Genomic DNA, 223956 nt, shown 5'->3' on the forward strand with positions numbered 1-223956 from the left:
GCCTGCGGTGCAGCCACGGGTCCAGCGCGGCGAGCAGCGCCAGGAAGCCGAGGGCGAGCCCGGTCAGCCACAGGTGGGGGTCGATGCCGTGGTCGGTGGCGAACAGGCCGGCCGCGGCGAGCAGTGCGGCCAGCACGCACCCGGTGAGCACGGCACGCTGGCGGAATCTGGACACCACCGCATCATGACGGACCGGTCACCGCTCGTGGTGACGCGGTGACCCCTGTGTCGTGCGTACCCTCGATCGCGTGATCTGTCCGAAGTGCCAGGACCTCATGCGGACCATCAGCCGTGGTTCCGTGCACATCGACCAGTGCGAGAACTGCCACGGCGTCTTCCTGGACGGGGGCGAGCTGGAGCAGATCATCGCCGCCGAGCGGGCGCACTACGCGCAGCCCTACCGGCCGGAGGGCGTGCCCGCGCCGGTCGGCGTCCCGGTGCCCGCCCCGGTCCCGGCCCCCGCGGTGACCACCGAGCCCGCGGTCGCGCCGGTTGACGGGGCGCCGCCGGTGGACGGGTCGCCTGCCGGGCCGCCGCCTCCCTACCAGCCGCCGCCGTACCAGCCGCCGCCCGGCACGCACCCCGCCGGTTCGCCGCCCCCGTACCAGCCGCCGCCCGGTTCCGCCGCGCCGGTGCAGCACGTCGCCTACCACGACCCGCACCACTACCCGCCGCGCCGGCGCAGCTTCCTGGAGGAGCTGCTCGACTGACCCGCCCGCTCAGGGCAGCGGCCACGTCAGCGCCGTGCCGTCGAGGGCGAAGTGCTGCCCGGACGGGGTCGCGGTGAAGCCGAACCGGTCGCGGCGCGGCCGGCCCAGCGCGCGCCACTGCCGGTGGGCGGCTTCGGCGACGTCCCACAGCGCGCGGGGACCGCCCTGGTCGACGACCGCGCCGCGGTGCCGCACCCACGAGCCGTCCGCGTGCGCGAGCCGCACCGGGTCCCCCGCGACCGCCACGTCGCCGAGCGCCAGGCCCGCGAAGAACTCGAACCCGGCGGCCGGGTCGAGCACGTCGCGCGCGGACAGCAGGGTCGTGCGCGAGGTCGTGGGCGTCGCGGTCAGGGCGCGGTGCAGCGCCTCGTCCGCCCACGCCTGCCGGTGCGCGCGCAGCGGCATGAACCGCCCGTCCTCCGGCAGCACGCGCCCGTGCGCCCGCCCGTCCCGCACGGTCAGCCGCACCAGGCCCGCCCCGACGGCCCGGTTCAGCGTCGTCACGATCAACCCGCCCGGCGCGGTCTGCTCCAGCCACGCCCCGGGGATCCGCGACACGGCGCACGTGCCCAGGACGCGGTCGTAGGGAGCGCCCGGCGCGTGCCCCCGCTCGCCGTCGCCGGCGACGCACGTCGGGTGGTGGCCGGCCGACGCCAGCGCGGCCCGTGCCCGCGCCAGCACGCCCGGGTCGACGTCGATCGAGGTCACCGAGCCCTCGCCGAGCACGTGGCAGAGCAGGGCGGCGTTGTACCCGGTGCCCGTGCCGACCTCCAGCACCCGGTCGCCCGGCCGGGCGGCCAGGGCCTCCAGCATGATCGCCATGATCGTCGGCATGCTCGACGAGCTGGTGGGTACCCCGGTCACGGCGCCGGTCGCGAGTGCTTGCTCCCACGCGCGGTCGTCGTTGTCGAGCTGCGTCACGCAGACGTCGTCGGCGTAGGCCAGCGCGAGGTGGTCGGGGTGGTCCGACGTCACCGGCTCCCACGCGCCGTCGGGGCGCCGGACGAGGAAGCCCGGGAGGAAGACGTGCCTGGGCACCTGCCGAAACGCGTCGACCCAGCGGGGGTCGCGCAGCACGCCGGCGGCCACGAGCGAGTCGACCAGCCGGGCCCGCAGGTGCGCCGCGACGTCCACGCGCTCCACGGTAGCGCTGTGGGCGAGGACACGTCCGACTTGCTAGCAGAGCGCTTGCAGTTGCTAGCACCTCCGCGTACCGTGGAATACGGATCGAGGAGGTGCCGCAAAGTTGGACAAGTCCATCGACGAGGCGGTGACCGACCTCGGCCGCGACATCGGCGAGTACATCCGCCGGCAGCGCAACACGGCGAAGATCTCGCTGCGGCAGCTGGCCAAGCTCGCCGGGGTCTCCAACCCGTACCTGAGCCAGATCGAACGCGGGCTGCGCAAGCCGAGCGCGGAGATCCTGCAGCAGATCGCCAAGGGGCTGCGGATCTCGGCCGAGGCGCTGTACGTCGAGGCCGGGATCCTGGAGCAGCGCGAGGGCGGCGCCCTCGCCGACGCCATCGTCACCGCTCCCGACCTGACCGAGCGGCAGAAGCAGGTGCTGCTCGACGTCTACGAGTCGTTCCGGCGGGAGAACGCCGGCAGTCCGACGACCGCCACCCAGACCGAGCCGGAGGAGTGATCCCCATGCCGAACCTGCCCACCACCGAGGAACTGCGCAAGGCGGGCGAGCAGGCCGTCGCCGCCGCCCGCACGCCGCTGCTGGCCGCCCTGGGCGCCGGTGACCTGGCCGCCAAGGCCGTGGTCGAGGCGCTGACCAAGGCCCGCGAGCGGGCCGAGGCCGCCAAGGCCGCCGCCGAGTCCAACGACCTGCGCAAGGACCTGCGCGACCGGCTCGACCCGGCCGAGCTGCGCAAGGTCGTGGACGCCTACACGCAGTCCGCGCTGAACCTCTACCAGTTCCTCGCCCAGCACGGCGAGGAGGCGCTGGAGAAGCTGAAGACCCAGCCGGGCCTGCAGAAGGCCCTGCACCAGGTCGAAGAGGCCGTCGAGACCGCGCAGAAGCGCACCGGGGCCGCGGCCGCCGACGCCCGCGTGCTGGCCGACGACGTGCTCGGCAAGGTGTCCCGCCGCACCCGTTCGGTCGGCGAGAAGGTGGCCGACGACCTGGACGACGCCGCCGAGCGGCTGGCCGAGACCGTGGTCGAGGTCGGCGGTGACGTCGCCGCCGAGGTGCGCGAGACCAGCCGCAAGGCCGCGCCGCGCAAGCCCGCCACCACCAAGCCGGTCACCGGGCCGGTCACCGAGACCAAGCCGGTGACCAAGCCGGTGAGCAAGCTCGAGACCAAGCCGGCGGCCGCGACCAAGCCCGCCGGTACCAAGCCCGCGGGCACCAAGCCCGCCGCCAAGAAGCCCACCGACAGCGCGCAGTGATCCGCCCGTGACGGGGCGTCCCACCAGGGGCGCCCCGTTTCGGCTGTACCACGACCGCGCCCCGCACGTACGCTGGAGACGTGTTGCCACCCTTCCCGGCCTTCAGTCCCCTCTACCTGGACGCCTGGGTCATGTTCGCGGTGTACTACGCCGCGCTGGTCATGGGCGTGTTCGCCTTCGCGCACGCGCTGTCGCAGCGGGCCGACGCCTACACGGCGGCCGAGCGCATGACCAAGCCCGCGTGGCTCGGCATCACCGGCGGCGGCGCGTTCGCGCTGCTGCTGTTCCACCCGTTCTCCGCCGGCGGCATGTTCTGGCTCGCCGGGCTGGTCGCGGTCACCGTGTACGTGGTCGACGTCCGGCCCCGGCTGATCGAGGTCCAGCGCGGCCCGCGGTGGTGACGCACCGGGGCTTCGGCTCCGGCGCGCCCGTCACGCTCGTCGGCCACGGCCTGGGCGCGACACCCGGTGAGGCGCGCCTGCCCGCGTCCGGCGTGCCCGGCACCAGGGTCGTGGTCACCCTCCCGTCGCACGGCGACGAGCCGGACGCGCCCGAGGGCTACTGGACCTACCGGCGCATCGCCGCCGACCTGCGCGCCGTCGCCCGGGAGACCGGCGCGACCAGGGCCGTCGGCGTGTCGCTGACGGCCGGCGCGCTGCTCGCCCTGCTGGCCGACGAACCCGACGCGTTCGACCGGGTCGCCCTGCTGCTGCCCGCCGTGCTGGACGAGCCGCGCCGCCTGCTCGGCCGCGAGGAGGCGATCACCGCCGTCGGCGGGCCGCCCGGCTACCAGGCCGAACGGCGGCGCGCGTTCGACCGGCTCGACGGCGCGCTCGCCGAGCTGCCCGGCCAGGTCGCCGTCGCCGACCGGGCGGTGCTGGCCCGGGTCACGGCGCCCGTGCTGGTGATCGGCGCGACGGACGACCCGCTGCACCCCGAGGACGTGGCCAAGCAGGTCGCGGCCGCGTTCCCGGACGCCAGGCTGGAGCTCGTGCCGTCGTGGACGACGCACCGGGCCGAGGTCCGCGGGTGGTTGGGCGACTTCCTGGCCGGGTAGCCGAAGGGCATGGCCGAACAGAAGAGGATCGCATTCCTGGTCGACACGGAGGGCATCGAGCAGGTCGAGCTGACCGAGCCCTGGCAGCACGTGGAGAAGGCCGGTGCCGTGCCGAGGCTGCTCGCGCCCAAGCTGGGGCAGGTGCAGGCGTTCGACCACCTGACGCCGGCCGACACGTTCGACGTGGACGTGCCGTTCGCGCACGCCGACCCGATGGACTACGACGGTGTGGTGATCCCCGGCGGGGTCGCCAACGCCGACTTCCTCAGGATGGACCGCGACGCGGTGCGGTTCGTCCAGCAGCACGTGGCGGCGGGCAAGCCGGTCGCGTCGATCTGCCACGGGCCGTGGCTGCTGGTCGAGGCGGACGTGCTGCGGGGCAAGAGGCTCACCTCGTTCCCGAGCCTGGCCACCGACATCCGCAACGCGGGCGGTGACTGGGCCGACGAGGAGGTCCGGGTCTGCACCGAGGGCGGGTGGACCCTGGTCACCAGCCGCAACCCCGACGACCTGCCCGCGTTCAACCGCGAGGCGCTCAAGGCGTTCGGGCTCCAGGACATCTGACCCGAGCCGACGGTACCCACTTCGACCGGGGTCCACGGGGATGTGCACCTCCCCGTGGACCCGCTACAGCCTGGCCGCCGCGTACGCCGCGATGGCGTCGCGCACGTACTCGGCGAACCCCTCGGCGTGCGCGTCGAACCGCGCCTTGAACTCCGGCGAGTCCACGTAGAGCGCGCCGAGCCCCGGGTAGGACTCGCGGTCGGGCGTCCAGCTCCGGCAGACCCACCGGTAGTGCCGGTCGGTCACGTCCAGCGCCCGCGGCGCGTCGGCCGCGACACCGGCGTCGAACAGCTCCGCGTAGGCCCGGTACACGGCCTGCCACTCGGCCGTGAACCCCTCGGCGTCGGACTTCGACCAGCCCGCCATGCGCCGCTTGCTCGCGTCGACGTGCTCGCGCACGCCCTCGCCGTGGCGCTCCACCAGCTCCGCCTCGTAGCGGGCCTGGCGGTCGGCGTCGAAGCCGTCGAACAGCTCCTCCAGCTTCACCTCGTCACCTCCTTCCAGCTCCTCGATCGTGCGGGACACGGTCCGGGCGAGCCTGGCCAGCCGCTCCTGCTCGGCCGCCAGCCACCGCGCGTGGTTGCGCAGCACGTCGACCTCCCGGTGCCGCCCGTCCAGCACCTCGGCCACGGTGTCGAGGCCGAGGCCCAGGTCGCGCAGCAGCAGGATGCGCTGGAGCCGGTGCAGCTGCTCCCGCTCGTAGTAGCGGTAGCCGTTGTCGCCGACCCACGCCGGTTCGAGCAGGCCGATCGCGTCGTAGTGCCGCAGCGTCCGCGAGGTCACCTTCGACATCCGCGCGACCTGCGCGATCGACCACGCCATGACCGTGCTCCCTCCCTGTGCCGACCACGGTAGGGGTTGACGCTGCGTCAACGTCAAGCGCGGCCGGCAGGATGGTCGGCGTGTGGACCATCGCAGGAACCCTGAGCCCCCTGCCGGCACCGGCCCGGCTGGACCTGGTCGCGGCCCCCGTCGCCGCGGCGCTGCGGTCGCTGCCCGACGCGGCGCGGCTCGCGGTCGCGGAGATCGACCCCGCGTTGGCGGACACGGCCGAGTTCTGCGCGCACTACGGCTCGCCGCTGGAGGCGTCGGCGAACTGCGTCGTCGTCGCGGGCAAGCGCGGGGAGACCGTCCGCTACGCCGCGTGCGTCGTGCTGGCGACCACGCGCGCCGACGTCAACGGCGTCGTGCGGCGGCGGTTGGACGCGCGCAAGGCGTCGTTCGCGCCGATGGACGACGCGGTGTCGCTCAGCGGCATGGAGTACGGCGGCATCACGCCGATCGGCCTGCCGGGCGACTGGCCGGTGCTGCTGTCACCCGAGGTCGCCGCCGCGCCGGAGCTGGTGATCGGCAGCGGCATCCGGGGCAGCAAGCTGCTCGTGCCGGGTGAGGTGCTGGCGAAGCTGCCCGGCGCCGAGGTGGTCGAGGGCCTGGCCCGCTAGGCGGCGTAGCCGCGCAGGAAGGCGACCGCCTCGTCCGTGTCGTCGGTGACCAGGATCCAGCGCTCCGCCTCGCGCCCGGCGGCCAGGCGCCGCACCAGCGGCGCGGCCGGGACCTCGTCCACCCAGAAGTCCCGGCCCAGGAACACCATCGGCGCGGCCGGGCCGACCGAGCCGTAGTGGTTCTGGCAGTAGTCCTGGAAGACCTCCTGCACGGTGCCCGCGCTGCCCGGCGTGTAGATGATGCCGCCGGTGGCGACGGTCAGCAGGCCCTCCTCGCGCACGGAGTTGGCGAAGTACTTGGCGTGCAGCTCGCACGCCGGGTTGGGCGGCTCGTGGCCGTAGAACCAGGTCGGGATGCCGATCGTGCGCGGTCGGTCGCCGGTCGGCAGGTCGGTGGGGCACGCGGCGATCCAGCGGCCGATCGACTCGGCGTCGCCGCCGAACCTCGGCGCGGTCGCCAGCTCCTTCAACGTCGGCTCGTCCACGCCGATCCGCACGCCCAGCGGCACGGCCTCCATCACGCCCGGCCCGCCGCCGGTCAGCACGGTGAACCCGGCGTCGCCGAGCGCCGCGCCCAGCCGCACGGCCCGCCGGTAGCCGTCCGTGTCGCGGGCCAGCGCGTGCCCGCCCATCACGGCGACCGGCCGTTCGGGCAGGGCGTCGGCCAGCGCCTCGGTGATGGCGTGGTCGTGCAGGCGTTCGGCGATCGCGTGCAGGGGGTCCGGGTTGTGGCCCTGGGCGCGGCTGTGGCGGTAGATCGCGGCGTCGGGGGTGTCGGCGTAGGAGGCCGGGCGCCCCAGGTCGAACCCGGCGAACAGCTCCGCGGGCGTGTAGAGCCGCGACCGGTACACGTCGTAGGGCACGTCCGGGATGGTCGGGAACACCAGCGCCCCGGCCGCCGCCGCGCGCCGCTGGACCTGCGGCGAGAGCGTGCAGCCGAGGAACAGCGCGCCGTCCATCGGCACGCGCAGGTCGACCTCGCCCAGGTCGAGGCCGACGAGGACGGCGTGCCGCAGGTCGACGGCCGCGCGGACCCGGTCGGGCTCGGTGTACTCGGTGCGCACCGGCGCAGCCTACGGGCCCGCCACGCCCACGAACGTGGAAATCGGGGGACGCGGGCGTTCGACACGACGGACGCGGGCGTTCGACACACGCGGCCTGGGCGTTCGACACACGCGGGGTTCGGAAGACGGGGTCAGAAGATGACGGTCTGGTTGCCGTGCACCAGGACGCGGTCCTCCAGGTGCCAGCGCAGGCCGCGGGCCAGCACGACCTTCTCGATGTCACGGCCCTTGCGCACCATGTCGCTCACCGAGTCCGTGTGGTCGACCCGGATCACGTCCTGCTCCACGATCGGCCCCTGGTCGAGGTCCGCCGTCACGTAGTGGCACGTCGCGCCCACCAGCTTCACGCCCCGGCCGCGCGCCTGGTGGTACGGCCGCGCGCCGACGAACGACGGCAGGAAGCTGTGGTGGATGTTCAGCGCCCGCCCGGCCCAGGCCGCGCACAGCTCCGCGGGCAGGATCTGCATGAACCGCGCCAGCACCACCGCGTGCGGCTCGTGCGCGTCCACCAGCTGCCGCAGCTGCGCGAACGCCGCCTCCTTGCCCTCCGGGTCGTTCGCCGGGAACGGCAGGTGGTGGAACGGGATGCCGTGCGCCCGGGTGATCCCGGCCAGGTCGGCGTGGTTGCCGATCACCGCGGCCACGTCGACGTCCAGCTCGTGCGACGCCACCCGGCCCAGCAGGTCGTACAGGCAGTGCCCCTCCTTGGACACCAGGATCACCACCCGCCTGCGCTCGCCGGTGTCGGTGACCCGCCACGAGCCGGGGTGCGCGCCGAGGTCGCGGGCGACCTCGGCGAACCTGGCCCGCAGCTCCTCCACGTCGAACGGCAGCGAGTCCGCCCGCACCTCCTGGCGCGTGAAGAACCAGTTGGTCGTCGTGTCGGTGTGGTAGGCCGCCTCGACGATCCAGCCACCGTGCTCGGCCAGGAACGAGGAGATCCGCGCCACGATGCCGGTGCGGTCGGGGCAGCCGAAGGTGATCACGTAGCGTCGCTCAGGCAGGGGCACGACGGGAAGTATCTACGGTCGCGGCAGCCCGTCCAGCAGTGACCTGTCACCCGATGTGATGGCACCGGTCGGCCTGCCCCACACCGCCCGGTACAGCGCGTCGGCGGTGCCCGCCACGGTGGCGTCCTCGTCGGTCGCCGAGTCGGTGATCGGCCCGACCACCGGCGGCTCGCCCGGCGTCAGCCGCAGCTCCCAGGCCCGGCCCGCGTCGGCGGCGTGGAACAGCACCCGCCCCGCCCGCTCGACCGGCCTGCGCCGCGTGACGTGCGTCAGCATCCAGGTCAGGTACTCGTCCACGCCGTCGGCCGCGAACCCGGCGTCGAACAGCAGCGACGGCACCTCGGTGCCGTGCCGGGCGTGCTCGGCGTCCAGCCGGTGGACCGCCGTCTCGTGCGCCTGCCGGCGGGACCAGAACCCGAAGGTCCTCGGCCCGACGAACGACCAGGCGGGCGTGTCGGACGTGCCGCCGGCCAGCGTGTCGGCGAGTTCCGCGAGCTTCTCCTGCCCCCAGGCCAGCAGCTCGTCCCAGTCGGCGGGGCGGTCCTCGGGCCGGGGCCGCTCGCCGTCCGCCGGCGTGCGCAGTGCCCGCAGCGCCCAGGAGTGGGTGCGCGCCTGGTGGTCGACGAGGTCCCGGATCGTCCAACCGGGACAGGTGGGCACGGGCGCGTCCGGCCCGACGGCGAGCGCGGCGGCGCGCAGCGCGGCGTACTCGGTCCTCAGGTGCGGCACGAAGTCGAGGTGGTCCACCCGCGACAGCCTAGGGACGGACGACCTCCCAGGGGAGGGTGAGCTCGCCGAGCCGCCACCTCCTGCGGTCGTCCAGCACCGGCCAGCCGCGCCCGGCCAGCAGCCGCACGGACTCCACCCACCGGGCGCGCGGCCCGTAGGGCGCGAACGGCGCGGCCGTCGCCCAGCACGCGTCCAGCTCGGCCAGCAGGGCGTGCACCCGCTCACCGGGCACGTTGTGGTGGATCAGCGCCTTCGGCAGCCGCTCGGCCAGGTCGCCCGGGGTGTCCAGGTCCGCCGGCAGGCAGGACAGCGTGAACGTGCGCGGGCCCTCGGCGGTCAGCGCGACCCAGCAGCAGCGGCGGCCGATCTCGTCGCACGTGCCCTCGACCAGCACGCCGCCGGGCGCGAGCCGGGCGACCATCGTGCCCCACGCCTCGGCCGCCTGCTCCTCGGTGTACTGGCGCAGCACGTTGAACGCCCGCAGCAGCACCGGGCGCGCGCCGGCCAGCTCGAACCCGCCGCGCCGGAAGTCCAGCCGGGGCGGGTCGGCGACCTCCCGGCCCGCGGCGACGCGCTCGGCGTCCAGCTCCAGGCCGAGCACGCGGACGTCCGGGTTGACCGCGCGCAGCCGGGCCGCCAGCTCGACGGTGGTGACGGGGGAGGAGCCGTAGCCGAGGTCCACCACCAGCGGTTCCGGGCCGGACAGCAGGTCGCGGTGGTGGTGCGCGACCCACCGGTCCACCCGGCGCAGGCGGTTCGGGTTGGTGGTGCCCCTCGTGGGCAGGCCGAGCGCGCGCGCCCGGCCCGCGGCTAGGCGCGGCGTGCGAGCCATTCGGCGGTGAACTCGGATTCCTTGTCGAGCAGCAGGGCGACCTGTTCGGCGATCAACGCCTCCAGCTTGCCGCCCATGAGCGGGATGCCGACCTTGACCTGGCCGATGAGGGTGAGTTCGCTCCCACCCGGGGCGTCGGCGAGCGTGATCGTGCCGTCCAGCCGGCCCGGCACGCCGTTCAGCGTCACCTCGACCGTGCCGGTGCGGCCGGCCTCGGTCCAGGACTCGGCGCGGTCGATGACGAGGTCGCCGCCGAGCAGGCCGCGCGCCACCGACGGCAGCCGGTCCGCGGGCACGCCCTGCCTGAGCTGGTAGGACGTGCTCTGGTCGGTGGCGGTGAAGGCGACCAGCTCCGGGTTCGTGCCGCCCAGCTCGGCGAGCCGGTCGCGCAGGTACGTCTCGTCCACCAGCGCTGCGTACACGTCCCGCGCGGGCCAGCGGGACGTGGTTCGGTGCTCGATGCGGCGTGCCATGTCGCGGAGGCTACCGTTCTCGCTCGTGACCACCCCGCCCTCCAGTGCCCGTGTGCCGCTGGCCGAGTGCACCACGCTGCGGCTCGGTGGCCCCGCTACGAGGTTCACGCGCGCCACCACAGCCGCCGAGCTGGTCGACGCCGTGCGCTCGCTCGACGCCGACGGCGAGCCGTTGCTGCTGCTCGGCGGCGGTTCGAACCTGGTCGTGTCGGACGCCGGGTTCCCCGGCACGGTGGTGGCCGTCGGCACGTCCGGCCGCCGGCTCGACCCGTTGGGCGACGGCCTCGTGCAGCTCACCGTGGAGGCGGGCGAGGACTGGGACTCGGTCGTCGCCGAGGCCGTGGCGCAGGGGTTGGGCGGGCTGGAGTGCCTGTCCGGCATCCCGGGCCTGGTCGGCGCGACGCCGGTGCAGAACGTCGGCGCGTACGGCGTCGAGGTCGCGCAGGTGCTGACGTCGGTCGACCTGCTCGACCGGCGCACGGGCCGGGTGCACCAGGTGCCGGCGGACGCGCTGGGCCTGGCCTACCGGACCAGCGTGCTGAAGGGCACCGACCACGCGGTCGTGCTGCGGGCGCGGTTCGCGCTGACCGCGGGCGGCCAGTCCGCGCCCATCCGGTACGCCGAGCTGGCCAGGGTGCTCGGCGTCGCGCCCGGCGACCGGGTGCCGGCCGACGCGGCCCGCAAGGCCGTGCTGGAGCTGCGGCGCGGCAAGGGGATGGTGCTCGACGCGGCCGACCACGACACGTGGAGCGCGGGCTCGTTCTTCACCAACCCGATGCTGGACGACTCGACGCTGGCGGGGGTGCTGATCCGCATCGCGGAGCGGCTGGGACCGCACGTGGAGGTGCCGACGTACCCGGCCGGTCCGGGGTTCTCGAAGCTGTCGGCGGCGTGGCTGATCGAGCGGGCCGGCTTCGGGCGCGGGCACCGCGGGCCCGGCGGGCGGGTGGCGTTGTCGGGCAAGCACACGCTGGCGCTGACCAACCGCGGCGGCGCGTCCACGGAGGACCTGCTGGAGCTGGCGCGCGAGGTGCGCGACGGGGTCCGGGCGGCGTTCGGGGTGGAGCTGCGCCCGGAGCCGGTGCTGGTCGGGTGCGAGCTGGGGTGACCCCCGGCGCGGTGGTCCCGGGGTGGCCGCCGCGTGGTCAAGGCCGAACGGGTGACGCGGTGTGACGAATCCTCACGCGGCGCGTTTCATGGTGGTAGAAGCACCCGTTGGAGGTCGTCATGGCCTGTCCCGACGACGATCGCGCGGCCGTCAGGCCGATCAAGAAGCTGGTTGAGGACGACTTCCTGAGCCGGCCCGGCGTGGTGGGTGTCGACCTCGGCGAGAAGACCGTCGGCGGCCGGGTGACCGGTGAGCTGGCCATCGTCGTGTTCGTCCGCCGCAAGGGCCCGGCCGCCCAGTTCGCCATCCCGCCCGACGTGCTGGGCGTGCCCACCGACGTGGTCGAGGACACGTTCTGGCCGCACCACACCATCGCGTCGCCGGAGGGCGTGAGCGGCGCGGAGCGGCACGAGTCGCTGGCCGGCGGCATCGGGATCGGGCCCTGCCGGGCGATCCGGCTCGTGCCGCCCGACGTCGCCGAAGTGGACGACTACGTCGTGGCCGGGACGCTCGGCGCGCTGGTCACGCCCCGCCGCAGGCACGCGGTGATGGCGCTGACGTCGTTCCACGTGGCCTGCGTGGACGACGCGTGGGCCGTCGGCGACCCGATGGCGCACCCGTCCCGCGTCGACGGCGGCCACCCCGTGCGCGACCGGGTCGGCGCGCTCGCGCGGGCGGCGCTGTCCCGGCAGGTCGACGCGGCCGCGATCGCGCTCACGACACCGCGGACCCGGCCCGAGGTGGTGGGGCTCGGGCCGGTCACGGGGTGGGCACCGGCGCGCGTCGGCGACCGGGTGCGCAAGCGCGGCCGGACGACGGCGGTCACCGAGGGCGTGGTGGCCTCCACCGACGCCGCCATCACGCTCGACTTCGGCGTCGGGCTGGGCGTGCGGACGCTGCACGACCAGATCCGGATCGAGACGCGCGGGTTCGCCGACCACGGCGACTCGGGCGCGGTGCTGCTGGACGACGCGAACCGCGTGGTCGGGCTCTACTGCGGCGGCAGCCCGGACCGGGGGTTCGCCAACCCCATCGGCCCGGTGCTCGACCAGCTCGACGTGGACCTCATCACGTCCGGTGCACCCGCGACGCCGACGCCTGCGCGCGGGGCTTGAGCACGATCTGGTCGAGGTTGACGTGCGGCGGCCTGGTCACCGCGAACGCGATCACGTCCGCCACGTCGTCGGCCGTCAGCGGCGTGACGCCCTGGTAGACGGCCGCGGCGCGGTCGGCGTCGCCCTCGAACCGGTTGACCGAGAAGTCGGTCTCCACCATGCCGGGCAGGACCTCGGTGACCCGGACCGGTTGGCCCAGCAGCTCGCCGCGCAGCGTGCGGTGCAGGGCGGACTGGGCGTGCTTGGCCGAGGTGTAGCCGGAGCCGTTGTCGTAGGCCTCGAAGGCCGCGATCGAGGTGACGGTGACCACGTGCCCGTCACCGGAGGCGATCAGCTTCGGCAGCAGGCCCTTGGTGACGCGCAACGTGCCCAGCACGTTCGTCTCCCACATCCAGCGCCAGTGCTCCTCGTCCGCCTCGGCCACCGTGGCCAGGCCGCGCGCGCCGCCGGCGTTGTTGACCAGCACGTTCGCGGCCGGCACGGCGTCCAGGAAGGACCGGACCGAGTCGGCGGAGGTGACGTCCAGGGCAACGGCGTCGCCCCCGATCTCATCCGCGATAACCTGGAGGCGGTCGACCCGCCTGGCTCCGAGCACGACGTGGAAGCCCTCGGTGGCGAGCCTGCGGGCGGTGGCTTCGCCGATGCCGGCGCTGGCCCCGGTCACGACTGCGATAGGACGGTTCACACCGCGATCCTAGGTGTGGGACACGGCTGTGATACGGATCACTCGCACCAGGGGTCGGGTGGGACGTCCTTCGATCGGGAGGTCGTAACGTGCGTCGAAACGTGCACAGAACAGTGGCGGCACTGCTGCTGGGCGTGGCCCTCGTGGCCGGTTGCTCGGCGAAGGTGGAGCAGGGCTCGGCGAAGCCGGTCGGCGGCGACACACCGCCCGTGGCCAAGTTCACCACCACGCCGGCCGACGGCGCGACCGACGCCCCGGTCAACGCGCCGGTCCAGGTCGCCGTCGCCGAAGGCGCCATCGACCAGGTCGCGGTGACCAACCCCGAGGGCAAGGCCGTCGCCGGCAAGCTCGCCGACGACAAGAAGACGTGGACCAGCACCGAGCCGCTCGGCTACGGCAAGGCGTACGCGTACGCGGGCCGGGCGACCGGCACCGACGGTCGGCCGGTCGAGCTGAAGGGCGGCTTCACCACGGTCAACCCGGCGTCGCAGGTGCGCGCCACGCTGTTCCCCGGCGACAACCAGACCGTGGGCGTGGCCGTGCCGATCAAGGTCGAGTTCGAGGTCGACGTCGCCGACCGGGCGAGCGTGCAGAAGGCGCTGACCGTCACCAACTCCGCCGGCGTGCAGGGCACCTGGGCGTGGCTGAACGCCCGCGAGGTCCACTACCGGCCGGAGGGGTACTGGCCCGCGAACACGCAGATCCACGTCGAGGCGAAGCTGTACGGGGTGCCCTACGGCGGCGGCGCGTACGGGCGCGCGGACGTGACCAGCGACTTCACCATCGGCCGCAACCAGGTCGTGAAGATCGACACGCCGTCGCACCAGCTGGTCGTGCAGCGCGACGGGCAGACCGTGGCGACCTACCCGGCGTCGTTCGGCCGGGACGACGACCCGGAGCTGACCACGCCGAACGGCACGTTCGTCGTCATGCAGAAGGACCCGCAGTTCAGCTTCGACAACCCGCGGTACGGGTACACCAACGTGCTCAAGAAGTGGGCCGTGCGGTTCTCCAACCACGGCGAGTTCATCCACGAGAACAACGACAACGCCGGGAACATCGGGAAGGTCAACTCCTCGCACGGGTGCGCGAACCTGCTGGAGGCCGACGCGAAGGCGTACTACGACAGCGCGCTGGTGGGCGACCCGGTGGAGGTGACCGGGTCGATCACGACGTTGCCGCCGCAGTACGACTGGTACGACTGGCAGATCCCGTGGGCGCAGTGGCAGACGATGTCGGCGGTGTGACGGGTTCCCCGGCGGCTCGGCGGTCGGCCTCGCGCGGCGGTCGCGGGTCTGACGTGGGCGGTTCCGGGTACCGGCCCGGGTGTGGTCGAGGGCGCAAAATCACTTGCCGGGGAAGGCGCGGGATGAGCTGGGCGTTGTCCTAGGTCGTGCAGAACACTCTCCTCGACGCCGCGGGTGTCCGGTTGTCGGTTCGCGAGTCGGGGCCCGTCGACGCTCCGGCGGTCGTGCTGGTGCACGGGTGGGCGCAGTCCGGGGAGGTCTGGCCCGTCGTGCCGTCCCTGCGGTGGTGCGCGGTGGACCTGCGCGGTCACGGGTCGTCCGAGGTGGTCGAGGACGGGTATCGGGACTCGGCGTGCTGGGCCGCCGACCTGAAGGCGGTGCTCGATCACGTCGGACGGCCCGCCGTCGTGGTGGGGTGGTCCTACGGCGGGTTGGTGATCGCCGACTACCTGCGCTTCCACGGGACGGCTTCGATCAGCGGCCTGGTGTTCGTCGGCGCCATCACGGAGGTCGGGCGGGACCGGGCCGGCGGGGCCACCGGGGCGGTGATGCGGGCGGCGTTGCCGGGTGCGTTGTCGGACGACCCGGAGGTGGCCGTGCCGGCGCTGGCCCGGTTCTGCCGCGACCAGGCACCCGGGTTGCCCGGCGAGGTGGTGCAGCGGTTGTTGGGCACGGCGCTGCGGGTGCCCCCGCGGGTCCGCCGGGAGATGTTCCGGCGTGACGTGGGCAGCGCCGCCGTGCTGAAGGCGGTCGACAAGCCGACACTGGTGGTGCACGGGACTGCCGACTCGGTGGTCGACCCGGCCGCCGGGGAGTACGCGGCGGCCCTGATCCCCGGAGCCGACTTGCGCCCCTACGACGGAATCGGGCACGCGCCGTTCCTGGAAGCGCCCGAGCGCTTCGCCGCCGACCTCGGCCGGTTCGCCGCGGAGGTCTCCCGGTGAAGCGGGTCGCGGTGCTGTCCGTGCACACCTCGCCGCTGGAGCAGCCCGGCACGGGCGACGCGGGCGGCATGAACGTCTACATCGAGCAGACCGCCAGGCGCATGGCGCGGCGGGGCATCGCGGTGGAGATCTTCACCAGGGCGACGTCCTCGGAGCTGCCGCCGGTCGCGGAGCTGGTGCCCGGCGTGACGGTGCGGCACGTGGTGGCGGGCCCGTTCGAGGGGCTCGGCAAGGAGGAACTGCCCGGTCAGCTGTGCGCGTTCACGGCGGGCGTGCTGCGGGCCGAGGCGCGGCACGAGCCCGGCTACTACGACGTCGTGCACTCGCACTACTGGCTGTCCGGGCAGGTCGGGTGGCTGGCGCGGGAGCGGTGGGCGGTGCCGCTGGTGCACACGGCGCACACGTTGGCCAAGGTGAAGAACCTGGCCCTGGCCGCGGACGACACGCCGGAGCCGCGGATGCGGGTGATCGGTGAGGAGCAGGTCGTCGCCGAGGCGGACCGGCTGGTCGCCAACACCGACGTCGAGGCGTCCGAGCTGGTCGAGCTGTACCGGGCGGACCCGGCGAAGGTGATGGTCGTGCCGCCGGGGGTCGACCTGGAGCGGTTCACGCCGGGCGACCGCGACGGCGCGCGGGCGGCGCTGGGGTTGCGGCCCGACTCGGTGGTGCTGGCGTTCGTCGGGCGCATCCAGCCGTTGAAGGCCCCCGACGTGCTGGTGCGGGCGGCGGCGGAGATGGTGGCGCGCGATCCGGGGCTGCGGTCGCGGCTGGTCGTGCTCGTGGTGGGCGGGCCGTCGGGGTCGGGGATGAAGACGCCCGAGGAGCTGGTGCGGCTGGCGGCCGAGCTGCGCGTGTCCGACGTGGTCCGGTTCCTGCCGCCGCAGGGCGGCGAGGCGTTGGCGCGGGTCTACCGGGCGGCCGACCTGGTGGCCGTGCCCAGCCACAACGAGTCGTTCGGGCTGGTGGCGCTGGAGGCGCAGGCGTGCGGCACGCCGGTGGTCGCGGCGGCGGTCGGCGGTCTGCCGGTGGCGGTGCGCGACGGCGTGTCCGGCGCGCTGGTGGACGGGCACGACCCCGGCGAGTGGGCGCGGGTGCTGTCGTCCATCGCGCTGCGCCCCGCGTGCCGGGAGGAGCTGGCCGCCAACGCCGTCGGGCACGCCCGCCGGTTCTCCTGGGACCGGACGACTGATTCACTGCTCGCCGGGTACGCCGAGGCGCGTGACGTGTTCCGCGAGGAGGTCTTCGCTTGAGCCTGGACGACGTGATCCGGTCCACCCTGGACGACCGCGAGCTGCGCTACGAGAACAAGGAGCCCGGCCGGTTCTTCGTGACCCTGCCCGGCACGAAGAAGCTCCAGACGAACTGCTGGCTGGTCGTCGGCAGGCACGCCTTGGTGGTGGAGGCGTTCGTGTGCCGCAGGCCGGACGAGGCGCACGAGGACGTCTACCGGTTCCTGTTGCGGCGCAACGCGAAGCTGTACGGCGTGCACTACACGATCGACACGACCGGTGACATCTACCTGGTCGGCCGGATCGCGCCGCACGCCGTGACGCCCGACGAGCTGGACCGGGTGCTCGGGCAGGTGGTGGAGGCCGCGGACGGCGACTTCAACACGCTGCTGGAGATCGGGTTCGCGGGCGCGATCCAGCGGGAGTGGGACTGGCGGGTCTCGCGCGGGGAGTCGCTGGCCAACCTCCAGGCGTTCCGGCACCTGGTGTCCGAATCGTGATCACGCCCGGGCAACGCGGCCGAGCGCGTGGCCCGTCCCACCCCTGACCGGGGACCAGGGAGGGTCGCGTGGGCAGACGGGTGGGGTTGGTGGTCGCCGCGTTCGCGGTGGTGGCGTTGGCGGGCTGCGGGTCGGGGACGTCCGGGTCGTCGGCCGGGGAGCCGGCCGCCGCGCCGGCGCGGGACGAGGCGCAGGTCGCGCGGCCCGAGTCGGGCGAGGCGCGGCAGGAGGGCGTGGTGGCGGCGCAGGACCGGCAGCTCGTGCGCACGGCGACGGTCGAGCTGCGGGCGGCGGACCCCTTCGCCGCGTTGACGCGGGTCGAGGACTTGGCCATCGCGCAGGGCGGGTACCCGGCGCAGGAGAGGTCGCAGCCCGACCGGGCCTCGGTGACCCTGAGGTGCCCGGTGACCGGCTCGACCAGGTGCTGGGGTCCGTGACCGGGCTCGACGGGGTCGAGGTGACCCGCCGCGAGCTGCAGACCGAGGACGTGACGGAGCAGGTCGTCGACGTCGAGGCGCGGCTGTCGAACCAGCGGGCCAGCGTGGAGCGGGTGCGCGGCCTGCTGGAGCGCGCCACGACCACGGCGGAGATCACCGGCATCGAGGCCGAGCTGACCGGGCGGCAGTCCGAGCTGGAGTCGTTGCAGCGCCGGCACGAGGCGCTGAAGGGGCAGGTCGCGATGTCGACGTTGAGCGTCGTCATCTCGACGGCCGGCCCACCGGTGGTGGCGGAGGACGACGGCTTCCTCGACGCCTTCGCCGGTGGCTGGAGGGCGCTGGTGAACGCGTTCGGCGTGGTGCTGGTGGTGCTCGGCGGCGTGCTGCCGTTCGCGGTGGTGCTGGGGCTCCCGGCGGTCGGCTGCCTCTGGTGGCGGCGGCGTCGGAGGACCGCCCCGGTGGCGTCCTCGTCCACGCCGTAAGCCCCGTTCGGGCACAGTTTCCTGACGAGAACTCTACTCAGAGCAACACGGCCCGGGAGCGCGGGGCGGCTTGGGAGAGAGGGGGAGTCGCGAGTTCAAGCCGCCCCGCGTCGGTTCCCCGCGGCAAGGGGATCCGGGCGGGGGAGCCCGGGTTTCCCAGCGGGTCGCGGTTCGACGGGGGGATTGCGAACCGCGGTGCGCCCGTGCGGGTCGAGCGGAGTGCGTGGGGGCCGACCCGCGAGGCCCTGCCAACTTGGCAGATGGCCGGTGATCCCCACAAGGGCCGACACTAGTCCATTCGGGTGTTATCGACCGGGTGGTGTAACGGAGCGGTCACCGGGCGGTTGCCTTGACCGGGGGTGTGGCTTGACTCACGATGGCGTGATCCCGGCCCCCTGGATGAATGAGGCAGCCGCATGGTCTTCCGCAGTCCGTTCCCCGATGTCGCGGTCCCGGACGTCACGCTGCACGAGTTGCTGCTCGCCGACCTCGGTGAGCGGGCCGACCGGGTGGCCCTGGTCGACGGCTCCTCGGGCGCGTCGCTGACGTACCGCCAACTGGCCGGGGCGGTCGACCGCCTGGCCGCCGCGCTGGCCGCCAGGGGGATCGGCAAGGGCGACGTCGTCGGCATCCTCAGCCCGAACACGCCGTACTACGCGGTCGTGTTCCACGGGGTCCTGCGCGCGGGGGCGACCGCGACCACCATCAACGCCCTCTACACCGCCGACGAGGTGGCCCACCAGTTGGCCGACGCGGGCGCGAAGATGCTGTTCACGGTGTCCGCGCTGCTGCCGAACGCCGCACCGGGCGCGGAGAGGGCCGGCGTCACCGACGTGGTCGTGCTCGACCGGGCCGAGGGCTACCCCGACCTGTCGTCGCTGCTGGCGAACTCCGAGCCGGTGCCCGAGGTGTCGATCGACCCGGCCGAGGACGTCGCCGTGCTGCCGTACTCGTCGGGGACGACGGGGCGGGCCAAGGGCGTGATGCTGACGCACCGCAACCTGGTGGCGAACATCGTCCAGTGCGGACCCCTGCTGAAGATCGGCGACCGCACGAAGATCCTCGCCGTGCTGCCGTTCTTCCACATCTACGGCATGCAGGTGCTGATGAACAACGGCCTGCACGTCGGCGCGACCGTCGTGACGCTGCCGAAGTTCGACCTGCCCGAGTTCCTGCGGGTGATCCAGGACCACCGCACCGACCGCGTCTACATCGCGCCGCCGGTCGCCGTGGCGCTGGCCAAGCACCCGCTGGTCGACCAGTACGACCTGTCCGGCATCGACACGATCTTCTCCGGCGCCGCGCCGCTGGACGTCGACCTCGCCGCGGCCGTCGCCAAGCGCCTGGGTTGCCGCGTCTCGCAGGGCTACGGGATGACCGAGATGAGCCCGGTCAGCCACGCCATCCCGGACGGCCGCGACGACATCTCCGTGGGCACGGTGGGCGTCATCGCGCCGAACATGGAGTGCCGCTTCGTCGACCCGGCCACCGGCGAGGACGTGGGCGTGGGCGAGCGCGGCGAGCTGTGGTGCCGCGGCCCGAACGTCATGAAGGGCTACCTGAACAACCCCGAGGCCACCGCCGCCACCCTCGACGGCGAGGGCTGGCTGCACACCGGCGACGTCGCCGTGATCGACGAGGACGGCCTGGTCAGCATCGTGGACCGGGTCAAGGAGCTGATCAAGTACAAGGGCTACCAGGTGCCGCCCGCCGAGCTGGAGGCCCTGCTGCTGACCCACCCGGCGATCGCGGACGCGGCCGTGGTGGGGGTGCGCGACGCGGAGGGCGAGGAGGTGCCGAAGGCGTTCGTCGTCCGGCAGCCGGGCGCGGAGCTGGACGAGCCGGGCGTGATGGAGTTCGTGGCGTCCCAGGTCGCCCCGCACAAGAAGGTGAGGGTCGTGGAGTTCATCGAGGCGATCCCCAAGTCGGCGTCGGGCAAGATCCTGCGCAAGGACCTGCGGGCGCGGGAGGTCGGCTGATCGCGTCCTCCGCGGACCGAGTACCACTCGATGGTGTTGATCCCGGCTGCTCGGCGGGCCGGGGTGGTCACGCTCCACAACCATGTCGGGTGCGAATCGGAACCACACATCGGAGAACACGCGCATGCGCATCCTCGGAAGGCTGGCCGCCGCGGCCGGCGTCACGGCCGTCATCCTGCTCGCCTCGCCCGTCGCCAACGCGTCGGCGATGGACAGCGTTCCCCGCACCAGCCCGCTGGCGGCCGTGCAGTACGCGCTGAGCGCGGTGCTGGGCCAGGCCACGAGCGGCCTCGGCGGCGGTCTGGGCGGTGGCCTCGGCGGCGGGCTCCCCGGCCTCGGCGGCTGATCCGGCCCCGGGTCGGGCCCCGCGCGAGGCCCGACCCGGCCCGGTCGCTGCACCGATCAAGATCACACCCTCCGCCGGCGTGAGCCGGACCGTCCCATCTGGCAGGCTGACGCCCATGGCTGTCGGAACGCTGGTGCTGCTCCGCCACGGCGAGAGCGTCTGGAACGCGGAGAACCTGTTCACCGGTTGGGTGGACGTCCCCCTCTCGGAGAAGGGGGTGAACGAGGCGAAGCGCGGCGGCGTGCTGCTGCGCGAAGCCGGCGTGCTGCCCGAGGTGGTGCACACGTCGTTGCTGCGGCGGGCCATCGGCACTGCCAACCTCGCGCTCGACGCGGCCGACCGGCACTGGATCCCGGTCCGCCGGGACTGGCGGCTCAACGAGCGCCACTACGGCGCGTTGCAGGGCAAGAACAAGAAGCAGACCCTGGAGCAGTTCGGCGAGGAGCAGTTCATGCTCTGGCGCCGCTCCTACGACACCCCGCCGCCGCCGATCGAGCCCGGCACCGAGTTCAGCCAGGACAGCGACCCGCGCTACGCCGACCTCGGCGCGGACCTGCCGCTGACCGAGTGCCTGCTGGACGTGGTCAAGCGGATGATCCCCTACTGGGAGTCCTCGATCGTGCCGGACCTGCGCGCCGGCCGCACGGTCCTCGTCGCCGCGCACGGCAACTCGCTGCGCGCCCTGGTCAAGCACCTCGACGGCATCTCCGACGAGGACATCGCGGGCCTGAACATCCCCACCGGCATCCCGCTGCGCTACGACCTCGACGACGAGCTGAAGCCGCTCAAGCGCGGCGGCGAGTACCTCGACCCGGACGCGGCGGCCGACGCGATCAAGGCCGTGGCCAACCAGGGCCGCTAGACCAGGCCCAGCTCACGGGCCCGCGCCCCGGCCTGGAACCGGGACGACGCCCCGAGCGCGGCCATCAGCTCCGCCACGCGACGGCGGTACGTGCGCAGGGACACGCCCAGCGCGCGTGCCGCCGCCTCGTCCGTCCACCCCCGGTTCAACGAGTCCAGCACGCCGGGCGCGAACGCCCGCAGCTCCGCCATCCGCGCCTCGTGCACGGCCAGCTCGGTGCCCGCCCGCCACGCGGCCTCGAACAGCGACGCGATGCCGTGCACCACCTCGGGCTGCGTGATCACGCTGTAGCTGCGCGCGCCGCGCGACTCGTCGCCCGCCAGGATCGCCACCCGGCCGTCCAGCAGGATCGTCTCGTTCACGTCGTGCGCGCTGATCCGCACGTCGGCACCGCGGTCGGCCATGGTCCGCGCGTGGTGCCCCCACCGCTGGTCGAGCAGGGTGCTCAGGCGGAACAGCTTGCGCACGCGCAGCCCCGGCGGCTGCGGCGCGACCTCGGCGTGCGGGTGGGCGCTCATCCACGTGCGCAGCGCGTTGGCCGCGCACGCCACCTCCGTCGTGGTCCCCGAGAACAGGTGCGCCGTCCGCTCGAACAGCTCCGCCTCGCCGTGCACCACGGTCACCGTCGCCATGCCCACGAGCATGGCAGCTAGCTGCCAAACCCGGCGCGCGTGATCGCGCAGGGCGATCGTGGACACCATGCTGAACCTCAACCGCGTCGGTTACGGCGCCATGCAGCTCGCCGGCCCGAACGCCTTCGGCCCGCCCGCCGACCCGGAGAACGCCAAGGCCGTGCTGCGCCGCGCCGTCGAGCTGGGCGTCGACCACCTCGACACCAGCGACTACTACGGCCCGCACGTGGTCAACGAGCTGATCAGGGCCGCGCTGCACCCGTACCCGGAGGGCCTCACGATCGTCACGAAGGTCGGTTACGAGCGCACCCCCGACGGCGACTGGGTCCCCGCCCGCGAGCCGCGGCAGTTGCGCGACGCCGTGCACGACAACCTGCGCCGGCTGGGCCTGGAGCGGCTGGACGTGGTCAACTTCCGCGTCACCGGACCCGACGACCCCGAGTCGGTCGAGGAGCCGTTCACGGCGCTGGCCGAGCTGCGCGAGCAGGGCCTGATCCGCGACCTCGGCCTGAGCAACGCAGGCGTGGGGCAGCTCGACCAGGCGCGGTCGATCGCGCCGGTGGTCTGCGTCCAGAACCTCTACAACGTCGCCGACCGCCGGGACGACGAGCTGCTCGACCGCACCACCGCCGAGGGCATCGCCTACGTGCCGTTCTTCCCGCTCGGCGGGTTCACGCCCGTGCAGCACGACGCCCTGGAGGAGGTCGCCGGCCGGCACGGCGCCACCGGCCGCCAGGTGGCCCTGGCGTGGCTGCTGCACCGCGCGCCGAACGTGCTCCTGATCCCCGGCACGTCCTCCGCTCGTCACCTGGAGGAGAACCTGGCGTCCGCCGATCTGCACCTGTCCGAACACGACCTGGCTCAATTGGACACGATTGGGTGAACGGAGGTCGTCTCAGGGGAAAACATCCCGCCCGGTCGGTGTCGTAGGAGTCACGAAGCACGCCTGAGCTCTAGGCCGCGCCCCGCCTGACCTGCTTACGATGCCTCTGTGACCGCAACGGGTTACCTCGTCCTGTCGATCGGCGCTCTGCTGATCGGCGGCGCGGCGTTCCTCGCCGGACGGGCCACCGGCCGGGCGCACGACGCCCGCCCGAAGGGGCTCACCGTCGCCGACCTGATGGCACGAGTCGTCCACTCCTCACCCGATGGCATCGCCGTGCTCAACGGCTTCGGCGACGTCGTGCTGCACAACGCCCGGGCCGAGGAGCTCGGCGTGGTGCGCAACAACCGGGTGGACGACCGGGCCAGGCGGGCCGCCGAGATGGCCCGCCGCAACGGCGGGGTGGTCGCGGTCGACCTGTCGTCGCTGGAGGTCATCAAGGGCCGCCAGCCGCAGGCCGTGCACGCCACCGTGAAGGTGCTCACCGAGGGGTTCGTCGTGGTCGACGCCTCCGACGAGTCCGAGTCGGTGCGGCTGGAGGCGACCAGGCGCGACTTCGTCGCCAACGTCAGCCACGAGCTGAAGACCCCGGTCGGCGCGCTCGCGCTGCTGGCCGAGGCGGTGCTGGACGCGGCGGACGACCAGGAGGAGGTCCGCCGGTTCAGCGCCAAGATCATGCAGGAGGCCACCCGGCTGGGCACGCTGGTCACCGAGCTGATCGCGCTGTCGCGGTTGCAGGGCGCGGAGAAGCTGCCGGAGCTCAGCCGGGTCGAGGTCGACGTGGTCATCGACGAGGCGATGAGCCGGTCCCGGCTGGCCGCCGAGGCCGCGGGCATCGAGATCGCCACCGACGAGCCGAGCGGCCTCGACGTCGAGGGCGACCGGACGTTGCTGGTCACGGCGCTGAGCAACCTGCTGGACAACGCGGTCGCGTACTCGCCGCCCGGCAGCCCCGTGTCGGTCAGCCGCAGGCTCGTGGACGGGTTCGTGGAGATCGCCGTCACCGACCGCGGCATCGGCATCGCCGAGGACCAGCAGATCCGCGTGTTCGAGCGCTTCTACCGGGTCGACAAGGCCCGCTCCCGCGCCACCGGCGGCACGGGCCTCGGCCTCGCCATCGTCAAGCACGTCGCCAACAACCACGGCGGCGAGGTGAAGCTGTGGAGCCTGCCCGGCACCGGCTCCACGTTCACCCTGCGCATCCCGGCTCATCCCGACCAGGAGGAGCCCACCCGGGACCTGCCGGCGCCCCAGCCGGCGAGCCCCGTGCCGAGCGGCGCGGGCGGCAACAACGGAGGAGAGCTGTGACCAGGGTGCTCATCGTGGAGGACGAGGAGTCCTTCGCCGATCCGCTCGCCTTCCTGCTGCGCAAGGAGGGCTTCACCGCGGCGCTCGCGGCCACCGGCCAGGAGGCGTTGGAGGAGTTCGACCGCAACGGCGCCGACATCGTCCTGCTCGACCTCATGCTGCCCGGGATGAGCGGCACGGACGTGTGCAAGCAGCTGCGCGCCCGCTCGGCCGTGCCGGTGATCATGGTCACGGCCCGGGACAGCGAGATCGACAAGGTCGTCGGCCTGGAGCTGGGCGCGGACGACTACGTCACCAAGCCCTACTCGGCCCGCGAGCTGATCGCCCGCATCCGCGCCGTGCTGCGCCGCGGCGGCGAGTCCGAGGAGCTGCTGCCGCAGGTCCTGGAGGCGGGGCCGGTGCGGATGGACGTCGAGCGGCACGTGGTCACCGTCGACGGCGCGGAGGTGAGCCTGCCGCTGAAGGAGTTCGACCTCCTCGAGTACCTGCTGCGCAACGTCGGTCGGGTGCTGACCCGCGGCCAGCTCATCGACCGGGTGTGGGGCGCGGACTACGTCGGCGACACCAAAACCCTGGACGTGCACGTCAAGCGCCTGCGGTCCAAGATCGAACCCGACCCGGCGGCACCCCGGCACCTGGTCACGGTGCGGGGACTGGGATACAAGTTCGAATCCTGACCACCCCGACCGGGTACGGTGCACCGCGTGCGCCTCGGGGTGCTTGATGTCGGGTCCAACACCGTCCACCTCTTGGTGGTGGACGCTCATCGGGGTGCCCACCCGACGCCGATGAGCTCGGAGAAGTCCGTGCTGCGCCTCGCGGAGCAGCTGGACGGCTCCGGGCTGCTCGGCCGCGGGGGCGCCGACCGGCTGGTGCGCGCGGTCGCCGCGGCCAAGGCGGCGGCGGAGCGGCTGGGCTGCGAGGACCTGATGGCGTTCGCCACGTCGGCGGTGCGCGAGGCGGGCAACTCGGCCGAGGTGCTCGACCGGGTGCGCGCCGAGACCGGCGTCGACCTGCGGGTGCTGACCGGCGAGGACGAGGCGCGGTTGACGTTCCTCGCGGTGCGCCGCTGGTACGGGTGGTCGGCGGGCAGGTTGCTCAGCCTGGACATCGGCGGCGGGTCGCTGGAGCTGGCGGTCGGCGTGGACGAGGAGCCCGAGGCGGCGTTCTCCGTGCCGCTGGGCGCGGGCCGGCTGACCCGGACCCGGTTCCGCCACGACCCGCCGACGCGGTCCGAGGTGCGCGAGACCACCGAGTGGCTGGCCGACCAGCTGGCGCCGGTGGCGAAGAAGATCCGCCGAGTGGGTACGCCCGATCGAGTGGTCGCGACGTCGAAGACGTTCCGCACGCTGGCCCGGCTGACCGGCGCCGCGCCGTCCGCGGCCGGTCCGCGGGCCCGGCGCGTGCTCACCGACTCGGGCCTGCGGCAGCTCATCGCGTTCATCTCCCGGATGTCCGCGGCCGACCTGGCCGAGCTCGAAGGGGTGAGCGCCGGCCGCGCCCACCAGCTGGTGGCGGGCGCGCTGGTGGCCGAGGCCACCATGCGAGCCCTGTCACTGGACGAGCTGGAGATTTGCCCGTGGGCCCTGCGGGAAGGTGTCATCCTGCGTCGCCTGGACCACACTGGTGGTTCGGAACCGGACACCCCGCCGGACCGCACCCGCCGGACGGGTGACACTGGACGGACTGGCCGCCACGGGGCACGGTGGAGTTGATGAGTCGAGAGAGCGAGTCGGAGCAGACCCAGCGCACCGTCGCGGAGTTGCTCGCCCAGTACGGCGCGGGCTCCGGCGAGGTGACGCCGCGTCGGCGACGGCGCCGGGCCGAGGAGACCACGGACACCGCTCCGCAGGCCATCATCGACCGGGTCAACTCCGACAGCGGCCGGTTGCGGGCCGTGCGGGACGAGCCGGAGCCGCCCGTCGCGCCGGCGTTGCCGCAGCGGTCGAGGTCGGTCGAGGCCGAGCGCACGGCCTACCAGCCGCCTCCCCCGCCGCCGCCCGCGCGGCCGGAGCCGCCGGTCGCCCGGGTCGAGCCGCCCGCGTCCCGACTGGACCCGCCGGCCCCGCGGCTCGAACCGCCCAAGAAGGCCGAGCCGGGCCGCAGGCGCGCGCCCGAGGTCGACCCGGCCGAGCAGACCAGGGTCGTGCCGCCGATCGTGCCGGACTACCAGGGCGAACCGTCCCGGTCCGCGCCGCCGAAGCCGCCGCCCCCGCCCGAGCCGCCGCGCGCCGCCCCGGTGCGCCCCGCGCCGCCCGTGGTGAAGCCGCCGGTCCGCGAGCCGGCGACCGAGGTGATGCCGCGCATCACTGACAAGCTGACGCCGAACGTGCCGCTGGAGTCGCTGCCGACCGAGTCGGTGCTGATCGTGCCCCCCGCGCCGCCCCGGCTGCCCGAACCGCTGCCCGACCAGACCGCCGAGGACTGGTTCGGCGACGACGAGCCCGAGGAGGTCGTCGAGCAGGAGAGCACCGCGTTCCACCCGTACGTCGACCTGGACGAGGACGACGAGGACGACTACCCGCGCCGCGAGTTCCAGCGCCGCGACCCGGACGACGACGAGCCGGCCGGGTTGACCGACCTGGACGACCTGGACGAGGCCGACGACGAGCCGCCCGCCGACCGCTCGGCCGGCAAGGAGTGGCTGCTCATGATCGGCCAGCTCGCGGCCGGCGTGGTCGGTGGCGCGGCGCTGTGGCTCGGCTTCAACTTCCTGTGGCGCACGGCCGCACCCGCGGCGCTGGTCGTGGCCCTGGCGGTGACCGTCGGCCTGGTCATGATGGTCCGCAAGATCCGCCGTGCGGACGACCTCCAGACGACCGTCCTGGCCGTGCTGGTCGGGCTGATCGTGACGGTGTCGCCGGCGGCGATGCTGCTGGTGAACAATTGATCCCGGTCGGCCTGTCCACCGCGGCCGTGTGGCCGCAGCCGGCGGGCGCGGCGTTCGAGGCCGCGGCCGAGCTGGGGTACGACGGCGTCGAGCTGATGGTGTGGGCCGACCCGGTGAGCCAGGACGTGGCCGCGGTCCAACGGCTGTCGAAGCGGTACGGGGTGCCGGTGCTGGCCGTGCACGCGCCGTGCCTGCTCATCAGCCAGCGGGTGTGGTCGCCGGACCCGGTCGAGCGGCTGCGGCGCAGCGTGCGCGCGGCGGGCGACCTGGGCGCGCGCACCGTCGTGCTGCACCCGCCGTTCGTGTGGCAGCGCCGGTACGCGGAGGGGTTCGCCGACCTCGTGGCGTCGCTGGAGGAGTCGAGCGGCGTGGCCATCGCGGTGGAGAACATGTTCCCGGTGCGGCGCGCGCTCGGGCGGTCGCGAACGGTGCAGGTCACGGCGTTCCGGCCGTCGATCGACCCGACGGACGTGGGCCACCGCAACTACACGCTGGACCTGTCGCACGCGTCGGCCGCGCACGTGGACGCGATGGAGCTGGCCAAGCGCATGGGCGAGGGGCTGACCCACGTGCACCTGGCCGACGGCTCGGGCCTGCCCAAGGACGAGCACCTCGTGCCCGGCCGGGGCACGCAGCCGTGCGGCGAGCTGCTGGCCCACCTGACCGGCACGGGCTTCACCGGCCAGGTCGTGCTGGAGGTCAACACCCGCCGCGCCCGCACCGCCGCCGAGCGCGCCGACCTGCTGACCGAGTCCCTCCTCTTCGCCCGCCTGCACCTCTGACCCCCGCGTGAGTCGTACGCTCAAGTCCCGTGAGTCGTACGCCCAGGACCCGAGAGTCCTACGTCCAGGTCCCGAGAGTCCTACGCCCAGGACCCGTGAATTCAACGCTCAGGTCACGTCGGCAGGGGATTCCCGCCCGTCAGCGACTAGGGTCTTGATCGTGAACCCGTTGCGCACGCTGATCCTCGCGGCCGCGGGCAACGACGCGGTGCGCCGGGTCGTCGCGACCGCCCCCGTCAGCCGCGACGTGGTGCGCCGGTTCGTCGCCGGCGAGACCACCGCCGACGCGGTCGACGCCGCCGGTGCGCTGATCGGCGACGGCCTGCGCGTCACCCTCGACCACCTCGGCGAGGACACCACCGACCGACCCACCGCCGAACGCACCGTGCGCGCCTACCTGGAGCTGCTCGACCAGCTGCACGACGTGGGCCTCGCCGCGGACGCCGAGGTGAGCGTGAAGCTGTCCGCCGTCGGCCTTGGCCTGGGCGAGACGCTCGCCCTCGACAACGCCTCCCGCGTCTGCGCCGCCGCCGAGCAGGCGGGCACCACCGTCACGCTCGACATGGAGGACCACACCACCACCGACGCCACCCTCCGCGTGCTCGCCGAGCTGCGCCGGCACTGGCCGTGGGTGGGCGCGGTGCTCCAGGCGTACCTCCGCCGCACCCTGGACGACGTGCGGGAACTCGCCGACACGCGGGTCCGGCTGTGCAAGGGCGCGTACGCCGAACCGCCGTCGGTGGCGCACGTCGACCCGCACGAGGTCGACCTGAACTACGTGCGCTGCGCCAACGTGCTGCTGGCCGGCTCCGGCTACCCCATGTTCGCCACGCACGACCCGCGCCTGATCGAGATCATCGGCGAACGCGCCCGCTGGTACGGCAAGTCGGTCGAGGACTTCGAGTTCCAGATGCTCTACGGCGTGCGGCCCGGCGCGCAGCGCCACCTCGCCGCCGAGGGGCACGTCGTGCGCGTCTACGTGCCGTACGGCGGTCAGTGGTACGGGTACCTGATGCGCCGGCTCGCCGAACGACCGGCCAACGTCGCGTTCTTCCTGCGTTCGCTGGTCAGCCGCTCGTGAGGAGCCCCGTGTCGTTCTCGGTAGCCAGTGCGGTCCGCTCCCTCGGCGACGGCACGTACACCGCGTCCCTGCCCGCCGAGTGGACGATCGGCCCGAAGCCGCACGGCGGGTTCCTGCTGGCCGTGGTCGCGCGGGCGGCGGTGGAGAGCGCGCGGGCGGCCGTGCCGGGGGCGGACGACCTGGCGCCGCTGGCCGTGAGCGCGCAGTTCCTGCGTGCGCCGGAGGTGGGGCCGGTGCTGGTGCGGACGCAGGTGCGCAAGGCCGGTCGGACGGCGACCGTGGTGACGTCGACGTTGGAGCAGCGGGGGCGGGTGTGCGTCGAGGCGGCGGTGACGGTCGGGCGGATGCCGACGGCCGCGCCGGACTACGCCGACCTGCCGGACATGCCCGCCGCGCCGCCGCCGGACGCGATCGACCTGGCGTCCATGGGGTCCGGCGGGGTGTACAAGCTGGGCGCGGTGTGCGACGTGCGGCTGGACCAGGCGGGGGCGGGGTTCCTGACCGGTCGGGTGGGCGACCCGCTCGTGCTGCGGCTGTGGGCGCGCCCGCTGGGCGAGCGCCCGGACCCGTACTTCGCGCTCGTGGTGGGTGACATCTCGATGCCGGTGACGTTCAACCTGGGGCGGTTCGGGTGGTCGCCGACCGTGCAGCTGACGGCGTTGCAGCGGGCGGACCCCGCGCCGGGGTGGTTGCGCGTGCGGGTGTCGTGCAGCGCGGTGCACGGGCAGTGGTTCGACGAGGACGCCGTGGTGATCGACTCGGCGGGCCGGCTGGTGTGCCAGGCGCGGCAGCTGGCGTTGACGCCGGCGACCTGAGCGTTGAACTCGGGGGTCCCGGACGTAGGACTCACGGGTCCCGAACGTAGGACTCTCGAGGTCTGAGCGTACGACTCACGAGGTCTGAGCGTGGGACTCACGGGGTGGGAGCGCGGGACCTCGGGGAACGCGGTTGTGGGGGCGTGGCACGCTTGGCGCATGACGACGATCGCCGTGTTGGGTGCGGGCAAGATCGGTGAGGCGCTGCTGTCGGGGCTGCTCCAGGGCGGGCGCGGTGCCGACGAGCTGCTGTTCACCGAGAAGCACCCGGAACGGGCCGCCGCGCTGACCGAGCGGTACGGCGTGGAGGGCCTGGACGTGCCCGGCGCCGCCCAGCGGGCCGACGTGCTCGTGGTCGCGGTCAAGCCCCAGGACATCGACCCGCTGCTCGACGAGCTGGCGCCCGTGCTCAAGCCGGGCACGCTCGTGGTGTCGCTGTGCGCGGGCCTGCCGACGGCCCTGTTCGAGCGCAGGCTGCCCGACCACACGCCGGTCGTCCGGGTCATGCCCAACACGCCGATGGTCGTCGGCGCGGCGATGAGCGCCATCTCGGCGGGCCGCTACGCCTCCGACGAGCACCTGGACCTGGTCGAGGAGCTGCTGGCCACGGTCGGCAAGGTGGCCCGCGTCCCGGAGAACCAGCAGGACGCCGTCACGGCGTTGTCCGGCTCCGGCCCGGCCTACTTCTTCTACCTGGTCGAGGCCATGATCGACGCGGGCATCCTGCTGGGCATCCCGCGCGACCTCGCGGGCAGCCTGATCATCCAGTCGGCCGTCGGCGCCGCCGCCATGCTCAGCGAGGGCGGGCAGCACCCGACGATCCTGCGCGAGGCCGTCACGTCGCCCGCGGGCACCACGATCATGGCCATCCGGGAGCTGGAGCGGCACGGCGTGCGCGCGGCGATGCTCGCCGCGCTGGAAGCCGCACGCGACCGTTCGGTGGAACTGGGACGCGCCCACGAGGTGGACTGATACCGCCATTGGCCGTCGCACCAGTCCCACCCGTCCCGTTACCCTCAGAGCAGCACGTGCGTGTCGAACCGTCGGTGGGGAAGCCGACGGCACGACGCGTGTCGAAGGACGCGGTGATCCATGCCTGCGGAGGAGAAGTCACTCGGTCAAGTCAGATTCATGACGGTCGCCGAGGTCGCGCTGATGATGCGCGTGTCGAAGATGACGGTGTACCGCCTGGTCCACTCCGGTGAGCTGACGGCGGTGCGCGTGGGCAAGTCGTTCAGAGTCCCGGAGAAGGCGGTCCACGAGTACCTGCGCAACGCCTACTTCGACGCCGGGTGAGGGCGGCTCCGGGCCGCCGGGTAAACTCATAGGCCGTTCGTGCCTGGTGTCGGCGCGCCCACTCGACGGGTGTCTCCACCGGCGCGTGGAGACCCCGACGTCTAGTAGTGAAGGAACCCGCATGGGCTCGGTCATCAAGAAGCGCCGCAAGCGCATGTCGAAGAAGAAGCACCGCAAGCTGCTGCGCAAGACTCGCGTGCAGCGTCGCAAGCGCGGCAAGTAGGCCCCTGCGGGTTCTCGGCACCGCCGACCACCGGTCACCCCGGGGGTCGGCGGTGCCTTCGCATCACGGCGGGCGCGGGTCGCCCCGCCATCCGGGTGATTCACCGGTCGAGCCCGGTGGCCTGCGTCGTGACGGCCGCTCCGCGCCCGATGGCGTCGGCCGATCGCGGTTAGCATCGTCGGGTCGAACCACCCGCACAGGGAGTCGCATGGCGCCCAAGGTCGTCCTCGTCACCGGTTGCAGCCGCTACCTCGGCGGTCACCTCGCCGCGCGCTTCGCGGCGAACCCCGACGTCGAGCGCGTGCTCGGCGTGGACACCGAACCGCCGTCGCACGACCTGCGGCGCCGGATGGGCCGCGCCGAGTTCGTGCGCGCCGACATCCGCAACCCCCTCATCGCGAAGGTCATCGCCACCGCGCACGTCGACACGGTCGTGCACGCGTCGGTGACGGCGAACCCGGCCGGTCCGGCCGGGCGGACCGCGATGAAGGAGATGAACGTCATCGGCACGATGCAGCTGCTGGCCGCGTGCCAGAAGTCGCCGCACGTGCGCAAGCTGGTGGTCAAGTCCACCAGCGCCGTCTACGGGTCCAGCTCGCGCGACCCGGCGGTGTTCACCGAGGACATGGGCCCGAAGGACCTGCCCTCCAGCGGGTACGCCAAGGACGCGGTCGAGGTCGAGGGGTACGTGCGCGGGTTCGCCCGCCGCCGGCCGGACGTCGCCGTGACCGCGCTGAGGTTCACCAACTTCATCGGGCCGCGCATCGACACGGTCCTGACCAGGTACTTCGCCCTGCCGGTCGTGCCGACGGTGATGGGGTACGACGCCAGGGTGCAGCTGCTGCACTCCGAGGACGCGCTGGCGGTGCTCGAACGGGCGACGCTGCACGACCTGCCCGGCGTCTACAACGTGGGCGGTGACGGCGTGCTGATGCTGTCGCAGGCCATCCGCCGCGCGGGCCGGGTCAACCTGCCCGTGCCGAGCCCGGCCGTGCCGGCGATGGGCCGGTTCTTCCGCGGCGCGCGGCTGGTGGACTTCTCCCCGGACCAGATGAGGTTCCTGAACTGGGGCCGGGTGGTGGACACGACGCTGCTCAAGCGCGAGTTCGGGTTCACGCCGAGGTGGACCACGCAGCAGGCGTTCGACGACTACGTGAGCGGGCGCGCGCTGCGCCCGCTCGTGGACCCGGACCTGGCGGCGTCGGTCGAGCGGGGCCTGCTCGACCTGGCCGCCCGGTTCCGCTCCAGGGGCGAGGAGGTGGGCACGTGGCGGAGGCGCGGGTGATCCCGCTGCACGGCGCGGACCGGGAGCCGCTCGGGCGACGGCGCGGTGCCGGGGGCGCGGCGCGGCCAGGTCCCGTCCCGGTGCCCGAACCGGCGGACCCCGACCCCGAGCCGCCGGCGGGTTGGGAGGAGCGGCTGGCCGACCTGCTGGCGTTCGCCCGCAGGCGCCTCCAGGGCGACTACGAGGTCGACGAGTTCGGCTTCGACCCCGACCTGACCGACCACGTGCTGATGCCGTCGCTGCGGCCGCTGTACGAGAAGTGGTTCCGGGTGGAGACGATCGGCCTGCACAACGTGCCGGGCGAGGGCGGCGCGCTGATCGTCGCCAACCACTCGGGCACGCTGCCGCTGGACGCGACGATGACCGCGTACGCCATGCGCGCGGACCACCCCAGGCGCCGCCACCTGCGGATGCTGGGCGCCGACCTGGTGTTCAAGACGCCGGTGCTCGGCGCGCTGGCCCGCAAGTCGGGGCAGACGCTGGCGTGCAACCCGGACGCGGAGCGGCTGCTGCGCTCCGGCGAGCTGGTCGGCGTGTGGCCGGAGGGCTTCAAGGGCATCGGCAAGCCGTTCAAGGACCGCTACAAGCTCCAGCGGTTCGGGCGCGGCGGGTTCGTGTCGGCGGCGCTGAACACCGGCGTGCCGATCATCCCGTGCTCGATCGTGGGCGCCGAGGAGATCTACCCGAAGATCGGCGACATCAAGGCGCTGGCCAGGCTGTTCGGCTTCCCCTACTTCCCGGTGACGCCGTTCTTCCCGCTGCTGGGGCCGCTCGGGGCGATCCCGCTGCCGTCGAAGTGGTACATCGAGTTCGGCGAGCCGATCGCCACCGACGGCTACGGCCCGCACGCGGCGGACGACCCGATGCTCGTGTTCAACCTGACCGACCAGGTGCGCGAGACGATCCAGCAGACCCTGTACCGGCTGCTCACCCAGCGGCGGAACGTCTTCCTGGGCTGACGCCCGGTGGGCCGACGCGCCGCGGGGTGCGCGCCGTCGGGGTGCGCGCTATTGGGGTGCGCCGTCAGCGGGTGCGGCGGCGGTAGGCCAGGGTGGCGGCCACGACGCCGGCCAGCGCGCCCGCGCCGAGCACGGAGGGGACGCCGATCCTGGCGGCCTTGCGGCCGGTGCGGAAGTCGCGGATCTCCCAGCCGCGCTTGCGGGCCGTCTCGCGCAGGCCCGAGTCGGGGTTCACGGCGACCGCCGTGCCCACCACGGACAGCATCGGCACGTCGTTCACCGAGTCGGAGTACGCCGTGCAGCGCCGCAGGTCCAGGCCCTCCTTGGCGGCCAACGCGCGGACCGCGTGCGCCTTGGCCCGGCCGTGCAGCAGGTCGCCGACCAGCCGGCCGGTGTAGATCCCGTCGGAGTTCTCCGACACCGTACCCAGCGCGCCGGTCAGGCCCAGCCGCCGGGCGATGATCTGCGCCAGCTCCACCGGCGTCGCGGTCACCAGCCACACCCGCTGGCCCGCGTCCAGGTGCATCTGCGCCAACGCCTGCGTGCCCGCCCAGATCCGGTCGGCCATCAGCTCGTCGTAGATCTCCTCGCCGAGCGAGACCAGCTCCGCCACCGACCGGCCGGCGACGAACGACAGCGCCTGCTCGCGCGAGGCGGCCACGCTCTGCGGGTCCTCCCGGCCGCCGACCCGGAACTTGAGCTGCTGCCAGGCGAAACCGGCCAGGTCGGAGTTCTTGAAGTACTTGCGCGCGGCCAGCCCGCGGGCGAAGTGGAAGATCGACGCGCCCATCATCATGGTGTTGTCGACGTCGAAGAAGGCGGCGGCGGTCAGGTCGGTGGGCGCGCTCCCGGAGTGGCCGATCGTGAGCGCGGCCTCGGCCGACGCCTCGCCGGCCAGGGCGGCGCGCCGCTCCCGTTCCGCCGAGCCCTCCACCACACGCCTTTTCACCACGTCAGCGCCTCCCGCGGTCCGATGGGGACAGGGTAGCGATCAGCCGCCGAGGCCGGGCAGCGGCAGCGACGGCAGGGTCAGCGTGGGCAGCGGCAGCAGCGGGCCGGTGGGCGTCGTGGTCGTCGGCGGGGCCGGGTTCGTGGGCGCCGGCGTGCCGGGCGGGGGCGTCGCGGTGGTCGTCGCGCCGGGCGTGTCGCGGGGCGTGGTGGGCACGGCGGCGGTCGTCGGCGCGGGCGGCGGCGAGGTGGCGTCGGTCGTCGTGCCGGTCGCGGCGGGCGGCGCGGCGCACTCGTCCCGCGCGGGCACCGGGCCGACCTGGTCGACCTCCCCCGTCGTCGCGGAGGCGCAGTCCGCCCTGGCGCGCAGCGCCGCCGCGCGCTCGGCGATCCGGGTCAGCAGGTCCAGCGACGTGGCGACCCGGTCGGTGGCGCCGGCGGGCAGCGACGGGCGCAGCCCGGCGAGCCGGTCGGCCTGCGAGTCCGCCCAGCCGCCCAGGTCGTCCAGGGCGCGCCGGTCGGCGTTCGAGCCGAGCGCGGCCAGCACGCGGGAACCGGCCGCGGCGTCGGCGTCGAAGTCGGTCAGCGCGGTCAGGTAGCCGCCCAGCGGCCCGCCGCCGGACTCGCGGTAGCGGTCGACCAGCGTCTCCAGCTCGTTCACGCGCGCGGCGGCGAACTCCAGGCGCTTGTAGCCCTTCGACCCCTCGTCGAAGGTGAGGCCGAGCGAGGCGGACTCGGCGGTGCGCTTGACGCCGTACAGCGCGTCGCCCGGCAGCGCGTCCCGGCTGAGCAGGAGGCTCATCCCGGCCAGCGAGAACACCAGGCACAGCGCCGCGGCGAGGGCGACCGCTAATCGGCCGCGCGCACCGGTGCGCCGGGGCCTCGGGAGCCGGACCGGCTTGGCCGGCGGGCGTTCGGCCGCGCCGAGGACCCTGGCCCGCATCCGCGCCCGGGCGGCCTCGTCGGGGCCCGACGTGACTGCGGCTTCCCGCAGCAGGGCCACCACGGCCAGCTCGGCGGCGAACTCGTCGCCCGCGCCCGCCTCGGACCCGGGATGCGCGTCGACGGCGCGAGCGAACCGCTCGCGCTGCCTGTGACGCCCTAGCGGCGTGATCCCTCTGCCCACCATCCCACTCGGCCAACCGTCCCGCTCGGCCGACCGCCGATCGGCCGACCATCCAGCACCGCGTGGAGCGATCCTGCCCCGAACAACGAACCGGGTGGTCCCGGGGTTACGCGGGTGGCGGTCGGTGCGACGGCGGTCTCACCGCAACCAGCTGGGCAGCAGTTGGGCCAACCGGCGCACCGCCCGGTGCTGCAGGGCCTTGATCGCGCCCTCGTTGCGGCCCATCCTGGCCGCCGTCTCGGCCACGGACAAGCCCTGGATGAAGCGCAGGGTGATGCATTCGCGCTGGTCGTCACCCAGTTGAGCGACGCAGCGGAGCAGTTCGGCGTTGGTCGCGCCGGTCAGCACCTCCTGCTCGGGACCGTCCGTGACCTCGCGGTTGTCGGCCAGCTCGGCGGTCGTGACCTCCAGCCGGTAGCGGCTGGACTTCACGTGGTCGAAGACGATGTTCCGCGCGATCGTGACGAACCACGCGCCCACGTCGCGGCCCTGGTAGCTGATCGACCCGATGCTGCGCAGCGCGCGGAGGAACGTCTCGCTGGTCACGTCCTCGGCCAGGGTGCGGTCGCCGACCCGGAAGAGCACGTAGCGGTAGACCACGTCGACGTACCGGTCGTACAGCGCGCCGAACGCGTCCGCGTCGCCGCCCTGAGCGGCGCGGACCAGGTTCCACGGCTCCTCGGCCGCGTTGCTCTCCACGCTGTCGATCGTGCTGGACTGCCCTCCCGCGCTCCACCTCGCCCGGAGCGTCCGGATGGTTCGGACGGAGTTCTCGCGTGCCCGTGCGGTCATCGGCTCGCGGCACCTCCACAGGGTCGCCGTGCCGGCAGCATACGTGTTGTTACTCCGTAGTAGGTAGCGGCTGGTGGACTCGGATCTGCGACGCGGGTGGAGCACTGCGTGACGCCGCCCGCGCGTGACAGACTGCGCTGAGGTCCGCTGTGGTTCACCAGGAGGTCACGTTGACCGCACCCGCAAGCAACATCGCCGACCTGGTTCGCGCCTCCGCGCACCGTGGACCCAAGCACGTGGCCCTGGTGGATGTCACGACTGCGAACAGCCTCACCTGGAGCGAGTTCGACGCCGCGGTGGACGGCGAGGCGCACCGGCTCGTCCGGGCGGGCGTGCGGCCCGGCGACCGGGTGGTCGTGCGGCTGCCCACCGGCCTGCCGTTCTGCGTGGCGGTGTTCGGCGTGCTGCGGGCGGGCGGCGTGCTGGTGCCCGCCGGGCCGGGCCAGCCCGCGCGCGAGCTGCACCGCCTGGTCTCCGACAGCGGCGCGGAGCTCCTCGTCGGCGACGGCGAGGGCGTGGACGTCGAGGTGCTGCCCCCGCCGACGGCGGAGCCGGGCGAGGAGTTCACCGCCGTCGGCTCCGGCGAGGACCTGGCCGTGCTCGGCTACACCTCCGGCACCTCCGGCTCGCCCCGCGGCGCGATGCTGTCGCACCGGGCGCTGCTGGCCAACGTCGCGCAGTGCGCCTCCCTGCGGCCCGCGCCGGTGACGGCGGGCGACCGGGTGCTGCTCGCGCTGCCCCTGTTCCACGTCTACGGCCTGGGCCCCGGCCTGCTGCAGGTGGCGGGCGCGGGCGCCACGGGCGTGCTGCTGGAGCGGTTCGACGCGGACCAGGCGCTGACGGCGGTGCGCGAGCACCGGGTGAGCACCGTGGTGGGCGTGCCGCCGATGTACGCGGCGATCCTGCGCCAACCCGTCGAGCGGCTGCGCGAGGACCTGGCCACCGTCCGCCTGTTCACCTCCGGTGCCGCGCCCCTGGCGCCCGGCCTGCTCGCCGCGATGCGCGACGCGGTGGGCCTGCCCGTCTACGAGGGCTACGGCCTGACCGAGACCGGCCCGGTGCTGACCACGACCCTGGCGGGCGGCGCGCCCAAGCCGGGCTCGGTCGGCCGGGCACTGCCGGGCGTGGACATCCGGCTGGTCGACACCGACGGCCGCCCGCTGGACCAGGAGGAGGACGAGCCGGGCACCGGCCTGGTCTCGGCCAGGGGCGACAACCTGTTCAGCGGCTACTGGCCCGACGGCGCGCACGGCCCGGACGCCGGGGGCTGGTTCCGCACCGGCGACGTCGGCTACCTCGACGCCGAGGGCGACCTGCACCTGGTGGACCGCGCCGGCGACCTGATCATCGTCAACGGCTTCAACGTCTACCCGCACGAGGTCGAGCAGGTGCTGGCCGAGCTGGCCGGCGTGGCCGAGGCCGCGGCGGTCGGCGTGCCCGACGAGCGGACCGGCGAGTCGGTGAAGGTCGTCGTGGTGCCCGCCGAGGGCGCCGAGCTGACCGAGGACGCGGTGAAGGACCACTGCGCCGGGCGCCTGGCGAAGTTCAAGGTGCCGACCGTGGTCGAGTTCGCCACCGCGCTGCCGCACTCGCCGACCGGGAAGCTGGCGCGTGCCCGGCTGCGCCTGCCCCTAGCCTGAACGCCGTGAGCCACCACGTCACTCTGATGAGCCGGGTCGACTGCCACGCCTGCGAGCGGGCGAAGGCCGACCTGGAGCGGATCTGCGGCGAGCTGGGCGTGCCGTGGGACGTCCGGGACGTCGACGCCGACCGCGAGCTGCGCGCCGAGTACGGCGACCGGGTGCCGGTGATCCTGGTCGACGGCGAGGAGCACGGGTACTGGTCGGTCGAGGAGGACCGCCTCCGCGCCGCCCTGCGCTGAGGATTCCTGCGCTGAGGATCCCTGCGCTGAGGATTACCGGACGCTTACGGTTCGCGCGCCCGGGGCCGCCGGGGGTGTGCAATCGGGTGGTGAACCGCGCGACCGCCGCCCTCGTCGGAGTCCTCGGCGTGGCCGCCGCCCTCGCCGCCGGCCACCTCGTGGCCGGGCTGGTCGGGCCGTCGGCCTCGCCGTTCCTCGCGGTGGGCAACACCGCGATCGACCTCGCGCCGAGCGGGCTGAAGGACTTCGCGGTCCGCGCGTTCGGCACGCACGACAAGCTCGTGCTGCTGCTCGGCATGGCCGTGGTCCTGCTCGGCGCGGCCGTCGGCGCGGGCCTGCTGTCGCGCCGCTCGCCGCTGCCCGGCACGGTCCTGGCCGTCGTCCTCGGCCTCCTGGGCGTCGCCGCCGTGCTGTACCGGCCCGACCTGGGCCAACTCGGCGTGCTCGCGCCGGCCACCGCCCTGGCCGTCGGCGTCGCCGCCTTCCGCCTCCTGCACGCCAGGGCCGAGCACCCCGCCGAGCACCCCGCCGGCCGGCGCGCGTTCCTCGTCGCCGCGGGCGCGACCGCCGCGGGCGCGGGGGTGGCCGCCCTGGTGGGCCAGGCCGCGGGCGGCCGGGTGGACGTCGAGGCGTCCCGCCGGGCGGTGGGCCCGCCGACCCCCGCCTCGCCCGCGCCGCCCGTCCCGCCCGGCGCGGACTTCGCCGCCGAGGGCACGCCGACGTTCCTCACGCCCAACGCCGACTTCTACCGGATCGACACCGCGCTGACCGTGCCGCGCCTGCGCGCCGAGGACTGGTCGCTGCGGGTGCACGGCCTGGTCGACCGGGAGCTGACCCTGGGCTACGCCGACCTGCGCGGCCGTGACCTGGTGGAACGGACCGTCACGATGGTGTGCGTGTCCAACGAGGTCGGCGGGCCCTACATCTCCACGGCGAACTTCGTGGGCGTGCCGCTGCGCGACGTGCTGCTGGAGGCGGGTGTCCGCGCGGGGGCCGACCAGCTGTTCTCCACCAGCTCCGACGGGTGGACGGCCGGCTGCCCGGTCGACGTGGTGCTGGAGCCGGACCGGGGCGCGCTCATCGCGCTCGGCATGAACGGCGAGCCGCTGCCGCCCGAGCACGGCTTCCCGGCGCGCCTGGTCGTCCCGGGGCTCTACGGGTACGTCTCGGCCACCAAGTGGGTGGTCGACCTGGAGCTGACCACGTTCGACGCGAGGCGCGGGTACTGGCTCGACCGGGGCTGGGCGCGGCGGGCGCCGGTCAAGGTGATGTCCCGGGTCGACCGGCCGGAGCGCGGGTCGACGGTGACCGGCCGCGTCGTGGCGGCCGGCGTGGCGTGGGCACCGCCGACCGGCGTGGAGCGGGTGGAGGTCCGGGTCGACGGCGGGCCGTGGCGCACGGCCGCGCTCGCCGACGAGGTGAGCGGCGCGACGTGGCGGATGTGGCGCGTCGAGCTGACCGGCCTGGCGCCCGGCGGTCACACGATCGAGGCACGCGCGACCGACCGCTCGGGGTTCACCCAACCGCAGGCCCGGGTGGCGCCCGTGCCGGACGGCGCGACCGGCTGGCACAGCGTCTTCTTCACCGTCGCGTAGATCACCCGAACGGGCGTAGACCGGAATTCACCCCACCGGTCCGGCCTCCGGTCGCCAACTTTGTGCAAGCGTTCACAAGCGGTACGGTGGGTCCATCACTCCGCTGGTGGCGGTACCCGGCGGGTCAGTGCGACGGATGTCGAGGAGTTCCAGCGTGGCGGCTCAGCGGGGCGAGGGTGACGGTGTCGTGACCCGCCCACAGGGGACCACCCCGACAGGGACCAACGCAGCGGGGACCAACGCAGCGGGGACCGGCGCCGCGAGGGGCACCGCCGCGGGGACCGCCCCGCAGGGCTCCGCCGACGCGCCCGCCGACGTCCGCGAGCGGGCCCGCGCGATCCCCGAGGCGGCGGTCGCGCGCCTGGCGGTCTACCTCCGCGTCCTGTCCGGCATGGTCGAGCAGGGCGTGACGACCATCTCCAGCGAGGAGCTGGCGGGCGCGGCCGGGGTCAACTCGGCCAAGCTCCGCAAGGACCTGTCCTACATCGGCTCGTACGGCACCCGCGGCGTCGGCTACGACGTCGAGGTGCTCGTGAGCCACATCGAGCGCATCCTCGGCCTCACCCGCAAGCACTCCGTGGCGGTCGTCGGGATCGGTAATCTTGGTCACGCGCTGGCCAACTACGGCGGCTTCCCCAGCCGCGGCTTCCCGGTCGCCGCGCTGTTCGACATCGACCCGGACCTGACGGGAGTGCCGGTAGGCGGCATACCCGTCAACCACATCGACGACATCACGTCCGTCTGCGCCGAGCGCGAGGTCTCGATCGGGGTCATCGCGACGCCGCCGCAGGCAGCTCAGGCCGTCTGCGACCGTTTGGTATCCGCCGGAGTCCAGTGCATCCTGAACTTCGCACCCGTCGTGCTCCAAGTGCCGGACTACGTCGAAGTGCGCAAGGTCGACCTGGCGGTCGAGATGCAGATCCTGTCGTTCCACGTCGCGCGGCGGGCTGACGAGGCCGCCGGTGACGTGGTCAACGGCATCGGTGTGGACGGGGTGGTGATTCGCCCGTGATCGTGCGGGTAGTGAGCCGGTCGGTGGTGACGGCAGCGTGAGCGTCCTCGTCGTCGGTCTGTCCCACCGGACCACCCCGGTCCCCGTGCTCGAGCGCGTCGCGGTCGCCGACGCCGACCGCGGCAAGGTCCTCGACCAGCTGCTCCGGGCGCCGAGCGTGTCCGAGGCCGTGCTGCTGTCGACCTGCAACCGGGTCGAGGTGTACGCGGTCGTCGAGACGTTCCACGGCGGCCTGAACGAGGTCGTCGAGGTGCTCGCCCACCAGTCGGGCGCCGAGCCCGCCGACCTGTTCGAGCACCTCTACGTGCACTACTCCGCCGCGGCCGTCGAGCACCTGTTCTCGGTGGCGGGCGGCCTCGACTCGATGGTGGTCGGCGAGGCCCAGATCCTCGGCCAGCTCCGCACCGCCTACACCGCCGCCGACGAGCGGGGCGTGGTCGGCCGCACGCTGCACGAGCTGGTCCAGCACGCCCTGCGGGTCGGCAAGCGCGTGCACAGCGAGACCGACATCGACCACGCCGGCGCGTCCGTCGTCTCCGAGGCCCTCTCCGACGCCGCCGCGGCGCTCGGCGGGCTCGGCGGCCGCAGGGCGCTCATCGTCGGCGCGGGCTCCATGGGCGGCCTGGCCGCCGCCCACCTGCGCCGCGCGGGCATCGGCGAGGTCGTCATCGCCAACCGCACGGCCGCCAACGGCGAGCGCCTGGCCGCGGCCCTGCGCGCGGACGGCGTGCCCGCCCGCTCCACCGGCCTGGGCGACCTGACCGGCGAGGTCGCCGAGGCCGACGTGCTGTTCGCGTGCACCGGCTCGGTCGGCACCGTCGTCGGCGCCGAGCACATCGGCGACCGCGCCCCGGACCGGCCGCTGGTCGTCTGCGACCTCGGCCTGCCCAAGGACGTCGACCCGGCCGCGGCGCTGCTCGACGGCGTCCGCGTGGTCGACCTGGAGACCCTCCAGCGCAGGCTGTCCGACGCCCCGACGGGGCAGGGCACGCTGCGCGCGGCGGAGATCGTGGCCGAGGAGGTCCGCGGCTACCTGGCCGGGCAGCGCTCGGCCGGGGTCACGCCCACCGTGACGGCGCTGCGCAAGCGCGCCGCCGAGGTCGTGGACGCCGAACTGCTGCGCCTGGACTCGCGGCTGCCCGAGCTGCCCGGTCCGGTGCGCGACGAGCTGGCCAAGACCGTGCGCCGGGTGGTGGACAAGCTCCTGCACACCCCCACCGTGCGGGTGAAGGAGCTGGCCGCCGCGCCCGGTGGCGCCGGTTACGCCGAGGCGCTGCGCGAGCTGTTCGGGCTCGACCCGCAGGCGCCGACCGCCGTCAGCTCCCCCCATTCGACGCAACCCAAAGGTGAGAAGCGGTGAACCGCACCCTGAGGATCGGCACCCGCGGCAGCGCCCTCGCGCTCGCGCAGACCGGCCACGTGGCCGACGCGCTGCGCGAGGCGGGCGCGACCGTGGAGATCGTCACGATCTCCACGCCCGGTGACCGCTCGTCCGCACCCATCGCCGAGATCGGCATCGGGGTGTTCACCTCGGCGCTGCGCGACGCGCTCGCCCACGGCGAGATCGACGTCGCCGTGCACTCCTACAAGGACCTGCCCACGGCGCGCGACCCGCGCCTGTCCCTGGCGGCCGTGCCGCCCCGCGAGGACCCGCGCGACGCGCTGGTCGCCCGTGACGGCCTGACCCTGGGCGAGCTGCCCGCGGGCGCGAAGGTGGGCACCGGCTCGCCGCGCCGCGCGGCGCAGCTGGAGGCGCTCGGCCTCGGCCTGGACGTGCGGCCCCTGCGGGGCAACGTCGACACCCGCCTCCGGAAGGTGCGCGACGGCGAGCTGGACGCCGTCGTCCTCGCCCGCGCCGGCCTCGCCCGCCTCGGCCGCGCCGCCGAGATCACCGAGACCCTGGAGCCCATCCAGATGCTCCCCGCGCCCGCGCAGGGCGCCCTCGCAGTGGAGTGCCGGGTCGACGACGTCGACACCGAACACCTCCTCCAGTCCACTCTGGACGACTCGGCCAGCAGGGCCGCTGTCGCCTCCGAGCGCGCCCTGTTGGCCGCGCTGGAGGCGGGTTGCAGCGCGCCGGTCGGCGCACTGGCCGATGTGGTGGAAGACCTCGCCGAAGACGGGACCGTGGTTCTCCGCCTGTCCCTGCGCGGGGTCATGGCGACGGAGGACGGCGACCTCCTCCGTGCGTCCGCCACCGGTGACTTGACCGCAGCAGAGGAACTCGGCCGCGCGCTGGCCGCCGAGTTGCTCGACCTCTCCGGCCACGCCACCGCGTCGCCGGCGAGGCGTAGTTGATGGGGAGTGCCCTGATGACCCGCGCACGCAAGACCCCCGGCCGAGTCGCGTTCGTCGGCTCGGGCCCGGGCGACACCGGGCTGCTCACGGTCCGGGCCCGCGACCTGCTCCACAAGGCGGAGCTGGTGGTCACGGACCCGGACGTCCCGGCCGAGGTGGTGGCGCTGGTACCCGACGGCGTCGAGGTGCGACCCGCCGTGGGCGATCCCGCCGACGTCGCGAAGGACCTGGTCGCCGAGGCGAAGAACGGCAACGCCGTGGTCCGCCTGGTGGCGGGCGACCCGCTGACCCTGGACTCGGTGGTGAAGGAGGCGCAGGCCGTCTCCAAGACCACCATCGCCTTCGACGTGGTGCCCGGCGTCCCCGCCGGCACCGCCGTGCCCGCCTACGCGGGCGTCGCCCTGGGAGCCGTGCACACCGAGGCCGACGTCCGCGGCGTGACCGACTGGGCGGGCCTGGCCGCCGCCCCCGGCACGCTCGTCCTGCACGCCACCGGCGGCCACCTGGCCGAGGCCGCCTCCTCCCTGGTGGAGCACGGCGTGGCGCCGCAGACCCCGGTCGCGGTGACGTGCGACGGCACCGGCTTCGGCCAGCGCACCGTCGACACCACCCTGGCCTCCCTGGCCGCCGACGCGGGCGACCTGGGCGGGCCCCTGGTCGTCACCGTCGGCCAGGCGGTCGCCGGGCGCGCCAAGCTCTCCTGGTGGGAGTCGCGGGCGCTGTACGGCTGGCGGGTCCTCGTCCCGCGCACCAAGGAGCAGGCCGGCGCGATGAGCGACCGGCTGCACTCCCACGGCGCGATCCCGGTCGAGGTCCCGACCATCTCCGTGGAGCCGCCGCGCAGCCCCGCCCAGATGGAGCGCTCGGTCAAGGGCCTGGTCGACGGCCGCTACCAGTGGGTGGTGTTCACCTCGACCAACGCCGTCCGCGCGGTCTGGGAGAAGTTCCGCGAGTTCGGCCTGGACGCCCGCGCGTTCTCCGGCGTGAAGATCGCCTGCGTCGGCGAGTCGACCGCCGCGAAGGTCCGCAGCTTCGGCATCATCCCGGAGCTGGTGCCGTCGGGCGAGCAGTCCTCCGAGGGCCTGCTGGCGGACTTCCCGCCGTACGACGACATCCTCGACCCGGTGGACCGCGTCCTGCTCCCGCGGGCCGACATCGCCACCGAGACCCTGGCCGCCGGCCTGCGGGAGCGGGGCTGGGAGATCGACGACGTCACGGCCTACCGCACGGTCCGCGCCGCCCCGCCGCCCGCGGACACCCGCGAGATGATCAAGTCGGGCGGCTTCGACGCGGTCTGCTTCACCTCGTCCTCGACGGTCCGCAACCTGGTGGGCATCGCGGGCAAGCCGCACGCCCGCACCCTGGTCGCGTGCATCGGCCCGCAGACGGCGGAAACGGCCCGCGAGTTCGGCCTGAGGGTGGACGTCCAGCCGGAGGACGCCAACGTCCCGGCCCTGGTCGACGCCCTGGCCCAGCACGCGGCCCGCCTGCGCGCGGAGGGGGCCCTGCCCCCGCCGCGCAAGACCAAGCGCCTCCGCAGGTCCTGACCCGCGGGGACAACCGGCTCCACCGCGGCCCGGCGCGACACGGGTTCGAGTGCCGCGGCCGGTCGGAGCCGGCAGGCTTGGCGGGACGCCGCTCCCCGCCGGGCCTGCCGGCTCCGGCCTGCCCGGGGTGCTCGCGAGGGTCCCAGGTCACACCGAGCCGAACCGGCACCACCGCAACAGGGGAGTACCACCGTGTTCCCAGCCCACCGCCCCCGCCGCCTGCGCACCACGCCCGCCCTGCGCCGCCTGGTCGGCGAGACCACCGTCCGCCCGCGCCAGCTCGTCCTGCCCATGTTCGTCAAGGAGGGCGCGGACGCGCCCACCGAGATCCGCAGCATGCCGGGCGTCCTGCAGCACACCCGCGAATCGCTGCGCAAGGCGGCCGTCGAGGCGGTCCAGGCGGGCGTCGGCGGGATCATGCTGTTCGGCGTCCCCGCCGAGCGCGACGCGGTGGGCTCCGGCGCGACCGACCCCGACGGCATCCTCAACGCCGCCCTGCGCGACCTGCGCCACGAGCTCGGCGACTCGACCGTGCTGATGTCCGACTGCTGCCTGGACGAGTTCACCGACCACGGCCACTGCGGCGTCCTCACCCCGGACGGCGTCGTGGACAACGACGCCACCCTGGAGGTCTACGGGCGGATGGCCGTCGCCCAGGCCGAGGCGGGCGCGCACGTCGTCGGGCCCAGCGGCATGATGGACGGACAGGTCGGGTTCATCCGCGCCGCCCTGGACGCGGCCGGCCGCACCGACACCGGCATCCTCGCCTACAGCGCCAAGTACGCCTCCGCCCTCTACGGCCCGTTCCGGGACGCGGTCGAGTCGCAGCTGCGGGGCGACCGCAAGACCTACCAGCAGGACCCGGCCAACGCCCGGGAAGCGCTCCGCGAGGTCGCGCTCGACCTCGCCGAGGGCGCGGACATGGTGATGGTCAAGCCCGCCCTGCCCTACCTCGACATCGTCAAGGCCGTCGCCGAGGTCGCCGACGTCCCGGTCGCCGCCTACCAGATCTCCGGCGAGTACGCGATGGTCGAGGCCGCCGCCCGCAACGGCTGGATCGAGCGCGAGCGGACCGTGCTGGAGACGCTCACCTCGATCCGCCGGGCCGGCGCGGACGTCGTGCTCACCTATTGGGCGGTCGAGGCCGCCGGCTGGCTGGACCGGGAGTGACGGGCATGGCCGGACCTCCCGCCGCCACCGCGCCGAACCCGCCGCCCCGGCCGGTCGACCTGGCCCGGTGGCTGTTCATCCTCAGCGCGGTGATCGGCCTGGCCCGGTTCGTGGTGCAGCTGGCCGACCGGGGGATGCTGATCCGCGAGCTCCGCGACCGGCAGCCGACCCTCAGCCAGGACGAGCTGGACGCCGCCGCGACCGGCGGGATCGTGTTCGGCCTGCTCGTCGGGGCCGGCCTGGTGCTGGTCTACGTGGTGCTGGCCAACCGGATGGCGGCCGGCCGCAACTGGGCCCGGGTCGTGCTCACGGTGCTGGCCTGCGGCGGGATCTTCCTCGGCGTCGTCCGGCTCGTCGCCGCGGTGTCCGGCTTCGCGGCCGCGTTCGGGCTGGTCGTCAGCGGTGTCGACCTGGCGTTCGGGGTGGTCACCATGGTGGTCGACGCGACCGCCGTGGTGCTGATGTACCAGGCATCAGTTTCCGGGTACTTCAGATCAGTGCGCACGGTCAGTGCGAAACCACCACAGGTAGCTAACGGGTTGTGAATTCCGGTCGACTGCGTGCCGCGTCACTCCTACGGTCCTCCGCATGACCACTCCGAACGACCCTTACAACCAGCAGCCCGGGTACCCGCCGCAGGCCCCGCCGCTGAGCGAGAGCGAGCTGCGCCGGCCCGCGCGCCCGAAGTCCGTCGACACCGCGTACCTGCTGTGGCTGATCGCGGCGGGCCTCGGCATCCTCGGCAACCTCATCGGTTTCGCGACCGCGGAGGCCGTGGCGCGGCAGACGCTCGAGGCGATGAACGTCGACACGTCGGCGGTGGGCGCGATCCAGCCGAGCTACGGCTCGCTGATCTTCAGCCTCGTCGTGTCCGTGCTGTGGATCCTCGTCGTGATGCAGATGCGCAAGGGCGCCAACTGGGCCCGCATCGTGCTGACCGTGCTGGGTGTGCTCGCGATCATCGGCGGCCTGTTCGGCCTGGTCGCCATCGGCATCCTGTTCTCCGTCGGCTTCCTGGGCGTGATCCAGGCGCTGCTGAGCCTGGCGCAGCTCGTGCTCACCATCGCCGCGATCGTGTTCATGTTCAAGGCCGACTCGAACCAGTACTTCAAGGCCAGCTGACCGCCGAGGTCACGGATGTGCTGTCCGCCGCCTGTCGCGGTGGACAGCACACCGAGGGCGGCCCTAGCGTTCCGGAACGTGACAACCCCACAGGATCCGGACAACCAGCCGCCGCAGCAGCCCTACGCGCCGCCGCCGCAGCAGCAGCCCTACCCGCAGCAGCAGCCCTTCGCCGCCCCGCCGCCGCTCAGCGAGTCGGAGCTGGCCGGGTCCGGCGGCACGGGCCGGCCCGCCGTGGCGGAGCCCAGGGAAGTCCGCCTGTCGTTCTTCCTGTGGCTGGCCGGCGCGCTCCTGCTCGTCGTGTCGTCCGTGCTGGTGCTGACCCAGCGCGAGACCGCACTCGAAGAGGCGCGCAAGGCCCCGCCCACCCCGGGCGTCACGACGGAGCAGCTGGAGTCGGCCGTGACCGCCGTCCTGGTGTTCCTCGTGATCCTCGGCATCGTGCTGGCCGCCCTCATGGCGTTCTTCGCCGTCAAGGCCCGCGCGGGCCGCAACTGGGCGCGCATCGCCCTCACCGTGCTCGGCGTGGTGGTGCTCCTGTACCACCTGTTCGGGTTCTCTCTGGTCGGGTTGATCATCGTGCTGGTCGTGGCCGCCGCCGTGGTGACGCTGTACCTGCCCGCCTCCAAGGCGTACTTCGACTCGGCCAAGCGAGTCGGATGACCGGGCAGCCGCCACCCGTGGTGCGCGGCGCGGTCGCGGTGTGGTTCGCGCTCGCCGCCTTCCTCCTGCTGGAGAACGTCGTGCTGTGGCTGCGCCGCGAGGAGCTGGAGCGGGCCGCCGCCCGCGCCGGCGACGACCCGGCCGTCATCCCGGGCCTGCTGGGGCAGCTCACCGCCGTCGCGGTGGGCTTCGGGATCGGCTACGGCCTGTTCGGGTGGCTGCTGCGGCGGGGCAGGCGGTGGGCGCGCGGCGTGCTCACCGCGGTGGCCGTGCTGCACGTGCTGTGGATCGTGCTGCCGGGCGCGGGCGCGGTGAACCTGGTGACGCTGCTGCTGATCTGCCTCGGACTGGCCCTCACCTGGCTGCCCGGTACGGCACAGTGGGTCAAGCAGCACTGACCCCGCGGAGAACCCATGCCCGAGCCCGATCCGTTCGCCTCGCCCTTCCACCACGTGGACCTGCCGGGACAGGAGCGACCGGACACGCCGCTGCCGCCCGGCTACCGGCTGCCCGCGCCCATGCCCCCGGTCGACGCGGCCGACCTCGCGCCGCGCCGCCCGGTCACCACGACCGTCGCGTCGTGGTGCTGGCTCGCCGGGGCCGCGCTGGTGGTGCTCGCGCTCCCCGCCCTGTTCTACACCGGGGTCGACGTGCTGGCCGACGACCTGGTGCGCGACTCCGCGACCGACGACAGCCCGATGACCCGGGGTGAGGCGGAACTGGCCGCGCGGCTCACCCCGGTCCTGTTCGGACTCGCGCTCGCGGTGCTGTCCACGCCGTTCGTGCTCGCCGCCGCGAAGCTGCGCTCGGGCCGGACCTGGGCGCGCGTCGCGCTCACCGCGCTCGCCCCGCCCGCCGCGGCGTTCGGGCTCGTCGCGATGCTGGTGTTCGCCTCCGGGGAGCTGCCGTACGTGCACTGGGCGGTGGGCGTGGCGTGGTCGTGGGTGTTCCTCGGGGCGTGCGCGCTCGGGTTCGTGGCCATGTACCTGCCCGCGTCCAACGCCTACGCGAGAGCGGTGACGAGGTGACGCAGCCGCCGTTCGACCCGTACGGGCAGCCCCTGCGCCGCGTCGACCACCCGCCGGCGACCGGACCGCACCCGCACCAGCCCCCGTTCCCCGGGCCGTTCCCGGGCCCGATGCGCGACGTCGACCAGCGCACCACCGCGGTCGTGCGCCCCAGCGCCGTCACCGCCTCCTTCGTCCTGTGGGTCCTGGTGGCCCTGTCGTGGCCGGTGGGCTCGGTCGTGCGCACGCTCGCCGAGGACGGCGCGCTCGTCGGGTTCGGCCCGATCATGTCCCTGTTCACCGCCACCTGCCTGGCCGTCGGCGGTGTGTGGGGCGCGGTCCTGCTGCTCGGCGGCAGCTACCACGCGCGGCTCGCGCTGTGCGGTGGCGCGCTGGTCGTCGGCGTGCTCGCCCTCGCGGCGGCGGTCGTGGCGTCCCGCGACGGCGGGACGGAGCCGGTCTCCTGGGTGGTGATCGCGCTCCGGCTGGCGCTGCCCGCCGCCGCCTCGGTGTCGGCCTTCCTGCCCGGCACGCGCTGGTACTTCGCCGGGAACGCGGGTTAGCGCCGCCGTGGACCAGCCGACCCTCTACTCCGAACCCGGCGCGTCCTGGTGGCCGCTGCTGTGGGGCCCGGTGTTCGCCGCGCTCGGGTTCGCCGTCGAAGCGCTGACCGGCTCGGCCGCCCCGGCGCGGTGGCTGTTCGTCGCGCTGCTGCTCGTGCTGCCGACGGCGCTGTGGGTGCAGGCGCGCCGCCGCCTCCACGCCGTGCGCCTGACCCCCGTGGCCCTGCACCAGGGGCGGGAGGAGCTGCCGATCAGCGACGTCGAGTCGGTCGACGGCCTGGAGCCCCGCTCCGGCGCGAAGGTGCTCGGCGGTGGCTGGACCGCGCCCCGCGGCACGGAGCCGGTGCCGATCCGGCTCACCGACGGCACGGTCGTCACGGGGTGGGCCCGCGACGCGGAGGCGCTGCGCGCCGCCATGGGGGAGCTGCTGACCACCCGCGACGGAGGTGACCGCCGTGCCGACCCGCGATGACCCCGGCGCCGACCGGCCGGACAGCCACGGCACGGCCGGCGACCAGCGCGGACGTGAGAAGCTGGACGGCGTGACCGCGGCCACCGCCGAGACCGAGACCGTCCCCGAGCCCGAACCCCGCCCGGACGCGCCGGCGCTGCACCAGCCGAAACGCGCCTTCGTCGCGATCGGCGAGGTGGTGCTCATCGCGCTGCTCGTGCCGGCGGCCGTGTGGTGCTGGAACCGGGGTGTCGTGCACTACAGCTTCCCCGTGCCCGACCACGCCCCGCTCGAGTCGACCCGCTTCAAGGGCAACTGGATCGGCGCGTCGGTGGGCCTGGTCACCCTCGCGGGCGTGCTGCTGCTCGACGCGCTGCGGCAGACCGCGCTCGCCGTGCGCACCCGTGGTCGGGAGCAGGGCGGGGAACCGGACGTGTGAGACTGGGGGGCGTGACAGCGACGCGATCCCAGGCACTGTTCGAGCGCGCGGCGGAGGTGATCCCCGGTGGCGTGAACTCCCCGGTCAGGGCTTTCCACTCGGTCGGCGGCACGCCGAGGTTCATGGTGCGCGGCGAGGGGCCGCACCTGTGGGACGCCGACGGCAACCGGTACGTCGACCTGGTGGCGTCCTGGGGCCCGATGATCCTCGGGCACGCCCACCCGGACGTGGTGCGCGCGGTCCGCGACGCGGCCGTCCACGGCCTGTCGTTCGGCACGCCCACCGAGGGCGAGGTCGAGCTGGCCGAGGAGATCATCGACCGGGTCGCCCCGGTGCACCGGGTCCGCCTGGTCAACTCCGGCACCGAGGCCACCATGAGCGCGATCCGGCTGGCCCGCGGCTTCACCGGCCGGCGCAAGGTCGTCAAGTTCGCGGGCTGCTACCACGGCCACGTCGACGCGCTGCTCGCCCAGGCTGGCTCCGGCGTCGCCACGCTCGGCCTGCCCACCTCGCCCGGCGTCACGGGCGCCCAGGCCGCCGACACGCTGGTGCTGCCCTACAACGACGTCGAAGCCGTGCGCCGGGCGTTCGCCGAGAACCCCGACGAGATCGCCTGCGTGATCACCGAGGCGGCGGCGGGCAACATGGGCGCGGTCGCGCCGAAGCACAACGCCGAGCTGAAGCGGCTGTGCGAGGAGAACGGCGCGCTGCTGGTCATGGACGAGGTGATGACCGGCTTCCGCGTGTCCCGGGCCGGCTGGTACGGCCTGGAGAACGTCGAGGGCGACCTCTACACGTTCGGCAAGGTCATGTCCGGCGGGCTGCCCGCGGCGGCGTTCGGCGGCCGGGCGGACGTGATGTCGAAGCTCGCCCCGGCGGGCCCCGTCTACCAGGCGGGCACGCTGTCGGGGAACCCGGTCGCGGTGGCGGCGGGCCTGGCCACGCTGCGCGCGGCGACCGACGACGTCTACCGCACGCTGGACGCCAACGCCACGCGCCTGGGCGCGCTGTTCACCGCCGCGCTGACCGAGGCGGGCGTGGCGCACCGGGTGCAGTTCGCCGGCAACCTGGTCAGCGTGTTCTTCACCGACACCGAGGTCACCGACTACGCCGGCGCGCAGCGGGCCGAGACGTGGCGCTTCCCGCCGTTCTTCCACGCCCTGCTCGACCGGGGCGTGTACCCGCCGCCGAGCGCGTTCGAGGCGTGGTTCGTCAACGCCGCCATGACCGACGACGACTTCCAGGTCATCGCCGACGCGCTGCCGCACGCCGCGCGCGCCGCCGCGGGGGCGAGCCGGTGAGCCGCACCGTGGTCCACCTGCTCCGGCACGGCGAGGTGCACAACCCGACCGGCATCCTCTACGGCCGCCTGCCGGGCTTCAAGCTGTCCGAACGCGGCCAGCGGCAGGCCATCACCGTGGCCGAGCACCTGGCCGACCACGACATCGCGCACGTCGTGGCGTCGCCGCTGGACCGGGCGCAGCAGACGGCCGCCCCGATCGCCGACTCGCACCGGCTCGACCTGGCCACCGACGAGCGCCTGATCGAGGCGGACAACCGGTTCGAGGGCATGAAGGTGTCCGTCGGCGACGGCGCGCTGCGCTCGCCCAGGCACTGGCCGAAGCTCGTCAACCCGATCCGCCCGTCGTGGGGCGAGCCGTACCTGCAGATCGCGCACCGGATGCTCGGCGCGGTGCAGCGGGCCCGGTCCGTCGCCGAGGGCCACGAGGCCGTGTGCGTGTCCCACCAGCTCCCGATCTGGACGCTGCGGCGCTTCCTGGAGGGCAGGCGGATGTGGCACGACCCGCGCCGCCGCGAGTGCTCGCTGGCGTCGTTGACCAGCCTGGTGTTCGAGGGCGAGCAGCTCGTGCGGGTCGTCTACACCGAACCGGCCGGCGCGACCAACCCGAGGGTGACCGGGGCATGAGGCGGACGGGCGCGCGACGGGCGCTGGCCGGCCTCACCGCCGCCGTGCTGCTGCTCACCGGGTGCACCACCGGCGACGACGCCGTGGTGGCCGGCTCGGAGTTCCAGCTCGTCGCGCCCAACGGCGAGACGAGGCTGCGCTACGAGGCCGCCGACCGCAAGACCGTCACGGGGCTGACCGGGCCGAGCCTGATGGAGGACGGGAAGACGATCTCGCTGGACGACTTCGCGGGCAAGGTCGTCGTGGTCAACATCTGGGGCGCGTGGTGCCCGCCGTGCCGGACGGAGGCCCCCGAGCTGCAGAAGGTGCAGGACGAGACCGGGCCGCTGGGCGTGCAGGTGCTGGGCGTGGACGTCAAGGAGAACTCCACCGAGTCGCCGCGCGACTTCATCACCAACCGGAAGCTGACCTACCCGTCGATCTACGACGAGTCGGGTCGCGCGATGCTGGCGTTCCGCGGGCTGCCGCCCAACACGGTGCCGTCCACGTTCGTGCTCGACAAGCAGCACCGGGTGGCGGCGGCGTTCCTCGGCGCGGTGATCGCGTCCGACCTGGTGCCGCTGGTCAAGGAGCTGGCGGCGGAGTAGCGGCCGGCCCCGGGACCGCGGCGCGGACCGCGGCGACCACCGCGTCCCGGCCGACGGGGACTACTCGCGGCCGGGGTGCGCGGGATCGGGTTCCCGGCCGGCGCGGTGGTACCGGGCGCCCTCGAACGCGCCGACCACACCGCCGTCCGGGAAGAACACCCCGACCCGTTCGACGCCGGGTCGGTGGCCCCGCAGCGTCGCCGGGCAGGGGAGCGGCGACGACCGCGAGGACCACCGCCGGCGCGGGCGGGGCGAGCCGGTGAGCGTTCGTATAGTCACGCTATGGAGTTGGGCGCTAACCCACAAGGGTTGATCGTCGGGTTTGGACAGTCCCCGAACCGGGTAACAGGCAGCGTCAGGGCCCTCTCGACCACCGTTCGGCGAGCAGGAACAACCCGACACTGTGACGTGGGTCGCCCATAAGGGATGCCGGTGCACGGCGTCAAGTGGGTGATACCTACCCTGAACCCGTGAACCCGACCGATCTGGCCACCTCCGGCCCGATCCTGCTCGCGACCGGGGTGGCGGTGCTGGCCGGGGCGATCTCCTTCGCCTCGCCGTGCGTGGTGCCGCTGGTGCCCGGCTACCTCGCCTACCTCGCGGGCCTGGTGGGCGCGGAGGCGCCCGCGGTCGACGACGGCGAGGCGGTGAAGACCGGTCGCTGGCGGGTCGCCGGCGCGGCGCTGCTCTTCGTCCTCGGCTTCACGGTCGTGTTCGCCCTGACCTCGTTCGTGGTGCTCGGCCTGACCGACCTGTTCTGGTTCCGGGGCGACCTGCTCCAGCGCGTCGGCGGCGTCATCACGATCGCCATGGGCCTGGTGTTCATCGGGCTGGTCCCCGCCCTCCAGCGCGACGTGCGCGTGCACCGCACCCCGCGCGCCGGCCTGCTCGGCGCGCCCCTGCTCGGCGGGGTGTTCGCGCTGGGCTGGACCCCGTGCCTGGGCCCGACGCTGATGGGCGTGATGGCGCTGGCCCGCAGCACCGAGATCGGCTCGGTCACCGCCCGGGGCGCGGTCCTCGTCCTGGCCTACTGCCTCGGGCTCGGCCTGCCGTTCATCCTCATCGCGCTCGGCGCGCGCTGGGCGGTCCGGACGACCGGCTGGCTGCGCTCGCACGTCCGCCAGGTGCAGGTCTTCGGCGGCGTGCTGCTCATGGCCGTCGGCGTCGCCCTGGTCACCGGCCTGTGGGGCGAGTTCGTCGGCTGGCTGCGCGACGCCGTCGTCAACGACCTGAAACTGCCGTTGTAGTGCGCGCCGCCCTCGCCTTCCTGCGCAACACGTGGCGCGGCCTCACGGCCATGCGCACCGCGCTGACCCTGCTGTTCCTGCTGGCCCTCGGCGCGATGCCGGGCGCGCTGCTGCCCCAGCGCTCGCTGAACGCGGCGAAGGTCGACGAGTACATCGCCGACAACGGCTGGTGGGGCCGGTTCCTGGACCGGCTGCAGTTCTTCGACGTCTACGCCAGCGCCTGGTTCTCCGCGATCTACGTGCTGCTGTTCGTGTCCCTGGTGGGCTGCCTGCTCCCGCGCACCTGGGAGTACTTCAAGCAGATGCGCGCCAAGCCGGTGCTCACCCCGCGCAACCTGGCCCGGATGCCGCACCACGCGGCGAGCGAGACCACCGCGACCCCCGAGGCGGTGGTCGAGCGGGCGCGACAGCGGCTCAAGGGCTGGCGCGCGGTCACCCGGGACGAGCCGGGCGGCGCGCGCACGATCAGCGCCGAGCGCGGGTTCCTGCGCGAGACCGGCAACCTCGTCTTCCACTTCTCCCTGCTCGGCCTGCTGGTCGCCTTCGCCCTGGGCAAGATGTTCGGCTACGAGGGCCAGGTCATCGTGCAGGCCGACGGCGGCCAGTTCTGCAACTCCGGCGTCTACAACTACGACAGCTTCCGGCCCGGCCTGCGCGTCGACGGCACGGACCTCAGCCCGTTCTGCGTGCAGGTCGACGGCTTCGACGCCACCTACCTGCACAACGGCCAGGCCGAGAGCTTCGACGCGGCCATCCGGTACCAGTCCGGCGCGGACCTGGAGACCGGGTCCTGGCGGCCCTACCCGCTGCGGGTCAACAGCCCGCTGCGCACCGCAGGCGACCGCGTCTACCTCCTCGGCCACGGCTACACGCCGCTGTTCACCGTCACCTTCCCCAACGGCGAGACGCGCACCGGCGCGACCCAGTGGCGGCCGGTCAACCAGGTCACGCTGGCCTCCGAGGGCGCGACCAAGTTCGACCCGCCGAACGTGCCGGACGCCGAGCAGCGCCGCAAGGGCCAGCTCGCGATCACCGGCCTGCTCGCGCCCACCGCCGTCTTCCGGGGCGAGCTGCTCGACTCGGCGTTCCCCGCCGCGAACGACCCGGCCGTGGCGGTCGACGTCTACCGCGGCGACCTGGGCAACGACTCCGGCCGCGGCCAGTCCATCTTCTCCATCGACCAGAAGATGGTGCAGGACGGCAAGCTGCTCAAGGTCGCCCGGCAGAACCTGCGGCAGGGCGAGCGGCTGACCCTGGACGACGGCACCACCATCCGCTTCGACGGCGTCCGCGACTGGGTCTCGCTCCAGATCTCGCACGACCCCACGCAGGTGTGGGTGCTGGTGTTCTCGGTGCTGGTCATCCTGGGCCTGGGCGTCTCGCTGAGCATCAAGCGCCGCCGCGTGTGGGTGCGGGCGACGCCGGGGGACGACGGGCGTACGGTGGTCGAGGTCGGCGGCCTCGCCCGCACCGATCAGGCGGGGTACGGCGAGGAGTTCACGGCGCTGGCCCGTGACCTGCTCCCCTCCCGCGACCCGCTCGCAGAGAAGGAGGAGGTCTGATGCCGGTCAACACGGCCTTGGCGACCTACAGCGACTGGACCTACGGCGCGGCCGTGGCGGTCTACTTCCTCGCCGCCGTGCTGTACCTGTGCGAGGCCGCGTTCGCCCGGCCCGCGAAGGCGCGGGAACTGGCGGGCGCCGTCGCGGCCGGCGGCACCCGGGCCGACGGCACGTGGACGCCCGGCCGCGTCGACAAGCCCGAGCGCTCGCGCGCCGAGCGCCTCGGCCGCATGGGCGCCGCGCTCGCCGTCCTCGGCGTGCTGCTGCACGCCGCCTCCCTGGTGCTGCGCGGGTTGGCGACCGAGCGCGCGCCGTGGGGCAACATGTACGAGTACGGCTCGCTGCTCACGTTCGCCGCGGTCGTGACGTGGCTCGTGCTGTCGCGCGCGTTCGACGTGCGCAGGCTCGGCGGCTTCGTGCTCGTGCCGGTCGTCATCCTGATGTTCCTCGGCGGCACGGTCCTCTACGCCGACGCCGCGCCGGTGCAGCCCGCGCTGCAGTCGTACTGGCTCGTGGTGCACGTCTCGGTGATCTCGGTGTCCAGCGGCGTGCTGCTGGTGCCCGGCGTGGCCAGCGTGCTGTACCTGCTGAAGACCTCGGGTCGCGCGCGGTTCGCCAAGCTGCCCGACGCCGACCTGCTCGACCGGCTCGCCTACCGCAGCACGGTGTTCGCGTTCCCGCTGTTCACCGTCGGCATCATCTGCGGCGCGATCTGGGCCGAGGCCGCGTGGGGCCGGTTCTGGGGCTGGGACCCCAAGGAGACGGTGGCGTTCGTGTCGTGGGTCGTCTTCGCGGCCTACCTGCATGCGCGGGCGACGGCCGGGTGGCGCGGCAGGCCCGCCGCGTGGATCAACACGCTCGGCTTCGCGCTGACCGTGTTCAACCTGTTCTTCATCAACCTCGTCAAGAGCGGGTTGCACTCCTACGCCGGCGTCGGGTGATCGGCGCGGACCGGTGCCGCGCGGGCGCGCGGCCCGTTCCGGCACGGCCGGGTGAGCGCGCACCCAGTGTCGTGGAACCACTGATCGCCGACTACCGTCGGACGGGTGGGGTCGGGGAGGTCTCGATCCGCTTCGCTCAGGGAGGACCCCAGCGGTGACCGGTCGCTACGAGAATCCCGAGCCGTCGTGGCAGCAGCCGACCGGCGCGGACGGGCAGCACCCCAACCCGAACCAGTCGGGCGGCCACCAGGTCGAGCCGGGATCGGGAGCCCACTACGTCGAGCCGCAGACCGTGTACCTGGACCCGGCGGCGTCCGGTCCGGTGACGGGCCCGCCGTCGGGCGGGTTCCCGGCGCAGTCCGGGCCGTACCCGGTGCCGGGCCAGCAGTCGGGTCCGCACCCCGTGCCCGGTCAGTCGGGCGCGTACCAGGTCCCCGGTGGTCAGTCGGGCGCGTACCCGGTGCCGGGTGGTCAGTCCGGTGCCTACCAGGTGCCGGGTGGTCAGTCGGGTGCCTACCAGGTCTCGGGTGGTCAGTCGGGCGCGTATCAGGTGCCGGGCGGTCAGTCGGGCGCGTATCAGGTGCCGAGCGGTCAGTCGGGTCCGTACCAGGTCCCGGGCGGCCAGTCGGGCCCGTACCAGGTGCCGGGCGGCCAGTCCGGCCCGTACCCCGGCCCCGGCCAGTCGGGACCCCACCAGTACCAGGGCGGTTTCCCCAACAACTTCCCGCAGAGCATCCAGCCCCAGCCGGCGCAGCAGGCCCAGCGCGCCACCGCGGGCGACGTCACCTCGCAGCAGCTCATCAAGCGGGCCAAGCGCCCGCCGCAGTCGGGCTGGCGCAAGACCCTGCACACGGTCACCGGCGGCCTGGTCAACCTCGGCGAGAGCCCCGCGGACCTCCGCAGGCGCGAGCTGATCGCCCGCATCAACCAGCCGCTGCGCGGCTGCTACAAGATCGCGATGCTGAGCCTCAAGGGCGGCGTCGGCAAGACCACGACGACCACCACGCTCGGCTCGACGTTCTCCTCGCTGCGCGGCGACCGGGTCATCGCGGTGGACGCCAACCCCGACCGCGGCACGCTCGCGCTGAAGGTCCCGCGGGAGACCACGGCGACCGTCCGGCACCTGCTGCGGGACGCCTCCAAGATCACGCGGTACAGCGACGTGCGCGCGTACACCTCGCAGTCGCCCAGCCGGCTGGAGGTGCTCGCGTCCGAGCAGGACCCGGCGGTGTCGGAGGCGTTCAGCGACCAGGACTACCTGCGCACGGTCTCGCTGCTGGAGCTGTTCTACAACATCGTGCTGACCGACTGCGGCACCGGCCTGATGCACTCGGCCATGAAGGGCGTGCTCGACCAGGCGGACTCGCTGGTGCTCGTCTCGTCCGGCTCGGTGGACGGCGCGCAGACCTCGGCGGCGACGCTGGACTGGCTCGACGCCCACGGCTACCGCGACCTGGTGGCCAAGTCCGTCGCGGTGATCAACTCGGTGCGGCCGGGCTCGGGCAAGGTCGACCTGGACAAGCTGGCCGCGCACTTCGCCCAGCGCTGCCGCGCCGTCGTGCGCATCCCGTTCGACAGCCACCTGGAGGAGGGCGCGGAGATCGAGCTGGACAAGCTCGCCCCGGACACCCGCCTCGCACTGCTGGAGCTGGCCGCGACCGTGGCCGACGACTTCCCGAACAACTGACCCGGACCACCGGTCACGGCGAGGGGGCCTCCACCCGAGGTCCCCTCGTCGTCACTCGTCGTCGTCCGGCTTCTTCCGGCGCTGCTCGCCGAGCTTGCGCAGGAAGTCGGGGTCGTCGTCCGGCGCCACGAAACGACGACTGGGGGCGGTATCGACCCGGTCCGGTCCGAACGCACGCCACAGCAGCACGGCGATGGTGAGCGCACCGATCACCGCGAGCAGGTAGAGCATGGTCGCCACCTCCTTTGCCACGAGATTACCCGTGTCCCGGAGGTGCGCGTCATCAGTGCCGGACGGGCTCCGTGGCCTCCGTGGTCAGCTGGGAGAGCAGCTGCTGGACCTCGGACTCGCGGAACCGGCGGTGGCCGCCGGGCGTGCGGATCGAGCCGATGCGGCCCGCCGTGGCCCAACGGGTGACGGTCTTCGGGTCGACCCGGAACAGGTTCGCGACCTCGCCCGGTGTGAGCAGGCGCTCCCCCTGGTGTCCCTGCGTCATCACGGTCACGGCATCCTCCCCGCTGGCGAACAGACGTACCGGACGCATCGTGGCACCACACCCATCGGGTACTCGAACGCTTGGGTGATGGTAAAGAGGTAGTAAGGGACGAAGCGCGCGGTTCGGACATCCGTGAGGTTCGGCCGTCCGGGGCCGTGGGCCTACGCTGTGCCCGGTGGACGCTCTTGATCGCCAGATCATCGCCGCCCTGCGCGAGAACGGCCGGGCCACCTACGCCGACCTGGGTCGCAAGGTCGGCCTCTCCGCCTCCGCCGTGCACGAGCGGGTCGGCAAGCTCGAAGCCACGGGCGTGATCGTCGGCTACCACGCGGTCGTGGACCCGAGCGCCGTCGGCCTCGGCGTGACCGCGCTGGTCAGCATCCACCCCACCGACACCGCGGACGACGACGAGCTGGCCGTGGCGCTGGCCGGGCTGGTCGAGGTCGAGTCGTGCTACCGGGTGGCGGGCGACGAGTCGTTCATCGTGAAGGTGCGGGTCGCCACGGTGGACGACCTGGAGCGCTCGCTGGGCAGGCTGCGGCGCATCCAGGGCGTCGCGCGCACGCGCACCACGGTCGTGCTGTCCACCCGGTTCGAGGGCCGCCCGAACACCGCGGCGGCCGGCCCCGCCGACGACGCGTAACCTGGTTGACCGTGCACCTCGGTCGTGATGTGACGCTCTACATCGGCGCTCGCCTGGGCATGGTCGCCGCGGTCACCGCGCTGCTCGTGCTGCTGAACGTGCCGCTGCTGGTCGCCCTCGCCGTGGGCGTGGTGGTGGCGCTGCCGCTGTCGCTGTTCGTGTTCGGCGGGCTGCGCAAGCGGGTGGCGCAGGGCCTGGAGGAGAAGCAGGCCGCGCGCCGGGCCGAGCGCGAGAAGCTGCGCGCCCAGCTGCGCGGCGACGCCGCCTAGCGGCCCGGTCGGCGCGCGAAGACCGCCTCCGCGTCGTCGACCAGGCGATCGACCACGTCCCGCAGCTCCAACGACGCCAGCCAGTGCTCCGGGATCGCCCCGACCCCGTCCCGCGCGCCGAGCAGGTTCCCGCACAGCGCGCCGGTCGAGTCGCTGTCCCCGGAGTGGTTGACCGCGAGCAGCAGCCCGTCGGCCAGGTCGCGCGCGGCCAGCGCGGTCAGCACCGCGATCGCCAGCGCCTCCTCGCCGACCCAGCCGCCGCCCAGCGCCGTCTCGATCACCTCGGGCGTCGGCCGCACCCCGCCCGCGCCCAGCTCCACGGCGAGGTCGAGCAGGGCCACCTGCTCCTCGTGGCCCGCCCACCGGACCAGCTCGGCGCGGGCCACCTCGATCGCGGACCGCAGCGGCGCGCCCGCCAGCACCTGCTGCACCAGCACGGCCAGCACGCCCGCCGACAGGTAGCCGCTGGGGTGCCCGTGGGTCAGCGCCCCGGTCGCGACGGCCAGCTCGAACACCTCCCGCACGTCGTCGGACCACAACGCCACCGGGGCGGCCCGCATCACCGCGCCGCAGCCCTTGGAGTCGTTGATCGGGGAGTCGACGGTGCCGAGCACGCCCGAGCGCAGCGCGGTCAGGCACGTGGTGCCGGGCGCGCGCCGGTCGTGCAGCTCGGGCACGTCCAACAGCCACCCGTCGTGCCTGACCTCCGGACCGCCCTGCGTGCGCAGCCACCGCCCGTAGGCCACGCGCACCTCGTGCACCGGGTCGCTGCCGCGGCGGCGGGCCAGCAGCAGGCCCTCCAGCGTGAACAGGGTCATCTGGGTGTCGTCGGTGATCGCGCCGAGCCTGCCGTAGGCGGGCGCGTAGTCGGTCAGGCCCGAGGGCCCGAACCGGCCCCGGATGCGGTCGATCCGGTCGAACTCGATCGAACCGCCGAGCGCGTCGCCGACCGCGCCGGCCAGGAGGCAGCCGCGGGCGGAACCGGTCGGAAGTGAGTTCACGTCGCAGAAGTTATCGTGCCGCCGTGACCTCTTCGGTAGACCGTTGCAGCTCCCGGACCAGGGAGTGGGTGTGCGAGGCCGTCCGCATCATCGAGGCGGACGCCAACCGCAGCGCCGACACGCACCTGCTGCACTTCCCCCTCCCACCGGAGTGGGGCATCGACCTGTACCTCAAGGACGAGTCGACCCACCCCACCGGCTCGCTCAAGCACCGGCTCGCGCGCTCGCTGTTCCTGTACGCGATCTGCAACGGCTGGGTCGTCGGCGGCACGCCCGTGATCGAGGCGTCGTCCGGCTCGACGGCCGTCTCCGAGGCGTACTTCGCCCGGCTGCTCGGGCTGCCGTTCATCGCCGTGATGCCCCGGTCGACCAGCCGGGAGAAGGTCGCGCTGATCGAGCGGCAGGGCGGGCAGTGCCACTTCGTGGACGAGCCGGCCGCGATCTACGACGAGTCGCGGCGGCTCGCGGCCGAGCTGGACGGGCACTTCATGGACCAGTTCACCCACGCCGAGCGCGCGACCGACTGGCGCGGCAACAACAACATCGCCGAGTCGGTGTTCCAGCAGATGGCGCTGGAGTCCGCGCCGGAGCCGGAGTGGGTCGTGGTGGGCGCGGGCACGGGCGGCACGAGCGCCACCATCGGCCGCTACATCCACTACCGCAGGCTGCGCACCCGGCTGGCCGTGGTGGACCCCGAGCACTCGGTGTTCTTCGACGCCTGGCGCGAGCGGGACGGGTCGCTGACCGGGACGCGCGGCTCGCTCATCGAGGGCATCGGCAGGCCGCGGGTCGAGCCGTCGTTCATCGGCGACGTGATCGACCGGATGGTCAAGGTGCCGGACGCGGCGTCGATCGCGACGATCCGGCACGTCGAGGAGGTGCTCGGGCGGCGGGTCGGCGGGTCGACCGGCACGAACCTGTGGGGCGCGTTCCAGCTGATCGCGGAGATGCGGGCGTCGCGGCTGCGCGGCAGCGTCGTGACGCTGCTGTGCGACGGCGGCGAGCGGTACGCCAACACCTACTACGACGACGAGTGGGTGACCGGGCAGGGCTTGGACCTGGAGCCGCACCTGGCGACGCTGGCGAAGTTCCGCTCGACCGGCGTGTGGGGTCGGTGACCGGCTCCTCGCGGTTCGCCCCTCTTCGGTGGAACGGGTCGCGGGTCCGGTGCGTCCCAGCGTGGATCGGCGCGTGGGAAGGGGTGTGCGGTGACCGCGTGGCGGACGGCTGAGGTGCTCACGGCGGAGGACGTGCTGGCCAGGTCCGTCGCCGATGCCGACAAGGCGATGCGCGAGGCGGCGAAGCTGCGGTACCCGGCGCGGGAGCCGTCGGCCGACGACGTGCGGCGGGTGATGCGGTACGCCAAGTCGAACGAGGCGTCGCCGGAGCTGCGGGCGTTGCAGCGGCGGATCGCCGGGGGGTACCTGAGCTGGCGGCAGGTGCTGATGGGCGAGGCCGCCGACGACCGGGGCGTGAGGGCGGCGCTGGAGGCGGACCGGGAGGCGCTGGCGGCCCTGTGCCGGGGCGAGGAGCCCCGCGCGGAGCCACCGAAGCCGACGCCGCGCGACGAGGACGAACCGATCACCTTCACCGAAGACGCCTGGTGACCCGTGTGTCGAACGCCCAGGACCCGAGAGTCCTACGTTCAGGCCGCGAGAGTCCTACGTTCAGAGCGCGAGAGTCCTACGTTCGGGCCGTGAGAGTCCTACGTCCGGCAGTGGTGGGTTCGACGTTCGGGCGTGGGGTTCGGGTCAGGCGAGGACGAGGGCGAGGGGGGTGGTGATCCCCCAGACCAGCATGGCCAGGCCCGTGTCGCGCAGGACGGGGATCAGGTCGCGGCCCTTGCTGCCCCTCAGGACGCGGCGCGCGCCGAGGACGGCCAGGGGCAGGGCCAGGAACGCGAGCAGGGCCGGCGGGACGCGCAGGCCGATCGCGAGGGTGATCACGAACGGGATGGTCACCAGGGCCAGGTAGAGGCGGCGGGAGTCGCGGTCGCCCAGGGTGGAGGCCAGGGTCCGCTTGCCCGCCCGCAGGTCGGTGGGGATGTCGCGCAGGCTGTTCGCGATCATCACGCCCGTGGAGAACGCCCCCATGGCCACCGCGCCGCCGATGCCGATGCCCGTCACCTCACCCGTCAGCACGTAGAGCGTGCCCAGCACGGCGGCGGGGCCGAAGAACACGAAGACGGCCAGTTCGCCCAGGCCCGCGTAGCCGTACGGCTTGCGACCGCCGGTGTAGAACCACGCGGCGGCGATGCAGACCGCCCCGAACGCCACCATCCAGTACCGGCCCGACAGCACGACCAGCGCCAGGCCCGCCACCGCGGCCACGCCCAGCGCCGCGAACGCCGCCGCGCGCACCGCCTTCGGGTTCGCCGCACCCGAGCCGACCAGCCGGAACGGCCCCACGCGGTCGGCGTCGGTCCCCCGGATGCCGTCGGAGTAGTCGTTGGCGTAGTTCACGCCGACCTGCAACGCCACCGAGACCACGAGGGCCAGGGCCGCCCACAGCGCGGAGAAGCCGTCGATGTGGTGCGCGGCTCCCGCGCCGACCAGCACCGGCGCGATCGAGTTCGGCAGCGTGCGGGGGCGGGTCCCCGATACCCACTGGGCGACTGTGGCCATGCCGGACATCCTCCGACATGGTGAACGGGGACCCGCTCCCGGGTGGCAGCCCGATCAGCAGGCGGTCGCGCCCGAGACGCCCGACACGTAGGCCTTCGCGACGAACTTGCCCGACGCGATCCGGTACCAGATGCTCGACGTGCCCTGGGTGCCCGTCACCGACTGGCCGGTGACCTGGCACTCGACCCGCACCTGCGCGTAGTTGGCGGCCAGGCCGACCTGCGAGGCGGTCGAGGAGGCGGAGCTGCGCACGTTCAGCGGGTCGCTGGAGGTGCGGATGAAGCCGGCCGGGCCGGAGCCCGTCCACTGGTAGGTGACGGTGACCCACGAGTTGTCGGTCAGCTTGAGGCCGTCCCAGAACGTGCCGTCGGCCAGGTCGATGCCCGCGGGGTTGGCCACGGCACGGCCGAACTGGTCCTTGCCGCCGTTGTAGCCGTTCTCGTAGGCGGCCTGCGCCTCGGGCTTGCCCTGCGGCAGGTCCTTCCACATCTCCCGGGTCGACGACGGGTTCCAGTAGTCGTCCTTGGTGTTCCACGGGCCGACATCCCACACCGGGGCCCACTCGCAGCGGCCGTTGGACGCGCACACCCGCACGCTGTAGGTGCCGGTGCCCTTGTCGGACAGGCCGCGCCGCGACGGCAGGGCCACGAAGTGGTCCCGGCTGACGATCACGTGGCCGTTCGCGGTCGTGCCGCCGACCAGGCCCTCCCGGGTGGCGTAGACCCGGTAGGACAGGCCCGCGGCCTGCGCGACGACACCGGACGCGGTCGTCGTGGTGAACGCGCGCAGGTCGAGCCGGCTCACCTCGGGCGACGCCTTCTCGGCCGTCAGCGCGAGCCGCACCTGCACGGTCGTCACCGCGGTCGGCAGCACGGCGGGCGCGTCGGGCCGGGCCTCGACCCACTCGGTCCACTGCTCGTCGCCGACCGCGCCGCGCACGTCGACGGCGACCTCCGCGCCGGCGGGCACGCTGCTCCGCACGGTGGCGGCGACGGCGTTCACCGGCGCGTCGAGCCTGCGCGGTGCCAGCTGCAGGAAGCCGGTGCGCAGGGCCGCCCGCGCGCTGGCGGGCGTGGGCGCGGCGCGGTCGAGCCGCACCGCGCCGCCCTGGGTGGTCACGCCGTTGTCATCGGCGTCCACGGTGGACAGGTCGGCTCGCCACCCGACGTCGCCGGCGGCCGCGGCGGGGGCGGCCAGGCCGGCGGTCAGGACGGTGGCGACGGCGAGCGGTATCAGGTAGCGCCTGGTCATCGCAGCACTCCTCGTCCGGACGCGCGGTGCGGAGGTGACCGCAGGCAGGGTCGCGCGTCTCGGCGGTGCCGAGCCAATCGCCTGGTGTGGTTATCTGTCAACCAACAACATCGCTAACACGACAGAAACTCACCCAAACGAGCCAACGACCGCCTTCCGATCCACCTTGCCCGGTCCGCGCAGCGGCAGTTCCGTCACGAAAGCGACCCGCTTCGGCATGGCGAACCGCCCCACCGCCTCGCCGACCGCCGCGCACAACCGCTCCGCGTCGGGCGGGTCACCGGGATCTTCCGGCACCACGGCCGCCGCCACCACTTGACCCCACTCGGGGTCGGCCAGCCCCACGACGCACGCCTCCCGCACGCCCGGCTGGGCCGCCAGCACCCGCTCGACCCGGCTCGGCGCGATGTTCTCGCCACCGCTGATGATCACGTCGTCGGCCCGGCCGAGCACGTCCAGCGTGCCGTCGGGCCGGACGCGCCCGAGGTCGTCGGTGCGGAACCAGTCGCCGAACGGCTCGCCTCCCCGGTAGCCCAGCGCCAGCACCGGCCCGCCCAGCTCGATCCGCCCCCCGGTCAGCCGCACCCGCACGCCGTCGAGCGGCAGGCCGTCGTAGACGCAGCCACCGGACGTCTCGCTCATGCCGTAGGTGGTCACCACCCGCACCCCGAGGTCGCGCGAGCGCTCCAGCAGGGACGGCGGGGTGGCCGCACCACCGATCAGCACGCCGTCGAACTGCCGCACCGCCGCCAGCCCGGGGCCCTCGGTGGCCACCAGGCGGGCCAGCTGCGTGGGGACGAGCGCGGTGTAGTGCCGGCCCGGCGTGGCCAGCACGGGACGGGCCGCGACGGCGAAGTCGGCGGCCCGGAACCCCGGCGCGAGGTCCATCGCGCCCGGCCGCGTGCCCGCCACGACGGACCGCACCAGCACCTGGATGCCGGCGATGTGCGTGGTCGGCAGGGCGAGCAGCCACGTGCCGGGGCCGCCGAGGCGGTCGTGGGTCAGCTCGGCCGACGCGGTGAGCGCGTCCGCGCCGAGCAGCACCTCCTTCGGCTCGCCCGTGGAGCCCGACGTCGTGACCGCGAGCACGGCCCGGGTCTCCCAGCCCCGCAGGGGCGGCACGTCGCCGGACCCGGCCACCACCAACCCGCCCCGGCCGGCCAGGGCGTCGCGCAGCGCGTCGAAGGTGACCATCAGTAGTGGTAGGGGTAGTCGGACCAGTCCGGCGCGCGCTTCTCCAGGAAGGCGTCCCGGCCCTCCACCGCCTCGTCGGTCATGTACGCCAGCCGCGTGGTCTCGCCCGCGAAGAGCTGCTGGCCGACCAGGCCGTCGTCGATCAGGTTGAACGCGTACTTCAGCATCCGCTGGGCGGTCGGCGACTTGCCGTTGATCTCCCGGGCCCACTCCAGCGCCGTCGACTCCAGCTCGGCGTGCGGCACGACCGCGTTCACCGCGCCCATCCGGTGCATGTCCTCGGCGCTGTAGGCGCGGCCCAGGAAGAAGATCTCGCGGGCGAACTTCTGGCCGACCTGCCGGGCCAGGTACGCCGAGCCGTAGCCGCCGTCGAAGCTGCCGACGTCGGCGTCGGTCTGCTTGAACCGCGCGTGCTCGGCGCTGGCCAGCGTGAGGTCGCACACGACGTGCAGGCTGTGGCCGCCGCCCGCCGCCCAGCCCGGCACCACCGCGATGACGACCTTCGGCATGAACCGGATCAGGCGCTGGCACTCCAGGATGTGCAGCCGGCCCGCGCGCGCCGGGTCGATGGTCTCCGCCGTCTCACCCGACGCGTACTGGTAGCCGCTGCGGCCGCGGATGCGCTGGTCGCCGCCGGAGCAGAACGCCCAGCCGCCGTCGCGCGGCGACGGGCCGTTGCCGGTGAGCAGGACGCAGCCGACGTCCGAGCTCATCCGGGCGTGGTCCAGCGCCCGGTACAGCTCGTCCACGGTGTGCGGGCGGAACGCGTTGCGCACCTCGGGCCGGTGGAACGCGATGCGCACCGTGCCCTGGTCGACCGCGCGGTGGTAGGTGATGTCGGTGAAGTCGAACCCCTCGACCCGCTTCCAGCGGGTGGGGTCGAACAGCTCGGAAACGTCCTCGTCTGCCACGGCAGGGACAATAGGCCCGCGCACCGGCCCGGTCCGGCCCGGCGTCGGGAATCACCTGGTCGCGGCCTGAGCGACAATGGCGGGGTGAACCCGTCCACCGCGCAGGCCAGGGTGCTCGTCGACGAGCTGATCCGCAACGACGTCCGGCACGTCGTGCTCAGCCCGGGGTCGCGCAACGCCCCGCTGTCGTTCGCCCTGCACGAGGCCGCCGCGGCCGGACGCCTCACCCTGCACGTCCGCGTGGACGAGCGCTCGGCGGGCTTCCTGGCCCTCGGCCTGGCCCGGGGCGGCGGTGGGGTCACCGCCGTCACCTGCACGTCCGGCACGGCCGTGGCGAACCTGCACCCGGCCGTGCTGGAGGCCCGGCACGCGGGCGTCGGGCTCGTCGCGCTCACCGCCGACCGCCCGGTCGAGCTGTACCGCACGGGCGCCAGCCAGACCGTGGACCAGCAGCGGATCTTCGGCATCGACACCCTCCAGTTCCCCGTCGCCGAACGCCGTGCCGACCAGAACGGCCTGTGGCGCTCCCTGGTGTGCCGGGCCGTGGCCGCGGCCCGCGAGCAGGGCCCGGTGCACGTGAACGTCCCGTTCCGCGAGCCGCTCGTGCCCGATGCCGACGACGACTGGCCGGAGAGCCTGGAGGGCCGCCCGTTCGACGTGCCGTGGACGCGCGCGGCCCGCCGCACCACCACCTCGACGCACGTCGCCGACCACCTGGGCCCGCGCACGCTCGTGATCGTCGGCGACACCGACCGCGACGTGTCCGACCTGGCCGAACGCGCCGGGTGGCCGGTGATCGCCGAACCGACCGGGTACGGCCTGCGGCACGGCGCGCTGCTGCTCAACGCGGGCGGGCTGCCCGAGCACCTGGTGCCCCGGGCCGTGGTGGTGGTCGGCCGCGCCACGCTCTCGCGCGGGGTGCTGGGGCTCATCGCCCGGACCCCGGTGGTGCACGTGCTGTCCGACGAACCGGACTGGCCGGACCCGCGGTTCACCGCCACGCACGCGTCCACCGACCTGGTGCTCGGCGAGCACGACGTGGACGACGACTGGCTCACCGCCTGGCAGCACGCGGACAAGGCGGTCGCCGACGTGGTGGACGACCTGCTGGCCCGGCAGCCCTGGCCGACCGGCCTGCACGTGGCCCGCGACCTGGTGGCCGCGCTGCCGCCGGGCGCGAACCTGTTCCTGGGCTCGTCCAACCCGGTCCGCGACGTCGACCTGGTGGCCGCGCCGCGCCACGACGTCCGCACCTTCGCCAACCGGGGCGTGGCGGGCATCGACGGCAGCGTCTCCACCGCCGCGGGCATCGCGCTCACCCGGGGCCCGACCTACGCGCTGATCGGCGACCTGACGTTCCTGCACGACTCCAACGGCCTGCTGATCGGTCCGGGCGAGCCGCGGCCGGACCTGACCGTGGTCGTGCTGAACGACGACGGCGGCGGCATCTTCGCGCTGCTGGAGCAGGGCGCGAAGGAGCACGAGCGGACCTTCGAGCGCGTGTTCGGCACCCCGCACGGGGTCGACCTGGGCGCGCTGTGCGCCGCGCACCACGTGCCGCACACCGAGGTGAGGACCCCGGAGGAGTTCCGCCGGGCGCTGGGCAGGCCGAGCGGAATGCGGGTGGTGGAAATCCGGGCGGAACGCCACGAATTGCGCGACCTGCACGCCCGGATGAAGGCCGCCGTGTCAACCGCATTCCAATAGTCGAAATCCTACCGACGGGGGTACAGCCCACCCCGGGCCGCGACTAGCTTCGCCGCATGTCCCTGAGAGCGAAACTGACCCTCGGCACCGCCACCGCGGCGTCCCTGCTGCTCCTGGCCGGCACGGCGGCGGCGGCCCAGCCGGGAGCGCCGGGCATCGGCGACCCCTACTACCCGAATGCGGGCAACGGCGGGTACGACGTTTCCCACTACGACATCAGGCTCAACTACCAGCCGGCCACCGACACGCTTTCCGGCACCACGACGATCCTGGCCCGCACCACCCAGGATTTGAGCCGGTTCAACCTCGACTTCCTGCTGAAGGTCAGTTCGATCCGGGTCGACAACAAGGTCGCCGCGTTCTCGCAGAACGGCGGCGAGCTCGTGGTCGACCCGCGCGGCACGCTGCGCAAGGGCTCGCAGGTGACCGTCGTCGTCACCTACTCCGACGTGCCGTCGACCCACGCCGTGGACGGCTACACGTCGTGGAAGCGCACCCCGGACGGCGCGCTGGCGATCGACGAGCCCGACATCGCGCCGTGGTGGTTCCCGAGCAACAACCACCCGACCGACAAGGCGACGTTCGACGTGTCGGTGGCGGTGCCCAGCGGCACCGAGGTGATCTCCAACGGCACGTTCGGCGGCACGACCCAGCAGATCAACGGCTGGACCCGGTGGCGCTACCGCAGCCTGAGCCCGCAGGCGACGTACCTGGCGTTCATCGCGATCGGCCAGTTCGAGATCCGCCAGTCGACCGAGCCGAACGGCCGACCGGTGCTCAACGCCTACTCGGAGCGGCTCGGCGCGGACTACGGCGCGGCCGTGTCCAGCATCGAGCGCACGCCCGAGGTGGTGGAGTTCCTGGAGGAGAACTTCGGGCCGTACCCGTTCGAGGCGCAGGGCGGCGTGGTGGCGCCCGGCATCGGCTTCGCGCTGGAGAACCAGACCCGCTCCACCTACGACCCCGGCTTCTTCCGCCGCGGCTCGAACACCTACGTGGTGGCGCACGAGAACGCCCACCAGTGGTTCGGCGACTCCGTGTCGGTGCGGGGCTGGAAGGACATCTGGCTGAACGAGGGCTTCGCCAGCTACGCGGAGTGGCTGTGGTCGGAGCATGTCGGCGAGGGCACGGTCCAGGAGAACTCGGACTACGTCTACTCGCTCTACCCGGCCGACGACCCGTTCTGGCAGGTCCTGCCCGGTGACCCGGGCGTGGCCAACCAGTTCGACGGCGCCGTGTACGACCGGGGCGCGCTGACCCTGCAGGCGCTGCGGGCGGAGATCGGCGACGAGGCGTTCTTCCGGCTGCTGCGCGAGTGGCCCACCGCCAAGCGCTACGGCAACGCGACGACGGAGGAGTTCATCGCGTTCGCCGAGCGGGTCTCGGGCAAGCAGCTCGACGACCTGTTCCGGACGTGGCTGTTCACGCCGGCCAAGCCGGCCGCCGCGCCGGGTTCGGCCGGGTTCGCGGCGCGGTCCGCGGTGACCGAGCCGACGTCGTTCAAGAAGATCCGGGAGACCCACGAGCTGCTCGCGGCCCACGGGCACTGAGGTCACGGGCACTGACGCGACGGGCCGCTCCCGGTGAGCCGGGGGCGGCCCGCCACCCGTCACATGCCTTCGAGGGCTTCCCGCAGGGGCAGCATCTTGGCGTGGGCCTCGCGGACCTCGGAGTCGGGGTCGGACTCGGCGACCAGGCCGCAGCCCGCGAACAGCCGCGCTGTGCGGCCGTCGAGCCGGGCGCAGCGCAGCGCGATGCCCAGCTCGCCGTCGCCGTTGCCGTCGATCCAGCCGACCGGTCCGGCGTAGCGGCCCCGGTCCATGCCCTCCAGCTCGCCGATCATCGCGATGGCGTCCGCGCGGGGCGTGCCGCCGACGGCCGCGGTGGGGTGCAGCGCCTCGCCCAGCGCGAGCAGCGACGGCGTGCCGCCGAGGGCGCCGCCGAGGGTGCCGCTGAGAGTGCCGACGACGTCGCTGGACAGGTGCGAGACGTTCGGCAGCCGCAGCACCGACGGCCCGTCCACGGACATCGTGTCGCAGAACGGCCGCAGCGTCTGCACCAGCGACGCCACCGCGTACTCGTGCTCGTCGCGGTTCTTGCCCGACTTGAGCAGCGCGGCGGCCAGCTCGTCGTCGGACATCCCGTCGTGCGGCCACGTCGTGCCGGCGAGCACGCGCGAGTCGACGACGGAACCGCTGCGGCGCAGCAGGAGTTCCGGTGTCGCGCCGATGAGCCCGTCCACCGCGTACACCCAGCACTCGGGGTAGCGGCGGGCCAGCCCCTCCAGCACGAAGCGGTGGTCGAGGTCGACGTCGGCGACCGCCAGCAGGTCGTGCGCCAGCACCACCTTGTCCAGCTCGCCCGCGCGCATCCGCTCGACCGCCGTGCGCACGGCCTCCCGGTAGCCGGTGACGGACACCTGGCCGTCGCTGTAGCGCACCTCGGTCGGCTTGCGCACGGGCTCGACCCGCCGCTTGCCGCTGTCGCCGATGGTGGTCAGCCAGCCGTGCCCGTCGCGGCGGCCCATCACGACCTCCGGCACCACGAGCACCGAGTGGCCGGGTCGGTCGGCGAAGGCCATGCTGACGAACGCGACCGGTCCCGTGCCGGGCACGCCCAGCTCGTCGTCCACGTCGAGGTCCTCGGTGAACTCGCGCCACCAGCGGTCGGCGGCGGCGAACCGGTCCGGGCCCGACACCTCGAACCTGGCCGCCTCGCCCCAGCCGACCAGGCCCGTTCCACCCCGCACCCAACTCAGCGCACCGGTGGGCGCGGGCAGCCTGGACAGCAGGTTGTCGCCCGCGACGCGCCTGGTGTGCACGCGCAGCCGTTGTCGGGTCCGCGGGGCAGGAGCTGAGGTCACGGCGTCGAGGGTATGGACTCATCGCTGAGATCCGGCGCGGAGGCCGCCCTAGACTCCTCAGTTGTGGTGGACGACGCAGTGCGGACAGGCGTCCGCCGGAAGGTCCGACTGCTGGTCAGCCGGTCGTTGGTGGTGATCGGCGCGGTGGTGACGCTGATCGGCGTGATCCTGCTCGCGGCGTGCTTCCGCGACGACTCGATGATCGAGGGCCGCCTGGGCAAGGCGACCGCCGAGGTGGTGTCGGTCTCCTTCCAGCGCACCGTCGTGCGCTTCGCCACCCCCGACGGCGCGGTGCACAGCCCGTCGCAGGGCCTGCTCTACCCGGAGGGGCTGGAGCCGGGCCAGCTGGTGCGCGTCGAGTACGACACGGCCGATCCCGAGGTGGCCCGGGTCGCCGGGCGCACGGCCGTGCTCGCGCTGCTGCCGATCGGGACGTTCCTGCTCGCGGTGTGGGCGGTGCTCGCGCCGGCGGCCTGGTGGCTCGCCCGGAAGGGCCGCCGCCGACCGGTGTGACAGTTCTCCTCAAAAACGGTCTCCAGGTGTAACATCGGCGGCATGGACCTGGAGGACCGGTTCGAGCGCACCGTCGCGGCCGAGCAGCGCGTCGAGCCGCGTGACTGGATGCCCGACGGCTACCGCAAGACGCTGATCCGGCAGATCGCGCAGCACGCCCACTCCGAGATCATCGGCATGCAGCCCGAGGGCAACTGGATCAGCCGCGCGCCGTCGCTGCGCCGCAAGGCGATCCTGCTGGCCAAGGTCCAGGACGAGGCCGGCCACGGCCTGTACCTGTACGCCGCGACCGAGACGCTGGGCGCGGACCGGGGCGAGCTGACCGAGAACCTCATCTCCGGCAGGCAGAAGTACTCCTCGATCTTCAACTACCCGACGCTGTCCTACGCCGACGTCGGCGTCATCGGCTGGCTCGTGGACGGCGCGGCGATCTGCAACCAGGTGCCGCTGTGCCGCACGTCCTACGGGCCGTACGCGCGGGCCATGATCCGCATCTGCAAGGAGGAGTCCTTCCACCAGCGGCAGGGCTACGAGCTGCTGCTGACGATGATGTCCGGCACCGACGCCCAGCGCGCGATGGTGCAGGAGTCGGTGGACCGCTGGTGGTGGCCGTCGCTGATGATGTTCGGCCCGCCGGACGCGGAGTCGGCCAACACCGAGCAGTCCATGAAGTGGCGCATCAAGCGCAACACCAACGACGAGCTGCGGCAGAAGTTCGTCGACATGACCGTGCCGCAGGCGCGCAAGCTCGGCGTGACGCTGCCCGACCCGGAGCTGCGGTGGAACGCCGAGCGCGGGCACCACGACTTCGGCCAACCGGACTGGGACGAGTTCTGGCAGGTCGTCGGCGGCAACGGGCCGGCGAACGCGCAGCGCGTCGCGCACCGGCGCAAGGCGCACGAGGACGGCGAGTGGGTGCGCGCCGCCGCCGCGGCCCACGCCGCCAAGCACGCGGCACGGGAAGGTGTGGCATGAGTTCGTCCTGGCCGCTGTGGGAAGTGTTCGTGCGCGGCAAGCGCGGGTTGAACCACGTGCACGTCGGCTCGCTGCACGCGCCGGACGCCGAGATGGCCGTCCGCAACGCGCGCGACGTCTACACCCGGCGCAACGAGGGCGTCTCGATCTGGGTGGTGCCCGCCGCGGCGATCACCGCGTCCTCGCCCGACGAGAAGGACCCGTTCTTCGAGCCCAGCGGCGACAAGGTCTACCGGCACCCGACGTTCTACGAGATCCCCGAGGACGTGCCGCACCTATGAGCTTCGACAACGCCTACGAGTCGCTGGTCGACGGCCACGAGGACGCCCACTGGGCGTTCGGCACGGGCTTCGCCGAGCCGCTGGCCGGGGTCGACCGCGAGGTGCCCGACGTGGACCGCGCCGACCTGACCGCGTACTGCCTGATGCTGGGCGACGACGCGCTGGTCCTGTCGCAGCGGCTGGCCGAGTGGTGCTCGCGCGCGCCGGAGCTGGAGGAGGACGTCGCGCTGGCCAACATCGCGCTCGACCTGCTCGGCCAGGCGCGGATGCTGCTCACCCGCGCCGGCGAGGTCGAGGGCGCGGGCCGGGACGAGGACGCGCTGGCGTACCTGCGCGACGAGCGCGACTTCCGCAACGTGCACCTGGCCGAGGTCGAGTGCGGCCCGTTCGCGGGCGGCGACTTCGCCACCACGATGGCCCGGCTGCTGCTGTTCTCCTCGTGGAAGCTCGCCCAGTACTCGCGGCTGCGCGGCAGCGCCGACCCGGTGCTCGCGGCGGTGGCGGCCAAGGGCCTCAAGGAGCTGGCCTACCACCGCGACCACGCGGCCCGGTGGGTCGTGCGGCTCGGCGACGGCACCGAGGAGTCCCACCGGCGGATGCGGGCCGGGCTGGAGCGGGTGTGGCCGTTGCGGGCCGAGCTGTTCACCCCGCACGCCGTCGAGCTGCGGCTCGCGGGCGTCGCCGTCGACCCGGCGGAGCTGGCGCCCGAGGTGGACGAAGTGCTGGACGCCGTGCTGGCGGCGGCGGGCCTGCCGCGGCCGGCCGACGTGCCCGCGGCGCGCGTCAACGGCCGGGCCGGGCGCGACGGCGTGCACACCGAGGCGTTCGGCTACCTGCTGGCCGAGATGCAGCACCTGCACCGCTCGCTGCCCGGGGCGACGTGGTGACCGCCGCGCTGGACGTCGCCGCCCGGGTCCGCGACCCGGAGCTGCCCGTGCTGACGCTGGCCGACCTCGGCGTGCTGCGCGAGGTGACCGAGGAGGGCGGGCGGGTGTCGGTGACGATCACGCCCACCTACTCGGGGTGCCCCGCGCTGGACGAGATGGCGGCCGACCTGCGGCGGGAGCTGCTGGCGGCCGGGTACTCGGCGGTGGACGTGCGGCTGTCGCTGTCCCCCGCGTGGACCACGGACTGGATCAGCGAGGACGGCCTGCGCAAGCTGCGGGAGGCGGGCATCGCGCCGCCGTCGCGGGTCGGGCCGCGGGCGGTCGGCCCGGTGCCGCTGAACCTCGCGCCGCCGTCGCGGCGGGTGCCGTGCCCGCGGTGCGGGTCGCCGCGCACCTCGGAGGTGTCGCGGTTCGGGTCGACGGCGTGCAAGGCGTTGTGGCGGTGCGCCGACTGCGCCGAGCCGTTCGAGCACGTGAAGGAGATCTGATGGCGCGGCCGGTGTTCCACAAGCTGACCGTCGCGTCGGTCGAGCGGCTGTGCTCGGACGCGGTCGCGGTGACGTTCGAGGTGCCGCCCGCGCTGGCCGCCGAGTTCGCGTTCGCGCCGGGGCAGCACCTGACCCTGCGCAACGGCGACGAGCGGCGGTCGTACTCGATCTGCGCGCCCGCCGGCGGTCCGCTGCGGATCGGGGTGCGGCGGGTGGACGGCGGGCTGTTCTCCACGCTGCTGGTCGACCGGCTCCAGCGCGGCGACGTGCTGGAGGTGCTGCCGCCGCAGGGGGGCTTCACCCCGTCCGGCGGGTCGCACCACGGGCTGGTGGTCGCCGGGTCGGGCATCACGCCCGCGTTGTCGATCGCCGCGTCCGCGCTGGCCGACGGGGCGCGGGTGACGCTGCTGTACGGCAACCGCCGTGCCGACACGGTGATGTTCGCCGACGAGCTGGCGGACCTGAAGGACCGGTACCCGGCCCGGTTCCAGCTGGTGCACGTGCTGTCGCGGGAGCCGCGCGACGTCGAGCTGTTCACCGGGCGGCTGGACGCGGCCAAGCTGCGGGCGCTGTTCTCCTCCGTCGTGCCGTGGGCGGACGTGGACCAGTGGTGGCTGTGCGGGCCGTACGGGATGGTCCGCGACGCGCAGGACGTGCTGGCGTCCCTGGGCGTTCCGGCGTCGTCCGTGCACCACGAGCTGTTCTACGTGGACGAACCGCCGCCCCCGCCGCGCCGCGCCGAGGACGTCGCGGTGGCGTCCGCCGTGGCGACCGTGGTCCTGGACGGCCGCAGCACGGAGGTGCCGCTGCCGGCGGGCGTGCCGATCCTCGACGCGGCCCAGCGGGTGCGCGCCGACCTGCCGTTCGCGTGCAAGGGCGGGGTGTGCGGGACGTGCCGGGCGCTGGTCGTGTCCGGCGAGGTCGAGATGCGCCGCAACTACGCGCTGGAGCCGCGCGAGGTCGAGGCGGGGTTCGTGCTGACGTGCCAGTCCGTGGCCGTCACCCCGGCCGTCACCGTGGATTACGACGCCTGATCTGGCAGATTGGGCCGCATGGCACGCGCAGCGCTGTGGGGGCTGCTCATCGGCACGGCGCTGATGACGGCACTGATCATGGTCGGCATCGCCCTGCCCGCCTCGCCGGACAAGCCGGAGGCGTCGGTCGTGGTGAGCCTGATGGCGTCCGGCGTGGTCGGCGTGGTCCTGGGAGGCGTGCCGGGGACGTTCGTCGGCCTGGTGGTCGGGGCCGTCCGCCGCCGTCGCCCGGCACTCCCGCCGCCCCCGCCGCCGTTGCCGCCGCCACCGCCGAACGACCGCTGGACCGCGATGGTGGGCCGGTGCGAGCTGGCCGTGCACCGGGTGTCCGCCGCCGTCGCCACCGTGCCCGCCTCCCCGGCCCGCGAGTGGCTGGAGCGCATCGCCGCCCAGTTCGCCGCGGAACTGCCGGACGTGCGCCGGATGGCCGACCTGGGCCGCGCCCTGGGCGCCGAGCAGCACCACCCGGTGACCGCCCGCCTGAGCGCGGCGGTCCGCGACTTCACCTCGTTCGAGGACGAGGTGGGCCGCGTGGCCCTCCGCCTGCTGGACCCGACCTCCCTCGACGGCGTCCGCACGCACTTGGAGGTCCTGGAACAACAACTGCCCCACCTGCGGGAGGGCTAGGCCGAAAGGAGCAGTCGGATGCCCCTTTGGGATCATCCGACCATGTGGCACGCCTTCCTCGACGAATCCCGCCGCGGCCCGACCTACCTGGTCGCCGTGGTGATCGCCCGACCCCGTGATCTCGACCCCGTCCGATCCGCTCTGCGCGCCAAGGTGAAGCCCGGTCAGCGACGGCTGCACTTCAAGAAGGAGGGCGACTCCCGGCGCGGTGAGATCGTCACCCTGCTCCATGGGCTCCGCCTCCGGGCGCGCGTCTTCCTCCACGAGCACTCGAACGATCGCATCGCCCGACAGGCGTGCCTCACCGCCGCCGGCCGACACCTGATCGACATCGGTGCCGTGCGGCTGGTCCTGGAGAGCTGCGCGCACCAGGACGCCGAGGACCGGCACACGTTGGCCTCGGTGACGCGGAAGGTCTTCGCGCTCGACTACGAGCACTTCCGCCCCCACGAGGACCCGATGCTGTGGGCCAGCGACGCGATCGCCTGGTGCTACGGCGCAGGTGGTGAGTGGCGGCGTCGCGTGGCGGGGTTGGTCGAGGACGTGCAGCGCGCTCCGAGGCCCTGAACAGCGCGAAACCCGGCAACCGACCGTCCGGACGGTGAACCGGGTTCACTTCCAGGCCCTACTGGGTCTGGCGCGTTCCAAAGTACTACAGCCCGTCCAGTGCGGCAAACGGCCTAGCGGGACGTCGAGGACTGCCACCAGGACAGGACCTCCTCCGCCACCTCCGGCACGGCGACGAGCAGGCCGTCCACCGGCAGCGGCGCGTCCTCGCCCCGCCGGTCCAGCACGGCGGCGCCCGATTCGACCGCCAGGGCGACCGCGCCGGCCACGTCCCACTCGTGGTAGCTGTCCAGGACCGCCGCGGCGGCGTGGCCCAGCGCCACCTGCGCCACGGCCAGCGCCTTCGAACCCAGCACCCGCACCCCCGTGCCCGCCACCGCCGCCCGCGAGATGAACTCGCCCATGCCCGGCCACGGCCCGGTCCGCGTCATCTCCGTGCACACGATCGAGCTGACCGCCTGGTCACCCAGCCGCACGGGCGTCCCGTTCGCCCTCATGCCCCGCCCCCGCGCCGCCGCGTAGATCTGCGCCCGGTACGGGTCCGCGACCACGCCCACGACCGGCCCCCACCGGTCGACCAGCGCCAGGCTGTACGCGCACCACGGCACGCCCGCCACGTAGTTCGCCGTCCCGTCGACCGGGTCCACGACCCAGCGGAACTCCGCGTCGCCCGCCACGTCGACGTCGGTGTCCTCGCAGAACACCGGGATGGTCGGGAACTCGGCCGTCAGCACGCGCCGCGTGTGCCGCTCCAACGTCCGGTCGGTGTCGGTCACCCAGTCGAACGGCGACGTCTCCTCGTCCGGGCGCGCACCGCGGCCGGCGGTCGCCATGATCACGTCGGACGCGTCGTTGGCGAGGCGGCCCGCTATCTCCAGCGCGATCGACACCAGGCCGGGATCGACGGGCTGCGCGGGTCGGGACGACAAGACGGTCATGCCGACCTAGTCTCACCGCACGGGGTGACCGCGCCGCGTACTCCAGGTGAACCCGCGGCCAACGTCAACCGCGACGCGAGGAGTTCGGCGGGCGTTCGCCGAGGTGTCACGCCGCCGTGTCCTTGGCCCCGCATGGTGATCGGCGTGCGCGTAGCGATCGTTACCGAGAGCTTCCTGCCCCAGGTCAACGGGGTCACCAACTCCGTGCTGCGGGTCCTGGACCACCTGCGGGCGAACGGTCACCGGGCGCTGGTCGTGGCTCCCGGCGCGGGTGCGGACGAGCACCTCGGCACGCCGGTCGTGCGGGTGCCCGCGGTGGACCTGCCGAGGTTCAGCTCGCTGCCCGTCGGCGTGCCCACGCGCCGGGTGCTGACCGCGCTGGCCGACTTCCGGCCGGACGTCGTGCACCTGGCGAGCCCGTTCGTGATGGGCGCGCGCGGCCTGTCCGCCGCGCGCCGGCTGGGCGTGCCGACGGTCGCGGTGTACCAGACCGACGTCGCCGGGTTCGCCGGTCACTACGGCCTGGGCCTGACCGCCCGTGCCGCGTGGCGGTGGACGCGCCGGCTGCACGCCCAGGCCGACCGCACGCTCGCGCCGTCGACGTGGGCCGTCGAGGCGCTCCGCGAGCACGGCGTGCCGCGCGTGCACCGGTGGGGGCGGGGCGTGGACGTGGAGCTGTTCCACCCGGGACGGCGCGACGACGCGTTGCGCGCCTCCCTCGCGCCCGACGGCGAGCTGCTGGTCGGGTACGTCGGCCGGCTGTCGCCGGAGAAGCGGGTGGACCGGCTCGCGGTGCTCGCGGACGTGCCCGGCGTGCGGCTGGTCGTGGTGGGGGAGGGGCCCGAGGAGGCGCGGTTGCGGCGGGACCTGCCCGGTGCGGCGTTCCTCGGGTTCCGGAGCGGCACGGACCTGGCGGCGGCGTACGCGAGCCTGGACGTGTTCGTGCACACGGGCCCGCACGAGACGTTCTGCCAGGCGGTGCAGGAGGCGTTGGCCAGCGGGGTGCCGGTGGTCGCGCCGGACGTGGGCGGGCCGCGCGACCTGGTGCGGCCGGACACGGGGTACCTGTTCGCCGACGACGCCGGCCTGCGGAGGGCCGTGCTGGAGCTGGGCGACGAGCTGCGCCGCCGCCGCTACGGGCAGGCGGCGCGACGCTGGGTGCGCGGGCGGACGTGGTCGGCCGTGTGCGACGAGCTGCTGGGCCACTACGCGGCCGTGCTGGGATTGCCGGAGCGCCGCGCGGCATGAGGATCGTGCAGCTGGCCAACTTCTACGGCCCGCGTTCCGGTGGCCTGCGCACGGCGTTGCACCACCTCGGCGGCGGTTACGCGGCGAACGGCCACCGGGTGGTGCTCGTCGTCCCGGGTCCGGCGCACGCGGACGAGGAGGTGGCGCCGGGCGTGCGGCGGATCACGCTGCCCGCGCCGCGCATCCCCGGCACCGGCGGCTACCGGGCCGTGGACCCGTGGCGGGTGCGGTCGCTGCTGGACCGCCTCGGGCCCGACCGGCTGGAGGTGTCCGACCGGCTCACGTTGCGCGGGATGGGCCGGTGGGCGGCGGAGCGGGGCGTGCCGAGCGTGGTGATCTCGCACGAGCGGCTGGACCGGCTGCTGGAGCAGTTCCTGCTGCCCGCGCCGGTGGCCAGGCGGGGTGCGGACCGGGCGAACGCGCGGATGGCCGCGTCCTACGACACGGTGGTGTGCACGACGGAGTTCGCGCGCGAGGAGTTCGACCGGATCGGCGCGCGCAACGTCGCCCGCGTGCCGCTGGGGGTGGACCTGCGCACGTTCACCCCGACCCGGCACGACCGGTCGTTGCGGGCGGAGCTGGCGCGGGGCGCCGACGCGCTGCTCGTGCACTGCGGGCGGCTGTCGCCGGAGAAGCACGTGGAGCGGAGCGTGGACACGGCGGCCGAGCTGCGCGCGGCGGGGTGCAACGTGCGGCTGGTGATCGCCGGTGACGGTCCGCGCCGGGAGGCGTTGGAGCGCCGTGCGGCCGGGCTGCCGGTCACGTTCCTCGGGTTCGTGCGGCAGCGCTCCGACGTGGCGGACCTGCTGGCGACCGCGGACGTGTCGCTCGCCCCGGGCCCGCACGAGACATTCGGCCTGGCGGCCCTGGAGGCGCTGGCCTCCGGCACGCCCGTGGTGGTGTCGGCGTCGTCGGCGCTGCGGGAGATCGTGCGGCCGGACTGCGGCGCCGCGGTGCCGGACCACGCCCCGGCGTTCGCGGGCGCCGTGACCGCGCTGCTGGACCACCCGGAGCCGACCCGCCGCTCGGCGGCCCGCGCCCGCGCCGAGCAGTACCCCTGGCACACCGCCGTCACCGGCATGCTGACCGCCCTCCGCGCCACCTGACCCGCGAGTCCTACCTCCAACCCGCGTGAGTCGTCCCTTCGCGCCGCGAGAGTCCTACGTTCACGTCGTGAGAGTCCTACGTCCAGGCACCCCGAGTTCAACGCTCAGCACAGGCGGCGGTGTGCTGAGCGTTGAACTCGGGTGTCCCGAACGTAGGACTCTCGCGCTCCGAACGTAGGACTCACGCGAGCTGGAGGGACGACTCACGCGGGCTGGAGGTAGGACTCTCGGGGCGGGGGGTGGAGGGGTCGCTTAGGCTTCCGGCATGGCGCGTGCAGGTCTGGACAAGAACCCCCGCGAGGTCGCCGAGATGTTCGACGGCGTGGCCAAGGGCTACGACCGGACGAACTCCGTCATGACGCTCGGGTTCGACCGGCGCTGGCGGGAGTGGAGCAGGCGGGTGCTGGACGCCAAGCCCGGCGAGAAGGTGCTCGACCTCGCCGCCGGCACGGCGGTGTCCACGGTGGAGTACGCGGCCTCCGGCGCGTGGTGCGTGGCCGCCGACTTCTCCCTCGGCATGCTGCTCGGCGGCGCGCACCGGCCCGTGCCCAAGGTCGCCGCCGACGCCCTGCGCCTGCCCTTCGCCGACAACGCCTTCGACGCCGTCACCGTCTCCTTCGGCCTGCGCAACTTCAACGACACGGAGGGCGCGCTGCGCGAGATGGCCCGCGTGGTCAAGCCCGGCGGGCGGCTCGTGGTGTGCGAGGTCTCCACGCCGACCTTCCGCCCGTTCCGCTTCGTCTACCTGCGCTACCTGCTGCGCATCCTGCCGTTCATCGCCCGGTTCGTGTCCTCGAACCCGGAGGCCTACCAGTACCTGGCCGAGTCGATGCGCACGTGGCCCGACCAGCGCGCGCTCGGCGAGGTCGTGGCCCGCGCCGGCTGGGAGGACGTCGCCTGGATGAACCTCACCGGCGGCGTGGTCGCGCTGCACCGCGGCACCAAGCCGGCGAGGCCCTCGGCATCCCGCAAGTAGACTCGCCCTGGACTTTGTGAACACGGGCACAAGGAGCGGGGATGACGACTCCCAGCCGCCGCAAGGCAGGCGAGGACGCCGAGGTGATCGTGGTCGGCGCGGGGCCCGCGGGCTCCACCGCGGCCACCTACCTGGCACGCGCGGGCCTGGACGTGGTGCTGCTGGAGAAGAGCACCTTCCCCCGCGAGAAGGTGTGCGGTGACGGCCTGACCCCGCGCGGGGTCAAGCAGCTGATCGACCTGGGCATCGACACCCGCGAGGAAGCCGGCTGGCTGCACAACCGCGGCCTGCGCGTGGTCGGCGGCGGCGTCACGCTGGAGCTGGACTGGCCCGAGCTGGCCACGTTCCCGCCCTACGGCGTGGTCCGCCCCCGCCAGGACTTCGACGAGATGCTCGCCAGGACGGCCGTCGCGGCGGGCGCCCGGCTGCACGAGCAGACCACCGTCACGGGCGCGGTCGTGGAGAAGGGCCGGGTCGTCGGCGTCACGGCCAAGCAGGGCCCGGACAAGACCCCGGTCACCTACCGCGCGCCCCTGGTGCTGGCCTGCGACGGCGTGAGCGCCCGGCTGGCCCTCAGCGTCGGCATCCAGAAGGACGACGCCAAGCCGATGGGCGTCGCGGTCCGCCGCTACTACGCCAGCCCCCGCACCAAGGACGACTACCTGGAGTCGCACCTGGAGCTGTGGGACCGCGCCAACGACGTGCTGCTGCCCGGCTACGGCTGGATCTTCGGCATGGGCGACGGCACCGTGAACGTCGGCCTGGGCATCCTGAGCACCTCCAAGGCCTACGGCACCACGGACTACCGCGCGCTGCTCAAGAGCTGGCTCGACGGCACCCCGGAGGAGTGGGGCTTCCGCGAGGAGAACGCCACCGGCAAGATCGGCGGCGCGGCCCTGCCGATGGGCCTGAACCGCAAGCCCCACTACCGCGACGGCCTGCTGCTCGTCGGCGACGCGGGCGGCATGGTGAACCCGTTCAACGGCGAGGGCATCGGTTACGCCATGGAGTCGGCCCGGATCGCGGCCGAGACGGTCGTGCAGGCGCTGGCCCGCGAGGGCGCGAGCCGGGAGCGGGCGCTGCACGGCTACCCGGTCCGCATCGAGCAGGCCCTGGGCAGCTACTACCGGCTCGGCAACGTCTTCAGCAAGCTGATCGGCAACCCCACCGTCATGCGCATCGCGACCAAGTACGGGCTGCCGCGCAAGACGCTGATGAAGCTGGTGCTCAAGCTGCTGGCGGGCCTTTACGACCCGAAGGACGGCGACTCGTTCGACCGCATCATCACCGCCGCCACGAAACTCGCCCCAACGGCCTAACGGGCCTCCACCGACCGACGCAGCACCGACCTACGGGCCGGTGCTGTTTCGTTTTCGGTGTGTCCCCGTTCACGGATGGCTTCCCCAACTGTTGATCTGCACCGTAAAAGTCCAGCTCAGGAGCTATGCCGGGGGTGCTCGCCACGCCGCTGTGTGACGTTCTACACTGACCCGTAGGTCTTGTGAATCAGTTCACAACCGGCTGAGATGCCTTGTGAAGTGTTTCACAAGCGACCTGCGGATTGTTAGGCGCGCCTAACCTCCGGAGGCCGCAAGAACACCCTTTAGGGTGCGCAACGGTCAGCGGTGCACCACCACCGCGACAGCGAGGAAAGGACGACGGAGAGTGCTTGACCCTTACCTCCCCCTCGTATTGATGTTCGTCCTCGCCGGGGCCTTCGCGCTGTTCTCGGTGACGGCCGCGCCGTACATCGGTCCCCGTCGCTACAACCGCGCGAAGCTCGACGCCTACGAGTGCGGCATCGAGCCGTCGCCGCAGCCCGTGGTCGGCGGTGGCCGCATGCCGGTCGCCTACTACCTCACGGCGATGCTGTTCATCCTGTTCGACATCGAAATGGTGTTCCTCTACCCGTTCGCGGTCTCGGCGGACCGCCTGGGCCTGTTCGGCCTGGTGGAGATCGCACTATTCGTCGCGACGGTCGGCTTCGCGTACGCCTACGTGTGGCGTCGCGGCGGCCTCGACTGGAACTGAGGGGGAAGGTCGAAGTGGGTCTCGAAGAGAAGCTCCCGAACGGCATCCTGCTGGCCAGCGTCGAGAAGCTGGTCAACTGGACCCGCAAGTCCTCGCTCTGGCCCGCCACCTTCGGCCTGGCCTGCTGCGCGATCGAGATGATGACCACCGGCGGCCCGCGCTACGACCTCGCGCGGTTCGGCATGGAGGTCTTCCGCGCCTCGCCGCGCCAGGCCGACCTGATGATCGTCGCCGGCCGGGTGACCAACAAGATGGCGCCGGTGCTGCGGCAGATCTACGACCAGATGCCCGAGCCGCGGTGGGTCCTGGCCATGGGCGTGTGCGCCTCCAGCGGCGGCATGTTCAACAACTACGCGGTCGTGCAGGGCGTGGACCACGTCGTGCCGGTCGACATGTACCTGCCGGGCTGCCCGCCGCGGCCGGAGATGCTGATCGACGCGATCCTCAAGATCCACGCGAAGATCATGGACGAACCGCTCGGGTCGACCCGGGCCGCGCTGCTGGCCGAGTCCGGCCGCACCACGGACCTGATCCCGTCCTCCCAGCGCTTTGCGAAGAAGTGAGCGGCATGGCGAATGACACCGGTGCCGGCGACAACAACGCCAAGGGCGAGGTCGCCAAGACCCCCGGCGCGGGCACCCCGGGCAACGACGAGGCGCTCAGCTCCTCGAGCATGAGCGAGGCCGAGCACGAGGAGCACCTCGAGCGCGGCGGCGTGGTCGCGGGCCGCGCCCGCAGGGGCATGTTCGGCATCTCCGGCAGCGGCGACACCTCCGGCTTCGGCGGCCTGCGGCTGCCCGCCCACGTCGCCGCGCCGTCCGAGCGGCCCTACGGCGGCTGGTTCGACGAGGTCGCCGACGAGCTGCTGGCCGCGATCCGGGAGCGGGGCCTGCCCGCCGACGCGGTCCAGCAGATCACCGTCGACCGCGGCGAGATCACGTTCTACCTGCGCCGCGAGCACCTGGTCGACGTGGCCCGCATCCTGCGCGACGACCCGGCGCTGCGCTTCGAGCTGTGCAGCTCGGTGTCCGGCGTGGACTACGGCGTGGACGCGCCGCAGCGCCTGCACTCGGTCTACCACCTGACGTCGATGACCTACCGCCGGCGCATCCGGCTGGAGGTCGCGGTCGACGTGGACGACGCGCGCATCCCCAGCGTGGTCGGGGTCTACCCGACCGCGGACTGGCAGGAGCGCGAGGCCTGGGACATGTTCGGCATCGTCTACGAAGGCCACCCGGGGCTCACCCGGATCCTCATGCCGGACGACTGGGACGGCCACCCGCAGCGCAAGGACTACCCGCTCGGCGGCATCCCGGTGGAGTACAAGGGCGCGGAGATCCCCCCGCCAGACCAGAGGCGGTCCTACTCATGACCGAGCGCATTTCCGACGTGACCACGGGCACCGACACCAGCGACCCGGGCCGCGACAGCGACTCCTACGACGCCAACCGCACCACGTCGAACCCCGACGCGTACGCGGGCTCCCGCGAGACGACCGAGGGCACCGTCTACACGGTGACCGGCGGCGACTGGGACGAGGTCCTGGCCGAGGCCGCGGGCGACGAGCGGATCGTCATGAACCTCGGCCCGCAGCACCCGTCGACGCACGGCGTGCTGCGCCTGGTGCTGGAGCTGGAGGGCGAGACGGTCACCCAGGCCCGCAGCGTCATCGGCTACCTGCACACCGGCATCGAGAAGAACGTCGAGTACCGCAACTGGACCCAGGGCGTCACGTTCGTGACGCGCATGGACTACCTGGCCCCGCTGCACAACGAGGCCGCGTACTGCATGGCGGTCGAGAAGCTGCTCGGCGTCACCGTGCCGCAGCGGGCGCAGACGATCCGCGTGCTGCTGATGGAGCTGAACCGGATCAGCTCGCACCTGGTGGCGCTGGCCACCGGCGGCATGGAGCTGGGCGCGCTGACCGGCATGACCGCGGGCTTCCGCGAGCGCGAAGAGGTCCTGCACCTGCTGGAGTTCCTGACCGGCCTGCGGATGAACCACGCGTTCATCCGCCCCGGCGGCCTGGCGCAGGACCTGCCCGAGGGCGCGGAGCAGCGGATCAGGGACTTCATCAAGGTGATGGACTCCCGGCTGCCCGACTACGACAAGCTGCTGACCGGCCAGCCGATCTGGCGCAACCGCCTCGCGGGCATCGGCTACCTGCCGGTGGACGCGTGCCTCGCGCTGGGCGTCACCGGCCCGATCCTGCGCTCCGCCGGCCTGCCGTGGGACCTGCGCAAGGTCGAGCCCTACAGCGGCTACGAGAACTACGAGTTCGACGTGCCCACGTCGAACGAGGCGGACTCCTTCGCCCGCTACCGCCTGCGGGTCGAGGAGATCCACCAGTCGCTGCGGATCGTGCGCCAGGCCGTGGACAACCTCACGCCCGGCCCGGTCATGGTGGAGGACGCCAAGATCGCGTGGCCCGCGCAGCTCACCATCGGCGCGGACGGCATGGGCAACTCCCTGGAGCACGTCCGCAAGATCATGGGCCAGTCCATGGAGTCCCTGATCCACCACTTCAAGCTGGTGACCGAGGGCTTCGCCGTGCCGCCGGGCCAGGTGTACGTGCCGATCGAGTCGCCGCGCGGCGAGCTGGGCTACCACATCGTCTCCGACGGCGGGACCCGGCCGATGCGCGTGCACGTGCGCGAACCCAGCTTCGTGAACCTCCAGTCGATGCCCGCGATGTGCGAGGGCGGCATGGTCGCCGACGTCATCGCGTCGGTGGCCTCTATCGACCCGGTGATGGGTGGTTGTGACCGATGAGCACTTCCGAAGAGGTCTACGCGGCCTCCCCGCTGGACCCCGTCGAGACGCAGCGGCTGGTGACGGAGGACGTCATCGACACCGGCGTGTTCGACCAGGAGACCGTGGACCGGGCGCGGGCGATCATCGCGCGCTACCCGGTGGCCCGGTCGGCGCTGCTGCCGATGCTGCACCTCGTGCAGTCGGTCGAGGGCTACGTCAGCCAGGCGGGCATCACGTTCTGCGCCGACCAGCTCGACCTCACCAACGCCGAGGTCAGCGCGGTCGCGACGTTCTACACCATGTACAAGCGCCGCCCGTGCGGCGAGCACCTGGTGAGCGTCTGCACGAACACGCTGTGCGCCGCGCTGGGCGGTGACGCGATCTACGCCCGGCTCAAGGAGCACCTGGGCGTCGGCCACGAGGGCACCGCGGGCGAGCCGAACGCGCCGGGCTCGATCACGCTGGAGCACGCCGAGTGCCTGGCGGCCTGCGACCTCGGCCCGGTGCTGCAGGTGAACTACGAGTACTTCGACAACCAGACGCCCGACGGCGCGCTGGAGCTGGTGAAGTCGCTCCAGGCGGGGGAGAAGCCCCACCCGACCCGGGGCGCGCCGCTGACCGACTTCCGCCAGGCCGAGCTGCAGCTGGCCGGGTTCTTCGAGGGTCGGGAAGCGGACCTGGAGGGCCCGTCGGCCGCGCCGGAGACGGTGCGCGGGGCCAGGATCGCCGCGGAACGCGGGTGGACCGCGCCGGCCATGCCGGACGACGCGGAGTTCCCGCCGCTGCCGGAGAAGAAGTAGGTAGGGGGAGCTGACGTGGTCGACAACCTGACTCCCGTCCTGACGAAGCGCTGGCTGTCGCCGCGCTCGTGGACGCTGAAGACCTACGAGCAGTTGGAGGGGTACACGGCGCTGCGCAAGGCGCTCACCGCCCACCCGGACCAGCTGATCCAGCAGTGCAAGGACTCCGGGCTGCGAGGCCGCGGCGGCGCGGGCTTCCCCACCGGCATGAAGTGGGGCTTCATCCCGCAGAACGACGGCAAGCCGCACTACCTCGTCATCAACGCCGACGAGGGCGAGCCGGGCACCTGCAAGGACATCCCGCTGATGATGGCGGACCCGCACTCGCTGATCGAGGGCATCATCATCACCTCGTACGCGATCCGGGCGAACTTCGCCGCGATCTACGTGCGCGGCGAGGTGCTGCACGTGATCCGCCGGCTGCACGCGGCCGTGCGCGAGGCGTACGAGGCGGGCTACCTGGGCAAGGACATCCTCGGCTCGGGCTTCGACCTCGACCTGGTCGTGCACGCGGGCGCGGGCGCGTACATCTGCGGCGAGGAGACGGCGCTGCTGGACTCGCTGGAGGGCCGGCGCGGCCAGCCGCGGCTCAAGCCCCCGTTCCCGGCGACCGCGGGCCTGTACGCCTCGCCGACCGTGGTCAACAACGTCGAGACGATCGCCAGCGTGCCCTACATCGTCAACGGCGGCGCGGACTGGTTCCGGACCATGGGCCGCGAGCGGTCACCCGGCCCGAAGATCTACTCGCTGTCCGGCCACGTCGAGCGCCCCGGCCAGTACGAGGCGCCGATGGGCACCACGCTGCGCGAGCTGCTGGAGCTGGCGGGCGGCATGAAGGACGGCATCCCGCTGAAGTTCTGGACGCCGGGCGGCTCGTCCACCCCGCTGTTCACCGCCGAGCACCTCGACGTGCCGCTGGACTTCGAGGGCGCGGCCGAGGCGGGCTCGATGCTGGGCACCACCGCGCTGCAGATCTTCAACGAGACGGTGTCCGTGCCGTGGGCGGTCATGAAGTGGACCGAGTTCTACAAGCACGAGTCGTGCGGCAAGTGCACGCCGTGCCGCGAGGGCACCTACTGGCTCGTGCAGATCCTGCAGCGGATGGTGGCGGGCAACGGCACGGCGAGCGACATCGACACGCTGCTGGACGTCTGCGACAACATCCTGGGCCGCTCGTTCTGCGCCCTCGGTGACGGCGCGGTCAGCCCGATCACCAGCGGCATCAAGTACTTCAAGCACGAGTTCCTGGCTCTGTGCGACCAGAACTCCCAGGTGTTGGCGGGAGCAAGCGCATGACGATCGCCCCTGAACAGAAGGCCGAGCTGGTGGTGCCCGAGGGGCACGTCAAGCTCGTCATCGACGGCGTGGAGGTCGTCGCGCCCAAGGGCGAGCTGCTGATCCGCACCGCGGAGCGGCTCGGCACCGTCATCCCGCGGTTCTGCGACCACCCGCTGCTGGAGCCCGCGGGCGCCTGCCGGCAGTGCCTCGTCGAGGTCGAGATGGGCGGCCGGCCGATGCCGAAGCCGCAGGCGTCCTGCACCATGACCGTCGCCGACGGCATGGTGGTCAAGACGCAGCTCAGCTCGCCGGTGGCGGACAAGGCGCAGCAGGGCGTGATGGAGCTGCTGCTCATCAACCACCCGCTGGACTGCCCGATCTGCGACAAGGGCGGCGAGTGCCCGCTGCAGAACCAGGCGCTGGCGCACGGCCGCGCGGACTCGCGGTTCCACGAGCACAAGCGGACGTTCCCGAAGCCGATCCCGATCTCGACGCAGGTCCTGCTGGACCGCGAGCGGTGCGTGCTGTGCCAGCGCTGCACGCGGTTCTCGGCGCAGATCGCCGGCGACCCGTTCATCGAGCTGCTGGAGCGCGGCGCGCAGCAGCAGATCGGCGTGGCGCAGGAGAAGCCGTTCCAGTCCTACTTCTCCGGCAACACCATCCAGATCTGCCCGGTCGGCGCGCTGACCAGCGCCGCCTACCGGTTCCGCGCCCGGCCGTTCGACCTGGTGTCCACGCCCGGCGTGTGCGAGCACTGCGCGTCGGGCTGCGCGACGCGCACCGACTGGCGGCGCGGCAAGGTGCAGCGCCGGCTGGCGGCCGACGACGCGCAGGTCAACGAGGAGTGGACCTGCGACAAGGGCCGCTTCGCGTTCACCTACGCCACCGCCGCGGACCGCATCCGCCGCCCGCTGGTGCGCGACCGGGCCACCGGCGAGCTGCGCGAGTCGTCGTGGACCGAGGCGCTGCAGCACGCGGCCGAGGGCCTGGCGAAGGCGCGGGACGGCAAGGGCGTCGGCGTGCTGGCCGGCGGTCGCCTCACCGTCGAGGACGCCTACGCGTACTCGAAGTTCGCCCGGATCGCGCTGCGGACCAACGACGTCGACTTCCGCGCCCGCGCCCACTCGGCCGAGGAGGCGGAGTTCCTCACCGCCGCGGTCCTCGGCAGGAACCCGGACAACGGCGGCGTGACCTACGCGGGCATCGAGTCCGCGCCGGCCGCGCTGCTGGTGGCGTTCGAGCCGGAGGAGGAGTCGCCGATCGTGTTCCTGCGGCTGCGCAAGGCGGCCCGCAAGAACCGGACGAAGGTCTACCACCTGGGCCAGTACACGACGCCCGCGGTCGAGAAGACGAACGGCGTGCTGCTGGCGTGCGTGCCCGGCCAGGAGCCGTCGGCGGTCAACGCGCTGCCCGAGCACGCGGCGGACGTCGTGGAGGAGCTGGCGAAGCCGGGTTCGGTCATCCTGGTCGGCGAACGCGCCGCCGAGGTGCCGGGACTCTTCTCCGCGGTCGCCGCGCTGGCCGAGCGGACCGGCGCGAGGGTCGCCTGGGTCCCGCGCCGCGCCGGTGAGCGGGGCGCGCTGGAGGCGGGCCTGCTGCCGAACCTGCTGCCGGGCGGTCGCCTGGTCGGCGACGAGGCGGCCCGGGCCGAGGTGGAGCGGGCGTGGGGCCTGGAGGCGGGCGCGCTGCCCGCGCGGGCCGGCCGCGACACCGCGGGCATCCTGACGGCCGCCGCGAGCGGTGGGCTGGACGCCCTGGTGGTCGGCGGGGTCGACCCGTTCGACCTGCCGGACCCGGCGCTGGCCGAACGCGCGCTGGAGGCGGCGGGCTTCGTGGTGAGCCTGGAGCTGCGGCACAGCGCGGTCACCGCGCACGCCGACGTGGTGCTCCCGGTCGCGCCCGCGGTCGAGAAGTCGGGCAGCTACCTCAACTGGGAGGGCCGCCCGCGCCCGTTCGCCACCACGCTGGAGGGCACCGGCGCGCTGTCGGACGGCCGGGTGCTCGACACGCTGGCCGTGGAGATGGACGCGGACCTGTTCACCCAGACCCCGGCCGCCGCGGCGGCGGACCTGGCGCGGCTGGGCCCGGTGGCGGTGACGGCATCCGCGCCCACCGTCGGCGCGCCCCTGCTGACGCAGCCGAAGGCGGGCCAGGCGGTGCTCGCGACCTGGCGCCGGCTGCTGGACAACGGCTCGTTGCAGGACGACGAGCCGAACCTGGCGGGCACCGCGCGCCCGGTGGTGGCGAAGCTGTCGGTCGCCACGGCCGCGCACCTGGGTGTCGAACTCGGTGGCGAGATCACCGTCTCCACCGATCGGGGCGAGGTGGTGCTGCCGGTCGAGGCGGCCGACCTGCCCGACGGCGTCGTGTGGCTGCCCGGCAACTCGGGCGCGGTCACGGTGCGGCGCAACCTCGTCGCCGGCCACGGCTCAGTGGTGGCCGTCTCTAGCGGAGGCACGGAATGAGCACCGCAGAACTCCTGGCCGACGATCCGCTCTGGCTGATCATCGTCAAGGTCATCGCCATCTTCGCGTTCCTCGTGGTCATGACCCTGTTCATGATCAACTGGGAGCGCAAGGTCGTGGCGCGCATGCAGCAGCGCCCCGGCCCGAACCGGGTGGGCCCCGGCGGGTGGCTCCAGTCCCTCGCCGACGGCCTCAAGCTCGCGTTCAAGGAGGACATCCGCCCGGTCCTGGCCGACAAGTGGGTGTTCTTCATCGCGCCGGTGATCTCCACGATCCCCGCGTTCGTGGCCTTCTCGGTGATCCCCATCGGCGGCGAGGTCTCGATCTTCGGCGAGCGCACCGCGCTCCAGCTGGTGGACCTGCCCGTCGGCGTGCTGGTCGTGCTCGCCTGCTCCTCGCTCGGCGTGTACGGCATCGTGCTGTCGGGCTGGGCGTCCGGCTCGCCGTACCCGCTGCTGGGCGCGCTGCGGTCGGCCGCGCAGGTGATCTCCTACGAGATCGCGATGGGCCTGTCGATCATCGCGGTCGTCATGCACTCGCACTCGCTGTCCACCGCCGACATCGTCGACGCGCAGAGCGGCGGCTGGTACTTCTACCTGCTGCCGGTCAGCTTCCTGATCTACGTCTGCTCCATGGTCGGCGAGACCAACCGGGCGCCGTTCGACCTCCCCGAGGCCGAGTCGGAGCTGGTCGGCGGGTTCCACACCGAGTACAGCTCGCTGAAGTTCGCGCTGTTCTTCCTCGCCGAGTACGTCAACATGGTGACCGTCTCGGCGCTGGCCACGACCCTGTTCCTGGGCGGCTGGCGGTTCCCGTTCGTCGGTGACGACCACGTGCTCAACAGCGGCTGGTTCGGCCTGCTCTGGTTCGTGCTCAAGACGCTCGGCTTCCTGTTCCTGTTCATCTGGCTGCGGGGCACGCTGCCCCGCCTGCGCTACGACCAGTTCATGCGGCTGGGCTGGAAGTTCCTGGTCCCGATCGCGCTGGTCTGGTTCGTCGCGGTGGCGTTCGCCCGCTACCTGCGCCAGGAGTGGGAGTCGGGCACCGGCCTGGACACCAGCACGGCGCTGATCGTCATCGGCGCGTTCCTCGCGGTGGTGCTGCTGATCGCGTTCCTGCTGCCGGACAAGCGGGAGCCGCACGACCCGGACGCCGTGCCGGTCACCGGCGGCGGCTTCCCCGTGCCGCCGCTGGACCTGAAGGTGCCCAAGGCCCCGCCGCGCCGCCAGGTGCGGGTGGCGGAGCTGCCGGGCGCGCAGAACCACCCGGAGAACCAGGCGCAGGAACCGGCAGCGGTGCCCGCAGCTTCACACAAGGAGGCCAGCGATGGGCGTGTTTGATCCCGTCAAGGGCTTCGGCGTCACCTTCGGCACGATGTTCAAGAAGGTCGTCACCGAGGAGTACCCCGAGGTCAAGAAGGTCACCGCGCCGCGGTTCCACGGCCGCCACCAGCTCAACCGGCACCCGGACGGGCTGGAGAAGTGCGTGGGCTGCGAGCTGTGCGCGTGGGCCTGCCCCGCCGACGCGATCTTCGTCGAGGGCGGCGACAACACCGAGGAGGAGCGCTACTCCCCGGGTGAGCGCTACGGCAAGGACTACCAGATCAACTACCTGCGGTGCATCGGCTGCGGCCTGTGCATCGAGGCGTGCCCGACCCGCTCGCTCACCATGACCAACGAGTACGAGCTGGCCGACGACAACCGCCAGAAGCTGATCTTCACGAAGGAGGACCTGCTCGCGCCCCTGCTCTCCGGCATGGAGCAGCCGCCGCACCCCATGCGGCTCGGGGACAACGAGCAGGACTACTACGTCAACGGCCCGACGCTGGCCCGCAAGGCCGGCGTGCCGGAGGGTGCGACGGTGGAGACCGGGCCAGAGGAGGCACGCCGGTGAGCGCCTCGCTCCTGCTGCTCCAGCAGCCCGACGAGGTCCAGCGCGTGGTCGACACCGTCACCACCGGCGAGGCCGTCGCGTTCTGGATCCTCGGCCCGCTCGCCCTGGCCGGCGCGCTGGGCATGCTGTTCGCGCGCAACGCCGTGCACTCCGCGCTGTGGCTGGTGCTCACCATGCTCAGCCTCGGCGTGCTCTACATGGTCCAGCAGGCGCCGTTCCTCGGCTTCGTGCAGATCATCGTCTACACCGGCGCGATCATGATGCTGTTCCTGTTCGTGCTCATGCTGGTGGGCCGGGACAGCTCGGACTCGGTGGTCGAGGTGCTGCGCGGCCAGCGGCTCGCCGCGGCGGTCATCGGCGTCGGCTTCGCCGGCCTCGTGGTCGCCTCGGTCGCCCGCGCGCTGACCGACGTGCAGCCGGTCGGCCTGGCCGAGCAGAACACGCGCAACGGCGGCAACGTCGCCAACATCGGCGAGGCGCTGTTCACCGACTACCTGTTCCCGTTCGAGCTGACGTCGGCGCTGCTGATCACGGCGGCGGTCGGCGCCATGGTGCTCGCGTTCACCTCGCGCACCGGCAAGGACGCGAAGAAGACCCAGCGCCAGCTGGTCGAGGAGCGCTTCCGCGGCAACCGCCCCGGTTCGCTGCCCGGCCCGGGCGTGTTCGCCACCGCCAACTCGGTGGCCACGCCCGCCCTGCTGCCGGACGGCTCGGTCGCGCCGGAGTCGCTGTCCGAGCTGATCGAGACGACCGCCAAGGAAACGCTCGACGACGACGTCGCGGAGGTGTCCGGCACCGGGCACCAGCCCGAGGCGCGCGCGCTCAAGGGAGAGTCGTCGTGACCCCTACGTACTACCTGCTGCTGTCCGCGCTGCTGTTCAGCCTCGGCGCGGTGGGCGTTCTGGTGCGGCGCAACGCCATCGTGGTGTTCATGTGCGTGGAGCTGATGCTCAACGCGGTGAACCTCAGCCTGGTCACGTTCGCCCGCATCAACGGGCAGCTCGACGGCCAGGTGATGGCGTTCTTCGTGATGGTCGTCGCCGCGGCCGAGGTCGTGGTCGGGCTGACGATCATCATGGCGATCTTCAAGACGCGTCGCTCGGCCTCGGTCGACGATTCCAACCTGCTGAAGTACTGAGAGGTCGACGGTGACGGAACCTGTAGCCGCCGGCGGGATCGGCAGTCTCGCCTGGTTGTTGCTAGCCCTGCCGGCCTTCGGCGCCCTCGTGCTGCTCGTGGGCGGCAAGCGCACCGACAAGTGGGGTCACCTGCTGGGCTGCGCCACCGTGATCGCCGCGTTCGCGTACGGCGTCGCGCTGTTCTTCGACACGGTCGCGCTGGCGCCGGAGGCGCGCACCACCGAGCTGCACCTGTTCGACTGGATCCCGGTGAACGCGCTGGACGTGGAGTTCGGGCTGCGCCTGGACCCGCTGTCGCTGACGTTCGTGCTGCTGATCACCGGTGTCGGGTCGCTGATCCACATCTACTCGATCGGCTACATGGCGCACGAGGCCGGGCGGCGGAAGTTCTTCGCCTACCTAAACCTCTTCGTCGCCGCGATGCTGCTGCTGGTGCTGGGCAACGGCTTCGTGACGCTGTACTTCGGCTGGGAGGGCGTGGGCCTCGCGTCCTACCTGCTCATCGGCTGGTACCAGTACAAGCCGGAAGCGGCGTCGGCCGCGAAGAAGGCGTTCCTGATGAACCGGGTCGGCGACCTGGGCCTCGCGATCGCCATCTTCATCATGTTCAAGGAGCTGGGCACCACCCAGTACACCGAGGTGTTCTCCCGCGTGGGCGAGCTGTCCTCGGCCGAGGTGCTGGCCATCACGTTGCTGCTGCTGCTCGGCGCGTGCGGCAAGTCGGGCCAGTTCCCGCTCCAGGCGTGGTTGCCCGACGCGATGGCGGGCCCCACCCCGGTCTCCGCCCTGATCCACGCGGCCACCATGGTGACCGCGGGCGTGTACCTGATCGCCCGCTCCAACCCGATCTACAACCTCAGCGCCGACGGCCGGCTGGTCGTGATGATCATCGGCGGGTTCACGCTGCTGATCGGGTGCGTCATCGGCTGCGCCTACGACGACTTCAAGAAGGTGCTGGCCTACTCCACGGTCAGCCAGATCGGCTACATGATCCTGGCGGTCGGCCTCGGACCGGTCGGCTACGCGCTGGGCATCATGCACCTGCTCACGCACGGCTTCTTCAAGGCGGGCCTGTTCCTCGGCGCCGGTTCGGTCATGCACGGCATGAACGACGAGGGCGACATCCGGCGGATGGGCGGCCTGGCCAAGAAGATGCCGATCACCTTCGTCACGTGGACGCTGGGCTACCTGGCGCTGATCGGCTTCCCGTTCCTGTCCGGCTACTTCTCCAAGGACGCCATCATCGCGGCGGCGTTCAGCGAGCCGGGCTGGCGCGGCTGGGTGTTCGGCGGCGTGGCGGCGCTGGGCGCGGGCATCACCGCGTTCTACATGACCCGCCTGCTGTGCCTGGTGTTCCTGGGCAAGCCGCGCTGGACGGACCTGAGGTCCGCCGACGGCCGCGAGTACCACCCGCACGAGTCCGGCCTGTCGATGACGGTGCCGATGATCGTGCTGGCGGTCGGCTCGGTCGGCGCCGGCTGGTTCTTCGAGTCCGGCCACAACCTGTCCGGCTGGCTCGAACCCTCCCTGGGCGAGCTGCGGGAGCAGCACGGCGTGCTCGACCACGGCGTGGTCAACATCCTGGTGCTCGCCCTGTCGGCGCTCGGCGTGCTGATCGCCTACCTGCTGTTCGGCCGCAGGCCGCAGCCGGTGGAGCGGCCGGCGCGGGTGTCGTTCCCGGTCCGCGCCGCGCGCGCCGACCTGTACGGCAACGCGCTCAACGAGGCGCTGTTCGCGCGGCCGGGCACCTGGCTCACCCGCGCGCTGGTGTTCGTGGACAACAAGGGCGTCGACGGCCTGGTCAACGGGTCGGCGGCGCTGCTGGGCGGTAGCTCGGGCAGGCTGCGCAGGTTGCAGACCGGCTTCGTGCGCTCGTACGCGCTCTCCATGCTCCTGGGTGCGGTCTTCGTCCTGGGCGCGCTGCTGATGGTGAGGTTCTCGTGAGCTGGACGCTGATCGCGCTGCTCCTGCTGCCGCTCGTCGGCAGCCTGGTGGTGGCGTTCCTGCGGGGCAACGACCGGTTGGCCAAGACGGTCGCGCTGGCGTTCTCGCTGGCGGAGCTGGTGTTGGCGGTGCTGGCGTGGACGGCGTTCGAGCCGGGCGGCGAGCGGTTGCAGCTGACCAGCTCGGCCGAGTGGATCCCCGCCTTCGGCGTGCACCTGTCGCTCGGCGTGGACGGCATCGCGCTGGTGATGATCGCGCTGATCGCGTTCCTGGTGCCGGTGGTCATCGGCGGCTCGTGGGCGGACAAGCTGCCCGAGGGCCGCAGCGCCGGCGGGTTCTTCGCGCTGCTGCTGGCCATGCAGACCGGCATGGTCGGCGTCTTCGCCGCCACCGACGTGTTCCTGTTCTACGTGTTCTTCGAGGCCGTGCTCGTCCCGATGTACTTCCTCATCGGCCGCTTCGGCGGGCCGAACCGGCAGTACGCGGCGATGAAGTTCTTCCTGTACTCGCTGCTCGGCGGCCTGATCATGCTGGCCTCCGTGATCGGCCTGTACGTCGTCAGCGCCGACGAGCTGGGGCAGGGCACGTTCGACTGGGCGACGCTGGTCGCGGTGACCCGCGACCTGCCGCTGTCCACCCAGATCTGGTTGTTCCTGGGCTTCTTCGCGGCGTTCGCCATCAAGGCGCCGCTCGTGCCGCTGCACACGTGGCTGCCCGACGCCGGTGCCGAGGCACCGGTGGGCGCCGGCGTGCTGCTGGTCGGCGTGCTCGACAAGATCGGCACGTTCGGGTTCCTGCGCTACTGCCTGCCGCTGTTCCCGGCGGCCAGCAGGGAGCTCGCCCCGCTGGTGCTGATCCTCGCCGTCGTCGGCATCCTGTACGGCTCGCTGCTCGCCGTCGGCCAGTCCGACATGAAGCGGTTCGTGGCCTACACCTCGATCGCCCACTTCGGCTTCATCGCGCTGGGCATCTTCGCGTTCAGCTCGCAGGCAGGCGCGGGCGCGGTGCTGTACATGGTCAACCACGGCATCTCCACCGGCATGCTGTTCCTGGTCGTCGGCATGGTGATGGCCCGCGGCGGGTCGCGCCTGATCGAGGACTACGGCGGCATGGCCAAGCTGACCCCGGTGCTGGGCGGGCTGTTCTTCGTGGCCGGCCTCTCGTCGCTGGCGCTGCCGGGCACCAACTCGTTCGTGAGCGAGTTCCTGGTGCTCATCGGTTCCTACCCGAACGAGCCGGTCTACACGGTCCTGGCCGCGGTCGGCATGGTCCTCGCCGCGCTGTACGTCCTGTGGCTGTACCAGCGCGTGTTCCAGGGCCCGGTGCGCGGCACGGCGCTGGTCGGCGCGGTCGGCGGGCCCGGCGCGGCGGTCGACCCCGAGCGCGCCGCGGTGCCGGACCTGAACAAGCGCGAACTGGCCGTGCTCGCGCCGCTGGTGGCACTGATCCTGGTGCTCGGCTTCTACCCGAAGCCGGTGTTGGACGTGATCACCCCGTCCGTCGGGGCGACGCTCAGCGAGGTCGGGGTGGCCGACCCGGTCGCGCAGGAAGGCAAGTGACGTGACGACGTTCCTCTCGCAGAACGTGGAACGGCTGCAAGCCCCGGAGATCGACTACGGGGCCGTCGCACCGTTGCTGATCGTGCTCGGCGCGGCGTGCCTCAGCGTGCTCCTCGAGGCGTTCCTGCCCAAGGGGCAGCGGTGGGCCGCGCAGGTCGTGCTGACCCTGCTCACCCTCGCCGCCGCCGGTGCCGGGCTGGTGCTGCACGCGTCCGCGGGCAGCACCCTCGACCAGGGCAAGCTGACCCTGGCGGGCGCGCTCGCCGTCGACCGGCCGGTCGTCTTCCTGTGGGGCACGCTGCTGCTGCTCGGCCTGGGCGCGGTGCTGCTCATCGCGGACCGGTCGGTGGAGCCGGGCGGCGCGTTCGTCGCGGACGCCTCGATCCTGCCCGGCGGGTCCGTCGGCGTGCGCGAGAAGCTGCGCCGCCAGGAGATGCAGACCGAGGTGTTCCCGCTGACGCTGTTCGCGCTCGGCGGGATGATGACCTTCGTCGCGGCGAACGACCTGCTCACCATGTTCATCGCGCTGGAAGTGCTGTCGCTGCCGCTGTACCTGATGTGCGGCCTGGCCCGCCGGCGCCGCCTGCTGTCGCAGGAGGCCGCGGTCAAGTACTTCCTGCTCGGCGCGTTCGCGTCGGCGTTCTTCCTGTACGGCGTGGCCCTGCTCTACGGCTACGCGGGCTCGGTGAAGCTCGCCGACATCGCCAACGCCACCACCGCCACCGACCGGTCCGACACGCTGCTGTACGCGGGCTTCGGCCTGCTGGTGGTCGGCCTGCTGTTCAAGGCGTCGGTCGGCCCGTTCCACGCCTGGACCCCGGACGTGTACCAGGGCTCGCCGACCCCGGTGACGGCGTTCATGGCGGCGTGCACGAAGGTCGCCGCGTTCGGCGGCATCCTGCGCGTGCTTTACGGCGCGTTCGAGCGGTCGAGCTGGGAGTGGAACGGCGTGCTGTGGGCCGTGGCCATCGTGTCCATGGTGATCGGCGCGGTGCTCGGCCTCACCCAGACCGACGTGAAGCGGATGATCGCCTACTCGTCGGTCGCGCACGCGGGCTTCCTGCTGATCGGCGCGATCTCGCTGAACGACCAGGGCCTGTCCGGCACGATGTTCTACCTGATGGCGTACGGCTTCACGACGATCGCCGCGTTCGGCATCGTCAGCCTCGTGCGCAACGGCGACGGCGAGGCCACCCACCTGTCCCAGTGGGCGGGGCTGGCCAAGCGGTCGCCGGTCGTGGCCGGCGTGTTCACGTTCCTGCTGCTCGCGCTGGCCGGCCTGCCGCTGACCAGCGGTTTCGTCGGCAAGTTCGTGGTGTTCGCCGCGGCCGTGGAGGCGGACATGGTGCCGCTGGTGGTGGTCGCCCTGGTGGCCAGCGCGGTGGCGGCGTTCTTCTACCTGCGGGTCATCGTGCTGATGTACTTCAGCGAGCCCGCGGCGGACGGCCCGACGGTCAGCGTGCCCGGCGCGTTCACCACGGTGGCCATCACGCTCGGTGCGGCCATCACGCTCGTGCTCGGCGTGTTCCCGTCGTTCGCCCTCGATTGGGCGGGTGCCGGATCGTTCATCTTCTAGTGGTACGTAGGCTCTGTAGCCGTGACCAGTAGCGAGCGGGCGGGGACGGGGTTCCGGTTTGAGGACCCCGTGCTCGCGGAGGTGGTTCAGGACGGGCTGGCCGAGGTGGAGGAGCTGCTGCACAAGGTCGTGCAGAGCGAGTTCCACCCGGTCATGGAGACGTCCCTGCACCTGGTGAGCGCGGGCGGCAAGCGCATCCGTCCGCTGTTCACCATCCTGTCCGCGCAGTTCGGCGGCACGTGGGACCGGGAGAGCGTGATCAAGGCGGCGGCGGTGGTCGAGCTGACCCACCTCGCGACGCTCTACCACGACGACGTGATGGACGAGGCCACCATGCGGCGGGGCGCGGAGTCGGCCAACGCCAAGTGGGACAACTCCATCGCGATCCTGACCGGCGACTACCTGTTCGCGCACGCGTCGGCGCTGGTCGCGGACCTGGGCACGGGTGCGGCGCGGATCATCGCGGAGACGTTCTCCGAGCTGGTGACCGGCCAGATGCGCGAGACGATGGGCCCGCGCGCGGGCGAGGACCCGGTGTCGCACTACCTGACCACGATCGCCGAGAAGACCGGGTCGCTGATCGCCACCGCCGCCCGGTTCGGCGCGATGTTCTCCGACGTGTCGGCGGCGCAGGTCGAGGCGCTGCGGGCGTACGGGGAGATCATCGGCGCGGCGTTCCAGATCTCCGACGACGTCATCGACATCGCCTCGCCGTCGGAGGAGTCCGGCAAGACCCCGGGCACGGACCTGCGCGAGGGCGTGAAGACGCTGCCCATGCTGTACGCGCTGCAGGACGAGCCGGAGTCGCGGCTGGCGAAGCTGCTGGCCGGCCCGATCACCGACGACGCCGAGGTGGACGAGGCCCTGGCCCTGCTGCGCGCCTCCTCCGGCCTGCGCCGCGCCCGCGAGACCCTGGACGACTACGCCGCCCGCGCCCGCGCCACCCTCGACGTCCTCCCCGCGGGCACCGCCCGCGACGCCCTCTCCTCCGTGAGCGACTACGTCGTCACCCGCTCCCACTGACGCGAGAGTCCTACGTTCGAGGCGCGAGAGTCCTACGTCCAGCGACCCCGAGTTCAACGCTCAGGCAGGTCGGCGGGTGCGCTGAGCGTTGAATTCGGGTGCTCCGAACGTAGGACTCTCGACGCTTGGGCGTTGGACTCTCGCGGGCGGCGGCGGAGGCGGATGGTGTCGGCGGTGAAGACGGCCAGGGCCAGCCAGACCAGGGCGAAGCCGAACCAGCGGGACGCGGGCATCGGCTCGTGCACCACGAACACGCCCCACGCGAACTGCAGCACGGGGGCCAGGTACTGGAGCATCCCCATCGTCACCAGCGGCACGAGGCGGGCGCCCGCGCCGAACAGGAGCAGCGGCACCGCCGTCACCAGCCCCGCCGAGGCCAGCCACACCGCGTGACCCCACCCGTGCGACAGGAACGTCCCGGTCGGCCCCAGCCACACCAGGTACCCGACCGCGATCGGCGCGAGCACCAGGCTCTCCGCGGTCAGGCTGGCCGTCGCGTCCAGCGGCACGGTCTTCTTCAGCAGCCCGTACACGCCGAACGAGCACGCCAGCACCAACGAGATCCACGGCAACCGCCCGTAGTCGATCGCCAGCACGACCACCGCCGGCACCGCGATGCCCAACGCCGCGTACTGCGGCACGCGCAAGCGCTCGCGCAGCACGACCACGCCCAGCAGCACGCTCACCAGGGGGTTGATGAAGTACCCGAGCGCGGCCTCGACGACGTGCGCCGTGTTGACCGCGTGGATGTAGACGCCCCAGTTCACCGCGATGAGCACGGACGCCATCGCCACCATCGCCCACCCGCGCGCCGACAGCCCGCGGATGCCCGCCCAACGCCCCAGCGCCGCCGTGATGACCGCCATCACGACCAGCGACCACGCGATCCGGTGCGCCAGGATCTCCACCGACCCCGCCGGCTGGAGCAGCGGCCAGTAGGCGGGCACGATGCCCCAGAGGAAGTACGCCCCGACGCCGAACGCCATCCCGCGGCCCGTGCGGTCGACCTGTGTCGCAGCGGCGGAGGAGTTCGTCAACGGCGGCACGCGGGCCACTGTACGCCTGCCGTTTTGGCTGGTCAGTTGCTCCGAGTGGCCTACCATCGAATCCTGGTCACAGGTCCGGCCGGCCCCACGCGCCGGACCGGGAGGTCAGGGTAGGTTTTGCACGCTTCCCCTACCGGGTGAAGGCCTGGAAGCGGAGCGTGTCGGGGTGTGACGTAGCAGCAGTGGAGGGTCTCCCGTGGGTTCGCTCTTCGGGCAGGTGTGGCTGTGGAGCCTGCTGTCCTTCGTGGCAGGCGTCGCGCTCACCTGGTTGGTCCTGGTGCGTCCGGCCAAGAAAGAGCTGGAAGACCTGGAGGAACGCCTCCTGACGTCGCCGCGCCCGACCGCGAGCGCCCCCGTCGCCCCGAAGGCGGACGACAACTGGCACGTCGAGGCGTCCCGCTCGCTGGCCGACGACGTGCTCGCGCCCGAGCCCTCCCGGCACGAGGTCGTCGCCGAACGCCCGAGGTTCGACGCGGCACCCGAACCGGCCCGCTACGACGTGTCCACGATGAAGCTCGACCAGCGCGACCCGCTGCTGGAGGAGCTGGACGACGAGCACCGGCCGCTGTCGGACTTCGAGGAGCAGCACGACTTCCCCGAGCACGACGTCGACCCGCCGCGCAGCCTGTTCGAGCGGCCCGGCGCGGGCGGGGACACCCGGGCGGCGCCGGAGCCCCGCCCCCGCCAGTACCGGCCCGACGACGAGCCGGAGCTGCCCGCCGAGGCGACCACGCACCTGATGCCCGCCGTGCCGGCCGAGCCGGTCGCGGAGGTCGCGCCCCGGCAGGAGGAGCCGACCGCGCCGCCGGAGGTCGAGGTCTTCCAGCCGCGCGAGGTGTGGCGCGAGGAGCCCGTCAAGGAGGTCTACGACGAGGACGTGGACACCGCGGGCCACGAGGAGGAGGACGAGCCGGAACCGAGGCCCGCCGCCTCCGAGCAGACGACGCTCATCCCGGCCACCGCGCTGGCGGAGGCCATCGCCGAGGTGGACCGCGAGCAGCGGCGCGACGACGACCCCGAGCTCCGGGCGTGGCCCGAGCACGACCTGACCGGCCACTTCGCGCCGGTGGACGTCGAGCAGGTCGACTCCGGGGCCGCGACCGGCCTGACGGCGGGCGACGAGGCGTTCTTCGACGACCTGAGGAGGCAGCGGCAGGACCGCGCCCCCCGGGAGGACCCCGAACCGGACCACGCCGAGCCGGAGCACCCCGAACCGGACCACGCCGAGCCGGCGTACATCGGCGACCACCGGTCGCAGGAGGTCGAGGAAGGTCCGCGGACCGAGGTCATCCGCGCCGTGGTCGACACCCGGCCGGTGGACGCGGAGCCCGAGGTCGCCGAGCGGGAGCCCGCGCCCGACCCCGCGCCCGCGCCCGTCGACAGCTCGACCGAGCCCGGTGCCGGCCGAACCTCCCCGAGCCGGCACTCCGCCGAGCCCGACCCCGACCCCGAGCCCGAAGCCGAGACCGGGGTCGGGGGCGACGCCGAAGCCCGCACCGAGGCCCCCGAGCCGGTGACCCCCGAACACCCGGAGCCCGAGGTCGGGGAACCGCCGGCCTTCGAGCCCACCTTCGTCCCGCACGCGGCCGACCAGGCGCTCCCGTCCCGGCCCACCGAGCCCAAGCCGGAGCGCCGGAAGGACGAGACCGCCAAGCCGCGCAGCCTGTTCGAGCCGCTGGAGGACCACGACGAGCAGCTCGAGCCCGAGCAGGCGCGCCCGGCCCCGCCCCCGTCCTCCGGCAACGACCAGCCGTTCGTGCCCACGCTGGCCCCCGAGCTGCTGGCCGGCAACCCGGTCCCGATGACCCCGACCGGCCTGCCCCAGCGCCCCACCCGGCCCTCCGGCGCGCAGCGCACGCCGCCGCCCCCGCCGGCCACGCCGGCCACGCCGGCCACGCCGAAGCCGATCTCGCCGCCGCCCCCGCGCCCGGTCCGCCCGCGCCCGGTCGGGTTCAGCCCGAGCACCGGCGGCAGGCCCGCGCCGGGCAGCACCCGCTTCCAGGGCCAGCAGGAGGGCTTCAACCCGCGCTCGCCGTTCGGCCCGGGGTCGGTGCTGCCGAAGTCCGACGGCCTCGCGCCCGCGCCGGAGTTCCAGGTCAAGGCGACGCTGACCGGCCGCCGCTACTTCACCAACGAGTCGGCGAACTTCCGCGAGACCCGCGCGGACGTCTGGTTCCGCACCACCGCCGACGCGGAGAAGGCGGGCTTCCGCGAAGCGCCGTAGGAGGACTCCCCCGGGAGGGGAAGCGGAAGACCCCCTGTTCCGGGAGGCGGAACAGGGGGTCTTCTCGTTGGTCCGGGTACCGCCTAGCCGACCACGGTCCAGGTGTCCTTGCCGTGCAGCAGCGCGCGCAGGTCCGCGGGCTTCGCGGCCTTGGCCTGCTCGACCTGCGCCCGCGCCGCGTCGTCGTACGTCGTGCGGGCGACGTTGCGGAACACGCCGGTGACGGTGTGCCGCAGGTCCTGCGTCGACAGCCGCGACAGGGCGAACGCCAGGTTCAGGTCCGCCGCGTCGTGCACCACGACGTCGGAGGCGGGGACGTCCGCGGTCCTGGCCACGGCCAGGCCGAAGCCGTCCCGCACCACGGCGTACTCGCCGTTGCCGAACGTGATGGGCTGCCCGTCGACCACGTTGATGATGCGGCGGGCGGCCTCGTCGGCGTCCTTGAGCACGTCGAACGCGCCGTCGTTGAAGATCGGGCAGTTCTGGTAGATCTCCACCAGCGCCGAACCGCGGTGCTCGGCGGCCTGCCGCAGCACCTCGGTCAGCCCGGCCCGGTCGGAGTCGACCGCGCGGCCGACGAACGTGGCCTCCGCGCCCAGCGCCAGCGACACCGGGTTGAACGGGTGGTCCAGCGAGCCCAGCGGGGTGGACTTGGTGACCTTGCCCTCTTCGGACGTCGGCGAGTACTGGCCCTTGGTCAGGCCGTAGATCCGGTTGTTGAACAGCAGGATCTTCAGGTTGACGTTGCGGCGCAGCGTGTGGATGAGGTGGTTGCCGCCGATGGACAGCGCGTCGCCGTCACCGGTGACGACCCACACCGACAGGTCCGGCCGCGCCACGGCCAGGCCGGTGGCGATGGCCGGCGCACGCCCGTGGATGGAGTGCATGCCGTAGGTGTTCATGTAGTACGGGAACCGCGACGAGCAGCCGATCCCCGAGACGAACACGATGTTCTCGCGCTTGAGGCCCAGCGTGGGCAGGAACGACTGCACGGCGTTGAGCACCACGTAGTCGCCGCAGCCGGGGCACCAGCGGACCTCCTGGTCGGACTTGTAGTCCTTGGCCTTCTGCGGCTCGTCCGCCGTGGGCACGCCGACCAGACCCCCCACGGTCGGCAGGCCCAGTTCCGTCGTCATTCGGACACTCCCTTGATCACGTCGGCGAGCACGTCCTGGAGCTCTTCGGCCTTGAACGGCAGGCCCTGCACCTTCGTGTAGCTGATGGCGTCGACCAGGTACTTGGCGCGCAGCAGCAGCGCGAGCTGGCCGAGGTTCATCTCCGGCACGACGACCCGGTCGTACCGCGCGAGCACGTCGCCCAGGTTCGCGGGGAACGGGTTGAGGTGCCGCAGGTGGGCGTGGGCGACCGGCATGCCGAGCTTGCGCACCCGCCGCGCCGCCGCGCCGATCGGGCCGTAGGACGAGCCCCAGCCCACGACGAGCACGCGCGCCTCGCCGGACGGGTCGTCCACCACGACGTCGGGCACCCGGATGCCGTCGATCTTGCGCTGCCGCAGCCGCACCATGTGGTCGTGGTTGGCCGGGTCGTAGGAGATGTTGCCGCTGCCGTCGGCCTTCTCCAGGCCGCCGATGCGGTGCTGGAGGCCGGCCGTGCCGGGCACCGCCCACGGCCGGGCCAGCGTCTCCGGGTCGCGCAGGTACGGCCAGAACGCGCCGTCGGGGCCGTTGGGTTCGGTGGCGAACTCGACGGTCAGGTCGGGCAGCTCGGAGAGGTCCGGGATGAGCCACGGCTCGGAGCCGTTGGCGATCGCGCCGTCGGACAGCAGCAGCACCGGCGTGCGGTAGACCAGCGCGATCCGGGCGGCCTCCAGCGCGGCGTCGAAGCAGTCGGCGGGCGACTGCGGTGCGACGATGGCGACCGGCGACTCGCCGTTGCGGCCGAACATCGCCTGCAGCAGGTCGGCCTGCTCGGTCTTGGTGGGCAGGCCGGTGGACGGGCCGCCGCGCTGCACGTCGACCACGACCAGCGGCAGCTCGGTCATCACGGCCAGGCCGATGGTCTCGGACTTCAGCGCCACGCCCGGGCCGGACGTCGACGTCACGCCCAGCGCGCCGCCGTAGGACGCGCCCAGCGCCGCGCCGATGCCCGCGATCTCGTCCTCGGCCTGCAGCGTCGTGACGCCGAAGTTCTTGTGCTTGGACAGCTCGTGCAGCACGTCGGAGGCCGGGGTGATCGGGTACGTGCCGAGCACCACGGGCAGCCCGGACTGCTGCCCGGCGGCGATGATGCCGTAGGCGAGGGCGGTGTTGCCGGTGATCTGGCGGTAGGTGCCCCGGTTCAGCTTGGCGGGCGCGACCTCGTAGGTCACCGCGAAGGACTCGGTGGTCTCGCCGTAGTTCCAGCCCGCCCGGAACGCCAGCACGTTGGCCTCGGCGATCTCGGGCTTGCGGGCGAACTTCTCGCGCAGGAACCGCTCGGTGCCCTCGGTGGGCCGGTGGTACATCCAGGACAGCAGGCCCAGGGCGAACATGTTCTTCGCCCGCTCCGCGTCCTTCTTGCCCAGGCCGGTCTGCTCCAGCGCGCCGATGGTCAGCGTGGCCATCGCGACCTTGTGCACCTGGTAGGCCTCGGTGAGGGAGTTGTCCTCCAGCGGGTCGCTCGCGTAGCCGACCTTGACGAGGTTGCGCTTGGTGAACTCGTCGGTGTTGACGATCAGGATCCCGCCCCGGGGCAGGTCGTCGATGTTGGCCTTGAGCGCCGCCGGGTTCATCGCGACCAGCACGTCGGGGCGGTCGCCGGGGGTGAGGATGTCGTAGTCGGCGAAGTGCAGCTGGAAGCTGGAGACGCCCGGCAGCGTGCCCTGTGGCGCCCGGATCTCGGCCGGGAAGTTCGGCTGGGTGGCGAGGTCGTTGCCGAACGCGGCGGCCTCCGAGGTGAACCGGTCGCCGGTGAGCTGCATGCCGTCACCGGAGTCGCCGGCGAAGCGGATCACCACGCGGTCGAGCTTGCGGACGGTCCCGTTCGACCCCGGCCCGTCCCCCCCGGGCTCGCCCCGCCCGGACGAGCCGGCTGGCGCGGCGCCGTTACCAACGTCGGTAGTCATGTCCTACGCCGATCCCTTTCCTCACAACCGCCAAGGGGCTGATGCCCCCGTGCCCCTCCGCGAGGGTAGTCGTGCCCGCTGCGGAGCCGGTGCCTCCCGTACCACTGTGCGGGACGCTTCGTCCCACCTGGTGCGCGGGGGTGCAACTGGGCAGCAATCGAGTAATACCGACAAGTAACTGTTACTCAAAGTTACAGGTAGTCGGGTCGCCTGTCCAGGTCAGCCGCGGCTGCTGATCCGGGCCTTCATCGCGGCCAGCCTGGCCTGGAACTCCGGCGTCCCGATCGAGGCGACCTGGGGCGTCAGCTCGGTGTCCACGGCGTCGGCGTGGTCGGCGAGCTTCGCCGTCGCGCGCAGGGACGCCTTGATCGTGCGGACCAGGTCGCGCGAGGCTTCGGCCGAGGGGCGGGCGAACTCGACCGCGGCGGCGACCAGCTCGTCGTGCCCACCGTCGACCCGGGACCAGGCCAGCCCGTGCGCGACCGCCGCGTCCGCGCCCAGGACCTGCCCGAACAGCGTCATCGCGGTGGTCACCTGCGGTCCGGCGAGCCGGTGCAGCATCCACGTCATCCCGCCGCCGGGGTGGATGCCGAGCTGGAGGAACCGGGCGTCGAACCTGGCGTCGTCGTTGACCAGGCGCACGTCGCAGGCGAGGGCCAGGTTGAGCCCCGCGCCGACGGCCGCTCCGCCGACGGCCGCGATCGTGGGCAGCGCGCAGTCGGCCACCGCCAGGAAGCCCGCGTAGATGCGCCGCAGGCCCTCCTCCCGGGCCTCGCCCAGCGCGGTGAGGTCCGCGCCCGCGCAGAACGCCGGCGGCGCGCCCGTGACGACGACGGCGTGGACCTCCGGGTCGTCCTCGCACGCCCGCACGGCGGCCACGAGCCGGTCGGACAGGTCGAGGGTGAGCGCGTTGCGGCGCCCCGGGTCGTGCACGGTGATGACCGCCACGCGGTCGGAGCGGTCCAGGAGCACTTCGGCCATGCGGGCGACTCTAGGGTGCCGGTGGTCGGTCCAGGAGCCGGGACAGCACCACGGTCGAGACCGTGCGGTCGATGATCTCCACGGCGCGCAGCCGCTCCAGCGCGGTCTCCAGGTGGTGGATGTCGGCCGCGCGCAGGTGCACGATCGCGTCCGCCGCGCCGGAAACCGTGTAGGCCGCCCTGACCTCGGGCATCGTCTCCAGCCGCTGCTGGATGTCGTGCGGTGCGACGTTGCCGCGGCAGTGCACCTCGACGAACGCCTCCGTGCCCCAGCCGAGCTGCTCCGGGTCCACGACGGCCGTGAAGCCGCGCAGCACGCCCGTGTCCAGCAGCTTGTCGACCCGCCGCTTCACCGCGGGCGCGGACAGGCCCACCTCCTTGCCGATGTCGGCGTAGCTGGAGCGGGCGTTGGCCATCAGCCGTGAAATGATTCGCTGGTCGATCGTGTCCACACGCAACATTCTGCACCAGAAGACGCAATATCACGGCGTTGTTCGATGGTCTGACCGCAATCTACATTTCGATCCATGACCTCGGTTTCCTTCGCGGGCCCCGGTGACGAGCCGATCGTGCTCGACGTCGCCACCCCCGCCGCGCAGGTGCGCGTGCCGACCACCCGTCGGTACCTGATGTGCCCGCCCGCGTACTTCACGGTGGAGTACGCGATCAACCCGTGGATGGACCCCACGAAGCCGACCAGCACGTCGCTGGCGATGGAGCAGTGGACGGCCCTCAAGGAGACCTACGAGCGGCTCGGGCACCAGGTCGAGACCATCGACCCCGAGCCGGGCCTGCCGGACATGGTGTTCTCGGCCAACTCCGGCACGGTCGTCGACGGCCAGGTCCTCGGCTCCCGCTTCCGGGCGCCGCAGCGCGCCGCCGAGGCCGACCACTTCCGCCGCTGGTTCCTGGCCAACGGCTACCGCGACGTCGTCATGCCGGAGCGCACGAACGAGGCGGAGGGCGACTTCGCCTGGACCGGCAGCTACCTGCTCGCCGGCACGGGCTTCCGCACCGACCCCCTGGCCCACTCCGAGGCGCAGGAGGTGCTCGGCGTCCCGGTCGTCTCGCTGCAGCTGACCGACCCGCGCTACTACCACCTGGACACGGCGCTGTTCGTGCTGTCGGACGACCTGATCGCCTACTACCCGGAGGCGTTCTCGCCGGGGAGCCGGCGCGTCCTGCGCCGCCTGTTCCCGGACGCCGTCATCGGCACCGCCGAGGACGCCGCCTGCCTGGGCCTGAACGCGGTCTCCGACGGCCGCCACGTCGTCCTGCCGGTGGAGGCGACGGCGCTGGCGGACCAGCTGGTGACCCGCGGCTTCGAGCCCGTCCTCGTGGACATCTCGGAACTGCGCAAGTCCGGCGGCGGCCCGAAGTGCTGCACGATGGAACTGCGGGGCTGAACCCCCGACCGGGCGGACGGGGTGCGGTCGGCCGGGTGATGACCCGGTGACCGCGCCCCCGCCCGCGGTGGGTCAGTCCACCCGGCCCACGGCCGCGTAGCCGAGGTGGTGGGCGGGGCTGCCCGTGGGGATCTCGGCGTCCTCCCGGGGGCGCCACTCGGGCATCAGCGCCACCCCCGGCTCGACCAGGGTCAGCCCCTCGAACAGCGCCTCGACGCCCGCCCGGTCGCGCACGTACAGCTGCTCGATCACGCCCTTGTACGCCTCGACCATGGCGTGGACCTGCGCCTTGGTCGCCGCGTCCGCCTGCTCGTCCGACAGCTGCGACAGCGCGATGAGGCTGCCCGGCGCGCACGCGTCCCGGTACGCCTTCATCAGGCCCACGGGGTCCTCGTGGTCGCCCACGAACACCATCACGCCGGTCATCAGGACGCCCAGCGGCCGGTCCAGGTCCAGCACCTCGCGGACCTCGGGGTGGGCGAACAGGTCGTCCGGGCGGCGGGCGTCGGCCTCGACCATCACCGCGCGCGGGTTGTCGCGCAGGATCCGCCGGCCGAGCGCGACGGCGACCGGCTCGTAGTCGACGTAGACGACCTTCGCCCGCGGGTCGCGGGCCTGCGCGACCTCGTGGGTGTTGCCGGCGGTGGGCAGGCCGGAGCCCAGGTCCAGGAACTGGGTGATGCCCTCGTCGACCATGAACGCCACGGCGCGGCGCAGGAAGCCGCGGTTGAGCCGGGCGAGCATCTCCATCCCCGGCAGCACCGACCCGATGCGGGCCGCGCGCTCCCGGTCGGCGGGCAGGTTGAACGCGCCGCCGAGGTAGTAGTCGTAGATGCGGGCGATGTTCGGTGTTTGGGGGTCCAACTCGGTAGCGAACACGCGTGCCGTCCTCAAGGTGCTGTGCCGACGCTGACGCCTCCCCGACGAAGAGCACATGCTCCCGCACGTCACGGCGAAGGCAAACGGCGTGGCGCGGCCCGCCATCGGCAATCCCGATGGCGGGACACCGGAAGGGGCGCTACGGCTCGCGGCCGGTCAGGCCGACGATCCGGTCGATCAGCGGCGCGTCGGCGGGCACCGGCACCTCGGGACCGTAGACGCCCAGGTCACGGCCCATCTGCGCGCTCCGGACGAGGTCGGCGTGCAGGAACTCCAGCACCCCGTCGTCCCACGACACGACCTGCCCGGTCGCCTTGGCCAGGTCCCACGTGTGCACGACGGTCTCGCCCAGCACCATCGCGCCGACCACCTCGGCGGGCATCTCGTGCGGGCCGCCCAGCGTCGTCGTGCCCTCCCACGCCGACGGCTCCCGCCACGCCTCGGCGCGGTCGCGCAGCAGGGCGTCCAGCTCGGCCGCCCAGTTGCCGGCGGTGAGGTCGACGTCGGACTCGGCGGCCGCGGGCGGCGGCACGGTGCGCTTGCGCCCGGCGGCGCTCAGCGACGGTGCCCAGAACAGCAGGTGGTTCACCAACCGGCGCACGTCGTACTCGGTGCACGGCGTCGGCGCGCCCAACTGGTCCGGCTTCACGTCGGCGACGACCTCCGCCGCGGTCGCCACGGCTTTGTCGATCAACTGCTCACGGGACATGCCGCCACCGTAGGAACCGGCCGCGCCGGGTGTCTTGAACAAAGGCGACATACGCTCACTCGTGTGACGAGGGACGACCGGGAGCTGTCGTGGCGGCGGCACCAGCGCCACGCGTTCCACCGGCCCTCGCCCGACCTGGCGCCGCACGTGGCGCGGTACTGGGAGGTGAGCTGGCACTACGACCGGCCGTACCGCCAGCTCGTGGTGCCCTACCCGAACGTCCACCTGACGTTCCACGACGGGGTCGCCCGGCTGACCGGCGTGTCCAGCGGGCACGCGGTCAAGGAGCTGGCCGGCGTCGGCCGGGTCTTCGGCGTCGCCTTCCGCCCCGGCGCCTTCCGGCCGTTCCTGGGCGCGCCGGTCCAGTCGCTCACCGACCGGACCGTCCCGGCCACGACCGTCTTCGACCACCTGCCGGCCCGCGCGGACCGGGCCTCGGTGGAGGACGCGCTGCGCCGCAACCTCCCCGAACCGGACCCGCGGGCGCGCCTGGCCGTCGAACTGGTCGACCGGATCGCCGACGACCCCGCGATGACCAGGGTCGACGCGCTGGCCCGCGAGGTCGGCCTCGGCGTCCGGCAGCTCCAGCGCCTGTTCGCCGAGCACGTCGGCGTCGGCCCGAAGTGGGTGATCCGCCGCTACCGCCTGCGCGAGGTGACCGAGCGCATGGCGGCGGGCGGCCGGATCGACTGGGCGGCCCTCGCGGCCGACCTCGGGTACGCCGACCAGCCGCACTTCGTCCGCGACTTCACCGCCATGGTCGGCGAGCCGCCCACCCGGTACGCCGAGCGCTACTCGGTGCCCGCGGCCACCTGACGCGCGTCGACCGCCGAGTCCCGCGACGTCGCCGGATGGGGCACCCCGACGTCGGAAGCGGCCACGCGGGCCGGCGTGCCCGCCCGTCGCTCGCACCTCGTCCCGGGCCGGGTGCGCAGCGCTTCGAAGGCGCCCTCCGTCAGCGGCGTCCCGCCCCCCGACCGCCGTGTCCTCGCCGAGCTTCGGGGCGAGGTTCCTCCCGTTGCCCATGGCCGCGTTCGGACCGATGGCGAACACCTCGCCCCAGCCGATGCCCACGCAGCACGCCGGCCGCCACTCGCCGGTGCGCCTCGAACGCGGCGGCCGGCGCGGGCCCCGGCAGGTCGAACAGCGCGACCAGGTCGTCGGCGAAGGCCCGCACGAGCGTGGCGCCGTGGGCGCGCGGGACCGGCGCCACGACCCGCTGGACCGCCATGATCCGCACGAAGGCGGCGACCTCGCCGAGGGTCGGCGCGGTCGCGGTGAAGCCCGCGATGTCGAGCACGAGCACGGCCCGCCGGCGCAGGCGCCCCGCCCCGAACGCCGCCGGGTCGAGCCCGCCCACCCGCCCGGCAGGGCCGGTTCGGCTGCCGGGTCCTGCGGCGTCGCGCCGGTCACGAGGGCCTCCCGCGGCGGTCCGGGAGGGCCACACGGTGCGGACCGCCGGCCCCGCGCGGTCCGCACGGAGCGGGGATTCCCGAGGCGTCACCCGTACGGCTGAGCGCCCTAGCGGACGGGCCCCGGTCGGTGCTCCGATCGACGGCACTCGCTGTCGACCAAGGTAGGGGAGAGCGCCATGAACGACCTCGACGCCCAGCGTCCGTCGCCCCAACCGCAACACGAGCGGGAGGAGCACGTGGAACGGCAGAAGACCGAGGTCCGGAAGCCCCTCACCGGGTTGGAGTGGCTGGTGCGCCAGGCGCAGCGGCGACGCGGGGAACGCCCGGCGGACCCGGCGCGGTAGGCCGCTAGTCCGCCACCTCGCGCTGGAACGCCGCCCACAGCAGGTTCAACGGGTGGTCGGCCGGGAACTTCGCCCGCTCCTCCTTGCGGGCGAAGACCCCGACCAGGCGCTCCAGCTGCGGCTTGCGGTCGTTGGTCAGCTCCACCACCCGCAGGCCCGACCCCTCGCGCAGCTCGTTGTTCGCGGCGACCACGCCCAGCCCGGACGTGACGATCATGCAGCCCTCGACCAGCCCGGACCGCAGCAGCGACATGCCGTACTGGATCTCGTCGATCTCGGCCGCGATGTCCAGCTCGTTGCGGTAGTCCGGGCCGAACCAGCCGCGCAGGAACTCCGCGATCAACCCGTCACCGGGCACGACCAGCGGCAGGTTCGGCAGCGCGCCGGTGCCGACGCTGCCGGCCAGCCTGCTCTCCGGTAGGTTGGTGAGCAGCGCCAGCCCGCCGCGCCGCCACTCGATCACGTCGAAGTCCTCGAACCCGCTGGTGCCGCCCGCGTGCGTCACCACGCTGCCGCAGACGATGTCGACCTCCTTGGACTCCAGGCTCGTCCGGATGTCCTTCGTGCGGATGTGCACGACCTTCAGCTCCACGTCCCGCCTGCGGAAGTCGTCCGCCACGTGGTGCCACGCCTTGGCCAGCGCGTCCAGCATGAACCGGGTCGTGCCGACGGTGAGCGTGGTGCCGAGCTTGCGCCGGCACTCGTGAATCGAATCGAGCCACTCGGTCAACGTGGTGCGCGCCAATTCCACCAACGTCTCGCCCGTCGGTGTGATCAGCACGTCTTTTCCGCGGCCCTGCTTGACGACCAGCGGCTCGCCGCACAGCGACTTGAAGTTGCGGTTCAGCGTGTCGATCTGCTTCTGCACGCTGGACTGCTCCCTCCCCAGCACCCGCGCCGCGCGCAGGGCCGATCGCGTCTCGTAGACCGCGATGAGGGTCCTGAGCTGGTCCAACGTGGTGTCCATCAGCAGGGGCGAGGTGTGCAGGAGCCTGCTGAGGTGGTTGCCGGCGGGCAGGAGCAGTCGGGCCGAGGTCGACATGCAGGGCCTCTCGGGTCGCGGCGTGATGTTCTACCGATTAGTTGTACTGAACTTGACCACAGTTCGTGGTGAAATTATCCGAAGATCTTGCCCGATTTCCCTGGACAGGTATGCGCGATCCGTAAGAGACTTCTTCCGCAACCAGGTGCTTGTTCACGTGGGAGCAATCAGGGGGGTATTGGGGGGTTGGGGGCCCGCCGGGCAGGAGCCCGGCGGGCCCCCACGTATTAACCTCACCCGCGTGACGGTTTCCACCTTGGACTGGGGCACGACGTACCGGGTCACCGTGCTCGACCTCGGCCTGGCCTGCTGCGGAGTGGAGGTCATGGCCGCCCTGGAGGGCCACCGGCCCGAGCAGCTCGCCGCCCTGGGCGTCGACCCGGTGCACGCGGCGGGCGAGGCCCACGTGCTCGTCGTCTCCGGCACGGTCACCGACGCGATGCTGCCCGCGGTGCTCGCGACCTACCGGGAGATGCCGGAACCGCGTTACGTCGTCTCGGTCGGCGCGTGCAGCAACACCGGCGGCCCGTACTGGGACTCCTACAGCGTCACCAAGGGCATCGACCAGGTGCTCCCGGTGCACGTCGCCGTGCCCGGCTGCCCGCCCCGCCCGGAGGCCCTGCTCGACGGCCTGGCCGCGCTGCACCGGATGGTGTCGTGAGCGCCGCCTCCGAGGCGCTGGCCTCGCGCATCCCCGACGCCCGGGTCAAGACAGCCTTCGGCCAGTCCGCGGCGCACGTGCCGCTGCACGGGTGGCTGCCGGCCGCCCGCCACGCCCGCGAGGAGCTGGGCTGCGCGCAGTTCGACTGGCTCGGCGTCGAGGACGCGGGCCGGCCCGGCGCGGCGGGGCAGCGGCACGCCGTGCTGCTGCACGTGCTCGACCCGGTCACCAAGGACGGCGTCCTGCTGCGCACCGAGCTCGGGCCCGACGACGCGCTGCCCAGCGTGGCCGGGCTGTGGGCCGGCGCGGCCTGGCACGAGCGCGAGGCCGCGGAGATGTTCGGCATCGCGCTCGCCGGCGGCGAACCGGCCCACCTGCTGCTCCCGGACGGCTTCAGCGGCCACCCGCTGCGCAAGGACTTCGTGCTGGCCTCGCGCGTCGTGCGCCCGTGGCCGGGCCGGCTCGAACCGGGCGAGGACGGCACGTCCGCGCCCAGCCGCAGGCGGACCGCCCCGCCCGGCGTACCCGACCCGTCGTGGGGACCGCGCTACGAGCGCCCCGAGGAGGACCACCGTGGCTGACCTGCCCCCGCGCACCCGCGGCGTCATCGCGCTGCTGGAGGCCAACTGCACGGTGTGCATGATCTGCGCCCGCGAGTGCCCCGACTGGTGCATCCACATCGACTCGCACACCGAGGTGGAGGAGCAGCCGGGCTCGGCCCGCCCGCGGGCGCGCAACGTGCTCGACCGGTTCGCCATCGACTACGGGCAGTGCCTGTACTGCGGCATCTGCGTCGAGGCGTGCCCGTTCGACGCCCTGCACTGGGCGCCCGACTTCTCCTACCCCGGCACGGGCGGCCCGGACGGGGACGGCGCGGTCGCCGAACTCGTCCAGGAGCGCGACGTGCTGGCCACGTGGGTGGCGCACGTGCCGCCGCCCCCGCCGCTGGACCCGGGCGCCGAACCGGCCCCGGAGACCGCCGCCACACGCCCGGGACGCCCCGGTACCGGAACCACCCGCCGACCGGGCGCGTTGAGGGGGAGGACGTAAGCGACCCGGAGGCGAAGCGTGCACCAGCACTTCAACGCGTTGAAGACCGCGTTGCTGCTCGCCGTCATGAGCGGCCTGATCGTGGCGATCAGCTCGCTGTTCGGGCGCACCGCCCTGCTGGTCGGCCTGCTGCTCGCGCTCGCCGTCAACGCCTACGCCTACGTCAACTCCGACAAGCTCGCGCTGCGCGCCATGCGCGCCCGACCGGTGTCCGAGGTGGAGCAGCCCGCGCTGTACCGGATCGTGCGCGAGCTGGCCCGGACCGCGCGCCGGCCCATGCCGCGCCTCTACCTCAGCCCGACCATCGCGCCGAACGCCTTCGCCACCGGCCGCAACCCCCGCAACGCCGCCGTCTGCTGCACGACCGGCATCCTCGACCTGCTCGACGAGCGCGAGCTGCGCGCCGTGCTCGGCCACGAGCTGTCGCACGTCTACAACCGCGACATCCTGATCTCGTGCGTGGCGGGCGCGCTGGCCGGTGCCGTCAGCACGCTGGCGAACCTGGCCGTCTTCGCGGGCGTGTTCGGCGACGACGGCGAGGACCGGCCCAACCCGTTCGCCATCCTGCTCATCGCCGTGCTCGGCCCCATCGCCGCGGCCATCGTGCGGCTGGCCGTCAGCCGGTCCCGCGAGTACCAGGCCGACGAGTCCGGCGCGGAGCTGACCGGCGACCCCCTGGCGCTGGCCTCGGCCCTGCGCAAGATCGACGCGGGCACGCGCGCCGCGCCGCTGGCACCCGAACCGGCCGTGGTCACCCAGTCGCACCTGATGATCGCGAGCCCGTTCCGGGCGGGGGAGAGCCTGGCCAGGCTGTTCTCCACCCACCCGCCGATCGCGGACCGGGTGCGCCGGCTCGAGGAGCTGGCCCGCCGGTCCTAGCTAGCGGACTTCCCGTGCGACGTTCATCACGTACTGGCCGTACCCGGACTTCGCCAGCTTCTCGCCCAGGGCGTAGCACTGCTCGGCGGAGATGAAGCCCATCCGCAGCGCGATCTCCTCCAGGCACGCGATGCGCACGCCCTGCCGGTGCTCCAGCACCTGCACGAACTGGCCCGCCTCCAGCATCGAGTCGTGCGTGCCGGTGTCCAGCCACGCGAAGCCCCGGCCGAGGTCGACCAGCTGGGCCCGGCCCTGCCGCAGGTAGGTGAGGTTGACGTCGGTGATCTCCAGCTCGCCGCGCGGCGACGGCTTGAGCGACTTCGAGATCGACACCACGTCGTTGTCGTAGAAGTACAGGCCGGTGATGGCCTTGTTCGACCGCGGCTGCGCGGGCTTCTCCTCGATGGAGACCAACCTGCCGCCCGCGTCGACCTCGCCCACCCCGTACCGCTCCGGGTCCTTCACCGGGTAGCCGAACAGCACGCAGCCGTCCAGCGCGGTGGCGTGGTGCTGCAGGAGCCGCGAGAAGCCCTGGCCGTAGAAGATGTTGTCGCCCAGGACCAGCGACACGTCGTCGTCGCCGATGAAGTCCGCGCCGATGACGAACGCCTCGGCCAGCCCGTTCGGCTGGGGCTGCTCGGCGTAGGAGATGTCCAGGCCGAACTGCGAGCCGTCGCCGAGCAGCCGCCGGAACAGCGGCAGGTCGACCGGCGTCGAGATCAGCAGGATCTCCCGCACGCCCGCCAGCATCAGCACCGACAGCGGGTAGTACACCATCGGCTTGTCGTAGACGGGCAGCAGCTGCTTGGACACCGCCTGCGTGATGGGGTGCAGGCGGGTGCCGCTGCCACCCGCGAGGACGATGCCCTTCACCGGTAGTTGGTGAACTGGAGGGCGATGCCGAAGTCGGAGCTCTTCAGCAGGGCGATCACGTCCTGCAGGTGGTCCTTCTTCTTGCCGGAGATGCGCAACTGGTCGCCCTGGATCTGCGCCTGCACGCCCTTCGGGCCCTCGTCGCGGACCTTCTTCGCGATCTCCTTGGCCTTCTCGCTCGAGATGCCCTGGACCACGGTGCCGGTCACCTTGAAGACCTTGCCCGACAGGACCGGGTCGCCGACCTCGAACGCCTTCATCGAGATCCCGCGCTTGACCAGCTTCTCCTGGAAGACGTCGATCGCGGCGCGGCAGCGCTCCTCGGTCTCGGACTGGAAGGTGATCGCCTCCTCGCCCGCCCAGGAGACCTGGGTGCCCGTGCCGCGGAAGTCGAACCGGGTGCTCAGCTCCTTGGCGGCCTGGTTGAGCGCGTTGTCGACCTCCTGGCGGTCGACCTTGCTCACCACGTCGAACGACGGGTCTGCCACGTGCTCGGTACCTCCGCGTAGGTGGGTCTGGAACCGCCCGGAAGCCTACCGGGCAACCCGGTTGCGCACGCCCCCACGGGCTTATGTATTGTCTGCACCGCACCCGGCACCACCGGGGGCGGGGCGGGTTGCCCGAGCGGCCAATGGGAGCGGACTGTAAATCCGTCGCGAAAGCTACAGAGGTTCGAATCCTCTACCCGCCACACGAAACGGAACCCCTGCTCGCGGAATGCGCGAGCAGGGGTTTCTCGTTGTTCCCCCGATGTGGCCCTGACGTGACCTCGCACCCCGTGCCCCGGCCGACGGCCCCTTCGCGGTGCGAACGGCCCGTGGTCGAAGCAGGTCGGTCCGACCCCTCACGCGGGTGAGGCCGACGCGCAAGCGCTTCCTCTCGCTTGCGTGCCGGCCTCGTGTGCAGCATAACTCATATCGAACGCTTGTTCGAGGGTTAAGCGATCGCGGCCCTGCCCTCGTCCGTCAGCTCCGCGTCCGCGCGCTCGTCCAGCCCCACCGCCCGACGCGCGCGCAGCAGGCCGGCGCGCACGAGGTCGTGAGTGACCATCTGGTCGCAGCACGGCAGCCCGTCCACGTACAGGTCCGGCTCACGCCCCCCGGTGAGCTGAGCCCGCCCCGCGGCCACCGCGCGGAGCATGGCCTTCGCCCTCCCCGACAGCTCCTTCGCAACGATCATGGCGACCCCCTCGCCCGTCCTTCTCATGCCTGCTGCCCTCACTTCGTAGGAGGTCTGGACCTGTGATCCGAGTACCCCTCGCCTGAAGGTTCACTCGGGTGGCCCAGGGCTTCACCCCTCCGCGCGAGCGCCGTTCGGGTGATCCCCGCGCGCCGGCCGGTTGCCCTGTTCGGCCCAACCGAACTGCTCGCGACCGGTCGGCGCACTGATCGACCCGTTGCCGCCCGGTGCGCCGGGACGACCCGCCCGCGTGCCGAGACTGGAACACATGAGCGAAATCCTCATCGCCCTCGCCGCGCTCGCGGCCGGTGTCGGGCTCGGCCTGGCCGTGCGGTCCCCGGGCCGGCGCACCGCGCCCCCGCCGGCCGCCGACGCGCGCGAGCTGCTCCACGCCGCCGACGACCTGGAGTACGGCCTGAACACGGTGCTCGACTTCGGACCCCTCTCGCTGTCGGAGCCGGCCTCGGTCGACCTGCCCGCGAAGCTCGACCGCGTGGCCTCGACCGGCGGGGTGCCGCGGGCGACGCTGGCCACGCTGAGGGCGCACACCGAGCGGATCGCCCTGCACCCCTACCCCGAGCAGCGCGACCTGCTCACCGCGGTCCGCGAGGACGAGGCCGCGGTCTGGCTGGCGCTGCGCGACGCGGTCGGCAGCGGCGCGGCGCAGCACGTCGCCGCCACCCGGGCCCGCGCGCTGCTGGACGAGATCCGCGCCGGCCTGCGGCCCGGGCGGCGGGTGCCGGTGGAGGTCTAGCGGGCGGGGCGGCGCTGCCAGGTCGTCCACAGAGGTCGGTAGCCGTGGGAGTACCAGAACGGCGTGGACAGCGGGTTGGGCAGGGCGTGGTGCAGCAGCGTCACGCCGACCCCGGCCGCGTCCAGCAACCCGTGCGCGTGGTCGACCAGCGCCGCACCGACGCCACGACCGCGCGTGTCCTCCCGCACGCCGAGCTGCCCGAGGTACGCCACCGGCCGCACGGACGTCCGCCCCGCGATCCAGTCGGAGTGCCCCGGCGGGTCGTAGGCGAGGAACCCGACCGGCTCGCCCCCCTGCTCCGCCAACCACCCGCACGGCTCCGGGCGCTCCAGCAGCGACTCGACGTGCTCGCGCAGCCGGGCCGCGCTCGACGGCCGCGCGGTGACCATCCCGAACCGGGCGTCGAACCGCACGGTCTCCAGGTTCAGCTCCACCGCGACGTCCACGTGCTCCGGCGCGAGCGGCACGACGCGGACCCCCGTCCGACGGGCGGACCCGCGACCGGGCAGCCGGGCCGCGGTCACCAGCAGCGGCGCGAAGCCGTGCCGCGCCAGGACGGCCGCGACGGCCGCGGCCCGGCTCGGCACGGTCACCACCGCGGCCGTGTCGTGGTCGCCCCCGCCGGTCAGCGGCCACCGGCGCAGCAGGTCTTCCAGGTCCGCCCCGGGGTGCCAGCGCAGCGAGTGGGTGCGCAGCGCGCCCCAGGTGGCGCTCAGCGAGTCCTCCGGGACCTCGCCGAACGAGTACGGGTCGTCGACGGGGGCGATCTCCGGCAGCAGCGGGTCCACCCCGCCAGTCAACCGGATCGCGACGCACTCGGATCGCGACGTACATTGCGGCCGTGGAGCTGTACGTGGTCGACGCGTTCACCGACCGCGCGTTCTCGGGCAACCCGGCGGGCGTGGTGCTGCTGGACGGGCCGGCGGACGAGCGGTGGATGCAGGCCGTCGCGGCCGAGATGAAGCACGCCGAGACGGCGTTCGTGCGCGTCGACCGGCCCGACCCGATGCCGCTGCGCTGGTTCACGCCCGTCACCGAGGTCGACCTGTGCGGCCACGCGACGCTGGCGACCGCGCACGTGCTGGGCGGCGACCGCCGCTTCGACACCCGCAGCGGCGTGCTCACCTGCACGGCCGAGGACGGCTGGGTGGAGATGGACTTCCCGGCCGACCCGGCGGAGCCGATCGAGGTGACCACCCCGCTGCGCGCCGGGCTGCCGGGCGTCACGGTGCGGGCCGTCGCGCAGGCCGTGTCCGACGTCCTGGTGGAGGCCGCCTCCGCGGCGGAGGTCCGCGAGCTGCGCCCGGACTTCGCCGCCATCGCCGAGGTGCCCGGCCGCGGTGTGATCGTCACCGCACCCGGCGACCGGCCGGGCCTGGACGTGGTGAGCCGGTGCTTCTACCCGTCCTACGGAGTCCCGGAGGATCCCGTAACCGGTTCCGCCCACTGCACGCTCGCCTCCTGGTGGGCGCCCCGGCTGGGCCGCTCGAACCTGCTGGCCGAGCAGGCGTCGGCCCGCGGAGGGCTGGTCCGGACCAGTCTCGAGCAAGATCGGGTACGGCTCGCCGGGCAGGCCGTGACGGTGATTCGGGGCCGACTGATCGTGTGAACCGATCCGTCACTTCCGGTGGCTTTCCGCTACACGACCTGCCATTTCGTCCCCCGACCGGGGTACATTGGCAGCCTTGGAGGGGTCCTGGTCGGTCTTCGGGACCCCTCAGTCACGCCCGGAGCCCGCAGGCCGCGACCCGGCCTGCCGCGACGACGGCCGACGAGGAGGCTGGATGTCCGACCACGCGTCGGCCACGGCGCCCAGCGCGCCGACCCGGTCCACGAACCGCGCGTTCAGCGCGTTCGCGGTCCTGCTCCTCGTCGCGGGGGCGCTGTCGGCGTTCCTCGTGGGCTCCTGGCTGCCCGACACCCAACCCGACGTCGACCTGTGGTGGACCGGCCCGCTGCTGGTGATCGGCTTCCTGCTGGCCGAGCAGCTCGCCATCAATGTCGACGTGCGCAGCGGCGTGGCGTGGACCATCTCGTTCACCGAGATCCCGCTCGTGCTCGGCCTGCTGGTCGCCCCGTTCGAGATCGTGCTCGCCGCGCACGTGGTCGCGGGCGTCGGCACGCTGCTCGGCCGCCGGGTGCTCGACCGCGCCGTCTACAACGCGGGCCTGATGTTCATGGAGATCTCGGTGGCCTTCGCGGTCGCCGAGGTGGTCAAGCGGTTCCTCGGCGCGGACGGCCCGTTCTGGGCGGGCGCGTTCGTCGGCACGATCGCGGTGCCCCTGCTGGCCAGCGTGCTCGGCCTGACCGCGCTGCGGGTGATGGGCAAGGGCATGCGGGTCGAGCCGAGCCTGCGCCTGGTGCTCCAGACCCTCGTGGTGGCGCTGCTCAACACCTCCGCGGGCCTGGCCGGCTACGAGATCGCCGACAAGGCCCCGTGGGGCGGCCTGCTGATCGGCCTGGTGTTCCTCGGCATCACCGCGATCTACCTCGCCTACTCGGGCCTGCTGCGCGACCAGCGGGACCTGGAGGCGCTCAGCGAGGTCTCGCTGCGGGTGGCCCGCTCCGGCCGCCACGCCACCGGGCCGCACGGCGCCGTGCCGGAGGAGGACGACGGCGCCGGCGAGGACGACGACTGGCAGCTCATCGCCGAGCGCATCCGCGAGCAGCTCAACGCCAACCGGGTCGTGCTGCGGCTGCGCACCGACCCGCAGGCGCCGATGCGCACCCTGGTCGCCGGCGAGCCGCTGCCGCCCGGCATGCGCCGCGACGACCCGCGCGTGCTGCGCGAGGACGCCATGCTCCAGCTGCCCGGCGCCCAGGTCCGGTACTTCCGCATGGCCGAGGCCGGCGAGGAGGCCGCCGAGGCCCTGGCCCGCCGGGACGCGCAGGAGGCGCTGGTCGTGCCGCTGCGCGGGGCCACCCAGCTGCTCGGCGCGGTGGAGGTGCACGACCGGCTCAGCCGGTGGCGCGGCTTCGGCAAGGCCGACATCCAGCTCCTGCGCACCCTGGCGAGCCACCTGTCCACCGCCGTGGACAACCGGCGGCTGCTGGCCCGGCTGCGCCACGACGCCTACCACGACCCGCTGACCGGCCTGCTCAACCGGCCCGGCTTCCGCGAGGCCGCCGGCGAGCCGATGCGCGAGGCGGACACGGCCGTGGTGGTCCGCATCGACCTCGACGTGCTGTCCACCGTCTCCGACGCGCTCGGCCAGGCGTGGGGCAACCGGATGGTCGTCGCGGCGGGCCGCCGGCTGCGCGACGAGCTGGGCCCCGAGGTGCCACTGGCCAGGCTGGAGGGCGGCGCGTTCGCCGCGCTGCTGCTGGACCGGCAGGCCGAGCGGATCCAGGAGATCGCCGAGCGCCTGCGCGCCTCGCTGTCGGTGCCCTACCCGGTCGACCGGCTCACCGTCGAGGCGGGCGCGGTCGTCGGCTGGGCCACCACCGCCGACGCCGAGCTGGAGGAGTACGACCCGGACGCGCTGCTCCAGCGCGCCGACGTGGCGGTCCGCGCGACCAGCGACAACGAGCCGCTGCGCCAGTACGCGCCGAGCATGGGCCAGATCTTCCTGCGCCGGTTCCAGCTGGTCACGCAGTTCCGGTCGGCGGTGGAGAACGGCCAGATCTCCGTGCACTACCAGCCCAAGGTCGCCCTGCCCAGCCGTCAGGTCGTCGGCGCGGAGGCCCTGGTGCGCTGGAAGCACCCCGAGTTCGGCCGCGTCGACCCGGACGAGTTCGTGCCCGCCGTCGAGGCCACCGGCCTGGTGGACGTGCTGACCGACTTCGTCATGGACACGGCGCTGGCGCGGGTGCGGATGTGGATCGACCGCGGCCTGCGGATGTCCATCGCGGTGAACCTGTCCGTGCGGACGCTGGCCGACGAGGAGTTCCCGGACCGCGTCGCGGCCGCGCTGAAGCGCCACGAGGTGCCGCCGGAGCTGCTGACGTTCGAGCTGACCGAGTCGGGTGTGATGGCGGACCCGGAGCGGGCCCTGCCGGTGCTGCGCCGGCTGCACCAGATGGGCGTGGTGCTCGCCGTGGACGACTTCGGCACCGGCTACTCGTCCCTGGCGTACCTGCGGCAGCTCCCGGTGGACGAGGTGAAGATCGACAAGAGCTTCGTCCTGGGCATGGGCACCGACCTCGGCGACATGGCGGTGGTCCGCTCCATCGTGGAGCTGGGCCACTCCCTGGGCCTCACGGTGGTCGCCGAGGGCGTCGAGGACGACGCGGCGCGCGACCAGCTCGTCGGCATGGGCTGCGACGTGGCGCAGGGCTACCTGATCTCCCGGCCGCTGTCGGAGGACCGCTTCGAGGCGTGGCTGCGGGCGCGGACCGTGCAGGTCAGGGGCGCCCGCGATGAGACGGTGCTCACCTTGGTGCACTGAGGGGGCACCCCGATTTCCTTTCCGGGCCGCGCCTGTTGTAGAGTTCTCCTGGCTCCGCAAGAGCAAGCCCCTTTAGCTCAGTCGGCAGAGCGTCTCCATGGTAAGGAGAAGGTCTACGGTTCGATTCCGTAAAGGGGCTCAACAACTGGCCGCGGTGCACGAGCATCGCGGCCGTGTTGTGTAAAGCGGTGTAGCTCAGTTGGTAGAGCAAGCGGCTCATAATCGCTGTGTCGCCGGTTCAAGTCCGGCCACCGCTACTCAGCAGGATCCCCGCCAGGCGGTAAGCCCGCACTGGTCGCCCGGTCGGGCCGGGGCACACGAGCTCTAGGAAGGCAAGGACCGTGGCTGCAACCGACGTACGCCCCAAGATCACCCTCGCGTGCGAGGAGTGCAAGCACCGGAACTACATCACCAGGAAGAACCGGCGCAACGACCCGGACCGCCTGGAGATCAAGAAGTTCTGCCCGAACTGCAAGACCCACCGCGCTCACAAGGAAACGCGCTGAGCCGGTAGCCAGACCGCACGACGAGGCCCGTCCCGGGATCCGGGGCGGGCCTCGTCGCGTATAACCTCCTCGGGTGCCTCTCGACCAGTCGTTCGTCGGACGTTCCTACCCGCCCTCGCCGCCCTACGAGGTGGGCCGCGAGAAGATCCGCGAGTTCGCCGAGGCCGTCGGGGAGACGAGCCCGCTGCACCGCGACCCCGAGGCGGCCCGCGCGGCCGGGTACCGCGACGTCATCGCGCCGCCCACGTTCGCGATCATCATCTCGCTGAAGGCGAACGACGTCCTGGTCGAGGACCCCGAGCTGGGCCTGGACTACACCCGGGTGGTGCACGGCGAGCAGACGTTCGTCCACCACCGCCCGATCGTCGCCGGCGACCGGCTGACCGCCGTGCTGCACGTCGACGGCATCACCGCCCGCATGGGCAACGACATGCTGTCGATCCGGGCCGAGCTGAGCACCGAGGACGGCGAGCCGGTCACGACCGGCCGCTGCACGCTCGTGGTGCGGGGGGAGGACGCGTGATCCGCCTCTCGGAGATCTCCGTCGGCGACGAGCTGCCGCCGTTGACGCTGCGCATCACCCGCGCCGACCTGGTCCGCTACGCGGGCGCCTCCGGCGACTTCAACCCGATCCACTGGAACGAGCGCTTCGCCCGCGAGGTCGGCCTGCCCGGCGTCATCGCGCACGGCATGCTCACCATGGGCCTGGCCGCCCGCATCGTCACCGAGTGGGCGGGCGACCCCGGCGCGGTCGTCCAGTACGGCGTCCGGTTCGGCCGGCCCGTCCCCGTGCCCGACGACGACAAGGGCGCGCTCGTGGAGGTCACCGCGAAGGTCACCAAGGTCCTGGACGACGGCACGGTGAAGGTCAACGTGACGGCCGCGGTCGAGGGCAAGTCGGTCCTCGGCGGCGCGTCCGCCCTCGTCCGGCCGCGCCCCTAGGGAAGACCCCGCCGAGCGCGTCAGAAGCCGCACAGCGCGCTCGTGCGGGCTCCGTTGGCCGTCGCCGAGCGCCGCTCGACGCCGGCCACCAGCACCTCGCACGCCACGTCGCCGCCGTCGGGCCCGATCGTGACGGTCAGCACGCCGTGATCGGGCTCGCCGGTGGCGAGCACCTCCACCCGCCAGGGCAGCGCCCGCAGCTCCTCCCGCCGCGTCTGCGCGCCCTGGAAGGTCGAGTAGGTGACGGTCACCCGGTTCGCCGTGCCGCTGACGTGGTAGACGACCCGGACCGGGGGTTGCGGGGCCGTGGTCCACAGGACCAGCGCGAGCGCGCCGACCACGAGCACCGCGGAGCCCGCGATCACGAGCCACGTGCGTGCCGGTCGCCCCGGCGGGTCCGCCTCCGTCATGCGCTGCTCTCCCCGGCTCAAGATCGGCTGGACTGAATAGACCATCGGGGTGGTTCCGGCGACGGTTACACAGATCACCCGAAGGAGTTACTCAAGGTCAACCGGAGCAGCTCGCGACCGCGTTCGGACCGGAGGCGGTGGCGGTCCCGCGCTCCGCGCCGTCCACGGTCAGCCGGCACGTCACCGTGCCGCCACCCGGGCCGGTCCGCACGTCGAGCGTGCCGCCGTCGAACCCGCCCTTGACGGTGAACTCCCTGGTCCAGGGCAGCGCGACGACCTCGTCCACGACGCCGGCGTAGCTGACCGCCGCCGTTGGCACGTCGCCGGTGACCTCGTAGCGCAGGACCGACGCCCGGCCGCCCTGCACGCGCAGGTCGTCGAGGGCGTTCTCGGCGTCGGAGGAGGCCCGGCCGAACAGCACCGCCCACGCCGCCGCTGCACCCAGCCCCACCGCGGACAGCACGACACCGGCCACCGCGAGGCCCCGGCCGCGCGCCGGACCCCGGGTCGCCCGGACCAGGCCCAGCAGCGACAGGCCGAGGCCGACGGCCACCAGCGGCCACGCGACCACCCCGAGGACCGGGACGAAGCCGAGCGCGAGCCCCAGGAGCCCCAGCGCGAAACCGACCGTGCCGGGCACGTTCCGCCGCGGGTCCGGCATGACTCCTCCACTCCGTCGGGTGGCACACATCACAGCTACACCGTGTGACGTGAATGAGTCTCCAGACGACGAAAGGCACCCCATCAGGGGTGCCTCCCGCAGCGAAGCGTCGAATCTGTGTGCTACTTGACCTCGGCCAACAGCTCGGCCATGCGCGTCACGCCGGTCTTCAGGTCGTCGTCACCCAGCGCGTACGACAGGCGCAGGTACCCGGGCGTGCCGAACGCCTCACCGGGCACCACGGCCACCTCGGCGTGCTCCAGGATCAGCGCCGCCAGCTGCACCGTGTCGGTGATCGTCGTGCCGCGCAGCTCCTTGCCGATCAGCGCCTTCACCGACGGGTACACGTAGAACGCGCCCTTCGGCGTCGGGCACTCCACACCGGGGATCGCGGACAGCAGGTCGACGATCGCGCGCCGCCGGCGGTCGAACGCCTCGCGCATCTCGTGCGCCGCGTCCAGCGGCCCGGACACGGCCTCCAGCGCGGCCCGCTGCGACACGTTCGCCACGTTCGAGGTCAGGTGCGACTGGAGGTTCGCGGCGGCCTTCACCACGTCGGTGGGCCCGATCAGCCAGCCGACCCGCCAGCCCGTCATCGCGTAGGTCTTCGCCACGCCGTTGAGCACGATCGTGCGGTCCGCCATCGCGGGCACGGCCACCGGCAGCGACACCGACTCGGCTCCGTCGTAGACCAGGTGCTCGTAGATCTCGTCCGTGATGACCCAGAGGCCGTGCTCCAACGCCCACTCGCCGATCGCGATGATCTGCTCGCGGCTGTAGACCGAGCCGGTCGGGTTGGACGGCGAGCACAGCAGCAGCACCTTGGTCCTGGGCGTGCGCGCCGCCTCCAGCTGCTCCACCGTCACCAGGTAGTCGGTCGACTCGTCGGCCGTGACCTGCACCGGGACGCCGCCCGCGAGGGTGATCGCCTCGGGGTAGGTGGTCCAGTACGGCGCGGGCAGCAGCACCTCGTCGCCCGGGTCCAGGACGGTCGCGAACGCCTGGTAGACGGCCTGCTTGCCGCCGTTGGTGATCAGCACCTGCGCCGCGGTGACCTCGTAGCCCGAGTCGCGCCTCGTCTTCGCGGCTACGGCTTCCCGCAGCTCGGGCAGGCCGGCGGCGGGGGTGTAGCGGTGGTTCTTCGGGTCCGCGCAGGCGGCCTGGGCAGCGGCGACGATGGCTTCCGGGGTCGGGAAGTCGGGCTCGCCCGCACCGAAGCCGATCACCGGTCGACCCGCGGCCTTGAGCGCCTTCGCCTTCGCGTCCACCGCGAGGGTGGCGGACTCGGCGATGCCGCCGATCCGCTGGGAGATCCGCGGGTGCTCGGAGGTACTGGTCCCGGTGGTCGTCTCAGGCGTGCCCATGCCGCCAATCGTGGCAGACCGCACAACCGGGATCGCCGCCGGCACCCCCTCTGACCGGGCCAGTTGGAAGGAGGGGCACCTGGTGCCGTATGCTTCCGGTCTTGGAACGTCCAGTCGCTGCCTCACGGGCCACGTGAGGAGGGTGCGGGACGCCTCCAGCCAGGGGATCGGCGGTGCCCGGTCCCAAAGGGGTGTAGCTCAACTGGCAGAGCAGCGGTCTCCAAAACCGCAGGTTGCAGGTTCAAGTCCTGTCGCCCCTGCGTCGAAGCGCGATGGTGAGCGGAGGACGGCATGAGCGAGGGCCGCGAGCAGGACCAGCCGGAAGAGCGCGAGGGCGCGTCCCGGCCGGTTACCGCCGCAGCGCGGCGCGAGCGCCGTGGTTCCGTGCGTCCGGCGGGCCGCAAGGACTCCGTTGAGGCGGCGAAGCCGGCCGAGGCCGACTCCGACGCCCAGGAGGGCAGGAAGGGCCGCCCCACGCGTTCGCGGGCCGATTCGGAGAAGCGGGTCGGTTTCTTCGCCCGGATCGTCCGGTACATCCGCGAGGTGGTCAGCGAGCTGCGGAAGGTCATCTGGCCGACCCGCAAGCAGATGATCACCTACACCGGAGTCGTGTTGGTCTTCGTGGCCTTCATGGTGGCGTTGGTGTTCGGCCTGGACTCGGCCTTCGCCTGGGGCATGTTCCGGGTGTTCGGCTGAGCCGAGCGCCTGCCGCCCCCCGGTGGCGGCGGACATGTGATGCATGAGAGGAAGCGAGACCCACAGTGACCTCCGAGAACGGCGGCGTTGACGCCCGGGAGCTGAACGACCTGACCGACGAGCGGGACTTCGACGGTGGTGTCGAGGACGTCGAGCAGGCGGAGGCGTCGGAGGACACCCCGGAGTCCGCGAACACCGAGTCCGACGCCGACGTCGAGTCGGGCGGTGACGTCGAGTCCGAAACCGGTGTCGAGTCCGGCGGTGACGTCGAATCCGGCGGTGACGTCGAGGCCGCCGCGCTCCCGGACATCGACGCGGAGCCCGCCGACCCGGCCGAGGAGATGCGCGAGGCGCTGCGGCGCGCACCCGGCGACTGGTACGTCGTGCACTCGTACGCCGGTTACGAGAACAAGGTCAAGACGAACCTCGAGACGCGCATCCAGACGCTCGACATGGAGGACTACATCTTCCAGGTCGAGGTGCCGACCGAGGAAGTCACCGAGATCAAGAACGGCCAGCGCAAGCAGGTGCAGCGCAAGGTGCTGCCCGGCTACATCCTGGTCCGCATGGAGCTCAACGACGCGTCGTGGAGCGCGGTGCGCAACACGCCGGGCGTGACGGGTTTCGTCGGCGCGACGTCGAAGCCGTCGCCGCTGACCATCGACGAGGTGCTGAAGTTCCTGCTGCCCCAGGTCGAGCAGAAGCCCGCCGCCGGCAAGAAGGCCGCCGCGGCGCCCGCGAAGTCGACCGTCGAGGTGGACTTCGAGGTCGGCGAGTCGGTCACCGTCATGGACGGCCCGTTCGCCACGCTGCCCGCCACGATCAGCGAGGTCAACGCGGACGGCCAGAAGCTGAAGGTCCTGGTGTCGATCTTCGGTCGCGAGACCCCGGTCGAGCTGTCGTTCAGCCAGGTCTCCAAGATCTGACCCGGACCACACGATCTCCGGCGACCCCCAGGGGTGGCCGGCAGCCACGCTGCGGCTGGCAGGGCCGCGCGCGGACACCGCAATCAAGGAACCGAGATGCCTCCCAAGAAGAAGAAGCTCGCAGCGATCATCAAGCTGCAGATCAAGGCCGGGGCCGCGAACCCCGCGCCGCCCGTCGGCCCCGCGCTGGGCCAGCACGGCGTCAACATCATGGAGTTCTGCAAGCAGTACAACGCGGCGACCGAGTCGCAGCGCGGCACCGTGGTGCCGGTCGAGATCTCCGTGTACGAGGACCGCTCGTTCGACTTCAAGCTCAAGACCCCGCCGGCCGCGAAGCTGATCCTCAAGGCCGCCGGTGTCGAGAAGGGCTCGGGCGAACCGCACCGGCTCAAGGTCGCCAAGGTGACCATGGACCAGATCCGCGAGATCGCCCAGACCAAGATGGTCGACCTCAACGCCAACGACGTGGACCAGGCGGCGAAGATCATCGCCGGCACCGCCCGCTCCATGGGCATCACCGTCGAAGGCTGACCTCTCTCTTTCGTAGTCGTGGGAGAGCCGCGCGCTGGCTCGTCACCACAACTGATCCACTCTTAAGGACAGAAGCATGAAGCGCAGCAAGGCGTACAAGAACGCTGCTGAGCTGGTTGACCGGGAGCGGCTCTACTCGCCGCTGGAGGCAGCCAAGCTCGCCAAGGAGACTTCCAAGGTGAAGCTGGACGCGACCGTCGAGGTCGCGATCCGGCTCGGCGTCGACCCCCGCAAGGCCGACCAGATGGTCCGCGGCACCGTGAACCTGCCGCACGGTACGGGCAAGACCGCCCGCGTGATCGTCTTCGCGACCGGTGACAAGGCCGCCGAGGCCGAGGCCGCCGGTGCGGACGCGGTCGGCTCCGAGGACCTGATCGAGCGCATCCAGGGTGGCTGGCTCGACTTCGACGCCGCGATCGCCACGCCCGACCAGATGGCGAAGGTCGGTCGCATCGCCCGCATCCTCGGCCCGCGCGGCCTGATGCCGAACCCGAAGACCGGCACCGTGACGCCCGACGTCACCAAGGCCGTCGCGGACATCAAGGGCGGTAAGATCAACTTCCGCGTGGACAAGCAGGCCAACCTGCACCTCGTGATCGGCAAGGTGTCGTTCGACCCGGAGAAGCTGGTCGAGAACTACGCCGCCGCGCTGGACGAGATCCTGCGCGCCAAGCCGTCCGCGGCGAAGGGCCGCTACCTGAAGAAGGTCACCGTCTCGACGACGATGGGCCCGGGCATCCCGGTCGACCCGAACCGCACCCGCAACCTGCTGTCCGACGAGGCCACCGTCTGACGACGGCTCGTCCGGAGCACCTCGAAGCGCCCCTCGGCCTCCCGCCGAGGGGCGCTTCGCCGTTCAGGGACAACCGGGCTCGGCCTCGTAGCCGGTGATCGCCCACGCGCCGCTGGTCTGCTTGGTCAGCAGGAACTTGCCCAGCTTCGGCCCGCTGCGCACGACGAGGGCGCAGGAGCTGACCTCGACCGAGCCGGACGCGGGCGGGGTGACCATCGTGGTGGGGAAGCCGAGCGACCGGTAGGTCGACACGTCCGTGACCTGGCTCTTGAGCTTGGCCACGGCGGCCGGGCAGTCGGCCGCGCCGAAGGCCTCCGCGAACGCCTTCTTCGGTCCGTCGCCCTTGAAGTACAGGCACGCCCGACCACCGTCGCCGGTGCCGACGTGCTTGTAGAACTGGCCGACCGTGCCCGTGATGCCGTACGGCGTGGCCGGCGCGATGACGTTGTTCTCCACGCCGCCGCTGTCGACCGCCACGCTGCCCGGGTCGTCACCGCCGAAGTACTGCTCGTAGAAGTAGGAGGCGACCAGCAGCACGACCACCAGGTACACCAGGCGGCGGAACAGCTTGCTGCCCAGCAGCACCCGCCACAGCGGCTTGCGCGGCGGGGTGGGGGGGACCGGTGGGCCGGCCGGGGGCAGGCCCGGTGGTGGGGCGCTGCCCGGTGGCAGGCTCGGCGGGGCGTCGTGGCCCTGCGCCCGCTGGAAGCGCTGGAACTCCTGGAACCGTTGGAACTCCTGGAACTGCCGGAGCTGCTCGGGGTCGATGTCCGGTGGCGGGGGGTTCCGCGGCGGCTCTTCGGTCACGCGTCACATCATGCCGATTTGGAGCCGCCGCGACACGTCCCGTACGCTGGGTGGCGGTTCACCAAAGACCGCTGGTCTCCCACGTCGGTTGACGTAGGACGAAGGCCCCGCGAAGCGGGCGGCCCGCGCAGGAGAACGAGGAATTTCGCGGCGTGCTCGCACGCCCGTCACGCCCCGTGCTGCTGCGCCGGGGCGTTTTCGCTTTGCGCGGACCCTCTCGGCTCGACCGGCGCGTCACTAGCCCAGAGAGGAGGCGATCATGGCGAAGCCCAGCAAGGTTTCGGCCGTCGCCGAGCTCACGGACAAGTTCCGTGGGAGCTCGGCCGCTGTCGTGACCGAGTACCGCGGCCTCTCCATGGCGCAGCTCACCACGCTGCGTCGCGCTCTCGGCGCGGGCACCACGTACACCGTCGCGAAGAACACCCTGGTCAAGCGCGCCGCTGAGGACGCCGGCGTCGAGGGCCTCGAGGCCCTGCTCGTCGGCCCGACCGCCATCGCCTTCGTCGAAGGCGAGCCGGTCGACGCGGCGAAGGCCCTGCGTGACTTCGCGAAGGACAACAAGGCCCTGGTCATCAAGGGCGGCTACATGGACGGCCGCCCCCTCTCGGTCGACGAGGTCACCGCCATCGCGGACCTCGAGACCCGCGAGGTGCTGCTCGCCAAGCTGGCGGGTGCGATGAAGGGCAACCTGGCCAAGGCCGCGGGTCTGTTCAACGCCCCGGCTTCCCAGGTCGCCCGCCTGGCTGCTGCCCTGGTGGAGAAGAAGCAGTCGTCGGAGGCGCCCGCCGCCGCCGAGGCCGAAGCTCCCGCCGAAAGCTGATCTCACCCACACACTCCGCGTCCCGGCCGCAGTTCGGGCGTTGAAAGAGAAAGGACCGCCATCATGGCGAAGCTCAGCACCGACGAGCTGCTCGACGCGTTCAAGGAGATGACCCTCCTGGAGCTCTCGGCCTTCGTGAAGGAGTTCGAGACCACCTTCGAGGTCACCGCCGCCGCGCCGGTCGCCGTCGCGCAGGCCGGCCCCGCCGGCCCGGCCGCCCCCGCCGAGGAGGAGAAGGACGAGTTCACCGTCGTCCTCGAGGGCGCCGGCGACAAGAAGATCCAGGTCATCAAGGTCGTCCGCGAGGTCGTCTCGGGCCTGGGCCTGAAGGAGGCCAAGGAGCTGGTCGAGTCCGCTCCGAAGCCGCTGCTGGAGAACGTGGCGAAGGACGTCGCCGACGCCGCCAAGGAGAAGCTCGAGGCCGCCGGCGCCAAGATCTCGCTCAAGTGATCTAGCGCTCGACGCCGTCGCGGAGGCGGGCACCCGGTTCGGGTGCCCGCCTTCGTGCTGTCCGGGGCCCGTGATCTTGACCACGTCGGCGGGGGTGCCGCACCATCGGTGGCCGGGCGCGACCGGTGGCGGCGGTGGTGGGGTGAGCCCGCCCACACCGTTACCCATCCGAGACCGCCTTAACCCAACTGGTGAGTAACCACGACGGGACGGCCTCGTTGCACCGGTATGACACCGGCCTGCCCGGCGTCGGGCGAGGCAGGCCGCTGACCTGGAGGTGCGATGGGCGTCGAGGTGGTCGTCGAGGGCCTGACCAAGTCCTTCGGCAAGCAGACCATCTGGCGGGACGTCACGCTCACCCTCCCGCCGGGTGAGGTCAGCGTCATGCTCGGCCCCTCGGGCACGGGCAAGTCGGTCTTCCTGAAGTCCCTGGTGGGGCTGCTGAAACCGGAGCAGGGCCGGATCGTCATCAACGGCGTGGACCTCGTCCGCTGCTCCGAGCACAAGCTCTACGAGATCCGGAAGCTGTTCGGCGTGCTGTTCCAGGACGGCGCGCTGTTCGGCTCGATGAACCTCTTCGACAACGTCGCCTTCCCGCTGCGCGAGCACACCCGCAAGACCGAGGCCGAGGTCCGGCGGATCGTGCTGGAGAAGATGGAGATGGTCGGCCTCGTCGGCGCGGAGAAGAAGCTCCCCGGCGAGATCTCCGGCGGCATGCGCAAGCGCGCCGGCCTCGCCCGCGCCCTGGTGCTGGACCCCGAGATCATCCTGTGCGACGAGCCGGACTCCGGCCTCGACCCGGTGCGCACGGCCTACCTCAGCCAGCTCCTCATCGACCTGAACGCCCAGATCGACGCGACGATCCTGATCGTCACCCACAACATCACGGTGGCCCGCACGGTCCCGGACAACCTGGGCATGCTGTTCCGCCGCGAACTGGTCATGTTCGGGCCGCGCGAGGTGCTGCTGACCAGCGACGAGCCGGTGGTCGAGCAGTTCCTCAACGGCCGCCGCATCGGCCCGATCGGGATGTCGGAGGAGAAGGACCAGGCGACGATGGCCGCCGAGCTGGCGCACCGCGACGCGGGCCACTCCGACGGCTCGCCGGACGAGGACGTGCGCGGTGTCGTGCCGCAGCTGGAGCCGACGCCGGGCCTCCCGCCCCGGGGCGCGGTGCGGCGGCGCAAGGACCGGGTGATGAGCATCCTGCACACGCTGTCACCCGACGCGCAGCAGGGCATCATCGCGAGCCTCACGCCGGAGGAGCGGAGCCACTACCGCGTGCCGGCCGGCGCGGGTGACCGCACGGGTCCGGTCGCGCCGAGCCCGTGGCCGCGGCAGGGGGGCGTGCTGTGAGCACACCGGCGACGTTCCCGGGCGCCGGCGCGCTGCGCGAGACCGGCCGGATGTTCGCGCTCGGCATCGACGTCGTGCGCAACGCGTTCCGCCGCCCGTTCCAGCTGCGGGAGTTCATCCAGCAGTGCTGGTTCGTGGTGAGCGTGACGGTGCTGCCCACGGCGCTGGTGTCGATCCCGTTCGGCGCGGTGATCGCGTTGCAGATCGGGTCGCTGACCCGCCAGATCGGCGCGCAGTCGTTCACCGGCGCGGCGAGCGTGCTGGCGATCATCCAGCAGGCCAGCCCGATCGTGACGGCCCTGCTCATCGCGGGCGCGGGCGGTTCGGCGATCTGCGCGGACCTCGGCTCGCGCAAGATCCGCGAGGAGATCGACGCGATGGAGGTGCTGGGCGTCTCGCCGATCCAGCGCCTGGTCGTGCCGCGCGTGCTGGCCGCGATGCTGGTCAGCGTGCTGCTCAACGGCATGGTCAGCGTGGTCGGCGTGATGGGCGGCTACTTCTTCAACGTGATCCTCCAGGACGGCACGCCGGGCGCGTACCTGGCGAGCTTCAGCGCCCTGGCGCAGCTGCCCGACCTGTGGATCTCCGAGATCAAGGCGCTGATCTTCGGCTTCATCGCGGGCATCGTGGCCGCCTACCGCGGCCTCAACCCGGCGGGCGGGCCGAAGGGCGTCGGCGACGCGGTCAACCAGGCCGTCGTCATCACGTTCCTGCTGCTGTTCTTCGTGAACTTCGTGCTCACGACGATCTACCTCCAAGTCGTCCCGGCGAAGGGCAGCTGAGGTGGCCGCGATCAACGACCGGTTCCGCAAGGCGGCGAACGCGCCGCTGTCCGTGCTGGACAGCTTCGGCGACCAGCTGTGGTTCTACGTCCGGGCCCTGTGCTGGACGCCGCGCACGCTGACGCGCTACCTGCGCGAGACGCTGCGGCTGCTGGCCGAGGTGAGCTTCGGCTCCGGCGCGCTGGCCGTCATCGGCGGCACGATCGGCGTGATGGTCGGCCTGTCGGTGTTCACCGGCACGGTCGTGGGCCTCCAAGGCTTCACCGCGCTCAACCAGATCGGCACGTCGGCGTTCGCGGGCTTCGTGTCGGCGTACTTCAACACCCGGGAGATCGCGCCGCTGGTCGCGGGCCTGGCGCTGAGCGCGACCGTGGGCTCCGGCTTCACCGCGCAGCTCGGCGCGATGCGGATCTCCGAGGAGATCGACGCGCTGGAGGTCATGGGCATCCCCAGCCTGCCGTTCCTGGTGACCACGCGGATCATCGCGGGCTTCGTCGCGATCATCCCGCTGTACGTGATCGGCCTGCTCACGTCCTACCTGGCGGCCAGGTTGATCACGGTGGAGTTCTACGGGCAGTCGGCGGGCACCTACGACCACTACTTCACCCTGTTCCTGCCACCGGTGGACGTGCTCTGGTCGTTCGGCAAGGTGCTGGTGTTCGCCGTCGTGATCATCCTGACGCACTGCTACTACGGCTACCGCGCCGGCGGCGGCCCGGCGGGCGTCGGCGTGGCGGTGGGTCGGGCGGTGCGCACGGCGATCGTCACGACCAGCCTGCTGGACTTCTTCCTCAGCCTGGCCATCTGGGGGACGACGACCACGGTGAGGATCGCCGGATGACCGCCGACGCGCTGAAGAGGCGGTTCCTCGGTGTCGTGTTCATCGCGGTCATCGCGGTGTTCCTGAGCGTCACCGTGGCCATGTACAACGACGCGTTCACCGAGGTCGTGAAGGTGACGCTGAAGACCGACCGGGTCGGCAACCAGCTGCTGGTCGACTCCGACGTCAAGGTCCGCGGCATGGTCGTCGGCCGGGTCGAACAGATCCGCACGGCCGGTGACGGCGCGGAGCTGGAGCTGGCGCTGGACCCCGACCAGGCCCGGCACATCCCGGCCAACGTCTCCGCGCGCCTGCTGCCGAAGACGCTGTTCGGCGAGCGGTACGTGAACCTGGTGGTGCCCGAGCAGCGGGACGTCCCGCTCACCGGGGGCGCCGTGATCGAGCAGGACCGCTCCAGCGGCGCGATCGAGCTGGAACGGGTCCTCGACGACCTGATGCCGGTGCTCCAGGCCGTGCAGCCGGAGAAGCTCGCCACCACGCTGACCGCGATGTCGCAGGCGTTGGAGAACCGCGGCGAGCCGCTGGGGGAGACGCTCGTGCGGCTCGACTCCTACCTGGGCGAGCTCAACCCGCGACTGCCTCAGCTCAAGGAGGGCATCAGCCGCCTGGCCGACGTCGCCGACGTCTACGCCGACGCGGCTCCCGACCTGGTGCAGGCGCTGTCGGACGCCACGGTCACCAGCCGCACCCTGGTCGAGCAGCGCGACGACCTGCTGGCCCTGTACGGCACGCTGACCACGACGTCGCTGGACCTGACCAGCTTCCTCGCGGTGAACAAGGACAACCTGATCCGGCTCGCCGACGTCAGCCAGCCGACGTTGGAGCTGCTGGCCAAGTACGCGCCCGAGTACCCGTGCCTGCTCAAGGGCCTGGCCGAGTTCCGCCCGATCATGGACCAGGTGTTCGGCAAGGGCACCGACGAGCCCGGCCTGCACATCACGCTGGAGGTCACGGCCAACCGCGGCAAGTACGAGCCGGGCAAGGACGACCCGGAGTACGCCGACAAGCGCGGCCCGCGCTGCTACGACATCGTGCCGCGGCCGGACCCGTTCCCGCAGTACCCGCCGGAGGGCCCGGTGAAGGACGGCTCGACGTCGCCGCCGCCCGCGCGGTCGGCCACCGACGGCGTGCTGCCGCCCAACACCGGCACGATCCGGGAGGACGGCACGGTCGTCTCGTCGTTCGGCGGCGCGCCGTCGCTGGCGAACTCGCCCGAGGAGCAGGACTTCCTGGCCGCGCTGCTGGCGCCGCAGTTCGGCGTGGAGAAGGGCGAGATGCCGAGCTTCACCGCGCTGCTGCTCGGCCCGCTGTACCGGGGCGCGGAGGTGACGGCATGAGGTCCCTGGCCGCGCCGCTGGTCAAGCTGGCCGTGTTCGCCGCGATCACCGTCCTGGCGACCGCGCTGCTCGCGGTGACCATCTCGAACGCCGACTTCGGCGGCGCCACCGACTACACCGCCCGGTTCACCGACGTCACCGCGCTCAACGAGGGTGACGACATCCGCATCGCGGGCGTCCGGGTCGGCCAGGTGGAGGAGATCCGGGTGGTCGACCGGCGGCTCGCGGAGGTCGGGTTCTCGGTGGAGGAGGGCCGCACGCTGCCCGCCTCGGTCACCGCGACGATCAAGTACCGCAACCTCGTCGGCCAGCGCTACATCTCGTTGGAGCACGGCGTGGGCGACGCGTCCGCGCTGCGGCCCGGCGACGTGATCCCCCTGGAGCGCACCAGGCCGGCGCTGGACCTGACCGTGCTGTTCAACGGCTTCAAGCCGCTGTTCCAGGCGCTGAACCCGGACGACGTGAACAAGCTGTCCAACGAGATCATCCAGGTCCTGCAGGGCGAGGGCGGCACGATCGACAGCCTGCTGCGCCACACCGCGTCGCTGACGTCCGCGCTGGCGGGCCGCGACCAGGTGATCGGCCAGGTGATCGACAACCTCAACGCCGTGCTGGACACCGTGAACTCGCGCAGCGGGCAGGTGTCCACGCTGGTCACGACGTTGCAGGAGCTGACGACGGGCCTCGCGGCCGACCGCGAGCCGATCGGGGAGGCGATCAGCGCCATGGGGCAGCTGACCACGACGACGGCCGACCTGCTCGACCGGTCGCGGCAGCCGCTGAAGGACGACATCGCGAACCTCGGCCTGGTGTCGCAGACGCTGGCCGACCACGAGTCGGTCGTGGAGGGCGTCATCCGGAACCTGCCCACCAAGGTCGAGGCCATGTCGCGGACCGCCTCCTACGGGTCCTGGTTCAACTTCTTCCTGTGCGAGGGCACCGGCCAGGTCGCCGTGCCGCCGATCATCACCGACCCCGTCCCGATCACGGCCCTGCCGGTCACCCAGCCGAGGTGTCGCCGATGAAGCCCCAGCGCAACCCGGTGACCGTCGGCGCGGTGAGCCTCACCGTCATCGCGCTGCTGCTGCTCGCCGCGTTCTACTCCGACGACCTGCCGATCGTGGGCGGCGGCACGACCTACTCGGCCGAGTTCAGCGAGGCGGCGGGCCTGGTCCCGGCCAACGAGGTGCGCGTGGCCGGGGTGAAGGTCGGCAAGGTGACCAAGGTCGAGCTGGCCGGAGACCGGGTGAAGGTGTCGTTCCGGGTGAAGGACGCCTGGGTCGGCGACCGCACCACCGCGGTGATCCGGATCAAGACGCTGCTCGGCCAGAAGTTCCTGGCGCTGGACCCGCAGGGCTCCCAGCCGCTGGACCCGGGCGTGCCGATCCCGCGCGAGCGCACGCTGTCGCCCTACGACGTGCAGGAGGCGTTCAACGGCCTCGCGTCCACGGTCGGCCAGATCGACACCGCACGGCTCGCCGACAGCTTCGAGGTGCTGTCGCAGACGTTCCAGGGCTCGGCGGAGAGCGTGCGCGGCGCGCTGGACGGCCTGTCGGCGCTGTCGAAGACGATCTCGTCGCGGGACGAGCAGCTCGCGCACCTGCTGGCCAACACCAACGAGATCACCAAGACCCTGGCCGACCGCAACGAGCAGTTCGAGAAGCTGCTCGCGGACGGCAACCTGCTGCTGGGCGAGCTGCGCAAGCGGCGTGACGCGATCACCGCCCTGCTCAACGGCACCCGCGCGCTGTCCGGGCAGCTCTCCGGCCTGGTCGCCGACAACTCCGCGCAGCTGCGGCCCGCGCTGGAGCAGCTCGACCGGGTGACCACGATGCTCCAGCGCAACCAGGACTCGCTCAACCGCAGCCTGGAGCTGCTCGGCCCGTTCTTCCGGGTCTTCGCGAACACTCTGGGCAACGGCCGCTGGTTCGACGTCTACATCTGCGGCCTGCTGCCGCCGTCGGTGAACCTCGGCCTGGTCGGGTTCAACGAGGAGGGCTGCCTGCCACCCGGCGTGCAGCGGTCCGCGCCCGCGGGGGGAGGCAACTGATGGCGACCACGAAGGCGGGCCGCGACCTGGCCCGGGTCGTCGCGATCGCGTGCGTGCTGGCGCTCGTGGCGGCGGTGGGGATGTGGTGGGCGTTCGCCGGCGCGAACACCCGCCGGGTGACCGCCGTGTTCGGCGCGGCCGTCGGCGTCTACCCCGGCTCGGACGTGCGCGTGCTCGGGGTGCGGATCGGCACGATCGAGGAGGTCGAGCCGAGGGGCGGGACCGTGAAGGTCGTCATGTCGGTCGACCGGGGGGTGAAGGTGCCCGCGGACGCGCGGGCGGTCGTGGTCGCGCCGAGCGTGGTCAGCGACCGGTACGTGCAGCTCGCGCCCGCCTACACCGGCGGTGACGTGCTGGACGACAACGCGACCATCCCGCGCGAGCGCACCGCCACCCCCGTGGAGCTGGACGAGCTCTACGCGAGCCTCGACCGGTTGACCACCGCGCTAGGCCCCAACGGCGCGAACCGGGACGGCGCGCTGTCGGAGCTGCTCGACTCGGCGGCCGGCGGCCTGCGCGGCAACGGGCAGGCGCTCGGCGACACCATCAAGCAGCTCGGCGACGCCACCCGCACGCTGTCCGGGTCGAAGGACGACCTGTTCGGCACCGTGGACAACCTCCAGAAGTTCACCGGCATGCTCGCCGCGAACGACAGCCAGGTGCGCGACCTGAACCGGCAGCTCGCCGACGTCGCCGGGTTCCTCGCCGACGAGCGGGAGAACCTGGGCGGCGCGCTGAACGAGCTGGCCACCGCGCTGGGCCGGGTGCAGGGGTTCATCCAGGACAACCGGGCCGCCCTCAAGTCGAACGTCGACAAGCTCGCCGGCATCACGCAGGTCCTGGTCGACCAGCGCGCGTCGCTGGCCGAGGCGCTGGACGTCGGCCCGCTGGCCCTGGGCAACCTCCAGAACGCCTACAACGCGGCCTCCGGCACCCTGGACACCAGGGCCGACCTCAACGAGCTGAACCAGCCGCCGATCGTGCTGATCTGCAAGCTCGTCCAGGGCGTCGAGCCGGGCCGGGTGCCCGGCGTGCTGGCCCAGACGTGCCGGCAGCTCGAACCGCTGCTCAGCGGTGCCGTGCCGCTGAAGACTCCCGCCGAGGTGATCGGCGACCTGTCCCAGGGCAAGCTGCCGCTGCCCCTGCCGCTCGCGGGGGTGCCCCGGTGAGGCTCGGGAGGACCGCGGCGCTCGTGGCGGGCGCGCTGCTGCTGGCCGGCTGCGGTTCCGGCGGGTTCGACGGCGTCTACAACATGCCGCTGCCCGGCGGCGCGGACGTCGGCGACCGGCCGTACGCGGTGAAGGTCCGGTTCAAGGACGTGCTGGACCTGGTCCCGCAGGCCGGCGTGAAGGTCAACGACGTCCCCGTCGGCCGGGTGGACCGCATCGACCTGGCCGCGGACGGCTGGACCGCCGAGGTGACCGTGCTGGTCAACGGCGACGTGAAGCTGCCCGGCAACGCGGTGGCCCGGCTGCGCCAGTCCGCGCTGCTCGGCGAGAAGTACGTGGAGCTGGCCGGGCCCGCCGAGGGCCGCGAGGAGGGCGCGCTGGTCGACGGCGCGGTCATCCCGGTCGAGCGGACCAACCGCAACCCCGAGGTCGAAGAGGTCTTCGGCGCGCTGTCCATGCTGCTCAACGGCGGTGGCATCGCCCAGCTCCAGGACATCAGCCGCGAGCTGAGCGCGGCCCTGGAGGGCAACGAGCCGCAGCTGAGGTCCCTGCTGGCCAACCTGAACCGGCTGGTCGGCGAGCTCGACGCGCACAAGGGCGAGATCACCCGCGCGCTGGACGGCGTCAACCGGCTCGGCGGCACGCTCAACGCCCAGCGCGAGCAGATCACCGGCGTGCTCGACGGGCTGGAGCCGGGCCTGAAGGTGCTCAGCGAGCAGCGCACCCAGCTCGTGACGCTGCTGCAGTCGCTGGACGCGCTGTCCGACGTCGCCGTGGACACGGTGAACAAGTCCAAGGACGACCTCGTGGCCGACCTCAAGGCCCTGGCCCCGACGCTGCGCAAGCTCGCCGAGGCGGGCACCGACCTGCCCAACGGCTTCGAGCTGCTGCTGACCTACCCGTTCCCGGACTCGGCGCTCGACGCGATCAAGGGCGACTACACCAACCTGTACGCCGACATCGACCTGGACCTCGGGTCGATCGTGGACAACCTGGGCCGGTCGCGGCAGTCGCCGCTGCCCAGCCTGCCGGGGCTGCCCGGCGTCGACGGCACCGCGCCGTCGCTGCCGCTGCCCCTGCCGAACCTGCCCCTGCCGCTGCCCGGCGTGCCGAGCGGCTCCGGGTTGGGCGACCTGCTCGGCGGACTGCTGGGAGGTGGGCGGTGATCCCCCGTCGGATCAAGCTCCAGATCGCCGTGTTCGTGGTGATCGCGCTGGTCGGCGTGAGCTACGTCGGCGCGCGGTACGCCGGGCTCGGCCGGGTGTTCGGCGCGTCCGGGTACGTGGTGACGGTGCAGCTCGCCGAGTCCGGCGGCTTGTTCACCAACGGCGAGGTCACCTACCGCGGCGTGGCCGTCGGCCGGGTCGGGCCGATGCGGCTGACCTCCGACGGGCTGGAGGTCGACCTCGACATCGACCCCGGCGCGCCGGCCATCCCCGCGGACCTGGAGGCCGTGGTCGCCAACCGGTCCGCCGTCGGCGAGCAGTTCGTCGACCTGCGCCCGCGCGGCGAGGACGGGCCGTTCCTGGAGGACGGCGCGGTCATCCCGCGTTCGGCGACGAAGACCCCGCCGCCGGTGGACGGCCTGCTGACCAACCTCGACGCGTTCGCCAAGTCCGTGCCGACCGACTCGCTGCGGACCGTGGTGGACGAGCTGGACCTCGCGTTCAACGGCACCGGGCCCGACCTGCAGGCGCTGCTGGACGGCACCAGGTCGTTCACGCAGACGGCGACCGAGCACCTGCCGCAGACGAAGGCGCTGCTCGACAGCGGCCTGGTGGTGCTGAACACGCAGGCGGAGCAGGGCGGCGCGATCCGCTCGTTCTCGTCGGACCTGCGGGCGCTGGCGGAGCAGCTCAAGAACTCCGACACCGACCTGCGGCGGCTCATCGGGATCACGCCGCAGGCCGCCGAGCAGGTGTCGGCGGTGCTGCGGGAGAGCGGGCCGAACCTGGGCGTGGTGCTGGCCAACCTCCTGACCACGGGGAACATCCTGGTCACGCGGTTGGACGGGCTGGAGCAGATCGCCGTGACCTACCCGATCATCGTCGGCGGCGGGTTCACCGTGGCCAAGGGCGACGGCACGGGCGCGCACTTCGGGCTCGCCCTGAACGTCTTCGACCCGCCACCGTGCACGGTCGGCTACGACTCGACCACGATCCGGCAGGGCACCGACACCACCCCGGCCGACTTCAACACGCAGGCGTACTGCGCGTTGGCCCCGGGCAGCGCCACCGGCGTGCGGGGCGCTCAGAACGCGCCTTACGGTGGCATCCCGGCCACCACGCCGACCGGCGACGCGACGTCGCAGCCGGGCCGCGAACCGGTGGCCGGGCGGACGCCCGCCGACGCGCCGCTGCTGACCAGCCTGGGGCAGCTGCTCGGTCTGGCGGGCTGAGGAGAGGGACGGATGGACGTGCTACGTGCGGGCCGGCGGAACTGGCTGCTGCCGGTCGCGGCGGTGCTGGCGGTGCTGGCCGCCGGGTACGCGGTGTGGGCCGGGGTGTCGTGGTGGAGCGCGTCGTCCGACGACTCGGTGGCGTTCTCGCGGGAGCGGGAAGAGGTGCTGCGGGTCGGCCAGGTCGGCATCGCGAACTTCACCACCCTCGACTACAAGAAGGTCGACGAGGACCTCGACCGGTGGCTCCAGTCGTCGACCGGCGAGCTGCGGTCGGAGATCGAGGACGGCCGCGACACCCGCCGCAAGCAGATCGAGGACGCCAAGACGGTGACCGTGAGCCGGGTGCTGGACGCGGCCGTCACGGAACTCGACGCCCGGGCGGGCAAGGCGCACCTGATCGCGGTCGTGGAGACGACGGTCACGCCCGAGGGCGGGCAGGCGGTGAAGAAGGTCAACCGGTACCAGACGGACCTGACCCGCACCGATGACGGTTGGAAGCTCAGCGCGCTCGGGCCGGTCGCGCCCGGCGGCGCGTGACCCGAGGAGAGGACACCCGTGCCACCGCCCCGCCGCCGCCCGGTCCCGACCACGCCCACCACCCGGCCCCGCGTCGCCGGCCTGCGCAAGCGCCCTGACCAGCCCTCGGGCCGGCCGGACACCGAGGCCGGGCACCCGACCCCCGCGGACGCACCCGCCACCCCGGCCCCCGTGGAGCCCGACACCGCGGTCACCGGCGCGGACGCCGGGGCCACCGACAGGGCCACCGACGGGGCCGACGCCGCAGGCACCCGGGTCGACACCACCCCGGAAACCGACGTGACCGGCACCGACGTGGCCGGCACCGACGTGGCCGACACCGCCGTGGCCGACACCGCCGGCGCCCGGTCGACCGAGGTCACCGGCCTCATCGAGCCCCGCGACACCCCCGAGCCCGAGGACGAGCCGGACGACCCCGCGCCCCGACCCCGCCCCACCGGTCGGCGCAGGCGCACCGGCGAGGCCGTCGCCCCCAGCGTCCTGGACGACCCCGCCCCGGAGCGCGCCGGCACCGAGCAGCCCGACACCGAGGACGCCGACCCGGAGCACGCCGACCCGGGCACCACCCCCCACGCCCGGCCCGGCCTGGTCCTGCCCCTCAGCCTCCTCGTCCTCGCCGCGCTGCTGGTCGGCCTCGGCGCGTGGTTCCAGCACCGGGCGGGCCAGGTGCACTACAACCAGGCCCTGGTGGACAGCGCCGGCACGACGGAGGTCGCCGGCCAGGCCCGCGAGGCCGTCGAGAAGGCGTTCTCCTACAACTACGCCGACGTCTCCGCCACCGAGAAGGCCGCGAACGAGCTGCTCGTCGGCAAGGCCCGGTGCCAGTACAACGCGATCTTCGGCCCGGTCCGCACGCTCGCGCCCGAGCAGAAGCTCGTGGTCACGGTGAAGGCCGTCTCCAGCGGCGTGACCTCGCTCGACGGCGACCAGGCCACGGTGCTGCTGTTCCTCGACCAGGTGACCACCCGCACGACCGACAACCAGAGCGGCGGCGGGATCGCGATGATGCGGGTCGGGGCGCAGCGGGTCGACGGCCGGTGGAAGGTCCAGAACATGGAGATGTTCGGCCAGACCGGCGACCAGGCGGCGGAAACCGCCAAGTGCTGACCCGGGCGGCGTCCACTCAGGACTCCGGACCCGGTTTCAACCCCCCGCACAACGTGACGTCGGTCACAAATTTGGCCGGTGACTGAGCGGGATCGCCGGCCTCTCCCTTCGGGGCCGGAACGCCCGCCAAAGGTTCACAGAGGCTCACGTTCATGTATTTTCGCAGGTCACAGCGGTAACTCCGCGTTATCGGGCCTTGCGCCAGTGGAGTGATCGCCGCGTGGCATCTTGACTGTGGGCGTCGGCCGGGTCACTCTGTCGGTGAGCACGAGAAAGGTCCTTCCAGGTGCCTCTCGACAGTTGCCGCGCGCGTGGCTAGACTGCTCCTTTGCGCTGCCCTCTTTCCGTTTGCCCTTCGCCGAGAGCTGGATTGCCGGGCATCGCCGCACCCTTGACAGCCGTGCTAGTTCCGCTGACTAGCCAGCTACCTGTCCCTGGAAGGACGCATCTTGGCGATCTCTCGCGCGACCAAGGCCACTGCTGCGACCAACTCCACGTCGGGGATCCCCGGAGCGCCGAAGCGAGTCTCTTTCGCGAAGATCCACGAACCGCTTCAGACGCCCAACCTGCTCGACCTGCAGATCCAGTCGTTCGAATGGCTCACCGGCGACGAGGCGTGGTTCCAGCGCCGCGTCGACGAAGGTGACGAGGCGCCGACGGGCGGCCTCGAGGAGGTCTTGAACGAGATCTCCCCGATCGAGGACTTCTCCGGCTCGATGTCGCTCTCCTTCTCCGACCCGCGCTTCGACGAGGTCAAGGCCTCGACCGAGGAGTGCAAGGACAAGGACATGACGTACGCCGCCCCGTTGTTCGTCACGGCGGAGTTCACCAACCACACCACCGGCGAGATCAAGAGCCAGACGGTGTTCATGGGTGACTTCCCGATGATGACCGACAAGGGCACGTTCATCATCAACGGCACCGAGCGGGTCGTGGTCTCCCAGCTCGTCCGCTCGCCGGGTGTCTACTACGACACCGCGATCGACAAGACGACCGACAAGGACGTCTTCAGCGTCAAGATCATCCCGTCCCGGGGTGCCTGGCTGGAGTTCGACGTCGACAAGCGCGACACCGTCGGCGTCCGGATCGACCGCAAGCGCCGCCAGCCGGTGACCGTGCTGCTGAAGGCGCTGGGTTGGACCACCGAGCAGATCCGCGAGCGGTTCTCCTTCAGCGAGACGCTGCTGACGACGCTGGAGAAGGACCACACCGCGGGCACCGACGAGGCGTTGCTCGACATCTACCGCAAGCTGCGTCCGGGCGAGCCGCCGACGAAGGAGTCCGCGCAGGCGCTGCTGGAGAACCTGTTCTTCAAGGACAAGCGCTACGACCTGGCGAAGGTCGGCCGGTACAAGGTCAACAAGAAGCTGGGCCTGGACATCCCGATCACCACGGGTGTGCTGACCGAGGAAGACATCGTCACGACGATCGAGTACCTGGTCCGCCTGCACGCCGGTGAGACGACGATGAAGCCCGGCGACGTCGAGGTGCCCGTCGAGGTCGACGACATCGACCACTTCGGCAACCGCCGCCTGCGCACCGTCGGCGAGCTGATCCAGAACCAGATCCGGGTCGGCCTGTCGCGCATGGAGCGCGTCGTCCGCGAGCGCATGACGACCCAGGACGTCGAGGCCATCACGCCGCAGACCCTGATCAACATCCGCCCCGTCGTGGCGGCGATCAAGGAGTTCTTCGGCACGTCCCAGCTGTCGCAGTTCATGGACCAGACGAACCCGCTCGCGGGCCTGACCCACAAGCGCCGCCTGTCGGCGCTGGGCCCGGGCGGCCTGTCCCGTGAGCGCGCCGGCATGGAGGTCCGCGACGTCCACCCGTCGCACTACGGCCGCATGTGCCCGATCGAGACGCCGGAAGGCCCGAACATCGGCCTGATCGGCTCGCTGTCCTCCTACGGGCGGGTCAACCCGTTCGGCTTCATCGAGACGCCGTACCGCAAGGTCGTCGACGGCCGGGTCACCGACCAGATCGACTACCTGACGGCCGACGAGGAAGACCGCTACGTCAAGGCCCAGGCCAACGCCAAGATCGACGAGGAGGGCAACTTCCTCGAGGAGAAGGTGCTGGTCCGCAAGAAGGGCGGCGAGGTCGAGCAGATCGACCCGGCCGACGTGGACTACATGGACGTCTCGCCGCGGCAGATGGTGTCCGCCGCGACCGCGATGATCCCGTTCCTCGAGCACGACGACGCCAACCGCGCCCTGATGGGCGCGAACATGCAGCGCCAGGCGGTGCCGCTGCTGCGCAGCGAGTCCCCGCTGGTCGGCACCGGCATGGAGCTGCGCGCCGCGGTCGACGCCGGTGACGTCGTGGTGGCCAAGAAGACGGGCGTGGTCGAGGAGATCTCCGCCGACTACGTCACCGTCATGGCCGACGACGGCTCGCGCCAGACCTACGGCCTGCACAAGTTCCGCCGCTCCAACCAGGGCACCTGCATCAACCAGAAGCCCATCGTGAACGAGGGCGACCGGGTGCTGGAGGGCCAGGTCCTGGCCGACGGGCCGTGCACCGAGAACGGCGAGATGGCGCTGGGCAAGAACCTGCTCGTCGCGATCATGCCGTGGGAGGGCCACAACTACGAGGACGCGATCATCCTGTCGCAGCGCCTCGTGCAGGACGACGTCCTGACCTCGATCCACATCGAGGAGCACGAGATCGACGCGCGGGACACCAAGCTGGGCGCCGAGGAGATCACCCGGGACATCCCGAACGTCTCCGAGGAGGTCCTGGCCGACCTCGACGAGCGCGGCATCATCCGCATCGGCGCCGAGGTCCAGCCCGGCGACATCCTGGTCGGCAAGGTCACGCCCAAGGGCGAGACCGAGCTGACCCCGGAGGAGCGGCTGCTCCGCGCGATCTTCGGCGAGAAGGCGCGCGAGGTGCGCGACACGTCGCTGAAGGTGCCGCACGGCGAGTACGGCAAGGTCATCGGCATCCGCGTGTTCAGCCGCGAGGACGACGACGAGCTGCCCCCCGGCGTGAACGAGCTGGTCCGCGTCTACGTCGCCCAGAAGCGCAAGATCCAGGACGGCGACAAGCTCGCCGGCCGCCACGGCAACAAGGGCGTCATCGGCAAGATCCTGCCGGTCGAGGACATGCCGTTCCTGGAGGACGGCACCCCGGTCGACATCGTGCTGAACACGCACGGCGTGCCGCGCCGCATGAACATCGGCCAGGTGCTGGAGACCCACCTCGGGTGGATCGCCAAGCAGGGCTGGAGCATCAACGGCGACCCGAACTGGGCGAAGAACCTGCCCGAGGAGCTGTACCACGTCGAGCCGGGCACGAAGACGGCCACGCCGGTCTTCGACGGCGCGCGCGAGGACGAGATCACGGGCCTGCTCGGCTCGACGATCCCGAACCGCGACGGCGAGCGGATGGTCAAGGAGAACGGCAAGGCGCAGCTCTTCGACGGGCGCAGCGGCGAGCCGTACCCCTTCCCGGTGTCGGTCGGCTACATGTACATCCTGAAGCTGCTGCACCTGGTGGACGACAAGATCCACGCCCGTTCCACCGGCCCGTACTCGATGATCACGCAGCAGCCGCTGGGCGGTAAGGCGCAGTTCGGCGGCCAGCGCTTCGGTGAGATGGAGTGCTGGGCGATGCAGGCGTACGGCGCCGCGTACACGCTCCAGGAACTGCTCACCATCAAGTCGGACGACGTCCTGGGCCGCGTGAAGGTCTACGAGGCCATCGTCAAGGGCGAGAACATCCCGGAGCCGGGTATCCCGGAGTCCTTCAAGGTGCTGCTCAAGGAGCTCCAGTCGCTGTGCCTCAACGTCGAGGTGCTGTCCTCGGACGGCGCCGCGATCGAGATGCGCGACGGCGACGACGAGGACCTCGAACGCGCGGCCGCGAACCTCGGCATCAACCTGTCGCGGTCCGAGTCGCCGTCCGTGGACGACGTCGTCAACTGACCCCGCCGGTCACCGGGAGGCGACCACCCCGAGCACTCGGGGTACGAGCCTCCCGGTGGCCCCGCCACCAGCTCCTGAGCCCGCTCTTCTGGGGCAACCGATCCAAAAAAGGGGAAGAGAGTAGACGTGCTCGACGTCAACTTCTTCGATGAGCTTCGCATCGGTCTTGCCACCGCGGACGACATCCGCCAGTGGTCCTACGGCGAGGTCAAGAAGCCCGAGACCATCAACTACCGCACGCTCAAGCCGGAGAAGGACGGCTTGTTCTGCGAGAAGATCTTCGGTCCCACCCGGGACTGGGAGTGCTACTGCGGCAAGTACAAGCGCGTCCGCTTCAAGGGCATCATCTGCGAGCGCTGCGGCGTCGAGGTGACCCGCGCCAAGGTGCGCCGCGAGCGGATGGGCCACATCGAACTGGCCGCGCCCGTCACGCACATCTGGTACTTCAAGGGCGTCCCCAGCCGGTTGGGCTACCTGCTCGACCTGGCGCCCAAGGACCTCGAGAAGATCATCTACTTCGCCGCCTACGTCATCGTGGGTGTGAACACCGAGCTGCGCCACAACGACCTGCCCACGCTCGAGAACGAGATGCAGGTCGAGCGCAAGCGGGTCGAGAACCGGCGTGACGCCGACGTCGAGGCCCGGGCGCAGAAGCTCGAGGCCGACCTGGCCGAGCTGGAGGCGGAGGGCGCCAAGTCCGACGTCCGCCGCAAGGTCAAGGAGGGCGGCGAGCGCGAGATGCGCCAGCTCCGCGACCGCGCCCAGCGCGAGCTGGACCGGCTCGACGAGATCTGGTCCACCTTCACCAAGCTCGAGCGCGCCCAGCTGATCGCGGACGAGCTGCTCTACCGCGAGCTGTACGACCGCTACGGCGACTACTTCACCGGCGCCATGGGCGCGGAGGCCATCCAGAAGCTGCTGGGTGACTACGACGTCGACGCCGAGGCCGACGTGCTGCGCGAGACCATCCGCAGCGGCAAGGGCCAGAAGAAGCTGCGCGCCCTCAAGCGGCTGAAGGTCGTGGCCGCCTTCCAGGCGACCCGCAACAACCCGCAGGGCATGGTGCTGGACTGCGTCCCGGTCATCCCGCCGGACCTGCGCCCGATGGTGCAGCTCGACGGTGGCCGCTTCGCCACGTCCGACCTGAACGACCTGTACCGCCGCGTGATCAACCGCAACAACCGCCTCAAGAGGCTGATCGACCTCGGCGCGCCCGAGATCATCGTTAACAACGAGAAGCGGATGCTGCAGGAGGCCGTCGACGCGCTGTTCGACAACGGCCGCCGCGGCCGGCCGGTGACGGGTCCGGGCAACCGCCCGCTCAAGTCGCTGTCCGACCTGCTCAAGGGCAAGCAGGGCCGGTTCCGCCAGAACCTGCTCGGCAAGCGCGTCGACTACTCCGGCCGTTCGGTCATCGTGGTCGGCCCGCAGCTGAAGCTGCACCAGTGCGGCCTGCCCAAGCAGATGGCGCTGGAGCTGTTCAAGCCGTTCGTCATGAAGCGGCTGGTCGACCTCAACCACGCCCAGAACATCAAGTCCGCCAAGCGGATGGTGGAGCGCGCGCGCCCCGCCGTGTGGGACGTGCTGGAAGAGGTCATCACCGAGCACCCCGTGCTGCTCAACCGCGCGCCCACGCTGCACCGGCTGGGCATCCAGGCGTTCGAGCCGCAGCTGGTCGAGGGCAAGGCCATCCAGCTGCACCCGCTCGTCTGCGAGGCGTTCAACGCGGACTTCGACGGTGACCAGATGGCGGTCCACCTGCCGCTGTCCGCCGAGGCGCAGGCCGAGGCGCGCGTGCTGATGCTGTCGTCGAACAACATCCTCTCGCCCGCGTCGGGCAAGCCGCTGGCCATGCCCCGACTGGACATGGTGACCGGCCTGTACCACCTGACCCGGCACAAGGAGGACGACCTCGGCGAGGGCCAGGCGTACTCCTCGCCGGCCGAGGCGCTGATGGCGTTCGACCGCAAGGTCCTCGGCCTCCAGGCGATGGTCAAGATCCGGATCACGGACAAGAACCCGCCGAAGGGCCAGGAGCCGGAGGGCTGGGAGCCCGGTCAGCCGTGGCTGGCCGAGACCACTCTCGGTCGCGTGCTGTTCAACGAGGTGCTGCCGCAGGACTACCCGTTCATCAACGAGGTCATGCCGAAGAAGCGGCAGGCGACGATCATCAACGACCTCGCCGAGCGGTACCCGATGGTCACCGTCGCCCGGACGCTGGACAAGCTGAAGGACGCCGGTTTCTACTGGGCCACCCGGTCGGGCGTCACGGTCGCGATCTCCGACGTGCTCGTGCCGGAGGCCAAGCAGGGCATCCTGGACGAGTACGAGAAGCTCGCCGACGCGGTGGAGAAGCGCTACCAGCGCGGTCAGCTCTCCTACACCGAGCGCAACAACGAGCTGGTCAAGGTGTGGACCAAGGCCACCGAAGAGGTCGCCGAGGTCATGGAGGCCAACTTCCCCGAGGACAACTCGATCCGCATGATCGTGAAGTCCGGCGCGGCGGGCAACATGACCCAGGTCCGGTCGCTGGCCGGCATGCGCGGCCTGGTGACCAACCCGAAGGGCGAGTACATCCCGCGCCCGATCAAGAACTCGTTCCGCGAGGGCTTGTCGGTGCTGGAGTACTTCATCGCCACGCACGGCGCGCGCAAGGGTCTGGCCGACACCGCGCTGCGCACCGCCGACTCGGGTTACCTGACCCGTCGTCTGGTGGACGTGTCGCAGGACGTCATCATCCGCGAGGTCGACTGCGGCACCAGCCGCGGCGTGAACATGACCGTCGGCGAGCGGCAGGGCGACAAGGTCGTGCTGCACGAGTTCGCGCAGACGAGCGTGTACGCGCGGACCATCGCCGAGGACATCACCGACGCCGACGGCAACGTCGTGCTCAACCGCGGTGACGACCTGGGCGACCCGGCGCTGGCGACGCTCGTCGAGGCGGGCGTGACCAGGGTCAAGGTGCGGTCCGTGCTGACCTGCGAGTCCGCGGTCGGCGTGTGCGCGTCCTGCTACGGCCGCTCGATGGCGACCGGCAAGCTGGTCGACGTCGGCGAGGCCGTCGGCATCGTCGCCGCCCAGTCGATCGGTGAGCCGGGCACGCAGCTGACCATGCGCACGTTCCACCAGGGTGGTGTGGCCGGTGACGACATCACCACCGGTCTGCCGCGCGTGCAGGAGCTGTTCGAGGCCCGCGTGCCGAAGGGCAAGGCGCCCATCGCGGACGTCGACGGCCGGGTGCGCATCGAGGACGGCGACCGGTTCTGGAAGATCACCCTCATCCCGGACGACGGGTCGGAGGAGATCGTCTTCGAGAAGCTGTCGAAGCGCCAGCGGCTCGCCAACACGGCCACCGGTCCGCTGCAGGACGGCGACCACGTGCACGTGGGCCAGCAGCTGCTGGAGGGCACGCCCGACCCGCACGAGGTGCTGCGTGTGATGGGTCCCCGCGAGGCCCAGCTGCACTTGGTGCAGGAGGTCCAGAAGGTCTACCGGGCCCAGGGCGTTGCGATCCACGACAAGCACATCGAGGTCATCGTCCGGCAGATGCTGCGCCGGGTGACGATCATCGACTCGGGTGCGACCGAGTTCCTGCCGGGCTCGCTGGTCGAGCGCGCGGAGTTCGAGTCGGGCAACCGGGCCGTGGTGGCCGAGGGCGGCGAGCCCGCGGCCGGCCGTCCGGTGCTGATGGGCATCACGAAGGCGTCGCTGGCGACGGACTCGTGGCTGTCGGCGGCCTCCTTCCAGGAGACGACGCGCGTCCTCACCGACGCCGCCATCAACGGCCGGTCGGACAAGCTCATCGGCCTGAAGGAGAACGTGATCATCGGCAAGCTGATCCCGGCCGGCACCGGCATCAACCGGTACCGGAACATCCAGGTGCAGCCGACCGAGGAGGCGCGTGCGGCGGCGTACGCGATCCCGAGCTACGACGACGGCTACTACACGCCGGACGTCTTCGGCACGGGCACGGGCGCCGCGGTCCCGCTGGACGACTACGACTTCGGCCGCGACTACCGCTGAAGCAGTTAGTCCGCTGAAAGGCCCTCGGAGCCTCCCGCTCCGAGGGCCTTTCGCACGTCCGGGGCGGCCGGCCGCGGCGTCGTCGGGGCTGCGAGCGTTCGGCTCGGGGGTCCTGAGCGTTCGACACCCGGGTCGCGGAGGTTCGACACACCGGGCCTGAGCGTTCGACACACCGGTTCGGACGGTGGAGACGGCAGTGGCCCGGCGCCGAGGGCGCCGGGCCACCGAAGAGGTCCGATCAGGACGAGAAGAACAGCCCACCCAGGCCGCGGTGCTTGCGGTGGCCGTAGTGGTGGCCGTAGCCCCAGCCCGGCTGCGGGGCCGGCTGCTGCACGTAGTGCACCTGCGCAGGAGGCGCGACGGGCGGCGGGGGCGGCGGAGCGGCCATCTGCTGCTCGAGGCGGGTGATGGCCTCCAGCTCGCCGTAGTCGAGGAAGACCCCGCGGCAGCCATCGCACTGCTCGATGTGCACGCCCATGCGGTCGAAGGTGCGCATGTTCGCATGACACTTGGGACACTGCATCGTGTGAGCCTCCTGCTCTTGACGCGATGACCCGATATTAGCCGCGCGCCATGGGTCCGTGTGCCGAGACGATCCGGCCGCACGCCTCGATCAGCAGTTCCTGGGCCTCGTCCAGCTCCTTGCCGTCGCGCTCCGCAGCGGCGAGGGCACGCGCCGCCATCTGCACGACCAGCGCCCGCGCCGGGGCCTCCAGCACCGACCACGGGTCCTCCCGCGGCACGCCCGCACCACCCGCGGCGAAGTAGGAGCCGAGCAGCCTGCCCCACGCCTCGGGGTCGAGCACCCCGGCCGCGTGCAGCGCGGCCGGCCGGGCCAGGTCCCACGCCGGGTCGCCGAACCCGAGGTCGTCCACGTCGATCAACCGGTAGCCGTCGCGCCGGACGAGCTGGCCCAGGTGCCAGTCGCCGTGGATGAGCGTCGCCCCGCCCTCGGCGAACTCCGGCAGCGTCGCGTACGCCCGCCGCACCAGGTCCGCCGCCGGCGTGTCGACCGCCAGCTCGCGGACCGCCCGGCGCATCCGGGGCACCGCGCCGGCTCGCGGCACGGGCGGCGCGAAGTCCGCCGCGGTGAACCGGTGCAGCTCGGCCAGCACCCGCCCCGCGGCCTCCATCGGCAGGTCCTCGGGCTCGCCCTGCGGCACCGGCGTGCCCACCGGCCACGCCGTGACGGCCCGGCCGAGCACCACCGCGGGCGTCGCCGACCGGGGCGCGAGCAGCAGCCCGCCCAGGCGCGGGTCGGCGGCCAGCCGCAGCCGCTCGGCGAGCACCGCCCGGTCCGTCCCGGGCTCGTGCGCCTTGAGCACCACGTCGGCGACCCGGACCACCACGACGTCGCCGCGCACCGCGAGCACCTCGGGCGGGGCGCCGGGGTCCACGAGCGCCGCCATGCCCGCGATGAGATCGGAGTTCACGGACCCAGTGTCGCCCGCACCGGGGTCACTCGGTCGTGCCACTCGTTCGAGTGAAATCCCGGTCACGCCGCCGAGCGCTGATCACCAACCCGTGCTCTCATGGGGTGTGCGGCCCTCCCAGTCGCTCCTCCGTGGAGCCTCCGGGTGCCGAAAAGTGCGAGGATCGTCACATCCGACCCCCGCCGCGGCCGGGCGCGGGACGGGTCGGGCGCCCCGCCGGGCGCGGTGGCGGATCCGTTTTGACCCGTGGGAACCAAGCGGGGTATCTTTGGTACTCGTGCCCGACCCATGTCGGGCCGCTCCGCGTGCCTACGCGCCAGTGGTGCTGGAAAGCCGGCCGCGGTGACCTCCACTCGTAGGGGCATCCTGGGATGTCGCCTGCGGACCTGGGGCCGAAGTGCTCGGATTTCGGCGGGGCCGAAAGCCGCGACACGCCCGACCTCGGGTGCAGAGAGGGACCAAGTAAACAGGGCTCGTCGCCCACGCGGCGGGCACGTAAAGGGAAGAAGCAGCCGGCGTATGCCAACGATCCAGCAGCTGGTCCGCAAGGGCCGGCAGGACAAGGTCGCCAAGCAGAAGACCGCGGCGCTCAAGGGCAGCCCGCAGCGGCGCGGTGTGTGCACCCGCGTCTACACGACCACGCCCAAGAAGCCGAACTCGGCGCTGCGCAAGGTCGCCCGCGTGAAGCTGACGAGCGGTATCGAGGTCACGGCTTACATCCCCGGTGAGGGCCACAACCTCCAGGAGCACTCGATGGTGCTCGTGCGCGGCGGTCGTGTGAAGGACCTCCCCGGTGTCCGCTACAAGATCATCCGCGGTTCCCTCGACACGCAGGGTGTGAAGAACCGCAAGCAGGCTCGCAGCCGGTACGGCGCGAAGAAGGAGAAGAGCTGATGCCCCGCAAGGGACCGGCCCCGAAGCGGCCGCTGATCTCCGACCCGGTCTACAGCTCTCCGCTGGTGACCCAGCTCATCAACAAGGTGCTGGTCGACGGCAAGCGCTCCGTGGCCGAGCGGATCGTGTACGGCGCCCTCGAGGGCGCCCGCGAGAAGACCGGCACGGACCCGGTCGTCACGCTCAAGCGCGCGCTCGACAACGTCAAGCCCGCCCTCGAGGTGAAGTCCCGCCGCGTCGGTGGCGCCACCTACCAGGTGCCGGTCGAGGTGAAGCCGGGCCGCTCGACCACGCTCGCGCTGCGCTGGCTGATCACCTTCTCCCGGCAGCGCCGCGAGAAGACCATGATCGAGCGCCTGATGAACGAGCTGCTCGACGCGAGCAACGGCCTCGGCGCGAGCGTCAAGCGCCGCGAGGACACGCACAAGATGGCCGAGTCGAACAAGGCCTTCGCCCACTACCGCTGGTGATGTGACGCCCCGCCCGGCCCCCCGAGGACCGGGTGGGGCTCTCCCAGCCCTAGTGAGCCTGCTACCAGCTAGCTCAAGACAGGGGAAGACACCCGTGGCACAGGACGTGCTCACCGACCTGGCCAAGGTCCGCAACATCGGGATCATGGCCCACATCGACGCGGGCAAGACCACGACGACCGAGCGGATCCTGTTCTACACCGGGATCAGCTACAAGATCGGCGAGGTCCACGACGGCGCCGCGGTCATGGACTGGATGGAGCAGGAGCAGGAGCGCGGCATCACGATCACGTCGGCCGCGACGACCTGCTTCTGGAAGAACCACCAGATTAACCTGATCGACACGCCGGGCCACGTGGACTTCACCGTCGAGGTGGAGCGCAACCTCCGCGTCCTCGACGGCGCCGTTGCCGTGTTCGACGGCAAGGAGGGCGTCGAGCCCCAGTCCGAGCAGGTCTGGCGCCAGGCGACCAAGTACGACGTCCCGCGCATCTGCTTCGTCAACAAGATGGACAAGCTCGGCGCGGACTTCTACTTCACCATCCGCACCATCTCCGAGCGCCTGGGCGCGAAGCCGCTGCCGATCCAGATCCCGATCGGCGCGGAGAGCGACTTCATCGGCGTCGTCGACCTGGTCGAGATGCGCGCGCTCACCTGGCGCGGCGAGGTCCAGAAGGGCGAGGACTACACCGTCGAGGAGATCCCGGCGGACCTCGTGGAGCGGGCCAACGAGTACCGCGAGCAGCTCATCGAGGCCGTCGCCGAGACCGACGACGCCCTGATGGAGTCCTACCTCGGTGGCGAGGAGCTCACGGTCGAGCAGATCAAGTCGGGCATCCGCAAGATCGTGTCCGAGGGCTCCGCGTACCCGGTGCTGTGCGGCTCCGCGTTCAAGAACAAGGGCGTGCAGCCCATGCTCGACGCGGTGATCGACTACCTGCCGTCGCCGCTGGACCTCCCCCCGGTCGAGGGCACGCTGCAGGACGGCGAGACGCCGGCCTTCCGCAAGGCCGACAGCACCGAGCCGTTCTCCGCGCTGGCGTTCAAGATCGCCGTGCACCCGTTCTTCGGCAAGCTGACCTACATCCGGGTGTACTCGGGTCGGGTCGCCTCCGGCACCCAGGTCATCAACTCGACCAAGGACCGCAAGGAGCGCATCGGGAAGATCTTCCAGATGCACGCCAACAAGGAGAACCCGGTCGACGAGGCCATCGCCGGTCACATCTACGCCGTGATCGGTCTGAAGGACACCACCACCGGTGAGACGCTGAGCGACCCGCAGGCGCCCATCGTGCTGGAGTCGATGACCTTCCCCGAGCCGGTCATCCAGGTGGCGATCGAGCCCAAGACGAAGGCCGACCAGGAGAAGCTGGGCACCGCGATCCAGAAGCTGGCCGAGGAGGACCCGACGTTCCGGGTCAACCTGGACCAGGAGACCGGCCAGACGATCATCGCCGGCATGGGCGAGCTCCACCTGGACATCCTGGTGGACCGCATGCGCCGCGAGTTCAAGGTCGAGGCCAACATCGGCAAGCCGCAGGTGGCGTACCGGGAGACGATCCGCCGCAAGGTGGAGAAGTACTCCTACACCCACAAGAAGCAGACCGGTGGCTCCGGCCAGTTCGCGAAGGTCCTCATCGACCTCGAGCCGCTGGAGAAGACCGAGGACGGCGCTCTCTACGAGTTCGTCAACGCGGTCACCGGTGGTCGCATCCCGCGGGAGTACATCCCGTCGGTGGACGCGGGCGCGCAGGACGCGATGCAGTACGGCGTGCTGGCGGGTTACCCGCTGGTGGGCGTCAAGCTGACGCTGGTCGACGGCGCCTACCACGAGGTCGACTCCTCGGAGATGGCGTTCAAGATCGCGGGCTCCATGGCGCTCAAGGAAGCCGCCCGGCAGGCGAGCCCGGCGATCCTCGAGCCGTTGATGGCGGTCGAGGTCACCACGCCCGAGGAGTACATGGGCGACGTGATCGGCGACTTGAACTCCCGCCGTGGCCAGATCCAGGCCATGGAAGAGCGCAGCGGCACCCGCGTCGTCAAGGCGCTGGTCCCGCTGTCGGAGATGTTCGGGTATGTCGGCGACCTGCGGTCCAAGACCCAGGGTCGCGCGAACTACTCGATGACCTTTGACTCCTACGCCGAGGTTCCCGCGAACGTCGCGAAGGAGATCATCGCGAAGGCGACGGGCGAGTAACCCCAACCGGAGCACCGCAGCACCACGCGGGCTCTCCGGGGGGATGCCCCGGGGTCCGCACAACCGACCCTGACGTGAAGCCCGGCGGGTGGGAACCCGCCCGCCGGGCTAAGCAATAGAAGTCCAGGAGGACATTCCAGTGGCGAAGGCGAAGTTCGAGCGGACGAAGCCGCACGTCAACATCGGCACCATCGGTCACATCGACCACGGTAAGACGACGCTGACGGCTGCGATCTCCAAGGTCCTGCACGACAAGTACCCGGACCTGAACCCCTTCACGCCGTTCGACCAGATCGACAAGGCGCCGGAGGAGAAGCAGCGCGGCATCACGATCTCGATCGCGCACATCGAGTACCAGACCGACAAGCGCCACTACGCGCACGTCGACTGCCCCGGTCACGCCGACTACATCAAGAACATGATCACCGGTGCGGCGCAGATGGACGGCGCCATCCTGGTGGTCGCGGCGACCGACGGCCCGATGCCGCAGACCAAGGAGCACGTCCTCCTGGCCCGCCAGGTCGGTGTGCCCTACATCGTGGTGGCCCTGAACAAGGCCGACATGGTGGACGACGAGGAGATCCTGGAGCTCGTCGAGCTCGAGGTCCGCGAGCTGCTCTCCGAGTACGAGTTCCCCGGTGACGACCTGCCGGTCGTCCGCGTCTCCGCGCTGAAGGCGCTGGAGGGCGACGCCGAGTGGGGCGAGAAGCTCATCGGCCTGATGGACGCCGTGGACGAGAACATCCCCGAGCCCGAGCGCGAGGTCGACCGGCCGTTCCTGATGCCGGTCGAGGACGTGTTCACCATCACCGGTCGTGGCACCGTGGTGACCGGCCGCATCGAGCGCGGTGTCATCAAGGTCAACGAGGAAGTCGAGATCGTCGGCATCAAGGAGCAGTCGCGCAAGACGACTGTCACCTCGATCGAGATGTTCAAGAAGTTCCTCGACGAGGGCCAGGCGGGCGACAACGCGGCCCTGCTGCTGCGCGGCATCAAGCGCGAGGAGGTGGAGCGCGGCATGGTGATCGTGAAGCCGGGCACCACGACCCCGCACACCGAGTTCGAGGCGCAGGTCTACATCCTGTCGAAGGACGAGGGTGGCCGCCACACGCCGTTCTTCAACAACTACCGCCCGCAGTTCTACTTCCGCACCACCGACGTGACCGGCGTCGTGACCCTCCCCGAGGGCACCGAGATGGTCATGCCGGGCGACACCACCTCCATGTCCGTGAAGCTGATCCAGCCGATCGCCATGGACGAGGGCCTGCGGTTCGCCATCCGCGAGGGTGGCCGCACCGTCGGTGCGGGCTCGGTCACCAAGATCATCAAGTGATCCAGCTCTAGGTTCCACCCCCCGATTTGGTCTGCGCACCGGCGTGTGCGACCATTGACGGGTTGCTCGTCGGGGCGGCCGGTTCGAGTCTGGACTCGGCCGCCCCGCCACGAGCGGGGTTTGATCGAGAAAGACAATCCCACAGGCTTGATCAGTGGGACCGGTCTATGGGTTGGGGCGCGACACGCCCGACCGCGTGGACCGGGCACCGTGACACCGCTCGGTGTCAGTCCTGAATAGGGGGCGGAGCGCGCCGGAGGTCCCGTGACCTCGTGCAAGGTGCCCGCACCGCAGCGGTACTAGAAGCAGAGGAACGGCAAGCCATCATGGCGGGACAGAAGATCCGCATCCGGCTCAAGGCCTACGACCACGAGGCGATCGACGCGTCCGCGCGCAAGATCGTCGAGACCGTGACGCGCACCGGCGCTCGGGTCGTCGGGCCTGTGCCGCTGCCCACTGAGAAGAACGTCTACTGCGTCATCCGCTCGCCGCACAAGTACAAGGACTCGCGCGAGCACTTCGAGATGCGCACGCACAAGCGTCTGATCGACATCCTCGACCCGACGCCGAAGACGGTGGACGCGCTCATGCGCATCGACCTGCCGGCGAGCGTCGACGTCAACATCCAGTAAGCGTTGGACGCGGCAGTGTTGATCCCATTTGGGGCGGAGAGTAACGAGACCCATGTCTGACAGGCAGGTTAAGGGCCTCCTGGGCACCAAGCTCGGCATGACTCAGGTCTTCGACGAGAACAACCGGATCGTTCCGGTGACCGTCGTCAAGGCCGAGCCGAACGTGGTCACCCAGGTTCGGACCCAGGAGAACGACGGCTACTCGGCCGTGCAGCTGGCCTTCGGCGCGATCGACCCGCGCAAGGTCAACAAGCCCGTCGCGGGCCACTACGCCAAGGCGGGCGTCACGCCCCGCCGCCACCTGGCGGAGCTGCGCACCACGGACGCGTCCGAGTACACGGTCGGCCAGGAAGTCACCGCCGAGGTCTTCGAGGCCGGCGCGGTGGTCGACGTGGTCGGCACCAGCAAGGGCAAGGGCACCGCGGGTGTCATGAAGCGCCACGGCTTCCGCGGCCTCGGCGCGAGCCACGGCACGCAGCGCAAGCACCGCTCGCCGGGTTCCATCGGCGGCTGCGCCACGCCCGGCCGCGTGTTCAAGGGCCTGCGCATGGCGGGCCGCATGGGCCACGTGCGGGTGACCACGCAGAACCTCAAGGTGCACCGCGTGGACGCCGAGTCCGGCTTGCTGCTCATCAAGGGCGCCGTGCCCGGTCCCAAGGGCGGCACCGTGTTCATCAAGACCGCTGCGAAGGGTGGTGCCTGATCATGACGTCCGTTGAGATCCGCACCCCGGCCGGCCAGACCGACGGCTCCGTCGAGCTGCCCGCCGCGATCTTCGACGCGCAGGCGAACGTGGCCCTGCTGCACCAGGTCGTCGTGGCCCAGCAGGCCGCGGCCCGCCAGGGCACGCACGCCACCAAGACCCGCGGCGACGTCCGCGGCGGTGGCAAGAAGCCGTACCGGCAGAAGGGCACCGGCCGCGCCCGCCAGGGCTCGACCCGCGCGCCGCAGTTCGCCGGCGGTGGCACGGTCCACGGCCCGCAGCCGCGCGACTACAGCCAGCGCACCCCCAAGAAGATGAAGGCCGCCGCCCTGCGCGGTGCCCTCTCCGACCGGGCGCGTGCCGGCCAGGTCCACGTGGTGACGGGCTTCGTCGACGGCGACACCCCGTCGACCAAGTCGGCCCGCAAGGTGCTGGAGTCCGTGACCGAGGCGCGCCGCGTGCTGGCCGTGCTGCTGCGCACCGACGAGGTCTCGTGGGTGAGCCTGCGCAACCTGCCGCACGTGCACATCATCGCGCCCGACCAGCTCAACACCTTCGACGTGCTGGTCAACGACGACGTGGTGTTCACCAAGGACGCGCTCGACGTCTTCCTGGCGAGCAAGGCCCAGCACGGGCAGGGTTCCGCCGAGGCCGTCGCGACGTCCGACGAGGGTGACGAGGAGGCCGCGAAGTGATCCCCGACCACCGGGACATCCTGCTCGCGCCGGTGATCTCCGAGAAGTCCTACGGGCTGCTCGAGGAGAACAAGTACACCTTCGTGGTGGCTCCCGGCTCGAACAAGACCCAGATCAAGATTGCCGTGGAGAAGGTCTTCGGCGTCAAGGTCGTCAGCGTCAACACGATCAACCGCCAGGGCAAGCGCAAGCGCACCCGGACGGGCTACGGCAAGCGCAAGGACACCAAGCGCGCCATCGTGACGCTGTCCGCCGAGAGCAAGCCGATCGAGATCTTCGGCGGCCCGGCCGCCTGATGACGACGAGGACTGCGTAGAGATGGGCATTCGCAAGTACAAGCCGACGACCCCCGGTCGTCGCGGTGCGAGCGTCTCCGACTTCGCCGAGATCACTCGGTCGACGCCGGAGAAGTCGCTGATCCGCCCGCTGCACGGCCGCGGTGGCCGCAACGCGTCGGGCAAGATCACGACGCGGCACAAGGGCGGCGGCCACAAGCGGGCCTACCGCCTGATCGACTTCCGCCGCACCGACAAGGACGGCGTGCCGGCCAAGGTCGCGCACATCGAGTACGACCCCAACCGCACCGCGCGCATCGCGCTGCTGCACTACGCCGACGGCGAGAAGCGCTACATCATCGCGCCGTCGAAGCTCCAGCAGGGCGACCGGATCGAGAACGGCCCCAAGGCCGACATCAAGCCGGGCAACAACCTGCCGCTGCGCAACATCCCGGTCGGCACCGTGGTCCACGCGATCGAGCTCCGCCCCGGCGGCGGCGCGAAGATCGCCCGCTCGGCCGGCGCCAGCGTGCAGCTCGTCGCCAAGGACGGCCCCTACGCCCAGCTGCGGATGCCCTCGGGCGAGATCCGCAACGTGGACGTCCGGTGCCGCGCCACGGTCGGCGAGGTCGGCAACGCCGAGCACCAGAACATCAACTGGGGCAAGGCCGGCCGCATGCGCTGGAAGGGCAAGAAGCCCACGGTCCGCGGTGTCGCCATGAACCCGGTCGACCACCCGCACGGTGGTGGTGAGGGCAAGACCTCCGGTGGTCGCCACCCGGTCAACCCCGCGGGCAAGCCGGAAGGCCGCACCCGCCGCCGCAAGCCAAGCGACAAGCTCATCGTCCGGCGTCGTCGCACCGGTAAGAAGCGCTGAGCAGGGAGGGAGTGAAGGATGCCTCGCAGCCTTAAGAAGGGCCCCTTCGTGGACGACCACCTGCTCAAGAAGGTGGACGTCCTCAACGAGTCGGGCAAGAAGACCGTGATCAAGACCTGGTCCCGCCGGTCGACGATCATCCCCGACATGCTGGGCCACACGATCGCGGTGCACGACGGCCGCAAGCACGTGCCGGTGTTCGTGACGGAGGCGATGGTCGGGCACAAGCTCGGCGAGTTCGCCCCGACCCGCACGTTCAAGGGTCACATCAAGGACGACCGGAAGTCCCGCCGCCGCTAAGGCGACGAACTAGAGGAAGAGCAAGGGGAAGCAGCGATGAACGCCCGTAACGAAGCCGAAGCGCCGGAGTTCCCGCGCGCCGTGGCTCGGGCTCGCTACGTCCGCGACACGCCCATGAAGGTGCGCCGCGTCGTCGAGCTCATCAGGGGTCGTAGCGCCAGCGAGGCCCTGGCCGTGCTCCAGTTCGCGCCCCAGGCGGCATCTGAGCCGGTCCGCAAGGTGCTCGCGAGCGCCGTGGCCAACGCCGAGAACAACCTGTCCCTGGACCCCGACACCCTGTGGGTGTCGAAGGTGTACGTGGACGAGGGTCCGACCCTCAAGCGGTTCCGCCCGCGCGCCCAGGGCCGCGCCTACCGGATCCGCAAGCGGACGAGCCACATCACCGTCGAGGTGGAGAGCCGTCCGAAGAAGACCAGCGCGAAGGCCGGCGCTGACAGGAAGGGGGCTCGGTAGTGGGCCAGAAAATCAACCCGCACGGCTTCCGACTTGGTATCACCACGGACTGGAAGTCCCGCTGGTACGCCGACAAGCAGTACGCCGAGTACGTGGCCGAGGACGTCAAGATCCGCAAGCTGCTCTCGAAGGGCATGGAGCGGGCCGGCATCTCGAAGGTGGAGATCGAGCGCACCCGCGACCGGGTCCGCGTCGACATCCACACCGCCCGGCCGGGCATCGTCATCGGCCGCCGCGGCGCCGAGGCCGACCGCATCCGCGGTGAGCTGGAGAAGCTCACCAAGAAGCAGGTGCAGCTCAACATCCTCGAGGTGAAGAGCCCGGAGTCGGACGCCCAGCTCGTCGCGCAGGGCGTGGCCGAGCAGCTGTCCAACCGCGTGGCGTTCCGCCGGGCGATGCGCAAGGCCATCCAGTCGGCCATGCGCTCGCCGCAGGTCAAGGGCATCCGCGTGCAGTGCGGCGGTCGTCTCGGCGGCGCCGAGATGTCCCGCTCGGAGCACTACCGCGACGGCCGCGTGCCGCTGCACACGCTGCGCGCCGACATCGACTACGGCTTCTTCGAGGCCCGCACCACGTTCGGCCGCATCGGCGTGAAGGTGTGGATCTACAAGGGTGACGTGGTCGGCGGCATCAGCGCCAAGCGCGAGCGCGACGCCGCCCCGGCGGCCGACCGCGCGCCGCGCCGCGACCGCGCCGACCGCCCGAACCGGGCGCGTCGCTCCGGCGCCAGCGGCACGACGGCGACGAGCACCGAGGCGGGCCGTGCCGCCCAGGCAAGTGATCAGACGACTGGCGACGTCGCGGTGGACAACGCGCCGAGCGTCGCGAAGACGGAGGGCTGAGTAGTGCTCATCCCGCGCAGGGTCAAGCACCGCAAGCAGCACCACCCCGGTCGGTCCGGTGCTGCCAAGGGCGGCACGAGGGTCACCTTCGGCGAGTACGGCATCCAGGCACTGGAGCCCGCCTACGTGACCAACCGGCAGATCGAGTCGGCTCGTATCGCGATCACCCGGCACATCCGCCGCGGTGGCAAGGTCTGGATCAACATCTTCCCGGACCGGCCGCTGACCAAGAAGCCCGCCGAGACCCGCATGGGTTCCGGCAAGGGCTCGCCGGAGTGGTGGGTGGCCAACATCAAGCCCGGTCGGGTGCTCTTCGAGATGAGCTTCCCGAACGAGGCCGTGGCCCGCGAGGCGCTCCGCCGCGCGATCCACAAGCTCCCGATGAAGTGCCGCATCGTTACGCGTGAGGGTGGTGAGTTCTGATGGCAGCGGGTACGACCGCTTCCGAGCTGCGTGAGCTCACCGAGGAAGAGCTCGTGCTGCGCCTGAGGGAGGCGAAGGAGGAGCTGTTCAACCTCCGCTTCCAGATGGCCACCGGGCAGCTCGACAACAACCGCCGCCTGCGCACGGTCCGGCACGAGATCGCCCGGATCTACACCGTGATGCGGGAGCGGGAGCTGGGCCTGTCGGCCTCTCCCGACGCGGTTTCCACTGGTGAGGGTGCGGCATGAGCGAGAACAACGAAGTGACGACCGAGGGTCGCAACGACCGCAAGGTCCGCGAGGGCTACGTCGTGTCCGACAAGATGGACAAGACGATCGTGGTGGCGGTCGAGGACCGCAAGAAGCACCGCCGGTACTCCAAGGTCATGCGCTCCACCACCAAGGTGAAGGCGCACGACGAGCAGAACACCGCCGGCATCGGCGACCGCGTCCTGCTGATGGAGACCCGGCCGCTGTCGGCCACCAAGCGCTGGCGCCTCGTCGAAATCCTCGAGAAGGCCAAGTAAGCCCAGGAGAACGGGTACAGCGTTCGACCGAGCCCGTCAGGTCGGAAATCTGGCGGGCCAGGAATGGTCAAGGAGCAGGTAAGTGATCCAGCAGGAGTCGCGGCTGCGCGTCGCCGACAACACCGGTGCGAAGGAAATCCTCTGCATCCGTGTTCTCGGTGGCTCGGGCCGCCGCTACGCGGGCATCGGGGACATCATCGTCGCGACGGTGAAGCAGGCCATCCCCGGTGCCGGTGTGAAGAAGGGCGACGTCGTCAAGGCGGTCATCGTCCGCACCGTCAAGGAGAAGCGCCGTCCCGACGGCTCTTACATCCGGTTCGACGAGAACGCCGCGGTGCTCATCAAGAACGACAACGAGCCGCGCGGCACGCGCATCTTCGGCCCGGTCGGCCGCGAGCTGCGCGACAAGAAGTTCATGAAGATCATCTCGTTGGCGCCGGAGGTGCTCTGACCATGAAGGTGAAGAAGGGCGACACCGTCGTGGTTATCGCCGGCAAGGACAAGGGTGCTCGCGGCAAGGTCATCCAGGCCTACCCCGCTGAGAACCGCGTCCTGGTCGAGGGCGTCAACCGCATGAAGAAGCACACCCGGATCACGCAGACCGAGCGCGGCGCGCAGTCGGGCGGCATCGTGACCCAGGAGGCCCCCATCCACGTGTCCAACGTGATGGTGGTCGACTCCGACGGCAAGCCGACCCGTGTGGGCTACCGGACGAACGACGAGGGCAAGCGGGTCCGCATTTCCCGTCGTAACGGGAAGGACATCTGATGACCACCGTTGAGAAGACCGTTCCGCGGCTGAAGGTTCGCTACCGCGAGGAGATCATCGCCTCGCTGCGCGAGCAGTTCGAGTACGCCAACGTCATGCAGATCCCCGGCGTGGTGAAGGTCGTCGTCAACATGGGCGTCGGCGACGCCGCCCGCGACGGCAAGCTGATCGAGGGCGCCGTCAAGGACCTCTCGATCATCACCGGCCAGCGCCCCGAGGTCCGCCGGGCTCGCAAGTCCATCGCGCAGTTCAAGCTGCGCGAGGGCATGCCGATCGGCGCGCGCGTCACGCTGCGCGGCGACCGCATGTGGGAGTTCCTGGACCGGCTGCTGACGATCGCGCTGCCGCGCATCCGCGACTTCCGCGGCCTCTCGGGCAAGCAGTTCGACGGCAACGGGAACTACACGTTCGGCCTCAACGAGCAGTCGATGTTCCACGAGATCGACCCGGACGCGATCGACCGTCCCCGCGGCATGGACATCACCGTGGTGACGACCGCGACCAACGACGAAGAGGGCCGGGCGCTGCTGAAGCTCCTGGGCTTCCCGTTCAAGGAGAACTGACAGATGGCCAAGAAGGCGCTGATCAACAAGGCCGCGGCCAAGCCGAAGTTCAAGGTGCGGGCTTACACCCGTTGCCAGCGCTGCGGTCGCCCGCACTCGGTGTTCCGCAAGTTCGGCCTGTGCCGGATCTGCCTCCGCGAGATGGCGCACCGGGGCGAGCTGCCCGGTGTCAACAAGTCCAGCTGGTAAGTCCGGCTCGGCGGCAGGTTTTTCGCAAGACTCATCACTTCGCTGTAGGCCCGTCCACGACCAGCCGGCCGCGAGGCCGGCTCGGACCCTGGCTGGGGAACCGCAGCGAGAAAGGTTGACCAGGTCACCATGACGATGACCGACCCGATCGCAGACATGTTGACGCGTCTGCGGAACGCGAACTCGGCTTACCACGACAAGGTCGTGATGCCGCACTCGAAGTTGAAGGCCAACATCGCCGAGATCCTCAAGCGCGAGGGCTACATCGCGAGCTACCGCGACGAGCAGGGCGACGTGGCCAAGAACCTGGTTATCGAGCTGAAGTACGGCCCGAACCGGGAGCGCAGCATCGCCGGCCTCCGCCGCGTGTCGAAGCCCGGTCTGCGCGTGTACGCGAAGTCGACCAACCTGCCGAAGGTGCTGGGCGGTCTGGGCGTCGCGATCATTTCGACCTCTGGTGGTCTCATGACCGACCGCCAGGCCAACAAGTCGGGCGTGGGCGGAGAAGTCCTCGCCTACGTCTGGTGAGGAAGGGGGACTAGGCAATGTCGCGCATCGGAAAGCTGCCGATCACCGTCCCCGCCGGGGTCGACGTGAACATCGACGGCCGGGCCGTGAGCGTCAAGGGGCCCAAGGGCACCCTGTCGCTGACGATCGCCGAGCCGATCATCGTCGAGAAGGCCGACGACGGCACTCTCGAGGTGAAGCGCCCCAACGACGAGCGGCGCAGCCGCTCGCTGCACGGCCTGTCGCGCACCCTGGTGCAGAACATGGTCGTGGGCGTCACCCAGGGCTACGAGAAGAAGATGGAAATCCACGGCGTCGGTTACCGCGTGGCGCTCAAGGGCTCCGACCTGGAGTTCGCGCTGGGCTACAGCCACCCGGTGAAGGTGGAGGCCCCCGAGGGCATCACCTTCGCGGTGGAGACCCCGACCCGGTTCTCCGTGGCCGGCATCGACAAGCAGCTCGTGGGCGAGGTCGCCGCCAACATCCGCAAGCTCCGCAAGCCCGACCCGTACAAGGGCAAGGGCGTGCGGTACGCGGGCGAGAAGATCCGCCGCAAGGTCGGAAAGACGGGTAAGTGACATGAGCGAGACTGCAACGAAGCGCAAGCCGGTGGGCAAGGACATCTCGACCACCCGCCGCGTCGCCAAGACCCGCCGTCACTTCCGCCTCCGCAAGAAGGTCAGCGGCACGGCGGAGCGCCCGCGCCTGGTCGTGCACCGGTCGTCGAAGCACATCACCGTGCAGATCATCGACGACCTCGCCGGCCACACCCTGGCGGCGGCGTCCTCCGTGGAGGCGGACGTCCGGTCGATCGACGGCGACAAGAAGGCCCGTGCGGCGAAGGTCGGCCAGCTGGCCGCCGCCCGCGCCAAGGACGCCGGGATCACCAAGGTGGTCTTCGACCGGGGCGGCAACGCCTACCACGGTCGGATCGCCGCTCTGGCCGACGCCGCCCGCGAGGCGGGGCTGGAGTTCTGACAATGAGCCTTGTTTTTGGGCAAACGAACCGAATTGAGAGGGACGCCTGATGCCAGGACGCACGCGTCGCGAAGGCGGCGGGGGCGAGCGCGGAGAGCGCCGCGACCGCCGTGACGGTGGCCGCGGCGGAGCGGCCCAGGAGAAGACCCCGCACCTGGAGCGCGTGGTTGCGATCAACCGCGTCTCCAAGGTCGTGAAGGGTGGTCGTCGCTTCAGCTTCACCGCGCTGGTCGTGGTCGGCGACGGCGACGGCATGGTCGGTGTCGGCTACGGCAAGGCCAAGGAAGTCCCCGCGGCGATCGCCAAGGGCGTGGAGGAGGCGAAGAAGAACTTCTTCCGCGTCCCCCGCATCGCGGGCACGATCCCCCACCCGGTGCAGGGCGAGAAGGCGGCCGGTGTCGTGCTGCTGCGCCCGGCCTCGGCCGGTACCGGTGTCATCGCCGGTGGCGCGGTCCGCGCGGTGCTGGAGTGCGCCGGCGTCCACGACGTGCTGAGCAAGTCGCTGGGCTCCGACAACGCCATCAACATCGTGCACGCCACGGTGGCGGCCTTGAAGGGCCTGCAGCGTCCCGAGGAGGTGGCCGCCCGGCGCGGTCTGCCCCTGGAGGACGTGGCACCCGCCGGCATGCTCCGCGCCCGCGCAGGGGCGGTGTGACCATGGCACAGCTCAAGGTGACCCAGGTCAAGAGCAGCATCGGTACCAAGCACAACCACCGCGAGTCCCTCCGGACCCTGGGGTTGCGCAAGATCCGCCAGTCGGTGGTCCGCGAGGACACGCCGCAGGTGCGCGGGCTGATCCAGGCCGTGCGCCACCTGGTGGTCGTCGAGGAGGTCCAGTCGTGACCATCAAGATCCATGACCTGCGCCCGGCCCCCGGCGCCAAGACCGCCAAGACCCGGGTCGGCCGCGGTGAGGGCTCGAAGGGCAAGACCGCCGGTCGCGGCACGAAGGGCACCGGAGCGCGGAAGAACGTCTCGCCGCGCTTCGAGGGTGGCCAGATGCCGCTGCACATGCGCCTGCCGAAGCTGAAGGGCTTCCGCAACCCGTTCCGCACGGAGTACCAGGTCGTGAACGTGGGCGACATCGCCCGCCTGTTCCCGGACGGTGGCCGCGTGGACGTGGACGCGCTGATCGACGCGGGCCTGGTCCGCAAGAACCAGCTCGTCAAGGTCCTCGGCGACGGTGACCTGGACGGCGTGAAGGTCGACGTCGTGGCGAACAAGTTCTCCGGCAGCGCGGTCGACAAGATCGCCGCCGCCGGTGGCACCACGACCGTGCTCTAACGCGCTGTCGCGCAGTACCCAGGACGACCCCGGAGCCTCCCGCTCCGGGGTCGTCCGCTCGTCCGGGGTAGTGGCGTTCGCCGGCTCGCGACGAGGCCGGGTGGTGTCCGCGGCACCCGTGCGGAGCTGCTGAGACGGCCGTTCGCGGAGGGCGTAAAACCGGTTGGCGCGCGGGTTAGCGTGCACGCATGTGGCTCGCCCTCTTCTTCGGCGCCTCGGTGCTGGTCGCGCTGACGCCTGGCGCCAACAACCTGCTCGGCATGCACCACGGTGTCCACCACGGGCCGTTGCGGGCCGCTACGGCGCTCCTGGGGCGCCTTGCGGCCTTCTCCCTGATGGTCGCCGCCGCGGTCGCGGGGCTCGGGCCCCTGCTGGCGGCCAGTCGCACCGCCCTGACCGTCGTCAAGTGGGTCGGTGTGGCGTACCTGGTCTACCTGGGCGTGCGCGTCCTCGTGACCGGGGGCGGCGCCGACGGGCCAGCCGCGAGGGGCACGCCGCTGCGCAAGGAGTTCCTGGTGGCGATCACCAACCCCAAGGCGCTGCTGATCTTCACCGCGTTCGTGCCGCAGTTCGTCGACCCGGCGCGCGGCCCGATCCCGCTCCAGCTGGCCACCCTCGGCGCGGTCTACCTGGCGGCGGAGGCGCTGGCCGGCACGGCGTACGTGGTGCTCGGGGCGGGTATCCGCAAGGCCGGGCTGACCCGCCGCGCCAAGGCCCGGTTGGACCGCGGCACCGGCGTCGTCCTGCTCGGTCTGGCGGGGGTCCTGGCCACCGGTCGAACTTGATCCATTCGGGGGCTTGCCGGCGGCGGTAGTCGATCGGGTACGAAGTGTGAAGGACGACTGACTACGGCGATCGGCCACGCGGCTGTTAAAGTCGCGGGCTGAACCCGGATGCCCTCCGGGTCGGTCGCGGCCACCCGTCGCTTCCGCCACCGTCGGCGATGGTCGACGGCATGTCCGCAAGACTGTGCCGGCAACACAGCCGGCACCGCAGGATGCCGACCCCAGCGGGGCGGCAACGCTGATGGAGGTTCGCGTGCTCGGCGCATTCCGCTCGGCTCTCGCGACGCCGGACCTACGCAAGAAGATCCTGTTCACACTCGGGATCGTCGTGGTGTACCGGTTGGGCGCCACCATGCCCGCGCCGGGCGTCTCCTTCAAGAACGTCAAACAGTGCGTCGAGCAGGTGGACCAGCAGGGGATCTACTCCCTGATCAACCTGTTCAGCGGTGGCGCGCTGCTGAACTTGTCGATCTTCGCGCTCGGCATCATGCCGTACATCACGGCCAGCATCATCATCCAGCTGCTCACCGTGGTGATTCCGCGGTTCGAGCAGCTGAAGAAGGAAGGTCAGGCGGGTCAGAACAAGCTGACCCAGTACACGCGGTACCTGACCATCGCGCTGGCCGTCCTCCAGTCCACGGGCATCATCGCCCTGGCCGTGCGCGACCAGCTCTTCCAGAACTGCGACGTGCCCGTCATCCCCGACGAGAGCATCTTCAACCTGGTCGTCCTGGTGGTCACCATGACCGCCGGCACCAGCGTGATCATGTGGCTCGGTGAGATCATCACCGAGAAGGGGATCGGCAACGGCATGTCGCTGCTGATCTTCACCGGCATCGCGGCCCGCATCCCGGTCGAGGGCAAGATCATCTTCGACCGCGGCGGCCTGACCTTCTTCCTGGTCTGCGTCGCGGCCCTGGTGATCATCGCGAGCGTCATCTACGTGGAGCAGGCGCAGCGCCGCATCCCGGTCCAGTACGCCAAGCGCATGATCGGCCGCCGGATGTACGGCGGCACGTCGACCTACCTGCCGCTGAAGGTGAACCAGGCCGGTGTCATCCCGGTCATCTTCGCCTCGTCGCTGCTGTACCTGCCGGACCTGATCTCCAGGCTGACCGCCTCCAACGACGGCTCCGCGCCGGGCTGGTGGCAGACCTTCGTCCAGACGCACCTGGTGAGCCAGTCGAGCCCGATCCACATCGCGCTCTACTTCCTGCTCATCGTCTTCTTCACGTACTTCTACGTCGGCATCACGTTCAACCCGGACGAGCGCGCCGACGAGATGAAGAAGTTCGGTGGGTTCATCCCGGGTATCCGACCGGGCCGTCCCACCGCCGAGTACCTCCGCTTCGTCTTGGGGCGGATCACGCTGCCGGGCTCGCTCTACCTGGGCATCGTCGCCATCCTGCCGAACCTGTTCCTCGACCTGACCGGTCAGGGCCAGAACCAGAACTTCCCGTTCGGCGGCACGGCGGTGCTGATCATGGTCGGTGTCGGCCTCGACACCGTGAAGCAGATCGAGAGCCAGCTCATGCAGCGCAACTACGAAGGGTTCCTCCGCTAGTGCGACTCGTTCTCGTCGGCCCGCCCGGTGCGGGCAAGGGCACCCAGGCCAAAACGCTCAGCCGCGAGCTCGGCGTGCCGCACATCTCCACCGGGGACCTGTTCCGCGCCCACATCAGCGAGCAGACCGATCTGGGCAGGGAGGTCCAGGAGTACCTGGACTCGGGCGAGTTGGTGCCGGACGAGGTGACCAACGAGATGGTGCGCGTCCGGCTCTCGGAGCCGGACGCGGCCAACGGCTTCCTGCTCGACGGCTTCCCCCGCAACACCGCCCAGGCCGACGTGCTGGGCGCGATGCTGGCGGCCGAGGGCCAGAAGGTCGACGCGGTCCTCGAGTTCCGGATCGACGAGGACGTCGTGGTCGAGCGCCTGCTCGCCCGCGGTCGCACCGACGACAAGGAAGACGTCATCCGGCACCGGCAGCAGGTGTACCGGACCGAGACCGCGCCGCTGCTCGACTACTACGCCGACATCGTCGTGAGCATCGACGCCGTCGGTGATGTCGACGAGATCAGCCGGCGCGCCCTCCGCGCGCTGCGCGACCTGAAGTGAGCGGTGGACTAGTCGATGCGCTGCGTCGCGTCATCCCCGGCCGGGATCGCATGATCGAGATCAAGAGCCGCGGCCAGCTCGAAGCCATGAGGGCTGCCGGGCTGGTCGTGGCGCGCACGTTGGCGCTGCTGGCGTCGCACGCCAAGGCGGGCGTCAGCACGGCGGAGCTGGACGAGCTGGCGGAGCAGAACATCCGCGACGCCGGCGCCATCCCGTCGTTCAAGGGCTACCACGGCTTCCCCGCGTCCATCTGCGCGTCGGTGAACGAGCAGGTGGTCCACGGCATCCCCAGCCGGACCCAGGTGCTCGCCGAGGGCGACCTGATCTCGATCGACTGCGGCGCCATCCTCGACGGGTGGCACGGCGACTCGGCCATCACCCTGCCCGTGGGCACGGTGACCGAGGCGGAGCTGAAGCTGGCGGACGCCACGCGGCTCTCCATGCTGGCCGGCATCGAGGCGGCCGTGCCCGGCGCGCGGCTGAGCGACATCTCGTTCGCGATCGAGTCGGCCACCATCCGGGCCGGCGAGGAGCACGGGATCGAGTACGGCATCGTCGAGGGCTACGGCGGCCACGGCATCGGCACGAAGATGCACATGGACCCGTTCCTGCCGAACCACGGCAAGCCCGGCAAGGGGCCCAGGCTGAAGGTCGGGATGGCGATCGCCATCGAGCCGATGCTGACGCTGGGGACCGAGCGGACGGTCGAGCTGGACGACGGGTGGACCGTGATCACGGCGGACGGGTCGCGGGCTGCCCACTGGGAGCACTCGGTGGCCGTCACGGATGACGGGCCCTGGGTGTTGACGGCCCTGGAGGACTGAGGTCCGGGTCGGTTGGTCTTGCGCCGGTGAATCCCCCTTGGTGGGGGTTCGCCGGCGTTTTGGTTCTCCCGGGGTTCGTTGAAGAGCTCAAAAGCGTCCTCGCCGGACGCTTTCACGCTCTTCACCCCTCTCACCCCGCCGAACGCCGCAACCCCATCCGGGGGCTAGCCCCCTTCTCCGCCACCCCCCCACCCGGCCACCATTGGGTGGTGACCCAGCCTGTGCGGCCCGAGGACATCCGGGCCTCCGACGCCGAACGCGAACTGGTCCAGCAGTGGCTCCACCGCGCGCACGCCGAGGGCAGCCTCGACCTCGCCGAGTTCGACGCCCGGGCGGCGCACGCCTGGCAGGCCAAGACCCGGGGTGAGCTGGCCTCCCTGATCGCCGACCTGCCCAACGTGCCCCCGGCGCCCCCGATCGCCGCACCCCCGACCCGGCTCTCCGACGCCTCACCCTTCGCGCCGTCCCTCGAACCGGTGAAATCCGCCGGCGGGCGCAAGGCGTTGAAGGTGCTCACCACGATCTGGCTGAGCATCAGCGCGCTCAACTTCGCCCTCTGGCTGCTGGCCAGCCTCCTCGGCGACGACGGCCTGGTGCACCCGTGGTTCCTCTGGGTCGCCGTCCCGCCGGGAGCTGTGCTCGGGGTGATCTGGTGGAGCACCAACCCGCATCGGTAACACTGTTACCATAGCTGGGCAGGAGGTGGTGCCGTGAACGAGTCCTTCGTCCGGGCGGCCGACAACGACCGGGCCGCCGTCGCGCACGAGCTGGCCCGCGCCCACGCCGAGGGCAGGCTGACGCCCGCCGAGTTCGACGAGCGCACGCGCGCCGTCTACCAGGCCCGCACGTACGCGGAGCTGAGCGCCCTGACCGCGGACCTGCCGCGCGACGCCCCGCCGCCCGCCCGCCACCGGTCGAACCCGCTGCTCAAGGTGCTGACCGGCGCGTGGTTCGCCGCCAGTGCGATCAACTTCCTGATCTGGGGCGTCATCAGCCTCTCCCTCGGCGAGGTCCTCCACCCCTGGTGGGTCTGGGTCGCCGGGCCGTGGGGCCTGGTCCTGCTGCTCGGCCACCAGGCTCGATTTGGGCGATCGCGCTGACCCGCGTACTATGGAGCGGTGGCGCATTCGTCGCGCCGGTTCCGTCATGCCCGGGGGACTCCCCCCGGAGGTGGCAAGGGTTCGCAAGGGCCTGGAGGAGTCGGGGTGCCGCGTGCCCGCACTCCGGAAGTAACACCCACCGTCACGAAACGCGGAGGACATGGGCAAGAAGGACGGGGCCATTGAGGTCGAGGGCCGCGTGATCGAGCCGCTCCCCAACGCGATGTTCCGCGTCGAGTTGGAGAACGGCCACAAGGTCCTGGCACACATCAGCGGCAAGATGCGTCAGCACTACATCCGCATCCTCCCCGAGGACCGGGTTGTCGTGGAGCTCTCGCCCTACGACCTGTCCCGCGGGCGCATCGTCTACCGCTACAAGTGACCTCCGGCGCGCCCCTGCACGGGCGCGTCGGCTGACGCAGGAGAAGCTCAGGCGTGAAGGTCCAGCCGAGCGTCAAGAAGATCTGCGACAAGTGCAAGGTGATCCGCCGCCACGGCCGGGTCATGGTGATCTGCGAGAACCTGCGCCACAAGCAGCGCCAGGGCTGAGCGGAGCACGACCAGCACGAGTCGGGTCTTCACCGGACGCGACACCGAGTAAGCCTCTTCGCACCTGCCGCGCACCGCACCACGCGCGGCACGCCCCCGGACTCCAGGCCGGGGCCGGGACGCCGGTCGTGAGAGCGACCGGAACTGGCACAGCGAGTCAGTCCCGGGACCGGGCGAGGAGCAGACCTGGAGCGACACCACTGTTAGGAGCAAGCGCCGCATGGCACGACTCGCTGGCGTCGACCTCCCCCGCGAGAAGCGGTTGGAGATCGCGCTGACCTACATCTTCGGCATCGGGCGCACGCGGTCCAAGGAAGTCCTGACCGCGACCGAGCTGTCCCCCGACCTGCGGGTCAAGGACCTCGGTGACACCGACCTGGCGAAGCTGCGGGACTACATCGAGAACAACTTCAAGGTCGAGGGTGACCTCCGCCGCGAGGTTCAGGCCGACATCCGCCGCAAGATGGAAATCGGCACCTACCAGGGGCTGCGCCACCGTCGCAACCTGCCCGTCCGCGGGCAGCGCACCAAGACGAACGCGCGCACCCGCAAGGGTCCGAAGAAGACCGTGGCGGGCAAGAAGAAGGCCGGCAAGAAGTAACACCTCGCGTCTCTAGCCAGTAGGAGTTCACCCAGAAATGCCACCCAAGTCCCGCCAGGGCGCCGGGGTCAAGAAGGTCCGGCGCAAGGAGAAGAAGAACGTCTCGCACGGCCAGGCGCACATCAAGAGCACGTTCAACAACACCATCGTGTCCATCACGGACCCGATGGGCAACGTGATCAGCTGGGCGTCCGCCGGCCACGTCGGCTTCAAGGGCTCCCGCAAGTCCACGCCGTTCGCCGCGCAGATGGCCGCCGAGAACGCCGCCCGCAAGGCCGCCGAGCACGGCATGCGCAAGGTGGACGTGTTCGTGAAGGGTCCGGGCTCCGGCCGCGAGACCGCGATCCGTTCCCTGCAGGCCGCAGGTCTCGAGGTCGGCACCATCCAGGACGTGACCCCGCAGCCCCACAACGGCTGCCGCCCGCCCAAGCGGCGCCGGGTCTGAGGCACGGGGAGGAGTAAGACAACATGGCTCGCTACACCGGACCGGCCACTCGCATCTCGCGCCGTCTCAAGGTCGACCTCGTCGGCGGGGACCAGGCGTTCGAGCGTCGTCCTTACCCGCCCGGCCAGCACGGCCGCGGTCGGATCAAGGAGTCCGAGTACCTGCTGCAGTTGCAGGAGAAGCAGAAGGCCCGCTACACGTACGGCGTCCTGGAGAAGCAGTTCCGGCGCTACTACGAGGAAGCGGTTCGCCGTCCCGGCAAGACCGGTGAGAACCTGCTGCAGATCCTGGAGTCCCGGCTCGACAACGTGGTGTACCGCGCGGGTCTCGCGCGCACCCGCCGTCAGGCCCGCCAGCTGGTCAGCCACGGTCACTTCATCGTGAACGGCCAGAAGGTCAACATCCCGAGCTTCCGGGTGTCGAAGTTCGACATCATCGACGTGAAGCCGAAGTCGCTGCCCACGCTGCCCTTCGAGGCCGCGCGCGCTTCCTTCGGCGACCGGCCGATCCCGGCGTGGCTCCAGGTCGTGCAGTCCAACCTGCGCATCCTGGTCCACCAGCTGCCGGAGCGGGCGCAGATCGACACGCCCGTCACCGAGCAGCTCATCGTCGAGCTCTACTCGAAGTGATCCTCCTGGGAGGACCGCCGCGTGCGGTCCTCCCAGTCGGGTCCCGCGGCGGCACGGAATGGTGTGCCGCACGCGTTTGCCGGTCTCCGCGACCGGTTCCCACGACGTCAAATAGCGGGCGTCGGGGTCAGAGAGGAAGAACCCAGTGCTGATTTCCCAGCGCCCCTCGCTCAGCGAGGAAGCGGTCAACGAGACCCGTTCCCGGTTCGTCATCGAGCCGCTGGAACCGGGCTTCGGCTACACCCTCGGCAACTCCATCCGCCGCACCCTGCTGTCGTCCATCCCCGGCGCGGCCGTGACCAGCATCCGCATCGACGGCGTGCTGCACGAGTTCACGACCGTGCCCGGTGTGAAGGAGGACGTCACCGACATCATCCTCAACCTCAAGGAGCTGGTCGTCAGCTCCGAGGAGGACGAGCCGGTGACCATGTACCTGCGCAAGCAGGGGCCGGGCGCGGTGACCGCCGGCGACATCGTGCCCCCGGCCGGTGTCACCGTGCACAACCCCGACCTGCACATCGCCACCCTGAACGGCAAGGGCAAGCTGGAGATCGAGCTCGTGGTCGAGCGCGGTCGCGGCTACGTCCCCGCCGTGCAGAACAAGCAGGCCGGCGCCGAGATCGGCCGCATCCCCGTCGACTCGATCTACTCGCCCGTCATGAAGGTGACCTACAAGGTCGAGGCCACCCGTGTCGAGCAGCGGACCGACTTCGACAAGCTGATCCTCGACGTCGAGACCAAGCCGTCCATCACGCCGCGCGACGCCGTCGCGTCCGCGGGCAAGACGCTGGTGGAGCTGTTCGGCCTCGCGCGCGAGCTGAACGTCGACGCCGAGGGCATCGAGATCGGCCCCTCGCCCGCCGAGGCGGACACCATCGCGGCGTTCGCGATGCCGATCGAGGACCTGGACCTCACCGTCCGGTCCTACAACTGCCTCAAGCGCGAGGGCATCCACACCGTGGGCGAGCTGGTCTCGCGCAGCGAGGCGGACCTGCTGGACATCCGCAACTTCGGCGCCAAGTCGATCGACGAGGTCAAGATGAAGCTCGTCGGCCTCGGCCTCGCGCTGAAGGACAGCCCGCCCGGGTTCGACCCGTCGGCCGCCGCGTCCGACTACCCCGCCGAGGGCTGGGGTGCGGACACCGCCGTGGACACCCACGACGACGGCCAGGACTACGCGGAGACCGAGCAGCTCTGAGGCCGCCCAGCGGCCGGGCCGGAGCAGAGGATCAGGAAGAAATCCGAGGAGCAATTCGATGCCCACCCCCACCAAGGGACCCCGTCTCGGGGGCTCGCCGGCCCACGAGCGGCTGATGCTGGCCAACCTGGCCACGTCCCTGTTCACCCACGGTCGGATCACGACCACCGAGGCCAAGGCGAAGCGGCTGCGCCCGTACGCCGAGAAGCTGATCAGCAAGGCGAAGGTCGGCGACCTGCACAACCGTCGCGAGATCCTCAAGGTCATCCGCGACAAGGACGTCGTGCACAAGCTGTTCGCCGAGATCGGCCCGCAGTTCGCCGACCGCACGGGCGGCTACACCCGCATCACCAAGACGCTGCCGCGCAAGGGCGACAACGCCCCCATGGCCGTGATCGAGCTGGTCGCGGAGAAGACCGTCACCTCCGAGGCGGAGCGCGCCCGCAAGACCCGGTTCGCCAAGGACGAGGCCCCCAAGGCCGCAGCCGAGGAGACCAAGTCCGAGGACGCCAAGTCCGAGGGCACCGGGGCCGAGGCCGCTGACGACGTGCGGGACCAGGACGCCGAGGCGCCCGAGTCCGCCACGAAGGACGCGGCCGAGGAGCCCGCCGAGGGCGCCGACGACGCCTCCGCCGAGGCGACGAAGGCCGAGGACAAGAAGGACGAGTCCTGACGGACGCGCACTTCACCGACGAGCCCGTCGTTCCCGCTGGGGACGACGGGCTCGTTCGTGTGCGACTGGACCTGGGCTACGACGGCACGGAGTTCTCCGGGTGGGCGCGGCAGCCCGGCCGCCGCACGGTGTGCGGGGTCCTGGAGGACACCATGTCGACGGTGCTGCGCGAGGACGTGCGGCTGACCGTGGCGGGCCGCACGGACGCCGGCGTGCACGCCTCGGGCCAGGTCGCGCACGCCGACCTGCCCGCCGCGGTGGACGTCGCGGGCCTGCCCCGGCGGCTGGCCCGCGCGCTGCCCGCCGACGTGCGGGTGTTCGCGGCACGGGTCGTGCCGGCCGAGTTCGACGCGCGGTTCGCCGCGCTGCGCCGCCACTACGAGTACCGGGTGACCGACGCGCCGTTCGGGGCGCACCCGCTGAGCCGGCTGGACACGCTGGCCTGGCCGCGCCCGCTGGACCTCGGCGCGCTGAACGAGGCGTCGCGGTCGTTGCTGGGCGAGCGGGACTTCTGCGCGTTCTGCAAGCGGCGCGAGGGCGCGACCACGATCCGCGAGCTGCAGCGGCTGGAGTGGGTGCGCGACGGCGACGTGCTGACCGCGCACGTGTCCGCGGACGCGTTCTGCCACTCGATGGTCCGCAGCCTGGTGGGCGCGCTGCTCGCGGTGGGCGAGGGCCGCAAGCCGGTGGGCTGGCCCGCGTCGCTGCTGTCGCTGACCGGGCGGTCCAGCGAGGTGGCGGTCGCGCCGCCGCACGGGTTGTCCCTGGTCCGGGTCGACTACCCGGCCGACGACGAGCTGGCCGCGCGGGCCGCGGTCACCCGGAACGTGCGCGTCGCGCCGACCAGCTGAGCCACGCCGCCCCGCCCAGCGGGATCTCCACCAGGTAGGTGAAGAAGGCGAACAGGAGCACGCCCGCCACGGCCGGCGCGGCGGGCGTGCCCAGGGCGACGAGCAGCGCGATGGTGCCGTTCTCGGTCACGCCGACGCCGCCGGGCGTGACGACGGCCAGCGTGAGCAGCCTGCTCACCGCGAACGCGGCCACCGTCGGCCCGAGCCCGAGGTGCACGCCCGCGGCGGCCACGCACCACCACAGCAGCACGGCCTGGAGCAGCAGGTACGCGAGCATGCCCGCGGTCATCCGCCGCCAGCCGTCGCGGACGACCTGCCCGGTCTGGCGGCGCAACCGCAGCAGGAACCGGGTCGCCCGACGGCCCAGCAGCCTGCCGAGCCGCCGCGGTCGCAGCAGCACGGCCACCGCCGCGGCCGCCACGCCCCCCGCCGTGACCGCCGCGACCAGCACGCCGTGACCCGGCACCACCGCGCCCTGCACGGCCAGCGCGAGCAGCGGCAGCGCCGCCCGGGACAGGGAGTTCCACAGCCCGCTGACGACCGTCGACGTGGCGATCGCGCGGGCCGAGTGCCCCCAGCCCGACGCCATCACCGCGGTCACCGCCACCCCGGCCGCGCCGCCGAACGGCAGCACGTTGCTCACGGCGCTGCCCGCCGCGTTGAGCGTGAACGCCTGGGTGTTGCGCAGGCCGGGCAGCGAGCCGGTGAGCACGTAGGTGTAGGCCCACAGCCCGGCCAGCCACAGCGCGGTGAGCCACAGGGCGGTGCCGACGCCGACGGCGTGCAGCTGCCCGCCGACCGCGGTCCAGGCCACCCCGCCCACGGCGGGCACGAGGGCGACCACCAGCCACGCCGCCAGCCCCAGTGACACCAGCGACGCGGTGACGCGCACCCACGGCCTCACCACCCACCCACTGTCCCACCGGGTTGGTCTCCTCACCGGGCGCGCAAGCGTTTGCGCTCGATGTACCACTCGGTGCCCAGGGCCAGTGCGAACACCGGTTGCGGCAGGGTCAGCAGCGCGCTCAACGTGCGGGTCGACCCGCCGCCGGTGGTCTGCGTCGCGTGCGCCGCCATCGCCGCCCGCTTCTCCCGCGCGTACCGCCGCACGTCGACCGAGTGGGTGATGTCGGCGCGGGCGGTGTAGGCGCGCTCGAACGGGGCGAGGTCGAACCGGCGGACCAGCCGGGCGAGCCGCAGGCCGCGCAGCAGCCACGTGCGGTCCACCGTGGCCTCCCAGACGCGGGGCGTGCCGGCCAGCTCGGCGGCCAGCGCGCCGACCCGGTGCACCTGCACGTGGTCGGGGTGCCCGTAGCCGCCGCGCGGGTCGTAGGTGGTGAGCAGGTCGGCCCGCTCCTCGTGCAGCAGCTCGGCCAGCCGCTCGGCGGCCTCGCCCACGTCGGCGCGGGCGAACCCCTGCCGCCCGTCCAGGCCGGAGTCGGGGTAGCCCAGGAACTCGACCCGGGCGCAGCCCAGCACCCGCGCCGAGGCGTGGGCCTCCCTGGTGCGCACGGCGCCGAGGTCGCTGCGGTGGGCGCTCAGGCCCCGCTCGCCGGCGGTGGCGACCACCAGCACGACCCGGTGGCCCTCGCGGGCCAGGCGCGCCATCGTGCCGCCGGTCAACAGGGCTTCGTCGTCGGGGTGGGCGTGGAAGAAGACGCACGTTCGGCTCACGGGTGCAAGAGTGTCAGTTGCTCCGTTCGGCGGCTTGACGGGAGGCCGGATTTGTCGATCGTTCACGTCACCGATTGCTTCCTGCCGAGGCTCGGCGGGATCGAGGTGCAGGTGGCCGGCCTCGCCCGCGAGCAGGCCAGGCGCGGGGAGGACGTGCACGTCGTCACCGCCACCCCCCGGGCGCTGCCGGGGGAGGGCTACGCCGTGCACCGCGTGGCCGTCCGGCTGCCCGGTGACCTGCCGGTGCACCCGCGTGCGGGCTCGCTGCTGGACCGGTTGCTCGGCGCGCTGTCGCCGTCGGTGGTGCACGTGCACGTGGGCGCGATCTCGCCGTTCGCCTGGTCGGGGGTGCGGTCGGCGGTGCGGTTGGGGCTGCCGGCGGTGGTCGTGGTGCACAGCATGTGGGACCCCGTGGTGCAGCGGTGCTACCGGGTGCTGGACCGGCTGGTGTCGTGGACGTCGGCGGGGGTGGCGGTGGCGGCGGTGAGCCGTGCGGCGGCGGGCCGGGTGCGGGCGGTGGCGACGGGGCTGCCGGTGGGCGTCGTGCCGAACGGGATCGTGCCGGCGCAGTGGCGGGGGATCCCCGCGCAGCGGCCCGACGACGCCGTGCACGTGGTGTCGGTGGGCCGGCTCGCGGCGCGCAAGGAGCCGATGGCGCTGCTGCGGGCGTTGCGGGAGGTGTCGTCGGACGTGCCGCTGCGGGCGACGTTGGCCGGCGCGGGGCCGGAGATGCCCGCGCTGCGGCGGTACGCGCGGCGGCACGGCATGGACTGGGTGAGCCTGCCCGGCCGGCTGGACCGGCGGGGGGTGGCGCGGCTGCTGGCCGGGGCGGACGTGTTCGTGAACCCGGCGGAGCAGGAGGCGTTCGGGCTGGCGGCGCTGGAGGCGCGGACGGCGGGCGTGCCGGTGGTGGCGCGGCCGGGGACGGGGGTGGCGGACTTCGTGCGCGACGGCGTGGAGGGCGTGCTGACCGACGACCTGGCGGGTGCGATCGCGCACCTGGCGAACGACCGGGAGGCCCGCCTGCGCATCGCCGCGCACAACCGGACCACCGAACCGGTCCACTGCACCTGGCCGCGGGTGCTGGAGGCCCTGCGCGACTGCTCGGCGCGGGTGTGAGCGCCAGGGCGCGAGGTCGGCGAGGCCGAGCGCGACCGGGACCGGCGCGGCGGTGATCGTCGTCGCCCCGCCCGATCGGAGGTCGTTCTCGACCGTGCACCGGTCGCCTCGGAACCGATGGGCAAGCGGTCGCGAACCGGGGTGATCGCCCTTCCACGATCGACTTGATCATGACCCTGGCCCAGCCCTGTCGGGGCGGAGCGTTGCCTGGTCAGGTGAAACGCGGAGCGGCCCCCCACCGGCGGAAGTTGGTGGGGGGCCGCTGTGGTGCGACTGGTCCGGTGGGCCGTTACAGGTCCAGGGTCCAGGTGTCGATGTAGCCCGTGTCCTGGCTGTACGAGTCGCGCACGCGCAGGCCCCAGGTGCCGTTGGCGTTCTCCGCCGACAGGTTCAGCGTGTACGTGGCGTCCACGTTGTCCGCGCTGTCCGTGCCGGACGCGACCTTCAGCTGCTTGACCGCGCCGCTCGGCGTGACCAGGTCGATCGCCAGGTCACCGCGGTAGGTGTGCTTGACGTGGACCTCGACGGTGGCGGCCGTGCCCGCCTTGCCCGAGCAGTCGGTCACCACGATCGTGCTGGTGGCGGTGCCCAGGTCCGGCACGGCCACGTCGGTGGCGTTGGTCTTCGCCGGGCAGCCCGTGGGCGGTTGGGTGGTGCCGCCGACGACGCGCAGCAGCTTGTTCGGCGAGCCGGTGCCCGGGTTGCCGACGACGCCGCTGGTCGCGCCGTTGACGAGGGCGTCGCGCACCTGCTGCGGGGTGGCGGTGGGGTTCGCGCCCAGGTAGACGGCCGCCGCGCCGACCACGTGCGGGGTCGCCATGGACGTGCCGCTGATGGTGTTGGTGGCGGTGTCGTTGGTGTACCAGGCCGAGGTGATGCTCGAACCCGGCGCGAAGATGTCGAGGCAGGTGCCGATGTTGGAGAACGACGACCGGGCGTCGGTGTTGGTGGTGGAGCCGACCGTGATCGCCTCCGCGGTGCGCGCCGGGGACGTGTTGCACGCGTTGCCGCCGCTGTCGTTGCCCGCGGCGAGGCCGTAGGTCACGCCCGACGCGATGGAGTTGCGCACGGCCTGGTCGACGGTGGCGTCCGCGCCGCCGCCGAGCGACATGTTGGCCACGGCGGGCTTCACCGCGTTCGCCGTCACCCAGTCGATGCCCGCGATGACGCCCGCGTACGTGCCCGAACCGGAGCAGTCGAGCACCCGCACGCCGACGAGCTTGACCTTCTTGGCCACGCCGTAGGTCGTGCCGCCGACGGTGCCCGCCACGTGCGTGCCGTGGCCGTTGCAGTCGGTGGCGTCGTTGTCGTTGTCGACGGTGTCGCGGCCGGTGACGGCGCGGCCCCCGAAGTCGCTGTGCGAGAACCGGATGCCCGTGTCGATGATGTAGGCGGTGACGCCCTCGCCGGCGTTGGGGTAGGTGTAGGAGTTGTCCAGCGGCAGCGCGCCCTGGTCGATGCGGTCCAGGCCCCACGACGGGGTCGGCGCCTGCGTGCCGGAGATCTTCACCACGCCGTCCTGCTGCACGTAGGACACCGACGGGTCGGCGGCCAGCTTGCGGGCCTGCGCCTCGGTCATGGTGGCCGAGAAGCCGCGCAGCGCGCTGGTGTAGGTGTGCTTGACGTTCGCCTGGTACTTGCTGCTCAGCGTGCCGACGCTGCTGGTGCTCACGTCCTTGAGCACGACGATGTAGCTGTCCTTGACGGCGTTGGGCGCGCCCAACCCGAGGACCTGGCCCTCCGCCGCGGCGGAGGTGAACGTGGTCAGCGCGGCCGTGACCGCGAACGCCGTGCCGGTGGCGAGCCCGGCACCGGCCAATCTCTTCGTCCAGGACGCGCGAACGTCTCCCATGGCAGCGGTCTCCTCTTCGCAGGGTGTGCGCCCGGTCGGTGTCGCCCCGAAACCGACCGGACACGGTGAGTTGTTCCTAGTTCGCCCTGCGGGTGGGGCGCAAGAATTTGCCCCCAACAACCGACGAACGGCTCCTCCACAGTTTTATTCGTGCTGTGAACGAATCAGTGCGGACAGTGACTGGACCGGAGCCGAAAAAGGTGCCCCCGGACAAATCGTCCGGGGGCGCGTCGAGCGGGTGCGGCGCGGTCAGTCGCCGCGGCGGACGGCACCCAGGATCTGCTGCTCACCAGGGGTGGTCACCAGGCGCAGCGGTCGCCACAGGTTCGTGCCCAGCGCGATCACCTGGTCGTCCTTGAGCGTGGTGAGCTGGTGCGCCATCTGCGGCGGCAACCGCCAGATCTGGCTCGCCAACTGCGCCTGGCCGACCGGGAGGCGCTGCAGCAGCACGAGATCCGCGGAATTCGCGGTCGTCGCCGCCTGGGGGTGCAAATAGGGCAACACGTACATCGTGGTCTGCCACGGCGACCGCGGCGGGAACAGCTCCTGCGGCACGTGGCCGCCGTCGTGCACGACCAGCAGCGGGGTGTCCTCCGACGGCCGCGGCAGCTCCACCGGGCTCAGCCTGCGCAGCTGCACCAGCGGCGACGGCCGCCCGTCCGGACCGGCGCCCGCCGCCCGCACGACCGGCTGCCAGGCCGCCGGGCGACCCGTCGCGATGGTGATCCACGCGCCCGTCGCCATGGCCCGCAACGCGATCTGCCGGGCCAGGTACAGGCCGCCGACCACGACCATCCGGGTGGGCGCGGACCGCAGCACGGAGATCGTCAGCGGCTCGCCCTGCAACCCCGACCCGAGCACCATGCCGCCGCGGTCGCCCGACGGGCTCACCACGTCCAGCATCTGCGGCGACACCAGGAACTCCGGGGCCACGCCGCGGCCCTGCGAGTTCAGCAGCCGGGAGTTGCTCACGCCACACCTCCCAGCGGGAGCGTCGCGGCCAGCCCGGCGACCTGCAGGCCGTTCAGCGGGGTCAGGGTGATGTCGAGCTTGTCGGCCAGCGCCTTGAGCCGGTCGTCGGCGCGGTCCAGCTCGGACGGCGTGCGCGCGCTGACCCGCACCATGCCGCGCAGGCCGACCTGGCCCTCCTCGCTGCTGGGCGAGATCGTCATGGACAGCGTCGAGGACAGCGCCCGCACGCCGGTCAGCGCGTTGAGGTTGTTGCGCATGCCCTTGGACGGCCAGCCGGTGATCGCGTAGCTGGCGTGGCCGACGCCGCCCGCCGTCACGCCGGACCACTTCTCCCGCAACGACACCGCGTTGTTCGACCCGGCCACCGAGGTCAGCTCGGCCGCCGAGATGCCCGCCCGGATCAGCTCGTCCGGGTCGAGCGGGCGGATCGACACGCCCGTCGACTCCAGCGCGTTGCGCACGCGCGACAGCGCGCCGATCAGCGCCCGGTGCGCGCCCACGACGCCGCCGCCGCGCTCCCGGATCGCCGCCGCGCACCGCCTCGGGTCCAGCCGCACCGCGATCCACGTGGTCCGGCGGGCCGCCGCGGGCAGCGGGCCGAGCACCTCCAGGTAGGAGTTGAGCGCGGGCGAGTTCGCCGGCAGCGCCGCGCTGCCCGGGTAGCAGTGCCAGATGACCGAGATCGCGTCGAGGACCACGCCGCGGTCCTCCAGCGTCGGCACGAGCGCGCCCAGCGGCAGCGACGGCGCGCTGCCCACCGCCGTGATGAGGCCCGGCGCGGGGTCGACCAGCAGCACGGCGGTCCACGCGCCCTGGTGCCAGGCCAGGCCGAGCGGGCGGCGCTCGTGGTCGACACCGCGCGCCACCACCAGGTCCGGCACGGCCAGGCGCAGCAGCGCCACCCGCGGGTCGTCCGGGCCGATGACCGAGGACTCCTCCTGCGACGGCGGCTTCATCTCGACCGGGCCGGTGCGCTTGGCCGTGCGGCCGTGCGAGCGGGAGCTGTAGCGCACCACCAGGACGATCCACTGGGTCAGCCAGCGGCCGCGGGACCTCGTGAACGCCAGGATCAGCGCGATCAGCACGATGCCGCCCGCGACGTACATCGGCACGGGCTCGACCCGGTCGCCGGTGGCGCCGACCGCGATGAGGACCAGGCCGATGGCGACGCCGACCTCGAGGACAACCAGGTTGGCGACCGGCAGGGCGCCCAGGCTCGCGCCCGCGGTGCGGCGGCGCGCCCGGAGCAGCGCGGCGCGCACGGCGCCGCCGGCGGCCTGCGCGCGTGCCATGGCGGGGTTGGGTTGGCCCGGATGTGGGGTGGTCACGGACATCCGCTCTGGTTCTCTTTCCGTCGGCGTGCGCCGGGTGGGACCGACCGGGTCTGACCAACCCGCACACGGACCACCCGCCGTCCGGCTATCGTGCAGACCGTACCGCGACTGGGAGAGCAGCGAGCCGAGAATGGCATCAACACCCACCACCAAGTCACAGGTCCAGGCATACCGCTTCGTGCTGCGCCGGATGCAGTCCGCCCTGGTGCGCCGGGACGCGGTGATGCTGCACGACCCGATGCGCACGCACTCGCGCGCGACCGCGGTGGGCGTCCTGCTCGGCGTCGTCGGCCTGATCGGGTTCCTGATCTACGGCTTCTTCTCGCCCGACCCGCAGGTGGACGACCAGACGCAGATCGCCATCTCGAAGGAGACCGGGCAGGTCTACGTCGTGCACGTGGTCGGCACGACGAAGACGTTGATCCCCATGACGAACCTCGCGTCGGCCCGCCTGCTGCTGCTCCAGCGGTCCACCCCCGACAAGGGTCAGGCCGCGGTCGCGGGCGGTGACGCGGCGGCCGGCCAGGTCAACGCGGGCCCTCAGGTCGCGGGCGGCGAGCCGAAGCTGGTCAGCGAGAAGGCGTTGGCGAAGCTGCCCAAGGGCAGGTTGACCGGCATCCCGGACGGCCCGGACGTGCTGCCCAAGCCGGAGGACCGGATCGGCCCGGACTGGTCGGTGTGCGACACCCTGCAGCTGGACGAGACGCTGAACGACCCGGCCGCGCCGGGCAGGTTCACCACCACCGTCCTCGCGGGTTACAGCGGCGGCGGCGAGCTGCTCGACGGCAACCGGGCCCTGCTGGTGCGCGCGGGCACCGACGACAAGCAGGCGTTCCTGATCTACAAGGCCCCGGTGAACTCCAAGATCACCTCGACGTCCACGGTGCGCGCCAAGGTCGACCTGACCAACGCCAACGTGGTCACCGCGCTGAACCTGAGCCAGAAGAAGCCGCGGGCGATCAGCTCCGGCCTGCTCAACGCGATCCCCGAGGCCAAGCCGCTGGTCGCGCCCGACATCACGGGCAAGGGTCAGTCGGTCGACTACGTGCGCGGCGAGAACCTGAAGATCAGCGACGTGATCGAGGTGTCCCGCACGGGCGCGAACTCGGTCTTCTACGTGGTGCTCAGGGAAGGCCTGCAGGAGGTCAGCAAGGCCGCGGGCGACCTCATCCGCGCCACCTACGCGCAGGGCGCCAAGCCGAAGCTGGTCGACATCGCCAAGACCAACGAGCCGGCGAAGGTCAACGTGCTCGACTTCTCCGACTACCCGCCAGAGGTGCCGGAGACGCAGGACGCCAACCAGAACAACCGGGTGCTGTGCCTGGGCTGGCAGGCGCAGAACGTGACCTCCGACAACAAGTCGCAGCACACCAAGGTGACCATCGCGCCGACGCTGCCCATCCCGGCGGACGTGGTGCCGGTGGAGATCAATCAGGTGGGCGCGACCGGCGAGGTCGTGAGCCAGTTCGTGATGGCGCCGGGCAAGTCGGCCGTCGTGCGCAGCGCCACGTCCACGCAGGACTTCGACAGCGGCCCGATCCACCTGATCACCGGTCGTGGCGTGAAGTACGGCATCCCGGACGTGGTGACCAGCGGCGCGCTCGGCCTGGGCGCGAACGGCTTCACGCCCGGCCCCGAGTCGATCCTGCGGCTGCTGCCCAACGGGCCGCAGCTCAACCGCAACGACGCCTCCCGCAGCTGGGACTCGATCCCGGTGCCCAAGGACAACGGCGTGCTGCCGGAGGAGAAGGCGAAGAAGCAGGGCGGCTGACCGCCCGGCTGAGCCCTTCGGGGGAACCGGCGCGCGCCCGTTCCCGTCAGAGGGTGCGGGAGGTGTCGGGGTGAACGAGGTCACACGCGGGCCGGCGGGCGGTGGGGTCTCGGTCGACCCGCGCCGGCTGGAGCTGTACGCGCGGCGCGTCGAGGAAGCGGCCGAGGAGCTGACCCGCGCGCGGGAGGGCCTGCGGGAGGCCCCGGTGCGGCCCGCGAGCTTCGGGGAGCTGGGGCGCGCGTTGCGCAGCGCCGAGGCCTACGGCCGGGCCGCCGGGCTGCTGAACCGGCAGCTCGACCGCGCGTGCGAGGTGCTGGCGTCCGCGGCGGAGGGCCTGCACCAGGTGGCCGAGCACTACGGCGCGCAGGACGACGACGCGGTGGCGTTGATCAAGGCGGTCGACCGGCGCGCGGGGTTGGGCTGATGCGGGAGCGGGACGGCGGGCGGATCGCCGCCGAGGTCGGGCCGGAGCTGGACTACCTGTCCGGGATCAGCCGCAGGCTCGGCGTGCGCGACCTGGTGGCGGACTACTTCACGCCCGTGCTGGGCGAGTGGGACGACCTGCGCGAGGAGGCGGAGCGCTGGCGGAGGGCCGGGCTCGTGGCCGAGCACGTGACGCGCGACCTGACCGGGCCGCTGGGTCGGCTGGACTCGGCGTGGCAGGGCCGGGACGCGGACTCGTTCGTGGAGCACATGCGGACGGTCGGGCTGGCCGGGCACGACCTGTCCGACGCCATGCACGCGATGGGCGAGGCGCTGGAGCGGACCGCCGACGGCATCCGCGACATCGTGGCGGACATGGCGCGGGTGCTCGCCGACGCGGCGGACGCGGTGTCCGGTGCGGCGGCGCTGCCCCTGGACGGCGACCGGCGCGTGGTGGAGGCGTTGGACGAGCTGCACGACCCCGTGAAGGAGCTGCACGAGTCGGCGCGGGACGTGCTGGAGGCGTTCCTGCGGCTGTGCGACGGGGTGTCGGGCTCGGACGGGTTCGCCGCGGTGACGATGGAGCACCGCTACCCGGACGCGAACTGGACGTTCACCGCGCCCGCCGGACCGGCCGTCGCGGAGCCGGTGGGCGCGACGCCCGCTGCTCCGGCCGCGCCGGCCGGGGGCGGCGCGGTGGGCGGTGGCGGTGTGCCCGGTGGTGCGGTGGGCGGTGGTGTGCCCGGTGGGGGGATGCCCGGTGGTGGTGTGCCGGGCGGTGGGGTGCCCGGTGGCGGTCTGCCCGGTGGCGGCGCGGAGCACGTGGAGCGGATGCAGCCGGGCGGGTCGACGGGCGTGTCCGAACCGCACCCGGTCGAGCCGACCCCGCGCCCGGCGGCGGCCGCGGCGGCGGGGCCGTCCGGTCCGGCTGCGGGCGGTGCCGGGGTGGTGGGCGGCGGCATGATGGGCGGCATGGGCGCGGGCGGCGCGCAGGGCGGCGACCGGGAGCACAGGTCGAAGGTGCAGCTGGCCGGCTCGACCGAGCAGGTGTTCGGCAAGCCCAAGAAGTCCGCCCCGCCCGTGCTGGGCGAGGACTGACCCGCGCCCCTCACCGCCGAGGGCACGCGTCCTGAGCGTTGAACTCACCCGCTCTGAACGTAGGACTCTCGCGCTCTGGACGTAGGACTCTCGCGGTCAGGCGCGGCGGCGGGCGCGGTTGCGGTTCACGGTGTGGACGATGAACAGGGTCAGCAGGAGCAGGCCGACGCCCGCGCCCGTGCCGGACAGCGCCACGATCATCGGCGTGCTGCTCGGCGGGTTCAGCGGGCCCAGGTTGGTCATCAGCTGCTCCGGCGTCGTCGGCTTCGCGCCCTTGCGCTCGGACGGCAGCTCGGCGGTCAGCGCGGCCACCGGGTTGATCATGCCGTAGCCGACCTTGTGGTCCCGGCCGTTCGGGTTGCCCGGGTGCTGGGCGGTCGCCTTGATCCGGTCCATCACCTGCCGCGCGGTCAGGTCGGGGAACCGCTCGCGCACCAGCGCGACCACGCCCGCCACGTACGGCGAGGCGAAGCTGGTGCCCTGGATCGCGGTGAGCCGCCGGTTCTCGTCGGCGTTCGCGTCGGTCAGGCCCTCGCCCCTGGGGTCGAGGGTGACGATGTTCTCGCCCGGCGCGGCCACGCTGACCCACGGGCCCCACACGGAGAACGACGACACCTCGCCCTCGACGTTCATCGACGCCACGGACAGCACGTTGTCGGCGTACCAGGGCGGCGACGCGACCACGTTGACCGTGCTCGGGTCCTGGTTGTCGTTCTGGCCCTGGCAGCCGCTCTGCGAGTCGATGTTGCCCGCGGCGGTGACGATGACGACGTTCTTGTCGTTCACGGCCCAGTCGATCGCGGCCTGCAGCTCGCGCTCCTGGGGGCTGGGCTCGCGCGGCGCCTCGCACGCGGTCAGCGAGATGTTGATGACCCGCGCGCCCTGGTCCACCGCGGAGACGATGGCCTTGGCCAGCGTGCCGACCTTGCCCGCGGACGCCCGGTTGTCCTTCTTCGCCGGGTCGTCGAACTTGAAGTGGTTGCTGGTCTGCCGGAACGCCAGCACCGTCGCCTCGGGCGCGGCGCCGACGAACCCGGTGGCCTCGTCCCGGCTGGCCGCCGCGACGCCCGCGACCTCGGTGCCGTGGCCGTCGCAGTCGTCGTTGCCGCGCTTCTCGGTCTCGACGTAGTCGCCGGCCGGGATGACGCGGTCCTTGAGGCGCGGGTGCGTGTTGACGCCGGTGTCGATGACGGCGAGCTTGATGCCCTTGCCGGTGGCGAAGCGGTGCGCCTCCTCCAGCCGCAGCTGCATCTGGCCCCACGGCTTGTTCGGGATCGGACGGTTGCCCGTGCCCGAGGTGATGCACTCGGTCTTCTTGGTGTAGTCGACGTCCTCCTTGGGCGGCTCGGGTTGCCGCAGGAACGACCGGTCGACCGGCGGCGGCTGCGAGTTCGGCCGCGCGTTCTGGGGCGTGCCGGTGCTCGTCGGCTGGGCGTACGCGCCGGGCGCGGTCACCAGGGTGGCCGCCACCGCGGCCAGCGCGGCGATCTTGCGGATGCGCATCAGGACCTCACGCGGGGATGAGCTGGCGCATGGCCACGTAGAGGTCCATCACCGCCAGCGCCAGCGGCAGCACCGCGGCGATCAGGATGGCCTCCAGCACGTCGACCGTGCGCCGCAGCACCGGGGAGAACTTCTGGTTGGGGAAGATCACGCCGAGCACCAGCGCGGCCGCGCCGACGACCACCAGGGTGCCGAACACGTACAGCAGCCGGTCGCCGGCCGACGACTGCACCAGCCACCCGAGCAGCACGCCCGCGCCCGCGGCCATGCCGCCGGCCAGCAGCGCCACGGCCTGCGCGCCGTTGGCGTAGGCCCGGCCGCGCAGCAGCAGCACGAGCGTGACCACGATCGCCAGCAGCGGGCCCCAGATGGAGCCGTCGCCCGCCGCGATCACGGCGAACAGGGCGGCGATCCCGCCGCAGCCGATGATCATGCCGGTCAGGTACTCGTGGGCGTTGGCGGTGCGCCGCTCGATCACGGAGTACTCCGGGAACCCGGTGTCCTCCTTGAGGTCCTCGGCGCTGCCCGGCACGGTCGGCAGCGGCAGCTTGGCGAGCTGGATCGTCAGCCGGGGCAGCGCGGACAGCGCCGCCAGCGAGACGGCCGCGGTGCCCGCCGCGATGCCCTGCAACGGGTGGTCGACGAAGATGCCGACGAGGAACGCCAGCGCGCTGAGCGCACCGGCCGTGGCGGCGGCGATGAACACCGTGATGCCCCGGCCGATCAGCAGGATCGCGGCGGAGGCGAAGATCAGGACCAGGACGCTGGCCAGCAGCAGGCTCGGCCGGCCGATCGGGCCCGGCACGATGTAGAGGCCGGCCACGTAGGCCATGGGCAGCCCGCCCGCCGCGGCGATCAGCACGCCCGTGCCCGTCGCGCCGTAGGACCGCGCCACGACCGCGCCCGCCGCCATCGCCGCGACGGCGACCACGCCCGCGCAGATCGCCGGCGCGAGGTTCCCGCCGCCGCCGAGCGGACCCGACAGCAGCACCGCGACCGCGGCCGCGACGAGCGCGAGCGCGCCCGCGAGGTGGCCGTAACGCCGTGCCGTGTCCTTGGTCCACGGGCGGAAGCTGTCGGGGTCGGACTCCGCGATCGCGTCGACCACGTCGTCGTACAGCGGGGGCGGCGGGTTCTCGTTGCGCTTGCGCAGCTGGAGCAGCTCGCCGTCGACCACGCCGAGGGAGGCCAGCGTGCGGCTCGGGTCCAGCGGGCCGTCACCGAGCTTGGCCAGCGCCCAGCCGCCGTGGCGCACGCCACCGTCCGGCGTGGCCTCCTTGGCCATGTCCAGCAGCATCGGCAGCAGGTCGGCCACCGCGACGTCCGCGGGCAGCGCGACGTCGATGCGCGTTCGCGGCGCAACCACCGTCACCCGGCTGAACACCGTCGTACCGGTCGCCACCAGCGCCCCCTAAAGTCCTGATGAGTGTGTGCTGCGGGCCGCCCCGACCCTATTCGTCCGGTCCGGTGCGCCGCGGCCCGCCCCAGTATGGGGGCAGCGGAGGTCGTGCCAAGGCCGTTCCGCGCAACACGTTGGCCGCGGATTTGCCCGACCCCCCGCCGTGCGGGGTCGCGATGGGCCATAGTGTCGGTGCGGCTGCGGCGGCTCGGCGTGCCCGGGGTGGGGATCGAGCGCAGCCGGGGTGGTCGGGAACGGATCGACGCTGAAGAGGTGCCTGTCAGGTGAGCACGTTGCAGTTCAAGCGCACGGCACGCCTCGCCGCCCCCCGCCCGCCGGGCGGTGAGGTCCACCTCGAACCGCCGCCCGAGGTGCCCCGGGTCATCCCCGGCAACATCATGATGAAGGCGATGCCCGTCGTCATGATCGTGTCGTCCGTCGGCATGATGGTCCTGATGTTCAGCTACAGCAATCGCAGCCCGGCGGCGATGATCATGCCGGGCATGATGCTGGTGTCGACCATCGGCATGATGGCGGGCGGCATGGGCTCGGGCAAGGGCCAGAAGAAGGCCGAGATGAACGAGGACCGCAAGGACTACCTGCGCTACCTCGGCCAGATGCGCGACCGGGCCCGCGAGGCCGCCAACGAGCAGCGCGCCGAGCGCGAGTGGGTGCACCCCGACCCGCAGATGCTGTGGTCCCTGGCCACCACCCGGCGCATGTGGGAGCGCCGGCAGAACGACCCGGACTTCTGCCACCTGCGCGCGGGCCGCGGCTCGCAGCGCCTGGCCACCCGGCTCGTGCCGCCGCAGACCGGCCCGGTCGAGGAGCTGGAGCCGATCGCGACGCTGGCGCTGCGCCGGTTCGTGCGCGCCCACTCGCTCGTGCCCGACCTTCCGATCTCCATCGCGCTGCGCGGCTTCGCCGCCGTGGGCCTGCTGGGCGACGTCGAGCAGAAGCGCGGCCTGGCCCGCGCGCTGCTGGCCCAGATGGTCACCTTCCACTCGCCGGACGACCTGCTGATCGCCGTCGTCACCACGGGCCGCACCAAGGCCGAGTGGGAGTGGATGAAGTGGCTGCCGCACGTGCAGCACCCGGCGATCGTCGACGGCATCGGCCAGATGCGGATGATGGCCGGTTCGCTGACCGAGGTCGAGCAGATGCTGGACGAGCAGCTGCGCGACCGGCAGCGGTTCACCCGCAACGCGCCGCCGCCCGCCGACCAGCCGCACGTGGTGATCCTCATCGACGACGGCGACGTCACCCGGGAAGAGCAGATCATCCTGGAGGAGGGCCTGGTCGGCGTCACGCTGCTCGACCTGTCCGAGTCGCTGGGCAACCTCACCGCCCGCCGCGGCCTGCGGCTGGTGATCGAGGACGGCAAGCTCGGCGCGCGCAGCGCCAGCGGCGTCGAGTGGTTCGGCTCGCCGGACTGGCTGAGCGTGGTCGAGGCCGAGGCGCTGGCCCGGCGGCTGTCGCCGTACCGGATCGGCGGCGTGGACGCGGGCGGCAGCGACGAGGACCCGCTCTCGATGAGCAACAACCCGCCGCTGCTGGAGTTCCTGGGCATCCAGGGCGACCCGATGACCTTCGACGTGCAGGCGGCGTGGCGGCCCCGGCCGGTGCGCGACCGCTACCGGGTGCCGTTCGGCATCGGCGAGTTCGGCCAGCAGGTGGAGCTGGACATCAAGGAAGCGGCGATGGAGGGCATGGGCCCGCACGGCCTGTGCATCGGCGCGACCGGTTCCGGCAAGTCCGAGTTCCTGCGCACGCTGGTGCTGGGCATGCTGGCCACGCACTCCTCGACCTCGCTCAACATGATCCTGGTCGACTTCAAGGGTGGCGCGACGTTCCTGGGGCTGGACAAGGCGCCGCACGTGGCCGCGACGATCACGAACCTGGCGGGCGACCTCACGCTGGTCGACCGCATGAAGGACGCGATCGCGGGCGAGGTGGCCCGGCGCCAGGAGGTGCTGGCCAAGGGCAACTACAAGAACGTGTGGGACTACGAGAAGGCGCGCGAGAACGGCGCCGACCTCGACCCGCTGCCCGCGCTGTTCATCTGCATCGACGAGTTCTCCGAGATGCTGACGGCCAAGCCGGACTTCATCGACATCTTCCTCCAGATCGGCCGCGTCGGCCGGTCGCTGCAGATGCACATGCTCCTGGCGTCGCAGCGGCTGGAGGAGGGCAAGCTGCGCGGCCTGGACACGTTCCTGTCCTACCGGATCGGCCTGAAGACGTTCTCCGCCGCCGAGTCGCGGGCCGCGATCGGCGTGCCGGACGCCTACGAGCTGCCCCCGATCCCCGGTTCCGGGTACCTGGGCGTGCAGGGCTCGCCGCTGACCCGGTTCAAGGCGCTGTACGTGTCGGGCCCGTACCGGCCGGCGGGGTTGCAGGTCGCGGGCCCGTCCGCGCCGGTGAGCAGCGACAAGCGGCCGCGCTACTTCGTGCCGGACTACATCGAGATCCCCAAGGAGCCGGTGAAGCCGGTCGAGCCGGTCAAGCAGGAGAAGAAGGAGGACTCCAACGAGCCCTCCGAGCTGGAGGTCATCGTCGAGCGGCTGGTGGGCCAGGGCCCGCCGGCGCACGAGGTGTGGCTGCCGCCGCTGAACGAGCCGCCGTCGCTGGACACGCTGCTGCCGCCGCTGCAGGCCACCGAGGACCGCGGCCTGACCGCGCCGGGCTTCTTCTCCAACGGCAAGCTGCAGGTGCCGCTGGGCGTGGTGGACAAGCCGTTCGAGCAGCGGCGCGACCTGCTGTGGGCGGACTTCTCCGGTGCGGCGGGCCACGGCGCGATCGTGGGCGGCCCGCAGTCGGGCAAGTCGATGATGCTGCGCACGATGATCACGTCGATGGCGTTGACGCACACGCCCGAGGAGGTGCAGTTCTACTGCCTCGACCTCGGTGGCGGCACGCTGGCGTCGCTGGAGAACCTGCCGCACGTCGGTGGCTTCGCCAGCCGGTTGGACGTGGACAAGGCGCGCCGCATGGTCGCCGAGCTGTCGGGGCTGATCGCGGAGCGCGAGCAGCGGTTCCGGGCGCAGGGCATCGACTCGATGGTCGAGTTCCGCAACCGCAGGCGGCGCGGCGAGATCCGCGACGACGACTTCGGCGACGCGTTCCTGATCGTGGACGGCTGGATGAACTTCCGGCAGGAGTTCGAGACGCTGGAGCCGATGGTCCAGGCGCTGGCCGCGCAGGGCCTGTCCTACGGCGTGCACGTGGTCGTGGCGGCGAACCGGTGGGCGGAGATCCGGCCCGCGATGAAGGACCTGCTGGGCACGCGGTTCGAGCTGCGCCTGGGTGACGTGAGCGAGTCCGAGGTGGACCGGAAGGTCGCGGTCAACGTGCCGGCCGGCCGGCCGGGCCGCGGCCTGTCGCCGCAGAAGCTGCACTTCCTCACGGCGCTGCCGCGCATCGACGCGTCGTCGAACGCGGAGAACGTGGCGGCGGGCGTGCAGGACATGATCGCCAAGGTGAACGGCGCCTGGCGCGGCCGGCGCGCGCCGCAGGTGCGCCTGCTGCCCGACCTGCTGCCGTACCAGGAGTTCCTGGCGCAGGTGCAGCAGCAGCGGCCCAACCGGGGCCACCTGGTGCCGATCGGCGTCAACGAGGACGAGCTGGCGCCGGTGTACCTGGACTTCGACGCCGACCCGCACTTCATGGCGCTGGCCGACGGCGAGTCCGGCAAGACCAACCTGCTGCGCGCCATCGTGCGCGGCATCATGACCAGCTACACCTCCACCGAGGCGCTGATCATGCTGGTCGACTACCGGCGCACCATGCTCGGCTACATCGAGACCGACCACCTGCTGTCCTACGCCGTGTCCTCGGCCCAGCTCACGGACATGATCAAGGACGTGCGCGGGTCGATGGCCAACCGCCTGCCCGGCCCGGACGTCACGCAGGAGCAGCTGAAGAACCGCTCCTGGTGGAAGGGCCCGGAGCTGTTCGTGGTCGTGGACGACTACGACCTGGTGGCGCCGCAGGGCGGGCAGAACCCGTTGCAGCCGCTGGCCGAGTTCATCCCGCAGGCGAAGGACGTCGGCCTGCACATCGTCGCGGTGCGGCGCATGGGTGGCGCGTCGCGGGCGATGTACGACCCGATCCTGGGCAAGCTGAAGGAGATCTCCGCGCCGATCATGGTCGGGTCGGGCTCGAAGGAGGAGGGGGCGATCGTGGGCAACCTCAAGGCGTCGCCGCAGCCCCCCGGCCGGGGCACGCTGGTCACCCGCAAGCTCGGGCAGCAGCGCATCCAGGTGGCGTGGATCGACCCGGACTGACGCTGCGCGGACGTACCCGGAAGGCCCCGCTTCGGTGGGGCCTTTCGCCTGTTCAGAGGGCTCTTCGGAGACGTCAGCGCGGGTTGGCCCGGCGGCGGTGGTGCGGCCGGGCGCCCTAGACCCGGCCCCTCCGGGGGAGGGGTATGGCGACCACGTTCAAGCTCCTCGGGCCGCTGGAGGTGTGGCACGACGACGTGCTCGTGCCGGTGCCGGCGGGTCGGGCGCGGTTGTTGTTGGCGATCCTGTTGCCGCACGCGAACGGCCAGGTGCGCCCCCTGCTGCCCGGCACGGCGTCGTGCCCGGTGGTCGTGACCAGCCGCAACGAGCTGCGCGGCCTGTCCGTGCTCGACGGCGCGCGCGCCCTGCGGCTGGACGTGCTCGCGCCGGCCGAGTCGGCGGCCCTGCTGCGCGCCGCGCTGCCCGGTGACGACCCGGCGGACCTGGCCGAGCCGGCGGAGCTGTGCGGCCACCTGCCGCTGGCCCTGCGCATCGCGGTGGCGAACGCGGCGGCGCGCGGTCTGGACGCCTACCTGGCGGAGTTGCGCGGCGGCGACCGGATGTCGTCGCTCGCGGTCGAGGACGACCCGCAGGCCGCCGTCCGCACGGCGTTCGACCTGTCGTACCGGGCGTTGGACGACGACGCGCGCCGGGTGTTCCGGCTGCTCGGCGTCGTGCCGGGGGCGGACTTCGACCGCGACGCGGTGGCCGGGCTGACCGGCGACGGCACGGGCCGGGCGCTGGACCGGCTCGTCGCCGCGAACCTGGTGCAGCACGACGGCCGGGGTCGCTTCGGGCTGCACGACCTGGTCCGCGAGTACGCGCGCGAGCTGGTCGACGACCGCGAGGCGGCCGAGGGCCGGGCCCGGCTGTGCGCCGGCTACCTGAGCCGGGTCGTGTCGGCGTCGGCGCTGCTGTACCCGCACGCGCAGCTCCGCACCGCCGGGCTGGACGTCGAGCCGGGTCCGTTCGCCGACCGGGACGAGGCGACCCGGTGGCTGGAGGCGGAGCGGCACAACGTCGTGGCGACCATCGTGGCCGCCGCCGCGCACGGCCCGCGCCGGTACGCGTGGGACCTGCTGTTCGGCATGAGGGTGTTCACCTGGGCGCGCAGGCTGTTCGACGGGTGGGCGGAGGCGGGCGCGGCGGCCCTGGCCGCGGCGCGGGCGGAGGAGGACCCGGTCGGGGAGATGGCCGTCGAGCTGTGCCTGGCGCTGCACGCCTACTCGCTGAGCCGGTCGCGGGAGGCGGTCGGGCACTACGAGCGGGTGATCGCGATCGGCGACGGCGGCGGGTTCTGGCCCAAGGGCCGGGCGATCGCCCTGGGCGCCCTCGGCAGCGTCTACACCGAGCAGGGGCAACTCGTCCTGGCCGCGCGGACGTTCCGGCGGGCGCACGCGGCGGACCGGGCGATCGGGCCCCGCCGGGGCGAGGCGGTCAGCCTGACCAACCTCGGCGTGGTGCTGTTCGACCGCGGCGAGCTGGTCGAGGCCAGGAAGGTGCTGGACGAGGCGCACGAGCTGCTGGTGGAGGCGGGCTCGCCGGTCGGGCGGGCCATGGTGCTCAACGTGCTCGGCGGGATCGAGCTGGCGGAGGGCAACGCGCAGGCGGCCCGTGAGCTGCGCGAGCGCGCGCTGGAGCTGCACGTGGCCACCGGCGCGCGTCGGGGGCAGGCGGCCACGCTGGACAACCTGGCGGTCGTCGCCTGCTACGTCGGCGACTACCGGGCCGCGGCGGAGTACGCCCGCGAGGCCCTCGCCGTGGCCGAGGAGGCCGACGACAACTGGAACCGGATCGACGCCCTGACCACGCTCGGGTACGTCGAGCACCGGCTGGGCGACCCGGAGGCGGCGCTGCGCCGGTACCGGGTCGCCCTGGCCGCCGCCGTCGACAGCGGCTACCGGCTCGGCGAGGTGCACGCCCTGACCGGGGTGGCGTCGGTCGACCCGGCCGACGAGGGCGCCGCGTCGGCCATCGGCCGGGCGGTGGAGCCGGCCTCGACCACGGTCGCCCGGATCGTCGCCGCGCGGGCGCTGGCGGTGTCGGCCCTGGTGCACCGGGCCCGCGGCGACCTGCCGGCCGCGCGGGAGGCCGCCCGGTCGGCGTTGGCGATCCAGCGGCGGCACGGCTACCGGTCCGACGCGGCCAGGACGTGGCTGCTGGTCGGTCAGCTCGTCGGCGGCCCGGAGGGGCGGGCGGCGCTGGAGCGCGGGCTGCGGCTGACCGAGGAGATGGGCATGCCGGAGGCGGCGGACGCGCGGGCGCTGCTCGCCGCCTCGGACGGCCCGTGACGGCGGCCTCCGCGGCCTCCCGACCGCCGCGGGAGCGGGCCGGCGGACCCGGCTGAGGTGGGCCGGACCCCGCGACCCGGCGGCGGACCAGCGGTCCCGTGGGGTATGCATATGCAGGCCCGCCCCGGCCGACGAGGGGATGACGGATGAGCTTGCACGTGGCGGTCGACTTCGGCACGTCCAGCACCTGCGTCGCCATGTCCCGGCACGGCGGCGAGCCGCAGGTCGTCGTGGTCGACGGCCAGCCGATCGTGCCCTCCGCGGTGTTCGCGGCCGCCGACGGGACGCTGTTCGTCGGGCAGGAGGCCGAGCGCCAGGCGGCGGTGGACCCGTCCCGCTACGAGCCGCACCCCAAGCGCCGCGTCGACGAGGGCGAGCTGCTGCTCGGCACGACCGTCCTGCCGGTGGTCGACGTGGTGCGGGCGGTGCTGACCAGGGCGGTGGCCGAGGCGCGGCGCGTGGCGGGCGGCGCGCCGGTCGACCTGCTCGTGCTCACCCACCCGGCCGACTGGGGCGCCCTGCGCACCAGGGTGCTGCTCCACGCCGCACGGGGGCTGGGCCAGGAGGTCCGGCTGGTGCCCGAGCCGGTCGCGGCGGCGGTGTTCCACTCGGCCACGCACGCCATCCCCGACGGCGCGGCGCTGGCCGTGCTGGACCTGGGCGGCGGCACGGTCGACGCCAGCGTGGTGGTCCGCCGAGGCGACGCCTTCCGGGTGCTGGCCACCAAGGGCGACCCGGGGTTCGGCGGCGCGGACGTGGACCAGGCGCTGCTGGAGCACGTCGGCTCGCTGGTCTCGCCCGGCGACCCGGAGGCGTGGCGGCAGCTCGTGGAGGGCCGGGAGCTGGCGGACCGCCGCAAGCGCCGCGTGCTGCGCCAGGACGTGCGCGGCGCGAAGGAGACGCTGTCCCGGCACGCCTACACCGACGTGCCGATGCCGCCGCCGTTCCCGGACGCCCACGTCACCCGCACCGACCTGGAACGCCTGGTCGGCGCACCCCTGACCAGGGCGGCCGCGCTGGTGGTGACCGCGGTCCGCGACGCCGGGCTCGACCCGCGCGGGCTCGCCGGCGTGTTCCTCGTCGGCGGCTCCAGCCGCATCCCGCTGGTCGCCCGGCTGGTGCTGGAGCAGTCCGGCGTGGTGCCGACGAGCATCGACCAGCCGGAGACCGTCGTGGCCCGCGGCGCGCTGCGGGCGGTGGGCGTCGACCCGCTGCGCACCGGCGCGCTGCCACCCGGCCGGGACGACGTCACCCGGAAGATCACCGACGACCGGACCCGCAAGATCACCCGGCGGATCACCGCGCCGCCGTCACCGCCGACCGGCTTCGCGCAGCCGGCGTACTTCCCGCCGCCACCGCCGCCGGCTCCCGTGCCGCCGCGCCGCAGTCGCGTGCCGCTGGTCGTGACCGCCGTCACCGCGGTGGTCGCCGTGGTAGGCGCGTCGGTGGCCTACACGCTGACCCGGGACGGCACCACCGCCGGCGGGGCGACCGCGGCCGGCTCCACCGCCGCGTCGCCCTCCGCCGAGGGCAAGACCATCGCCCAGTACGACTACAGCTTCGTCGCACCCGGCGGCTGGCGGCAGACCGGCGGCCAGGTCGAGACCCGCAAGGTGCTGCTGAAACCCGAGCAGCCGGGGTCCGACCTCGACGTCATCGCGGTCGAGGAGCGGTTGCTGAACTACAACGCCACGCAGGACCGCGCGCGGGCCGAGACCGAGCTGCGCGACCAGTACGACCGGCGCGGCGACGTGTCCGGTTTCGACCCCTCCGCCGACTTCGCCGCCAAGGATGTCGTTTACTACCGGGAGGAGGCGGGGTCGGCCGTCATCGACTGGTACGTGCTGTTCCAGGACGACGTCCAGGTCAGCGTCGGGTGCCAGTACCCGGGCGACGGGCGCGACCGGGTGCGCCCCGCGTGCGAGCAGGTGGTCGGCACGCTGACCGTGACCAGGTGACCCGTGGGGGGTGTGATGACCGGCATACCGGAGGCCCTCGCCCGGTTCCGCTCGGACGTCGACGCGGCGGTGACCAGGGGGCGGCGCGCGGCCGCCGCCGCGGGCGCGAGGACCGCGGCCCAGCGCGACCGCACCCGGCAGCTCGCCGACCGGGCCGCCGCCGGGCAGGTGCGGCCGGACCGGCACGAGGCCACGTCGGCGGACGTGCGGCGGGTCGCCGACGGCTTCCGGCGGCACCGCGGCCTGCCCGTGGCGGACCTGCCGCCGGCCGCGGAACTGCTCGCGCCGGAGAAATCGCGAGAGCAAACGCACGCGAATGCAAATGCCGTTCCGCGACCGCCCGCCCTCGGTTCCCGGGCCGTCGCCGGACCGAGCGGTCAACTGCCTCCCGAAACGGGCGATGACGAGGACTTTTCGCAAGCGCGAATCCTCTACTGAGCGCGTTCCCGCGTCCGCTGCGTTTACACCAGCAACTACTTCCGAAGAAGTCGCGACAGCGCGGAACCGGGCATGGCAAGGTCTGCGTCGTAAGAGGCGTACCGAGCAAGAACGCCTGATCTCATCGACCAAGGGGGTCGCACCCAATGGCTGGTTACTCCACCGGGCATGTTGAACTCGTCAACGCCGCCAAGGACATCGTCAGCACCAACCAGAACGTCCAGGGTGTCCTGGGTCAGCTGGGCAACACCATCGACGGCCTGTCGAGCGCGTGGGCCGGTGGCGCCGCGGTCGCCTTCCAGAAGCTGATGGAGCGCTTCCGCGAGGACGCCGACAAGCTGCAGAAGGCGCTGATGGACATCGCCGAGCAGATGGACGGCAGCGCGGCCACCTACCTCCAGCAGGAAGAGGAGCAGGCGCAGGCGATGTCGTCGATCACGAACCGCCTCGGCGGCTGACATCGCGGAATTCACATTCCGTTTGCGTTCCTCTCGCTTTTCCCTCTTCTTTTCTGACTTCACTTCCAAGGGGAGATCATGGTCGACACCAACAACATCAAGGTTGACTTCGGGCAGCTGAGCAGCGCCGCGGGGGACATCACCAGCCAGGCCGGCAAGATCGAGTCCGAGCTGGAGAACCTCAAGCAGCGCCTCGCGCCCGTCATCGCCCAGTGGGACGGTGGCGCGTCGTCGAGCTACCAGGAAGCGCAGCGCGCCTGGGACGAGTCCGCCGCGGGCCTGCAGCAGGTGCTGGCCCAGATCGGTTCGGCCGTCGCCTCCGCGACCGACGCCTACCAGGCGGCCGAGGCCAAGAACCAGGGCCGCTGGGCCTGATCTGCCGCGTGACCCCCGCGGGCCCCGGATCCCTCTGCGGATCCGGGGCCCGCGAACGCGTTCACCGGCCGGGCTCGCCCCGGCCGCCGACCGGTCCGCACCGGTCCTGAGCGGCCCGCGGGGGGCGTTCGGAGGGGTCGTTTTGACCCGTGCCGACCCCAACCGGTATCTTCCTACGTTGTTGTGCGGTAACTGGTGCGCACTAGGCGTGCCGCGTGTTCTGGTCCTCTGCCCACCTGGGGTCTCTGGCCTGAGCAACCGCCGCAATGACCCCAGACGCAAGTGACGACGAGGTAGACCCGTGCGCACGTACAGCCCGAAGCCCGGCGAGGTGACCCGAACCTGGCACGTGATCGACGCCCAGGACGTGGTGCTCGGTCGGCTCGCCACCCAGGCCGCGACGCTGCTGCGCGGCAAGCACAAGCCGACCTACGCACCCCACGTTGACACCGGTGACTTCGTCATCGTCATCAACGCGGACAAGGTCGCGTTGACCGGCAAGAAGCGTGATCAGGAGTTCGTGTACCGGCACTCCGGTTTCCCGGGCGGCCTGAGCCAGCGCTCGTTCGGCGAGGTGCTCGACACCCGCGCCGACCGGCTGGTCGAGAAGGCGATCAAGGGCATGCTGCCCAAGAACCGCCTCGGCCGCGCGATCGCGGGCAAGCTCAAGGTCTACACGGGCCCGAACCACCCGCACGCTGCCCAGCAGCCGCAGCCGTTCGAGATCAAGAAGGTCGCCCAGTGACCGAGCACCAGACCGAGGACATCGACGTGACGACCCCTGAGGCCGAGTTCGACGCCGTCGACACCGAAGCCGTCGAGGCCGAGGCCACCGAGGCCGACGCCGGCGAAGCCGCCCCGGCCGACGAGGTCGAGGGCTCCGAGGTCGAGGCCGCGCCCGTCGTGCGGCACACCCTCAACGCCGGTGCCCACCACCTCGCGCAGACCGTCGGCCGCCGCAAGCAGGCCATCGTCCGCGTGCGGCTCCTGCCCGGCAGCGGCAAGTTCACCCTGAACGGGAAGTCCCTCGAGGACTACTTCCCGAACAAGGTGCACCAGCAGCTCATCCGCGAGCCCCTGGTGACGACCGAGAAGCCGGAGACGTTCGACGTCATCGCGAACCTGCGCGGCGGCGGCACCACCGGCCAGGCCGGTGCGCTGCGCCTCGCGATCGCCCGCGCGCTGATCGCCGTCGACTCCGAGGACCGCCCGGTGCTGAAGAAGGCCGGCTTCCTCACCCGCGACCCCCGGGTCAAGGAGCGGAAGAAGTACGGCCTCAAGAAGGCCCGCAAGGCGCCTCAGTACAGCAAGCGCTGACCTTTCCCGGTCGAGCGGAGCACCACCCTGCGGGAGCAGACAGTTCTTCATCGAACTGCTGCTCCCGCAGTGTTTTCCCCCTTCTTCGGTTGTGCGCACATGGAGGTCACGGCGATCATGGCTCGGCTGTTCGGCACTGACGGCGTGCGCGGGCTCGCCAACGCGGACCTGACCCCGGAACTCGCGCTGTCCGTCGCCGCGTCGGCGGCACGGGTGCTGGCCGAGCACGACCGCTCGCACCGCCCGGTCGCGGTCGTCGGCCGCGACCCGCGGGCCAGCGGCGAGATGCTGGAGGCGGCCGTGGTGGCCGGCCTCACCTCCGCGGGCGCCGACGTGCTGCGCGCGGGCGTGCTGCCCACCCCCGCCGTGGCCTACCTGGTGTCGGCGCTGAACGCGGACCTCGGCGTGATGATCTCCGCCTCGCACAACCCGATGCCCGACAACGGCATCAAGCTGTTCGCCGCGGGCGGGCACAAGCTGCCCGACGCCGTCGAGGACGAGATCGAGCAGAAGCTCCACGAGCGCGACCACCGCCCCACCGGCGCGGACATCGGCCGCGTCCGCGACGTCGAGGACGCCGAGGGCCAGTACGTGCAGCACCTGGTGAAGGTGACCCCGCACCGCCTGGACGGCCTGAAGGTCGTGGTGGACTGCGCCAACGGCGCCGCGTCCGTGGCCGCGCCGGACGCCTACCGCCGGGCGGGCGCGGAGGTCGTGGAGATCCACGCCGACCCCGACGGCCTGAACATCAACGACGGCTGCGGCTCCAACCACGTCGAGCTGCTGCGCGCCGCCGTGGTCGAGCACGGTGCCGACCTGGGCATCGCCCACGACGGCGACGCGGACCGCTGCGTCGCGGTCGACGCCGACGGCAACGACCTCGACGGCGACCAGGTCATGGCCGTGCTGGCGCTGGGCATGAAGGAAGCCGGCGAGCTGACCGACGACACCCTGGTCGCCACCGTGATGAGCAACCTGGGCCTGCACCTGGCGATGCGCGAGCACGGCATCGCCCTCAAGACGACCGCGGTCGGCGACCGCTACGTGCTGGAGGAGCTGCGGGCCGGCGGGTTCGCGCTGGGCGGCGAGCAGTCCGGGCACGTGATCCTCCCGGCGCACGCCACCACCGGCGACGGCCTGCTGACCGCCCTGCGGCTGATGTCGCGCATGGCCGAGACCGGCAAGCCGCTGGCCGAGCTGGCCGCCGTGATGAACCGCCTGCCGCAGGTGCTGATCAACGTGGTCGTCGGCGACAAGGCGGCGGTGGCGAAGGACGCGGCGGTCAAGGAGGCGGTCGCGGCCGTGGAGGCCGAACTGGGCGACACGGGCCGCGTGCTGCTGCGCCCGTCCGGCACCGAGCAGCTGGTGCGCGTCATGGTCGAGGCGGCCACGCACGAACTGGCCGAGTCCGCCGCGCAGCGCCTGGCGGGTGTGGTTTCCTCGGTGCACTGACGCGCGAACCGTTCGGGGGGTCGGGGATGGGCAACTTCGGGTACGCCGAGCTGGCGATCATCGCGGTGGTGGTGATCGGGGTGGTCCTCGGCATCGTGGTCCTGGTGAAGAAGAGCGGCGCCAAGCGACCACCGCACCAGGGCCAGCCCTACCCCGGCCAGCCCTACCCCGGCCAACCACATCCGGGCCAGCAGTTCCCAGGTCAGCAATACCCGGGTCAGCAATACCCGGGTCAGCAATACCCGAGTCAGCCTCATCCCGGTCAGCCACAGCCGGGCCAGCCGTACCCCGGCCAGCAGTTCCCGGGGCAGCCGTATCCGGGCCAGGCGCAGCAGGGCCAACCGCAGCCGGGTCAGCCGTACCCCGGGCAGCCGTACCCCGGTCAGCCGCAGCCGGGCGGGACCCACCCGGGCCGGCCGCCGTACCCGGGGCAGACCCCCTACCCCGGCCAAGCGCCGGACCAGGCCCAGCCGCCCCACCCCCAGCCCCCTCACCCGCAGCCGCCCGCCGACCCGGCGCAACCCCCTCGCTAGCCCCTCGTTCACACCTGCAAGGGGCGGCCCCGAAACACCTCCGGGTGCCCCGGTGGACTGCGACGATGGGAACCGCGGATCGAACCGCCGCGTCGGAACGTGCGAGTTCGTCGAGTCGGGTCGTGGCCTTCGCGCCACGGAGGGGAGTGGAACGCCGTGGCCGGTTACGGCACCAGCACCGAGGCGATGCACAAAGCCTCGAAGGGCATTTCCGATGCGGCGAAGGAGACGGCCGACGCGCTGAAGGACGTCGGTCAGACCCAGACGGTCGCCCGCGATTTCGGTGAAGCGCACCAGCAGCACTTCACGAAGTACAAGGCGGGCATCGACAACTTCGGCAAGGGCATCGCGAACATGGCGAGCGTCCTCGGCGGGTTCGCCGGGAAGATCGCCTCCGGTGCCACGACCTACGGCGATGTCGAGAACACCAACGCCGCCGACTTGGGGAGCCAGTACTGATGGCCGAGCCCGGCTGGAACGACGTCAAGGCCGTCCTGGACGACCCGAACGTGTCGGAGGACAAGAAGGCGGAGCTGATGCACGCCTACGTGTCCTCGACCGCCCCGTGGAACATCCCCGACGAGGCGAACACCTACAAGGACCGCTACGACACCTCCAGCCTGTGGGACTGGGGTGACAACGCCGGCGCGGACGACGGCCTGCGCAACCGCTACGACGAGGCCAAGGCCGAGGGCGAGTCCAACAGCTACAACAGCCGCGAGCAGACCAAAGCCGTCGAGGACGGCAGGCAGCAGCTCGACGCCAAGCAGCCGCCGACCTCCTCGGGCACGGGCGTGAAGCTGTCCGACGAGCTGTTCGACACCGGCAAGGCCGGCCTGAAGGTGTTCGAGAAGTTCGAGGGCATCTGGAACAACCGGCCGGGCGACTGCATCGGCAACACCACGCCCATCAACTACGCCGAGCACATCCAGAAGCCGTACGACGAGCAGCGCGGCATCGACTTCCACAAGCTCCTCCGGGAAGCCGACGAGTTCGGCACCGCCAAGGCGAAGATCGACGAGATGCGGTCGGACGTCGACGGGCAGCTCAAGGGCCTGTACGGCGAGTGGGAGGGCCAGGCGGCCGTCAAGTCGCACGAGCACTACACCGGCAAGATCGCGCCCAAGATCACCGAGCTGGCCGACGCGTTCGACGGCGCGGCCAAGCTCACGCGCACCGCCGTCGGCGGCGTGTACGAGCTGTGCAAGAGCAAGGCCGACGAGGTCCTCGGCATGTACCGGGAGCAGATCGGCCAGGCCGACACGTTCATGGCCGAGAAGGTCGTGTCGTTCGCGCGCGGCGAGGGCGACTACTCCAAGGACCGCGTGCTGGAGATCGCCGGCTGGGTCGACTCCAAGACGGGCAGCAACATCGCCGACCGGATCCACTCCGACGACTGCAGCCTGAACGACGAGAACCGCGACTACGCGATCAACCAGTGCAAGAAGTGGATCCGCGACTCGTTCAACCGCGAGTTCTGGCAGCTCTACGAGCAGTTCAAGTCCTGCTGCGCCGAGACCAAGTCCTCCGTGGACGCCAAGTGGGAGACCCTCGCCAACTACATGGCGGAGTTCGAGAACCCGTTCCCCGCGCCCGCGTCCGAGGAAGGCGGGGACAAGGGCGGCGACAAGGGTGGGGACAAGGGCGGCGACAAGGGCGGTGGTCCCGGCGGCGGCACGGGTGGCGGCCCCGGTGGGGGCACGGGCGGTGGTGGCAGCGGTTCCGGCGGTGGCGGCGGCACGCCGTCGATCCCCGAGATGCCCAAGCCCGAGAACCCGCTGGACAAGGACGGCGACGGCAAGCCGGACGAGATCAAGCTGCCCGGTGACACCGACGGCGACGGCAAGATCGACGACCTCGACGGCGACGGCAAGCCCGACGACCAGGGCGGGGGCAAGCCCGACGGGCTGAAGGGCGACGAGGAAGCGCCCGAGACCGTCACCATCAAGAGCGGCGACAACGAGATCAAGATCACCGAGCCGGACGAGAACGGCCACGTGCAGATCACCGTCGACACCCCGCGCAGCGAGCCGAAGACCTACGACGTCGACTTCAGCAACAACCCCGACGCGCTGAAGGCCCTCATGGGCCAGAACGGCGGGGCGGCACTGGCGAGCGCGTTGACGGGTGCGACGTCCGCCACGGGCGCGGTGCCCGGCGCGTCGGGGACGCCCGGTGCGGCGATCGGCGTGAGCGGCGGCGAGAACGGTGCGAACGGCGCGATCCCGATCGAGGCCGGCGCGGACGGCAAGGCGCTGATCGAGTTGGACGGCCTCGCGATCACCGCCGAGGTCGACCCGCTGACCGGTGAGATCAACCTCACGGTCGACAACGGCGACGGCACGCCCGAGCAGTACGGCGTCGAGTTCGGCGAGGACGACCCGGGCTCGGGCGCCACGGCGGGCATCCCGACCCCGGACAACGCCGTGCCGCTGCCCGCGGACGTCACCACGCTGCCGGCCGGCGCGGAGTCGGGCGGGGAGTCGGGCGCGGGATCGGGCGCCGTGGTCGGTGGCTTCACCGAGCCGCAGTCCACCCCGCCGGCCGCTGCCGACGCGGGCTTCGCGGGCGGCTTCACGGAGCCGCAGCCGACCGCCGCCGACCCCGGCTCCGCGGGCGGCTTCACCGAACCCCAGACGAGCCCGGCACCGGCGAGCCCGGCCCCCGTGGGCGCCGGCTTCACCGAGCTGTCGGCGTTCCAGGGCGGGCCGTCGTTCGAGACCAACGCCACCCAGGGCTACCAGGGCTTCTCCGCGCCGGCGGCCTCGTTCGAGCCCGTGAACGGCGGCTACAACACCGAGGGCACCACGTCGACGTCCGGCGCGTCCGTCCTCGGTGGTGGCGGCTCGGGCTTCAACGGTGCCGACTCCGTGCTGGGCGGCGGGTCGTCGGGCTCGGACAACACCTGGAGCAGCCCTCCCGCGAACTCCGCCGACCAGGGCCTGGCGTCGGACACGAACGCCTCCCAGGCGGGTCAGCCGGGTTCGGCCACCCTGCCGTCCATGCAGGACTCGCAGGTCGCGGGGCAGCCCGGCGGTTCGGCCGTCGGTGGCGGCATGATGGGCGGCGGGATGATGGGCGGCACGTCCGGCGCCGGGCAGCACGGTGGCGGCGGTGACAACGAGCGGACCAGTCCCGGGCAGTGGCGCACGACCGGGTCGCTGTTCGACGACGACATCAGCCTGAGCCGCGTCCAGGGCGTGCTGGGTGAGGAGGGTCGATGAGCGTCGCGTCGGAACGGCTGGCCGCGGCGATGAGCCGCATGGACCAGATCTCGCGCGAGCACGCCGACCGGCGTGAGCTGCGGGAACGTCGCACGCGTGAGGCGAAGGAGCAGGCGGGGGAGAGCTTCGCCAGGCAGGGGCAGGTCGCCCAGAAGATCGTGGAGCGGCTGGAGGAGAACGAGCGGGCGCAGAAGGCCGCCGGCGGCTGGAACACCAAGGCGGCGACGGAGAAGAAGAGCGGCGAGTACCGGTTCGGCACGGAGGACGACGAGCCGACCTACGAACCGCGACCGCCGGCCCAGACCTCTTGGTCCTCGCCGGCCCAGACCTCTTGGTCCCCGATCCCGCCACCGCCGCCGCCACCCCCGGCCGTCACCCCACCGCCACCGCCCGCACCACGCCCCACCACCCGCCGCCCGGCTCCCGTCGACGATGACGACGACTTCGGCGGCCAGAGCTGGCTGACCTGACGTCCCTCCGGCCCCTCGCCAACCCTTTCGGGTGAATATCGCCCGGAAATGTACGGAAACACCGTTCCCGTACATCGGTTGATCAGACCGCCCCGGCAACCACGCCCCGCGCCCACCACGGCCCGGGTCCGAACCCGCCGGAACGGTCCACCAGCCACAGGACGAGGGGCCGGAGGAACCCACCCATGCCCAGCCACCACCCCGCACCCGCCACAGGCAGCCCACGGCCGCCAGGCAGCGCCCGACCCCCAGTCCGACCCCAGCCCGAGCCCCGGTCCGCCACCACGGCCGGCCGGAGCACCACGCCACCACCGCCCGCCGCGCGTCAGCGCCGACTCGGGCCCAAGCCGGCTCCGGCTACAGCCGCGACCCCGGCCACGGCTCCGACTCCGGCTCCCCTACGGCTCCGGCTCTCCCTCCGACTCCGGCTCCCGCTGCGGCTCCGGCTCGGCGGGACCTGGAGGTCAGCGCGAGACCAGCGGACCGCGTTGGTAGGCCAGCACGGTGCCCTTCACGTCGCCGTCCAGCAGCGCGTCCCACTTCGTCTCGCCCTTGAGCGTGCGCAGCAGGAACGCCGTCACCAGCGCCCGCGCCAGCCGTTGCGTCGCGCGCTCGCCCTTGCCGTCGAGCAGCAGCTCGCTCCAGTGCCGTCCCTCGGCGAACCCCAGGTGGCTGGTCTTCGGCAGCGTCCGCACCTGCACGGGCCCCTGCCACGCCTCCGCGATCGCCTCGGCGTGCCCGACCGGCGGCGCGATGCGGTCCTCCCCGCCGGCCAGGTGCAGCCCGGGCACGGTGACCCGGCGGGCCGCGTCCAGGGCCGACGGCCGGGTCTCGGATGCGGCCAACGTCACGACCGCGCGCACGCGCGGGTCGTCGGCCGCCGCCAGCACGGCGGCGCCGCCGCCCATCGAGTGGCCCGCGACGGCCAGCCGTGACGCGTCCACGCTGATCCCGCCGTCGCCCAGCCGCACGCCGGTGCACACGTCGAGCGTCGTCCGCAGGTTCCCGGCCAGCAGCCGCGAGGACATCAGCGGCCCGCGCTGGGTCCACGGCGCGGCGGCCACGAAGCCCCACGACGCCAGGTGCCGCAGCAGGGCCCGGTAGCGGTTGACCGGCTGCAACCAGCCGTGGCCGAACGCCACCGCGGGCAGTCCGAGGCCTGCCGCGGGCGTGTAGACCAGGCCCGGAAGCCCCACCAGGGCGAGGTCGCCGCGCAGCACGGGGTGCTCGCCGGGCCTGCTGAGCTGGTCGAGCACCTGCTTCGCCGAGTAGCCGCTCACCACGCGAACGGTAGTCGATCGAGGTCGCGGTCCGCACGCTTCGATTGGTCTACACCAATCACGACGTCGACCTGCGCAAACGCCCGCAAGTGGCCCGTTCGGCTACCGGCCCTGGTCTAGTTACGCTGTGCGGCGTGTGCGGAATCGTGGGATACGTGGGACACAGGTCGGCACTGGACGTGGTGCTCGACGGGCTGCGGCGGCTGGAGTACCGGGGCTACGACTCGGCGGGCGTCGCCGTCCTGGACGGTGACGGCGGCCTGGCCGTCGAGCGCAAGGCCGGTCGCCTGGCGAACCTGGAGGCCCGCCTGGACGAGGTCGGCCGGGACGCCTTCACCGGCACCGCCGGCATGGGCCACACCCGGTGGGCCACGCACGGCGCGCCGGTCGACCGGAACTCCCACCCGCACCGCGACGTCACGGGCCGCGTCGCCGTCGTCCACAACGGCATCATCGAGAACTTCGCCGCCCTGCGCGCCGAGCTCGAGGCCGACGGCGTCGAGATGGCCAGCGACACCGACACCGAGACCACCGCGCACCTCATCGCCCGCGCCTACGACGACGGCGACACCAAGGGCGACCTGGTCGCCAGCGTCCGCACGGTCGTGCGCCGCCTCGAAGGCGCGTTCACCCTCGTCGTCACGCACGCCGATCACCCGGACGTGGTCGTCGCCGCCCGCCGGTCGTCACCGCTGGTAGTGGGTGTCGGCGAGGGGGAGACGTTCGTCGCCAGCGACGTGTCCGCGTTCATCGAGCACACCCGCGAGGCCGTGGAGCTGGGCCAGGACCAGCTCGTCGTGATCGACCGCGACGGCTACCGGGTCACCGACTTCGACGGCGCGGACGCGCAGGCCAAGCCGTTCACGGTGAACTGGGACCTGTCGGCCGCCGAGAAGGGCGGCCACGAGTACTTCATGCTCAAGGAGATCGAGGAGCAGCCGGAAGCGCTGGCCAACACGCTGCGCGGCCACTTCCGCGACGGCCGGGTCGTGCTGGACGAGCAGCGCCTGTCCGACCAGGACCTGCGGGACGTGGACAAGGTCTTCGTCGTCGCCTGCGGCTCGGCCTACCACTCCGGGCTGGTCGCCAAGTACGCCATCGAGCACTGGACGCGGCTGCCCGTCGAGGTCGAGCTGGCCAGCGAGTTCCGCTACCGCGACCCCGTGCTGGACCGGGACACGCTCGTCGTCGCCGTCTCCCAGTCGGGTGAAACCGCTGACACGTTGGAGGCCGTGCGCCACGCGCGGTCGCAGAAGGCGCGCGTGCTGGCGGTGTGCAACACCAACGGCGCGCAGATCCCGCGCGAGTCCGACGCCGTGCTCTACACGCACGCGGGCCCGGAGATCGGCGTCGCGTCGACCAAGGCGTTCCTCGCCCAGATCGCGGCGAACTACCTGGTCGGCCTGGCCCTGGCGCAGGCCCGCGGCACGAAGTACCCCGACGAGGTGGCGCGGGAGTTCCACCAGCTGGAGGCCATGCCGGACGCGGTGCAGAAGGTGCTGGGCACGGTCGAGCAGGTCCGCGCGCTGGGCCGGGAGCTGGCCGACTCGAAGGCGGTGCTGTTCCTCGGGCGGCACGTCGGCTACCCGGTGGCGCTCGAAGGCGCGTTGAAGCTCAAGGAGCTGGCCTACATGCACGCCGAGGGCTTCGCCGCCGGTGAGCTGAAGCACGGCCCGATCGCGCTGATCGAGGAGAACCTGCCGGTCGTCGTGGTGATGCCGTCGCCGAAGGGCCGGGCGGTGCTGCACTCGAAGCTGGTGTCGAACATCTCCGAGATCCAGGCGCGGGGTGCCCGCACGATCGTGATCGCCGAAGAGGGTGACGAGACGGTTCGCCCGTTCGCGGATCACCTGATCGAGGTGCCGGCCGTGTCCACGCTGCTGCAGCCGCTGATCTCCACGGTGCCGTTGCAGGTGCTGGCCGCGGAGATCGCGCGCAGCCGCGGTTACGACGTCGACAAGCCGCGCAACCTCGCCAAGTCGGTCACGGTCGAGTAGGGCAGGCTTGGCCCCATGCGGGGTCTGTGGACGACGGATCGGGTCAGGGCGGCGGAAGAGCGCATCATGGCGGTCGTGCCGCCGGGCGCGCTGATGCGCCGGGCGGCGTTCGGCGTCGCGGTCGTCGCGGCGGAGCTGCTGGCGGGCCGGAAGCGGGTCGGCCTGCTCGTCGGCGCGGGCAACAACGGTGGCGACGCGCTGTGGGCGGGCTACTTCCTCCGCAAGCGCGGAGTCGCCGTGTCCGCCGTCCTGCTGTCCCCTGATCGTGTGCACGCGGAGGGGCTGGCCGCGTTCCGTCGCGCCGGCGGGCGGGTGGTCGACCGGTTGGCCGACGTCGACCTGGTGATCGACGGCATCGTCGGCCTGTCCGGCCGCGGCCCGCTGCGCCCGGAGGCCGCCGAGCACGTCGCGCACCTCGACGCGCCGGTGCTGGCGGTGGACCTGCCCAGCGGCGTCGACCCGGACACGGGTGCGACCTCCGGGCCCGCCGTGCGCGCGCACACCACCGTGACGTTCGGCTGCCTCAAGCCCGTGCACGCGCTGGCGGACTGCGGTGACGTGCGGCTGGTGGACATCGGGCTGGGCGACGAGCTGCACGGGCCGGACCTGGTCGAGCTGGACGTGGCCGACGTCGGCGGGGCGTGGCCCGTGCCGGGGCCGGAGGACGACAAGTACACGCAGGGCGTGACGGGCGTCGCGGCCGGTTCGGCGACGTACCCCGGTGCGGCGGTGCTGTCGACCGGCGCGGCGCTGCTGTCGACGTCCGGGCTGGTCAGGTACGCCGGTGCGGCGGCGGAGGGCGTTCGGGCGCGGTGGCCGGAGGCGATCTGCACGGGGTCGATCACGGACGCGGGCCGGGTGCAGGCGTGGGTCGTCGGGCCGGGGCTCGGGACGGGGCTGGGGTCGGAGGCCGTCCTGCGCGCCGTGCTGGAGGCGGGCGTGCCGGTGTGCGCGGACGCCGACGCGATCACGATGCTGGCGAACAACCCGGACCTGTGGGACGCGCGCGACCCCGACACCCCGGTCGTGCTGACGCCGCACGACCGCGAGTACGAGCGGCTGGCCGGGCCGGTCGGCACCGACCGGGTGGCGGCGGCGCGGAAGGCGGCGGAGCGGTTCAACGCCGTCGTGCTGCTGAAGGGGCACGCCACCGTCATCGCCGGCCCCGACGGGCGGGTCGTGGTGAACCGGGCGCGCACGTCGTGGGCCGCGACGGCGGGCTCGGGGGACGTGCTGTCGGGCGTGCTGGGCTCTCTGCTGGCCGCCCGCCTGGACCCGGTGCTGGCGGCCGGCTGCGCCGCGAAGGTGCACGCCCTGGCCGCCGAACTGGCCGCCGACGGCGCGCCGATCCCGGCGACCTCCCTCCTGCACGCGATCCCCGACGCCATCCGCGCCGTGCGCCCCCTCTGACCGCGTGTGTCGAACGCCCAGGTCCCGTGTGTCGAACGCCCACGTCGGGTGTGTCGAACGCTCAGGTCGGGTGTGTCGAACGCTCGGGTACCGCGAGTTCACCGCCCAGCGCCCGACCCGAACCGCCCTGAACGTGGAACTCGGGGGACGCGAGCGTTCGACACACGGGACCCGAAGGTTCGACACACGGGACGTGAGGGTTCGACTCACGCGGGCCCGGTGGGCGGGGCTGTGCCAGGATGAACGGCGTTATGGCTGCTCCTCGCGCTGAGGTCGTGATCGACCTCGACAACCTCCGGCACAACGTCGCCCACCTCGACGCCCTCGCGCCGAACGCCGACACGATGGCCGTCGTCAAGGCCGACGGCTACGGGCACGGCGCGGTCGAGGTGGCCAGGGCGGCGGTCGAGGCGGGTGCGACCTGGCTCGGCTCCTGCTCCCTCGCCGAAGCGCTGGCGCTGCGCGCGGCCGGGCTCACCGTGCCCGTCCTGGCCTGGCTGGACCCGCCCGGCACGGACTACACCCCCGGCGTCGAGCAGGACGTCGACCTGTCCGCGGCCTCCCTCGCCCAGCTCGAGGAGATCTCGGCGGCGGCCGACAGGGCGGGTCGCCCGGCCCGCGTCCACCTCAAGATCGACACCGGCCTGTCCCGCAACGGCTGCCCCGCCGCCGAGTGGCCCGAGCTGGTCGAGCGCGCCGCCAAGACCCACAACGTCCACGTCCACTCGGTCTGGTCACACCTGGCCGTCGCCGACGAGATCGGCCACCCCGCCACGGACGCCCAGGCCGAGCGGTTCGACGACGCCTACCGCGAGGCCGTCGCCGCGGGTCTGGACCCGCGCCGCCACCTCGCCAACTCGGCCGCCCTGCTCACCCGCCCCGACCTGCACCTGGACCTCGTCCGGCCCGGCATCGCGATCTACGGCCTCAACCCGGTGCCCGTGCCGACCGACCTGCGCCCCGTGATGACGTTCCGCTCCGGGGTCGCCCTCACCAAGCGCGTCCCCGCCGGGGAGTCGGTCTCCTACGGCCTGAGCTGGACCGCGCCGCGGGACACGACCCTGGCCCTGGTGCCCGTCGGTTACGCCGACGGCGTGCCGCGCAGCCTGTCCAACCGGATGGACGTCTGGCTCGCCGGCCGCCGCCGCCCGATCGTCGGCCGCGTCTGCATGGACCAGGTCGTGGTCGACTGCGGTGACGACGCCGTGGTGGAGGGGGACGAGGTCGTGCTGTTCGGGGCGGGCCGCGACGGCGAGCCGACGGCCCGGGAGTGGGCCGACACCACCGGCACCATCGACTACGAGATCGTCACCGGCATGTACCGGCCGCGGGTCACCCGGAAGTACGCGGGGACCCGCGGGTGAACGCGGTGTGGAAGGCCGTCGGCTGGGCCGGCGGCATCCTCGGCGCCGCCGCGACCGGTGTCGCGGTGGGCGTGGCCGCGAACCAGAAGAAGGTCTCGCACGACCGCCAGGGCGACGACCCGCTCGCCGACGAACCGCTGGGCCGCCTCACCCCGACCCGCGAGTCGACCGTCGCCGCGGACGACGGCGTGCCGCTGTCGGTCGAGGAGGTCGACCCGGAGGACGGCGGGCGACCCGAGGTCACCGTCGTCTTCGTGCACGGCTTCGCCCTGGACCGCCGCTGCTGGCACTTCCAGCGCCGCGACCTGGCCCGGCTGACCGGGCCGCGCGTCCGCCAGGTCCTGTACGACCAGCGCAGCCACGGCCGTTCCGGGCGCTCCACCGCCGAGGCCAGCACGATCGACCAGTGCGCCGCGGACCTCGACGCGGTGATCCGCTCGATCGCGCCGAACGGCCCGCTGGTCCTGGTCGGCCACTCGATGGGCGGCATGACGATCATGGCGCTGGCCGAGCGGCGACCCGACCTGTTCGCCGACCGGGTGCGGGGCGTCGCGCTCGTCGGCACGGCGGCCGGCGCGGTCGGCGGCGCGGGGCTGCAGAAGTCCCTGCTGTCCCGCCACAACCCGGTGACGCTGGGCGTCGGCCGGCTCGCCGGCCTGCAACCCGGCCTGGTGGAGTGGGTCAGGCGACGGGCGTCCACGCTGACGTGGAGCGGCATCCGGGCGCTGGCGTTCGGCACGGGCCACGTCAGCCCCTCGCTGGTCGACCTGATGGCCCAGATGATCAACCGCACGACGGTGCAGGTGCTCACCGAGTTCCTGGAGACCCTCGGCACGCACAACCGCTACAAGGCGCTGGCCGGCCTGCGGCACTGCGAGGTGCTCGTGATCAGCGGGGACGCGGACAAGGTGACCCCGTTCTCGCACGCCGAGCGGATGGCCGAGGAGATGCCGCACGGCGAACTGGTCCGCGTGCCCGGGGCGGGCCACATGCTCATGTTGGAACAACCCGACCTGGTCACCGGGCACCTGGTCGGACTGGTTCGGCGCAGCGCCGCCGACCGGTCGGGAAGCAGGCGGCGGTGACGACGGGCGTGAGCGTGACGCTCCCCGCGGTGCACGACACCGAGGAGTTCGGGCGCAGGTTGGGCGGGTTGGTGCGCGGGGGCGACCTGGTGCTGCTGTCCGGGCCGCTGGGCGCGGGCAAGACGGCGCTGGTGCGCGGCCTGGCGGCGGGCCTGGGCGTGACCGGCCGGGTCAGCTCGCCGACGTTCGTGATCGCCCGGGTGCACGACCCCGCCCCCGGCGGTCGGGGCGTGCCGCTGGTGCACGTGGACGCGTACCGGCTCGGTGGTCACCTGGACGAGCTGGACGACCTCGACCTCGACACCGACCTCGTGGACGCGGTGGTGGCGGTGGAGTGGGGCGAGGGGGCGGCCGAGCGGTTGTCGGAGGACCACCTGCTGATCAGGCTGGAGCGCCGCGACGACGACGTGCGCGTCGCCCACCTGCACCCGCACGGCGCCTGGGCGCAGCGGGAGCTGCCGGGGCCGTGAGGCCCGGGGGGTCGGCGGGGTGGCACGCGTCGGCCTTCAGGGCGCGGCGATCCCTCGGACCACACCCAACCGGACCAGGTCCTGGGGTCGCAGCCGCAGGTCGTCGGCCAGCCGGCGCACGTCCTCCCGCTTCAGGATCGCCCCCGCCAGTTCGGGCGCGATGACCGAGAAGTAGGCGTCCGGCGTGATCCACGTCCGGTCCGGCGACGACAGCGCCAGCGCGCCGCCCGAGCCGCCTTCCCCGATGACCAGCGTCGTGATCGGCACGCGGGCCCCGGCGACGGCGCCGAACAGCTCCGCGATCGCCGCGCCGACCCCGGCCCGCTCGGCCGCCGGGTCGTTGGCCGCACCGGGTGTGTCCACCAGGGTCAGCACCGGCAGCCCCAACCGCGACGCGAGCCGGACCAGGCGCGCGGCGGTGCGGAAGCCGGCCGGCGTGTTCGCGGTTCCGGTCTGGGCGGCGTACGCGACGGCACGGCCACCGCGCAGCCCCACACCGCACAGCATCCCCGGGTCCACCCCTCCGGCCCGGTCGCCGCTCAGCGGCACCCGCGAGTCGAAGTGGTCGTCCAGGTAAGCCCCCGCCCGCGGCCGTCGCGGCGAGCGCGCCCGCTCCACCGCGCTCCACCCGTCCACCGGCAGGTCCGACGCGCCCAACGCGCGCGGCACCTCGGCGGGCGCGGCGTCGCCCCCGGTCAGCGCCTCCAGCACCCGCGCGACGGTCGCCGCCACCTCCTCCGGCCGCACCACGAGGTCGACCGTGCCGGCGGCGAACTGGCCCTCCGCCGTGTACGCGGGGTCGTCCACCGGCCGCACGCGACTGCCCGCGAAGCCCACCTGCGCCCCCGACACGGCGAGCACCACGTCGGCGCCCGCGCCCAGCGACGCCCACAGCCCGCCGGTGGTCGGGTCGCCGAGCACGGACACGTGCGGCAGGCCGGCCTCCCGGTGCGCGGCGCACAGCCGCGCCACCCGCTGGAGCTGCCGCAACGACAGCATCCCCTCCTGCATCCGGCTGCCACCGGTGGCGAGGTGGGACACCACGGGCAGTCGCGCGGCCCGTGCCGCGGTGAACGCCTCCTCGATCACCGAACCGGTCGCCGTGCCGACCGACCCGCCCAGGAACCGGAAGTCGAACGTGACCACGACGGCGTCCCGGTCCCGCCGCCACGACACCGACTCGACGCCACCGGACCGGGCCCGCGCCCGGTCGAGCTGGGCCTCGTAGCCCGGCCAGCCGAGCGGGTTCACCGCAGCTCCCGCTTCAGCACCTTGCCCAGGTCGTTGCGGGGCAGCGCCGGGACGTACCGCACGACCCGCGGCCGCTTGTGCGGCGACAGCAGCCGGGCCACGTGGTCGCTCAACACCTCCGGCGCGGGCGGCTCGCCGTTCGGCACGACCCACGCGACCACCCGTTCGCCGAGGTCGTCGTCCGGTTCGCCGGTCACCGCGACCTCGGCCACCGAGGGGTGCTCCAGCAGGGCGTTCTCGATCTCGCCCGCCCCGATCTTGTACCCGCCGCTCTTGATCAGGTCCGTGGCGCGGCGGCCGACGATCCGCACGTAGCCGTCCGGTTCGACGACGGCCAGGTCACCGGTGCGGAACCACCCGTCGCGGAACGCCTCCCGCGTCGCGTCGGGCCGGTTCAGGTACTCCAGGAACAGGTTCGGGCCGCGCACCTCGATCTCGCCCGGCTCGTCGCCGACGACCCGCAGCTCCACCCCGTCCAACGGCGGACCGACCGTGCCGGGCCGCCGGTCGCCGTCCGCGCGGACGCTGGTGTTCATCAGCGTCTCGGTCATCCCGTAGCGCTCGACCACGCGCCTGCCGGTGAGCTGCTCCACCCGCTCGTGCACGGAGGCGGGCAGCGGCGCGGACCCCGACACCAGCAGCCGCGCGCCGCCGAACGCCCCGGCGTGCTCCGGCTCGGCCGCGATCCGGTGGTACATGGTCGGCACGCCGAACATCATCGTGCCGCCGTCGCGCAGCGCCGCGGCCGCTCCCGCGACGCTGAACGACCCGAGGTGGCGCACCGCCCCGCCGCGCCGCAGGGGTCCGAGCACGCCGACGACCAGGCCGTGCACGTGGAACAGCGGCAGGCCGTGCACCACGACGTCGTCCCCGGTCCACGCCCACGCCCGGGCCAGCGCGTCGAGGTTCGTCGCCAGCGCGCGCCGGGGCAGGACCACGCCCTTGGGCGGCCCGGTGGTGCCGCTGGTGTAGACGATCAGGGCGGGCGCTTCGCCGTCCGGCTCGGGCAGGTCGACCGGGGGACCGGACGGCAGCTCGTCGTCCACGACCAGGTCCGGCCGGCTGTCGCCCAGGACGTGCGCCAGCTCCTTCTCGCCGATCCTGGGGTTGAGCGGCACGACCGCCACGCCCGCCAGCAGCGCGCCGACCACCGCCACGCACGTCCGGTGCGTCGGCCGCGCCCACACCGCGACCCTCCGCAGCCCGGCCACCCCGGCGGCGACGGCACGCGCCTCGCGCGCCAACTCCTCGTACGTCAGGTCCCGTTCCGGGAACCGCAGGGCGATCTTCGACGACGGTGAGGCCAGCGCCGGCAGCAACATCCACCAACAGTGGCCTCATCCGTCGTCGCGCGCATCACAAGTGTGGTTCGAGCCACGCCATCAGGTGGATCTTCGGCCGGGCGCCGACGCTCTGCGCGACCAGTTGGCCGTCCTTGTAGAGCTGGAGCGTGGGCGCGGACATGATCCGCTGGTCGCGCGCCGTGCGCGGGCTGCCGTCCATGTCGACCTTGACCACCGTCAGGTCGTCGCGCTCGCGGTCGATCTCGGCCAGCACCGGCTCCAGCATCCGGCAGGGCCCGCACCAGTCGGCCCCGAACTCGACCAGCACGGTGCCCGTCCCGGTCGCCTCGGTGAACTCGTCGTCGGTCAACGTCCGCACGGCCTGCTCCTCTGCTCGGCTTCCTCGAGTTGTGCGCGCACCCGGTCCCTGGTCGACCGCAGGCGGTCGATGCAGTCGTCCAGCTCGGCGAGCTTGCGCCGGTACACCTCGACGGACCCCGGGCAGGCGTCGCCGGAGGTGTGGCCGTCGCGCAGGCACTGCACGAACGGCCGCGTGTCCTCCAGGGCGAAGCCGATGCCGGTCAACGAGCGGATCTCGGTGACCAGCCGCAGGTCGTCCTCGTCGTACTCCCGCTGCCCGTTGGCGGCGCGCCGCGCGGGCAGCAGGCCGAGGGACTCGTAGTAGCGCAGCGCCCTGGTGGTGGTCCCACCCCGCCGCGCCAGTTCTCCGATGCGCACGGTCCGATCCTCCGACTTGACGTGGACGTCAACACAAGTGTGGGCCACACCACCCGATACCCTTGGCAGTTGTGCTAGTGCTCGCCTTGGACACCGCCACCCCCGCCGTCACGGCCGGAGTGGTCGAACTCGTGCCCGGCTCGCCACCCCGGCTGCTCGCCCAGCGGGTGACGGTGAACGCGAAGGCGCACGGCGAGCTGCTCACCCCCCACCTGCAGGAGGCGCTGGCCGAGGCCGGCCGCGCCCTGGCCGACCTCGACGCGATCGTGTGCGGCTCGGGCCCCGGCCCGTTCACCGGGCTGCGCGTGGGCCTGGTCACCGCCGCCGCCCTCGGGCAGGCGCTCAACCGGCCCGTCTACCCCGTGCCGACGCCGGACGCGGTCGCGCTGGACGCGGCCACCGGCAAGCCGCTGCTCGTGGCGACCGACGCGCGGCGCAAGGAGGTGTACTGGGCGGCCTACGACGCGGCCGGCCGGCGCACCGACGGCCCGCACGTCGACCGGCCCGCCGACCTGGTGGCGAAGCTGCCCGCGGTGGCCGCGGCCGCCGGCGAGGGCGCGGAGCTGTACGCCGACGTGATCGGCCTGCCGGTGGTGCCGGCGCGCTACCCGTCGCCGGTGTCGCTGGTCGCGGCGGCGGCCGGCGAGCTGCTGGCCGGCGCGCGTCCCGCCGCGCTGACCCCGCTGTACCTGCGCCGCCCCGACGCCGTGGAGCCGGTCGGCCGCAAGCGGGTGACCAGGGCGTGAACCCCGGCACCGTCACCATCGCGCCGCTGCGCCGCCGGGACGCGGCCCGGTGCGCGCGGATCGAGCGGGACCTGTTCGCGGGCGACGACCCGTGGAGCGCCGACGCGTTCCGCAGCGAGCTGGACGGCGGCAACTTCTACGTCGGCGCGTACGTCGGCGACGTGCTGATCGGGTACGCCGGGCTGGGCCTGACCGACTACGAGGCCAGCGTGCACACCATCGCCGTGGTGGCCGAGCACCAGGGCGGCGGCGTCGGCAAGGCGCTGCTGCGCACCCTGCTCGCCAAGGCCGACGAGCTGGGCGTGCCGGTGTTCCTGGAGGTCCGCACGGACAACGACCGCGCGATCGCCCTCTACCTGGCGCACGGCTTCGAGCACCTGGGCCTGCGCCGCCGCTACTACCAGCCGTCGGGCGCCGACGCGTACACGATGGGAAGGCCCGCGAACCGTGACTGACCGGCTCATCCTCGGCATCGAGAGCTCGTGCGACGAGACGGGCGTCGGCATCGTCCGGCTCGGCCCGGACGGCGCGCTGGAGCTGCTCGCCGACGAGGTCGCCTCCAGCGTCGAGGAGCACGCCCGCTTCGGCGGCGTCGTGCCCGAGGTCGCGTCGCGCGCCCACCTGGAGGCGATGGTGCCCACCATGCGCCGGGCGGTGGAGCGGGCCGGGATCGAGCTGCGGGACGTGCACGCCATCGCGGTCACGGCGGGGCCGGGGCTCGCGGGCGCGCTGCTGGTCGGCGTGTCGGCGGCCAAGGCGTACGCGGCGGCGCTGGACAAGCCGCTGTACGGCGTGAACCACCTCGCGGGCCACGTCGCCGCGGACACCCTGGAGCACGGCCCGCTGCCCGAGCGGTGCCTGGCGCTGCTGGTGTCGGGCGGCCACTCGCAGCTGCTGCTGGTCGAGGGGTTGGCCGAGAGGATCACCGAGATCGGCTCGACCGTGGACGACGCGGCGGGCGAGGCGTACGACAAGGTGGCCCGGCTGCTGGACCTGCCCTACCCGGGCGGCCCGCCGATCGACCGGCTCGCCAAGGCGGGCGACGGCTGCGCCATCGCGTTCCCGCGCGGGCTGACCGGGCCGCGCGACTCGAAGTACGACTTCTCGTTCTCCGGCCTGAAGACCGCGGTGGCGCGGTGGGTGGAGCAGCGGGAGCGCGCGGGGGAGGAGGTCCCGCTGGCCGACGTGGCCGCGTCGTTCCAGGAGGCGGTGGCCGACGTGCTGACCGCCAAGGCGATCCGGGCGTGCCGGGACCTCGGCGTGGGCACGCTGGTGATCTCCGGTGGCGTGGCGGCGAACTCGCGCCTGTCCGGGCTGGCGGCGGAGCGCTGCGCCGAGGCGGGCATCGAGCTGCGCGTGCCGCGTCCCCGGCTGTGCACCGACAACGGCGCGATGATCGCCGCCCTGGGCGCGCACCTGGTGGCCGCCGGCGCGAAGCCGTCCGCTCTGGACCTGTCCACGACCCCGGGCCTGCCGGTGGGGACGATCCAGATCCTCTAGAGCGCGCGTCCGCTCGCGGGCGGTCCGACCCCGCGACCGCGCCATCGCGGCGGGGGCGCGGCCGGACCGCCCTCTCGACGTCCGGAGCGGCCGGTCAGACCGGGTTCAGGCCGGGGTTGCGGTCCTCGACCACGAACGACCTGAGCGTCGTGGCCTGCGCCCCGGCCCTGCTCACGTGGGGCAGCGTGCGGAAGTCGGCCCGCAGCTCCCGGGCGGTGAACTTCGTCCGCACGTACCCGCGCCGCCTGCTGTGCAGCTTGATGTGCGGGTTCAGCCGCAGCTGCACCTCGTCGACGGTGTCGTTGCCGTCGCCGCCGGAGGTGACCGAGGTGCACACCAGCTCGGTGCCCACGGTCGGGGACGACGCCGGGTCGTTCCAGTCCAGCTTCACGTCCGCCGCGTAGTGCGCGTGCACGTCGCCGGTCAGCACGACGGCGTTGCGCACGCCCGCGTCGACCCACCCGCGCGTCACCCGGTCGCGGGAGGCCAGGTAGCCGTCCCAGCCGTCCATCGACACCTCCTTCTCCGGGCCGTCCTTGCGGTCGCGCTCGGCGAAGAACACCTGCTGGCCCAGCACGTCCCACCGCGACCGGGACCGGCGGAACCCGTCGAGCAGCCACGCCTCCTGCTCCGCGCCGGTGATCGACCGGGTCGGCAGCGCCGCGTCCGCGCAGGTCTTCCAGCCGTCGCCGCACGCCTGGTCGTCCCGGTACTGGCGGGTGTCGAGCATGTGGAAGTTCACCAGCCCGCCCCACTGGGCGCGCCGGTAGAGCCGCATGTCCGTGCCGTCGGGCCGGGCGCCGCGCCGCAGCGGCATGTTCTCGTAGTACGCCTGGAAGGCCGCCGCCCGCCGGGCCGCGAAGTCCGGGTCCGGCTGCTCGGGCACGTCGTCGGCCCAGTTGTTCTCGACCTCGTGGTCGTCGAAGACCACCAGCCAGGGCGCCACGGAGTGCGCGAGCTGCAGGTCGGCGTCGGTCTTGTACTGGGCGTGCCGGAGCCGGTAGTCGGCCAGCGTCCGCGTCTCCGGCCCGAGCACCGCGCGCACGTCCGCCGCCTTGGCCGCGTACTCGTACTGGTAGTCGCCGAGGTGCAGCACCAGGTCCGGGTGGTCCTCGGCCAGCCGGCGGTACGCGGTGAAGTAGCCCTCGCCGAAGTGCGCGCACGACGCGAAGCACATGGTCAGGTCCTGCCCCAGCGCCCACGGCTCGGGCGTGGTGCGGGTGCGGCCGACGGGGGACACGTGGCCGTCCACGCGGAACCGGTAGAAGTACTCGCGGCCGGGCCGCAGGCCGAACGGCTCCACGTGCACGCTGTGCCCGAGCTCCGGCCGGGCCGGCTGCACGCCCCGCCGCACCACGCGCCGGAACCGCTCGTCCTCGGCCAGCTCCCACTGCACCGGCACCACCCGGTCGGGCATGCCGCCCCGGCCGTCCTCCTCCAGGGGGCGGGGCGCGAGGCGCGTCCACAGCACCACGCCGTCGGGGCGGGGGTCGCCGGAGGCCACGCCGAGGGTGAAGGGGTCGTCGAGCTTGGGGAAGCCCGCGCCGGCTGTCGCGAGCGCCACACCGGCCACACCGCCGATGAGCAGGGAACGTCGGGTCACCGTGGTCATGCGGGACACGGTGGCCGACCAGGTTGGCGACGAGGTGAACTGCGGTGTGACACGAGTGGACGACTTCACCCGGCCGAGATCGGGGGGTCGTTGAAGCGTTGGCACTCGCGTGGGTAGAGTGCTAGATGCACGGCACCAGCAACCGCCCCGACCCCCGCGACGGCGGGGTGGCAGGAGCCGTAAACGCAACCTGCCAACGCTTTCGACGACCGTGGAGGTCAGCCCGGTGAGCGTGAACATCAAGCCGCTCGAGGACAAGATCGTCGTCCAGGCCAGCGAGGCCGAGACCACGACCGCTTCCGGCCTCGTGATCCCGGACACCGCGAAGGAGAAGCCCCAGGAGGGCAAGGTCCTCGCGGTCGGCCCCGGCCGGATCGACGACAAGGGCAACCGCGTCCCCGTGGACGTGGCTGTCGGCGACGTCGTCATCTACTCCAAGTACGGCGGCACCGAGGTCAAGTACAACGGCGAGGAGTACCTCATCCTCTCCGCCCGCGACGTGCTGGCCGTCATCAACTGACGCTCGGCTGACACGCAAGGCGCCCCGGCGAACCCCTCACCGGGGCTTCCCGGGGCGTTTCGCATCAAGAGAGGCGTAGGCAATGCCCAAGCAGATCAGCTTCGACGAGGACGCTCGTCGGGCACTCGAGCGCGGCGTCAACAAGCTCGCGGACACGGTCAAGGTGACCCTCGGCCCGCGCGGCAGGCACGTCGTGATCGACAAGAAGTTCGGCGGGCCCACCGTCACCAACGACGGCGTGACCATCGCCCGCGAGGTCGAGCTGGACGACGCCTTCGAGAACCTGGGCGCGCAGCTGGCCAAGAGCGTCGCCACCAAGACCAACGACGTGGCGGGCGACGGCACGACGACCGCGACCGTGCTGGCCCAGGCCATGGTCCGGGTCGGCCTGCGCAACGTCGCCGCCGGCGCGAACCCCATGTCGCTCGGCGTCGGCATCCACGCCGCGGCCGAGGCCGTGGTCGACGCCCTCAAGGGCAAGGCCACCCCGGTCAAGGGCCGCGACAACATCGCCCAGGTCGGCACGGTCTCCTCGCGCGACGAGTCCATCGGCGCCCTGCTCGGCGAGGCCATCGAGAAGGTCGGCGAGGACGGTGTGATCACCGTCGAGGAGTCGTCCTCGATGGCCACCGAGCTGCAGATCACCGAGGGCGTGCAGTTCGACAAGGGCTACGTGTCGGCGCACTTCGCCACCGACCTCGAGGCGCAGGAGACGGTGTTCGAGGACGCCCGCATCCTGCTGCACCGCGAGAAGATCTCGGCGCTGGCCGACCTGTTGCCGATCCTGGAGAAGGTCGCCGAGGCCGGCAAGCCGCTGGTCATCATCGCCGAGGACGTCGAGGGCGAGGCGCTGTCCACCCTGGTCGTCAACGCCCTGCGCAAGACGCTGCGCGTGGTCGCGGTGAAGGCGCCGTACTTCGGCGACCGCCGCAAGGCGTTCCTGGACGACCTGGCCGTCGTCACCGGCGCGAAGGTCATCGCGGCCGAGGTCGGCCTGAAGCTGTCCGAGGCGGGCCTCGACGTGCTGGGCACCGCCCGGCGGGTCGTCGTCACCAAGGACGACACGACCATCGTCGACGGCGGCGGCACCAAGGCCGACGTGGCGGGTCGCGCGGAGCAGCTGCGCCGCGAGATCGAGGCCACCGACTCCGACTGGGACCGCGAGAAGCTGCAGGAGCGGCTGGCCAAGCTGTCCGGCGGCATCGCGGTGGTCAAGGTCGGCGCGGCCACCGAGACCGAGCTGAAGGAGCGCAAGCACCGCATCGAGGACGCGGTGGCGGCGACCAAGGCGGCGGTCGAGGAGGGCATCGTGCCCGGCGGCGGTTCGGCCCTGGTCCACGCGGCCAAGGTGCTCGACGGCGACCTCGGCCTGTCTGGCGACGAGGCGACCGGTGTCGCGATCGTCCGCGAGGCGCTGGGCTCGGCCCTGTTCTGGATCGCGGCGAACGCCGGCCTGGAGGGCGCGGTCGTGGTGAACAAGGTGCGCGAGCAGGACTGGGGCTTCGGCCTCAACGCCGCCACCCTCACCTACGGCGACCTGCTCGAAGCCGGGATCATCGACCCGGTGAAGGTGACCCGCTCGGCGGTCACCAACGCCGCTTCCATCGCCCGCATGGTGCTCACCACGGAGAGCGCCGTCGTGGAGAAGAAGGAAGAGGAGCCCGCCGCGGCGGGCGCGGGCCACGGTCACGGCCACGGGCACGGCCACTGACCGGTCCGGCAGCGCGAACGGGAGGGGCGGCGCCCGCACGGGGCCGCCCCTTTCGCGTGTTCGGTGTCAGGCGGGCGTCAGCTGCCGCTTGCGCGCCTTGATGATGCTGTCCCGCTCCGACTCGGAGAGGCCGCCCCAGATCCCGTAGGGCTCCTGGACCGCCAGGGCGTGCCTCCGGCACATCTCCAGCACCGGGCACGACAGGCACACGGCCTTCGCGCGCGCCTCCCGCCGCGCCCGCGCCGGTCCGCGTTCACCGTCCGGGTGGAAGAAGAACGCGCTGTCCATCCCGCGGCACGAGCCGCGCATCTGCCAGTCCCACAGATCCGCGTTGGGACCGGGAAGCCTTCGGGTGTCCGCCATCGAGACCGCCTCCTTGGCCCATGGACGAGAACTGCTCCATTCGGCTTAACGATGATCCACCGTAGAACCGCGCCAATCCTTGTTCAAGGGGGTCAGGGGCCTTTTGCCGGCAATTCATACGATGGGTGATCGATCGGCGTTGAAACCCGGAGTTGCCGGTGACGTCGGGTGAACGGACGATGTGACCGTGATGACGCCCCCCGACCACACCGGGACCGTGCCGGAAGGCGAGCAGGGACCCGTT

Annotated in this window: 239 protein-coding genes, 4 tRNA genes and 1 pseudogene (1 of these 244 only partly in view); 188 read left to right on the top strand and 56 right to left on the bottom strand. The window is 72.3% G+C overall.

All coding sequences use genetic code 11. From position 1 onward, the window contains the following. Nucleotides 1-175, bottom strand: the beginning of a protein-coding gene (locus tag ACIGNX_RS07410; RefSeq protein ID WP_396537338.1) for an NACHT domain-containing protein. It extends 1754 nt beyond the left edge of the window; only the first 175 of its 1929 coding nucleotides appear in the window; it begins with the start codon at nt 173-175; its stop codon lies beyond the left edge, outside the window. Between the two features lie 73 nt (nt 176-248). On the opposite strand from ACIGNX_RS07410, the gene ACIGNX_RS07415 reads away from it, so the two are divergent. After that, the gene (locus ACIGNX_RS07415; RefSeq protein WP_396537340.1) at nt 249-710 is read left to right on the top strand and encodes a zf-TFIIB domain-containing protein; all 462 of its coding nucleotides are present in this window, start codon (nt 249-251) and stop codon (nt 708-710) included. Nucleotides 711-719: 9 nt separating this feature from the next. Here ACIGNX_RS07415 and tgmC read toward each other — a convergent pair whose 3' ends face one another. Beyond that, a complete protein-coding gene (tgmC, locus tag ACIGNX_RS07420; RefSeq protein WP_396537342.1) occupies nt 720-1844 on the bottom strand; it encodes an ATP-grasp peptide maturase system methyltransferase in 1125 nt (374 codons plus the stop codon). Between the two features lie 112 nt (nt 1845-1956). On the opposite strand from tgmC, the gene ACIGNX_RS07425 reads away from it, so the two are divergent. The 5 genes from ACIGNX_RS07425 (at nt 1957) to ACIGNX_RS07445 (ending at nt 4728) form a co-directional block, all read left to right on the top strand. Further along, a complete protein-coding gene (locus tag ACIGNX_RS07425) occupies nt 1957-2355 on the top strand; it encodes a helix-turn-helix domain-containing protein (RefSeq protein ID WP_396537344.1) in 399 nt (132 codons plus the stop codon). A gap of 5 nt (nt 2356-2360) precedes the next feature. Next, nucleotides 2361-3107, top strand: a complete 747-nt coding sequence (locus ACIGNX_RS07430) for a hypothetical protein (protein ID WP_396537346.1) — start codon at nt 2361-2363, stop codon at nt 3105-3107. 116 nt (nt 3108-3223) lie between these two features. Beyond that, a complete protein-coding gene (locus ACIGNX_RS07435; protein WP_396538182.1) occupies nt 3224-3508 on the top strand; it encodes a DUF2516 family protein in 285 nt (94 codons plus the stop codon). Further along, a complete protein-coding gene (locus tag ACIGNX_RS07440; RefSeq protein ID WP_396537348.1) occupies nt 3502-4164 on the top strand; it encodes an alpha/beta fold hydrolase in 663 nt (220 codons plus the stop codon). Before ACIGNX_RS07435 ends, ACIGNX_RS07440 begins: the two co-directional genes overlap by 7 nt. Before the next feature lie 9 nt (nt 4165-4173). After that, nucleotides 4174-4728, top strand: coding sequence for a type 1 glutamine amidotransferase domain-containing protein (locus ACIGNX_RS07445; RefSeq protein WP_396537350.1), 555 nt, complete (start codon nt 4174-4176; stop codon nt 4726-4728). A 63-nt stretch (nt 4729-4791) separates the two neighbouring features. Here ACIGNX_RS07445 and ACIGNX_RS07450 read toward each other — a convergent pair whose 3' ends face one another. After that, the gene (locus tag ACIGNX_RS07450) at nt 4792-5550 is read right to left on the bottom strand and encodes a MerR family transcriptional regulator (protein WP_396537352.1); all 759 of its coding nucleotides are present in this window, start codon (nt 5548-5550) and stop codon (nt 4792-4794) included. Between the two features lie 71 nt (nt 5551-5621). Between ACIGNX_RS07450 and ACIGNX_RS07455 the strand changes: the two genes are divergently transcribed. Next, complete coding sequence (locus ACIGNX_RS07455) at nt 5622-6170, top strand: YbaK/EbsC family protein (protein WP_396537354.1); 549 nt, start codon at nt 5622-5624, stop codon at nt 6168-6170. Here ACIGNX_RS07455 and ACIGNX_RS07460 read toward each other — a convergent pair. From ACIGNX_RS07460 to ACIGNX_RS07480, 5 genes are all read right to left on the bottom strand, one after another. Then, a complete protein-coding gene (locus ACIGNX_RS07460) occupies nt 6167-7234 on the bottom strand; it encodes an LOG family protein (protein WP_396537356.1) in 1068 nt (355 codons plus the stop codon). The genes ACIGNX_RS07455 and ACIGNX_RS07460 overlap by 4 nt on opposite strands. A gap of 131 nt (nt 7235-7365) precedes the next feature. Further along, nucleotides 7366-8244: a formyltetrahydrofolate deformylase gene (gene purU / locus ACIGNX_RS07465; RefSeq protein ID WP_396537358.1), complete on the bottom strand. Its 879-nt coding sequence runs from the start codon at nt 8242-8244 to the stop codon at nt 7366-7368. A 12-nt stretch (nt 8245-8256) separates the two neighbouring features. After that, nucleotides 8257-8991 carry a maleylpyruvate isomerase family mycothiol-dependent enzyme gene (locus tag ACIGNX_RS07470; RefSeq protein ID WP_396537360.1) on the bottom strand — a complete coding sequence of 245 codons (735 nt, stop codon included), beginning with the start codon at nt 8989-8991 and terminating at the stop codon, nt 8257-8259. Nucleotides 8992-9001: 10 nt separating this feature from the next. Further along, nucleotides 9002-9805 carry a class I SAM-dependent methyltransferase gene (locus tag ACIGNX_RS07475; protein WP_396537362.1) on the bottom strand — a complete coding sequence of 268 codons (804 nt, stop codon included), beginning with the start codon at nt 9803-9805 and terminating at the stop codon, nt 9002-9004. Beyond that, a complete protein-coding gene (locus ACIGNX_RS07480) occupies nt 9784-10278 on the bottom strand; it encodes a DUF2505 domain-containing protein (RefSeq protein WP_396537364.1) in 495 nt (164 codons plus the stop codon). Before ACIGNX_RS07480 ends, ACIGNX_RS07475 begins: the two co-directional genes overlap by 22 nt. On the opposite strand from ACIGNX_RS07480, the gene ACIGNX_RS07485 reads away from it, so the two are divergent. Next, the gene (locus tag ACIGNX_RS07485; RefSeq protein ID WP_396537366.1) at nt 10277-11386 is read left to right on the top strand and encodes a UDP-N-acetylmuramate dehydrogenase; all 1110 of its coding nucleotides are present in this window, start codon (nt 10277-10279) and stop codon (nt 11384-11386) included. The two genes, ACIGNX_RS07480 and ACIGNX_RS07485, sit on opposite strands and share 2 nt — an antisense overlap. A gap of 119 nt (nt 11387-11505) precedes the next feature. Next, a complete protein-coding gene (locus tag ACIGNX_RS07490) occupies nt 11506-12501 on the top strand; it encodes a hypothetical protein (RefSeq protein WP_396537368.1) in 996 nt (331 codons plus the stop codon). On the opposite strand, the gene ACIGNX_RS07495 is transcribed toward ACIGNX_RS07490, so the two are convergent. After that, the gene (locus ACIGNX_RS07495; protein ID WP_396537370.1) at nt 12455-13186 is read right to left on the bottom strand and encodes an SDR family NAD(P)-dependent oxidoreductase; all 732 of its coding nucleotides are present in this window, start codon (nt 13184-13186) and stop codon (nt 12455-12457) included. The genes ACIGNX_RS07490 and ACIGNX_RS07495 overlap by 47 nt on opposite strands. Nucleotides 13187-13287: 101 nt before the next feature. Here ACIGNX_RS07495 and ACIGNX_RS07500 point away from each other — a divergent pair, with 101 nt between their 5' ends. The 8 genes and pseudogenes from ACIGNX_RS07500 (at nt 13288) to ACIGNX_RS07535 (ending at nt 21212) form a co-directional block, all read left to right on the top strand. Continuing rightward, complete coding sequence (locus tag ACIGNX_RS07500; protein WP_396537372.1) at nt 13288-14433, top strand: Ig-like domain-containing protein; 1146 nt, start codon at nt 13288-13290, stop codon at nt 14431-14433. 146 nt (nt 14434-14579) lie between these two features. Next, a complete protein-coding gene (locus ACIGNX_RS07505; protein ID WP_396537374.1) occupies nt 14580-15377 on the top strand; it encodes an alpha/beta fold hydrolase in 798 nt (265 codons plus the stop codon). Then, nucleotides 15374-16627, top strand: a complete 1254-nt coding sequence (mshA, locus tag ACIGNX_RS07510) for a D-inositol-3-phosphate glycosyltransferase (RefSeq protein ID WP_396537376.1) — start codon at nt 15374-15376, stop codon at nt 16625-16627. The genes ACIGNX_RS07505 and mshA overlap by 4 nt, the downstream gene beginning before the upstream one ends. Beyond that, on the top strand, nt 16624-17106 hold the full coding sequence (locus ACIGNX_RS07515) for a YbjN domain-containing protein (RefSeq protein WP_396537378.1): 483 nt from the start codon (nt 16624-16626) through the stop codon (nt 17104-17106). Before mshA ends, ACIGNX_RS07515 begins: the two co-directional genes overlap by 4 nt. 260 nt (nt 17107-17366) lie before the next feature. Then, nucleotides 17367-18025, top strand: a pseudogene (locus tag ACIGNX_RS07520) (DUF4349 domain-containing protein). Nucleotides 18026-18441: 416 nt separating this feature from the next. Then, nucleotides 18442-20004: a 4-coumarate--CoA ligase family protein gene (locus tag ACIGNX_RS07525; RefSeq protein ID WP_396537380.1), complete on the top strand. Its 1563-nt coding sequence runs from the start codon at nt 18442-18444 to the stop codon at nt 20002-20004. 124 nt (nt 20005-20128) lie between these two features. After that, nucleotides 20129-20350, top strand: a complete 222-nt coding sequence (locus ACIGNX_RS07530) for a hypothetical protein (protein WP_396537382.1) — start codon at nt 20129-20131, stop codon at nt 20348-20350. A 115-nt stretch (nt 20351-20465) separates the two neighbouring features. Then, nucleotides 20466-21212, top strand: a complete 747-nt coding sequence (locus ACIGNX_RS07535; protein ID WP_396537384.1) for a phosphoglyceromutase — start codon at nt 20466-20468, stop codon at nt 21210-21212. On the opposite strand, the gene ACIGNX_RS07540 is transcribed toward ACIGNX_RS07535, so the two are convergent. Further along, entirely contained in the window at nt 21209-21844 is a 636-nt protein-coding gene (locus ACIGNX_RS07540; protein WP_396537386.1) for a DNA-binding response regulator, read from the bottom strand. The two genes, ACIGNX_RS07535 and ACIGNX_RS07540, sit on opposite strands and share 4 nt — an antisense overlap. Nucleotides 21845-21911: 67 nt before the next feature. On the opposite strand from ACIGNX_RS07540, the gene ACIGNX_RS07545 reads away from it, so the two are divergent. From ACIGNX_RS07545 to ACIGNX_RS07605, 13 genes are all read left to right on the top strand, one after another. Next, nucleotides 21912-22727: an oxidoreductase gene (locus ACIGNX_RS07545; RefSeq protein WP_396537388.1), complete on the top strand. Its 816-nt coding sequence runs from the start codon at nt 21912-21914 to the stop codon at nt 22725-22727. 108 nt (nt 22728-22835) lie between these two features. Continuing rightward, nucleotides 22836-24035 (top strand): sensor histidine kinase, encoded by a 1200-nt coding sequence (locus ACIGNX_RS07550; protein ID WP_396537390.1) that lies wholly within the window; start codon nt 22836-22838, stop codon nt 24033-24035. Continuing rightward, nucleotides 24032-24712: a response regulator gene (locus tag ACIGNX_RS07555; RefSeq protein WP_396537392.1), complete on the top strand. Its 681-nt coding sequence runs from the start codon at nt 24032-24034 to the stop codon at nt 24710-24712. The genes ACIGNX_RS07550 and ACIGNX_RS07555 overlap by 4 nt, the downstream gene beginning before the upstream one ends. Nucleotides 24713-24739: 27 nt before the next feature. After that, a complete protein-coding gene (locus ACIGNX_RS07560; RefSeq protein WP_396537394.1) occupies nt 24740-25750 on the top strand; it encodes a hypothetical protein in 1011 nt (336 codons plus the stop codon). Beyond that, nucleotides 25750-26925: a hypothetical protein gene (locus ACIGNX_RS07565; RefSeq protein ID WP_396537396.1), complete on the top strand. Its 1176-nt coding sequence runs from the start codon at nt 25750-25752 to the stop codon at nt 26923-26925. Before ACIGNX_RS07560 ends, ACIGNX_RS07565 begins: the two co-directional genes overlap by 1 nt. Next, entirely contained in the window at nt 26922-27707 is a 786-nt protein-coding gene (locus ACIGNX_RS07570) for a sugar phosphate isomerase/epimerase family protein (RefSeq protein ID WP_396537398.1), read from the top strand. Before ACIGNX_RS07565 ends, ACIGNX_RS07570 begins: the two co-directional genes overlap by 4 nt. A 160-nt stretch (nt 27708-27867) precedes the next feature. Next, on the top strand, nt 27868-28788 hold the full coding sequence (locus ACIGNX_RS07575; protein ID WP_396537399.1) for a proline dehydrogenase family protein: 921 nt from the start codon (nt 27868-27870) through the stop codon (nt 28786-28788). Between the two features lie 8 nt (nt 28789-28796). Then, nucleotides 28797-29603 (top strand): thioesterase family protein, encoded by an 807-nt coding sequence (locus tag ACIGNX_RS07580; RefSeq protein WP_396537401.1) that lies wholly within the window; start codon nt 28797-28799, stop codon nt 29601-29603. A gap of 159 nt (nt 29604-29762) precedes the next feature. Continuing rightward, nucleotides 29763-30575 carry a pyrroline-5-carboxylate reductase gene (gene proC / locus ACIGNX_RS07585; RefSeq protein ID WP_396537403.1) on the top strand — a complete coding sequence of 271 codons (813 nt, stop codon included), beginning with the start codon at nt 29763-29765 and terminating at the stop codon, nt 30573-30575. A 120-nt stretch (nt 30576-30695) separates the two neighbouring features. Further along, entirely contained in the window at nt 30696-30899 is a 204-nt protein-coding gene (locus tag ACIGNX_RS07590; protein WP_053722699.1) for a helix-turn-helix domain-containing protein, read from the top strand. Between the two features lie 121 nt (nt 30900-31020). Continuing rightward, nucleotides 31021-31122: a 30S ribosomal protein bS22 gene (locus ACIGNX_RS07595; RefSeq protein ID WP_015105422.1), complete on the top strand. Its 102-nt coding sequence runs from the start codon at nt 31021-31023 to the stop codon at nt 31120-31122. A 208-nt stretch (nt 31123-31330) separates the two neighbouring features. Continuing rightward, nucleotides 31331-32407, top strand: coding sequence for an NAD-dependent epimerase/dehydratase family protein (locus tag ACIGNX_RS07600; protein ID WP_396537406.1), 1077 nt, complete (start codon nt 31331-31333; stop codon nt 32405-32407). Further along, the gene (locus ACIGNX_RS07605) at nt 32389-33366 is read left to right on the top strand and encodes a lysophospholipid acyltransferase family protein (RefSeq protein WP_396537407.1); all 978 of its coding nucleotides are present in this window, start codon (nt 32389-32391) and stop codon (nt 33364-33366) included. The genes ACIGNX_RS07600 and ACIGNX_RS07605 overlap by 19 nt, the downstream gene beginning before the upstream one ends. A gap of 64 nt (nt 33367-33430) precedes the next feature. Here ACIGNX_RS07605 and ACIGNX_RS07610 read toward each other — a convergent pair whose 3' ends face one another. From ACIGNX_RS07610 to ACIGNX_RS07620, 3 genes are all read right to left on the bottom strand, one after another. Continuing rightward, the gene (locus ACIGNX_RS07610; protein ID WP_396537409.1) at nt 33431-34318 is read right to left on the bottom strand and encodes an HAD family hydrolase; all 888 of its coding nucleotides are present in this window, start codon (nt 34316-34318) and stop codon (nt 33431-33433) included. A 39-nt stretch (nt 34319-34357) separates the two neighbouring features. Then, nucleotides 34358-35443, bottom strand: coding sequence for a DUF5667 domain-containing protein (locus ACIGNX_RS07615; RefSeq protein WP_396537411.1), 1086 nt, complete (start codon nt 35441-35443; stop codon nt 34358-34360). Between the two features lie 135 nt (nt 35444-35578). Further along, nucleotides 35579-36232 (bottom strand): sigma-70 family RNA polymerase sigma factor, encoded by a 654-nt coding sequence (locus ACIGNX_RS07620; protein WP_396537413.1) that lies wholly within the window; start codon nt 36230-36232, stop codon nt 35579-35581. A gap of 170 nt (nt 36233-36402) precedes the next feature. Here ACIGNX_RS07620 and ACIGNX_RS07625 point away from each other — a divergent pair, with 170 nt between their 5' ends. The 19 genes from ACIGNX_RS07625 to ACIGNX_RS07715 all read left to right on the top strand — a co-directional run bounded on the left by ACIGNX_RS07625 (nt 36403) and on the right by ACIGNX_RS07715 (nt 52495). Further along, nucleotides 36403-37872: a class I adenylate-forming enzyme family protein gene (locus ACIGNX_RS07625; protein ID WP_396537415.1), complete on the top strand. Its 1470-nt coding sequence runs from the start codon at nt 36403-36405 to the stop codon at nt 37870-37872. 5 nt (nt 37873-37877) lie between these two features. After that, nucleotides 37878-38114: a glutaredoxin family protein gene (locus tag ACIGNX_RS07630; RefSeq protein WP_396537417.1), complete on the top strand. Its 237-nt coding sequence runs from the start codon at nt 37878-37880 to the stop codon at nt 38112-38114. Nucleotides 38115-38203: 89 nt separating this feature from the next. Next, on the top strand, nt 38204-39709 hold the full coding sequence (locus tag ACIGNX_RS07635) for a molybdopterin-dependent oxidoreductase (RefSeq protein WP_396537419.1): 1506 nt from the start codon (nt 38204-38206) through the stop codon (nt 39707-39709). A 154-nt stretch (nt 39710-39863) separates the two neighbouring features. Beyond that, nucleotides 39864-40721, top strand: coding sequence for a redox-sensing transcriptional repressor Rex (locus tag ACIGNX_RS07640; protein WP_396537421.1), 858 nt, complete (start codon nt 39864-39866; stop codon nt 40719-40721). Between the two features lie 37 nt (nt 40722-40758). Beyond that, nucleotides 40759-42081 (top strand): glutamyl-tRNA reductase, encoded by a 1323-nt coding sequence (locus ACIGNX_RS07645; RefSeq protein WP_396537423.1) that lies wholly within the window; start codon nt 40759-40761, stop codon nt 42079-42081. Beyond that, on the top strand, nt 42078-43019 hold the full coding sequence (hemC, locus tag ACIGNX_RS07650; RefSeq protein ID WP_396537425.1) for a hydroxymethylbilane synthase: 942 nt from the start codon (nt 42078-42080) through the stop codon (nt 43017-43019). Before ACIGNX_RS07645 ends, hemC begins: the two co-directional genes overlap by 4 nt. A 14-nt stretch (nt 43020-43033) precedes the next feature. Further along, on the top strand, nt 43034-44566 hold the full coding sequence (locus tag ACIGNX_RS07655) for a uroporphyrinogen-III synthase (RefSeq protein ID WP_396537427.1): 1533 nt from the start codon (nt 43034-43036) through the stop codon (nt 44564-44566). 192 nt (nt 44567-44758) lie between these two features. Next, nucleotides 44759-45736: a porphobilinogen synthase gene (hemB, locus tag ACIGNX_RS07660; protein ID WP_396537429.1), complete on the top strand. Its 978-nt coding sequence runs from the start codon at nt 44759-44761 to the stop codon at nt 45734-45736. 5 nt (nt 45737-45741) lie between these two features. Beyond that, nucleotides 45742-46281, top strand: a complete 540-nt coding sequence (locus ACIGNX_RS07665; RefSeq protein WP_396537431.1) for a hypothetical protein — start codon at nt 45742-45744, stop codon at nt 46279-46281. 43 nt (nt 46282-46324) lie between these two features. Beyond that, entirely contained in the window at nt 46325-46858 is a 534-nt protein-coding gene (locus tag ACIGNX_RS07670; protein ID WP_396537433.1) for a hypothetical protein, read from the top strand. A 78-nt stretch (nt 46859-46936) separates the two neighbouring features. Continuing rightward, a complete protein-coding gene (locus ACIGNX_RS07675; protein ID WP_396537435.1) occupies nt 46937-47521 on the top strand; it encodes a tripartite tricarboxylate transporter TctB family protein in 585 nt (194 codons plus the stop codon). Further along, a complete protein-coding gene (locus tag ACIGNX_RS07680; protein WP_396537437.1) occupies nt 47518-47919 on the top strand; it encodes a hypothetical protein in 402 nt (133 codons plus the stop codon). The genes ACIGNX_RS07675 and ACIGNX_RS07680 overlap by 4 nt, the downstream gene beginning before the upstream one ends. Before the next feature lie 15 nt (nt 47920-47934). Then, nucleotides 47935-48549, top strand: a complete 615-nt coding sequence (locus ACIGNX_RS07685; protein ID WP_396537439.1) for a hypothetical protein — start codon at nt 47935-47937, stop codon at nt 48547-48549. Next, nucleotides 48546-49091 carry a hypothetical protein gene (locus ACIGNX_RS07690; protein ID WP_396537441.1) on the top strand — a complete coding sequence of 182 codons (546 nt, stop codon included), beginning with the start codon at nt 48546-48548 and terminating at the stop codon, nt 49089-49091. Before ACIGNX_RS07685 ends, ACIGNX_RS07690 begins: the two co-directional genes overlap by 4 nt. Before the next feature lie 7 nt (nt 49092-49098). Then, entirely contained in the window at nt 49099-49563 is a 465-nt protein-coding gene (locus ACIGNX_RS07695) for a hypothetical protein (protein WP_396537443.1), read from the top strand. Continuing rightward, a complete protein-coding gene (locus ACIGNX_RS07700; RefSeq protein ID WP_396537445.1) occupies nt 49547-49981 on the top strand; it encodes a hypothetical protein in 435 nt (144 codons plus the stop codon). Before ACIGNX_RS07695 ends, ACIGNX_RS07700 begins: the two co-directional genes overlap by 17 nt. An 11-nt stretch (nt 49982-49992) precedes the next feature. Then, the gene (gene hemL, locus ACIGNX_RS07705; RefSeq protein ID WP_396537447.1) at nt 49993-51282 is read left to right on the top strand and encodes a glutamate-1-semialdehyde 2,1-aminomutase; all 1290 of its coding nucleotides are present in this window, start codon (nt 49993-49995) and stop codon (nt 51280-51282) included. After that, on the top strand, nt 51279-51908 hold the full coding sequence (locus ACIGNX_RS07710) for a histidine phosphatase family protein (protein ID WP_396537449.1): 630 nt from the start codon (nt 51279-51281) through the stop codon (nt 51906-51908). Before hemL ends, ACIGNX_RS07710 begins: the two co-directional genes overlap by 4 nt. Further along, the gene (locus tag ACIGNX_RS07715) at nt 51905-52495 is read left to right on the top strand and encodes a TlpA disulfide reductase family protein (RefSeq protein ID WP_396537451.1); all 591 of its coding nucleotides are present in this window, start codon (nt 51905-51907) and stop codon (nt 52493-52495) included. Before ACIGNX_RS07710 ends, ACIGNX_RS07715 begins: the two co-directional genes overlap by 4 nt. 60 nt (nt 52496-52555) lie before the next feature. Here ACIGNX_RS07715 and ACIGNX_RS07720 read toward each other — a convergent pair whose 3' ends face one another. Next, nucleotides 52556-52774, bottom strand: coding sequence for a hypothetical protein (locus tag ACIGNX_RS07720; protein ID WP_396537453.1), 219 nt, complete (start codon nt 52772-52774; stop codon nt 52556-52558). 191 nt (nt 52775-52965) lie between these two features. Between ACIGNX_RS07720 and ACIGNX_RS07725 the strand changes: the two genes are divergently transcribed. From ACIGNX_RS07725 to ACIGNX_RS07740, 4 genes are all read left to right on the top strand, one after another. Continuing rightward, the gene (locus tag ACIGNX_RS07725) at nt 52966-53742 is read left to right on the top strand and encodes a cytochrome c biogenesis CcdA family protein (RefSeq protein ID WP_396537455.1); all 777 of its coding nucleotides are present in this window, start codon (nt 52966-52968) and stop codon (nt 53740-53742) included. Next, nucleotides 53742-55304 (top strand): cytochrome c biogenesis protein ResB, encoded by a 1563-nt coding sequence (locus tag ACIGNX_RS07730; protein ID WP_396537456.1) that lies wholly within the window; start codon nt 53742-53744, stop codon nt 55302-55304. Before ACIGNX_RS07725 ends, ACIGNX_RS07730 begins: the two co-directional genes overlap by 1 nt. Next, the gene (ccsB, locus tag ACIGNX_RS07735; protein ID WP_396537458.1) at nt 55304-56245 is read left to right on the top strand and encodes a c-type cytochrome biogenesis protein CcsB; all 942 of its coding nucleotides are present in this window, start codon (nt 55304-55306) and stop codon (nt 56243-56245) included. Before ACIGNX_RS07730 ends, ccsB begins: the two co-directional genes overlap by 1 nt. 154 nt (nt 56246-56399) lie before the next feature. Then, nucleotides 56400-57932, top strand: coding sequence for an AAA family ATPase (locus ACIGNX_RS07740; RefSeq protein ID WP_396537460.1), 1533 nt, complete (start codon nt 56400-56402; stop codon nt 57930-57932). Between the two features lie 51 nt (nt 57933-57983). On the opposite strand, the gene ACIGNX_RS07745 is transcribed toward ACIGNX_RS07740, so the two are convergent. Continuing rightward, complete coding sequence (locus tag ACIGNX_RS07745; protein WP_396537462.1) at nt 57984-58163, bottom strand: hypothetical protein; 180 nt, start codon at nt 58161-58163, stop codon at nt 57984-57986. Nucleotides 58164-58215: 52 nt separating this feature from the next. Continuing rightward, nucleotides 58216-58428, bottom strand: a complete 213-nt coding sequence (locus ACIGNX_RS07750) for a BldC family transcriptional regulator (RefSeq protein ID WP_033428769.1) — start codon at nt 58426-58428, stop codon at nt 58216-58218. A gap of 175 nt (nt 58429-58603) precedes the next feature. Between ACIGNX_RS07750 and ACIGNX_RS07755 the strand changes: the two genes are divergently transcribed. Both ACIGNX_RS07755 and ACIGNX_RS07760 read left to right on the top strand, forming a co-directional pair. Beyond that, nucleotides 58604-59071: an Lrp/AsnC family transcriptional regulator gene (locus tag ACIGNX_RS07755; RefSeq protein ID WP_396537465.1), complete on the top strand. Its 468-nt coding sequence runs from the start codon at nt 58604-58606 to the stop codon at nt 59069-59071. Between the two features lie 5 nt (nt 59072-59076). Continuing rightward, nucleotides 59077-59340, top strand: coding sequence for a DUF4229 domain-containing protein (locus tag ACIGNX_RS07760; RefSeq protein ID WP_396537467.1), 264 nt, complete (start codon nt 59077-59079; stop codon nt 59338-59340). Here the strand turns inward: ACIGNX_RS07760 and ACIGNX_RS07765 are convergent. Beyond that, entirely contained in the window at nt 59337-60341 is a 1005-nt protein-coding gene (locus ACIGNX_RS07765; RefSeq protein WP_396537469.1) for an ADP-ribosylglycohydrolase family protein, read from the bottom strand. The genes ACIGNX_RS07760 and ACIGNX_RS07765 overlap by 4 nt on opposite strands. A gap of 23 nt (nt 60342-60364) precedes the next feature. On the opposite strand from ACIGNX_RS07765, the gene ACIGNX_RS07770 reads away from it, so the two are divergent. Together ACIGNX_RS07770 and ACIGNX_RS07775 are read left to right on the top strand one after the other, a co-directional pair. After that, complete coding sequence (locus tag ACIGNX_RS07770; protein WP_396537471.1) at nt 60365-61459, top strand: PLP-dependent cysteine synthase family protein; 1095 nt, start codon at nt 60365-60367, stop codon at nt 61457-61459. Between the two features lie 90 nt (nt 61460-61549). Next, on the top strand, nt 61550-61948 hold the full coding sequence (locus tag ACIGNX_RS07775; protein ID WP_396537473.1) for a hypothetical protein: 399 nt from the start codon (nt 61550-61552) through the stop codon (nt 61946-61948). A gap of 144 nt (nt 61949-62092) precedes the next feature. On the opposite strand, the gene ACIGNX_RS07780 is transcribed toward ACIGNX_RS07775, so the two are convergent. The 4 genes from ACIGNX_RS07780 to ACIGNX_RS07795 all read right to left on the bottom strand — a co-directional run bounded on the left by ACIGNX_RS07780 (nt 62093) and on the right by ACIGNX_RS07795 (nt 66321). After that, on the bottom strand, nt 62093-62965 hold the full coding sequence (locus ACIGNX_RS07780) for a 1,4-dihydroxy-2-naphthoate polyprenyltransferase (protein WP_396537475.1): 873 nt from the start codon (nt 62963-62965) through the stop codon (nt 62093-62095). 54 nt (nt 62966-63019) lie between these two features. Then, nucleotides 63020-64216, bottom strand: a complete 1197-nt coding sequence (locus ACIGNX_RS07785) for a hypothetical protein (protein ID WP_396537477.1) — start codon at nt 64214-64216, stop codon at nt 63020-63022. A gap of 129 nt (nt 64217-64345) precedes the next feature. Beyond that, nucleotides 64346-65410 carry an o-succinylbenzoate--CoA ligase gene (gene menE, locus ACIGNX_RS07790; RefSeq protein ID WP_396537479.1) on the bottom strand — a complete coding sequence of 355 codons (1065 nt, stop codon included), beginning with the start codon at nt 65408-65410 and terminating at the stop codon, nt 64346-64348. Continuing rightward, the gene (locus tag ACIGNX_RS07795; RefSeq protein ID WP_396537481.1) at nt 65410-66321 is read right to left on the bottom strand and encodes a 1,4-dihydroxy-2-naphthoyl-CoA synthase; all 912 of its coding nucleotides are present in this window, start codon (nt 66319-66321) and stop codon (nt 65410-65412) included. Before ACIGNX_RS07795 ends, menE begins: the two co-directional genes overlap by 1 nt. 84 nt (nt 66322-66405) lie before the next feature. Between ACIGNX_RS07795 and menD the strand changes: the two genes are divergently transcribed. Continuing rightward, nucleotides 66406-68028, top strand: coding sequence for a 2-succinyl-5-enolpyruvyl-6-hydroxy-3-cyclohexene-1-carboxylic-acid synthase (gene menD, locus ACIGNX_RS07800; RefSeq protein ID WP_396537483.1), 1623 nt, complete (start codon nt 66406-66408; stop codon nt 68026-68028). A 56-nt stretch (nt 68029-68084) separates the two neighbouring features. Beyond that, nucleotides 68085-69578 (top strand): M1 family metallopeptidase, encoded by a 1494-nt coding sequence (locus tag ACIGNX_RS07805; RefSeq protein ID WP_396537485.1) that lies wholly within the window; start codon nt 68085-68087, stop codon nt 69576-69578. A 59-nt stretch (nt 69579-69637) separates the two neighbouring features. Here ACIGNX_RS07805 and ACIGNX_RS07810 read toward each other — a convergent pair whose 3' ends face one another. After that, complete coding sequence (locus tag ACIGNX_RS07810) at nt 69638-70891, bottom strand: isochorismate synthase MenF (protein ID WP_396537487.1); 1254 nt, start codon at nt 70889-70891, stop codon at nt 69638-69640. Nucleotides 70892-70969: 78 nt separating this feature from the next. On the opposite strand from ACIGNX_RS07810, the gene ACIGNX_RS07815 reads away from it, so the two are divergent. The 8 genes from ACIGNX_RS07815 to ACIGNX_RS07850 are packed head-to-tail and all read left to right on the top strand — an operon-like array spanning nt 70970 to nt 76263. Beyond that, the gene (locus ACIGNX_RS07815) at nt 70970-71404 is read left to right on the top strand and encodes a DUF3592 domain-containing protein (RefSeq protein ID WP_396537489.1); all 435 of its coding nucleotides are present in this window, start codon (nt 70970-70972) and stop codon (nt 71402-71404) included. Nucleotides 71405-71446: 42 nt separating this feature from the next. Continuing rightward, the gene (gene paaA / locus ACIGNX_RS07820; RefSeq protein ID WP_396537491.1) at nt 71447-72379 is read left to right on the top strand and encodes a 1,2-phenylacetyl-CoA epoxidase subunit PaaA; all 933 of its coding nucleotides are present in this window, start codon (nt 71447-71449) and stop codon (nt 72377-72379) included. Beyond that, nucleotides 72376-72660, top strand: a complete 285-nt coding sequence (gene paaB, locus ACIGNX_RS07825) for a 1,2-phenylacetyl-CoA epoxidase subunit PaaB (RefSeq protein ID WP_106616896.1) — start codon at nt 72376-72378, stop codon at nt 72658-72660. Before paaA ends, paaB begins: the two co-directional genes overlap by 4 nt. After that, nucleotides 72657-73547, top strand: coding sequence for a 1,2-phenylacetyl-CoA epoxidase subunit PaaC (gene paaC, locus ACIGNX_RS07830; protein ID WP_396537494.1), 891 nt, complete (start codon nt 72657-72659; stop codon nt 73545-73547). Before paaB ends, paaC begins: the two co-directional genes overlap by 4 nt. Beyond that, nucleotides 73544-74035, top strand: a complete 492-nt coding sequence (gene paaD / locus ACIGNX_RS07835; RefSeq protein WP_396537496.1) for a 1,2-phenylacetyl-CoA epoxidase subunit PaaD — start codon at nt 73544-73546, stop codon at nt 74033-74035. The genes paaC and paaD overlap by 4 nt, the downstream gene beginning before the upstream one ends. After that, nucleotides 74035-75069, top strand: a complete 1035-nt coding sequence (paaE, locus tag ACIGNX_RS07840; RefSeq protein WP_396537499.1) for a 1,2-phenylacetyl-CoA epoxidase subunit PaaE — start codon at nt 74035-74037, stop codon at nt 75067-75069. The genes paaD and paaE overlap by 1 nt, the downstream gene beginning before the upstream one ends. Nucleotides 75070-75087: 18 nt before the next feature. Then, complete coding sequence (locus tag ACIGNX_RS07845; RefSeq protein WP_396537501.1) at nt 75088-75696, top strand: hypothetical protein; 609 nt, start codon at nt 75088-75090, stop codon at nt 75694-75696. Nucleotides 75697-75738: 42 nt separating this feature from the next. Then, nucleotides 75739-76263, top strand: a complete 525-nt coding sequence (locus ACIGNX_RS07850) for a hypothetical protein (RefSeq protein ID WP_396537503.1) — start codon at nt 75739-75741, stop codon at nt 76261-76263. A 113-nt stretch (nt 76264-76376) separates the two neighbouring features. Here the strand turns inward: ACIGNX_RS07850 and ACIGNX_RS07855 are convergent, their stop codons facing one another. Then, on the bottom strand, nt 76377-77201 hold the full coding sequence (locus ACIGNX_RS07855; protein WP_396537505.1) for an inositol monophosphatase family protein: 825 nt from the start codon (nt 77199-77201) through the stop codon (nt 76377-76379). Nucleotides 77202-77345: 144 nt separating this feature from the next. On the opposite strand from ACIGNX_RS07855, the gene ACIGNX_RS07860 reads away from it, so the two are divergent. From ACIGNX_RS07860 to ACIGNX_RS07950, 19 genes are all read left to right on the top strand, one after another. Further along, nucleotides 77346-78449 carry a glycosyltransferase family 4 protein gene (locus tag ACIGNX_RS07860; RefSeq protein ID WP_396537507.1) on the top strand — a complete coding sequence of 368 codons (1104 nt, stop codon included), beginning with the start codon at nt 77346-77348 and terminating at the stop codon, nt 78447-78449. After that, nucleotides 78446-79555, top strand: coding sequence for a glycosyltransferase (locus ACIGNX_RS07865; RefSeq protein WP_396537509.1), 1110 nt, complete (start codon nt 78446-78448; stop codon nt 79553-79555). Before ACIGNX_RS07860 ends, ACIGNX_RS07865 begins: the two co-directional genes overlap by 4 nt. A 265-nt stretch (nt 79556-79820) precedes the next feature. Further along, nucleotides 79821-80531, top strand: a complete 711-nt coding sequence (locus ACIGNX_RS07870) for a demethylmenaquinone methyltransferase (RefSeq protein ID WP_396537511.1) — start codon at nt 79821-79823, stop codon at nt 80529-80531. A gap of 41 nt (nt 80532-80572) precedes the next feature. Next, entirely contained in the window at nt 80573-81850 is a 1278-nt protein-coding gene (locus ACIGNX_RS07875) for a geranylgeranyl reductase family protein (RefSeq protein WP_396537513.1), read from the top strand. Nucleotides 81851-82196: 346 nt separating this feature from the next. Next, nucleotides 82197-82562: an NADH-quinone oxidoreductase subunit A gene (locus tag ACIGNX_RS07880; protein WP_053715312.1), complete on the top strand. Its 366-nt coding sequence runs from the start codon at nt 82197-82199 to the stop codon at nt 82560-82562. A gap of 14 nt (nt 82563-82576) precedes the next feature. Beyond that, nucleotides 82577-83125 (top strand): NuoB/complex I 20 kDa subunit family protein, encoded by a 549-nt coding sequence (locus ACIGNX_RS07885; protein ID WP_396537516.1) that lies wholly within the window; start codon nt 82577-82579, stop codon nt 83123-83125. Nucleotides 83126-83235: 110 nt separating this feature from the next. Next, complete coding sequence (locus ACIGNX_RS07890; protein ID WP_396538184.1) at nt 83236-83934, top strand: NADH-quinone oxidoreductase subunit C; 699 nt, start codon at nt 83236-83238, stop codon at nt 83932-83934. Beyond that, entirely contained in the window at nt 83931-85334 is a 1404-nt protein-coding gene (locus ACIGNX_RS07895; protein WP_396537518.1) for an NADH-quinone oxidoreductase subunit D, read from the top strand. The genes ACIGNX_RS07890 and ACIGNX_RS07895 overlap by 4 nt, the downstream gene beginning before the upstream one ends. Continuing rightward, nucleotides 85331-86116, top strand: coding sequence for an NADH-quinone oxidoreductase subunit NuoE (gene nuoE / locus ACIGNX_RS07900; protein ID WP_396537520.1), 786 nt, complete (start codon nt 85331-85333; stop codon nt 86114-86116). Before ACIGNX_RS07895 ends, nuoE begins: the two co-directional genes overlap by 4 nt. A 15-nt stretch (nt 86117-86131) precedes the next feature. Beyond that, nucleotides 86132-87412 (top strand): NADH-quinone oxidoreductase subunit NuoF, encoded by a 1281-nt coding sequence (gene nuoF / locus ACIGNX_RS07905; RefSeq protein WP_396537522.1) that lies wholly within the window; start codon nt 86132-86134, stop codon nt 87410-87412. Then, a complete protein-coding gene (locus tag ACIGNX_RS07910) occupies nt 87409-89859 on the top strand; it encodes an NADH-quinone oxidoreductase subunit G (RefSeq protein WP_396537524.1) in 2451 nt (816 codons plus the stop codon). The genes nuoF and ACIGNX_RS07910 overlap by 4 nt, the downstream gene beginning before the upstream one ends. Continuing rightward, nucleotides 89856-91199, top strand: coding sequence for an NADH-quinone oxidoreductase subunit NuoH (gene nuoH / locus ACIGNX_RS07915; protein WP_396537526.1), 1344 nt, complete (start codon nt 89856-89858; stop codon nt 91197-91199). The genes ACIGNX_RS07910 and nuoH overlap by 4 nt, the downstream gene beginning before the upstream one ends. Beyond that, complete coding sequence (gene nuoI, locus ACIGNX_RS07920; RefSeq protein WP_396537528.1) at nt 91186-91752, top strand: NADH-quinone oxidoreductase subunit NuoI; 567 nt, start codon at nt 91186-91188, stop codon at nt 91750-91752. Before nuoH ends, nuoI begins: the two co-directional genes overlap by 14 nt. Then, nucleotides 91749-92594: an NADH-quinone oxidoreductase subunit J gene (locus ACIGNX_RS07925; protein WP_396537530.1), complete on the top strand. Its 846-nt coding sequence runs from the start codon at nt 91749-91751 to the stop codon at nt 92592-92594. Before nuoI ends, ACIGNX_RS07925 begins: the two co-directional genes overlap by 4 nt. Then, entirely contained in the window at nt 92591-92890 is a 300-nt protein-coding gene (nuoK, locus tag ACIGNX_RS07930) for an NADH-quinone oxidoreductase subunit NuoK (protein ID WP_033436657.1), read from the top strand. The genes ACIGNX_RS07925 and nuoK overlap by 4 nt, the downstream gene beginning before the upstream one ends. A 10-nt stretch (nt 92891-92900) precedes the next feature. Further along, nucleotides 92901-94835, top strand: a complete 1935-nt coding sequence (gene nuoL / locus ACIGNX_RS07935; RefSeq protein WP_396537532.1) for an NADH-quinone oxidoreductase subunit L — start codon at nt 92901-92903, stop codon at nt 94833-94835. Continuing rightward, a complete protein-coding gene (locus tag ACIGNX_RS07940; protein ID WP_396537534.1) occupies nt 94832-96394 on the top strand; it encodes an NADH-quinone oxidoreductase subunit M in 1563 nt (520 codons plus the stop codon). The genes nuoL and ACIGNX_RS07940 overlap by 4 nt, the downstream gene beginning before the upstream one ends. Before the next feature lies 1 nt (nt 96395). Further along, entirely contained in the window at nt 96396-97970 is a 1575-nt protein-coding gene (nuoN, locus tag ACIGNX_RS07945; RefSeq protein ID WP_396537536.1) for an NADH-quinone oxidoreductase subunit NuoN, read from the top strand. A gap of 21 nt (nt 97971-97991) precedes the next feature. Beyond that, a complete protein-coding gene (locus ACIGNX_RS07950) occupies nt 97992-98993 on the top strand; it encodes a polyprenyl synthetase family protein (RefSeq protein ID WP_396537538.1) in 1002 nt (333 codons plus the stop codon). A gap of 53 nt (nt 98994-99046) precedes the next feature. Here ACIGNX_RS07950 and rarD read toward each other — a convergent pair whose 3' ends face one another. After that, nucleotides 99047-100039 (bottom strand): EamA family transporter RarD, encoded by a 993-nt coding sequence (gene rarD / locus ACIGNX_RS07955; protein WP_396537540.1) that lies wholly within the window; start codon nt 100037-100039, stop codon nt 99047-99049. A gap of 196 nt (nt 100040-100235) precedes the next feature. On the opposite strand from rarD, the gene ACIGNX_RS07960 reads away from it, so the two are divergent. Continuing rightward, nucleotides 100236-102263: a hypothetical protein gene (locus ACIGNX_RS07960; protein ID WP_396537542.1), complete on the top strand. Its 2028-nt coding sequence runs from the start codon at nt 100236-100238 to the stop codon at nt 102261-102263. An 83-nt stretch (nt 102264-102346) separates the two neighbouring features. Here the strand turns inward: ACIGNX_RS07960 and ACIGNX_RS07965 are convergent, their stop codons facing one another. From ACIGNX_RS07965 to ACIGNX_RS07980, 4 genes are all read right to left on the bottom strand, one after another. Further along, nucleotides 102347-103399, bottom strand: coding sequence for a 2-oxoacid:ferredoxin oxidoreductase subunit beta (locus ACIGNX_RS07965; RefSeq protein ID WP_396537544.1), 1053 nt, complete (start codon nt 103397-103399; stop codon nt 102347-102349). Beyond that, nucleotides 103396-105327 carry a 2-oxoacid:acceptor oxidoreductase subunit alpha gene (locus tag ACIGNX_RS07970; protein ID WP_396537546.1) on the bottom strand — a complete coding sequence of 644 codons (1932 nt, stop codon included), beginning with the start codon at nt 105325-105327 and terminating at the stop codon, nt 103396-103398. The genes ACIGNX_RS07965 and ACIGNX_RS07970 overlap by 4 nt, the downstream gene beginning before the upstream one ends. A gap of 219 nt (nt 105328-105546) precedes the next feature. Then, the gene (locus ACIGNX_RS07975) at nt 105547-106308 is read right to left on the bottom strand and encodes an enoyl-CoA hydratase (protein WP_396537548.1); all 762 of its coding nucleotides are present in this window, start codon (nt 106306-106308) and stop codon (nt 105547-105549) included. Between the two features lie 10 nt (nt 106309-106318). Further along, the gene (locus ACIGNX_RS07980) at nt 106319-106759 is read right to left on the bottom strand and encodes an Lrp/AsnC family transcriptional regulator (protein WP_396537550.1); all 441 of its coding nucleotides are present in this window, start codon (nt 106757-106759) and stop codon (nt 106319-106321) included. 75 nt (nt 106760-106834) lie between these two features. Here ACIGNX_RS07980 and ddaH point away from each other — a divergent pair, with 75 nt between their 5' ends. Then, the gene (ddaH, locus tag ACIGNX_RS07985) at nt 106835-107713 is read left to right on the top strand and encodes a dimethylargininase (RefSeq protein WP_396537552.1); all 879 of its coding nucleotides are present in this window, start codon (nt 106835-106837) and stop codon (nt 107711-107713) included. A 72-nt stretch (nt 107714-107785) separates the two neighbouring features. Here ddaH and ACIGNX_RS07990 read toward each other — a convergent pair whose 3' ends face one another. Continuing rightward, on the bottom strand, nt 107786-108592 hold the full coding sequence (locus tag ACIGNX_RS07990; RefSeq protein ID WP_396537554.1) for an SAM-dependent methyltransferase: 807 nt from the start codon (nt 108590-108592) through the stop codon (nt 107786-107788). Between the two features lie 139 nt (nt 108593-108731). Beyond that, on the bottom strand, nt 108732-109301 hold the full coding sequence (locus tag ACIGNX_RS07995; protein ID WP_396537556.1) for a TIGR03086 family metal-binding protein: 570 nt from the start codon (nt 109299-109301) through the stop codon (nt 108732-108734). 63 nt (nt 109302-109364) lie between these two features. On the opposite strand from ACIGNX_RS07995, the gene ACIGNX_RS08000 reads away from it, so the two are divergent. Next, nucleotides 109365-110117, top strand: coding sequence for a DUF6597 domain-containing transcriptional factor (locus ACIGNX_RS08000; protein ID WP_396537558.1), 753 nt, complete (start codon nt 109365-109367; stop codon nt 110115-110117). 139 nt (nt 110118-110256) lie between these two features. Here the strand turns inward: ACIGNX_RS08000 and ACIGNX_RS08005 are convergent, their stop codons facing one another. After that, a complete protein-coding gene (locus ACIGNX_RS08005) occupies nt 110257-110661 on the bottom strand; it encodes a hypothetical protein (RefSeq protein ID WP_396537560.1) in 405 nt (134 codons plus the stop codon). A gap of 231 nt (nt 110662-110892) precedes the next feature. On the opposite strand from ACIGNX_RS08005, the gene ACIGNX_RS08010 reads away from it, so the two are divergent. Continuing rightward, nucleotides 110893-111060 carry a hypothetical protein gene (locus ACIGNX_RS08010; RefSeq protein ID WP_396537562.1) on the top strand — a complete coding sequence of 56 codons (168 nt, stop codon included), beginning with the start codon at nt 110893-110895 and terminating at the stop codon, nt 111058-111060. 4 nt (nt 111061-111064) lie between these two features. Here ACIGNX_RS08010 and ACIGNX_RS08015 read toward each other — a convergent pair whose 3' ends face one another. Next, nucleotides 111065-112102: a LysR family transcriptional regulator gene (locus ACIGNX_RS08015; protein WP_396537564.1), complete on the bottom strand. Its 1038-nt coding sequence runs from the start codon at nt 112100-112102 to the stop codon at nt 111065-111067. A gap of 241 nt (nt 112103-112343) precedes the next feature. On the opposite strand from ACIGNX_RS08015, the gene ACIGNX_RS08020 reads away from it, so the two are divergent. Genes ACIGNX_RS08020 through htpX form a run of 4 tightly spaced genes read left to right on the top strand, consistent with a single transcriptional unit; the run spans nt 112344 to nt 114692 of the window. Next, a complete protein-coding gene (locus ACIGNX_RS08020) occupies nt 112344-112763 on the top strand; it encodes an NADH-quinone oxidoreductase subunit B (protein ID WP_396537566.1) in 420 nt (139 codons plus the stop codon). Further along, the gene (locus ACIGNX_RS08025; RefSeq protein ID WP_396537568.1) at nt 112760-113344 is read left to right on the top strand and encodes an NADH-quinone oxidoreductase subunit C; all 585 of its coding nucleotides are present in this window, start codon (nt 112760-112762) and stop codon (nt 113342-113344) included. The genes ACIGNX_RS08020 and ACIGNX_RS08025 overlap by 4 nt, the downstream gene beginning before the upstream one ends. After that, complete coding sequence (locus ACIGNX_RS08030) at nt 113337-113813, top strand: 4Fe-4S binding protein (protein WP_396537570.1); 477 nt, start codon at nt 113337-113339, stop codon at nt 113811-113813. Before ACIGNX_RS08025 ends, ACIGNX_RS08030 begins: the two co-directional genes overlap by 8 nt. Before the next feature lie 18 nt (nt 113814-113831). Continuing rightward, nucleotides 113832-114692: a zinc metalloprotease HtpX gene (gene htpX, locus ACIGNX_RS08035; RefSeq protein WP_396537572.1), complete on the top strand. Its 861-nt coding sequence runs from the start codon at nt 113832-113834 to the stop codon at nt 114690-114692. On the opposite strand, the gene rfbA is transcribed toward htpX, so the two are convergent. Both rfbA and ACIGNX_RS08045 read right to left on the bottom strand, forming a co-directional pair. Continuing rightward, entirely contained in the window at nt 114693-115565 is an 873-nt protein-coding gene (rfbA, locus tag ACIGNX_RS08040) for a glucose-1-phosphate thymidylyltransferase RfbA (protein WP_396537574.1), read from the bottom strand. It lies immediately after the preceding gene. Beyond that, nucleotides 115562-116053: a YajQ family cyclic di-GMP-binding protein gene (locus tag ACIGNX_RS08045; RefSeq protein ID WP_396537576.1), complete on the bottom strand. Its 492-nt coding sequence runs from the start codon at nt 116051-116053 to the stop codon at nt 115562-115564. The genes rfbA and ACIGNX_RS08045 overlap by 4 nt, the downstream gene beginning before the upstream one ends. A 122-nt stretch (nt 116054-116175) precedes the next feature. Between ACIGNX_RS08045 and ACIGNX_RS08050 the strand changes: the two genes are divergently transcribed. Further along, nucleotides 116176-116256 (top strand) — tRNA-Tyr (locus tag ACIGNX_RS08050). 245 nt (nt 116257-116501) lie between these two features. On the opposite strand, the gene ACIGNX_RS08055 is transcribed toward ACIGNX_RS08050, so the two are convergent. Continuing rightward, nucleotides 116502-116744: a hypothetical protein gene (locus tag ACIGNX_RS08055; RefSeq protein ID WP_396537578.1), complete on the bottom strand. Its 243-nt coding sequence runs from the start codon at nt 116742-116744 to the stop codon at nt 116502-116504. 268 nt (nt 116745-117012) lie between these two features. Between ACIGNX_RS08055 and ACIGNX_RS08060 the strand changes: the two genes are divergently transcribed. Next, nucleotides 117013-117498, top strand: a complete 486-nt coding sequence (locus ACIGNX_RS08060; RefSeq protein WP_396537580.1) for a hypothetical protein — start codon at nt 117013-117015, stop codon at nt 117496-117498. Here the strand turns inward: ACIGNX_RS08060 and ACIGNX_RS08065 are convergent. Next, on the bottom strand, nt 117495-118286 hold the full coding sequence (locus ACIGNX_RS08065) for a GNAT family N-acetyltransferase (RefSeq protein WP_396537582.1): 792 nt from the start codon (nt 118284-118286) through the stop codon (nt 117495-117497). The genes ACIGNX_RS08060 and ACIGNX_RS08065 overlap by 4 nt on opposite strands. Nucleotides 118287-118339: 53 nt before the next feature. On the opposite strand from ACIGNX_RS08065, the gene ACIGNX_RS08070 reads away from it, so the two are divergent. The 7 genes from ACIGNX_RS08070 (at nt 118340) to ACIGNX_RS08100 (ending at nt 123334) form a co-directional block, all read left to right on the top strand. After that, entirely contained in the window at nt 118340-119107 is a 768-nt protein-coding gene (locus ACIGNX_RS08070; protein WP_396537584.1) for a PhzF family phenazine biosynthesis protein, read from the top strand. Nucleotides 119108-119282: 175 nt separating this feature from the next. Continuing rightward, nucleotides 119283-121886: an EAL domain-containing protein gene (locus ACIGNX_RS08075; protein WP_396537586.1), complete on the top strand. Its 2604-nt coding sequence runs from the start codon at nt 119283-119285 to the stop codon at nt 121884-121886. A 66-nt stretch (nt 121887-121952) separates the two neighbouring features. Further along, a tRNA-Thr gene (locus ACIGNX_RS08080) sits at nt 121953-122025 on the top strand. A gap of 45 nt (nt 122026-122070) precedes the next feature. Further along, nucleotides 122071-122143, top strand: a tRNA-Met gene (locus ACIGNX_RS08085). An 84-nt stretch (nt 122144-122227) separates the two neighbouring features. Further along, nucleotides 122228-122392: a 50S ribosomal protein L33 gene (rpmG, locus tag ACIGNX_RS08090; protein ID WP_015105301.1), complete on the top strand. Its 165-nt coding sequence runs from the start codon at nt 122228-122230 to the stop codon at nt 122390-122392. Nucleotides 122393-122465: 73 nt separating this feature from the next. After that, nucleotides 122466-122915: a MaoC family dehydratase N-terminal domain-containing protein gene (locus ACIGNX_RS08095; RefSeq protein WP_396537589.1), complete on the top strand. Its 450-nt coding sequence runs from the start codon at nt 122466-122468 to the stop codon at nt 122913-122915. Continuing rightward, nucleotides 122912-123334: a MaoC family dehydratase gene (locus ACIGNX_RS08100; RefSeq protein WP_396537591.1), complete on the top strand. Its 423-nt coding sequence runs from the start codon at nt 122912-122914 to the stop codon at nt 123332-123334. Before ACIGNX_RS08095 ends, ACIGNX_RS08100 begins: the two co-directional genes overlap by 4 nt. 20 nt (nt 123335-123354) lie before the next feature. On the opposite strand, the gene ACIGNX_RS08105 is transcribed toward ACIGNX_RS08100, so the two are convergent. From ACIGNX_RS08105 to ACIGNX_RS08115, 3 genes are all read right to left on the bottom strand, one after another. Then, nucleotides 123355-123744 carry a hypothetical protein gene (locus ACIGNX_RS08105; protein ID WP_396537593.1) on the bottom strand — a complete coding sequence of 130 codons (390 nt, stop codon included), beginning with the start codon at nt 123742-123744 and terminating at the stop codon, nt 123355-123357. 97 nt (nt 123745-123841) lie between these two features. Next, nucleotides 123842-124405, bottom strand: coding sequence for a DUF4190 domain-containing protein (locus tag ACIGNX_RS08110; RefSeq protein ID WP_396537595.1), 564 nt, complete (start codon nt 124403-124405; stop codon nt 123842-123844). Nucleotides 124406-124527: 122 nt separating this feature from the next. After that, entirely contained in the window at nt 124528-125769 is a 1242-nt protein-coding gene (locus ACIGNX_RS08115) for a pyridoxal phosphate-dependent aminotransferase (protein WP_396537597.1), read from the bottom strand. A gap of 187 nt (nt 125770-125956) precedes the next feature. Between ACIGNX_RS08115 and ACIGNX_RS08120 the strand changes: the two genes are divergently transcribed. The 5 genes from ACIGNX_RS08120 to rplA all read left to right on the top strand — a co-directional run bounded on the left by ACIGNX_RS08120 (nt 125957) and on the right by rplA (nt 128715). After that, a tRNA-Trp gene (locus ACIGNX_RS08120) sits at nt 125957-126029 on the top strand. A 31-nt stretch (nt 126030-126060) separates the two neighbouring features. Then, entirely contained in the window at nt 126061-126465 is a 405-nt protein-coding gene (secE, locus tag ACIGNX_RS08125) for a preprotein translocase subunit SecE (protein ID WP_396537599.1), read from the top strand. 65 nt (nt 126466-126530) lie between these two features. Next, nucleotides 126531-127391: a transcription termination/antitermination protein NusG gene (gene nusG, locus ACIGNX_RS08130; protein WP_396537601.1), complete on the top strand. Its 861-nt coding sequence runs from the start codon at nt 126531-126533 to the stop codon at nt 127389-127391. A gap of 96 nt (nt 127392-127487) precedes the next feature. Beyond that, nucleotides 127488-127922 (top strand): 50S ribosomal protein L11, encoded by a 435-nt coding sequence (rplK, locus tag ACIGNX_RS08135; RefSeq protein ID WP_396537603.1) that lies wholly within the window; start codon nt 127488-127490, stop codon nt 127920-127922. A gap of 76 nt (nt 127923-127998) precedes the next feature. Further along, nucleotides 127999-128715, top strand: coding sequence for a 50S ribosomal protein L1 (rplA, locus tag ACIGNX_RS08140; RefSeq protein WP_396537605.1), 717 nt, complete (start codon nt 127999-128001; stop codon nt 128713-128715). A gap of 63 nt (nt 128716-128778) precedes the next feature. Here the strand turns inward: rplA and ACIGNX_RS08145 are convergent, their stop codons facing one another. Then, entirely contained in the window at nt 128779-129522 is a 744-nt protein-coding gene (locus tag ACIGNX_RS08145; protein WP_396537607.1) for a hypothetical protein, read from the bottom strand. A 259-nt stretch (nt 129523-129781) separates the two neighbouring features. Here ACIGNX_RS08145 and rplJ point away from each other — a divergent pair, with 259 nt between their 5' ends. The 15 genes from rplJ (at nt 129782) to ACIGNX_RS08220 (ending at nt 150327) form a co-directional block, all read left to right on the top strand. Continuing rightward, the gene (gene rplJ / locus ACIGNX_RS08150; RefSeq protein ID WP_396537609.1) at nt 129782-130342 is read left to right on the top strand and encodes a 50S ribosomal protein L10; all 561 of its coding nucleotides are present in this window, start codon (nt 129782-129784) and stop codon (nt 130340-130342) included. 63 nt (nt 130343-130405) lie between these two features. Further along, complete coding sequence (gene rplL / locus ACIGNX_RS08155; protein ID WP_387486106.1) at nt 130406-130792, top strand: 50S ribosomal protein L7/L12; 387 nt, start codon at nt 130406-130408, stop codon at nt 130790-130792. Between the two features lie 282 nt (nt 130793-131074). Next, nucleotides 131075-132148: an ABC transporter ATP-binding protein gene (locus tag ACIGNX_RS08160; protein WP_396537611.1), complete on the top strand. Its 1074-nt coding sequence runs from the start codon at nt 131075-131077 to the stop codon at nt 132146-132148. Between the two features lie 50 nt (nt 132149-132198). Then, nucleotides 132199-132930, top strand: coding sequence for an MlaE family ABC transporter permease (locus ACIGNX_RS08165; RefSeq protein ID WP_396538186.1), 732 nt, complete (start codon nt 132199-132201; stop codon nt 132928-132930). A 1-nt stretch (nt 132931) separates the two neighbouring features. After that, nucleotides 132932-133771: an MlaE family ABC transporter permease gene (locus ACIGNX_RS08170; RefSeq protein WP_396537612.1), complete on the top strand. Its 840-nt coding sequence runs from the start codon at nt 132932-132934 to the stop codon at nt 133769-133771. Next, entirely contained in the window at nt 133768-135108 is a 1341-nt protein-coding gene (locus tag ACIGNX_RS08175; protein ID WP_396537614.1) for an MCE family protein, read from the top strand. Before ACIGNX_RS08170 ends, ACIGNX_RS08175 begins: the two co-directional genes overlap by 4 nt. Continuing rightward, nucleotides 135105-136133: an MCE family protein gene (locus ACIGNX_RS08180; RefSeq protein ID WP_396537616.1), complete on the top strand. Its 1029-nt coding sequence runs from the start codon at nt 135105-135107 to the stop codon at nt 136131-136133. The genes ACIGNX_RS08175 and ACIGNX_RS08180 overlap by 4 nt, the downstream gene beginning before the upstream one ends. After that, the gene (locus ACIGNX_RS08185; protein WP_396537618.1) at nt 136130-137158 is read left to right on the top strand and encodes an MCE family protein; all 1029 of its coding nucleotides are present in this window, start codon (nt 136130-136132) and stop codon (nt 137156-137158) included. Before ACIGNX_RS08180 ends, ACIGNX_RS08185 begins: the two co-directional genes overlap by 4 nt. Continuing rightward, nucleotides 137158-138327: an MCE family protein gene (locus ACIGNX_RS08190; protein ID WP_396537620.1), complete on the top strand. Its 1170-nt coding sequence runs from the start codon at nt 137158-137160 to the stop codon at nt 138325-138327. Before ACIGNX_RS08185 ends, ACIGNX_RS08190 begins: the two co-directional genes overlap by 1 nt. Next, nucleotides 138324-139493 (top strand): MCE family protein, encoded by a 1170-nt coding sequence (locus ACIGNX_RS08195; protein WP_396537622.1) that lies wholly within the window; start codon nt 138324-138326, stop codon nt 139491-139493. The genes ACIGNX_RS08190 and ACIGNX_RS08195 overlap by 4 nt, the downstream gene beginning before the upstream one ends. Beyond that, a complete protein-coding gene (locus ACIGNX_RS08200) occupies nt 139490-140725 on the top strand; it encodes an MCE family protein (RefSeq protein WP_396537624.1) in 1236 nt (411 codons plus the stop codon). Before ACIGNX_RS08195 ends, ACIGNX_RS08200 begins: the two co-directional genes overlap by 4 nt. Nucleotides 140726-140737: 12 nt before the next feature. After that, nucleotides 140738-141265: a hypothetical protein gene (locus ACIGNX_RS08205; protein WP_396537626.1), complete on the top strand. Its 528-nt coding sequence runs from the start codon at nt 140738-140740 to the stop codon at nt 141263-141265. Nucleotides 141266-141283: 18 nt separating this feature from the next. Continuing rightward, entirely contained in the window at nt 141284-142372 is a 1089-nt protein-coding gene (locus ACIGNX_RS08210) for a hypothetical protein (protein WP_396537628.1), read from the top strand. 449 nt (nt 142373-142821) lie between these two features. Beyond that, nucleotides 142822-146304 carry a DNA-directed RNA polymerase subunit beta gene (gene rpoB, locus ACIGNX_RS08215; RefSeq protein WP_396537630.1) on the top strand — a complete coding sequence of 1161 codons (3483 nt, stop codon included), beginning with the start codon at nt 142822-142824 and terminating at the stop codon, nt 146302-146304. 126 nt (nt 146305-146430) lie between these two features. After that, complete coding sequence (locus ACIGNX_RS08220) at nt 146431-150327, top strand: DNA-directed RNA polymerase subunit beta' (protein WP_396537632.1); 3897 nt, start codon at nt 146431-146433, stop codon at nt 150325-150327. A 238-nt stretch (nt 150328-150565) separates the two neighbouring features. Here ACIGNX_RS08220 and ACIGNX_RS08225 read toward each other — a convergent pair whose 3' ends face one another. Then, complete coding sequence (locus ACIGNX_RS08225) at nt 150566-150850, bottom strand: zf-TFIIB domain-containing protein (RefSeq protein WP_396537634.1); 285 nt, start codon at nt 150848-150850, stop codon at nt 150566-150568. Between the two features lie 37 nt (nt 150851-150887). Further along, nucleotides 150888-151760: a phosphotransferase family protein gene (locus ACIGNX_RS08230; protein ID WP_396537636.1), complete on the bottom strand. Its 873-nt coding sequence runs from the start codon at nt 151758-151760 to the stop codon at nt 150888-150890. Nucleotides 151761-152279: 519 nt separating this feature from the next. On the opposite strand from ACIGNX_RS08230, the gene rpsL reads away from it, so the two are divergent. From rpsL to truA, 39 genes are all read left to right on the top strand, one after another. After that, nucleotides 152280-152654, top strand: a complete 375-nt coding sequence (rpsL, locus tag ACIGNX_RS08235; RefSeq protein ID WP_030473471.1) for a 30S ribosomal protein S12 — start codon at nt 152280-152282, stop codon at nt 152652-152654. Further along, on the top strand, nt 152654-153124 hold the full coding sequence (rpsG, locus tag ACIGNX_RS08240) for a 30S ribosomal protein S7 (protein ID WP_073885923.1): 471 nt from the start codon (nt 152654-152656) through the stop codon (nt 153122-153124). The genes rpsL and rpsG overlap by 1 nt, the downstream gene beginning before the upstream one ends. A 94-nt stretch (nt 153125-153218) precedes the next feature. After that, on the top strand, nt 153219-155321 hold the full coding sequence (fusA, locus tag ACIGNX_RS08245) for an elongation factor G (protein ID WP_396537638.1): 2103 nt from the start codon (nt 153219-153221) through the stop codon (nt 155319-155321). Nucleotides 155322-155460: 139 nt separating this feature from the next. Beyond that, nucleotides 155461-156654 carry an elongation factor Tu gene (gene tuf / locus ACIGNX_RS08250; RefSeq protein WP_378088345.1) on the top strand — a complete coding sequence of 398 codons (1194 nt, stop codon included), beginning with the start codon at nt 155461-155463 and terminating at the stop codon, nt 156652-156654. Nucleotides 156655-156980: 326 nt separating this feature from the next. Continuing rightward, nucleotides 156981-157286 (top strand): 30S ribosomal protein S10, encoded by a 306-nt coding sequence (gene rpsJ, locus ACIGNX_RS08255; protein WP_003938093.1) that lies wholly within the window; start codon nt 156981-156983, stop codon nt 157284-157286. A gap of 52 nt (nt 157287-157338) precedes the next feature. Further along, on the top strand, nt 157339-157989 hold the full coding sequence (gene rplC, locus ACIGNX_RS08260) for a 50S ribosomal protein L3 (RefSeq protein ID WP_141980302.1): 651 nt from the start codon (nt 157339-157341) through the stop codon (nt 157987-157989). 2 nt (nt 157990-157991) lie between these two features. Next, nucleotides 157992-158684 carry a 50S ribosomal protein L4 gene (gene rplD / locus ACIGNX_RS08265; RefSeq protein WP_396537641.1) on the top strand — a complete coding sequence of 231 codons (693 nt, stop codon included), beginning with the start codon at nt 157992-157994 and terminating at the stop codon, nt 158682-158684. Further along, nucleotides 158681-158980, top strand: coding sequence for a 50S ribosomal protein L23 (rplW, locus tag ACIGNX_RS08270; RefSeq protein ID WP_073885918.1), 300 nt, complete (start codon nt 158681-158683; stop codon nt 158978-158980). Before rplD ends, rplW begins: the two co-directional genes overlap by 4 nt. A gap of 22 nt (nt 158981-159002) precedes the next feature. Beyond that, on the top strand, nt 159003-159836 hold the full coding sequence (gene rplB / locus ACIGNX_RS08275; RefSeq protein ID WP_396537643.1) for a 50S ribosomal protein L2: 834 nt from the start codon (nt 159003-159005) through the stop codon (nt 159834-159836). Between the two features lie 18 nt (nt 159837-159854). Further along, on the top strand, nt 159855-160136 hold the full coding sequence (rpsS, locus tag ACIGNX_RS08280; RefSeq protein ID WP_015105260.1) for a 30S ribosomal protein S19: 282 nt from the start codon (nt 159855-159857) through the stop codon (nt 160134-160136). 36 nt (nt 160137-160172) lie between these two features. Next, entirely contained in the window at nt 160173-160589 is a 417-nt protein-coding gene (rplV, locus tag ACIGNX_RS08285) for a 50S ribosomal protein L22 (RefSeq protein ID WP_396537645.1), read from the top strand. Then, nucleotides 160589-161431: a 30S ribosomal protein S3 gene (rpsC, locus tag ACIGNX_RS08290; RefSeq protein WP_396537647.1), complete on the top strand. Its 843-nt coding sequence runs from the start codon at nt 160589-160591 to the stop codon at nt 161429-161431. Before rplV ends, rpsC begins: the two co-directional genes overlap by 1 nt. 3 nt (nt 161432-161434) lie before the next feature. Next, the gene (rplP, locus tag ACIGNX_RS08295; protein ID WP_053715230.1) at nt 161435-161854 is read left to right on the top strand and encodes a 50S ribosomal protein L16; all 420 of its coding nucleotides are present in this window, start codon (nt 161435-161437) and stop codon (nt 161852-161854) included. Further along, nucleotides 161854-162102, top strand: a complete 249-nt coding sequence (rpmC, locus tag ACIGNX_RS08300) for a 50S ribosomal protein L29 (RefSeq protein WP_033428581.1) — start codon at nt 161854-161856, stop codon at nt 162100-162102. Before rplP ends, rpmC begins: the two co-directional genes overlap by 1 nt. After that, nucleotides 162099-162380: a 30S ribosomal protein S17 gene (gene rpsQ, locus ACIGNX_RS08305; RefSeq protein WP_378088356.1), complete on the top strand. Its 282-nt coding sequence runs from the start codon at nt 162099-162101 to the stop codon at nt 162378-162380. Before rpmC ends, rpsQ begins: the two co-directional genes overlap by 4 nt. An 82-nt stretch (nt 162381-162462) precedes the next feature. After that, a complete protein-coding gene (gene rplN / locus ACIGNX_RS08310) occupies nt 162463-162831 on the top strand; it encodes a 50S ribosomal protein L14 (RefSeq protein ID WP_033436721.1) in 369 nt (122 codons plus the stop codon). A 2-nt stretch (nt 162832-162833) separates the two neighbouring features. Continuing rightward, nucleotides 162834-163148 carry a 50S ribosomal protein L24 gene (gene rplX, locus ACIGNX_RS08315; RefSeq protein ID WP_073885913.1) on the top strand — a complete coding sequence of 105 codons (315 nt, stop codon included), beginning with the start codon at nt 162834-162836 and terminating at the stop codon, nt 163146-163148. Beyond that, nucleotides 163148-163711 (top strand): 50S ribosomal protein L5, encoded by a 564-nt coding sequence (gene rplE, locus ACIGNX_RS08320; RefSeq protein WP_396537650.1) that lies wholly within the window; start codon nt 163148-163150, stop codon nt 163709-163711. The genes rplX and rplE overlap by 1 nt, the downstream gene beginning before the upstream one ends. Before the next feature lie 3 nt (nt 163712-163714). Further along, nucleotides 163715-163900 (top strand): type Z 30S ribosomal protein S14, encoded by a 186-nt coding sequence (locus ACIGNX_RS08325; RefSeq protein WP_141980309.1) that lies wholly within the window; start codon nt 163715-163717, stop codon nt 163898-163900. A 129-nt stretch (nt 163901-164029) separates the two neighbouring features. After that, nucleotides 164030-164428: a 30S ribosomal protein S8 gene (gene rpsH, locus ACIGNX_RS08330; RefSeq protein WP_033428586.1), complete on the top strand. Its 399-nt coding sequence runs from the start codon at nt 164030-164032 to the stop codon at nt 164426-164428. 17 nt (nt 164429-164445) lie between these two features. Next, nucleotides 164446-164985 carry a 50S ribosomal protein L6 gene (rplF, locus tag ACIGNX_RS08335; RefSeq protein ID WP_396537653.1) on the top strand — a complete coding sequence of 180 codons (540 nt, stop codon included), beginning with the start codon at nt 164446-164448 and terminating at the stop codon, nt 164983-164985. A 1-nt stretch (nt 164986) separates the two neighbouring features. Then, nucleotides 164987-165385 carry a 50S ribosomal protein L18 gene (rplR, locus tag ACIGNX_RS08340; RefSeq protein WP_396537655.1) on the top strand — a complete coding sequence of 133 codons (399 nt, stop codon included), beginning with the start codon at nt 164987-164989 and terminating at the stop codon, nt 165383-165385. Between the two features lie 49 nt (nt 165386-165434). Beyond that, nucleotides 165435-166040, top strand: coding sequence for a 30S ribosomal protein S5 (rpsE, locus tag ACIGNX_RS08345; protein WP_015105247.1), 606 nt, complete (start codon nt 165435-165437; stop codon nt 166038-166040). Between the two features lie 2 nt (nt 166041-166042). Next, the gene (gene rpmD, locus ACIGNX_RS08350; RefSeq protein ID WP_141980311.1) at nt 166043-166228 is read left to right on the top strand and encodes a 50S ribosomal protein L30; all 186 of its coding nucleotides are present in this window, start codon (nt 166043-166045) and stop codon (nt 166226-166228) included. After that, on the top strand, nt 166225-166668 hold the full coding sequence (gene rplO, locus ACIGNX_RS08355) for a 50S ribosomal protein L15 (RefSeq protein WP_396537658.1): 444 nt from the start codon (nt 166225-166227) through the stop codon (nt 166666-166668). Before rpmD ends, rplO begins: the two co-directional genes overlap by 4 nt. 188 nt (nt 166669-166856) lie before the next feature. Continuing rightward, complete coding sequence (locus ACIGNX_RS08360) at nt 166857-167453, top strand: LysE family translocator (RefSeq protein ID WP_396537660.1); 597 nt, start codon at nt 166857-166859, stop codon at nt 167451-167453. Between the two features lie 253 nt (nt 167454-167706). Beyond that, nucleotides 167707-169017 carry a preprotein translocase subunit SecY gene (gene secY / locus ACIGNX_RS08365; protein ID WP_396537662.1) on the top strand — a complete coding sequence of 437 codons (1311 nt, stop codon included), beginning with the start codon at nt 167707-167709 and terminating at the stop codon, nt 169015-169017. After that, on the top strand, nt 169017-169568 hold the full coding sequence (locus ACIGNX_RS08370; RefSeq protein ID WP_396537664.1) for an adenylate kinase: 552 nt from the start codon (nt 169017-169019) through the stop codon (nt 169566-169568). The genes secY and ACIGNX_RS08370 overlap by 1 nt, the downstream gene beginning before the upstream one ends. A 50-nt stretch (nt 169569-169618) precedes the next feature. Beyond that, the gene (gene map, locus ACIGNX_RS08375; protein ID WP_396537666.1) at nt 169619-170392 is read left to right on the top strand and encodes a type I methionyl aminopeptidase; all 774 of its coding nucleotides are present in this window, start codon (nt 169619-169621) and stop codon (nt 170390-170392) included. A gap of 209 nt (nt 170393-170601) precedes the next feature. Then, nucleotides 170602-171069, top strand: coding sequence for a DUF1707 domain-containing protein (locus tag ACIGNX_RS08380; RefSeq protein ID WP_396537668.1), 468 nt, complete (start codon nt 170602-170604; stop codon nt 171067-171069). Nucleotides 171070-171102: 33 nt separating this feature from the next. Then, nucleotides 171103-171492 carry a DUF1707 domain-containing protein gene (locus tag ACIGNX_RS08385; protein WP_396537669.1) on the top strand — a complete coding sequence of 130 codons (390 nt, stop codon included), beginning with the start codon at nt 171103-171105 and terminating at the stop codon, nt 171490-171492. A 160-nt stretch (nt 171493-171652) separates the two neighbouring features. Then, on the top strand, nt 171653-171874 hold the full coding sequence (gene infA, locus ACIGNX_RS08390) for a translation initiation factor IF-1 (protein ID WP_009948665.1): 222 nt from the start codon (nt 171653-171655) through the stop codon (nt 171872-171874). A 53-nt stretch (nt 171875-171927) separates the two neighbouring features. After that, complete coding sequence (gene rpmJ, locus ACIGNX_RS08395; RefSeq protein WP_010148647.1) at nt 171928-172041, top strand: 50S ribosomal protein L36; 114 nt, start codon at nt 171928-171930, stop codon at nt 172039-172041. A 220-nt stretch (nt 172042-172261) separates the two neighbouring features. Next, complete coding sequence (gene rpsM / locus ACIGNX_RS08400; RefSeq protein ID WP_233825465.1) at nt 172262-172642, top strand: 30S ribosomal protein S13; 381 nt, start codon at nt 172262-172264, stop codon at nt 172640-172642. Nucleotides 172643-172679: 37 nt separating this feature from the next. Further along, on the top strand, nt 172680-173087 hold the full coding sequence (gene rpsK / locus ACIGNX_RS08405; RefSeq protein ID WP_033428592.1) for a 30S ribosomal protein S11: 408 nt from the start codon (nt 172680-172682) through the stop codon (nt 173085-173087). A 23-nt stretch (nt 173088-173110) separates the two neighbouring features. Continuing rightward, complete coding sequence (rpsD, locus tag ACIGNX_RS08410) at nt 173111-173716, top strand: 30S ribosomal protein S4 (RefSeq protein WP_053718426.1); 606 nt, start codon at nt 173111-173113, stop codon at nt 173714-173716. A 145-nt stretch (nt 173717-173861) separates the two neighbouring features. Beyond that, entirely contained in the window at nt 173862-174914 is a 1053-nt protein-coding gene (locus tag ACIGNX_RS08415; protein ID WP_396537673.1) for a DNA-directed RNA polymerase subunit alpha, read from the top strand. 58 nt (nt 174915-174972) lie between these two features. Continuing rightward, nucleotides 174973-175587, top strand: coding sequence for a 50S ribosomal protein L17 (rplQ, locus tag ACIGNX_RS08420; protein WP_396537675.1), 615 nt, complete (start codon nt 174973-174975; stop codon nt 175585-175587). Between the two features lie 59 nt (nt 175588-175646). After that, nucleotides 175647-176438, top strand: coding sequence for a tRNA pseudouridine(38-40) synthase TruA (gene truA / locus ACIGNX_RS08425; RefSeq protein ID WP_396537677.1), 792 nt, complete (start codon nt 175647-175649; stop codon nt 176436-176438). Here truA and ACIGNX_RS08430 read toward each other — a convergent pair. After that, nucleotides 176404-177345 carry a lysylphosphatidylglycerol synthase domain-containing protein gene (locus tag ACIGNX_RS08430; protein ID WP_396537679.1) on the bottom strand — a complete coding sequence of 314 codons (942 nt, stop codon included), beginning with the start codon at nt 177343-177345 and terminating at the stop codon, nt 176404-176406. The genes truA and ACIGNX_RS08430 overlap by 35 nt on opposite strands. A 29-nt stretch (nt 177346-177374) precedes the next feature. Beyond that, nucleotides 177375-178112 carry a PIG-L deacetylase family protein gene (locus tag ACIGNX_RS08435; protein ID WP_396537681.1) on the bottom strand — a complete coding sequence of 246 codons (738 nt, stop codon included), beginning with the start codon at nt 178110-178112 and terminating at the stop codon, nt 177375-177377. Between the two features lie 51 nt (nt 178113-178163). On the opposite strand from ACIGNX_RS08435, the gene ACIGNX_RS08440 reads away from it, so the two are divergent. After that, complete coding sequence (locus ACIGNX_RS08440) at nt 178164-179231, top strand: glycosyltransferase family 4 protein (protein ID WP_396537683.1); 1068 nt, start codon at nt 178164-178166, stop codon at nt 179229-179231. Between the two features lie 289 nt (nt 179232-179520). Here the strand turns inward: ACIGNX_RS08440 and ACIGNX_RS08445 are convergent, their stop codons facing one another. The 3 genes from ACIGNX_RS08445 to eccE all read right to left on the bottom strand — a co-directional run bounded on the left by ACIGNX_RS08445 (nt 179521) and on the right by eccE (nt 183347). Then, nucleotides 179521-181083 (bottom strand): S8 family peptidase, encoded by a 1563-nt coding sequence (locus ACIGNX_RS08445; protein ID WP_396537685.1) that lies wholly within the window; start codon nt 181081-181083, stop codon nt 179521-179523. Between the two features lie 249 nt (nt 181084-181332). Beyond that, on the bottom strand, nt 181333-181986 hold the full coding sequence (locus ACIGNX_RS08450; RefSeq protein ID WP_396538188.1) for a hypothetical protein: 654 nt from the start codon (nt 181984-181986) through the stop codon (nt 181333-181335). A gap of 65 nt (nt 181987-182051) precedes the next feature. Continuing rightward, complete coding sequence (gene eccE / locus ACIGNX_RS08455) at nt 182052-183347, bottom strand: type VII secretion protein EccE (protein WP_396537687.1); 1296 nt, start codon at nt 183345-183347, stop codon at nt 182052-182054. Nucleotides 183348-183519: 172 nt separating this feature from the next. On the opposite strand from eccE, the gene eccB reads away from it, so the two are divergent. From eccB to ACIGNX_RS08470, 3 genes are all read left to right on the top strand, one after another. Further along, the gene (gene eccB, locus ACIGNX_RS08460) at nt 183520-185160 is read left to right on the top strand and encodes a type VII secretion protein EccB (protein ID WP_396537689.1); all 1641 of its coding nucleotides are present in this window, start codon (nt 183520-183522) and stop codon (nt 185158-185160) included. 70 nt (nt 185161-185230) lie between these two features. Continuing rightward, nucleotides 185231-185584, top strand: a complete 354-nt coding sequence (locus tag ACIGNX_RS08465) for a hypothetical protein (RefSeq protein WP_396537691.1) — start codon at nt 185231-185233, stop codon at nt 185582-185584. Then, nucleotides 185584-186681 carry a WXG100 family type VII secretion target gene (locus ACIGNX_RS08470; RefSeq protein ID WP_396537693.1) on the top strand — a complete coding sequence of 366 codons (1098 nt, stop codon included), beginning with the start codon at nt 185584-185586 and terminating at the stop codon, nt 186679-186681. The genes ACIGNX_RS08465 and ACIGNX_RS08470 overlap by 1 nt, the downstream gene beginning before the upstream one ends. Before the next feature lie 96 nt (nt 186682-186777). On the opposite strand, the gene mycP is transcribed toward ACIGNX_RS08470, so the two are convergent. Both mycP and eccD read right to left on the bottom strand, forming a co-directional pair. Further along, on the bottom strand, nt 186778-188184 hold the full coding sequence (mycP, locus tag ACIGNX_RS08475) for a type VII secretion-associated serine protease mycosin (RefSeq protein WP_396537695.1): 1407 nt from the start codon (nt 188182-188184) through the stop codon (nt 186778-186780). Nucleotides 188185-188191: 7 nt separating this feature from the next. Then, nucleotides 188192-189586 (bottom strand): type VII secretion integral membrane protein EccD, encoded by a 1395-nt coding sequence (eccD, locus tag ACIGNX_RS08480; protein WP_396537697.1) that lies wholly within the window; start codon nt 189584-189586, stop codon nt 188192-188194. Between the two features lie 281 nt (nt 189587-189867). Here eccD and eccCa point away from each other — a divergent pair, with 281 nt between their 5' ends. From eccCa to ACIGNX_RS08540, 12 genes are all read left to right on the top strand, one after another. Continuing rightward, complete coding sequence (eccCa, locus tag ACIGNX_RS08485) at nt 189868-193869, top strand: type VII secretion protein EccCa (RefSeq protein WP_396537699.1); 4002 nt, start codon at nt 189868-189870, stop codon at nt 193867-193869. Nucleotides 193870-194012: 143 nt separating this feature from the next. Further along, nucleotides 194013-196157, top strand: coding sequence for a tetratricopeptide repeat protein (locus ACIGNX_RS08490; RefSeq protein ID WP_396537701.1), 2145 nt, complete (start codon nt 194013-194015; stop codon nt 196155-196157). Nucleotides 196158-196303: 146 nt separating this feature from the next. Continuing rightward, nucleotides 196304-198115: a type VII secretion-associated protein gene (locus tag ACIGNX_RS08495; protein WP_396537703.1), complete on the top strand. Its 1812-nt coding sequence runs from the start codon at nt 196304-196306 to the stop codon at nt 198113-198115. A gap of 15 nt (nt 198116-198130) precedes the next feature. Further along, nucleotides 198131-198553: a hypothetical protein gene (locus tag ACIGNX_RS08500; protein WP_396537705.1), complete on the top strand. Its 423-nt coding sequence runs from the start codon at nt 198131-198133 to the stop codon at nt 198551-198553. 146 nt (nt 198554-198699) lie between these two features. Beyond that, nucleotides 198700-199011 (top strand): WXG100 family type VII secretion target, encoded by a 312-nt coding sequence (locus tag ACIGNX_RS08505; protein WP_396537707.1) that lies wholly within the window; start codon nt 198700-198702, stop codon nt 199009-199011. Nucleotides 199012-199089: 78 nt separating this feature from the next. Next, a complete protein-coding gene (locus tag ACIGNX_RS08510) occupies nt 199090-199386 on the top strand; it encodes a WXG100 family type VII secretion target (RefSeq protein WP_396537709.1) in 297 nt (98 codons plus the stop codon). A gap of 301 nt (nt 199387-199687) precedes the next feature. Then, complete coding sequence (rplM, locus tag ACIGNX_RS08515; RefSeq protein ID WP_033436749.1) at nt 199688-200131, top strand: 50S ribosomal protein L13; 444 nt, start codon at nt 199688-199690, stop codon at nt 200129-200131. Then, complete coding sequence (gene rpsI, locus ACIGNX_RS08520; protein WP_396537711.1) at nt 200128-200703, top strand: 30S ribosomal protein S9; 576 nt, start codon at nt 200128-200130, stop codon at nt 200701-200703. Before rplM ends, rpsI begins: the two co-directional genes overlap by 4 nt. A 117-nt stretch (nt 200704-200820) precedes the next feature. Then, entirely contained in the window at nt 200821-202155 is a 1335-nt protein-coding gene (gene glmM, locus ACIGNX_RS08525; protein WP_396537713.1) for a phosphoglucosamine mutase, read from the top strand. 689 nt (nt 202156-202844) lie between these two features. Further along, a complete protein-coding gene (locus ACIGNX_RS08530; protein WP_396537715.1) occupies nt 202845-203147 on the top strand; it encodes a hypothetical protein in 303 nt (100 codons plus the stop codon). Further along, nucleotides 203147-205912: a WXG100 family type VII secretion target gene (locus tag ACIGNX_RS08535; RefSeq protein ID WP_396537717.1), complete on the top strand. Its 2766-nt coding sequence runs from the start codon at nt 203147-203149 to the stop codon at nt 205910-205912. Before ACIGNX_RS08530 ends, ACIGNX_RS08535 begins: the two co-directional genes overlap by 1 nt. Beyond that, nucleotides 205909-206382: a hypothetical protein gene (locus tag ACIGNX_RS08540; RefSeq protein ID WP_396537718.1), complete on the top strand. Its 474-nt coding sequence runs from the start codon at nt 205909-205911 to the stop codon at nt 206380-206382. Before ACIGNX_RS08535 ends, ACIGNX_RS08540 begins: the two co-directional genes overlap by 4 nt. Before the next feature lie 464 nt (nt 206383-206846). Here the strand turns inward: ACIGNX_RS08540 and ACIGNX_RS08545 are convergent, their stop codons facing one another. Next, nucleotides 206847-207662: a dienelactone hydrolase family protein gene (locus ACIGNX_RS08545; protein ID WP_396537720.1), complete on the bottom strand. Its 816-nt coding sequence runs from the start codon at nt 207660-207662 to the stop codon at nt 206847-206849. 134 nt (nt 207663-207796) lie between these two features. On the opposite strand from ACIGNX_RS08545, the gene glmS reads away from it, so the two are divergent. The 5 genes from glmS (at nt 207797) to tsaE (ending at nt 213988) form a co-directional block, all read left to right on the top strand. Next, complete coding sequence (gene glmS, locus ACIGNX_RS08550) at nt 207797-209659, top strand: glutamine--fructose-6-phosphate transaminase (isomerizing) (protein ID WP_396537722.1); 1863 nt, start codon at nt 207797-207799, stop codon at nt 209657-209659. Nucleotides 209660-209674: 15 nt separating this feature from the next. Further along, nucleotides 209675-211069 (top strand): NAD(P)H-hydrate dehydratase, encoded by a 1395-nt coding sequence (locus tag ACIGNX_RS08555; RefSeq protein WP_396537724.1) that lies wholly within the window; start codon nt 209675-209677, stop codon nt 211067-211069. Nucleotides 211070-211320: 251 nt separating this feature from the next. Continuing rightward, nucleotides 211321-212433, top strand: a complete 1113-nt coding sequence (gene alr, locus ACIGNX_RS08560) for an alanine racemase (RefSeq protein WP_396537726.1) — start codon at nt 211321-211323, stop codon at nt 212431-212433. Then, complete coding sequence (locus ACIGNX_RS08565) at nt 212430-213518, top strand: alpha/beta fold hydrolase (protein ID WP_396537728.1); 1089 nt, start codon at nt 212430-212432, stop codon at nt 213516-213518. The genes alr and ACIGNX_RS08565 overlap by 4 nt, the downstream gene beginning before the upstream one ends. Beyond that, nucleotides 213515-213988, top strand: a complete 474-nt coding sequence (gene tsaE, locus ACIGNX_RS08570) for a tRNA (adenosine(37)-N6)-threonylcarbamoyltransferase complex ATPase subunit type 1 TsaE (protein WP_396537730.1) — start codon at nt 213515-213517, stop codon at nt 213986-213988. The genes ACIGNX_RS08565 and tsaE overlap by 4 nt, the downstream gene beginning before the upstream one ends. 36 nt (nt 213989-214024) lie before the next feature. Here the strand turns inward: tsaE and ACIGNX_RS08575 are convergent, their stop codons facing one another. The 4 genes from ACIGNX_RS08575 to ACIGNX_RS08590 are packed head-to-tail and all read right to left on the bottom strand — an operon-like array spanning nt 214025 to nt 217260. Then, entirely contained in the window at nt 214025-215239 is a 1215-nt protein-coding gene (locus ACIGNX_RS08575) for a carboxyl transferase domain-containing protein (protein WP_396537732.1), read from the bottom strand. After that, the gene (locus ACIGNX_RS08580; RefSeq protein WP_396537734.1) at nt 215236-216561 is read right to left on the bottom strand and encodes an acyl-CoA synthetase; all 1326 of its coding nucleotides are present in this window, start codon (nt 216559-216561) and stop codon (nt 215236-215238) included. Before ACIGNX_RS08580 ends, ACIGNX_RS08575 begins: the two co-directional genes overlap by 4 nt. 34 nt (nt 216562-216595) lie before the next feature. Beyond that, entirely contained in the window at nt 216596-216901 is a 306-nt protein-coding gene (locus tag ACIGNX_RS08585) for a thioredoxin family protein (protein ID WP_396537736.1), read from the bottom strand. Next, nucleotides 216889-217260 (bottom strand): MerR family transcriptional regulator, encoded by a 372-nt coding sequence (locus tag ACIGNX_RS08590; RefSeq protein ID WP_396537738.1) that lies wholly within the window; start codon nt 217258-217260, stop codon nt 216889-216891. Before ACIGNX_RS08590 ends, ACIGNX_RS08585 begins: the two co-directional genes overlap by 13 nt. A gap of 71 nt (nt 217261-217331) precedes the next feature. On the opposite strand from ACIGNX_RS08590, the gene tsaB reads away from it, so the two are divergent. The 3 genes from tsaB to tsaD are packed head-to-tail and all read left to right on the top strand — an operon-like array spanning nt 217332 to nt 219506. Further along, nucleotides 217332-218006, top strand: a complete 675-nt coding sequence (tsaB, locus tag ACIGNX_RS08595; RefSeq protein ID WP_396537740.1) for a tRNA (adenosine(37)-N6)-threonylcarbamoyltransferase complex dimerization subunit type 1 TsaB — start codon at nt 217332-217334, stop codon at nt 218004-218006. Beyond that, nucleotides 218003-218461: a ribosomal protein S18-alanine N-acetyltransferase gene (gene rimI, locus ACIGNX_RS08600; RefSeq protein WP_396537742.1), complete on the top strand. Its 459-nt coding sequence runs from the start codon at nt 218003-218005 to the stop codon at nt 218459-218461. Before tsaB ends, rimI begins: the two co-directional genes overlap by 4 nt. Further along, nucleotides 218454-219506 (top strand): tRNA (adenosine(37)-N6)-threonylcarbamoyltransferase complex transferase subunit TsaD, encoded by a 1053-nt coding sequence (gene tsaD / locus ACIGNX_RS08605; protein ID WP_396537744.1) that lies wholly within the window; start codon nt 218454-218456, stop codon nt 219504-219506. The genes rimI and tsaD overlap by 8 nt, the downstream gene beginning before the upstream one ends. A 94-nt stretch (nt 219507-219600) precedes the next feature. Here tsaD and ACIGNX_RS08610 read toward each other — a convergent pair whose 3' ends face one another. Next, nucleotides 219601-221118 carry an alkaline phosphatase D family protein gene (locus ACIGNX_RS08610; RefSeq protein ID WP_396537746.1) on the bottom strand — a complete coding sequence of 506 codons (1518 nt, stop codon included), beginning with the start codon at nt 221116-221118 and terminating at the stop codon, nt 219601-219603. A 226-nt stretch (nt 221119-221344) separates the two neighbouring features. On the opposite strand from ACIGNX_RS08610, the gene groES reads away from it, so the two are divergent. Continuing rightward, nucleotides 221345-221638, top strand: coding sequence for a co-chaperone GroES (gene groES, locus ACIGNX_RS08615; protein WP_033428811.1), 294 nt, complete (start codon nt 221345-221347; stop codon nt 221636-221638). An 82-nt stretch (nt 221639-221720) separates the two neighbouring features. Beyond that, a complete protein-coding gene (gene groL, locus ACIGNX_RS08620; protein ID WP_396537748.1) occupies nt 221721-223349 on the top strand; it encodes a chaperonin GroEL in 1629 nt (542 codons plus the stop codon). A gap of 66 nt (nt 223350-223415) precedes the next feature. Here groL and ACIGNX_RS08625 read toward each other — a convergent pair whose 3' ends face one another. Beyond that, complete coding sequence (locus tag ACIGNX_RS08625; protein WP_033428626.1) at nt 223416-223712, bottom strand: WhiB family transcriptional regulator; 297 nt, start codon at nt 223710-223712, stop codon at nt 223416-223418. Nucleotides 223713-223956 lie beyond the last annotated feature (244 nt).

The organism is Actinosynnema sp. NPDC053489, assembly GCF_044544865.1.
In the GTDB taxonomy this organism is placed as follows: Bacteria; Actinomycetota; Actinomycetes; order Mycobacteriales; family Pseudonocardiaceae; genus Actinosynnema.

What these genes read in the sequence shown, in the direction of transcription:
- ACIGNX_RS07430 (WP_396537346.1), top strand. Translation starts at nt 2,361, where the DNA reads ATGCCGAACCTGCCCACCACCGAGGAACTGCGCAAGGCGGGCGAGCAG.
- ACIGNX_RS07445 (WP_396537350.1), top strand. Translation starts at nt 4,174, where the DNA reads ATGGCCGAACAGAAGAGGATCGCATTCCTGGTCGACACGGAGGGCATC.
- ACIGNX_RS07450 (WP_396537352.1), bottom strand. Translation starts at nt 5,550, where the DNA reads ATGGCGTGGTCGATCGCGCAGGTCGCGCGGATGTCGAAGGTGACCTCG.
- ACIGNX_RS07455 (WP_396537354.1), top strand. Translation starts at nt 5,622, where the DNA reads ATGGTCGGCGTGTGGACCATCGCAGGAACCCTGAGCCCCCTGCCGGCA.
- ACIGNX_RS07475 (WP_396537362.1), bottom strand. Translation starts at nt 9,805, where the DNA reads ATGGCTCGCACGCCGCGCCTAGCCGCGGGCCGGGCGCGCGCGCTCGGC.
- ACIGNX_RS07485 (WP_396537366.1), top strand. Translation starts at nt 10,277, where the DNA reads ATGTCGCGGAGGCTACCGTTCTCGCTCGTGACCACCCCGCCCTCCAGT.
- ACIGNX_RS07480 (WP_396537364.1), bottom strand. Translation starts at nt 10,278, where the DNA reads ATGGCACGCCGCATCGAGCACCGAACCACGTCCCGCTGGCCCGCGCGG.
- ACIGNX_RS07490 (WP_396537368.1), top strand. Translation starts at nt 11,506, where the DNA reads ATGGCCTGTCCCGACGACGATCGCGCGGCCGTCAGGCCGATCAAGAAG.
- ACIGNX_RS07525 (WP_396537380.1), top strand. Translation starts at nt 18,442, where the DNA reads ATGGTCTTCCGCAGTCCGTTCCCCGATGTCGCGGTCCCGGACGTCACG.
- ACIGNX_RS07530 (WP_396537382.1), top strand. Translation starts at nt 20,129, where the DNA reads ATGCGCATCCTCGGAAGGCTGGCCGCCGCGGCCGGCGTCACGGCCGTC.
- ACIGNX_RS07535 (WP_396537384.1), top strand. Translation starts at nt 20,466, where the DNA reads ATGGCTGTCGGAACGCTGGTGCTGCTCCGCCACGGCGAGAGCGTCTGG.
- ACIGNX_RS07540 (WP_396537386.1), bottom strand. Translation starts at nt 21,844, where the DNA reads ATGGCGACGGTGACCGTGGTGCACGGCGAGGCGGAGCTGTTCGAGCGG.
- ACIGNX_RS07545 (WP_396537388.1), top strand. Translation starts at nt 21,912, where the DNA reads ATGCTGAACCTCAACCGCGTCGGTTACGGCGCCATGCAGCTCGCCGGC.
- ACIGNX_RS07565 (WP_396537396.1), top strand. Translation starts at nt 25,750, where the DNA reads ATGAGTCGAGAGAGCGAGTCGGAGCAGACCCAGCGCACCGTCGCGGAG.
- proC (WP_396537403.1), top strand. Translation starts at nt 29,763, where the DNA reads ATGACGACGATCGCCGTGTTGGGTGCGGGCAAGATCGGTGAGGCGCTG.
- ACIGNX_RS07590 (WP_053722699.1), top strand. Translation starts at nt 30,696, where the DNA reads ATGCCTGCGGAGGAGAAGTCACTCGGTCAAGTCAGATTCATGACGGTC.
- ACIGNX_RS07595 (WP_015105422.1), top strand. Translation starts at nt 31,021, where the DNA reads ATGGGCTCGGTCATCAAGAAGCGCCGCAAGCGCATGTCGAAGAAGAAG.
- ACIGNX_RS07600 (WP_396537406.1), top strand. Translation starts at nt 31,331, where the DNA reads ATGGCGCCCAAGGTCGTCCTCGTCACCGGTTGCAGCCGCTACCTCGGC.
- ACIGNX_RS07615 (WP_396537411.1), bottom strand. Translation starts at nt 35,443, where the DNA reads ATGGTGGGCAGAGGGATCACGCCGCTAGGGCGTCACAGGCAGCGCGAG.
- ACIGNX_RS07620 (WP_396537413.1), bottom strand. Translation starts at nt 36,232, where the DNA reads ATGACCGCACGGGCACGCGAGAACTCCGTCCGAACCATCCGGACGCTC.
- ACIGNX_RS07655 (WP_396537427.1), top strand. Translation starts at nt 43,034, where the DNA reads ATGACCCGCGCACGCAAGACCCCCGGCCGAGTCGCGTTCGTCGGCTCG.
- ACIGNX_RS07665 (WP_396537431.1), top strand. Translation starts at nt 45,742, where the DNA reads ATGGCCGGACCTCCCGCCGCCACCGCGCCGAACCCGCCGCCCCGGCCG.
- ACIGNX_RS07670 (WP_396537433.1), top strand. Translation starts at nt 46,325, where the DNA reads ATGACCACTCCGAACGACCCTTACAACCAGCAGCCCGGGTACCCGCCG.
- ACIGNX_RS07680 (WP_396537437.1), top strand. Translation starts at nt 47,518, where the DNA reads ATGACCGGGCAGCCGCCACCCGTGGTGCGCGGCGCGGTCGCGGTGTGG.
- ACIGNX_RS07685 (WP_396537439.1), top strand. Translation starts at nt 47,935, where the DNA reads ATGCCCGAGCCCGATCCGTTCGCCTCGCCCTTCCACCACGTGGACCTG.
- ACIGNX_RS07715 (WP_396537451.1), top strand. Translation starts at nt 51,905, where the DNA reads ATGAGGCGGACGGGCGCGCGACGGGCGCTGGCCGGCCTCACCGCCGCC.
- ccsB (WP_396537458.1), top strand. Translation starts at nt 55,304, where the DNA reads ATGCCGGTCAACACGGCCTTGGCGACCTACAGCGACTGGACCTACGGC.
- ACIGNX_RS07745 (WP_396537462.1), bottom strand. Translation starts at nt 58,163, where the DNA reads ATGCTCTACCTGCTCGCGGTGATCGGTGCGCTCACCATCGCCGTGCTG.
- ACIGNX_RS07750 (WP_033428769.1), bottom strand. Translation starts at nt 58,428, where the DNA reads ATGACGCAGGGACACCAGGGGGAGCGCCTGCTCACACCGGGCGAGGTC.
- ACIGNX_RS07780 (WP_396537475.1), bottom strand. Translation starts at nt 62,965, where the DNA reads ATGGCCACAGTCGCCCAGTGGGTATCGGGGACCCGCCCCCGCACGCTG.
- ACIGNX_RS07785 (WP_396537477.1), bottom strand. Translation starts at nt 64,216, where the DNA reads ATGACCAGGCGCTACCTGATACCGCTCGCCGTCGCCACCGTCCTGACC.
- menE (WP_396537479.1), bottom strand. Translation starts at nt 65,410, where the DNA reads ATGGTCACCTTCGACGCGCTGCGCGACGCCCTGGCCGGCCGGGGCGGG.
- ACIGNX_RS07805 (WP_396537485.1), top strand. Translation starts at nt 68,085, where the DNA reads ATGTCCCTGAGAGCGAAACTGACCCTCGGCACCGCCACCGCGGCGTCC.
- paaA (WP_396537491.1), top strand. Translation starts at nt 71,447, where the DNA reads ATGGACCTGGAGGACCGGTTCGAGCGCACCGTCGCGGCCGAGCAGCGC.
- paaB (WP_106616896.1), top strand. Translation starts at nt 72,376, where the DNA reads ATGAGTTCGTCCTGGCCGCTGTGGGAAGTGTTCGTGCGCGGCAAGCGC.
- paaC (WP_396537494.1), top strand. Translation starts at nt 72,657, where the DNA reads ATGAGCTTCGACAACGCCTACGAGTCGCTGGTCGACGGCCACGAGGAC.
- paaE (WP_396537499.1), top strand. Translation starts at nt 74,035, where the DNA reads ATGGCGCGGCCGGTGTTCCACAAGCTGACCGTCGCGTCGGTCGAGCGG.
- ACIGNX_RS07845 (WP_396537501.1), top strand. Translation starts at nt 75,088, where the DNA reads ATGGCACGCGCAGCGCTGTGGGGGCTGCTCATCGGCACGGCGCTGATG.
- ACIGNX_RS07850 (WP_396537503.1), top strand. Translation starts at nt 75,739, where the DNA reads ATGTGGCACGCCTTCCTCGACGAATCCCGCCGCGGCCCGACCTACCTG.
- ACIGNX_RS07855 (WP_396537505.1), bottom strand. Translation starts at nt 77,201, where the DNA reads ATGACCGTCTTGTCGTCCCGACCCGCGCAGCCCGTCGATCCCGGCCTG.
- ACIGNX_RS07865 (WP_396537509.1), top strand. Translation starts at nt 78,446, where the DNA reads ATGAGGATCGTGCAGCTGGCCAACTTCTACGGCCCGCGTTCCGGTGGC.
- ACIGNX_RS07870 (WP_396537511.1), top strand. Translation starts at nt 79,821, where the DNA reads ATGGCGCGTGCAGGTCTGGACAAGAACCCCCGCGAGGTCGCCGAGATG.
- ACIGNX_RS07875 (WP_396537513.1), top strand. Translation starts at nt 80,573, where the DNA reads ATGACGACTCCCAGCCGCCGCAAGGCAGGCGAGGACGCCGAGGTGATC.
- ACIGNX_RS07890 (WP_396538184.1), top strand. Translation starts at nt 83,236, where the DNA reads ATGAGCGAGGCCGAGCACGAGGAGCACCTCGAGCGCGGCGGCGTGGTC.
- ACIGNX_RS07895 (WP_396537518.1), top strand. Translation starts at nt 83,931, where the DNA reads ATGACCGAGCGCATTTCCGACGTGACCACGGGCACCGACACCAGCGAC.
- nuoE (WP_396537520.1), top strand. Translation starts at nt 85,331, where the DNA reads ATGAGCACTTCCGAAGAGGTCTACGCGGCCTCCCCGCTGGACCCCGTC.
- ACIGNX_RS07910 (WP_396537524.1), top strand. Translation starts at nt 87,409, where the DNA reads ATGACGATCGCCCCTGAACAGAAGGCCGAGCTGGTGGTGCCCGAGGGG.
- nuoH (WP_396537526.1), top strand. Translation starts at nt 89,856, where the DNA reads ATGAGCACCGCAGAACTCCTGGCCGACGATCCGCTCTGGCTGATCATC.
- nuoI (WP_396537528.1), top strand. Translation starts at nt 91,186, where the DNA reads ATGGGCGTGTTTGATCCCGTCAAGGGCTTCGGCGTCACCTTCGGCACG.
- ACIGNX_RS07965 (WP_396537544.1), bottom strand. Translation starts at nt 103,399, where the DNA reads ATGACGACGGAACTGGGCCTGCCGACCGTGGGGGGTCTGGTCGGCGTG.
- ACIGNX_RS07970 (WP_396537546.1), bottom strand. Translation starts at nt 105,327, where the DNA reads ATGACTACCGACGTTGGTAACGGCGCCGCGCCAGCCGGCTCGTCCGGG.
- ACIGNX_RS07975 (WP_396537548.1), bottom strand. Translation starts at nt 106,308, where the DNA reads ATGGCCGAAGTGCTCCTGGACCGCTCCGACCGCGTGGCGGTCATCACC.
- ddaH (WP_396537552.1), top strand. Translation starts at nt 106,835, where the DNA reads ATGACCTCGGTTTCCTTCGCGGGCCCCGGTGACGAGCCGATCGTGCTC.
- ACIGNX_RS07995 (WP_396537556.1), bottom strand. Translation starts at nt 109,301, where the DNA reads ATGTCCCGTGAGCAGTTGATCGACAAAGCCGTGGCGACCGCGGCGGAG.
- ACIGNX_RS08010 (WP_396537562.1), top strand. Translation starts at nt 110,893, where the DNA reads ATGAACGACCTCGACGCCCAGCGTCCGTCGCCCCAACCGCAACACGAG.
- ACIGNX_RS08015 (WP_396537564.1), bottom strand. Translation starts at nt 112,102, where the DNA reads ATGTCGACCTCGGCCCGACTGCTCCTGCCCGCCGGCAACCACCTCAGC.
- ACIGNX_RS08055 (WP_396537578.1), bottom strand. Translation starts at nt 116,744, where the DNA reads ATGATCGTTGCGAAGGAGCTGTCGGGGAGGGCGAAGGCCATGCTCCGC.
- ACIGNX_RS08060 (WP_396537580.1), top strand. Translation starts at nt 117,013, where the DNA reads ATGAGCGAAATCCTCATCGCCCTCGCCGCGCTCGCGGCCGGTGTCGGG.
- ACIGNX_RS08075 (WP_396537586.1), top strand. Translation starts at nt 119,283, where the DNA reads ATGTCCGACCACGCGTCGGCCACGGCGCCCAGCGCGCCGACCCGGTCC.
- ACIGNX_RS08105 (WP_396537593.1), bottom strand. Translation starts at nt 123,744, where the DNA reads ATGACGGAGGCGGACCCGCCGGGGCGACCGGCACGCACGTGGCTCGTG.
- ACIGNX_RS08110 (WP_396537595.1), bottom strand. Translation starts at nt 124,405, where the DNA reads ATGCCGGACCCGCGGCGGAACGTGCCCGGCACGGTCGGTTTCGCGCTG.
- ACIGNX_RS08115 (WP_396537597.1), bottom strand. Translation starts at nt 125,769, where the DNA reads ATGGGCACGCCTGAGACGACCACCGGGACCAGTACCTCCGAGCACCCG.
- secE (WP_396537599.1), top strand. Translation starts at nt 126,061, where the DNA reads ATGAGCGAGGGCCGCGAGCAGGACCAGCCGGAAGAGCGCGAGGGCGCG.
- rplK (WP_396537603.1), top strand. Translation starts at nt 127,488, where the DNA reads ATGCCTCCCAAGAAGAAGAAGCTCGCAGCGATCATCAAGCTGCAGATC.
- rplA (WP_396537605.1), top strand. Translation starts at nt 127,999, where the DNA reads ATGAAGCGCAGCAAGGCGTACAAGAACGCTGCTGAGCTGGTTGACCGG.
- rplJ (WP_396537609.1), top strand. Translation starts at nt 129,782, where the DNA reads ATGGCGAAGCCCAGCAAGGTTTCGGCCGTCGCCGAGCTCACGGACAAG.
- rplL (WP_387486106.1), top strand. Translation starts at nt 130,406, where the DNA reads ATGGCGAAGCTCAGCACCGACGAGCTGCTCGACGCGTTCAAGGAGATG.
- ACIGNX_RS08160 (WP_396537611.1), top strand. Translation starts at nt 131,075, where the DNA reads ATGGGCGTCGAGGTGGTCGTCGAGGGCCTGACCAAGTCCTTCGGCAAG.
- ACIGNX_RS08165 (WP_396538186.1), top strand. Translation starts at nt 132,199, where the DNA reads ATGTTCGCGCTCGGCATCGACGTCGTGCGCAACGCGTTCCGCCGCCCG.
- ACIGNX_RS08175 (WP_396537614.1), top strand. Translation starts at nt 133,768, where the DNA reads ATGACCGCCGACGCGCTGAAGAGGCGGTTCCTCGGTGTCGTGTTCATC.
- ACIGNX_RS08180 (WP_396537616.1), top strand. Translation starts at nt 135,105, where the DNA reads ATGAGGTCCCTGGCCGCGCCGCTGGTCAAGCTGGCCGTGTTCGCCGCG.
- ACIGNX_RS08185 (WP_396537618.1), top strand. Translation starts at nt 136,130, where the DNA reads ATGAAGCCCCAGCGCAACCCGGTGACCGTCGGCGCGGTGAGCCTCACC.
- ACIGNX_RS08190 (WP_396537620.1), top strand. Translation starts at nt 137,158, where the DNA reads ATGGCGACCACGAAGGCGGGCCGCGACCTGGCCCGGGTCGTCGCGATC.
- ACIGNX_RS08205 (WP_396537626.1), top strand. Translation starts at nt 140,738, where the DNA reads ATGGACGTGCTACGTGCGGGCCGGCGGAACTGGCTGCTGCCGGTCGCG.
- ACIGNX_RS08225 (WP_396537634.1), bottom strand. Translation starts at nt 150,850, where the DNA reads ATGCAGTGTCCCAAGTGTCATGCGAACATGCGCACCTTCGACCGCATG.
- rpsL (WP_030473471.1), top strand. Translation starts at nt 152,280, where the DNA reads ATGCCAACGATCCAGCAGCTGGTCCGCAAGGGCCGGCAGGACAAGGTC.
- rpsG (WP_073885923.1), top strand. Translation starts at nt 152,654, where the DNA reads ATGCCCCGCAAGGGACCGGCCCCGAAGCGGCCGCTGATCTCCGACCCG.
- rpsJ (WP_003938093.1), top strand. Translation starts at nt 156,981, where the DNA reads ATGGCGGGACAGAAGATCCGCATCCGGCTCAAGGCCTACGACCACGAG.
- rplC (WP_141980302.1), top strand. Translation starts at nt 157,339, where the DNA reads ATGTCTGACAGGCAGGTTAAGGGCCTCCTGGGCACCAAGCTCGGCATG.
- rplD (WP_396537641.1), top strand. Translation starts at nt 157,992, where the DNA reads ATGACGTCCGTTGAGATCCGCACCCCGGCCGGCCAGACCGACGGCTCC.
- rplB (WP_396537643.1), top strand. Translation starts at nt 159,003, where the DNA reads ATGGGCATTCGCAAGTACAAGCCGACGACCCCCGGTCGTCGCGGTGCG.
- rpsS (WP_015105260.1), top strand. Translation starts at nt 159,855, where the DNA reads ATGCCTCGCAGCCTTAAGAAGGGCCCCTTCGTGGACGACCACCTGCTC.
- rplV (WP_396537645.1), top strand. Translation starts at nt 160,173, where the DNA reads ATGAACGCCCGTAACGAAGCCGAAGCGCCGGAGTTCCCGCGCGCCGTG.
- rpmC (WP_033428581.1), top strand. Translation starts at nt 161,854, where the DNA reads ATGGCAGCGGGTACGACCGCTTCCGAGCTGCGTGAGCTCACCGAGGAA.
- rpsQ (WP_378088356.1), top strand. Translation starts at nt 162,099, where the DNA reads ATGAGCGAGAACAACGAAGTGACGACCGAGGGTCGCAACGACCGCAAG.
- rplX (WP_073885913.1), top strand. Translation starts at nt 162,834, where the DNA reads ATGAAGGTGAAGAAGGGCGACACCGTCGTGGTTATCGCCGGCAAGGAC.
- rplE (WP_396537650.1), top strand. Translation starts at nt 163,148, where the DNA reads ATGACCACCGTTGAGAAGACCGTTCCGCGGCTGAAGGTTCGCTACCGC.
- ACIGNX_RS08325 (WP_141980309.1), top strand. Translation starts at nt 163,715, where the DNA reads ATGGCCAAGAAGGCGCTGATCAACAAGGCCGCGGCCAAGCCGAAGTTC.
- rpsH (WP_033428586.1), top strand. Translation starts at nt 164,030, where the DNA reads ATGACGATGACCGACCCGATCGCAGACATGTTGACGCGTCTGCGGAAC.
- rplF (WP_396537653.1), top strand. Translation starts at nt 164,446, where the DNA reads ATGTCGCGCATCGGAAAGCTGCCGATCACCGTCCCCGCCGGGGTCGAC.
- rplR (WP_396537655.1), top strand. Translation starts at nt 164,987, where the DNA reads ATGAGCGAGACTGCAACGAAGCGCAAGCCGGTGGGCAAGGACATCTCG.
- rpsE (WP_015105247.1), top strand. Translation starts at nt 165,435, where the DNA reads ATGCCAGGACGCACGCGTCGCGAAGGCGGCGGGGGCGAGCGCGGAGAG.
- rpmD (WP_141980311.1), top strand. Translation starts at nt 166,043, where the DNA reads ATGGCACAGCTCAAGGTGACCCAGGTCAAGAGCAGCATCGGTACCAAG.
- ACIGNX_RS08360 (WP_396537660.1), top strand. Translation starts at nt 166,857, where the DNA reads ATGTGGCTCGCCCTCTTCTTCGGCGCCTCGGTGCTGGTCGCGCTGACG.
- map (WP_396537666.1), top strand. Translation starts at nt 169,619, where the DNA reads ATGATCGAGATCAAGAGCCGCGGCCAGCTCGAAGCCATGAGGGCTGCC.
- infA (WP_009948665.1), top strand. Translation starts at nt 171,653, where the DNA reads ATGGGCAAGAAGGACGGGGCCATTGAGGTCGAGGGCCGCGTGATCGAG.
- rpsM (WP_233825465.1), top strand. Translation starts at nt 172,262, where the DNA reads ATGGCACGACTCGCTGGCGTCGACCTCCCCCGCGAGAAGCGGTTGGAG.
- rpsK (WP_033428592.1), top strand. Translation starts at nt 172,680, where the DNA reads ATGCCACCCAAGTCCCGCCAGGGCGCCGGGGTCAAGAAGGTCCGGCGC.
- rpsD (WP_053718426.1), top strand. Translation starts at nt 173,111, where the DNA reads ATGGCTCGCTACACCGGACCGGCCACTCGCATCTCGCGCCGTCTCAAG.
- rplQ (WP_396537675.1), top strand. Translation starts at nt 174,973, where the DNA reads ATGCCCACCCCCACCAAGGGACCCCGTCTCGGGGGCTCGCCGGCCCAC.
- ACIGNX_RS08445 (WP_396537685.1), bottom strand. Translation starts at nt 181,083, where the DNA reads ATGGGAGACGTTCGCGCGTCCTGGACGAAGAGATTGGCCGGTGCCGGG.
- ACIGNX_RS08450 (WP_396538188.1), bottom strand. Translation starts at nt 181,986, where the DNA reads ATGCTGGACGTGGTGAGCCCGTCGGGCGACCGCGGCGGCATGGTGCTC.
- eccE (WP_396537687.1), bottom strand. Translation starts at nt 183,347, where the DNA reads ATGGCACGCGCGCAGGCCGCCGGCGGCGCCGTGCGCGCCGCGCTGCTC.
- eccB (WP_396537689.1), top strand. Translation starts at nt 183,520, where the DNA reads ATGGCATCAACACCCACCACCAAGTCACAGGTCCAGGCATACCGCTTC.
- ACIGNX_RS08470 (WP_396537693.1), top strand. Translation starts at nt 185,584, where the DNA reads ATGCGGGAGCGGGACGGCGGGCGGATCGCCGCCGAGGTCGGGCCGGAG.
- mycP (WP_396537695.1), bottom strand. Translation starts at nt 188,184, where the DNA reads ATGCGCATCCGCAAGATCGCCGCGCTGGCCGCGGTGGCGGCCACCCTG.
- ACIGNX_RS08490 (WP_396537701.1), top strand. Translation starts at nt 194,013, where the DNA reads ATGGCGACCACGTTCAAGCTCCTCGGGCCGCTGGAGGTGTGGCACGAC.
- ACIGNX_RS08495 (WP_396537703.1), top strand. Translation starts at nt 196,304, where the DNA reads ATGAGCTTGCACGTGGCGGTCGACTTCGGCACGTCCAGCACCTGCGTC.
- ACIGNX_RS08500 (WP_396537705.1), top strand. Translation starts at nt 198,131, where the DNA reads ATGACCGGCATACCGGAGGCCCTCGCCCGGTTCCGCTCGGACGTCGAC.
- ACIGNX_RS08505 (WP_396537707.1), top strand. Translation starts at nt 198,700, where the DNA reads ATGGCTGGTTACTCCACCGGGCATGTTGAACTCGTCAACGCCGCCAAG.
- ACIGNX_RS08510 (WP_396537709.1), top strand. Translation starts at nt 199,090, where the DNA reads ATGGTCGACACCAACAACATCAAGGTTGACTTCGGGCAGCTGAGCAGC.
- glmM (WP_396537713.1), top strand. Translation starts at nt 200,821, where the DNA reads ATGGCTCGGCTGTTCGGCACTGACGGCGTGCGCGGGCTCGCCAACGCG.
- ACIGNX_RS08535 (WP_396537717.1), top strand. Translation starts at nt 203,147, where the DNA reads ATGGCCGAGCCCGGCTGGAACGACGTCAAGGCCGTCCTGGACGACCCG.
- ACIGNX_RS08540 (WP_396537718.1), top strand. Translation starts at nt 205,909, where the DNA reads ATGAGCGTCGCGTCGGAACGGCTGGCCGCGGCGATGAGCCGCATGGAC.
- ACIGNX_RS08555 (WP_396537724.1), top strand. Translation starts at nt 209,675, where the DNA reads ATGCGGGGTCTGTGGACGACGGATCGGGTCAGGGCGGCGGAAGAGCGC.
- alr (WP_396537726.1), top strand. Translation starts at nt 211,321, where the DNA reads ATGGCTGCTCCTCGCGCTGAGGTCGTGATCGACCTCGACAACCTCCGG.
- ACIGNX_RS08580 (WP_396537734.1), bottom strand. Translation starts at nt 216,561, where the DNA reads ATGTTGCTGCCGGCGCTGGCCTCACCGTCGTCGAAGATCGCCCTGCGG.
- ACIGNX_RS08610 (WP_396537746.1), bottom strand. Translation starts at nt 221,118, where the DNA reads ATGACCACGGTGACCCGACGTTCCCTGCTCATCGGCGGTGTGGCCGGT.
- groL (WP_396537748.1), top strand. Translation starts at nt 221,721, where the DNA reads ATGCCCAAGCAGATCAGCTTCGACGAGGACGCTCGTCGGGCACTCGAG.
- ACIGNX_RS08625 (WP_033428626.1), bottom strand. Translation starts at nt 223,712, where the DNA reads ATGGCGGACACCCGAAGGCTTCCCGGTCCCAACGCGGATCTGTGGGAC.